Annotated in this window: 210 protein-coding genes, 4 pseudogenes and 1 riboswitch (1 of these 215 only partly in view); of the genes and pseudogenes, 98 read left to right on the forward strand and 116 right to left on the reverse strand. The window is 73.8% G+C overall.

Annotation, left to right across the window (positions count from 1 at the left end; translation table 11 throughout):
- Positions 1-157 precede the first annotated feature (157 nt).
- The 5 genes from ACZ6Q9_RS16995 to ACZ6Q9_RS17015 are packed head-to-tail and all read right to left on the reverse strand — an operon-like array spanning position 158 to position 4803.
- Positions 158-1174 (reverse strand): branched-chain amino acid ABC transporter permease, encoded by a 1017-nt coding sequence (locus ACZ6Q9_RS16995; RefSeq protein ID WP_393456391.1) that lies wholly within the window; start codon positions 1172-1174, stop codon positions 158-160.
- Entirely contained in the window at positions 1171-2052 is an 882-nt protein-coding gene (locus ACZ6Q9_RS17000) for a branched-chain amino acid ABC transporter permease (protein ID WP_357452299.1), read from the reverse strand. The genes ACZ6Q9_RS16995 and ACZ6Q9_RS17000 overlap by 4 nt, the downstream gene beginning before the upstream one ends.
- 7 nt (positions 2053-2059) lie before the next feature.
- Positions 2060-3319, reverse strand: coding sequence for an ABC transporter substrate-binding protein (locus tag ACZ6Q9_RS17005; RefSeq protein ID WP_357701467.1), 1260 nt, complete (start codon positions 3317-3319; stop codon positions 2060-2062).
- A 43-nt stretch (positions 3320-3362) separates the two neighbouring features.
- Positions 3363-4055, reverse strand: coding sequence for an ABC transporter ATP-binding protein (locus ACZ6Q9_RS17010; protein ID WP_393269651.1), 693 nt, complete (start codon positions 4053-4055; stop codon positions 3363-3365).
- Entirely contained in the window at positions 4042-4803 is a 762-nt protein-coding gene (locus tag ACZ6Q9_RS17015; RefSeq protein WP_350685486.1) for an ABC transporter ATP-binding protein, read from the reverse strand. Before ACZ6Q9_RS17015 ends, ACZ6Q9_RS17010 begins: the two co-directional genes overlap by 14 nt.
- Before the next feature lie 310 nt (positions 4804-5113).
- On the opposite strand from ACZ6Q9_RS17015, the gene ACZ6Q9_RS17020 reads away from it, so the two are divergent.
- Positions 5114-5974, forward strand: coding sequence for an SPFH domain-containing protein (locus ACZ6Q9_RS17020; RefSeq protein ID WP_396830281.1), 861 nt, complete (start codon positions 5114-5116; stop codon positions 5972-5974).
- Positions 5975-6016: 42 nt separating this feature from the next.
- On the opposite strand, the gene ACZ6Q9_RS17025 is transcribed toward ACZ6Q9_RS17020, so the two are convergent.
- A complete protein-coding gene (locus ACZ6Q9_RS17025) occupies positions 6017-7054 on the reverse strand; it encodes an aminotransferase class V-fold PLP-dependent enzyme (RefSeq protein ID WP_393456385.1) in 1038 nt (345 codons plus the stop codon).
- An 80-nt stretch (positions 7055-7134) separates the two neighbouring features.
- A complete protein-coding gene (gene dnaE, locus ACZ6Q9_RS17030) occupies positions 7135-10665 on the reverse strand; it encodes a DNA polymerase III subunit alpha (RefSeq protein ID WP_396830282.1) in 3531 nt (1176 codons plus the stop codon).
- A gap of 218 nt (positions 10666-10883) precedes the next feature.
- On the opposite strand from dnaE, the gene ACZ6Q9_RS17035 reads away from it, so the two are divergent.
- The 3 genes from ACZ6Q9_RS17035 (at position 10884) to ACZ6Q9_RS17045 (ending at position 13213) form a co-directional block, all read left to right on the forward strand.
- Positions 10884-11777, forward strand: coding sequence for an NmrA/HSCARG family protein (locus tag ACZ6Q9_RS17035; RefSeq protein WP_393456379.1), 894 nt, complete (start codon positions 10884-10886; stop codon positions 11775-11777).
- Positions 11778-11924: 147 nt separating this feature from the next.
- The gene (locus ACZ6Q9_RS17040; protein WP_396830283.1) at positions 11925-12266 is read left to right on the forward strand and encodes a PadR family transcriptional regulator; all 342 of its coding nucleotides are present in this window, start codon (positions 11925-11927) and stop codon (positions 12264-12266) included.
- Complete coding sequence (locus ACZ6Q9_RS17045; protein ID WP_396830284.1) at positions 12263-13213, forward strand: HAAS signaling domain-containing protein; 951 nt, start codon at positions 12263-12265, stop codon at positions 13211-13213. Before ACZ6Q9_RS17040 ends, ACZ6Q9_RS17045 begins: the two co-directional genes overlap by 4 nt.
- A gap of 45 nt (positions 13214-13258) precedes the next feature.
- Here the strand turns inward: ACZ6Q9_RS17045 and ACZ6Q9_RS17050 are convergent, their stop codons facing one another.
- Positions 13259-13471: a DUF397 domain-containing protein gene (locus ACZ6Q9_RS17050; protein ID WP_396830285.1), complete on the reverse strand. Its 213-nt coding sequence runs from the start codon at positions 13469-13471 to the stop codon at positions 13259-13261.
- On the reverse strand, positions 13462-14268 hold the full coding sequence (locus ACZ6Q9_RS17055; protein ID WP_393456367.1) for a helix-turn-helix domain-containing protein: 807 nt from the start codon (positions 14266-14268) through the stop codon (positions 13462-13464). The genes ACZ6Q9_RS17050 and ACZ6Q9_RS17055 overlap by 10 nt, the downstream gene beginning before the upstream one ends.
- Positions 14269-14515: 247 nt before the next feature.
- Here ACZ6Q9_RS17055 and ACZ6Q9_RS17060 point away from each other — a divergent pair, with 247 nt between their 5' ends.
- The 4 genes from ACZ6Q9_RS17060 to ACZ6Q9_RS17075 all read left to right on the forward strand — a co-directional run bounded on the left by ACZ6Q9_RS17060 (position 14516) and on the right by ACZ6Q9_RS17075 (position 18579).
- Positions 14516-15802: a histidine kinase gene (locus ACZ6Q9_RS17060; RefSeq protein ID WP_396830286.1), complete on the forward strand. Its 1287-nt coding sequence runs from the start codon at positions 14516-14518 to the stop codon at positions 15800-15802.
- Positions 15803-15843: 41 nt separating this feature from the next.
- Positions 15844-16545: a response regulator gene (locus tag ACZ6Q9_RS17065; protein WP_393269672.1), complete on the forward strand. Its 702-nt coding sequence runs from the start codon at positions 15844-15846 to the stop codon at positions 16543-16545.
- A gap of 82 nt (positions 16546-16627) precedes the next feature.
- A complete protein-coding gene (locus ACZ6Q9_RS17070; RefSeq protein WP_393269632.1) occupies positions 16628-17521 on the forward strand; it encodes an ABC transporter ATP-binding protein in 894 nt (297 codons plus the stop codon).
- Positions 17518-18579: an ABC transporter permease gene (locus tag ACZ6Q9_RS17075; RefSeq protein WP_396830287.1), complete on the forward strand. Its 1062-nt coding sequence runs from the start codon at positions 17518-17520 to the stop codon at positions 18577-18579. The genes ACZ6Q9_RS17070 and ACZ6Q9_RS17075 overlap by 4 nt, the downstream gene beginning before the upstream one ends.
- 216 nt (positions 18580-18795) lie before the next feature.
- On the opposite strand, the gene ACZ6Q9_RS17080 is transcribed toward ACZ6Q9_RS17075, so the two are convergent.
- Positions 18796-19599, reverse strand: coding sequence for an SGNH/GDSL hydrolase family protein (locus tag ACZ6Q9_RS17080; RefSeq protein ID WP_393269621.1), 804 nt, complete (start codon positions 19597-19599; stop codon positions 18796-18798).
- Positions 19600-19946: 347 nt separating this feature from the next.
- On the opposite strand from ACZ6Q9_RS17080, the gene ACZ6Q9_RS17085 reads away from it, so the two are divergent.
- Positions 19947-20738 (forward strand): shikimate dehydrogenase family protein, encoded by a 792-nt coding sequence (locus tag ACZ6Q9_RS17085; protein ID WP_393269618.1) that lies wholly within the window; start codon positions 19947-19949, stop codon positions 20736-20738.
- 112 nt (positions 20739-20850) lie between these two features.
- Here the strand turns inward: ACZ6Q9_RS17085 and ACZ6Q9_RS17090 are convergent, their stop codons facing one another.
- Positions 20851-21837 (reverse strand): ornithine cyclodeaminase family protein, encoded by a 987-nt coding sequence (locus tag ACZ6Q9_RS17090; RefSeq protein ID WP_396830288.1) that lies wholly within the window; start codon positions 21835-21837, stop codon positions 20851-20853.
- Between the two features lie 112 nt (positions 21838-21949).
- Here ACZ6Q9_RS17090 and ACZ6Q9_RS17095 point away from each other — a divergent pair, with 112 nt between their 5' ends.
- Positions 21950-23398 (forward strand): nitroreductase family protein, encoded by a 1449-nt coding sequence (locus ACZ6Q9_RS17095; protein ID WP_396830289.1) that lies wholly within the window; start codon positions 21950-21952, stop codon positions 23396-23398.
- 78 nt (positions 23399-23476) lie between these two features.
- Here ACZ6Q9_RS17095 and ACZ6Q9_RS17100 read toward each other — a convergent pair whose 3' ends face one another.
- On the reverse strand, positions 23477-24139 hold the full coding sequence (locus ACZ6Q9_RS17100) for a DUF402 domain-containing protein (RefSeq protein ID WP_396830290.1): 663 nt from the start codon (positions 24137-24139) through the stop codon (positions 23477-23479).
- Positions 24140-24246: 107 nt separating this feature from the next.
- Positions 24247-25497 carry a hypothetical protein gene (locus tag ACZ6Q9_RS17105; protein WP_396830291.1) on the reverse strand — a complete coding sequence of 417 codons (1251 nt, stop codon included), beginning with the start codon at positions 25495-25497 and terminating at the stop codon, positions 24247-24249.
- A gap of 222 nt (positions 25498-25719) precedes the next feature.
- On the opposite strand from ACZ6Q9_RS17105, the gene ACZ6Q9_RS17110 reads away from it, so the two are divergent.
- Positions 25720-26274 carry a hypothetical protein gene (locus ACZ6Q9_RS17110; protein ID WP_396830292.1) on the forward strand — a complete coding sequence of 185 codons (555 nt, stop codon included), beginning with the start codon at positions 25720-25722 and terminating at the stop codon, positions 26272-26274.
- 64 nt (positions 26275-26338) lie between these two features.
- Here the strand turns inward: ACZ6Q9_RS17110 and ACZ6Q9_RS17115 are convergent, their stop codons facing one another.
- From ACZ6Q9_RS17115 to pgsA, 7 genes are all read right to left on the reverse strand, one after another.
- Positions 26339-27088 (reverse strand): YebC/PmpR family DNA-binding transcriptional regulator, encoded by a 750-nt coding sequence (locus ACZ6Q9_RS17115; RefSeq protein ID WP_357701515.1) that lies wholly within the window; start codon positions 27086-27088, stop codon positions 26339-26341.
- Positions 27089-27331: 243 nt separating this feature from the next.
- Entirely contained in the window at positions 27332-27940 is a 609-nt protein-coding gene (gene pdxT / locus ACZ6Q9_RS17120) for a pyridoxal 5'-phosphate synthase glutaminase subunit PdxT (RefSeq protein WP_396830293.1), read from the reverse strand.
- Between the two features lie 76 nt (positions 27941-28016).
- Positions 28017-28934 (reverse strand): pyridoxal 5'-phosphate synthase lyase subunit PdxS, encoded by a 918-nt coding sequence (gene pdxS / locus ACZ6Q9_RS17125; RefSeq protein ID WP_358093221.1) that lies wholly within the window; start codon positions 28932-28934, stop codon positions 28017-28019.
- A 189-nt stretch (positions 28935-29123) separates the two neighbouring features.
- The gene (locus tag ACZ6Q9_RS17130; RefSeq protein WP_393269670.1) at positions 29124-29627 is read right to left on the reverse strand and encodes a hypothetical protein; all 504 of its coding nucleotides are present in this window, start codon (positions 29625-29627) and stop codon (positions 29124-29126) included.
- Between the two features lie 2 nt (positions 29628-29629).
- Positions 29630-30790: a glycosyltransferase family 4 protein gene (locus ACZ6Q9_RS17135; protein WP_393456342.1), complete on the reverse strand. Its 1161-nt coding sequence runs from the start codon at positions 30788-30790 to the stop codon at positions 29630-29632.
- A gap of 15 nt (positions 30791-30805) precedes the next feature.
- Positions 30806-31738: a phosphatidylinositol mannoside acyltransferase gene (locus tag ACZ6Q9_RS17140; protein ID WP_393456339.1), complete on the reverse strand. Its 933-nt coding sequence runs from the start codon at positions 31736-31738 to the stop codon at positions 30806-30808.
- 43 nt (positions 31739-31781) lie between these two features.
- The gene (gene pgsA, locus ACZ6Q9_RS17145) at positions 31782-32414 is read right to left on the reverse strand and encodes a phosphatidylinositol phosphate synthase (protein WP_396830294.1); all 633 of its coding nucleotides are present in this window, start codon (positions 32412-32414) and stop codon (positions 31782-31784) included.
- Between the two features lie 252 nt (positions 32415-32666).
- On the opposite strand from pgsA, the gene ACZ6Q9_RS17150 reads away from it, so the two are divergent.
- Entirely contained in the window at positions 32667-34829 is a 2163-nt protein-coding gene (locus ACZ6Q9_RS17150) for an elongation factor G-like protein EF-G2 (RefSeq protein ID WP_396830295.1), read from the forward strand.
- 141 nt (positions 34830-34970) lie between these two features.
- Here the strand turns inward: ACZ6Q9_RS17150 and ACZ6Q9_RS17155 are convergent, their stop codons facing one another.
- Complete coding sequence (locus tag ACZ6Q9_RS17155) at positions 34971-36029, reverse strand: aldo/keto reductase (protein WP_396830296.1); 1059 nt, start codon at positions 36027-36029, stop codon at positions 34971-34973.
- An 82-nt stretch (positions 36030-36111) separates the two neighbouring features.
- Positions 36112-36621, reverse strand: coding sequence for an HIT family protein (locus ACZ6Q9_RS17160; RefSeq protein ID WP_350706683.1), 510 nt, complete (start codon positions 36619-36621; stop codon positions 36112-36114).
- A 159-nt stretch (positions 36622-36780) separates the two neighbouring features.
- Between ACZ6Q9_RS17160 and ACZ6Q9_RS17165 the strand changes: the two genes are divergently transcribed.
- Entirely contained in the window at positions 36781-37527 is a 747-nt protein-coding gene (locus ACZ6Q9_RS17165) for a D-Ala-D-Ala carboxypeptidase family metallohydrolase (protein WP_393456333.1), read from the forward strand.
- Positions 37528-37600: 73 nt separating this feature from the next.
- On the opposite strand, the gene thrS is transcribed toward ACZ6Q9_RS17165, so the two are convergent.
- Both thrS and ACZ6Q9_RS17175 read right to left on the reverse strand, forming a co-directional pair.
- Entirely contained in the window at positions 37601-39601 is a 2001-nt protein-coding gene (thrS, locus tag ACZ6Q9_RS17170) for a threonine--tRNA ligase (RefSeq protein WP_393269580.1), read from the reverse strand.
- A gap of 149 nt (positions 39602-39750) precedes the next feature.
- Complete coding sequence (locus ACZ6Q9_RS17175; RefSeq protein ID WP_393456330.1) at positions 39751-40671, reverse strand: ADP-ribosylglycohydrolase family protein; 921 nt, start codon at positions 40669-40671, stop codon at positions 39751-39753.
- 73 nt (positions 40672-40744) lie between these two features.
- Between ACZ6Q9_RS17175 and ACZ6Q9_RS17180 the strand changes: the two genes are divergently transcribed.
- Entirely contained in the window at positions 40745-41434 is a 690-nt protein-coding gene (locus ACZ6Q9_RS17180) for a response regulator transcription factor (RefSeq protein ID WP_357452216.1), read from the forward strand.
- A gap of 29 nt (positions 41435-41463) precedes the next feature.
- Positions 41464-42834 (forward strand): HAMP domain-containing sensor histidine kinase, encoded by a 1371-nt coding sequence (locus ACZ6Q9_RS17185; protein WP_393456327.1) that lies wholly within the window; start codon positions 41464-41466, stop codon positions 42832-42834.
- A gap of 225 nt (positions 42835-43059) precedes the next feature.
- Here ACZ6Q9_RS17185 and ACZ6Q9_RS17190 read toward each other — a convergent pair whose 3' ends face one another.
- Together ACZ6Q9_RS17190 and ACZ6Q9_RS17195 are read right to left on the reverse strand one after the other, a co-directional pair.
- On the reverse strand, positions 43060-44085 hold the full coding sequence (locus tag ACZ6Q9_RS17190; protein ID WP_393456324.1) for an adenosine deaminase: 1026 nt from the start codon (positions 44083-44085) through the stop codon (positions 43060-43062).
- Positions 44082-44876, reverse strand: coding sequence for a trans-aconitate 2-methyltransferase (locus ACZ6Q9_RS17195; protein ID WP_396830297.1), 795 nt, complete (start codon positions 44874-44876; stop codon positions 44082-44084). The genes ACZ6Q9_RS17190 and ACZ6Q9_RS17195 overlap by 4 nt, the downstream gene beginning before the upstream one ends.
- A 198-nt stretch (positions 44877-45074) precedes the next feature.
- Between ACZ6Q9_RS17195 and ACZ6Q9_RS17200 the strand changes: the two genes are divergently transcribed.
- The gene (locus ACZ6Q9_RS17200) at positions 45075-45269 is read left to right on the forward strand and encodes a hypothetical protein (RefSeq protein ID WP_393269566.1); all 195 of its coding nucleotides are present in this window, start codon (positions 45075-45077) and stop codon (positions 45267-45269) included.
- A 148-nt stretch (positions 45270-45417) separates the two neighbouring features.
- On the opposite strand, the gene ACZ6Q9_RS17205 is transcribed toward ACZ6Q9_RS17200, so the two are convergent.
- The 7 genes from ACZ6Q9_RS17205 to ACZ6Q9_RS17235 form a co-directional block, all read right to left on the reverse strand.
- Positions 45418-45621 carry a cold-shock protein gene (locus ACZ6Q9_RS17205; RefSeq protein ID WP_007075740.1) on the reverse strand — a complete coding sequence of 68 codons (204 nt, stop codon included), beginning with the start codon at positions 45619-45621 and terminating at the stop codon, positions 45418-45420.
- A 288-nt stretch (positions 45622-45909) separates the two neighbouring features.
- Complete coding sequence (locus tag ACZ6Q9_RS17210; RefSeq protein WP_393269667.1) at positions 45910-46170, reverse strand: DUF4235 domain-containing protein; 261 nt, start codon at positions 46168-46170, stop codon at positions 45910-45912.
- An 8-nt stretch (positions 46171-46178) separates the two neighbouring features.
- On the reverse strand, positions 46179-46529 hold the full coding sequence (locus ACZ6Q9_RS17215) for a DUF3618 domain-containing protein (protein ID WP_357452201.1): 351 nt from the start codon (positions 46527-46529) through the stop codon (positions 46179-46181).
- Entirely contained in the window at positions 46526-46960 is a 435-nt protein-coding gene (locus ACZ6Q9_RS17220) for a phage holin family protein (RefSeq protein ID WP_357697725.1), read from the reverse strand. The genes ACZ6Q9_RS17215 and ACZ6Q9_RS17220 overlap by 4 nt, the downstream gene beginning before the upstream one ends.
- A 398-nt stretch (positions 46961-47358) precedes the next feature.
- A complete protein-coding gene (locus ACZ6Q9_RS17225; RefSeq protein ID WP_393269563.1) occupies positions 47359-48555 on the reverse strand; it encodes a mechanosensitive ion channel family protein in 1197 nt (398 codons plus the stop codon).
- Positions 48556-48637: 82 nt separating this feature from the next.
- A complete protein-coding gene (locus tag ACZ6Q9_RS17230; protein WP_393269561.1) occupies positions 48638-49459 on the reverse strand; it encodes a DUF1206 domain-containing protein in 822 nt (273 codons plus the stop codon).
- Positions 49460-49519: 60 nt separating this feature from the next.
- The gene (locus ACZ6Q9_RS17235) at positions 49520-49882 is read right to left on the reverse strand and encodes a hypothetical protein (protein WP_396830325.1); all 363 of its coding nucleotides are present in this window, start codon (positions 49880-49882) and stop codon (positions 49520-49522) included.
- Positions 49883-49971: 89 nt separating this feature from the next.
- On the opposite strand from ACZ6Q9_RS17235, the pseudogene ACZ6Q9_RS17240 reads away from it, so the two are divergent.
- Both ACZ6Q9_RS17240 and ACZ6Q9_RS17245 read left to right on the forward strand, forming a co-directional pair.
- A pseudogene (locus ACZ6Q9_RS17240) lies at positions 49972-50109 on the forward strand (cysteine desulfurase-like protein); the annotation flags it as partial.
- Positions 50106-50393 (forward strand): GNAT family N-acetyltransferase, encoded by a 288-nt coding sequence (locus ACZ6Q9_RS17245; protein WP_396830298.1) that lies wholly within the window; start codon positions 50106-50108, stop codon positions 50391-50393. The pseudogene ACZ6Q9_RS17240 and the gene ACZ6Q9_RS17245, both read left to right, overlap by 4 nt.
- 13 nt (positions 50394-50406) lie before the next feature.
- Here ACZ6Q9_RS17245 and ACZ6Q9_RS17250 read toward each other — a convergent pair whose 3' ends face one another.
- Both ACZ6Q9_RS17250 and ACZ6Q9_RS17255 read right to left on the reverse strand, forming a co-directional pair.
- Entirely contained in the window at positions 50407-50898 is a 492-nt protein-coding gene (locus ACZ6Q9_RS17250; protein WP_396830299.1) for an RNA-guided endonuclease InsQ/TnpB family protein, read from the reverse strand.
- Positions 50867-51640: pseudogene (locus ACZ6Q9_RS17255) on the reverse strand (RNA-guided endonuclease InsQ/TnpB family protein); the annotation flags it as partial. The pseudogene ACZ6Q9_RS17255 and the gene ACZ6Q9_RS17250, both read right to left, overlap by 32 nt.
- A gap of 16 nt (positions 51641-51656) precedes the next feature.
- Between ACZ6Q9_RS17255 and ACZ6Q9_RS17260 the strand changes: the two are divergent.
- Positions 51657-51845, forward strand: a complete 189-nt coding sequence (locus ACZ6Q9_RS17260; RefSeq protein WP_396830300.1) for a transposase — start codon at positions 51657-51659, stop codon at positions 51843-51845.
- A pseudogene (gene tnpA, locus ACZ6Q9_RS17265) lies at positions 51796-52164 on the forward strand (IS200/IS605 family transposase); the annotation flags it as partial. The gene ACZ6Q9_RS17260 and the pseudogene tnpA, both read left to right, overlap by 50 nt.
- Before the next feature lie 43 nt (positions 52165-52207).
- Here tnpA and ACZ6Q9_RS17270 read toward each other — a convergent pair.
- Positions 52208-53698, reverse strand: a complete 1491-nt coding sequence (locus tag ACZ6Q9_RS17270; protein ID WP_396830301.1) for a glycoside hydrolase family 3 protein — start codon at positions 53696-53698, stop codon at positions 52208-52210.
- Positions 53699-53951: 253 nt separating this feature from the next.
- Here ACZ6Q9_RS17270 and ACZ6Q9_RS17275 point away from each other — a divergent pair, with 253 nt between their 5' ends.
- Together ACZ6Q9_RS17275 and ACZ6Q9_RS17280 are read left to right on the forward strand one after the other, a co-directional pair.
- A complete protein-coding gene (locus ACZ6Q9_RS17275) occupies positions 53952-54074 on the forward strand; it encodes a hypothetical protein (protein ID WP_396830302.1) in 123 nt (40 codons plus the stop codon).
- A gap of 90 nt (positions 54075-54164) precedes the next feature.
- The gene (locus ACZ6Q9_RS17280) at positions 54165-55115 is read left to right on the forward strand and encodes a TIGR03557 family F420-dependent LLM class oxidoreductase (protein WP_396830303.1); all 951 of its coding nucleotides are present in this window, start codon (positions 54165-54167) and stop codon (positions 55113-55115) included.
- A 49-nt stretch (positions 55116-55164) separates the two neighbouring features.
- Here ACZ6Q9_RS17280 and ACZ6Q9_RS17285 read toward each other — a convergent pair whose 3' ends face one another.
- Together ACZ6Q9_RS17285 and ACZ6Q9_RS17290 are read right to left on the reverse strand one after the other, a co-directional pair.
- Positions 55165-55800, reverse strand: coding sequence for a TetR/AcrR family transcriptional regulator (locus tag ACZ6Q9_RS17285; RefSeq protein ID WP_396830304.1), 636 nt, complete (start codon positions 55798-55800; stop codon positions 55165-55167).
- Positions 55801-55846: 46 nt separating this feature from the next.
- Positions 55847-56680 carry a class I SAM-dependent methyltransferase gene (locus ACZ6Q9_RS17290; RefSeq protein WP_396830305.1) on the reverse strand — a complete coding sequence of 278 codons (834 nt, stop codon included), beginning with the start codon at positions 56678-56680 and terminating at the stop codon, positions 55847-55849.
- 159 nt (positions 56681-56839) lie between these two features.
- Between ACZ6Q9_RS17290 and ACZ6Q9_RS17295 the strand changes: the two genes are divergently transcribed.
- Both ACZ6Q9_RS17295 and ACZ6Q9_RS17300 read left to right on the forward strand, forming a co-directional pair.
- Positions 56840-58471: a RecQ family ATP-dependent DNA helicase gene (locus ACZ6Q9_RS17295; RefSeq protein WP_393269542.1), complete on the forward strand. Its 1632-nt coding sequence runs from the start codon at positions 56840-56842 to the stop codon at positions 58469-58471.
- Between the two features lie 66 nt (positions 58472-58537).
- Positions 58538-59041, forward strand: a complete 504-nt coding sequence (locus ACZ6Q9_RS17300; protein WP_396830306.1) for a hypothetical protein — start codon at positions 58538-58540, stop codon at positions 59039-59041.
- Positions 59042-59164: 123 nt separating this feature from the next.
- On the opposite strand, the gene ACZ6Q9_RS17305 is transcribed toward ACZ6Q9_RS17300, so the two are convergent.
- Together ACZ6Q9_RS17305 and ACZ6Q9_RS17310 are read right to left on the reverse strand one after the other, a co-directional pair.
- Positions 59165-59938: an ABC transporter permease gene (locus ACZ6Q9_RS17305; protein ID WP_396830307.1), complete on the reverse strand. Its 774-nt coding sequence runs from the start codon at positions 59936-59938 to the stop codon at positions 59165-59167.
- Positions 59931-60899, reverse strand: a complete 969-nt coding sequence (locus ACZ6Q9_RS17310; protein ID WP_393269534.1) for an ATP-binding cassette domain-containing protein — start codon at positions 60897-60899, stop codon at positions 59931-59933. Before ACZ6Q9_RS17310 ends, ACZ6Q9_RS17305 begins: the two co-directional genes overlap by 8 nt.
- Before the next feature lie 98 nt (positions 60900-60997).
- Here ACZ6Q9_RS17310 and ACZ6Q9_RS17315 point away from each other — a divergent pair, with 98 nt between their 5' ends.
- Both ACZ6Q9_RS17315 and ACZ6Q9_RS17320 read left to right on the forward strand, forming a co-directional pair.
- Positions 60998-61756 (forward strand): TetR/AcrR family transcriptional regulator, encoded by a 759-nt coding sequence (locus ACZ6Q9_RS17315; protein ID WP_396830308.1) that lies wholly within the window; start codon positions 60998-61000, stop codon positions 61754-61756.
- Positions 61757-61835: 79 nt separating this feature from the next.
- Positions 61836-62870, forward strand: a complete 1035-nt coding sequence (locus ACZ6Q9_RS17320; RefSeq protein ID WP_393269528.1) for an AraC-like ligand-binding domain-containing protein — start codon at positions 61836-61838, stop codon at positions 62868-62870.
- Positions 62871-63048: 178 nt separating this feature from the next.
- On the opposite strand, the gene ACZ6Q9_RS17325 is transcribed toward ACZ6Q9_RS17320, so the two are convergent.
- From ACZ6Q9_RS17325 to ACZ6Q9_RS17360, 8 genes are read right to left on the reverse strand one after another with little or no spacing between them, the layout of a single operon-like run.
- Positions 63049-64032 carry a DNA topoisomerase IB gene (locus tag ACZ6Q9_RS17325; protein ID WP_393456291.1) on the reverse strand — a complete coding sequence of 328 codons (984 nt, stop codon included), beginning with the start codon at positions 64030-64032 and terminating at the stop codon, positions 63049-63051.
- A complete protein-coding gene (locus tag ACZ6Q9_RS17330; protein WP_396830309.1) occupies positions 64016-64969 on the reverse strand; it encodes a glycosyltransferase family 9 protein in 954 nt (317 codons plus the stop codon). The genes ACZ6Q9_RS17325 and ACZ6Q9_RS17330 overlap by 17 nt, the downstream gene beginning before the upstream one ends.
- The gene (locus tag ACZ6Q9_RS17335; RefSeq protein ID WP_393269521.1) at positions 64966-65667 is read right to left on the reverse strand and encodes an SDR family oxidoreductase; all 702 of its coding nucleotides are present in this window, start codon (positions 65665-65667) and stop codon (positions 64966-64968) included. The genes ACZ6Q9_RS17330 and ACZ6Q9_RS17335 overlap by 4 nt, the downstream gene beginning before the upstream one ends.
- Complete coding sequence (locus ACZ6Q9_RS17340; RefSeq protein ID WP_396830310.1) at positions 65664-67196, reverse strand: PfkB family carbohydrate kinase; 1533 nt, start codon at positions 67194-67196, stop codon at positions 65664-65666. The genes ACZ6Q9_RS17335 and ACZ6Q9_RS17340 overlap by 4 nt, the downstream gene beginning before the upstream one ends.
- A 13-nt stretch (positions 67197-67209) precedes the next feature.
- Positions 67210-67866 (reverse strand): D-sedoheptulose-7-phosphate isomerase, encoded by a 657-nt coding sequence (locus ACZ6Q9_RS17345; protein WP_393456282.1) that lies wholly within the window; start codon positions 67864-67866, stop codon positions 67210-67212.
- Positions 67866-69083, reverse strand: a complete 1218-nt coding sequence (locus tag ACZ6Q9_RS17350) for a glycosyltransferase (protein WP_393269515.1) — start codon at positions 69081-69083, stop codon at positions 67866-67868. Before ACZ6Q9_RS17350 ends, ACZ6Q9_RS17345 begins: the two co-directional genes overlap by 1 nt.
- On the reverse strand, positions 69068-70045 hold the full coding sequence (locus ACZ6Q9_RS17355; protein WP_393269512.1) for a glycosyltransferase: 978 nt from the start codon (positions 70043-70045) through the stop codon (positions 69068-69070). Before ACZ6Q9_RS17355 ends, ACZ6Q9_RS17350 begins: the two co-directional genes overlap by 16 nt.
- Positions 70042-71889 carry an HAD-IIIA family hydrolase gene (locus tag ACZ6Q9_RS17360; protein WP_396830311.1) on the reverse strand — a complete coding sequence of 616 codons (1848 nt, stop codon included), beginning with the start codon at positions 71887-71889 and terminating at the stop codon, positions 70042-70044. The genes ACZ6Q9_RS17355 and ACZ6Q9_RS17360 overlap by 4 nt, the downstream gene beginning before the upstream one ends.
- A 150-nt stretch (positions 71890-72039) precedes the next feature.
- On the opposite strand from ACZ6Q9_RS17360, the gene ACZ6Q9_RS17365 reads away from it, so the two are divergent.
- The 3 genes from ACZ6Q9_RS17365 (at position 72040) to ACZ6Q9_RS17375 (ending at position 74369) form a co-directional block, all read left to right on the forward strand.
- Positions 72040-72468 carry an SRPBCC family protein gene (locus tag ACZ6Q9_RS17365; RefSeq protein WP_393456279.1) on the forward strand — a complete coding sequence of 143 codons (429 nt, stop codon included), beginning with the start codon at positions 72040-72042 and terminating at the stop codon, positions 72466-72468.
- Entirely contained in the window at positions 72465-73463 is a 999-nt protein-coding gene (locus ACZ6Q9_RS17370) for an SDR family oxidoreductase (protein ID WP_396830312.1), read from the forward strand. Before ACZ6Q9_RS17365 ends, ACZ6Q9_RS17370 begins: the two co-directional genes overlap by 4 nt.
- A 138-nt stretch (positions 73464-73601) precedes the next feature.
- Positions 73602-74369, forward strand: coding sequence for a polyprenol monophosphomannose synthase (locus ACZ6Q9_RS17375; protein WP_357697678.1), 768 nt, complete (start codon positions 73602-73604; stop codon positions 74367-74369).
- A 543-nt stretch (positions 74370-74912) separates the two neighbouring features.
- On the opposite strand, the gene ACZ6Q9_RS17380 is transcribed toward ACZ6Q9_RS17375, so the two are convergent.
- A complete protein-coding gene (locus tag ACZ6Q9_RS17380) occupies positions 74913-76517 on the reverse strand; it encodes a phytoene desaturase family protein (RefSeq protein WP_396830313.1) in 1605 nt (534 codons plus the stop codon).
- A 72-nt stretch (positions 76518-76589) separates the two neighbouring features.
- Between ACZ6Q9_RS17380 and ACZ6Q9_RS17385 the strand changes: the two genes are divergently transcribed.
- Positions 76590-78023 carry an aldehyde dehydrogenase family protein gene (locus ACZ6Q9_RS17385; RefSeq protein WP_396830314.1) on the forward strand — a complete coding sequence of 478 codons (1434 nt, stop codon included), beginning with the start codon at positions 76590-76592 and terminating at the stop codon, positions 78021-78023.
- Between the two features lie 61 nt (positions 78024-78084).
- Here the strand turns inward: ACZ6Q9_RS17385 and ACZ6Q9_RS17390 are convergent, their stop codons facing one another.
- Positions 78085-78486 (reverse strand): ChaB family protein, encoded by a 402-nt coding sequence (locus tag ACZ6Q9_RS17390; RefSeq protein WP_393456267.1) that lies wholly within the window; start codon positions 78484-78486, stop codon positions 78085-78087.
- Between the two features lie 164 nt (positions 78487-78650).
- Between ACZ6Q9_RS17390 and ACZ6Q9_RS17395 the strand changes: the two genes are divergently transcribed.
- The 4 genes from ACZ6Q9_RS17395 to ACZ6Q9_RS17410 all read left to right on the forward strand — a co-directional run bounded on the left by ACZ6Q9_RS17395 (position 78651) and on the right by ACZ6Q9_RS17410 (position 80961).
- Positions 78651-79631 carry a YihY/virulence factor BrkB family protein gene (locus tag ACZ6Q9_RS17395; RefSeq protein ID WP_393456264.1) on the forward strand — a complete coding sequence of 327 codons (981 nt, stop codon included), beginning with the start codon at positions 78651-78653 and terminating at the stop codon, positions 79629-79631.
- A gap of 44 nt (positions 79632-79675) precedes the next feature.
- Complete coding sequence (locus tag ACZ6Q9_RS17400; RefSeq protein ID WP_357452113.1) at positions 79676-80092, forward strand: DUF2795 domain-containing protein; 417 nt, start codon at positions 79676-79678, stop codon at positions 80090-80092.
- Positions 80093-80144: 52 nt separating this feature from the next.
- The gene (locus ACZ6Q9_RS17405) at positions 80145-80606 is read left to right on the forward strand and encodes an SRPBCC family protein (protein WP_350706327.1); all 462 of its coding nucleotides are present in this window, start codon (positions 80145-80147) and stop codon (positions 80604-80606) included.
- A 94-nt stretch (positions 80607-80700) separates the two neighbouring features.
- The gene (locus tag ACZ6Q9_RS17410) at positions 80701-80961 is read left to right on the forward strand and encodes a hypothetical protein (protein WP_393456261.1); all 261 of its coding nucleotides are present in this window, start codon (positions 80701-80703) and stop codon (positions 80959-80961) included.
- Between the two features lie 105 nt (positions 80962-81066).
- On the opposite strand, the gene ACZ6Q9_RS17415 is transcribed toward ACZ6Q9_RS17410, so the two are convergent.
- Positions 81067-82311, reverse strand: a complete 1245-nt coding sequence (locus tag ACZ6Q9_RS17415) for an MFS transporter (protein ID WP_393269488.1) — start codon at positions 82309-82311, stop codon at positions 81067-81069.
- Between the two features lie 154 nt (positions 82312-82465).
- On the opposite strand from ACZ6Q9_RS17415, the gene ACZ6Q9_RS17420 reads away from it, so the two are divergent.
- Entirely contained in the window at positions 82466-82678 is a 213-nt protein-coding gene (locus ACZ6Q9_RS17420; RefSeq protein WP_350682944.1) for a hypothetical protein, read from the forward strand.
- Between the two features lie 45 nt (positions 82679-82723).
- On the opposite strand, the gene ACZ6Q9_RS17425 is transcribed toward ACZ6Q9_RS17420, so the two are convergent.
- Together ACZ6Q9_RS17425 and ACZ6Q9_RS17430 are read right to left on the reverse strand one after the other, a co-directional pair.
- Positions 82724-83122 (reverse strand): hypothetical protein, encoded by a 399-nt coding sequence (locus ACZ6Q9_RS17425; protein WP_396830329.1) that lies wholly within the window; start codon positions 83120-83122, stop codon positions 82724-82726.
- 37 nt (positions 83123-83159) lie between these two features.
- Positions 83160-83282, reverse strand: a pseudogene (locus ACZ6Q9_RS17430) (TetR/AcrR family transcriptional regulator); the annotation flags it as partial.
- Positions 83283-83356: 74 nt separating this feature from the next.
- Here ACZ6Q9_RS17430 and ACZ6Q9_RS17435 point away from each other — a divergent pair.
- Positions 83357-85123, forward strand: a complete 1767-nt coding sequence (locus tag ACZ6Q9_RS17435) for an ABC transporter ATP-binding protein (RefSeq protein WP_396830315.1) — start codon at positions 83357-83359, stop codon at positions 85121-85123.
- Positions 85124-85213: 90 nt separating this feature from the next.
- On the opposite strand, the gene ACZ6Q9_RS17440 is transcribed toward ACZ6Q9_RS17435, so the two are convergent.
- Entirely contained in the window at positions 85214-85663 is a 450-nt protein-coding gene (locus ACZ6Q9_RS17440; protein ID WP_393269480.1) for a hypothetical protein, read from the reverse strand.
- Positions 85664-85826: 163 nt separating this feature from the next.
- On the opposite strand from ACZ6Q9_RS17440, the gene ACZ6Q9_RS17445 reads away from it, so the two are divergent.
- On the forward strand, positions 85827-86204 hold the full coding sequence (locus ACZ6Q9_RS17445; protein ID WP_396830316.1) for a DUF6401 family natural product biosynthesis protein: 378 nt from the start codon (positions 85827-85829) through the stop codon (positions 86202-86204).
- A gap of 85 nt (positions 86205-86289) precedes the next feature.
- On the opposite strand, the gene ACZ6Q9_RS17450 is transcribed toward ACZ6Q9_RS17445, so the two are convergent.
- Positions 86290-87150 carry a mechanosensitive ion channel family protein gene (locus ACZ6Q9_RS17450; protein WP_396830317.1) on the reverse strand — a complete coding sequence of 287 codons (861 nt, stop codon included), beginning with the start codon at positions 87148-87150 and terminating at the stop codon, positions 86290-86292.
- A 189-nt stretch (positions 87151-87339) separates the two neighbouring features.
- On the opposite strand from ACZ6Q9_RS17450, the gene ACZ6Q9_RS17455 reads away from it, so the two are divergent.
- From ACZ6Q9_RS17455 to ACZ6Q9_RS17465, 3 genes are all read left to right on the forward strand, one after another.
- The gene (locus tag ACZ6Q9_RS17455) at positions 87340-89466 is read left to right on the forward strand and encodes an ATP-binding SpoIIE family protein phosphatase (RefSeq protein WP_396830318.1); all 2127 of its coding nucleotides are present in this window, start codon (positions 87340-87342) and stop codon (positions 89464-89466) included.
- 41 nt (positions 89467-89507) lie between these two features.
- Positions 89508-90185 (forward strand): HAD family hydrolase, encoded by a 678-nt coding sequence (locus tag ACZ6Q9_RS17460; protein ID WP_393456242.1) that lies wholly within the window; start codon positions 89508-89510, stop codon positions 90183-90185.
- A 120-nt stretch (positions 90186-90305) separates the two neighbouring features.
- Positions 90306-91595, forward strand: coding sequence for a cation:proton antiporter (locus ACZ6Q9_RS17465; protein WP_393456239.1), 1290 nt, complete (start codon positions 90306-90308; stop codon positions 91593-91595).
- 134 nt (positions 91596-91729) lie between these two features.
- On the opposite strand, the gene ACZ6Q9_RS17470 is transcribed toward ACZ6Q9_RS17465, so the two are convergent.
- Positions 91730-92665 carry an NAD(P)/FAD-dependent oxidoreductase gene (locus tag ACZ6Q9_RS17470; protein ID WP_396830326.1) on the reverse strand — a complete coding sequence of 312 codons (936 nt, stop codon included), beginning with the start codon at positions 92663-92665 and terminating at the stop codon, positions 91730-91732.
- A gap of 224 nt (positions 92666-92889) precedes the next feature.
- Between ACZ6Q9_RS17470 and ACZ6Q9_RS17475 the strand changes: the two genes are divergently transcribed.
- Complete coding sequence (locus tag ACZ6Q9_RS17475) at positions 92890-93105, forward strand: DUF3072 domain-containing protein (RefSeq protein ID WP_393269466.1); 216 nt, start codon at positions 92890-92892, stop codon at positions 93103-93105.
- Here the strand turns inward: ACZ6Q9_RS17475 and ACZ6Q9_RS17480 are convergent.
- Positions 93099-93614 carry a metallophosphoesterase family protein gene (locus ACZ6Q9_RS17480; RefSeq protein WP_396830327.1) on the reverse strand — a complete coding sequence of 172 codons (516 nt, stop codon included), beginning with the start codon at positions 93612-93614 and terminating at the stop codon, positions 93099-93101. The genes ACZ6Q9_RS17475 and ACZ6Q9_RS17480 overlap by 7 nt on opposite strands.
- 93 nt (positions 93615-93707) lie before the next feature.
- Between ACZ6Q9_RS17480 and ACZ6Q9_RS17485 the strand changes: the two genes are divergently transcribed.
- Both ACZ6Q9_RS17485 and ACZ6Q9_RS17490 read left to right on the forward strand, forming a co-directional pair.
- On the forward strand, positions 93708-94517 hold the full coding sequence (locus ACZ6Q9_RS17485; protein ID WP_396830319.1) for a helix-turn-helix domain-containing protein: 810 nt from the start codon (positions 93708-93710) through the stop codon (positions 94515-94517).
- A 302-nt stretch (positions 94518-94819) separates the two neighbouring features.
- On the forward strand, positions 94820-95287 hold the full coding sequence (locus ACZ6Q9_RS17490) for a general stress protein (RefSeq protein WP_393456605.1): 468 nt from the start codon (positions 94820-94822) through the stop codon (positions 95285-95287).
- Positions 95288-95391: 104 nt separating this feature from the next.
- Here ACZ6Q9_RS17490 and ACZ6Q9_RS17495 read toward each other — a convergent pair whose 3' ends face one another.
- On the reverse strand, positions 95392-95925 hold the full coding sequence (locus ACZ6Q9_RS17495; protein WP_393456228.1) for a GNAT family N-acetyltransferase: 534 nt from the start codon (positions 95923-95925) through the stop codon (positions 95392-95394).
- 146 nt (positions 95926-96071) lie between these two features.
- On the opposite strand from ACZ6Q9_RS17495, the gene ACZ6Q9_RS17500 reads away from it, so the two are divergent.
- Both ACZ6Q9_RS17500 and ACZ6Q9_RS17505 read left to right on the forward strand, forming a co-directional pair.
- Positions 96072-96554 (forward strand): MarR family winged helix-turn-helix transcriptional regulator, encoded by a 483-nt coding sequence (locus ACZ6Q9_RS17500; RefSeq protein ID WP_393269458.1) that lies wholly within the window; start codon positions 96072-96074, stop codon positions 96552-96554.
- 10 nt (positions 96555-96564) lie between these two features.
- Positions 96565-97551, forward strand: a complete 987-nt coding sequence (locus ACZ6Q9_RS17505) for a pirin family protein (RefSeq protein WP_393456225.1) — start codon at positions 96565-96567, stop codon at positions 97549-97551.
- A 93-nt stretch (positions 97552-97644) separates the two neighbouring features.
- On the opposite strand, the gene ACZ6Q9_RS17510 is transcribed toward ACZ6Q9_RS17505, so the two are convergent.
- A complete protein-coding gene (locus tag ACZ6Q9_RS17510; RefSeq protein WP_350706359.1) occupies positions 97645-97773 on the reverse strand; it encodes a hypothetical protein in 129 nt (42 codons plus the stop codon).
- Positions 97774-97962: 189 nt separating this feature from the next.
- Here ACZ6Q9_RS17510 and ACZ6Q9_RS17515 point away from each other — a divergent pair, with 189 nt between their 5' ends.
- Positions 97963-99504, forward strand: a complete 1542-nt coding sequence (locus ACZ6Q9_RS17515; RefSeq protein ID WP_396830320.1) for a phospholipase D family protein — start codon at positions 97963-97965, stop codon at positions 99502-99504.
- A 4-nt stretch (positions 99505-99508) separates the two neighbouring features.
- On the opposite strand, the gene ACZ6Q9_RS17520 is transcribed toward ACZ6Q9_RS17515, so the two are convergent.
- The gene (locus tag ACZ6Q9_RS17520) at positions 99509-100252 is read right to left on the reverse strand and encodes a hypothetical protein (protein WP_396830321.1); all 744 of its coding nucleotides are present in this window, start codon (positions 100250-100252) and stop codon (positions 99509-99511) included.
- Between the two features lie 373 nt (positions 100253-100625).
- Between ACZ6Q9_RS17520 and ACZ6Q9_RS17525 the strand changes: the two genes are divergently transcribed.
- Both ACZ6Q9_RS17525 and ACZ6Q9_RS17530 read left to right on the forward strand, forming a co-directional pair.
- The gene (locus ACZ6Q9_RS17525; RefSeq protein WP_393267400.1) at positions 100626-101453 is read left to right on the forward strand and encodes a SigB/SigF/SigG family RNA polymerase sigma factor; all 828 of its coding nucleotides are present in this window, start codon (positions 100626-100628) and stop codon (positions 101451-101453) included.
- 165 nt (positions 101454-101618) lie between these two features.
- The gene (locus ACZ6Q9_RS17530; RefSeq protein ID WP_393456602.1) at positions 101619-104240 is read left to right on the forward strand and encodes an ATP-dependent RNA helicase; all 2622 of its coding nucleotides are present in this window, start codon (positions 101619-101621) and stop codon (positions 104238-104240) included.
- 6 nt (positions 104241-104246) lie between these two features.
- Here ACZ6Q9_RS17530 and ACZ6Q9_RS17535 read toward each other — a convergent pair whose 3' ends face one another.
- On the reverse strand, positions 104247-104972 hold the full coding sequence (locus ACZ6Q9_RS17535) for a PP2C family protein-serine/threonine phosphatase (RefSeq protein WP_350706369.1): 726 nt from the start codon (positions 104970-104972) through the stop codon (positions 104247-104249).
- A 174-nt stretch (positions 104973-105146) separates the two neighbouring features.
- Between ACZ6Q9_RS17535 and ACZ6Q9_RS17540 the strand changes: the two genes are divergently transcribed.
- Complete coding sequence (locus ACZ6Q9_RS17540; protein WP_393267403.1) at positions 105147-106106, forward strand: hypothetical protein; 960 nt, start codon at positions 105147-105149, stop codon at positions 106104-106106.
- Between the two features lie 217 nt (positions 106107-106323).
- Positions 106324-106857, forward strand: coding sequence for a GNAT family N-acetyltransferase (locus ACZ6Q9_RS17545; RefSeq protein WP_393267405.1), 534 nt, complete (start codon positions 106324-106326; stop codon positions 106855-106857).
- Between the two features lie 12 nt (positions 106858-106869).
- Here the strand turns inward: ACZ6Q9_RS17545 and ACZ6Q9_RS17550 are convergent, their stop codons facing one another.
- Genes ACZ6Q9_RS17550 through ACZ6Q9_RS17570 form a run of 5 tightly spaced genes read right to left on the reverse strand, consistent with a single transcriptional unit; the run spans position 106870 to position 111435 of the window.
- Complete coding sequence (locus ACZ6Q9_RS17550) at positions 106870-107127, reverse strand: UBP-type zinc finger domain-containing protein (protein ID WP_393267407.1); 258 nt, start codon at positions 107125-107127, stop codon at positions 106870-106872.
- Positions 107124-108698, reverse strand: coding sequence for a Na+/H+ antiporter (locus ACZ6Q9_RS17555; RefSeq protein ID WP_393267409.1), 1575 nt, complete (start codon positions 108696-108698; stop codon positions 107124-107126). The genes ACZ6Q9_RS17550 and ACZ6Q9_RS17555 overlap by 4 nt, the downstream gene beginning before the upstream one ends.
- A 26-nt stretch (positions 108699-108724) precedes the next feature.
- Positions 108725-109690, reverse strand: coding sequence for a TIGR03885 family FMN-dependent LLM class oxidoreductase (locus ACZ6Q9_RS17560; protein WP_393267413.1), 966 nt, complete (start codon positions 109688-109690; stop codon positions 108725-108727).
- Between the two features lie 56 nt (positions 109691-109746).
- The gene (locus ACZ6Q9_RS17565) at positions 109747-111159 is read right to left on the reverse strand and encodes an NADP-dependent succinic semialdehyde dehydrogenase (RefSeq protein WP_393456216.1); all 1413 of its coding nucleotides are present in this window, start codon (positions 111157-111159) and stop codon (positions 109747-109749) included.
- Positions 111160-111171: 12 nt separating this feature from the next.
- Positions 111172-111435: a DUF6343 family protein gene (locus ACZ6Q9_RS17570; RefSeq protein WP_350682876.1), complete on the reverse strand. Its 264-nt coding sequence runs from the start codon at positions 111433-111435 to the stop codon at positions 111172-111174.
- A 158-nt stretch (positions 111436-111593) separates the two neighbouring features.
- On the opposite strand from ACZ6Q9_RS17570, the gene ACZ6Q9_RS17575 reads away from it, so the two are divergent.
- Together ACZ6Q9_RS17575 and ACZ6Q9_RS17580 are read left to right on the forward strand one after the other, a co-directional pair.
- Positions 111594-112202: an antibiotic biosynthesis monooxygenase gene (locus ACZ6Q9_RS17575; protein WP_396830322.1), complete on the forward strand. Its 609-nt coding sequence runs from the start codon at positions 111594-111596 to the stop codon at positions 112200-112202.
- Positions 112203-112380: 178 nt separating this feature from the next.
- Complete coding sequence (locus tag ACZ6Q9_RS17580; protein WP_393456210.1) at positions 112381-113232, forward strand: GDSL-type esterase/lipase family protein; 852 nt, start codon at positions 112381-112383, stop codon at positions 113230-113232.
- Between the two features lie 73 nt (positions 113233-113305).
- Here ACZ6Q9_RS17580 and ACZ6Q9_RS17585 read toward each other — a convergent pair whose 3' ends face one another.
- The 3 genes from ACZ6Q9_RS17585 to ACZ6Q9_RS17595 all read right to left on the reverse strand — a co-directional run bounded on the left by ACZ6Q9_RS17585 (position 113306) and on the right by ACZ6Q9_RS17595 (position 115202).
- A complete protein-coding gene (locus tag ACZ6Q9_RS17585) occupies positions 113306-114073 on the reverse strand; it encodes an EcsC family protein (RefSeq protein WP_393456207.1) in 768 nt (255 codons plus the stop codon).
- Positions 114074-114109: 36 nt separating this feature from the next.
- Positions 114110-114253 carry a hypothetical protein gene (locus tag ACZ6Q9_RS17590; RefSeq protein WP_176737248.1) on the reverse strand — a complete coding sequence of 48 codons (144 nt, stop codon included), beginning with the start codon at positions 114251-114253 and terminating at the stop codon, positions 114110-114112.
- Positions 114254-114356: 103 nt separating this feature from the next.
- Complete coding sequence (locus tag ACZ6Q9_RS17595; RefSeq protein ID WP_393456204.1) at positions 114357-115202, reverse strand: peptidase M23; 846 nt, start codon at positions 115200-115202, stop codon at positions 114357-114359.
- A 421-nt stretch (positions 115203-115623) separates the two neighbouring features.
- On the opposite strand from ACZ6Q9_RS17595, the gene ACZ6Q9_RS17600 reads away from it, so the two are divergent.
- From ACZ6Q9_RS17600 to ACZ6Q9_RS17610, 3 genes are all read left to right on the forward strand, one after another.
- Positions 115624-116544, forward strand: a complete 921-nt coding sequence (locus ACZ6Q9_RS17600) for a proteasome assembly chaperone family protein (protein WP_357452016.1) — start codon at positions 115624-115626, stop codon at positions 116542-116544.
- Between the two features lie 68 nt (positions 116545-116612).
- Positions 116613-117410 (forward strand): exodeoxyribonuclease III, encoded by a 798-nt coding sequence (locus ACZ6Q9_RS17605; RefSeq protein ID WP_357697607.1) that lies wholly within the window; start codon positions 116613-116615, stop codon positions 117408-117410.
- A 28-nt stretch (positions 117411-117438) separates the two neighbouring features.
- Entirely contained in the window at positions 117439-117753 is a 315-nt protein-coding gene (locus tag ACZ6Q9_RS17610; RefSeq protein WP_357452010.1) for an antibiotic biosynthesis monooxygenase family protein, read from the forward strand.
- A gap of 15 nt (positions 117754-117768) precedes the next feature.
- Here ACZ6Q9_RS17610 and ACZ6Q9_RS17615 read toward each other — a convergent pair whose 3' ends face one another.
- Both ACZ6Q9_RS17615 and ACZ6Q9_RS17620 read right to left on the reverse strand, forming a co-directional pair.
- Positions 117769-118446, reverse strand: coding sequence for a class F sortase (locus ACZ6Q9_RS17615; protein WP_396830323.1), 678 nt, complete (start codon positions 118444-118446; stop codon positions 117769-117771).
- Between the two features lie 8 nt (positions 118447-118454).
- Positions 118455-119111 carry a hypothetical protein gene (locus ACZ6Q9_RS17620; RefSeq protein ID WP_393456599.1) on the reverse strand — a complete coding sequence of 219 codons (657 nt, stop codon included), beginning with the start codon at positions 119109-119111 and terminating at the stop codon, positions 118455-118457.
- Between the two features lie 225 nt (positions 119112-119336).
- Between ACZ6Q9_RS17620 and trmB the strand changes: the two genes are divergently transcribed.
- The 4 genes from trmB (at position 119337) to ACZ6Q9_RS17640 (ending at position 124192) form a co-directional block, all read left to right on the forward strand.
- Positions 119337-119966 (forward strand): tRNA (guanosine(46)-N7)-methyltransferase TrmB, encoded by a 630-nt coding sequence (gene trmB, locus ACZ6Q9_RS17625; RefSeq protein ID WP_396830328.1) that lies wholly within the window; start codon positions 119337-119339, stop codon positions 119964-119966.
- Positions 119967-120079: 113 nt separating this feature from the next.
- On the forward strand, positions 120080-122584 hold the full coding sequence (locus tag ACZ6Q9_RS17630; RefSeq protein ID WP_393267427.1) for a DEAD/DEAH box helicase: 2505 nt from the start codon (positions 120080-120082) through the stop codon (positions 122582-122584).
- 118 nt (positions 122585-122702) lie between these two features.
- Entirely contained in the window at positions 122703-123347 is a 645-nt protein-coding gene (locus ACZ6Q9_RS17635) for a hypothetical protein (protein ID WP_393267430.1), read from the forward strand.
- Between the two features lie 398 nt (positions 123348-123745).
- On the forward strand, positions 123746-124192 hold the full coding sequence (locus ACZ6Q9_RS17640; RefSeq protein ID WP_396830324.1) for a DoxX family protein: 447 nt from the start codon (positions 123746-123748) through the stop codon (positions 124190-124192).
- Positions 124193-124272: 80 nt separating this feature from the next.
- On the opposite strand, the gene ACZ6Q9_RS17645 is transcribed toward ACZ6Q9_RS17640, so the two are convergent.
- From ACZ6Q9_RS17645 to ACZ6Q9_RS17660, 4 genes are all read right to left on the reverse strand, one after another.
- A complete protein-coding gene (locus ACZ6Q9_RS17645; protein ID WP_393452540.1) occupies positions 124273-125217 on the reverse strand; it encodes an ABC transporter substrate-binding protein in 945 nt (314 codons plus the stop codon).
- Entirely contained in the window at positions 125217-126128 is a 912-nt protein-coding gene (locus ACZ6Q9_RS17650) for an ABC transporter ATP-binding protein (protein WP_396830179.1), read from the reverse strand. The genes ACZ6Q9_RS17645 and ACZ6Q9_RS17650 overlap by 1 nt, the downstream gene beginning before the upstream one ends.
- A gap of 25 nt (positions 126129-126153) precedes the next feature.
- Positions 126154-127257 carry a FecCD family ABC transporter permease gene (locus tag ACZ6Q9_RS17655; protein ID WP_396830180.1) on the reverse strand — a complete coding sequence of 368 codons (1104 nt, stop codon included), beginning with the start codon at positions 127255-127257 and terminating at the stop codon, positions 126154-126156.
- Positions 127258-127324: 67 nt separating this feature from the next.
- Complete coding sequence (locus ACZ6Q9_RS17660; protein ID WP_393267439.1) at positions 127325-128371, reverse strand: FecCD family ABC transporter permease; 1047 nt, start codon at positions 128369-128371, stop codon at positions 127325-127327.
- Between the two features lie 125 nt (positions 128372-128496).
- Here ACZ6Q9_RS17660 and ACZ6Q9_RS17665 point away from each other — a divergent pair, with 125 nt between their 5' ends.
- Complete coding sequence (locus tag ACZ6Q9_RS17665; RefSeq protein WP_393267442.1) at positions 128497-128856, forward strand: YciI family protein; 360 nt, start codon at positions 128497-128499, stop codon at positions 128854-128856.
- 4 nt (positions 128857-128860) lie between these two features.
- On the opposite strand, the gene ACZ6Q9_RS17670 is transcribed toward ACZ6Q9_RS17665, so the two are convergent.
- A complete protein-coding gene (locus ACZ6Q9_RS17670) occupies positions 128861-129301 on the reverse strand; it encodes a cytidine/deoxycytidylate deaminase family protein (RefSeq protein WP_393267443.1) in 441 nt (146 codons plus the stop codon).
- Between the two features lie 133 nt (positions 129302-129434).
- On the opposite strand from ACZ6Q9_RS17670, the gene hrpA reads away from it, so the two are divergent.
- Positions 129435-133469: an ATP-dependent RNA helicase HrpA gene (hrpA, locus tag ACZ6Q9_RS17675; RefSeq protein WP_396830181.1), complete on the forward strand. Its 4035-nt coding sequence runs from the start codon at positions 129435-129437 to the stop codon at positions 133467-133469.
- Positions 133470-133607: 138 nt separating this feature from the next.
- Here the strand turns inward: hrpA and ACZ6Q9_RS17680 are convergent, their stop codons facing one another.
- Positions 133608-134930 (reverse strand): FAD-dependent oxidoreductase, encoded by a 1323-nt coding sequence (locus ACZ6Q9_RS17680; protein WP_396830182.1) that lies wholly within the window; start codon positions 134928-134930, stop codon positions 133608-133610.
- Between the two features lie 87 nt (positions 134931-135017).
- Complete coding sequence (locus ACZ6Q9_RS17685; protein ID WP_393267451.1) at positions 135018-135947, reverse strand: LysR family transcriptional regulator; 930 nt, start codon at positions 135945-135947, stop codon at positions 135018-135020.
- Between the two features lie 35 nt (positions 135948-135982).
- On the opposite strand from ACZ6Q9_RS17685, the gene ACZ6Q9_RS17690 reads away from it, so the two are divergent.
- The 6 genes from ACZ6Q9_RS17690 to ACZ6Q9_RS17715 all read left to right on the forward strand — a co-directional run bounded on the left by ACZ6Q9_RS17690 (position 135983) and on the right by ACZ6Q9_RS17715 (position 143267).
- Positions 135983-136714, forward strand: coding sequence for a succinate dehydrogenase cytochrome b subunit (locus tag ACZ6Q9_RS17690; protein WP_393267453.1), 732 nt, complete (start codon positions 135983-135985; stop codon positions 136712-136714).
- A gap of 1 nt (position 136715) precedes the next feature.
- Positions 136716-138653 carry a fumarate reductase/succinate dehydrogenase flavoprotein subunit gene (locus tag ACZ6Q9_RS17695; protein ID WP_357697572.1) on the forward strand — a complete coding sequence of 646 codons (1938 nt, stop codon included), beginning with the start codon at positions 136716-136718 and terminating at the stop codon, positions 138651-138653.
- Positions 138650-139414 carry a succinate dehydrogenase/fumarate reductase iron-sulfur subunit gene (locus ACZ6Q9_RS17700; RefSeq protein ID WP_350706426.1) on the forward strand — a complete coding sequence of 255 codons (765 nt, stop codon included), beginning with the start codon at positions 138650-138652 and terminating at the stop codon, positions 139412-139414. Before ACZ6Q9_RS17695 ends, ACZ6Q9_RS17700 begins: the two co-directional genes overlap by 4 nt.
- Positions 139415-139710: 296 nt before the next feature.
- Complete coding sequence (locus ACZ6Q9_RS17705; RefSeq protein WP_396830183.1) at positions 139711-140868, forward strand: zinc-dependent alcohol dehydrogenase; 1158 nt, start codon at positions 139711-139713, stop codon at positions 140866-140868.
- A 134-nt stretch (positions 140869-141002) separates the two neighbouring features.
- Positions 141003-142016, forward strand: coding sequence for a serine hydrolase (locus ACZ6Q9_RS17710; RefSeq protein WP_393267460.1), 1014 nt, complete (start codon positions 141003-141005; stop codon positions 142014-142016).
- A gap of 105 nt (positions 142017-142121) precedes the next feature.
- A complete protein-coding gene (locus ACZ6Q9_RS17715; protein WP_393452510.1) occupies positions 142122-143267 on the forward strand; it encodes an MBL fold metallo-hydrolase in 1146 nt (381 codons plus the stop codon).
- 6 nt (positions 143268-143273) lie between these two features.
- Here ACZ6Q9_RS17715 and ACZ6Q9_RS17720 read toward each other — a convergent pair whose 3' ends face one another.
- Complete coding sequence (locus tag ACZ6Q9_RS17720) at positions 143274-144785, reverse strand: deoxyguanosinetriphosphate triphosphohydrolase family protein (protein ID WP_350706438.1); 1512 nt, start codon at positions 144783-144785, stop codon at positions 143274-143276.
- A 240-nt stretch (positions 144786-145025) separates the two neighbouring features.
- On the opposite strand from ACZ6Q9_RS17720, the gene ACZ6Q9_RS17725 reads away from it, so the two are divergent.
- Together ACZ6Q9_RS17725 and ACZ6Q9_RS17730 are read left to right on the forward strand one after the other, a co-directional pair.
- Positions 145026-147479, forward strand: coding sequence for a Tex family protein (locus ACZ6Q9_RS17725; RefSeq protein ID WP_393267468.1), 2454 nt, complete (start codon positions 145026-145028; stop codon positions 147477-147479).
- Positions 147480-147875: 396 nt separating this feature from the next.
- Positions 147876-148310, forward strand: a complete 435-nt coding sequence (locus tag ACZ6Q9_RS17730) for a hypothetical protein (protein WP_393452507.1) — start codon at positions 147876-147878, stop codon at positions 148308-148310.
- 7 nt (positions 148311-148317) lie between these two features.
- Here ACZ6Q9_RS17730 and ACZ6Q9_RS17735 read toward each other — a convergent pair whose 3' ends face one another.
- Positions 148318-149277, reverse strand: a complete 960-nt coding sequence (locus ACZ6Q9_RS17735) for a DUF389 domain-containing protein (RefSeq protein ID WP_396830184.1) — start codon at positions 149275-149277, stop codon at positions 148318-148320.
- A 217-nt stretch (positions 149278-149494) separates the two neighbouring features.
- Between ACZ6Q9_RS17735 and ACZ6Q9_RS17740 the strand changes: the two genes are divergently transcribed.
- The 4 genes from ACZ6Q9_RS17740 to ACZ6Q9_RS17755 all read left to right on the forward strand — a co-directional run bounded on the left by ACZ6Q9_RS17740 (position 149495) and on the right by ACZ6Q9_RS17755 (position 154007).
- Positions 149495-150202: a sugar transferase gene (locus ACZ6Q9_RS17740; protein ID WP_396830185.1), complete on the forward strand. Its 708-nt coding sequence runs from the start codon at positions 149495-149497 to the stop codon at positions 150200-150202.
- The gene (locus tag ACZ6Q9_RS17745; RefSeq protein ID WP_396830186.1) at positions 150199-151347 is read left to right on the forward strand and encodes a DegT/DnrJ/EryC1/StrS family aminotransferase; all 1149 of its coding nucleotides are present in this window, start codon (positions 150199-150201) and stop codon (positions 151345-151347) included. Before ACZ6Q9_RS17740 ends, ACZ6Q9_RS17745 begins: the two co-directional genes overlap by 4 nt.
- Positions 151344-151988 carry an acetyltransferase gene (locus tag ACZ6Q9_RS17750; RefSeq protein WP_393267484.1) on the forward strand — a complete coding sequence of 215 codons (645 nt, stop codon included), beginning with the start codon at positions 151344-151346 and terminating at the stop codon, positions 151986-151988. Before ACZ6Q9_RS17745 ends, ACZ6Q9_RS17750 begins: the two co-directional genes overlap by 4 nt.
- A 147-nt stretch (positions 151989-152135) precedes the next feature.
- Positions 152136-154007 (forward strand): polysaccharide biosynthesis protein, encoded by a 1872-nt coding sequence (locus ACZ6Q9_RS17755; RefSeq protein WP_396830187.1) that lies wholly within the window; start codon positions 152136-152138, stop codon positions 154005-154007.
- A gap of 139 nt (positions 154008-154146) precedes the next feature.
- Here ACZ6Q9_RS17755 and wecB read toward each other — a convergent pair whose 3' ends face one another.
- From wecB to ACZ6Q9_RS17775, 4 genes are read right to left on the reverse strand one after another with little or no spacing between them, the layout of a single operon-like run.
- Complete coding sequence (wecB, locus tag ACZ6Q9_RS17760) at positions 154147-155271, reverse strand: non-hydrolyzing UDP-N-acetylglucosamine 2-epimerase (protein WP_393452495.1); 1125 nt, start codon at positions 155269-155271, stop codon at positions 154147-154149.
- Positions 155268-156506, reverse strand: coding sequence for a glycosyltransferase family 4 protein (locus tag ACZ6Q9_RS17765; RefSeq protein ID WP_396830188.1), 1239 nt, complete (start codon positions 156504-156506; stop codon positions 155268-155270). The genes wecB and ACZ6Q9_RS17765 overlap by 4 nt, the downstream gene beginning before the upstream one ends.
- A complete protein-coding gene (locus ACZ6Q9_RS17770; protein WP_396830189.1) occupies positions 156503-157630 on the reverse strand; it encodes a polysaccharide biosynthesis C-terminal domain-containing protein in 1128 nt (375 codons plus the stop codon). The genes ACZ6Q9_RS17765 and ACZ6Q9_RS17770 overlap by 4 nt, the downstream gene beginning before the upstream one ends.
- Positions 157624-158664, reverse strand: coding sequence for a polysaccharide biosynthesis protein (locus ACZ6Q9_RS17775; RefSeq protein WP_396830190.1), 1041 nt, complete (start codon positions 158662-158664; stop codon positions 157624-157626). Before ACZ6Q9_RS17775 ends, ACZ6Q9_RS17770 begins: the two co-directional genes overlap by 7 nt.
- A 330-nt stretch (positions 158665-158994) precedes the next feature.
- On the opposite strand from ACZ6Q9_RS17775, the gene ACZ6Q9_RS17780 reads away from it, so the two are divergent.
- Positions 158995-160338 carry a glycosyltransferase family 4 protein gene (locus tag ACZ6Q9_RS17780; protein ID WP_393452484.1) on the forward strand — a complete coding sequence of 448 codons (1344 nt, stop codon included), beginning with the start codon at positions 158995-158997 and terminating at the stop codon, positions 160336-160338.
- A 4-nt stretch (positions 160339-160342) separates the two neighbouring features.
- Positions 160343-161689 carry an O-antigen ligase family protein gene (locus ACZ6Q9_RS17785; RefSeq protein WP_393452482.1) on the forward strand — a complete coding sequence of 449 codons (1347 nt, stop codon included), beginning with the start codon at positions 160343-160345 and terminating at the stop codon, positions 161687-161689.
- A gap of 102 nt (positions 161690-161791) precedes the next feature.
- Here the strand turns inward: ACZ6Q9_RS17785 and ACZ6Q9_RS17790 are convergent, their stop codons facing one another.
- From ACZ6Q9_RS17790 to ACZ6Q9_RS17805, 4 genes are read right to left on the reverse strand one after another with little or no spacing between them, the layout of a single operon-like run.
- Positions 161792-162994, reverse strand: coding sequence for a glycosyltransferase (locus ACZ6Q9_RS17790; RefSeq protein WP_393452479.1), 1203 nt, complete (start codon positions 162992-162994; stop codon positions 161792-161794).
- Positions 162987-164339 carry a glycosyltransferase gene (locus ACZ6Q9_RS17795; protein ID WP_393267510.1) on the reverse strand — a complete coding sequence of 451 codons (1353 nt, stop codon included), beginning with the start codon at positions 164337-164339 and terminating at the stop codon, positions 162987-162989. The genes ACZ6Q9_RS17790 and ACZ6Q9_RS17795 overlap by 8 nt, the downstream gene beginning before the upstream one ends.
- Entirely contained in the window at positions 164326-165750 is a 1425-nt protein-coding gene (locus ACZ6Q9_RS17800) for a lipopolysaccharide biosynthesis protein (protein ID WP_393267513.1), read from the reverse strand. Before ACZ6Q9_RS17800 ends, ACZ6Q9_RS17795 begins: the two co-directional genes overlap by 14 nt.
- Before the next feature lie 8 nt (positions 165751-165758).
- The gene (locus ACZ6Q9_RS17805) at positions 165759-166703 is read right to left on the reverse strand and encodes an NAD-dependent epimerase/dehydratase family protein (protein WP_393267516.1); all 945 of its coding nucleotides are present in this window, start codon (positions 166701-166703) and stop codon (positions 165759-165761) included.
- 182 nt (positions 166704-166885) lie between these two features.
- Here ACZ6Q9_RS17805 and ACZ6Q9_RS17810 point away from each other — a divergent pair, with 182 nt between their 5' ends.
- Positions 166886-167815, forward strand: a complete 930-nt coding sequence (locus ACZ6Q9_RS17810) for an NAD(+)/NADH kinase (RefSeq protein ID WP_393452476.1) — start codon at positions 166886-166888, stop codon at positions 167813-167815.
- A gap of 17 nt (positions 167816-167832) precedes the next feature.
- On the opposite strand, the gene ACZ6Q9_RS17815 is transcribed toward ACZ6Q9_RS17810, so the two are convergent.
- The 3 genes from ACZ6Q9_RS17815 to glgC all read right to left on the reverse strand — a co-directional run bounded on the left by ACZ6Q9_RS17815 (position 167833) and on the right by glgC (position 171327).
- The gene (locus ACZ6Q9_RS17815; RefSeq protein WP_357694754.1) at positions 167833-168372 is read right to left on the reverse strand and encodes a DapH/DapD/GlmU-related protein; all 540 of its coding nucleotides are present in this window, start codon (positions 168370-168372) and stop codon (positions 167833-167835) included.
- A 79-nt stretch (positions 168373-168451) separates the two neighbouring features.
- Entirely contained in the window at positions 168452-170098 is a 1647-nt protein-coding gene (pgm, locus tag ACZ6Q9_RS17820; RefSeq protein WP_393452470.1) for a phosphoglucomutase (alpha-D-glucose-1,6-bisphosphate-dependent), read from the reverse strand.
- Positions 170095-171327: a glucose-1-phosphate adenylyltransferase gene (gene glgC / locus ACZ6Q9_RS17825; RefSeq protein ID WP_350706479.1), complete on the reverse strand. Its 1233-nt coding sequence runs from the start codon at positions 171325-171327 to the stop codon at positions 170095-170097. Before glgC ends, pgm begins: the two co-directional genes overlap by 4 nt.
- Before the next feature lie 71 nt (positions 171328-171398).
- Between glgC and glgA the strand changes: the two genes are divergently transcribed.
- From glgA to glgB, 3 genes are read left to right on the forward strand one after another with little or no spacing between them, the layout of a single operon-like run.
- Positions 171399-172607, forward strand: a complete 1209-nt coding sequence (gene glgA / locus ACZ6Q9_RS17830) for a glycogen synthase (protein WP_396830191.1) — start codon at positions 171399-171401, stop codon at positions 172605-172607.
- Between the two features lie 39 nt (positions 172608-172646).
- The gene (locus tag ACZ6Q9_RS17835; protein WP_396830192.1) at positions 172647-174728 is read left to right on the forward strand and encodes an alpha-1,4-glucan--maltose-1-phosphate maltosyltransferase; all 2082 of its coding nucleotides are present in this window, start codon (positions 172647-172649) and stop codon (positions 174726-174728) included.
- Positions 174716-176818 carry a 1,4-alpha-glucan branching protein GlgB gene (gene glgB, locus ACZ6Q9_RS17840; RefSeq protein ID WP_396830193.1) on the forward strand — a complete coding sequence of 701 codons (2103 nt, stop codon included), beginning with the start codon at positions 174716-174718 and terminating at the stop codon, positions 176816-176818. The genes ACZ6Q9_RS17835 and glgB overlap by 13 nt, the downstream gene beginning before the upstream one ends.
- Positions 176819-176845: 27 nt before the next feature.
- Here glgB and ACZ6Q9_RS17845 read toward each other — a convergent pair whose 3' ends face one another.
- Positions 176846-177328, reverse strand: coding sequence for a hypothetical protein (locus ACZ6Q9_RS17845; protein WP_396830194.1), 483 nt, complete (start codon positions 177326-177328; stop codon positions 176846-176848).
- 221 nt (positions 177329-177549) lie between these two features.
- On the reverse strand, positions 177550-177780 hold the full coding sequence (locus ACZ6Q9_RS17850) for a winged helix-turn-helix domain-containing protein (protein ID WP_396830195.1): 231 nt from the start codon (positions 177778-177780) through the stop codon (positions 177550-177552).
- 224 nt (positions 177781-178004) lie between these two features.
- Between ACZ6Q9_RS17850 and ACZ6Q9_RS17855 the strand changes: the two genes are divergently transcribed.
- Positions 178005-178208 (forward strand): hypothetical protein, encoded by a 204-nt coding sequence (locus ACZ6Q9_RS17855; RefSeq protein WP_396830196.1) that lies wholly within the window; start codon positions 178005-178007, stop codon positions 178206-178208.
- Positions 178209-178273: 65 nt separating this feature from the next.
- Here ACZ6Q9_RS17855 and ACZ6Q9_RS17860 read toward each other — a convergent pair whose 3' ends face one another.
- From ACZ6Q9_RS17860 to ACZ6Q9_RS17870, 3 genes are all read right to left on the reverse strand, one after another.
- On the reverse strand, positions 178274-180301 hold the full coding sequence (locus ACZ6Q9_RS17860) for a family 10 glycosylhydrolase (protein ID WP_466021413.1): 2028 nt from the start codon (positions 180299-180301) through the stop codon (positions 178274-178276).
- Between the two features lie 176 nt (positions 180302-180477).
- Positions 180478-180687, reverse strand: a complete 210-nt coding sequence (locus ACZ6Q9_RS17865; protein WP_396830197.1) for a hypothetical protein — start codon at positions 180685-180687, stop codon at positions 180478-180480.
- 2 nt (positions 180688-180689) lie between these two features.
- Positions 180690-181730 (reverse strand): App1 family protein, encoded by a 1041-nt coding sequence (locus ACZ6Q9_RS17870; RefSeq protein WP_396830198.1) that lies wholly within the window; start codon positions 181728-181730, stop codon positions 180690-180692.
- Positions 181731-181866: 136 nt separating this feature from the next.
- On the opposite strand from ACZ6Q9_RS17870, the gene ACZ6Q9_RS17875 reads away from it, so the two are divergent.
- The 4 genes from ACZ6Q9_RS17875 (at position 181867) to ACZ6Q9_RS17890 (ending at position 186314) form a co-directional block, all read left to right on the forward strand.
- A complete protein-coding gene (locus ACZ6Q9_RS17875; protein WP_393452458.1) occupies positions 181867-183486 on the forward strand; it encodes a hypothetical protein in 1620 nt (539 codons plus the stop codon).
- Positions 183487-183547: 61 nt separating this feature from the next.
- The gene (yaaA, locus tag ACZ6Q9_RS17880) at positions 183548-184345 is read left to right on the forward strand and encodes a peroxide stress protein YaaA (protein ID WP_393452455.1); all 798 of its coding nucleotides are present in this window, start codon (positions 183548-183550) and stop codon (positions 184343-184345) included.
- Between the two features lie 101 nt (positions 184346-184446).
- Positions 184447-185121, forward strand: coding sequence for a hypothetical protein (locus tag ACZ6Q9_RS17885; protein ID WP_393452452.1), 675 nt, complete (start codon positions 184447-184449; stop codon positions 185119-185121).
- 191 nt (positions 185122-185312) lie between these two features.
- Positions 185313-186314 (forward strand): TAXI family TRAP transporter solute-binding subunit, encoded by a 1002-nt coding sequence (locus tag ACZ6Q9_RS17890; RefSeq protein WP_393452449.1) that lies wholly within the window; start codon positions 185313-185315, stop codon positions 186312-186314.
- A 103-nt stretch (positions 186315-186417) separates the two neighbouring features.
- On the opposite strand, the gene ACZ6Q9_RS17895 is transcribed toward ACZ6Q9_RS17890, so the two are convergent.
- The gene (locus ACZ6Q9_RS17895; protein WP_393452446.1) at positions 186418-187932 is read right to left on the reverse strand and encodes a sensor histidine kinase; all 1515 of its coding nucleotides are present in this window, start codon (positions 187930-187932) and stop codon (positions 186418-186420) included.
- A 9-nt stretch (positions 187933-187941) separates the two neighbouring features.
- The gene (locus tag ACZ6Q9_RS17900; RefSeq protein WP_393267546.1) at positions 187942-188598 is read right to left on the reverse strand and encodes a response regulator transcription factor; all 657 of its coding nucleotides are present in this window, start codon (positions 188596-188598) and stop codon (positions 187942-187944) included.
- Positions 188599-188822: 224 nt separating this feature from the next.
- On the opposite strand from ACZ6Q9_RS17900, the gene ACZ6Q9_RS17905 reads away from it, so the two are divergent.
- Both ACZ6Q9_RS17905 and ACZ6Q9_RS17910 read left to right on the forward strand, forming a co-directional pair.
- Positions 188823-189161 (forward strand): DUF952 domain-containing protein, encoded by a 339-nt coding sequence (locus ACZ6Q9_RS17905; protein WP_396830199.1) that lies wholly within the window; start codon positions 188823-188825, stop codon positions 189159-189161.
- A 164-nt stretch (positions 189162-189325) separates the two neighbouring features.
- Complete coding sequence (locus ACZ6Q9_RS17910) at positions 189326-189871, forward strand: acyltransferase (protein ID WP_396830200.1); 546 nt, start codon at positions 189326-189328, stop codon at positions 189869-189871.
- 67 nt (positions 189872-189938) lie between these two features.
- On the opposite strand, the gene ACZ6Q9_RS17915 is transcribed toward ACZ6Q9_RS17910, so the two are convergent.
- A complete protein-coding gene (locus ACZ6Q9_RS17915; protein WP_393452440.1) occupies positions 189939-191696 on the reverse strand; it encodes a CDP-glycerol glycerophosphotransferase family protein in 1758 nt (585 codons plus the stop codon).
- Between the two features lie 508 nt (positions 191697-192204).
- Here ACZ6Q9_RS17915 and ACZ6Q9_RS17920 point away from each other — a divergent pair.
- Positions 192205-194283, forward strand: a complete 2079-nt coding sequence (locus ACZ6Q9_RS17920) for a DUF6541 family protein (RefSeq protein ID WP_396830201.1) — start codon at positions 192205-192207, stop codon at positions 194281-194283.
- Between the two features lie 67 nt (positions 194284-194350).
- On the opposite strand, the gene ACZ6Q9_RS17925 is transcribed toward ACZ6Q9_RS17920, so the two are convergent.
- Positions 194351-195316 carry a Gfo/Idh/MocA family protein gene (locus tag ACZ6Q9_RS17925; RefSeq protein WP_393267557.1) on the reverse strand — a complete coding sequence of 322 codons (966 nt, stop codon included), beginning with the start codon at positions 195314-195316 and terminating at the stop codon, positions 194351-194353.
- The gene (locus tag ACZ6Q9_RS17930) at positions 195313-196413 is read right to left on the reverse strand and encodes a DegT/DnrJ/EryC1/StrS family aminotransferase (protein ID WP_393452435.1); all 1101 of its coding nucleotides are present in this window, start codon (positions 196411-196413) and stop codon (positions 195313-195315) included. The genes ACZ6Q9_RS17925 and ACZ6Q9_RS17930 overlap by 4 nt, the downstream gene beginning before the upstream one ends.
- Before the next feature lie 216 nt (positions 196414-196629).
- Between ACZ6Q9_RS17930 and ACZ6Q9_RS17935 the strand changes: the two genes are divergently transcribed.
- On the forward strand, positions 196630-197748 hold the full coding sequence (locus tag ACZ6Q9_RS17935; protein ID WP_393452432.1) for a lysylphosphatidylglycerol synthase domain-containing protein: 1119 nt from the start codon (positions 196630-196632) through the stop codon (positions 197746-197748).
- Positions 197749-197844: 96 nt separating this feature from the next.
- Here the strand turns inward: ACZ6Q9_RS17935 and ACZ6Q9_RS17940 are convergent, their stop codons facing one another.
- From ACZ6Q9_RS17940 to ACZ6Q9_RS17955, 4 genes are read right to left on the reverse strand one after another with little or no spacing between them, the layout of a single operon-like run.
- The gene (locus ACZ6Q9_RS17940; RefSeq protein WP_350706511.1) at positions 197845-199032 is read right to left on the reverse strand and encodes a glycosyltransferase family 4 protein; all 1188 of its coding nucleotides are present in this window, start codon (positions 199030-199032) and stop codon (positions 197845-197847) included.
- Positions 199033-199045: 13 nt separating this feature from the next.
- Positions 199046-199513, reverse strand: a complete 468-nt coding sequence (locus ACZ6Q9_RS17945; protein WP_393267568.1) for an acyltransferase — start codon at positions 199511-199513, stop codon at positions 199046-199048.
- Entirely contained in the window at positions 199510-200442 is a 933-nt protein-coding gene (locus ACZ6Q9_RS17950) for an NAD-dependent epimerase/dehydratase family protein (protein ID WP_350677830.1), read from the reverse strand. Before ACZ6Q9_RS17950 ends, ACZ6Q9_RS17945 begins: the two co-directional genes overlap by 4 nt.
- A 26-nt stretch (positions 200443-200468) precedes the next feature.
- A complete protein-coding gene (locus ACZ6Q9_RS17955; protein WP_393452429.1) occupies positions 200469-201608 on the reverse strand; it encodes a DegT/DnrJ/EryC1/StrS family aminotransferase in 1140 nt (379 codons plus the stop codon).
- A 117-nt stretch (positions 201609-201725) separates the two neighbouring features.
- Between ACZ6Q9_RS17955 and lhgO the strand changes: the two genes are divergently transcribed.
- Positions 201726-202922, forward strand: a complete 1197-nt coding sequence (lhgO, locus tag ACZ6Q9_RS17960) for an L-2-hydroxyglutarate oxidase (protein WP_393267573.1) — start codon at positions 201726-201728, stop codon at positions 202920-202922.
- A 145-nt stretch (positions 202923-203067) separates the two neighbouring features.
- Here lhgO and ACZ6Q9_RS17965 read toward each other — a convergent pair whose 3' ends face one another.
- Positions 203068-203676, reverse strand: a complete 609-nt coding sequence (locus ACZ6Q9_RS17965) for a TetR/AcrR family transcriptional regulator (RefSeq protein WP_396830233.1) — start codon at positions 203674-203676, stop codon at positions 203068-203070.
- A gap of 205 nt (positions 203677-203881) precedes the next feature.
- Here ACZ6Q9_RS17965 and ACZ6Q9_RS17970 point away from each other — a divergent pair, with 205 nt between their 5' ends.
- The 4 genes from ACZ6Q9_RS17970 (at position 203882) to ACZ6Q9_RS17985 (ending at position 208992) form a co-directional block, all read left to right on the forward strand.
- The gene (locus ACZ6Q9_RS17970; RefSeq protein ID WP_393267575.1) at positions 203882-204778 is read left to right on the forward strand and encodes an ABC transporter permease; all 897 of its coding nucleotides are present in this window, start codon (positions 203882-203884) and stop codon (positions 204776-204778) included.
- Positions 204771-205589, forward strand: coding sequence for an ABC transporter ATP-binding protein (locus ACZ6Q9_RS17975; RefSeq protein ID WP_396830202.1), 819 nt, complete (start codon positions 204771-204773; stop codon positions 205587-205589). The genes ACZ6Q9_RS17970 and ACZ6Q9_RS17975 overlap by 8 nt, the downstream gene beginning before the upstream one ends.
- A 139-nt stretch (positions 205590-205728) precedes the next feature.
- Positions 205729-207231, forward strand: a complete 1503-nt coding sequence (locus ACZ6Q9_RS17980) for a D-ribitol-5-phosphate cytidylyltransferase (RefSeq protein ID WP_396830203.1) — start codon at positions 205729-205731, stop codon at positions 207229-207231.
- Positions 207232-207267: 36 nt separating this feature from the next.
- A complete protein-coding gene (locus tag ACZ6Q9_RS17985; RefSeq protein WP_396830204.1) occupies positions 207268-208992 on the forward strand; it encodes a CDP-glycerol glycerophosphotransferase family protein in 1725 nt (574 codons plus the stop codon).
- A gap of 22 nt (positions 208993-209014) precedes the next feature.
- Here ACZ6Q9_RS17985 and ACZ6Q9_RS17990 read toward each other — a convergent pair whose 3' ends face one another.
- The 5 genes from ACZ6Q9_RS17990 to ACZ6Q9_RS18010 form a co-directional block, all read right to left on the reverse strand.
- A complete protein-coding gene (locus ACZ6Q9_RS17990) occupies positions 209015-209758 on the reverse strand; it encodes an alpha/beta fold hydrolase (RefSeq protein ID WP_396830205.1) in 744 nt (247 codons plus the stop codon).
- Between the two features lie 108 nt (positions 209759-209866).
- On the reverse strand, positions 209867-210712 hold the full coding sequence (locus ACZ6Q9_RS17995) for a C39 family peptidase (RefSeq protein ID WP_393267586.1): 846 nt from the start codon (positions 210710-210712) through the stop codon (positions 209867-209869).
- A gap of 220 nt (positions 210713-210932) precedes the next feature.
- Positions 210933-211074: riboswitch (cyclic di-AMP (ydaO/yuaA leader) on the reverse strand.
- A 288-nt stretch (positions 211075-211362) separates the two neighbouring features.
- On the reverse strand, positions 211363-212121 hold the full coding sequence (locus ACZ6Q9_RS18000) for a hypothetical protein (protein ID WP_396830206.1): 759 nt from the start codon (positions 212119-212121) through the stop codon (positions 211363-211365).
- Positions 212122-212337: 216 nt separating this feature from the next.
- Positions 212338-212736 (reverse strand): hypothetical protein, encoded by a 399-nt coding sequence (locus ACZ6Q9_RS18005; protein ID WP_396830207.1) that lies wholly within the window; start codon positions 212734-212736, stop codon positions 212338-212340.
- A 189-nt stretch (positions 212737-212925) separates the two neighbouring features.
- Positions 212926-214206, reverse strand: a complete 1281-nt coding sequence (locus ACZ6Q9_RS18010; RefSeq protein ID WP_393267594.1) for an acyltransferase family protein — start codon at positions 214204-214206, stop codon at positions 212926-212928.
- A 261-nt stretch (positions 214207-214467) separates the two neighbouring features.
- Here ACZ6Q9_RS18010 and ACZ6Q9_RS18015 point away from each other — a divergent pair, with 261 nt between their 5' ends.
- The 4 genes from ACZ6Q9_RS18015 to pseI all read left to right on the forward strand — a co-directional run bounded on the left by ACZ6Q9_RS18015 (position 214468) and on the right by pseI (position 218601).
- On the forward strand, positions 214468-215793 hold the full coding sequence (locus tag ACZ6Q9_RS18015; protein ID WP_393452408.1) for a polysaccharide pyruvyl transferase family protein: 1326 nt from the start codon (positions 214468-214470) through the stop codon (positions 215791-215793).
- Between the two features lie 89 nt (positions 215794-215882).
- Positions 215883-217022 (forward strand): glycosyltransferase family 2 protein, encoded by a 1140-nt coding sequence (locus ACZ6Q9_RS18020; protein WP_396830208.1) that lies wholly within the window; start codon positions 215883-215885, stop codon positions 217020-217022.
- A gap of 26 nt (positions 217023-217048) precedes the next feature.
- Entirely contained in the window at positions 217049-217552 is a 504-nt protein-coding gene (locus ACZ6Q9_RS18025) for a GNAT family N-acetyltransferase (protein WP_396830234.1), read from the forward strand.
- Positions 217549-218601 (forward strand): pseudaminic acid synthase, encoded by a 1053-nt coding sequence (gene pseI, locus ACZ6Q9_RS18030; protein ID WP_396830209.1) that lies wholly within the window; start codon positions 217549-217551, stop codon positions 218599-218601. Before ACZ6Q9_RS18025 ends, pseI begins: the two co-directional genes overlap by 4 nt.
- A gap of 138 nt (positions 218602-218739) precedes the next feature.
- Here pseI and ACZ6Q9_RS18035 read toward each other — a convergent pair whose 3' ends face one another.
- The 5 genes from ACZ6Q9_RS18035 to ACZ6Q9_RS18055 all read right to left on the reverse strand — a co-directional run bounded on the left by ACZ6Q9_RS18035 (position 218740) and on the right by ACZ6Q9_RS18055 (position 223483).
- Positions 218740-219963, reverse strand: coding sequence for an acyl-CoA reductase (locus ACZ6Q9_RS18035; protein ID WP_396830210.1), 1224 nt, complete (start codon positions 219961-219963; stop codon positions 218740-218742).
- On the reverse strand, positions 219960-221012 hold the full coding sequence (locus ACZ6Q9_RS18040; RefSeq protein ID WP_396830211.1) for a LuxE/PaaK family acyltransferase: 1053 nt from the start codon (positions 221010-221012) through the stop codon (positions 219960-219962). The genes ACZ6Q9_RS18035 and ACZ6Q9_RS18040 overlap by 4 nt, the downstream gene beginning before the upstream one ends.
- On the reverse strand, positions 221006-222391 hold the full coding sequence (locus tag ACZ6Q9_RS18045) for an AMP-binding protein (RefSeq protein ID WP_396830235.1): 1386 nt from the start codon (positions 222389-222391) through the stop codon (positions 221006-221008). Before ACZ6Q9_RS18045 ends, ACZ6Q9_RS18040 begins: the two co-directional genes overlap by 7 nt.
- 77 nt (positions 222392-222468) lie before the next feature.
- Positions 222469-223260 (reverse strand): SDR family NAD(P)-dependent oxidoreductase, encoded by a 792-nt coding sequence (locus ACZ6Q9_RS18050; RefSeq protein WP_393452393.1) that lies wholly within the window; start codon positions 223258-223260, stop codon positions 222469-222471.
- A complete protein-coding gene (locus tag ACZ6Q9_RS18055; RefSeq protein WP_393452390.1) occupies positions 223241-223483 on the reverse strand; it encodes an acyl carrier protein in 243 nt (80 codons plus the stop codon). The genes ACZ6Q9_RS18050 and ACZ6Q9_RS18055 overlap by 20 nt, the downstream gene beginning before the upstream one ends.
- Before the next feature lie 246 nt (positions 223484-223729).
- Between ACZ6Q9_RS18055 and pseB the strand changes: the two genes are divergently transcribed.
- A protein-coding gene (gene pseB / locus ACZ6Q9_RS18060) for a UDP-N-acetylglucosamine 4,6-dehydratase (inverting) (RefSeq protein ID WP_350706545.1) crosses the window boundary here: on the forward strand, positions 223730-223848 show its start. Its footprint extends 865 nt past the window's final position; the window shows 119 of its 984 coding nt (coding positions 1-119); the start codon lies at positions 223730-223732; its stop codon lies off the right edge, out of view.

Below are 223848 nucleotides of genomic sequence, written 5' to 3' on the forward strand. Positions count from 1 at the left end.
GGCGGGGAGCGGGTGGGCGGGGAGCGGGTGGGCGGGGAGCGGGTGGGCGGGGAGCGGGTGGGCGGGGAGCGGGTGGGCGGGGAGCGGGTGGGCGGGGAGCGGGTGGGCGGTCAGGGGCGGTATGGGGAGCGCCGGCTGATGCGCGTTCCGCGTGGGGTCACCGGCGGCGGGCTGCCAGCCAGCGCGTGGCCAGGGCGGCGGCGCTGCCCCAGATGCCGCGCCGGAACACCAGCACGACGAGGACGAAGATGCTGCCGGTGACCAGGCCGATCGCCTCGAACCCGGAGAACGACAGCCAGTCCTCCAGACGGACCAGGATGGCCGCGCCGAGCACCCCGCCCCAGAGCGTGCCGATCCCGCCGAGCACCACCACGATGACGGCCTTGCCGGAGGTGGTCCAGTGCAGCACGTCGAGGGAGACGAAGCGGTGGCCGACGGCGAACAGCCCGCCGCCGAGCCCGGCGATGAAGCCCGACAGCACGAACGCGGTCAGCTTGTAGCGGTGCACGGGGTAGCCGAGCGCGCGGGCGCGGGCGGGGTTGTCGCGGATGCCGACCAGCACCCGGCCGAAGGGCGAGTGCACGATCCGCCAGGCGCCGGCCAGCCCGAGCAGCACGATCGGCAGGATCGCGTAGTAGAAGTAGTAGTCGTCGGTGAGGTCCAACCCGAACAGTTCGCGGGGCACGCCCTGCAGGCCGTTCTCGCCCCGGGTGACCGAACGCCACTCGTTGGCCACGTAGTAGACCATCTGCGCGAACGCCAGGGTGACCATGGCGAAGTAGATGCCGGTCCGCTTCACGGCCAGGTAGCCGATCGGCACCGCGAGCACGGCCGCGGCGAGCGCCCCGGCCAGCACCGCCACCGGGAACGGCAGGCCGGCGTGGATGGCCACCAACCCGGTGACGTACGCGGAAGCACCCCAGAAGGCCGCGTGCCCGAAGGACATCAGCCCGGTGAAGCCGAGCAGCAGGTCCACGGCGACGGCGAACAGCGCCCAGCAGAGGATGTCCACCGCCACCGCCGGGTAGAGCCCGTTGGGCAGCCAGAACGCCACCAGCAGCCCGACGGCGAGCAGTGCGTACCGGACCCAGCCGGGCGCCCGGGTGACGGCGACCAGCCCGGATCTCGGCGCCGGGCGGCCGGCGTCGGTCGCGGTGTCGACGGTGCTCGTCATGCCGGTGCCTCCTCACGGCCGAACAGCCCGGCCGGACGCCAGAGCAGCACGGCGGCCATCACGATGAAGACGATCGTCTGCGACACGATCGGGAAGTCGGACAGGTACGCCTCGCCCCACGCCTGGACCAGGCCGATGCCGAAGCCGGCGGCCACGGACCCGAAGATCGAGCCGAGCCCGCCGATCACCACCACCGCGAAGACCACGATGATCAGGTCGGCGCCCATCAGCGGGTTCACGGCCCGCATCGGCGCGGCCAGCACCCCGGCGAGCGCGGCCAGGCCGATGCCGAAGCCGAAGACCGGGGTGACCCAGCGGCCGACGTTGATGCCGAACGCCTGGGTCAGCTCGGCCCGCTCGGTCGACGCCCGGACCACCATGCCGATCCGGGTGCGGGTCAGCACCCACCAGACGCCGACGCAGACGGCGACCGCGAAGCCCAGGATGAAGACCCGGTAGGTGGGGAAGTCGAAGAGCCCGAAGTCGACCGACCCGCTCAGCGCGGACGGGGTCTCGTACGGGCTGGACTGCACGCCGTAGCGGAGCTTCACCAGGTCCTGGAGGATCAGCGTGAGGCCGAAGGTGAGCAGGAAGTTGTAGAGCGGGTCGAGCCGGGTGAGCCGGTGGATGAAGGCCCGCTCCAGTGCCATGCCGAGCAGGCCCAACCCCACCGGCATGATCACCAACGCCGCCCAGAACGGCACGCCCGCCTCGCTGAGCAGGACGTACGCGCCGAACGCGCCGAGCATGTAGAACGCCCCGTGGGCGAAGTTGACCACCCGCAGCATCCCGAAGATGACCGCGAGCCCGAGGGCGAGCAGGGCGTAGAACGCCCCGCTCACCAACCCGTTGAACGTGTTCTGCAAGAAGCCGGTCATGCCCTGGTCACATCTTGCAGTCCGCCGACGGGGCGCGGAACGCCTCGGCGGCGGGGATGGTCTTGAGGACCTTGACGTAGTCCCACGGCTCACTGACCTCGGACTGCGGCTTCACCTGGGCGAGGTAGGCGTCGTGGATGACCCGGTGGTCCTCGGCGCGGATCTTGCCGTTGCGCAGGAAGACGTCCTCGACGGTCTTGCCCTCCAACTCCTTGACCACGGCGTCGGCGTCGTCCGTGCCGGCGGCCTGCGCGGCCTCCAGGTACTGGGTGGCGGCGGAGTAGTTGGCCGCGTGCGCGAAGGACGGCCGGGTGCCCGTCTCCTTCTGGAACCGGTCGGCGAACTCCCGGTTCTTGGCGTCGAAGTTCCAGTACCAGGCGTCGGTGTACGTGGTGCCGGCGAGCGCGGCCGGGGTCAGCGAGTGGATGTCGGTGATGAACATCAGGCCCACGGCGAGCCCGACGCCCTTCTCCCGGAGCTTGAACTCGTTGTACTGCTTGACCACGTTGACCAGTTCGGCGCCGGCCTGCATGGTGCCGAGCACCTGCGGCTTCGGGTTCAGCGTCGGCGCCTTGAGCAGGAACGTCGAGTAGTCGCCGCTGGTGTTCGGGAACGGCGCGCCGTCCTTGCCGACGACGGTCCCACCGGCCGCCGTGATCGCGCTCGAGAAGCTCTTCTCCATGTCCTGGCCGAAGGCGTAGTTCGGGTAGAGGATGTACCAGTTCTTCCCGACCTGCTCGGTGGTGGTCTTCCCGGTGCCGTTGGCCAGCATGTAGGTGTCGTACGCGTAGTGGAACGTGTACTTGTTGCAGCTCTTGCCGGTCAGGTCGGTGGTGGCCGCCCCGATGTTGAAGTAGAGCTTCTTCTTCTCCTTCGCCACGTCGGCGACCTTGAGCGCGGCCGAGGAGGTCGGCACGTCGAGGATGAGGTCGACGCCCTTGCGGTCGAACATCTCGGCGGCCTTGCTGTTGGCGATGTCGGGCTTGTTCTGGTGGTCGGCGGTCTCCACGGTGATGTCGCCGGTCACCGCCTTGTCGCCGTGCTTCGCCTTGAAGTCGGCGATGGCCATCTCGACGGCCTTGACCGAGTTCTTGCCGGACAGCTCGGAGTACGCACCCGACTGGTCGTTCAGCACGCCCAGCACGATCTTGCCCCCGGTCAGCTTCTGGTCCCCACCCGACTGGGGACCACCGCCGCCGCAGCCGGCGACCAGCACCATCGCCGCCGCCGACGCGGCGGCCACACCCACCGTCCTACGCATGCTCATCCCTCCACCCCCGCGCGGCGCGCGGGTCGTCGAAATCGAAAAATCAGATGCCGAGGTACGACAGCAGCTCGCGTTCCCGCGACTGCACCTCGGAGTTCTCCATCGCCTCCGCGATGCGTCCCTCGGCCAGCAGGTAGTGCCGGTCGGCGACGCCGGTGGCGAAGTGCAGGTTCTGCTCGACCAGCAGCACGGTCACCCCGTGCCGCTTGGCCTCGCGCAGGAGGTCGCCGACCTGCTGCACGAGCAGCGGCGAGAGCCCCTCGGTCGGTTCGTCGCAGAGCAGCAGCCGGGCGCCCATCCGCAGCACGCGGGCGAGGGCGAGCATCTGCTGTTCGCCGCCGGAGAGCATGGTGGCGGCCGAGTCCCGTCGCTCGTAGAGGGCGGGGAACGCCTCGTACACCCGCTCCAGCGGCCACGGGTCGGGGCCGACCGTCGGGGGCAGGGTGAGGTTCTCCGTGACGCTCAGCGTGGCGTAGCTGCCCCGGTCGTCGGGGACCCAGCCGAGCCCCAGCCGAGCCCGCCGGTACGCGGGCAGCTTCCCGACGTCCCGACCGTCCAGCTCCACCGTGCCGCGCTGGCCGGTGTGCAGGCCCATCACGCAGCGCAGCAGGGTGGACTTGCCAGCCCCGTTTCGCCCGACGAGGGTCACCACCTCGCCGGCGGAGACGTCCAGGCTGACCTCCCGCAGCACCTGCGCCTCGCCGTACCAGGCGGACAGGTTCTCAATGCGCAGCATCAGCGGCTCCCAGGTATGCGGTGATCACGCGCTCGTCGGCGCGGACCTGCTCGTACGGGCCCTCGACGAGGACCTTGCCGGCCTGCAGGACGGTGACGGTGTCGGCGAGCCGCCCGACCACGCTCATGTTGTGCTCGACCATCACCACGGTCCGGCCCTGCCGGACGCGCGCGATCAGGTCGACGGTGCGGTCGACGTCCTCCAGGCCCATGCCCGCGGTCGGCTCGTCGAGCAGCAGCACCTTCGGGTCCAGCGCGAGGGCGATGGCCAGCTCCAGCGCCCGCTTGCGCCCGTACGCCAGCGCCTCGGCGGGAGCCTCGGACAGCTCGGCCAGCCCGACCATGTCGAGCAGCTCGCCGGCCCGGTCGGTGTAGCGGCGCATCAGCTTCGCCGAGCGCCAGAACCGCCAGCCCAGCCCGCTCGGGCTCTGCAACGCCAGCTCGACGTGCTCCCGCGCGGACAGCTGCGGGAAGAGGCTGGTGATCTGGAACGACCGGGCCACGCCGAGCCGAGCGACCTGCTCGGGCGGCAGCCCGGTGACGTCGCGGCCGGCCAGCTCGATCCGGCCGCCGCTGGGCTGCAGGAACCCGGTCAGCAGGTTGAAGAGGGTGGTCTTCCCGGCGCCGTTCGGGCCGACGAGCGCGTGCACGCTGTCCGCCGCGATGTCGAGGTCGACGCCGTCGACCGCCCGGAAGCCCCGGAAGTCGCGGGTCAGCCCGCGAGCCGACAGGAGCGCTTGCCCGGCCATCGCCTACTCCTTCGCAGGTGTCGCGACGGCCGGGTCGGTGACCGCGGTCACATGGCCGTCGCGTCCTGGAAACCTACGGCCGTGCTGAATGTCGAACTATGTCGATGGACACCACATTCCGGGGCGCCCGGACGTATGGGAACGCCACTCGCCGCCCGGCCACCCCGGCCGATGACATCGACGATGTTGACTGTCAGGACCACTCCGCACCACGCCCATGTGGGCGCCCCACGGCCGCGCCCCCGGCCGCGCCCCGCCTTGACCCGTGCCCCTAGGGTGATGGACCCCTCCCGCGAAAGGTGCCGAGCGAATGCCCTTCGGCTTCACTGTTGCGATCATCTTTGCCGTCGGTCTGGCGATCTCCGGCCTGCTCGCACTCGCCGCTTCGAACAGGTCGACGAAGCGGACCGCCACCCTGGCGGCGCTCGGCTGCCTCGTCGGCGCGGTCGTGTTCACCGTCGGCTCCAGTGCCCACTCCGTGCCGATCCGCTCGGTCGGGATCGTCACCAGCTTCGGCAAGCCGACGGGCAAGGTCACCGGCTCCGGCCTGAAGTGGGTCGCCCCGTGGCAGAAGGTCGGCGAGTGGGACGCCGGCCGGCAGAAGTACGACCACATCGGCGGCGAGCACTGCGTCCGGGTCCGCACCGGCACGCTCGCCGACGCCTGCGTCGAGGTGCTCGTCGAGTGGCAGGTCAGGCCGGAGAACGCGCCGAAGCAGTTCATGGACTACAAGGGCGACTTCGACAGCTTCCGGGGTCAGCGGGTGGGCGTCCAGCTCGACAGCGCCGTCAACGACGCCTTCGCCACGTACAACCCGCTGGAGAAGATCGACGCGAACACCGGCAACCTGAACGTGGACCTGAAGCCCTTCGCCGAGAGCATCAAGGCCAGCGCGGAGACGCGGCTCTCCAGCGACGTCGACATCCTGTCGGTCACGATCACCCGGGTCAACCACGACGACAAGACCGAGGGCAACATCAAGGCCTTCCAGGACAAGCTCGCCCAGACCCGGAACCTGGAGCAGGACCGGAAGAACGCCGCCATCCAGAAGCAGATCACCGAGACGAACGCGAAGGTCGACAAGGTGTCGCGGTGCCTGGAGATCGCCGAGCGCAACGGCAGCAACCCCGGACTCTGCATCAACCCCGGGATCATCACCGGCGCCAAGTGACGGCCCGCCGGCGCTGACCCTCGCCCTGGGCGCGCGCCCGGCTCAGCCGGTGAGCGCGTCCAGGGCGAGGTCCACGTCGTCCACCGTGGAGTAGACGTGGAAGGACGCCCGGACCCGGCCGGCGCGGACCGCCGCCCGGACCCCGGCCCGCTCCAGCCGCTCCGCCGCGCCGGGCACCTCCACGGTGACGATCGCGCTGTCGCCCGTCGGCCGGCCCAGGCCGGCGAGGAACCGGTTGGCCAACGCGACGTCGTGCGCGTGCACGGCGGGCACGCCGATCTCCGCGACCAACTCCAACGCGGGGGCCGTGCCGACCCAACTGAACCAAGCCGGCGAGATGTCGAACCGGCGGGCGTCGTCGGCCAGGCGCAGCGGCGGGCCGTAGTAGGAGGCGTGCGGGTCGCTGCCCGCGTACCAGCCGGCGGCGTCGGGGCGCAGCCGCTCGCGCAGCGCCGGGGCGAGGTAGGCGAAGGCGGAGCCGCGCGGCGACATCAGCCACTTGTACGCGCCGACCGCGACCACGTCGGCTCGGCTCGCGTCGAACGGCAGCCAGCCGCACGCCTGGGTGGCGTCCACCGCGACGAGCGCGCCGTGCGCACGGGCCGCCGCGACGATCTCGTCGTACGCGGCGATCGTGCCGTCGGCGGACTGCACCAGGCTGAACGCGACCAGGTCGGTGCCGGCGTCGATCGCGTCGACCAGCCCGGCCACCGGCACGGTGCGCACCTGGACGCCCCGCTCGGCCTGCACCAGCCAGGGGAAGAGGTTGGAGGTGAACTCGACCTCCGGCACCACCACGGTCGCGCCGGCGGGCAGCGCGGCGGCGACCGGGGCCAGCAACTGGGAGACGGTGCTGCCGACCGTGACGTCGGCGGCCGGCACCCCGACCAGGCCGGCGAAGGCGGCCCGGGACCGTTCGGTCGCCTCGCCCCAGCCCTCCCAGGAGGTACGCCCGGTCCGCCAGTCGGCCAGTGCCCCCTGCACCGCGTCCCACACCGGGTCGGGCGGCAGCCCGTAGCTGGCGGTGTTCAGCCAACCCGGCTGCGGCTGCCACAGCTTCTGCGCCTGTGTGATCTCCACACCGCCGACGCTAGTCACCCGCGGCGCCTACCGGGACGGCCAATCCGGCGCTCGCGGCCCCGGCGCCGGCCCTGGCGGCGTCAGCTCACGTTGGCGGGGCCGAGGACGCTCTTCAGGTCACCCATCAGCGCGGTGGTCGCCGCCACCCGGAACGGGCCGAGCCGCAGCGTGGTGACCTTGCTGCCGTTGAGCAGCTTGACGTGCACCTCGGTGTCGCCCGGGTGCAGCACCAGGGTCTCCTTGAGCCGCTCCACCAGCGGGGGCGTGCACCGGGTCACCGGGATGGTGAGGGTGATCGGCTTGCTCGCCGGGTTGCTGCTGATGTCCGGCATGGACATGTCCATCGCCATGATGCGGGGGGTGTCGTCGCGCCGGTCCACCCGCCCCTTGACCACCACGATGGCGTCCTCGGCGATGTACTGCCCGATCACCTCGTAGGTGTTGGGGAAGAACAGCGCCTCCACGCCGCCGGCCAGGTCCTCCAGGGTGGCCGAGGCCCAGGCCCGGCCCTGCTTGGTGACCCGGCGCTGCACCCCGGAGAGGATGCCGGCGAGGGTCACCACCGCCCCGTCCGGGACGGTGCCCTCCTCCGACAGGGCGGCGATCGTGCAGTCGGCCGCCGCGCCGAGGACGTGCTCCAGGCCGAAGAGCGGGTGGTCGGAGACGTAGAGGCCGAGCATCTCGCGTTCGAAGGCGAGCTTGTCGCGCTTGTCCCACTCTCCCTCGCCGATCACCGGCATCACGGTGGTGCTGCTGGTCTCCGCGTCGCCGAAGCCGGCGCCGAAGAGGTCGTACTGGCCGACGGCCTCCTTGCGCTTGACGTCGGCGTACGCGTCGATGGCCTCCGCGTGCACCGCGAGCAGCGCCTTGCGGGAGTGCTTGAGCGAGTCGAACGCCCCGGCCTTGATCAGCGATTCGATGGTCTTCTTGTTGCAGACGACCGCGTCGACCTTCGAGAGGAAGTCGTAGAAGTCGGCGTAGTCGCCCTTCTCCTCCCGGCAGCGCATGATCGCGGCGACCACGTTCGCCCCGACGTTGCGTACCGCGCCGAGACCGAACCGGATCTCCTTGCCGACCGGGGTGAACGGCCCGGCGGAGGTGTTCACGTCCGGGGGCAGCACCTGGATGCGCATCCGGCGGCACTCCGAGAGGTAGAGCGCCATCTTGTCCTTGTCGTCGCCGACGGAGGTGAGCAGCGCCGCCATGTACTCGGCCGGGTAGTGCGCCTTCAGGTACGCGGTCCAGTAGGACACCAGGCCGTACGCCGCCGAGTGCGCCTTGTTGAAGGCGTAGCCGGCGAACGGGACCAGCACGTCCCAGACCTTCTGGATCGCCTCGTCCGAGTAGCCCCGTTCCCGGCAGCCGTCCCGGAACGGGATGAACTCCTTGTCGAGGATCTCCTTCTTCTTCTTGCCCATCGCCCGCCGCAGCAGGTCGGCCTGGCCGAGGGTGTAGCCGGCGAGGATCTGCGCGGCGCGCTGCACCTGCTCCTGGTACACGATCAGGCCGTAGGTGGGCGCGAGGATCTCCCGCAGCGGCTCCTCCAGCTCCGGGTGGATCGGGGTGATCTCCTGGAGGCCGTTCTTGCGCAGCGCGTAGTTGGTGTGCGAGTCCACGCCCATCGGGCCTGGTCGGTACAGGGCGAGGACGGCGGAGATGTCCTCGAAGTTGTCCGGCTTCATCATCCGCAACAGGGAGCGCATCGGCCCGCCGTCGAGCTGGAACACGCCCAGGGTGTCGCCCCGGGCCAGCAGCTCGTACGCGGCCCTGTCGTCCAGCGGCAACCCGAGCAGGTCCAGCTCCTTGCCGTGGTTGAGCTGGATGTTCTTCACCGCGTCGTCGATGATGGTCAGGTTGCGCAGGCCGAGGAAGTCCATCTTCAACAGCCCGAGCGACTCGCACGTCGGGTAGTCGAACTGGGTGATGATGACCCCGTCGGAGTCCCGGCGCATCAGCGGGATGTGGTCGATGATCGGCTCGGCGGACATGATGACGCCGGCGGCGTGCACGCCGGTCTGCCGGATCAGCCCCTCGATGCCCCGGGCGGTGTCGATGACCTTCTTGACGTCCGGCTCGGCCTCGTACATGCCCCGGATCTCGCCGGCCTCGGCGTACCGGGGGTGCTTGGGGTCGAAGATGCCCTCCAGGGGGATGTCCTTGCCCATCACCGCCGGGGGCATCGCCTTGGTGATCCGGTCGCCGACCGCGTACGGGTAGCCGAGCACCCTGGCCGAGTCCTTGATCGCGGCCTTCGCCTTGATGGTGCCGAAGGTGGCGATCTGGGCGACCTTGTCCTCGCCCCACTTGTCGGTGACGTACTTGATGACCTCGCCGCGCCGGCGCTCGTCGAAGTCGATGTCGACATCCGGCATCGAGACGCGCTCGGGGTTGAGGAACCGCTCGAAGATCAGGCCGTGCGGGATCGGGTCGAGGTCGGTGATGCCCAGCGCGTACGCCACCAGCGAGCCGGCGGCCGAACCGCGGCCGGGGCCCACGGCGATGCCCTGGCTCTTGGCCCACTGGATGAAGTCGGCGACCACGAGGAAGTACGACGGGAAGCCCATCTGGATGATGACGCCCAGCTCGTACTCGGCCTGCCTGACGTGCCCCTCGGGGATGCCGCCGGGGTAGCGCCGTTCCAGCCCGGCAAAGGTCTCCTTGCGGAACCAGGACTCCTCGGTCTCCCCCTCCGGGACCGGGAAGCGCGGCATCAGGTTGTGGAACTCGAACATCCCGGCGGGGTCGACCTTCTCGGCCACCAGCAGGGTGTTGCGGCAGCCCTCCAGCCAGAGGTCGGAGCTGTCGACGGCGCGCATCTCGTCGGCGGACTTGATGTAGTAGCCGCTGCCGTCGAACCGGAACCGGTTCGGATCGGCGACGTTCGCCGCCGTCTGCACGCAGAGCAGCACGTCGTGCGCCTCGGCCTGGGCCTCGTGCGTGTAGTGCGAGTCGTTGGTCACCACCGGCGGGATGTCCAGCTTGCGGGAGATGTCGTGCAGCTCCTGGCGGACCCGGCGTTCGATGCTGATGCCGTGGTCCATGACTTCCAGGAAGTAGTTCTCCTTGCCGAAGATCTCCTGGTACCGCGCGGCGGCCTTGAGCGCCTCGTCGTACTGGCCCAGGCGCAGCCGGGTCTGCACCTCCCCGGAGGGGCAGCCGGTGGTCGCCATCAACCCGTCGGCGTTCTCGGCGAGCAGTTCCGCGTCCATCCGCGGCCACTTGACGAAGAACCCCTCCGTGTACGACCGGCTGGTCAGCTTGAAGAGGTTGTGCAGGCCGGTCTTGTTCCGCGCCCAGATGGTCATGTGGGTGTAGCCGCCGCTGCCGGAGACGTCGTCGCTCTTCTGCTCCGGCCGGCCCCAGCGCACCCGCTGCTTGTGGAAGCGTGACTCCGGCGCCACGTACGCCTCGATGCCGAGGATCGGCTTGACCCCGGCGGCCATCGCCTGCTTGTAGAAGTCGTTCGCGCCGTGCATGTTGCCGTGGTCGGTCATCGCCACCGCCGGCATGCCCTGCCGCTTGACCTCGGCGAAGAGGTCCTTCAGCCGGGCCGCACCGTCGAGCATCGAGTACTCCGTGTGCACGTGCAGATGCGCGAACGAATCGCCCATGCGTGGCGCCCCCCGGGTCGGATCATGGGATGGTCGAGGTCGGTCGGCCTACCCTATCGCCGCCGGAAGAGACGGCTCCAGACGCCGCGCGGGGCGGAGCGGGCCGGGGTGGTGTGGATCTCCCCGGCCGCGGCGGGGGACGGCCGAGGCGCGCGCCCCACCCGGTGGTCGACCCCTTGACGTCCCGCTGACCAGCCACTTCCCTAGGCTGGACCGTCATGACAGAGCGGAAGACAGTTCTCGTGACCGGCGCGACCGGCAACCAGGGCGGCGCCACGGCACGCCGGTTGCTCCGGGACGGCTGGCAGGTGCGGGCGCTCGTACGCGATCGGGCCAAGCCCGCCGCACGCCTCCTTCACGAGCAGGGCGCCACCCTGGTCGAGGGAAACATGGACGACGCCGACTCGCTGCGCACGGCGATGCACGGCGTGCACGGTGTCTTCAGTGTCCAGGCCCTGGCGCACACGCCGGACACCCTCGAGGCTGAGGTCAGGCAGGGAAAGACCGTCGCCGACGTGGCCGGGGAGACCGGCGTCGCACACCTGGTCTACAGCTCGGTGGGCGGTGCGGAGCGCCGGACCGGCATCGACCACTTCGAGACCAAGGCAGAGATCGAGCGGCACATCCAGGCGTTGAACCTCCCCGCGACCGTCCTGCGCCCGGCGTTCTTCATGAACAACCTTCTCCACTACGCCGACGCCGAGGGGGAACGGGTCCTGCGGCTACAGGTCGTACCCGACCGACCGATCCAGATGATCGCCTCGGACGACGTCGGCCGCATCGCCGCGCACGCCTTCGCGCACCCCGCCGATCACCTCGGCACGCAGATCGAGATCGCCGGCGACGAGCTCACCTTCACCCGGGTCGCCGAGATCTACGAGGCGCTCACCGGCACCCCCACCCGCCTGGAGCCGCAACCCATCGACCAGCGCATGTACGCGTGGTTCGCCGAGAGCGGATACCGGGCCGACATCGCCGGCCTGCGGAACCGGTTCCCTGGGCTGCTGACGTTCGAGGAGTTTCTGCGGGACCGCCTCGGCCGGGCGGCGGCGTCCGCACCACAGGGCGACCGGACCGGGGAGCCCGCGCGACGGAAGCCCCACGGCGGCTAGCCCACCGCCATCCGGCCAGCGCGCGTCGACCGGCGGCGAACCCTGCGGGGTTCGCTGCCGTCTTTTTTCGCCGGAACACACTGCTGTCTTCGGGCACCATGATGTAGGTCTGGACGATAGTGTGCGTCACACAGTATGGTGTGACGCATGGTGAGCGATGAGATCCTGCGGACGCACCTCCAGGAGTTGCGTCGGGGCACCGTGGTGGTGGCGAGCCTCGTCGCCCTGCGGCGCCCCGACTACGGGTACGCGCTGCTGCAACGCCTCTCCGACCACGGCTTCCCGGTCGACGCCAACACGCTCTATCCGCTGCTGCGGCGGCTGGAGGAGCAGGGGCTGGTGACCAGCGAGTGGAACACCGAGGAGAAGCGGCCGCGCAAGTTCTACCGGACCAGTGGGGAGGGCGAGTCGGTGCTGGGCCGGCTCCTCGCCGACCTGGCCGCAGTGCAGACCTCCCTGACCAGGCTGATCGAAGGAGCCGACCGATGAATTCCCTGACCGACCGCTACCTCGCCGCGACCCTGCGCTCGGTGCCGGTCGCGCGCCGCGAGGAGATCGCCACCGAGCTGCGCGCCTCGATCGAGGACATGGTCGAGGGCCGCACGACCGGCGGGCGGGACGCCGCCGCCGCCGAACGGGAGGTGCTCACCGAGCTGGGCGACCCGGCGCAGCTCGCCGCCCGCTACTCCGACCGCCGGTTGCAGCTCATCGGGCCGGCCTACTATTTGGCCTGGGAGCGGCTGCTGAAGCTGCTGCTCAGCTTCGTGCCGGCGACGGCCGGTGTGATCGTCGGCCTGCTGGCGGCAACCGACGGCGAGAACGCCGGCGGGGCCGTCGGCGAGGGCATCACCACCGCCCTCACGGTGGCCCTCCAGATCGCCTTCTGGGTCACCCTGGTCTTCGCGGTGCTGGAGCGCACCAGGATCCCGCTGCACCTGCCCGACTGGAGCGTCGACCAGCTCCCGGAGGGCCCCGGCGACCGACAGATCACCCTGACCGACACCGCCGCCTCGATCGGCTTCCTGGCGATCTTCATCGCCTACCTGCCGATGCAGCACTTCCGGTCGTTCGTCCCCGCCGACGGTGACGGCAACCTGCCGATCCTCGACCCGGCGCTGTGGAGCTTCTGGCTGCCGTTCCTGATCGCCGTGCTGGTCGCCACCGTGGGCCTGGAGATCGCCAAGTACCGGGCCGGGCGCTGGACCTGGCCGCTGGTCGCGGCGAACGCGGTGCTCGACCTGGCCTTCGCGGTGCCGGTGGTCTGGCTGATGTCGACCGACCGGCTGCTCAACCCCGACTTCGTGGCCCGCTTCGAGTGGCTCGGCGAGGGTGAGAACCTGAACACGGTCGCCACCATCGTGGTCGCCGGCACGGCGCTGATCGTGCTCTGGGATGTCGTCGAGAGCGTGGTCAAGGCGCTGCGCGACCGCCGCTGACCCGACCGCACCACGCGGCCCGGCACGCCCCGGCGTGCCGGGCCGTCAGCCGTGACGAGCGGGCCGGAGGGCGCCGGTGGTGGCCGCGGCGAGGAAGCCGGTCCAGGCCGCGGGGCCGAAGGCCAGCGCCGGTCCCCCACGATCCTTGCTGTCGCGTACGCCCACCACGCCGACCAGGTTCGTCGCCACCTCGACACAGGTGGAACCGCCGTTGCTGCTGCGGGTTGACGTGCGCCAGATAGCGCCGGTCAGGTCCACGACCGTGCCACCTCCTGAATCAGCTTTCGGGACGCCCGGCGGTGCAGCGCCTCGCCCCGCACCCGTTCCCACGCGCGTTGAAGGCTATCAACGTCCTCGGACCGATCTGTGACCTGCGCCCGCAACTGGTTGTCGAGGTGGGCCACCTCCGCGCCATCCGTGGTGCGGGCCAGGATGAACGGCCCAGCAAGCCCAGGATGCATGCCGACGTCGGCGGGCACCACATGAATATCGACCTGGGGAAGGTCACCCACCTCCAACAGGTGCGAGAACTGCTCGGCCATCACCTGCCGGTCGCCGATCTGCCGGCGTAGCACCGCCTCGTCCACGACGAAGACGACCTCCGGCGGGGCCTCCCGGGTCAGCACCGCCTGGCGGGCCAGCCGGGAGGTCACCCGCTGCTCCACCTCGGCCTCGCGGAGCATGCCGCCGCCGGTGAGCACCGCGCGGGCGTACGCCTCGGTCTGGAGCAGGCCGGGGACCAGCGCCGGCTCGAACCAGCGGATCAGCGTCGCCTCCGCCTCCACCGAGATCCACTCCCGCAGCCAGGGCGGCGCGGCGTCCGCGCGGACCAGGGTGAGCAGCCGTTCGAAGAAGCCCTCCGACTCCAGCGCCGCGTCGACCCGGCCCACGAAGTCCTGCGACGGCGTGCGGTGTCCGATCTCCACCATCCCGACCAGCGAGGACGAGTAGTTGATCTGCTGGGCCAGCTCCTCCTGGCTCAGCCCCCGGTCGCGCCGCGCCCGGCGCAGTTCGCCGCCGAGGAACTCCAGCGTGGAAAACTGCCCGACTCCCATCACACCTCCACCACAGCCACGCCGATCACCGCCAGCACCCGCCACCGGGGCCGCCCCGGCCCGCACCACCGGCCGGCGACGCCTTCCGACCGTAGTCGCCCGAGCAGCAGAGTGTGAACAGGCACGACGGAGGAGGTCGACACGGACAGGCGCGCGAACCCGTACCCCCGGCTGCGCGGCGGCCGCACGTGGCCGCCCGGCAGGGTGCCCGGCCGACGCCGACCAGCGGGATGGGATCCTCACCAGGGTGAACACCGTGATGGACGACGACTGGCGGCGGCCGGGCCCCACCCCGGAACAGCGGCGGTACGACGTCTACGTCGGGCTGGCCACGGTCGTCCTGGCGCTGGTCAGCCTCACCCTCGCCCGCAGCACCGGGGCTTTCCTGCTGGGGCCGCCGCCCTCCGGGCCGGAGCAGGTCTTCTGGACCGTCGCGGTGACGCTGCCGGTGATCTGGCGACGCCGGTTCCCCGCCGCCACCCTCCTGGTCATCGCGATCGCGTTCGTCGCCGCGCAGGCGCGCTCCGCCCCGGAGTCGCAGCTCTCCTCGTGGGCGCTGTTCGCGGCCCTCTACTCGCTCGGCGCCTGGGGGCCGGACCGCCGGCTGGCCCGCCGGCTGCGGATCGGCGTCATCGCCACCATGTTCGCCTGGCTGGGGGTCTACTACGCGGTCACCATCGACAGGATCCCGGCCGACGCGTTCGACCGCGCGGTCGGTCCGGTGCCCCCCGTGCTCGCCGCGATAGTGAACGGGGTGCTGGTCAACGGCCTCTTCTTCGGGTTCGCGTACTTCTTCGGGGAGACCGCGTGGCTGGCCGCCCGCCGGCAGCACGAGGTGCAGGCGTGGGCCGAGGAGTTGCGCCGCTCGCAGGCCGAGGTCCGTGAGCACGCGGTGGTGGGCGAGCGGGTCCGCATCGCCCGGGAGCTGCACGACGTGGTCGCCCACCACGTGTCGGTGATGGGCGTGCAGGCGTCCGCCGCCCGCCGGGTGCTCGACAAGGACCCGGCGAAGGCCCGCACGGCGCTCGGCGCGATCGAGGAGACGGCCCGCACGGCGGTGGACGAGCTGCGCCGGATGCTCGGCCTGCTCCGCGCCCGCGACGACCGCCCGGAGCGCGCGGACGAGCCGGGGCCCGCCGCGATCGACCAGGTCACGGCCGTGGTCGACCGGGCCCGCGAGGCCGGCCTGCGGGCCACCCTGGGGGTGTACGGGGACCGGGTGCCGCTGCCGGAGTCGGTCTCCCAGGCCGTGTACCGGGTCGTCCAGGAGGCCGTGACGAACGCGCTCAAGCACGCCGCCGGGGCGACCGCACTCGACGTGCGGATCCGCTACCTGGCACACGAGGTGGAGGTGGACGTGACCGACGACGGACGGGCCACCCGCCCCGCGAACGCCGACGGGCTGGGCCTCGTCGGGATGCGCGAGCGGGTCGCCACCCACGGCGGGGCACTGGAGGCCGGCCCGCGGGCCGGCGGTGGCTGGCGGGTACGGGCCCGGTTCCCGCTCCCGGTCACGGCGGGGTGCCCGGCGTGACCGCCGACCGCGAGGTGCCCGGCGTGGGCGCCGACCGCGCGGTGCCCGACGCCGACCGGCCGGTGCGGGTGTTGCTCGCCGACGACCAGCACCTGGTCCGCACCGGCTTCCGGGTCATCCTCGAGGTGGAGGACGACATCGAGGTGGTCGGGGAGGCCGCCGACGGGGAACGCGCCGTCGGCATGACCCGGGCGCTGTGCCCGGACGTGGTGCTGATGGACGTGGAGATGCCCGGGGTCGACGGGCTGGAGGCCACCCGGCGGATCACGGCCGAGCAGGACGAGCCGGGCGGGCCGGCCGTGCTGATCCTCACCACCTTCGACCGGGACGACTACCTGTTCGCCGCGCTGCGCGCCGGGGCCAGCGGCTTCCTGCTCAAGAACGGCACCCCGGAGGCGCTGGTCGAGGCGATCCGGGTGCTCGCCCGGGGCGACGGCCTGCTCGCCCCGGAACTCACCCGGCGGGTGATCGCCACCTTCGCCCGCCCCGGCGACCCCGCCGGGCGGGGCGGCGTCCGGACCTCTCCCGAGGCGGCGCTGCGCGACCTGACGCCCCGCGAACGGGAGGTCCTGGTCCTGGTCGCCGGGGGTGCCAGCAACGCCGAGATCGCCGCGGAGCTGCACCTGGGCGAGGCGACGGTGAAGACGCACGTCAGCCGGGTGCTGGCCAAGCTCGGCCTGCGCGACCGGGTGCAGGCGGTGGTCTTCGCGTACGAACACGGGGTGGTGCGACCGGGCGGCTGACCCGCCTCCGCCGCGCGGGGGACCTGCCCGCTCAGCCTCCGGGCGGACGGCGGCGGGCAGTTGACGATCTACCGTGGCCGCCGTGACCAGTGTGCTCCGTCTCGACGGCGTCGACCGCAGCTTCGGCGACCGTCGGGTGCTCCAGAACGTGTCCTTCGACGTGGCGGCCGGCCGGATGACCGGCTTCGTCGGCGGCAACGGCGCCGGCAAGACCACCTCCATGCGGATCATCCTGGGGGTGCTCGCCCCGGACGCCGGGGAGGTCAGCTGGCAGGGCGCTCCGCTGACCCGGGAGGTCCGCCGTCGCTTCGGCTACATGCCGGAGGAACGCGGGCTCTATCCGAAGATGAGCGTCCGGGAACAGGTGGCCTACCTGGGCCGGCTGCACGGCATGACGGCCGCCTCCGCGCGGCGCGGCACGGACGCGCTGTTGGAGCGGGTCGGGCTCGCCGAGCGCGGCGACGACCTGCTGGAGACGCTGTCGCTGGGCAACCAGCAGCGCGCGCAGATCGCGGCCGCGCTGGTGCACGACCCCGAGGTGCTGGTGCTCGACGAGCCGTTCTCCGGCCTCGACCCGCTGGCCGTGGACACGGTCGTGGCGGTCCTGCGGGAGCGGGCCGCCACGGGCGTGCCCGTGCTCTTCTCCAGCCACCAGCTGGACGTCGTGGAGCGGCTCTGCGACGACCTGGTGATCATCGCGGGCGGCGTGATCCGCGCCGCCGGCAGCCGGGAGCAACTGCGCGCGACGTACACGGTGCCCCGGTTCGAGCTGGTGGTGGAGACCGACGCCGGCTGGCTGCGGGACCAGCCCGGGGTGACCCTGGTCGACCTGGACGGCGCCCGCGCCGTGTTCGACCTCGCGCCCGGCGCGGACGAGCAGGTGGTGCTGCACGCGGCGCTGGCCCGCGGCCCGGTGCGCGCGTTCCGCCCGGTCAGCCCGTCCCTCACCGAGATCTTCCGAGAGGTCACCCAGTGAACACCACGCAGGCCACCCGGCTGGTCGCCGCCCGGGAGATCCGGGGCAAGCTGCGCGACCGCACCTTCCTGATCAGCACCCTGTTCTTCCTGCTGATCGCCGCCGCCGCGACCATCCTGCCGCCGCTGCTCTCCGGCGGCCCGTCGAGCGTGGCGGTGACCGAGGCGGCGGCCGGCCCGCTGCGCGAGGCGGGGCTGGAGGTGCGGCTGGCGCCCGACGACCGCGCCGCCGAGCAGGCCGTCCGCGACGGCGACGTGGACGCCGCCGTGGTCTCCGGGCCGGCGGTGCTGGCCATGGACGAGGCCCCCGACGACGTGGTAGCGGCGCTGAGCACGCAGCCCCCGGTGCGGCTGCTGGACCCCGACGCGGTGGACCCGGTGGTGGCCTTCCTGGTGCCGTTCGCCTTCGCGTTCGTCTTCTTCGTCACCTCGCAGACCTTCGGCGTGCAGATCGCGCAGAGCATCATCGAGGAGAAGCAGACCCGGATCGTGGAGATCCTGGTGGCCGCGGTGCCGGTCCGGGCGTTGCTGGCCGGCAAGATGGTCGCCGGCACCCTGCTGGCCCTCGGGCAGATCGCCCTGGTCGCCCTGGTCGCCGTGGTGGGTGTGCAGTTCGGCGACAGCGGTGGGCTGCTCTCGCTGCTGGCCCCGGCGATCGGCTGGTTCGTGCCGTTCTTCCTGCTCGGCTTCGTGCTGGTCGCGGCCATGTGGGCGGCGGCCGGGGCGCTGGTCAACCGCCAGGAGGACATCGCCGGCGTGTCGATGCCGGTGCAGCTCGCGGTCATGCTGCCGTTCTTCGCGGTGATCTTCCTGAACGACAACGCGACCGCCATGCGGGTGCTGTCCTACCTGCCGTTCTCCGCGCCCACGGCGATGCCGTTGCGGCTGTTCACCGGGGACGCGGCCGGCTGGGAGCCGCTGCTGTCGCTGGCCCTGCTGCTGGTCGCGGCCGCCGCGCTCGTCGCGGCGGGGGCCCGGGTGTACGAGGGTTCGCTGCTGCGCACCAACGGCCGCACCTCGGTCCGGACGGCGTGGCGGTCGCGCGAGACGGTGGGCTGAGCGGTGTCGCGGGGCGCCGGCCGGGCGTACCGCGTCCGGGGCTGACGGCCGGCGCGGCCCGGCACGCCCACCACGTGCCGGGCCGCCGCGGCCGGTCGGCCCACGTCCCGCGGGGATCGGGCGAGGACCACCGGGAGCCGGGACGGACGCGCGCCACCGCCGCCGCGGGCGGCTGCCGGATCAGCCGGTACGCGTCGGCGGTGGCGCGCGGTCGGGTCAGTCGGCGGCGTTGCGGAAGACCGGGTAGTAGCCGCCGGACTGGCCGGCCGCGGTCGGGTGGTAGGAGACGCCGAGGTTGAGGTAGTTGAGGGCGTGCAGCCACTTCTCGCCGTAGCTGCACAGCTGGTGCCCGACGAAGGCCGAGCGCACGTCGGCGAAGGTGAAGCCGGCCGCGTTGGCCGCGCTGCGGGTGATGTCGTCGACCAGGTTGATGGCCTCGTTGATCTTGGCACGCGAGGTGGCGCTCAGCCCGACGCAGACGGTGCCGAGCTGGTAGAAGACCGGGTACCCGACGACCACGACCCGGGCGTTCGGGGCCCGGGTCTTGATGCCGTTGTAGACGTTGCTCAGCAGGCCGGGGAGCTGGGCGCGGGCCTTGTCCTCGGCGGCCTGCACGGCGGCGACGCACTCGGTGGTGCCCTTGAGCACACAGGTGGTCATGATGTTGGAGTAGCCGACGTCGTTGCCGCCGACCGTGATGCTGACCAGGCTGGTGGTGGAGCTGAGCGCGGAGAGCTGGGTGTTGATCACGCTGGTCGTGGTGGCACCGGAGCAGGCGACCGAGCGGTACGAGGCGGGCTTGACGGTGGCGGCGTACAGCGCGGGGTAGGCGTTGGTGCTGCGCTGACAGGAGCCGCTCTCGCTGGTGTAGCTGCCGGCGCCGACGCCCGAGGCGTAGGAGTCGCCGAGGGCGACGTAGCGGTCGGTGGCGGCGGCCTGGGCGGGGGTTGTCAGGGACAGGCTGGCGCCGAGAGCCGCGGCGAGGCTCAGGGCGAGGGTCACGAAGCGAGTTCTCCGCACGTCGCACTCCGGGGGTGAGAGGGATCGGTGCGAGATTGATATCACTAAATATTTCCCGGCGAAAGATCCTTGCGGCGATCTTAGGGGTGCCGGCAACGGTTTCCGGGTCCGGCACCCCGTACCGCCGCGACCGCCCACCCCGCGCCTCCGGGGGTCGGACGCCCCCGGCACCCCCACCGTCCCCTACGGAACCGGCGGCGCCGACCGGGCGGAAGGGGCCGGCTCGGCGGACGACGCGAACCCGGAGGGACCCCACGTCCGGGCCCGCGATAGCGTCGGCGCGGCGCGGCACCCCGACCGGCGGGACGGGCAACCCTGGGCGTCGGCCATCGACACGGAGGCGCGGCATGACGGAGATCGGCGGCACCACCCGGCTGTACGCGCTGCTCGGCGACCCGATCGCGCAGGTACGCGCCCCCGGCCTGCTCAATCCGGTGCTGACCCGCCGCGGCACCGACGCGGTGCTCGTCCCGGTCCACGTCGCACCGGCCGACCTCACCCCGGTCGTACGCGGCCTGCAACGGGTGGGCAACCTGCACGGGATGCTGGTCACCGTGCCGCACAAGGCCGCCGCCCTGGCCCTCGCGGACCGGGCCAGCGACCGCGCCCGCCTGGCCGGCAGCGCCAACGCCCTGCGGCGCGAGCCCGACGGAACCTGGACCGCGGACACCTTCGACGGCGACGGGTTCGTCCGCGGGCTGGCCACGGCCGGACACCACCCCCGGGGCCGCCGGGTGTGCGTGGTGGGCGCGGGCGGGGCGGGCAGCGCCATCGCCGTCGCCCTGCTCGACGCCGGCGTGGCGGAGCTGCGGCTGGCCGACACCGACCCGGGCCGGCTGGAGACGCTGCGGCGACGGCTGTCCGCCGCGTACCCGGACCGGGTCACCGGAGCGGCGCGACCGCGACTGGCCGACGCCGACCTCGCGGTCAACGCGACCCCCCTCGGGCTGCGCCCCGACGACCCGCTGCCGTTCCCGGTGGCCGAACTGCCCACGGACGCCGTGGTCGCCGACATCATCATGACCCCGGCGGAGACGGCCCTGCTGGCCGAGGCCCGCGCGCGCGGCCTGCGGGCGCACCCCGGCGAGCCGATGCTCGCCCACCAGCTCGACTCCTACCTCGCGTTCTTCGGGCTCTGACCGGGACCCGACCGCCGCACGGTGACGTGACCGCCGGCCCACCGACCGGGGGCCGGCCGATCGATTGGGGCGCCGCGCGGACATCGCCCCGGTGGAGCGCCGGCGGCAGGCCCTACCCGGGCCGCCGGGCGAGGTCGTCGCGGTAGACCTCGACGCCGACGACGAGGTCCTGCCACGGCATTCCGGTCCCCTTGAACAACCGTGGTCGACCGGCCGGCAACCGCACGCGGCCGGTCACCACGTCACGGAGCGGACGCAGGTCCTCCTCCCGCAGCACACCGGCCGCCAGCGGAGCGACGATGTCGCCCGCCTCCCGCGGGGTGCCGGCCAGCGACTCGACGACGACGTGGGAGCGGGCGACGAGGCGGTCGTCGACCTCGCGGGCGTCCGGCGAGTGCGACCCGATCGCGACGACGACGGCGTCGGGCCGGACCAGGGCACCGTCGAACAGCGGCGTCGACGCGCTGGTGCAGCAGCAGATGACGTCCGCCGCCGTCACCGCGTCGGTGACCGGGCCGGGCTCGTACACCCGCACCGGGACGCCCGCCCGGTCGCACCGCGCGGCGAGCCGGTCGCGCCGTGGGCCGTCCCGTCCCACCAGGAAGACCTCGGCGATCGCGTGCAGCGCCAGCATCGCCTCGACGTGGGCGCGGGCCTGGGGGCCGGTGCCGAACACGGTGAGCCGCAGCGCGTCGCCCGCCGCGCGGGGCAGCAGGTGCCGCACCGCGAGCGCGGACACGGCGGGCGTACGCAGGTTCGTCAGGGCGGTGCCGTCGACGAGCGCCGCCGGGCGTTGCTCCGGGCCCTCGAAGAGGACGAAGGCCCCCTGGATGAGCGGCAGACCGCGACCGGCGTTGTCGGGGGTGCTGGTCAGCAGCTTGCAGCCCGAGTACGCGCCCCGCGTCGCGGGCATGACGAGCAGCTCGCCGCCCCGCGTGGTCACCTTCGAGCGGCGCGTCTCCCGCTCGGGGTCGAGGCCCGCCCGCAGGGCGGCCTCCAGGGCGTCCACCGCGACCCGGACCGGGGTCGCCGCGACCGCCTCCGCGGGGATCAGGCGCATGCCGGCGAAGGACGCGGCCGGCGGGATCGGATCGGTCATGGTGGCCTCCGGCGGCGGACGGACGAGGAACGCCCCGAGGCTAAGCCCCGCGCGGGGTGGGGTGGTCGGTGCGGTCGTCACTACGGTGCGGGGCCGTGCGCGCACTGGCAGGATGGCCGCTGTGGACCTCGACTCCGGCGCCGGGCTGCTGCACCGGCTGACGTCGTACGTGCCGAACCGCGACTGGGACGTGCCCGGGGACGACCCGCGGATCCGCCACGACCTCGTGCCGAACGACCCCGGGACCCTGCCGCCGCAGCTCAAGGGCTATCCGGACGGCCTGCCCGTCGTCGCCCTGCCGCGCGACCTGCCCGACCCGGGGATCCCCGCGACGGCGGTGCTCGCGGGCGCCGCGGGCCGGGCACAGCTCCTCGACGCCGCGCAGCTCGGCCGCGTGCTCTTCCTCGGCGCCGGCGTCGTCCGCACCGCCGAGCGCCACGGGCGGCCGTTCCTCTACCGGGCCGCCGGTTCGGCCGGCGCGCGCTTCCCGCTGGAGGTCTACGCGAGCACCCGCGACGTCGCGGGCGTCCCGGACGGCGTGCACTGGTACGACCCGGCGCGGCACGCGCTCGTCCAGGTCGCCCCCGCCGCCACCGGAGCGGCCACCACGCTCGTCGTCACGGGCGTGCCGTGGCGGACGGGGTGGCGGTACGCCGAGCGCGGCTGGCGGCACCTCTACTGGGACGCCGGGACGCTGCTGTCCCAACTGTCGGCGGCGGCCGCGAGCGCCGGACTCGCGCCACGGCTGCGGACGCTGTTCCCGGACGCCACGCTGCGCCGCCTCGTCGGCGCGGACGGGGTGCACGAGTATCCGCTCGCCCTGCTGTCCCTCGGCGACGGCGAGCCGGCCATCGGTCCCACCGCGGCGGCGGCGCCGGGTGAGCTGCCGCCGGTCGAGCTGCCGCTGTGCACCGCCGCGCAGCGCGCGGGCGAGCGGGACACCCTCGGGGAGCCCTGGCCGGAGGCGGCGCCGCTGCCGGAGTTCCCGCCGTCCGACCCGCTCGACGAGGTGGTGCGCCGGCGCGGGTCGCAGCGCCGCATGGACCGGTCCCGGACGCTGCCGCGCGCCCTGCTGGAGTGGCCCCTGGCCGCCGCCCTGCGCGGCGTGCCGGTGCCGCACTGGGTGGCCGTGCACGGCGTCGACGGTGTGGCGCCCGGTCTCTACCGCTGGCCCGACCTGGCGAGGCCGCTGCGGGCCGCGGAGCTGCGTGACGAGCTGCTGCGGGTCTGCCTGGACCAGGCGCTCGCCGGCGACGCGGCGTACGTCGTCGTCGGGGCCACCCCGCTGTCGGCGCTCGACGACCGCGGCTACCGCGACGCCCAGCTCGCCGCCGGGCTCGTCGAGGGCCGGCTGCACCTCGCGGCGTACGCCCTGGGCGCCGGCGCCTCCGGGATGACCTTCCTCGACTCGGAGGTCCCGGGCCTGCTCGGCGAGCCGGACGACCTCGCGGCGCTGCTGTTCACGTGCGTGGGCGTCCCGGAGTACGCGTCGCGCGCCGGCGGCGGGCCGGGCCGCCCGGTCGAGGTCCGTTCGGTCATGCCCCGCAGCGGCGGGTCCTGACGAGCAGGGCCGAGGCACGCTCGGGGCCGGCGGGCTGCGGTCAGCGGGTCGGCGTCCCAGTCGGTCAGCGGTCAGCGGTCAGCGGGTCGGAGGAACGGTGTCCCAGCCGGCCGGCAGGGCCGGCATCGGCCACGCCGGGTCCGGCCGCCACGACGCCCACGCCTCGTCCCACCACCGCTCCCCGGCGTCGAGCAGGGCGGCGATCCGGTCGCCCTCGGCGCGGATCGCGTCGGCCATCCCCGGATAACGCCCCTCTTCCAGGCGCTGGGCGAACATCTCCACGTCCTTCCAGACGTAGCGGGCGGCGTCGGCCGGCCACCAGAGGTCCAGCTCGTGGTCGAGGGTGTCCACCCCGATCGCGGTACGCCTGAACGGGTCCTGGAGGTTGAAGTACCACCCGGCGAAGGCGCGCTCCGGGCCGGTCCAGAAGACGTCGACGGAGTGCGCCTCGCCCGGGCGGTGCAGCATCAGCTTGCCGTGGCCGCTCCACACCCGGTGCCCGGCGACCTGCCACGGGTGCCGCCCGCACGGGAAGCGCCCGGTCTCGGGGAAGCCGAACTCCGCGCCCGGGGGCAGGTAGAGCACGAGCAGGTCGGGCGAGTCCTCGACGCAGACGGTCGGGCAGGCGAACCACACCTCGCCGTGCAGGACCTCGCGCCGGACCACCACGTCGCCCGGAGCGAAGCGGTGCCCCTTCCCGACCCGCCCACCGTCCCGCTCCACCCGACCCGGACGATCCACTCCCCCAACCTACCGACTGTCGGCGTCCCGGTTCGCGTGGACGTTTCTGCGCGTCGTCGCAGTCCTCCAGGACGTCGAAGACCTCACGCGCGCCGTCCTCGTCGGGCTCAGCGGGGCCGGGAGAGCACGGCACGGGCTGCGGGTCGGCGCCCGGCGACGGTGGATCCGGCCGTGGCGAAGGGGTTCGGCGTCGCTCCCGTCCACTGCTGGAGGAGTGCGGTGCCGGTCTGCCGCCGCTCACCGTCAACCGTGGTCGTCCCGCTGCTGACCACGTAGAACCGCCCGTCGCCGAGCGCCTCCAGGCCGAAGCTGCCGGGCCCCTCCCAGCCGCGGACCCCGGTGGCCGGATCGGCCAGCCCGGCCGGGGCCAGCGGGACGATCCAGCCGGTCGCGCCGTCCGGCTGGCCGGTGATCACACCGGTTTGCGGGGCGACGGTGCCGTCGATCGCGTAGAGCGTCCAGTTCGGAAACTCCGGCTTGCCGCCCCGGTAGACCGCCATCAGCCACCGGCGGGTGTGCCGGTCGTACTCCAGGTTCTGCACCCCGAAGGTGGTGTTCCCGGTCCGGACGAAGACCTTGGAGTACGGCTGCCCGGGCCCGCTCCGGTGCGGTGCCGTCTGGCTGAGCGGACGGGCGAGGAGGCTCCACCGCCGCACGTCGTACGCGAGCAGCACCTGGTGGTCGTTGTCGGTACGCGTCGTGTTCGGGTAGATGCCGTAGGCGACCATCAGCACGTTCCGCCCGCCGGCGGTGCCCAGCGCCGGCCCGAACGAGACCCCGTCGATGCCGCTGGCGCCGTACCGGTGGTCGGCGGTCTGCCCGGTGTCGCCGTCGAAGACGCCGTCGCCGTCCAGGTCCGCCGTGAAGTCGTCGACGACCTCCTTCAGGTAGACGGTGGTCATCACGCCGTCCGTCTCGGCGTCCATTCCGATCCGGGTGATCCGGGCGACGTCGAAGATGGCGATGTAGAAGGCCCGCTGCGCCTTGTACTCCAGCGAGCCGTAGACGCGGCCGTCCTCCGGGTTGACGTCCAGGTCGCCGAGGTGGCCGGTCAAGCCGGTCACCGTGCCGACGACCCGACCGCCGAGGTCCGTCTTGACCAGAAGGTTCGTGAAGGACCAGTAGACGTGACCGCGGCTCCAGTCGACCGCCACTCCCTGCACGTGGCCCGAGGACCACGCGCCCCCGTACACCGTCGCCGGCATGTTCGGGGGCGCCACCGGTGGGCGCGACGTCCCGACGGCCACGCCCCGGCCCGGAGTCGGCATCGGGCCCGCCGTCGCATGCGGCGGGGCGACGGCACCGGCCAGGACGGGAATCGCCAGGACGGCAGCCGCGGCGGTGAGGGTCCTTCGCATGTCTCTCCGTTGCTCAAGAAGATCAAACAGCGGGAGATCCTATGCGAGCTTTCCGAACGGCGGGTGTCCGGATGATCATCCGGAAATTTCGCCCGTCCGGGCGGCGGCCGTCCCGATCACCGCCCGGACGGACACGGGGCAGGGAACACAGCGCGCGGGGCGACGGTCGCCCGGCGATCTTGCCGCATCGACGGGTGGACAGCGTTCATACGATGAGCCGCGATGCGGCAGAGACTGTGGACCGAGATGACGAACAGGTCGGTGGCGGCCTGGTGCAAGCTGGTCGTCGCCGCCGCCGTGCTGCTCGGCGCCGCTTGGTGGAACGTGTGGGAGATCAGCCGCACGTGGGACTACGTCGATGCCGCCTTCGTCTCGCCCACGCCCGGCAGCCTGGAGATCGCCAGGTGCGACGAGGGCACCGAGAGCAAGGGCAACTGGACCTGTCACGGCCCTTTCACCAGCACTGACGGTGCGGTACGAATCGACTCGATCAGCCTGCGCGTCCCGGTCGAGGCGGGACCGGGCACGATCACTCCGGCCATGGTCAGCGGCACCGACGCCGAGGGGGCGTGGTCCACCGACTGGGGGATGGCCGTCGGTCGGCTAGGGGTCCATGCCATCGCGGGGGCCGCCGGCTTCTTCGCGTGGTTGTTCTTCCAGCTCGCGGGGGACAGCGACGAGCCGGCGCGCCGACCGGTCCGGGGTGCCCGGACGACGCGCCTGCCGCACAACCAGCATCGGAACCGACGCCGCCGGAAGACCACGCGGCGGCGGTAGCCGGTTCCCCGCCGCGTCGACGGGGAACCGACCGGAGGCGCGGCGGCTCAGCCGACGCCCTGGGTCAGCCGACGGCGGCCATGATCTCGTCGGAGACGTCGAAGTTCGCGTAGACGTTCTGCACGTCGTCGCAGTCCTCCAGGACGTCGATCAGCTTGAAGATCTTGCGCGCGCCGTCCTCGTCGAGGGGGACGTTGACGCTCGGGATCAGCGCCGACTCGGCCGACTCGTACTCGATGCCGGCGTCCTGGAGCGCGGTGCGCACCGCGACCAGGTCGGTCGGCTCGGAGACCACCTCGAACGCCTCACCCAGGTCGTTGACCTCCTCGGCGCCGGCGTCGAGGACCGCCATCATCACGTCGTCCTCGGTCGTCCCGGCCTTGGGGACGATCACCACGCCCTTGCGGGAGAACATGTACGACACCGAGCCCGCGTCGGCGAACGAGCCGCCGTTGCGGGTCAGCGCGGTGCGCACCTCGGTGGCCGCGCGGTTGCGGTTGTCGGTCAGGCACTCGATGAGCAGCGCCACGCCGTTCGGGCCGTAACCCTCGTACATGATGGTCTGGTAGTCGGCGCCGCCGGCCTCCAGGCCGGAGCCGCGCTTGACCGCGCGGTCGATGTTGTCGTTCGGGACCGAGTTCTTCTTGGCCTTCTGGATGGCGTCGTAGAGCGTGGGGTTGCCGGCGGGATCGCCGCCGCCGGTCCGCGCGGCGACCTCGACGTTCTTGATGAGCTTGGCGAACATCTTGCCGCGCTTGGCGTCGATGACCGCCTTCTTGTGCTTGGTCGTCGCCCACTTTGAGTGGCCGGACATCTGTTACCTCCGTTGCTACCCGCCGTCTGCATCGACCGCACCGCGCACGCCCCGCTCCCGCCGGCGCACGCGGTGGTGCCGGTCAGCCCTGGTGGAAGCCGTGACGGGCAGCTGGCCCTGCCGAATCTCGGCAATCCTACCGACGCCTGGCGGCCCGCTGTCACCGCGCCGCGCCTCGCCGCCACGCCCCGACCGCCCGGACCAGGACAGACGGGGCGAAAACAAGGCACGGCTCGCCGCCGCTCAGCGCGACGCCCGGACCAGCTCCACGAAGTACGCGTGCACGCGCGCGTCGCCGGTCAGTTCGGGATGGAAGGAGGTGGCCAGCAGGCTGCCCTGCCGGACCGCCACGATCCGCCCGGCAGCCGGGCCCTCGGTCACCGTGCCGAGCACCTCGACGCCGTCGCCGACCCGCTCGACCCACGGCGCCCGGATGAACACCGCGTGGAACGGCCCGCCGTCGACGCCGGTGATCGCCACCGGCGCCTCGAACGAGTCGACCTGCCGCCCGAACGCGTTGCGCCGCACGGTCATCTCGATGCCGGCGAAGCCGCGCTGGTCGGGCCGGCCGTCGAGGACCTCGGTGGCCAGCATGATCATGCCGGCGCACGAGCCGTACACCGGCATCCCGCCGGCGATCCGCTTGTCGATCGGCTCGCGCATCTCGAAGATGTCGGCGAGCTTGCTGATCGTGGTGGACTCGCCCCCGGGGATCACCAGCCCGTCCACCGCGTCCAACTCCTGCGCCCGACGCACCGGGCGGGCGTCCGCGCCCGCCGCGGCGAGGGCGGCGACGTGCTCGCGCACGTCGCCCTGGAGCGCGAGCACACCGATCACGGGTGCGTCGCCCATCTGCCGCTCCTCTCCTGGTTAGGAAGGGCCCCTTCCTCTACCTCAGGCGTTAGGAAGGTGCCCTTCCTTACACCCTTCACCAGCCGCGCTCGGCCAGGCGGTGCGGCTGCGGGATGTCGTCGACGTTGATGCCGACCATCGCCTCGCCCAGGCCCCGGGAGACCTTGGCCAGCACGTCCGGGTCGTCGTGGAAGGTGGTGGCCTTGACGATCGCGGCGGCCCGCTGCGCCGGGTTGCCGGACTTGAAGATGCCGGAGCCGACGAAGACGCCCTCGGCGCCGAGCTGCATCATCATCGCGGCGTCGGCCGGGGTGGCGATGCCACCGGCGGTGAACAGCACCACGGGCAGCTTGCCGCTCTCGGCGACCTCCTTGACCAGCTCGTACGGCGCCTGGAGCTCCTTGGCGGCCACGTACAGCTCGTCGGTCGGCAGCGAGCCCAGCCGGCGGATCTCCTGGCGGATCCTGCGCATGTGGGTGGTGGCGTTGGAGACGTCACCGGTGCCGGCCTCGCCCTTGGAGCGGATCATGGCCGCGCCCTCGGTGATCCGGCGCAGGGCCTCGCCGAGGTTGGTCGCGCCGCAGACGAAGGGGACGGTGAAGGCCCACTTGTCGATGTGGTTGGCGTAGTCGGCCGGGGTCAGCACCTCGGACTCGTCGACGTAGTCGACGCCGAGCGACTGGAGGATCTGGGCCTCCACGAAGTGGCCGATCCGGGCCTTCGCCATCACCGGGATGGAGACGGCGTCGATGATGCCGTCGATCATGTCGGGGTCGCTCATCCGGGACACCCCGCCCTGGGCGCGGATGTCGGCGGGCACCCGCTCCAGCGCCATCACGGCGACGGCGCCGGCGTCCTCGGCGATCTTGGCCTGCTCGGCGTTGACCACGTCCATGATCACGCCGCCCTTGAGCATCTCGGCCATGCCGCGCTTGACGCGGGCGGTGCCGGTGACCGGGCTGGCGCTGGCGTTCTGGGCAGTCGTTTCGGGCACGGGTCATCGCTCCTCGACGTGCTCGGGGTGGGGTGGCTGCGAAAATGCTACGGCCGTCCCAACGCCCGTCCGACAGCCAATCAGACCCACGGTGGCCTGCCCTGTGGCAGTCGTCACCGCCCCGCCGCCGCCCGGTCGCCGGGTGCGCCCGGCGTCCCGTCTGGGCGTTCTGTCGGGTCCGTGCCCGCCTCAGCCGGCGGGGACGTCCGCCGGGACCGTGAGGGTGGGGTCGTCGATGTCGAAGTAGCGCGGCCAGGGCCGGCGTCGCCCCATGCGCAGCAGCCGCACCAGCGGACGGCCGCGCGCCGCGCGGGCGTCGCGGACCAGGTCGGTGTGCACCTGACGGGCCAGGGCGAGCCGTCGGCTGGCGCCGATCACCGCCTCGCAGTCCGGATCGGCCGGGTCCAGCTCCACGGCACGCAACTGGCGGGTGAGGTCGTTCTCGGCGGCCTCCCGCTCGTCCGGCTGCGCGTCCAGCGCGATCCGCGCCGCCGCGTACAGCTCGACGCCGTAGCGCCGCTCGGCGAGGACCGCGGCGGCCGCCGCGCGGCGCAGCAGGTGGGCGTCCAGGGCGCGGGCGGCCAGCTCGGCCCGGCCGTGCAGCCGGTCGACCCGGCCGGCGGTCCAGACCAGGTACGCCGCGACCAGCCCGACGGCCAGGGCCGCGACCACCCCCCACCACATGCCCGACATCGTCAGTCCAGCCCCACCCATTCGGTGTCCATGACCCGCCCGTCGGTGGCCTCGATCGCCGCCGCGTACACCTCGAGGACCCGGCGGGCGACCACCGGCCAGTCGAAGGTGGCCACCACCTGGTCGCCGCAGGCGGTCAGCGCGGCCCGGCCGTCGGGATCGTCGAGCAGGTCGGCCAGGGCGGTACACAACGCGGGCCGGTCCCCCGTGGGGAAGAGCCGACCGGCCCGGCCGCCGTCGAGCACGCGGCGGAACGCGTCGAGGTCGCTGGCCACGACGGTGGTGCCCGCCGCGAGCGCCTCGGTGAGGATCATGCCGAAGGACTCCCCGCCGGTGTTCGGCGCCACGTAGAGGTGCACGCTGCGCAGCATCCGCGCCTTGTCCTCCTCGGAGACCAGCCCGAGGAAGGTCACCTGGTCGCGCAGCTCGACCGGGAAGCGCCCGAACAGGTCGTCCGGATCACCGGGGCCGGCCACCAGCAGCCGCAGCCCGGGACGCTGCCGGGCCAGCTCGACGAAGGCGTCGCGCAGGATCGGGAAGCCCTTGCGGGCCTCGGTGAACCGGCCGAGGAAGCCGATCGCGCCGCCGCGCCCGGGCGCGCACTCCCCCGGCCAGCCGGGCAGCGGCTGCGCGTGGTTGAACTTCGCGACGGCCACCCCGTTGGGGATCTCCACCGCGCCGCCGTCCATGTGCTCGACCTGCACCTTGCGCGCCAGCGCGCTGACCGCGATCCGGGCGGTGATCCGCTCCAGCACGATCTGGAGCACCCCCTGCGCGGCGGCGAGCGCCCGCGACCGGGTCATCGCCGTGTGGAAGGTGGCCACCACCGGCCCGCGGGCGGAGAGCACGGCCAGCAGCGACAGGCTCAGGGTCAGCGGCTCGTGCACGTGCAGCACGTCGAAGTCGCCCCGGGTGATCCAGCGCCGCACCCGCGCCGTGGAGACCGGGCCGAACGCGATCCGCGCCACCGAACCGTTGTACGGCAGCGGCACCGCCCGCCCCGCCGGCACCACGTACGGCGGCAGCGGGGAGTCCTCGTCGGCCGGGGCGAGCACGCTCACCTCGTGTCCGAGGCCGATCAGCGCCTCGGCGAGGTCCATGACGTGGTTCTGCACCCCGCCCGGCACGTCGAAGGAGTACGGGCACACGATGCCGATACGCACGCCTCAACCCCTCCCTTACGCCTGTCCGGCAGCCGGGGAGGGCAGGGTCGCGCCGCCACCCGTGCCGTGCTGGTCCAGCCACATCCGCTGCAACATGTGCCAGTCTTCCGGATGCCGGGCGATGCCCGCCGCCAGACCGTCGGCGATCCGCTGGGTCAGCGACCGGACCCGCCGGTCGAGCGGGCCCTCCTCGGGGTCGGGCAGCGGCAGCGGACCCTCGATCGACGCGCGGGCCGCGTCCGCCTCGTACCACATCGAGGCGACGTAGAGGGGCGCCCCGGTGCGCAGGGCGAGCAGGGCCGGGCCCGGCGGCATCCGGGTGCGGGCCCCGAAGAAGTCGACCTCCACCCCCCGGGCGGAGAGGTCCCGGTCGGCCAGCAGGGGCACCACCGTGCCGGCCCGGACCCGGTCGACCAGCACGTCGAACGCCGGCCGGTCGCCGCCGTGGGTGGGCAGGATCTCCATGCCCAGGCTTCGCCGGAAGGCGAGGAACCGCTGGTAGACGCCCTCGGGCTTGAGCCGCTCGGCGACCGTGGTGATCGGCCAGCCGGTCGCCGCGACCCAGGCGCCGGCGGCGTCCCAGTTGCCGGCGTGCGGCAGCGCCACCACCGCGCCCCGGCCGGCCGCCACGTCGGCCGCGAGCAGTTCCTCGCCGTCGAGCCGGAAGCCGGCCAGGATCTCCGTCCGGCTGAGCGAGGGCAGCCGGAACGCCTCCATCCAGTAGCGGGCGTACGAGCGCAGGCCGCGGCGGACCAGCTCGTCGAGGTCGGCCTCGGGCAGGTCGGGGCCGACCACCCGGCGCAGGTTCGCGCGCAGTCGGGCCGTACCCCCGCCGCCGCGGCGGTGGGCGCGGTCGGCGCCCGCCCGGAACGCCGCGGCCACGACGGGCCGGGGCAGCGCGCGGATCACGCGCCACCCGGCGACGTAGCCGAGCTCGGTGAGGTTCACCGGCGCCGGCCCCCGGACAGCGGCCGACCGGCGCTCGTCGCGCTCACCCCTGCCCGCCCGGGGTGTACACCCGCTGGGCCTGGCGGTAGACGTGGGCCATCCGCTGGCCGACGGTGAAGATCGACACCGCGGCGAGCAGCCAGAGCGCGATCTCCAGCGCGGGCCGGACGCCGAGGCCGGTGAGCAGCCCGCCCACGCCGACGATGAGCAGCCGCTCGGTGCGCTCGGCGATGCCCACGTTGCACGTCATGCCGAGCCCCTCGGCCCGGGCCTTGACGTAGGAGACCAGGCCGCCGGCGGCCAGGCAGAGCAGCGCGGCGGCGACGCCCGAATGGTCGTGCTCGGTGGCGAGCCAGTACGCCACCGCGCCGAAGACCGCGCTGTCGGCGATCCGGTCCATGCTCGAATCGAGGAACGCCCCGAATTTCGTGGAGCCGCCGCTCATCCGGGCCATCGTCCCGTCGAGCAGGTCGGTGAGCGCGAACACGGTCACGATCAGGGCCCCGGCGACCAGATGGCCGCGGGCACCGAAGCCGAGCGCACCGACGAGCACCCCGAGGGTGCCCGCCACGGTGACCACGTTGGGGGTTACGCCCGCTCGGAGCAGGCCGCGTGCGACCGGCTCGACGACGCGGGTCATCCCCGCGCGGGCCGTCACTTGGAAGATCTTCGCCATGGCGGTCCCACGATAACGGTCCCACCGGCACCGGCGGTACGGCCGGTCAGCGACCCGCGCAGGACGGAGGCTTGTGCCGGCCCCGCAACAGGTGTGAGATCGAGCCGGGAAGGTGAGTCAGCTCACCCACCCGCCCGTTGATTACCCGCAACCCTGCAGAGCACCGGAGGATATCGCCGCGGAACCCGCTCGGGCCGCTTCCCCGTCGCGCGCGGCGGTCGCCACCAACCACGGCTGAGGGAGGTGCGCCCCATGGCGCAGAAAAGTCAGGAGAAGGGGGCCGCCGGCGGCGCGCCGGTGGTGACCGAGCCGGGCCGGATCCGCAACGTGGTGCTCGTCGGGCACTCCGGAGCGGGCAAGACGACCCTGGTCGAGGCGCTGCTCGCGGCGACCGGCACGATCGGCCGGGCCGGCACCGTCGCCGACGGCAGCACCGTCTGCGACCACGACCCGGCGGCCGTACGCCAGCAGCGCTCGGTGAGCCTGGCCTGCGCGCCGCTGCTACACGACGGGATCAAGGTCAACCTGCTCGACACCCCCGGCTACGCCGACTTCGTGGGCGAGTTGCGCGCGGGGCTGCGGGCCGCCGACGCGGCGCTGTTCGTGCTCTCCGCCGTCGACGGGATGGACGCCGCCACCGCCGCCCTGTGGGAGGAGTGCGCGGCGGTCGACATGCCCCGGGCCGTCGCCGTCGCCCGGCTCGACCACCCGCGCGCCGACTTCGACGAGGCGGTGGCGCTCTGCCAGCGGGTCTTCGGCGACAACGTGCTCCCGCTCTACCTGCCGATGCTCGGCGACGACGGCGTCTCCACCGTCGGCCTGCTCGGCCTGATCACCCGCCGGGTCTTCGACTACACCGCCGGCCTGCCGGCCGACGTGCGCGAGCCGGACCCGGAGCACCTGCCGGCCATCGTCGAGTCCCGCAACGAGCTGATCGAGGGGATCATCGCCGAGAGCGAGGACGAGTCCCTGATGGACCGCTACCTCTCGGGCGAGGAGATCGGCACCGAGGTGCTGATCGAGGACCTGGAGAAGGCGGTCGCGCGGGGCCACTTCTACCCGGTGGTGCCGGTCTGCGCGGAGACCGGGGTCGGGCTGGACGCGCTGCTGGAGGTGCTCACCGCCGGTTTCCCGTCGCCGCTGGAGCACGAGCTGCCGGCGGTCGCCGGGGTGGACGACTCGCCCCGCCCGCCGCTGGCCTGCGACCCGGACGGCCCGCTGGTCGCCGAGGTGGTCAAGACGACCGTCGACCGGCACGTCGGCCGGGTCTCCCTGGTCCGGGTCTTCTCCGGCACGCTGCGCCCGGAGCAGACCGTGCACGTCTCCGGGCACGGGATGGCCGAGCGCGGCCACCCCGACCACGACGCCGACGAGCGGGTCGGGCACATCTACACCCCGCTGGGCGCGAGCCTGCGCGAGGTGGGCGCCTGCGTGGCCGGCGACATCTGCGCGATCACCAAGTCGGGCAGCGCGGAGACCGGCGACACGATCTCCGCCAAGGACGACCCGCTGCTGATCGCCCCCTGGGAGATGCCCGAGCCGCTGCTGCCGGTCGCCGTCGTGGCCCACAGCCGGGCCGACGAGGACACCCTCGCGCGCAACCTGGCCCGCCTGGTCGCCGGCGACCCGACCATGCGGTTGGAGCGCAACCCGGAGACCCACCAGCTGGTGCTCTGGTGCATGGGCGAGGCGCACGCCGACGTGGTGCTGGAGCGGCTGCGCGCGGGCGGGGTGGAGCTGGACACCGAGCCGGTCCGGGTCGCGCTGCGCGAGACGCTGACCGTCCCGGCCAAGGGGCACGGCCGGCACGTCAAGCAGTCCGGCGGCCACGGGCAGTACGCCGTCTGCGCCATCGAGGTCGAGCCGCTGCCGCGCGGGGCCGGCTTCGAGTTCGTCGACCGGGTGGTCGGCGGCGCGGTGCCGCACAACTACATCCCCTCCGTCGAGAAGGGCGTACGCGCCCAGATGGAGCGGGGCCTGGTCGCCGGCCATCCGGTGGTGGACCTGCGGGTGACCCTCTTCGACGGCAAGGCGCACAGCGTGGACTCCTCCGACGCGGCCTTCCAGACCGCCGGCGCGCTGGCGCTGCGGGACGCCGCCGAGAAGGGCCAGCCGGCGCTGCTGGAGCCGGTCGACGAGGTCGTGATCCGGGTGTCCGACTCGTCCGTCGGCGCGGTGATGGGCGACCTGTCCGGGCGGCGCGGCCGGGTGCTCGGCACCGAGCCGGACGCGGACGCCGAGGGGCGCACCCTGGTCCGCGCCGAGGTGCCCGCCACGGAGCTGCTCCGTTACGCGGTCGAGCTGCGCTCGATGACGTCGGGCACCGGCACCTTCCGCCGCCACTTCGTCCGCTACGACCCCATGCCCGCCCACCTGGCCGACCAGGTCCGCAAGGAACACGGCAGCCACCCCTGACCGGGCTCGTCGCGGGGTCGATTCACGCGGTTGTGGCGGCGTGCCGCCCGGCGCGGTGAAGCTGCCCGACGAAACGGGCGATCCGGGGCGCGACGCCCACCACAACTGCGTGATCGACGGTGACCCGGCGGGCGGGGCCCGTCAGGGGCGGGCGGTGGGGAGCATGGGGCTCGGGTGGTGGGGGCGGTCGGCCTCGCGGAGCGCGGCCGAGCGGAGCGCCGCCAACTGGCGTTCCACCTCGGCGAACTGGTCGGCCGGCAGCGGCCCCCGGTGCAGGGCGGCGGCGTTCTCCTCGACCTGCGCGACGGTGCGGCAGCCGGGAATCGGGACGGTGCGCCCGCTGCGCGCCCAGATCCAGCCCAGCGCGCCCTGGGCCGGAGTGCGCCCGTCGGCGGTCAGCGCCGCCCGCACGGCGGCGGCCCGCCGCAGCCACTCCGGGGCCGGCCGGCCGCCCCGGAACCACTCCAGCCAGCCCGGTGCGACCCCTCGCACGTCGTCGCGGGGCAGCGTGGAGCCGGTCGTGTACTTGCCGGAGAGCAGGCCCATCCCCAGCGGCCCCCGGTTGACGCTGGCCAGGTCGTACTTGTCGCAGACGGCGAGCAGCTCGGGGGCGTCCCGGAGCACCGAGAGGGTGTGCTGCACGGCGGTGGCGTGCCGGGCGCCCTGGCCGAAGGCGGCCGCCCGGTCGGGGCGGTCGGTGCTCCAGCCGTACGCGCGGACCAGCCCGTCGGCGACCAGGTCCTCCAGGGTGCCGACGAGCGCCTCGGCCCGGGGCACCGGCAGGTCGGCGAGGTGCAACTGGTAGAGGTCGATCCGGTCGGTGCCGAGCCGGCGCAGCGACTCCTCCACCGCCCGCCGCAGGTACCCCGGGGAACTGTCCGCGCCGGTGGCCTGGCGGGTCGCCTCGTCGAAGGTGTGGCCCCACTTGGTGGCGATCACGGCCTCGTCGCGCCGGCCGGCGAGCGCCCGGCCCAGGACCCGCTCCGAGTGCCCCGCCCCGTAGGTGTCGGCGGTGTCGAAGAGGGTCACGCCGAGGTCGAGCGCGCGGCGTACCGCCCGGACGGACTCCTCGTCGTCGACGGCGCCCCAGCCCAGCGGCTGCGTGCCCTCGGCCCAGGGGCCGCCGATCGCCCAGCACCCCATGCCCAGCGCGCTGACCTTGATGCCGCTGCGGCCCAACGTCCGTGTCGTGACTGCCATCGACGCATCGTGCCACCTCCGGCGCCCACCCCCGGGGCGGCGTCCCCGCCGCCGCGCGGGATCCCGACCCCGGCGGGCCGGGTCAGGAGGGCCAGGCGCGGGCGAGCAGCTCCCGGGTGTCCCCGAGCAGTTGCGGCAGCACCTTGGTGCGCCCGATCACCGGCATGAAGTTGGCGTCCCCGCCCCAGCGGGGCACGACGTGCTGGTGCAAATGCGCGGCGATCCCGGCGCCGGCCACCCCGCCCTGGTTCATCCCGAGGTTGAACCCGTGGGCGTTGCTGACCTTGCGGATCACCCGCATCGCGGTCTGGGTGAACGACGCCAGCTCGGCGGTCTCCGGCCCGTCGAGGTCGGTGTAGTCGGCGACGTGCCGGTAGGGGCAGACCAGCAGGTGACCCGGGTTGTACGGGTAGAGGTTGAGCACCACGAAGACGTGCGCGCCGCGCGCGACGACGAGGCTCTCCTCCGCCGGCAGGCCGGGGGCGAGGCAGAAGGGGCACCCCTTCGGCTTCTCGTAGCCCTCGGGGCGGTCCTCGCCCGAGATGTAGGTCATCCGGTGCGGCGTCCAGAGCCGCTCCAGGCCGTCGGCCATGCCGCTGTCCGTGTGCCGTTCCACCCCTGCCACAAGCCGATCCTACGGAGCGGCCCGACGACCGGCGAGGCCCGCCGTGGGGAACCCGGCGCTGGAAGTTGTTGACGAATCGAAAAGCACCATTGAAAATTCCGTCCATCGATTTACTTCCATAGACCGATGGAGGTCTCCGTGATCCGACGGCTCGGCAGATTCCTCGCGGCGCTCGCGCTGACCGCCGCCACCACCGTGGTCGGCGTCACCTTCACCGCCGGCGCGGCCCACGCCGACGGCTGCTACACGTGGGGACGCACCCTGTCCCAGGGGATGTCCGGCGAGGACGTCCGGCAACTCCAGATCCGGGTCTCGGGCTACCCCGGCTACGACGCCGTGCTCGCCCTCGACGGGGTGTACGGCCCGGGCACCCGGTCCGCCGTGATCCGCTTCCAGCAGGCGTACGGGCTGGGCGCCGACGGCGTCGCCGGGCCCCAGACCTTCAACCAGATCTACGCGCTCCAGGACGACGACTGCACCCCGGTCAGCTTCAGCTACGCGGAGTGGAACAGGTGCAACAGCGACTGGTCCGGTGGCGCGGTGTCGGCCAGCACCGCCCGCTTCAACGCCCGCGTGTCGATGTGGAAGCTCCAGGCCATGCGGCGCGCACTCGGCAACGTACCGCTCTACATCAGCAGCGGCTTCCGCAGCTACGCCTGCAACAGCGCGGTCGGCGGCGCCAGCAACAGCCGGCACCTCTACGGCGACGGGGTCGACCTGGTCGGGTCACCCTCGCTGTGCCGGCTCGCCCAGCAGGCCCGCTACCACGGCTTCAGCAACATCCTCGGCCCCGGCTACCCGGGCCACAACGACCACACCCACCTGGGCAACACGCCGAGCCGGTCCTGGTCCGCCCCGACCTGCGGGATCTGACGCCCGACGGCCCGTCGACGAAGGCCCCCCGCCGGTGGCGGGGGGCCTTCCGTGGATCTCGGAGCGTGGTGGATCAGGCGGCCGACGGGCCGACGTTGGTCCGCGAGCCGACCACGTCGAGGACGTGGGCCACCGCGTCGGCGATCGGCACCCCGTTGCGCTGCGAGCCGTCCCGGTAGCGGAACGAGACCGTGCCGGCCGCCACGTCGTCGTCGCCGGCGATCACCATGAACGGGATCTTCTGCTGCTGGGCGTTGCGGATCTTCTTCTGCATCCGGTCGTCGCCCGCGTCGACCTGGGCGCGGATGCCCTCGGCCCGCAGCGCGGCGACGAAGCCGTGCAGGTAGTCGGTGTGGTCCTCGCGGATCGGGATGCCGACCACCTGCACCGGCGCCAGCCAGGCCGGGAAGGCGCCCGCGTAGTGCTCGGTGAGCACCCCGAAGAAGCGCTCGATCGAGCCGAAGAGCGCCCGGTGGATCATCACCGGCTGCTGCCGGCTGCCGTCGGCGGCCTGGAACTCCAGCCCGAACCGCTCCGGCAGGTTGAAGTCGACCTGGATGGTGGACATCTGCCAGGTCCGGCCGATCGCGTCCTTGGCCTGCACCGAGATCTTCGGGCCGTAGAAGGCCGCGCCGCCCGGGTCCGGCACCAGGTCCAGACCGGACTCCTCGGCGGCCGAGCGCAGCGCCTCGGTGGCCCGCTCCCAGTTCTCGTCGGTGCCGACGGACTTCTCCGGGTTGCGGGTGGACAGCTCCAGGTAGAAGTCGTCCAGGCCGTAGTCGCGCAGCAGGTCCAGCACGAACGACAGCAGCGACTTCAGCTCGCCCGCCATCTGCTCCTGCGTGCAGTAGATGTGCGCGTCGTCCTGGGTCATGCCGCGCACCCGGGTCAGGCCGTGCACCACACCGGACTTCTCGAACCGGTAGACCGAGCCGAACTCGAACAGCCGCAGCGGCAGCTCCCGGTAGGACCGCCCCCGGGACCGGAAGATCAGGTTGTGGAACGGGCAGTTCATCGGCTTGAGGTAGTAGTTGGCGCCCTCCATCTCCATGGGCGGGTACATGCCGTCGGCGTACCACTGCAGGTGCCCGGAGGTCTCGAAGAGCTGCGCCTTGGTGATGTGCGGGGTGTTGACGAACTCGTACCCCGCCTCCTCGTGCCGGCGGCGCGAGTAGTTCTCCAGCTCGCGGCGGATGATGCCGCCCTTGGGGTGGAAGACCGCCAGGCCGGAGCCGATCTCGTCGGGGAAGCTGAACAGGTCGAGGTCCGCGCCGAGCTTGCGGTGGTCGCGCCGGGCGGCCTCCTCCAGCAGCTTCAGGTACGCCTTCAGCTCGTCCCGGGTCGGCCAGGCGGTGCCGTACACCCGCTGGAGCTGCGGGTTCTTCTCCGACCCGCGCCAGTACGCGGCGGCCGAGCGCATCAGCTTGAACGCGCCGATCAGCCGGGTGTTCGGCAGGTGCGGGCCGCGGCACAGGTCCGACCAGCAGACCTTGTCCTCCGTCGCGGCGAGGTTGTCGTAGATGGTCAGCTCGCCGCCGCCCACCTCCATCACCTCGGAGGTGTCCAGCCCCTCTCCCTTGACGTCGATCAGCTCCAGCTTGAACGGCTCGGCGGCCAGCTCGGCCTTCGCCTCGTCCAGGCTGCCGAAGCGGCGACGGCGGAACCGCTGGCCGGACTTGATGATCTCCTGCATCCGCTTCTCGAGCTTGCCGAGGTCGTCCGGCTGGAACGGCTTGTCGACCGCGAAGTCGTAGTAGAAGCCGTTCTCGATGGGCGGGCCGATGCCGAGCTTGGCCTCGGGGAAGACGTCCTGCACGGCCTGGGCGAGCACGTGCGCGGTGGAGTGCCGCAGCACGTTGAGCCCGTCCGGGGAGTCGAGGCCGACCGGCTCGACCTCGGTGTCGACCTGCGGCGACCAGTCCAGGTCACGCAGCTGGCCCTGCGGGTCGCGGACCACGACGACCGCCTTCGGGCCGGCCGCGGGCAGCCCGGCCGCGGCCACCGCGTCGGCCGCCGTGGTCCCGGCGGCGACGACGACGGGGTCGGCCACGGCGGGGGTACGGGGTGCGGACACGGTCACTCCTCCAGCAGACGGTACGGATGACGCCGAACGTTCGGCTCCTGCGATGCTATCGGTCGCCCCCGCCGGCACGGTCGGCGACGCCACCGCCCCCGCGACCCGTGGGACGCCGGCCCCGGCGCCCGCCCGACCGGCGGGAAGGGTCAGGCGGACCAGTCCGGCAGCGGCTCGCGGGCGGCCAGCCAGTCAGCGGGCACCCCGCCAGGGGTGCCCACCCCGGTGTGCGCGGCCACCACCGACCCGACGATGGCGGCGGTGGTGTCCACGTCCCCGCCCGCCTCGACGCAGGCGCCGATCGCCGCCGGGTAGTCGTCCAGGTGCACGGCCGCCACCCAGCAGGTGAAGGCGACGGTGTCCTGGGCGGTGACCCGGGAGCCGTTGCCGAGCACGTCGACGGCCTCGCGCAGCGGCCGGTCGAGCAGGTCGGCGGCCCGGCGTACGCCCCGGTGCACCTCGGTGGCCGGGTCCAGCGCGGCGGCCACCCCGGCGAGCAGCCGGCGCGGGGGCGGCCGGTGGCCGTCCAGCCGGCCCCGGGCGGCCAGCGAGGCGGCCACCGCCACCGCGACCGCCCCGGCGATGCCCTCCGGGTGCGCGTGGGTCACCTCGGCCGACGCCCCTGCCTGCGCCGCCGCCCGGGCGGTCGAGTCGGCGAACCACGCGCCCAGCGGACCGACCCGCATCGCCGCGCCGTTGCCGCACGAGCCCTGCCCGTCGAAGGCGGCGGCGGCCGCCACCGGCCACGGCGTGCCCGTGCGGATCAGCCGCAGGATCGTCACGGCACCCGGCCCGTACCCCCGGTAGGGCTCGCAGCGCTCGGCGAAGGCCATGGCGAGGGCGTCCCGGTCGATGGTGCCCGCCGCGGCGAGGGCGGCGACCACCGAGCAGGCCATCTCGGTGTCGTCGGTCCACTCCCAGGGCGCCGGGGGAAGCCTGCCGGCGGCCAGGTCGGCCGGGTGCCGGCCGGGGACGAAGAACTGCGAGCCGAGCGCGTCGCCGACCGACAGGCCGGCGAGCGAGTCCCGGGCGAGCGCGAGGCGGGTGTCGGCAAAGAGCGTGAAGGACATCGTTGTACCAGCTTGCCCGGTTCGCAGGTGCGCCGCAACGCGATCAACTTGCCACCCCGAGTACCGTCTTGGCGTGGCCACCGTGCTCCTGGTCGAAGACGATCACGTCGTACGCGGCGCGATGCTGCGGTCCCTCGCCGACCGGGGGCACGCCGTGCACGCCGTGGGCACCGCGCTGGACGCGCTGCGCCGCGTGGCCGCCGAGACCCCCGACCTGGTGGTGCTCGACCTCGGCCTGCCCGACCTCGACGGCTCGGACGCGCTGCGGATGCTGCGCGGCATCACCGACGTGCCGATCATCATCGCCACCGCGCGCGACGACGAGCAGTCCGTGGTCCGGCTGCTGCGCGCCGGGGCCGACGACTACATGGTCAAGCCGTTCACCGGCGCGCACCTCGACGCCCGGATCACCACGGTGCTGCGCCGGGCCGGGCGGGCCAGCCGGGCGGTGCAGCCGGCCGTGCACAGCGTCGGCGGGCTGCGGGTGGACGTCGGGGAGCGCAGCGCCCACCTCGACGGCGAGCCGTTGGCGCTGACCCGCAAGGAATTCGACCTGTTGGCGTATCTCGCCGCACGTCCGGGCCGGGTAGTGTCCCGCCGGGAACTTCTGGAGGAGGTATGGCGGCAGCCGTCGGTCGGCGAGGACCAGACCATCGACGTTCACCTTTACTGGCTACGTCGCAAAATGGGCGAGTCCGCGGCGAAGCCGCGCTACCTGCGCACCGTGCGGGGGGTCGGCTTCCGGCTGGTGGCACCGGACTGAGGGCGTCGCTGGCCCGTCTCACGGCCGGCATGTGCGCCCTGGTCGCGTTCGCCTTCCTCGTCCCGCTCGCCACCGGCCTCGGTGACCGGGCCCGCGAGGAGGCCATCGCGGATGCCGCCCGCCGCAGCGCGCTGGTGACCGGGGCGCTCGCGGTCAGCACCGATCCCGCCGTGGTGCAGCGCGCCGTGGCCGCCAGCGGCGACGACCCGGCCACCCGGCCCGTCGTACACGGCCTCGGGACGGACGGGCCCGCGGGCCGGGCCGGCGGCGCGGACCTGGAGCGGGCCCGGGCCGAGCGGCGCTCCGTGGTCGTCGACGTCGACGGCGGGGTGCTCCGGCTCGACCCGGCGGTGCTCGGCGACCGCACCGCCGTGGTGGAGGTCTTCGTGCCCGAGTCGGCGCTGGACGAGGGCGCCGGCGGCCGGTGGCTGCTGCTGCTCGGGGTGGCCGCCGCGCTGGTGGGCGCGGCGGTGCTGGTGGTCGACCGGGTCGCCGCCCGCGCGGTCGACTCGGCCCGGGGGCTGGTCAGGGCCGCGCTCGCGATCGGCGACGGCGACCTGGCCGTACGCGTCGAGCCCAGCGGCCCGCGCGAGCTGGCCGAGGCCGGGTACGCCTTCAACCGGATGGCCGACCGGATGGTCGCGGCGCGCACCGACGAGCGGGAGCTGGTCGCCGACCTGTCGCACCGGCTGCGCACCCCGCTGACCGTGCTCCGGCTGGACGCCGAGGCGCTGGAGTCCGACGACACCAGCGTGGGCTCGTTCAGCGCGGCGGAGCTTGATCGGCGGCGCGGCATCCGACGGATCCGGCAGGCGATCGTCACCCTCGAGGGCGAGATCGACGTGCTGATCAAGACCACCCGCAAGGCGGTGGCGCACGAGGCGGGGCCGGCGATGTGCGACGTCAGCGAGGTGGTCCGGGACCGGATGGTGTTCTGGGCCGCGCTGGCCGGCGACCAGAACCGCCCGCACCGGGTGACCGGCGCCCAGCTGCGCATCCCGGCGCCGGTGCCGCGGGCCGAGCTGGCCGCCGCGCTGGACGCGGTGATCGGCAACGTCTTCCGCTACACGCCGCAGGGCACCGCGTTCGAGGTGGCGGTCTCCCGCCGCGACGGCTACGTGGCCATCCGGATCGACGACGCCGGGCCGGGGATCGCCAACCCCGACCGGGCGCTGCGCCGGGGTGCCAGCGACCAGGGCTCCACCGGGCTGGGGCTGGACATCGCCAAGCGGGTGGCGTTGCAGGCCAACGGCTCGGTGAGCATCGACCGGGCCCGGCTCGGCGGGGCGAGCGTGGTCATGCTCCTCGCCGACCCCGAGGCAACGCCCCGGCAGGTCAGCCGGTTCGGGCTGGTCGGCCGAGCTGTGGGCCGGCGCAAGTCTTCCTTAGATCCGGATTAACCGCGGCGGCCGACCCGTCGCGGACTGGCATGATCTTCCACGAACCCATCAGTTCCACCGGTCACTGCCCCGAGCACCCACCGGCCGGTGGAGCCGTGCGCGCGGTGGGAGCAACGGTCCCCCCACAACCTGCTCCCGCCGCGCGCCACACTTCCTCCCGCCACACCTTCCCGCACGGCGCGCGACGCTCTCCTGCCACGCCGCGCGCCGGCTACCCCGCCCCGCTCAGCGGGTGGCGGCCGCCACGTAGGCGTCGATCTCGGCGCCGATCCGCTGCTTGCCCGCCGGGTCCAGGAAGGAGGCGGTCACCGCGTTGCGGGCCAGCGCGGCCAGCCCCTCCGGCCCCGCGTCGAGCAGCCGGGCCGCGACGGCGTACTCGTCGTTGAGGGTGGTGCCGAACATCGGCGGGTCGTCGGAGTTGATGGTGACCAGCAGGCCGGCGTCGACCAACTGCCGCAACGGGTGCTCGTCGATGGTGGCGACCGCCCGGGTCCGCACGTTGGACGTCGGGCAGACCTCCATGCCGATCCGGTGCTCGGCGAGGTGGGCCAGCAGCTCCGGGTCCTGCGCGGCGGAGATGCCGTGCCCGATCCGCTCCGCGCCCAGGTCGCGCAGCGCGTCCCAGACCGTCTGCGGGCCGGTGGTCTCGCCGGCGTGCGGCACCGAGCGCAGGCCGGCCGCCCGGGCCCGGTCGAAGTACGGCTTGAACTGCGGCCGGGGCACGCCGATCTCCGGGCCGCCCAGGCCGAAGCTGATCAGCCCGTCCGGGCGCTCCTCCAGCGAGATCCGCAGGGTCTCCTCGGCCGCCGGCAGGCCCGCCTCGCCGGGGATGTCGAAGCACCAGCGCAGCTCGATGCCGAAGTCGGCCTCGGCCCGCTTGCGGGCGTCCTCGATCGCCTCGCAGAAGGCCGGGGCGGGGATGCCCCGGTGCACGTGCGAGTAGGGCGTCACGGTCAGCTCGGCGTAGCGGACCTGCTGGCGGGCCAGCTCGCGGGCCACCTCGTGGGTGAGGATCCAGACGTCCTCCTGGTCGCGGATGAGGTCCACGACGCTCAGGTAGACCTCGATGAAGTGCGCGAAGTCACGGAAGGCGAAGTAGTCGGCGAGCGCGGCCGGGTCCGCGGGCACGGGGCTGCGGCCCTCGTGACGGGCGGCCAACTCGGCGACGATCCGGGGCGAGGCGGAGCCGACGTGGTGCACGTGCAGCTCCACCTTGGGCAGTCCGGCGATGAAGGTTTGCAGGTCGGTCACATGTTCTCCTCTGCACGGGCGCCGGTACGGGCGACGATGAAGACGCGTCGGAACGGGAAGTACACCTGACCGTGCCGCACCGGGTACGCCTGCGCGAGGCGTACGCCGAGTTCGGCCCGGAAGTCGGCCCAGCCGGCGGCGTCCAGGGCCGCGCGGACCGGCCGGAGCGCGGTGCCCTCCATCCAGGTCAGCACGGGGTGGTCCGCGTCGGCGCGGGCCGGCAGCAGGTGCACGTAGGTAGTCTCCCAGGCGTCCACGGCGCAGCCGGCACCGGTCAGCAACCCGGCGTAGCTGGTGGCGTCGTCGACCGGGGCCTCGCGCAGCAGCGGAACGAGGTCGGCGCGCCAGGCCGGGCGGCCGGCGACCTCGCGCAGCGCCCGGTGTGAGGGCGCGTCGAAGTTGCCCGGCACCTGCACCGCCAGCCAGGCCCCGCCGGGCAGCTCACGTGCCCAGCGGGCGAGCAGCTCACGATGGCCGGGGACCCACTGCAGCACCGCGTTGCTGACCACCACGTCCACGTCGGATTCCGGCCGCCAGTCCCGGACGTCGCCCACCACGAAGGAGACCGGGGACGCGGTGGCGTGTGCCCGCGCGATCATCTCCACCGAGGAGTCGAGGCCGACGACGCGGCTGTCCGGCCAGCGTCCGGCGAGGACCTCCGTCAGGTTGCCGGGCCCGCAGCCGAGGTCGACCACGACGCGCGGCCGCTCGGCCGGGACCCGCGCGAGCAGGTCGTGGAAGGGCCGGGAGCGCTCGTCGCCGTAGCGCAGGTATGTCGTCGGATCCCACATCGCAGCCTCCCAAACCGTACGTCCGTCTTGTTAACCGTACGGCCCGTGGCGCGGCCTCACAAGCGGGATCACTAGGCTCGGTGGCATGGAGCAGCGGACCTTCCCCCGGCCGGGGTGGCACGTCGGGGTGGTCGGACCGGGCAGCGAGCAGCTCGTCGGACGGTTCCCCGCGGCGGGGATCGACGAAGGGGAATCACGATGAAGGGCTGGCTGCCGCTCACCCTCGGCCTGCTCGCCGTGGTCGTAGGGGCGGTCTGGACGGTGCAGGGCCTCGGCTACGTCGAGGGCAGCCTGATGACCGACCAGCGGATCTGGGCGATCCTCGGGCCACTCGTCGTCCTGATCGGACTCGCCCTGCTCTGGTCCGGGCTGCGCGCCCGCCGACGCCGCTGAGCGGCCCCCACGCTCCCGCCCCCGGCCCCGGCGCGCCGACCGTGCCCGGGATACGCGGAAAGCCCCGCATCCCGGGCGGGATACGGGGCTTCACTGGTGATCCGGGCGTCGGATCATCCACTGGTCGGCGACTGCCGACCGGCAGTGCTCAGATGGGGCGGACCTGCTCGGCCTGCGGACCCTTCTGACCCTGGGCGATCTCGAACTCCACCCGCTGGTTCTCCTCCAGCGTGCGGTAGCCGCTGGTCTGGATGGCCGAGAAGTGGACGAACACGTCAGCACCCCCGCCGTCGACGGTGATGAAGCCGAAGCCCTTGTCAGCGTTGAACCACTTCACGGTTCCCTGCGCCATGTGTATCTCCTTCTAAAACTGGCGGCCGAGCACGCCGTGCGGCCGATTGGCCGTTTTCGAGCAGCGGTGCCTGAGGCGGCCCCCATTGAAGGAGACTTCTCTCAACCCACGCCATCTCTCAACAGCGTGGAACAGCAAACCACGTACGCAAAAACTCTGCACAGCCTACCCGACGAAATTCTCCGACATGTGACCTGACGGATGCCGAAGATCCGCTGGGTGGGCGCTTACCGCCGTGCGAAAGGCCCCCTCACCGCCACGGCGAGGGGGCCTTCGGCGAAAGCCGGGTCAGTCCGGCCAGTGCCCGGTCAGCCGGCGTACGCCCACCGCGCCGCCCCGGTCGACGGCGGCCCGGACGACCGCGAAGATGGCGCCCTGCAAGGCCGCCGCCGCCAGGATCTCGCCCCAGCCGCGCTCCTCGTCGGTGGCGCTGGGCGCCTCGCCGTCGCCCGCCGTCACCTTCCACACCTGCCGGAAGATCATGCCCGCGACCGCACCGGCGGCGATGCCCATCAGCACGCCGACCGGCTTGTACGCGGCCCTCCCGATGTTCCTGCTCACCTGCGCCTCCCCCGGACGATCAACAGCACGATAGCGGCGGCCACCGCGCCGGCCGCGAGGGCCACGAACGGCGCCGGGTTGCGCCGGACGACCGCGCCCGTCTCCTGCGCCTGCCCTCGCGCGAGCTGCGCCTTCTGCGCCGCCTGCCCGCGCACCCGGGCCACGGTCTGCGCGGCCTGCTCCCGCATCCGCTCCTTCGCCTGGTCGGCGGAGGACCTCAGCCGCGCCTTGACGTCGGCCTTGGCGGCGAGCGCCTCCATGGTCTCGCCCAACTCGACCCGGGTCCGCCGGATCTCCTCCCGGAGGGCCTCGGTGTCGCCGGTGCCCCGGCCGTTGCCCGTCGTCATGCCCGCCCCCTGTCCTTCACCGCGGCGGCGACGGTGTCGACGTCGGCCCGGACGCTGCGCACCGTGGCCGCCGGCACCGGCGGGACCGCCTGGCTGACCTGCTTCTTGCCCACCAGGGCGAGGACGCCGGCCATCACGAAGAGCACCACCGCGACGATCAGGGCCGCGGCCCAGGCCGGCAGCACCAGATCGAGCAGCAGGATCGCGGTGGCGACCAGGGCGCCCAGGCCGTAGAGCGCCAGCGCCCCGCCGCCGCCGAAGAGGCCGATGCCGATGCCGGCATGCTTGCCCTTCTGGGTCAGCTCCGCGCGGGCCAGGGCCAGCTCGTCGCGGACCAGGCGGGAGACCTGCTCCGTGGCCCGCTGCACCAGCTCGGCGGTGGACGGCTCGCTCCCGTCGCGGGATGTGCGGGCGTTCGCCACGTCAGCCATGCTGTCCTCCTTTCATCATCACCGCGCTGTATGCCCGGAGTCGCCGCCCGTCAATCCTTCGCGCGGCGGCCGGTGAGCCCGGCCGCCGCGTCCCCCGTGCCGGCGGACGGCGCGCGGGAGGAGGTGCAGAAGCGTCGCGCAGCAGGTCCCCACGAAACGCCCGGTCAAACTTCCCGAGCCAGCGCACTCCGCCCGGTCACCCCACGAGGCACAACCCCACCCACACCTCCAACCGCCCCCACCCCCCACAGGTCACGACCCTCCCACCCCCGCCCCCACCCGGCCTCGCGATCTTGCACTTTCCGCCCCGGCAAAGCGGACGTTCTCCGCATTCGGAGGGCACAAAGCGCAAGATCGCGGGGGCGGGGGCGGGGCGGGGGCGGGGGCGGGGGCGGGGGTCAGCGGCGGGTTTCGGCGGGCTCGTCGGGGCCGACGAACGCCTCGCTGCGGGCGTCGCCGTCGTCGCTGCCGCCGAAGACCCGGGCGTCGTCGGGCACCTCGCCGTCGGCGAGGCGGCGCACCGGCCGGCGGGGTCGTACCCACTGCCACGGCAGGTTGCTCTCCGCGTCGCCGATCTCGGTACGCATCCGGGGCATCGCGGTCGGCCGCTGGTCCCGGATCCAGGCGACCAGGTGCTCGCGGACCAGGCAGCGCAGGTCCCACAGGCTGCCGGCGTCGGCCGCGCTGACCAGGGCGCGCACCTTGATCATGCCGCCGGTCGCGTCGGTCACCTGGAGCACGCAGACCCGGCCGTCCCACAGGTCGGTGCTCTCCACCAGGCGACGCAGCTCCTCCCGCATGGCCTGCACCGGGATCGCCCAGTCGACGTCGAACTCGGCGGTGCCCAGCACGGCCGCCTCCGTGCGGGTCCAGTTCTGGAAGGGCTTGGTGGTGAAGTACGAGGTGGGCAGGATCAGCCGGCGGTCGTCCCAGATCTGCACCACCACGTAGCTGAGGGTCAGCTCCTCGATCCGGCCCCACTCCCCCTCGACCACCACCACGTCGTCGAGGCGCACCGCGTCGCTGAAGGCGAGCTGGAGGCCGGCGAAGACGTTGCCCAGCAGGCTCTGCGCGGCGAGCGCGGCGACCACACCGACGACACCGGCGCTGGTCAGCACGCCGGCACCGATGCCGCGTACGGCCGGGAAGGTCATCAGCATGACGCCGACCGCCAGGACGACGATCACCGCGATGGTCAACCGGCGCAGCAGCACCACCTGGGTCCGCACCCGCCGCGCGTGCCGGTTGTCCGGCACGTCCACCCGGAACCGGGCGAGCGCCGTGTCCTCCGCCACCACGAGCAGCGAGGCGACCAGCCAGGCGACGCTCGCGATCACGCCGAGCACCAGCGCGTGCAGCAGCACCTGCCGCCACTGCTCGCCGACCGCGTAGCCGGTGCTGAAGCGGACGGCGAACTGGACGGCGAGGACCGTGGCGGCGACCTGGATCGACCGGTGCGCGTGCTCGGTGAGCTCGGTCAGCAGCAGCGAGCGCCGGCCGAGCCGCCGGACCACGCGATGCACGACCTCGACGACGAACAGGGCGATCGCCGCCGCGGCGAGCGCGGCGACGATCGTCCCGAGGTAGCTCTGCACAGGTTCTCTCCTCCTCCGGACCGGGCGGCCTGTTTCGGGGCAAAGGCCCAATAGTGCCCGACGGCCCCGGAATCGACCAGGCTCAGACCTTGCGGTACCGGGACTGGAGGAAGCAGAACAGGCCGAAGGCGGCGATGCCGAGGGCCACGAGGGTGAGCAGCAGTTGACCGTACGACTGTTCGCGCAGCGTGTGCAGCGCCGCGTCCAGGCCCCGGGCCTTCTCCGGGTCGTAGTTGACGGCGGCCAGGATGATCAGCAGGCCGGCAATGCCGTACGCGACGCCCTTGGCGACGTAGCCGGCGACGCCGAGCCGGCGGGCGAGCTGGCGGGTCCGCGGGCTCATCTCACCGCTCCTGAGATGCTTCTCGAAGCGCTTGACCAGCCCGTAGATCACCAGGCCGACACCGATCGCGGCGAGCACGAGCCCGGCCAGGCCGACCAGCCAGCGACCGCCGGAGGACTCCATCGCCCGGCCGGTCAGCGCCTCCTGCTGGTCGGCGCTGTTCGAGCCGGCGTCGGAGAAGACCTTGACGGCTGTCCAGGCGAAGTAGAGGTAGACGAGGGTCCGGCCGAGCGAGGCCAGCCGCTCCCAGACCCGCTCCTTGCCGCGCTCGGCGCGGTGCCCGACCGCTGCCTCCAGCGCCTGCCAGATCGCCATGGCGAAGAGGCCGACCGCGATGGTGACGACGAGGAACCTGCCCAGCGGCTGGGCGGCGATGGTGCGCAGCGCGCCGGACTGGTCGCCGTCGTCGGCGGGCTTCCCGAACGCGATCTGCAGCGCCAGCCAGGCGAACAGGAGGTGCACGATGCCGTAGCCGATGAAACCGGCCCGGGCCAACAGTTCGAGCCACCGGCTGTGCGCCGTACGGGAGGCGGTGGCTTCGGCGTTCCGGGTGAGTGACATGGCGCCACAATCTCCGAATGCGAAGATCCCCAAACGTCGGCCACCGCCGCCCCGGGCGGGTCAGTTGCCGGCGGTCGCCACCCGGATCTTGACCTCCTGGTCGGTGACGCTGTCCAGCGTCACGGAGAAGCCGCCGACGTCGGTGGCCTGCTGGCCGGTGGTCAGCGTCAGCTGCTCGCCGGCGACCTCGACGGTCACCTGGTCGCCCTGCGCGCCGACCAGCTTGGCCTCCACGCCGAGGATGGTGGTGCTGGCCTCGACGCCGCGGTCGAAGGTGACCGTGCAGGCGTTCAGGCCGCAGTCGGTGGAGGCGCCCTCGGAGCTGCAACCGGCCAGCAGGGCGACGCCGAGCGCCAGGCCGGCCAGCAGGCCGGCGGCCCGGCGGGTGGGGGTCAGCGGGGAGTAAACGCGTCGGTTCGTCACGCGGCCAAGGGTACGAGACGACCGCGACCCCGGCACTGTGATGATCATCCGCCCAGGTGGCGGCGCCGTGGCGACCGGGCGCGCCACGGTTCCAGGCGGCGGGGCTGCGGGACAGCGGCGGGGCGGTGCGCGCCAGCATCCACCACTACAACACCCCGGACGAGGTGGACCGGTTGCTCGCCGAACTGGACCGGCTCGCCGGTGGCGGGGGGAGAATGGGCGGGTGAGCACCCTGGTCGAGGACAACCCCGCCAAGCGCCGGTTCGAGATCCTGGTCGACGACGCGCTGGCCGGGTTCACCGCGTACCTGCCGCGCGGCGAGGTGCTGGTCTTCACCCACACCGAGGTGGACCCGAAGTTCCAGAACATGGGCGTCGGCGCGACGCTGGTCCGGGACACCCTCGACCAGCTCCGCGAGCGCGGCACGGGAGTGGTGCCGCGCTGCCCGTTCATGGCCGCCTTCATCGACCGCCACCCCGAGTACGCCGACCTGGTCGTCCCCGAGGCTTGACGTTCTCCCCGTCCTAAAGGACGGGGATTCCCTCCGCGCTGCGCGCGGAACAGCGCGCAGCGCCTGGGTGGATTCCTGCTTCTCGGCGCGGTGCCGGCACGGGTGCCGGTCTTACCTGCGCTCCACAGGCGTTTGAGTTGTCCCAGCGTCCCTGGGCCAACACGTTCTTGGCCGCGTTTATGTCCCGGTCGTGGACCGCGCCGCACGGGCAGGTCCACGATCGGACGGACAGCGGCTTCGGTCCGTCGAGGCGTCCGCACGCAGAGCAGGTCTGCGACGTGGGCGCGAACCGGTTGATCTTGCCGAAGATGCGCCCGGCGCGGGCGGCCTTGTACTCCAGCATCCCGACGAAAGACGCCCAGCCCGCATCGTGCACGGACTTCGCGAGCCGGGTCCGGCCGAGACCGACCACACAGGTCCTCGACGTACACCGCTTGGTTCTCGCGGACGATCCGAGTCGAGAGCTTGTGCTGCCAGTCCCGGCGCGTGTCGGCCACCCTCGCATGCGCGCGGGCGACCTTGACCACGGCCTTCCTACGGTTGGCCGAGCCCTTGGCCTTGCGGGAAAGGTCCTGCTGCAACCGGCGCAGCTTACGGGCCGCGCGGCGCCCGAACTTCGGCGCGGCGACCTTCGTGCCGTCGGACAGCACGGCGAAATGCGTCAGCCCGAGGTCGATACCCACCTCGGACCCGGCCGGCGGCAACGGCGAGTCGTCCACCTGCACGACGAACGAGGCGAAATACCGGCCTGCCGCGTCCTGGATGATCGCCACCGAGGACGGTTCGGCCGGAAGCGGACGTGACCAGCGCACGTGCAGGTCACCGATCTTCGGCAGCCGCAGCCGGCCGTTGTCCAACACCGCGAACCGGCTGTTCTTGGTGAAGCGGATCGCCTGCCGGTTGTCCTTGCGGGACCGCAACCGCGGCGGCGCAACCTGACGGCCCTTGCGCCTGCCCGTGACCGAGGCGAAAAAGTTGCGGTAGGCGGTGTTCAGGTCCGCGAGAGCCTGCTGCAACACCACCGCCGAGACCTCACCCAGCCACGCCCGTTCCGGGGTGCGCTTGGCCTCGGTGATGACCTGCCTGGACAACTCGCCGTCCGACAGGTACGGCAAACCCTGCTCACGGGCCTGCTGACGCGCGCGCAGCCCGTCATTGAACACCACCCGCGCACACCCGAACGCCCGCGCCAACGCTTCCCGCTGGCCGGGCGTCGGATAGACACGGTAGTTGTACCGCAGCTGCACACCGGACAAGCTAGCGTTGACCTACGACGATGTCGGCAGCGTTCGCACTGGCAGACACTGCATCTTCGCCCTACACGCCCACTTGGTCCTCGTGACCAAGCTCCGACACAACGTATTCACCGACCGACACCTGACCCGCATGGAAGAGATCATGCGGGGTTGTCTGCGCCGACTACGAGTACGAACTGGCCGAGTACAACACTGAGGCCGAACATGTGCACCTGCAGGTCAACCTCCCGCCCAAGGCCGCCCTCACCCGGCTGGTGAACAGCATCAATGGCGCATCATCCCGCCGGATGCATCAAGAGCCTCCCGACCATGTCCGCCACCACTACCGAACCAACAAGCTCTGGACGGCCCCGTACATCGCAGGCCCCCGCCGGCGACGCACCCCTGACAGCCTTTCACCAGCACATCGAGCAGCAGAACAAGCCGGGTTAGAGCACGCTCGGGCGCAGCCGGCCCTCCCACAGGGGCCTTCACCCCGCCTAAAAGGGGCGGAGCACTGGTCCGCATCTTGGTAGCGGGGGCGACCAGGTCGGTCGGCGACGTCGGCAGGGCGACGGGTCAGCGACCGGTCAGCAGCTCGGCGGCGGCCCGGGCGGCGGCCCGGGTGGCACCGTGGGTGGCGACGTGGACGGCACCGGTGACCGCCTCGGGCACGCCCAGCTCGACCACGACCGCGTCCGGGCGGGCGGCCAGCGCGCGGCCCACCGCCGCCCGCACCCAGTCGTGCCGGTGCAGGTCGCGCACCACCAGCACCACGCACCGGCCGGCCGCACCGGCGGTCGGGTCGGCGGGCACGTCGGCCTCGGCGTATCGGGCGGTGGTGGTGCCGGCGAGCAGGTCGGCCAGCGGGGCGGCCAGGCCCCACGGCGTCTCCGGGCCGATCGCGATGTTGCGCGGCGGCTCGAACTCCACCACGTGCGCGGGGCCGGCCAGCGGCAGCGCGCCGACGCCGGCGGGCGCGGTGGTGACCCGCAGCGCCCGGCGGGCGGCGGCCAGCCCGACGGCGGAGCCCTCGACGGAGGGGCGGGGCCGGGGCGGCAGGTCGGCGCGCGCGGTCACCGTCCAGGCGGCGAGCTGACCGACCCGCTTGGCCGCCTCGGCGAGGCGTTCCTCGGGCAGGTCGCCGGCGACGACGGCGGCGACGATGGCGTCCCGCAGCAGCCGCGCCGACTCCTCGTCGGCCCGCTCGCCGCCGATGCAGATCGCGTCGGCCCCGGCCGCGAGGGCACGCACCGTCGCGCCGGCGAAGCCGTACCGGCCGGCGACGGCCCGCATCTCCACCGCGTCCGTGACCACGACGCCGGAGAAGCCCAGCTCGTCGCGGAGCAGCCCGCCCAGGATCCGGCCGCTGAGGGTGGCCGGCAGCTCCGGGTCCAGCGCCGGCACCAGCAGGTGGCCGGTCATCACCGCCTGCACGCCGGCGGCCACGGCGGCCCGGAACGGGGCCAGCTCGACGGCGTCGAGGCGGGCCCGGTCGGCCGCGATCCGGGGCAGGGCGTGGTGCGAGTCGACCCGCGTGTCCCCGTGCCCGGGGAAGTGCTTGGCGCAGGCGGCGACCCCGCCGGCCTGGAGGCCGCGCACCCAGGCGGCGGTGTGCCGGGCGACCAGCGCCGGCTCCGCGCCGAAGGAGCGGACGCCGATCACCGGGTTGGCCGGGTTGGAGTTGACGTCGGCGTCCGGCGCGTAGTCCAGGGTGATCCCGAGCGCGGCGAGGTCGGCGCCGAGGTCGCGGGCGACCTGCTCGGTCAGCGCCGGGTCGTCCACCGCGCCGAGGGCGAAGTTGCCGGGCCGGGAGCTGCCCCGGGCGGACTCGATCCGGGTCACGTCGCCGGCCTCCTCGTCGATGGCGACGACGACGTCGGGGCGCTCGGCGCGCAGGGTGGCGGTCAGCGCGGCCACCTGCTCCGGGTCAACCACGTTGCGGGCGAAGAGCACCACCGAACCGAGCCCCTCGCCGAGCCAGCGGCAGATCCAGGGCGGCGGGGTGGTGCCGACGAAGCCGGGTTGCAGGACGGCGGCGGCCAGGGCCGCCAGGCTTCCGGCGCTCACGCCACCACCTCGGCCCGCCCGGCGCGGGGCGCCACCTGCCGATGCCCCGGCGTCCGGCCGCCGTGCCCGCTCACGCCGGCCCGCCCGCGTGGTGTCTGCTGGTTCGCTCGCTCATGTGGTCGTCGTACCCCCGTCTTCTCCGCGCCCCGGCGGCCCGCCACCGGCGGCGGTGCTGCCATGGTCACATCGCCCGACGAAATAGTCAATAAACCTTACAGTTGCCGTCGGGCGCGGAGCTGGGGACAGTTCGGGGATGGATCCCCTGCTGATGGCCGACGCGACGAGCCCGGCCGACATCCCCGGCGTACGCCTGCTCGGCCTGGTGGTCGGCGGCCTGCTACTGCTCGCCGCGATCCGTGCGATGTTCCGGCGCTGATCCCGCCCGCGCGGCCCGGCCGGTTCCGACGGCGGCCACCGGGGTACCGGCTGCCTCGTTGGGCCCGGTACGACACGGCGAGGGGGAAGCATGAGGATCGGCTATTTCCTGTCCACGGAGGAGTACGCGCCGGCGGAGCTGCTCGAACAGGCGCGCGCCGCGGAGCGGGCCGGCTTCGAGGCGCTCTGGATCTCCGACCACTACCACCCCTGGACGGACGCGCAGGGGCAGAGCCCCTTCGTCTGGTCGGTGATCGGCGCGCTCAGCCAGGTCTGCCGACTCCCGGTCACCACCGCCGTCACCTGCCCGACGGTGCGCGTCCACCCGGCGATCGTCGCCCAGGCGGCGGCCACCAGCGCGGTCATGCACTCCGGCCGGTTCGTGCTCGGGGTGGGCAGCGGCGAGGCGCTCAACGAGCACATCCTCGGCGACGTCTGGCCGCAGACCGACGTCCGACTGGAGATGCTGGAGGAGGCCGTCGCGGTGATCCGCGAACTCTGGCGGGGCGGCTTCGTCAACCACCACGGTCGGCACTACACCGTCGAGCACGCCCGGATCTACACGCTGCCGGACACTCCCCCGCCGATCTACGTGTCGGGCTTCGGCCCGAAGGCAGTCGACCTGGCGGCCCGGATCGGCGACGGTTTCGTCAACACGTCCCCCGACGCCGATCTGGTCCGGCGGTTCCGCGAGGGCGGCGGCGGCGACAAGCCGTGCCAGGCCGGCTTCAAGGCGGCGTACGCGCAGACCGAGGAGGAGGGGATGCGGATCGCGTACGAGCGCTGGCCGAACGCCGGGGTGCCGGGCGAACTGTCCCAGGTGCTGCCCTCGCCGCGGCACTTCGAGCAGGCCGCGGAGCTGGTCCGGCCGGAGATGATGAAGGACGCGTTCGTCTGCGGGCGGGACGCCGACGCACACCTGGCCAAGATCGACGAGTACGCCAAGGCCGGCTTCGACGAGGTCTACGTCGCCAACACGGGGCCGAACTGGCCGGGCCTGCTCGACCTCTACCAACGCGAGGTGTTCCCGCGCCTGCGCTGAGCGGTGTTTCCCCCCGACGGGACAGGTGCCCCGGCCCCGGTCCCCCGGCTCAGTCGGGCGCCGGGGCGATGCCGCGCAGCAGGGTGACGACCAGGTCGTCGACGGTCCGCGCGGGCAGCTCGGCCGGGGCCGGAGCGGCCGGGTCGAGCAGGTGGCCGAGCACCAGGTCGTGACAGACCCCGACGACCAGGGCCGCGACGGCGTCGGGCCGGGCGTCCGGGGCCACCCGGCCGAGCCGCTGCTCCGCCCGCAGGTAGTCGGCCAGCTCCGCGCGCACCGAGCCGCCCGCGGCGGGACTGGGCAGCTCCGCGAAGCGGGCGAGCACCCGGGGCTGGTGCAGCAGCCCGGTGAAGGCCGGCAGGACCGCCGCGTGCAGCGCGAGGGCCCGGGTCAGGTGCGCGCGCAGGTTCGCCCCGACCGTCCCGGTGCCCGGCTCCGGCGCCGGCCCGCCCGCCCGCTCCTCGGCGGCGCGGACGTGGGCGTGCAGCGCGTGCGCGAGCAACTCCTCCTTGTCGGCGAAGTGGTTGTAGAGCACGCCGTCGGCCACGCCGGCGGCCCGGGCGATGTCGCGCACGGTCAACCCGGCCACGCCACGGTCGGCGATCAGCCGCTCCGCCGTGGCGATCAGGTGATCGCGCAGACTCCGGTCGCCGCCCCGCAGGGCCGCCGCTGTCCTGGGTGACATCACCCGAATCGTAGAGACTTCGTCGAAGGCCGGCCGACCGCCCCGGTCAGCCGGGGCGGCGGGCGGTGACCAGCCAGGCGGTGCCGCGCAGGCGTACCGCGTCGGGCTGCTCGTACCGGCGCAGCGCCTCGGTCAGCGCGGCGGTGGCGCGGTCGACGGTCGCCTGGTCCACGCGGTCGAACTGGTGGCGGATCGGCCCCCAGCCGGCCAGGAAGGCCGCGGCGTCGGCGGCGTCCCGTCCCCAGACCTGGGGCGCCTCGACGGCGGCGCAGCCGACGTCGAGGAAGCCGGCCGCGGTGAGTACCCGGTCGACCACCGTCGGGTCGGCCAGCGACAGCGGCTCGGCCACCCCCGTCCCGTCCCCGTCCGGCGGGGGCAGGTGGGCGGCGAGGGCGGCGAGCACCTGGCCGAGGTCACGTCGGCGGATGTCGTCCATGCAGAGGAAGGCGAGGCGACCGCCGGGCCGCAGCGCGCGGCCGATGTTGGCGAAGGCGGCCACCGGGTCGGCGAAGAACATCACCCCGAAGCGGCTCAACGCCACGTCGAACGCCCCTGGCGGGAACGGGTGGACCTGCGCGTCGGCCCGGTGGAACCGGACGTTGTCCACCCGCTCGGCGACGGCCCGGTCCCGGGCCCGCTCCAGCATGGGGGCGGAGAGGTCGACGCCGAGCGCCTCGCCGGCGCCCGCCCGCCCGGCCGCCAGCCGGGTGAGCTGGCCGTTGCCGCAGCCGACGTCGAGGACCCGGTCACCGGGGCGTACGGCCGCCAGCAGGGCCTCGTTGAACCCGCTGTTCACCGCGTCGTAGCGGTCGTGGTGCGCGGCCCAGTGCCGCCCCTCGTAACCGTTCCACGCCTGCGCCTGCTGCTCGTTGACGATCACCGACCACCTCCGGAACGTAGTGAACCGTCGTTCATGAACGAGTGTTCATAGTGGCTGGCGAGGGTCCGGCTGTCAACGGGGCCGGCCGTCGGGCGGATCGTCCGCGCCACCCCGGGCGGCGGTTTCGCCGCTGATCACGGCGGGTACCTCCGGCCCTCGATGAAACTGTCCACGCACTCGACGACCCTGCGCCGCGCGGCCAAGAGCCTCTTCGGCTGGACGGCGCTGCGGCCCCACCAACTGGCCGCCATGCGGGCGGTGATGAAGCGCCGCGACGCCCTGGTGGTGCTGCCCACCGGCGCCGGCAAGTCGGCGATCTACCAGATCCCGGCCAGCCTGATCCCCGGCCCGACCGTGGTGATCTCCCCGCTGCTCGCCCTCCAGCAGGACCAGATCGCGGCCCTCAACGAGCGGCAGCGGCCGGAACTGCGCGCGGTGCGGATCAGTTCCGCCGAGTCGCCCGCCCAGCAGGCCGAGGCGATCGCCGAGATCCGCGACGGACGGGCGGAGTTCCTCTTCATCACCCCGGAGCAGCTCGCCAACCCCGACCGGACGGCCGAGGTGAAGTCGCTGAGGCCGGCGCTGGTGGCGATCGACGAGGCGCACTGCATCTCCGCGTGGGGGCACGACTTCCGCCCGGACTACCTGGCGCTCGGTCACCTCGTCGAGGGCATCGGCCGGCCACCGGTGGTGGCGCTGACGGCAACCGCCTCCCCGCCCGTACGCGACGACATCGTCGCCCGGCTCCGGCTGCGCGAGCCCGAGGTGGTGGTCTCCGGGCTGGACCGGCCGAACCTGTTCCTCGAGGTCGCCCACTGCCCGACGGAGGACTACCGGTGGCGGCGGCTGCTCGCCCTGCTGCGCGACGACACCCGGCCCGGCATCATCTACGTGCCCACCCGGCGCTCCGCCGAGGAGCTGGCGGCCCGGCTCACCGACGCCGGGTTCCCGGCGCAGCACTACCACGGCGGCATGGCGGCCGGCGCCCGCGCCGAACTGCACGAGGCGTTCCTCGCCGACCAGGTGCCGATCATGGTGGCCACCTCGGCGTTCGGGATGGGCATCGACAAGCCCAACATCGCGTGGGTGGTCCACATGGCGCTGCCCGACTCGCCGGACAGCTACTTCCAGGAGATCGGGCGGGCCGGCCGGGACGGCGCGCCGGCGCGGGTGCTGCTGCTCTGGCAGGCCGAGGACGTCGGGTTGCAACGGTTCTTCAGCGGCGGGCTGCCGGACGAGACGGAACTGCGCGACCTGTCCGCGCTGCTGCACAAGCAGGCGCGCACCAAGAAGGAACTGCGCGAGGTCACCGGCCTGGGCCCGCGCAAGCTCGGCCAGTACCTCGCCCTGCTGGAGCAGGTCGGCGCGGCCGAGCCGCGGGCCAGGCAGCGCGTCGGCGCGCCCCGCTACTCCCCCACGCCCGTGGACGCCGCCGCGGCGGCCCTGGCCGAGGCGGAGCGGCAGCAGAGCGTGACCCGGTCGCGCACCGACATGATGCGGGCCTTCGCCGAGACCACCGCTTGCCGGGGGCAGACGCTGCTGGCCTACTTCGGCGAGCAGATGACCAGGGTCTGCGGGCACTGCGACAACTGCCACGCCGGCACCAGCACCGCCGACGACGGCGCGGTCGGGCCGTTCCCGGTGCACAGCCAGGTCCGGCACCCGGAGTGGGGCCCCGGCCTGGTGCTGAGCTACGAGGAGGGCCGGATGACGGTTCTCTTCGACGAGGTGGGGTACAAGACGCTGTCCGTCAGCGTGGTGTCCGAACAGGGCCTGCTGACCCTCGACTAGCCTGAGCCGGGCACCGCTGGCGGGGCCGTGGACGACGAGCGATTCAGTGCGGGAAGGGGCGTTGCCGTGATCGAGCAGCCGGCGTACACCGGGTTCGGTTTCTCCGACGAGGAATGGGGGCTGCTGGTCGGCCTGCCGCAGTCGGTGCTGACCGCGGCGAGCGCCGCCGAGTCCGACGGCACCAAGCGCACCATGGCGGAGAACGCGGCCGGGCTGGAGACCATCTCCGCCGGCCGGGAGTCGGCCAGCCCGCTGGTCGCCGCCGTCGCCGGGGAGGTCGTCTCCCGGGTGGGCGACCCCGAGGCCGGCGAGGAGCTGCCGGTCATCGCGCCGTCCGACCCGCGGGCCTACCTGGAGGACGTGCTGGGCCGGGCCAAGGAGGCGGCGGCGCTGCTGGCGGCCAAGGTGGACGAGGGCGAGGCCGGGGCGTACAAGCACTGGCTGGTGGACATCGCCGAGCAGGTGGTGGGCGCGGCGTCCAGCGGCGGCATCCTCGGCCTCGGCGGGGACGTGGTCAGCGACTCGGAGCGGCGCTTCCGCGACCGGCTCTCCCAGGTGCTCAACGACTGACCCGTCGACGACGGCGGCATCGGACGAGGTCCGGTGCCGCCGCCGCCCGTTCCGGGTGACCGCGGTCGCGCGTCCCGCGCGGGCTGCACCGCCGGGTCGGCGCGCGGCGGGTCCGCGCGGCGCTCAGGCGACCCGGCGGCGGAACAGCAGCACGCTCGCCAGCACGGCGACGAGCAGGATGCCGAGGCACCAGGCCACGGCCCGAGCCGGAGCCGTACCCGTCGGGGTGTCCAGCAGCAGGGCCCGCAGCGTCTCGATGACGGGGGTGACCGGCTGGTGGTCGGCGAAGCCGCGCAGCCAGCTCGGCATGGTCTCCACCGGCACGAACGCGCTGCTCGGGTAGGGCAGGAACATCACCAGGAAGGTGAAGCCGCCGGCCGCCTCCGGGGTGCGGGCGAGCAGGCCGAACGCGGCCGAGAGCCACGACACGGCGAGCAGGAAGAGCAGCAGCACCCCGACGGCGGCCAGCCAGCGCAGCGGCGCGACGGTCGGGCGGAAGCCGATGGCGACGGCGACGGCGAGCACCAGCACGGTGGAGACGGTGTTGCGGACGACGCTGGCCACGACGTGCCCGCCGAGGATCGCGGCGGCGCTGACGTCCATCGTGCGGAACCGCTCGATCACCCCTTCGGTCAGGTCGGTGGTCACGCTGACGGCCGTGCCCGCCGCCCCGAAGCCGGCGCAGAGCAGCAGCACACCGGGGACGACGTAGGTGACGTACCGGGTGCCGGTGTCGATCGCGCCGCCGAACAGGTAGACGAAGAGCAGCATCAGGATCACGGGCAGCAGCAGCGAGGTCAGCAGCGCGTCGACGTTGCGCCGGGACAGCCGCAGGCAGCGCGCCGCCATCACCAGCGCCTCGCCGGCGCGGGAGGGCCGCAGGGTCAGCTCAGACACGGGCCACCTCCCGCGCGGCCGCCACCGGGTCGCCGGTGAGGGTGAGGAAGACGTCGTCCAGGGTGGCCTCACGGACGGTGAACCGGGCGAGATCCTGCCGGTCCGGGTCCACCTCGTCGAGCAAATGCCGGACGTGCGGCGCGCCCCCGTCGGTCGCCACCGCCAACTCCAGCCGGGCCGGGTCGCGGTGCGTGACCCGGTCGCCGAGGCGGCGCTCCGCCGCGGCGAAGCTCGGCGCGTCGCGCAGCGTCAGCTCCAGGCGGTGGGCGCCGAAGCGGCGCTTGAGGTCGCCCGCGCTGCCCTCGGCGGCGAGCCGGCCGCCGTGCAGCACCGCGATCCGGTCCGCCAGCCGGTCGGCCTCCTCCAGGTACTGGGTGGTGAGCAGCACCGTCACCCCCGCCCCGGCCAGCTCGGCCACCACCTCCCACAGCCCCTGCCGGCTGCGCGGATCGAGGCCGGTGGTGGGCTCGTCGAGGAAGATCACGGACGGCTCGCCGACCAGGCTGGCCGCGAGGTCGAGACGGCGGCGCATGCCGCCGGAGTAGGTCGCCACCCGCCGTCCGGCGGCGGCGACCAGGTCGAAGCGCTCCGTCAGGTCGGCGGCCCGTCGCCGGGCGGCGGCCGGGGACAGCCCCGCCAGCCGGGCCATCATGTGCAGGTTCTCCGTGCCGGTCTGCTGGTCGTCGAGCGCCGCGTGCTGGCCGGCGAGGCTGATCGTCCGCCGCACCCGGCGCCGGTCGCGCACCACGTCGTGACCGTCCACCCGGGCCACGCCCCCGTCGGGGGTGGCGAGCGTGGCCAGGATCCGGACGGTCGTGGTCTTCCCGGCCCCGTTCGGGCCGAGCAGGGCGTACACGCTGCCCCGGGCGACCCGCATGGTCAGGCCGTCGAGCACGGCAACCCCGCCGTACGACTTGCGTAGGTCGATCGTCTCCACCGCCTCAGGTGCTGCTGCTCCCATCGCCCCTCACCCTCTGCATTCCGCGTATGACGTACGCTATTCTGCGTAGACCATACGCAGAGGCTAGGATGGCGGTCAAGCCGGATCGGGAGGTGAGGGTGAACGACGCCGACGTCGAGCTGCCCGAGAGCGTGGAGATCGCCTGGGGCCTGCGCGAACGCCCTGGGAAGGGCCCCAGGCGCAGCCTCAGCCTGGAGCAGGTGGTGGCCGCCGGCATCCGGGTGGCCGAAGCCGAGGGACTGCCGGCGGTGTCGATGAGCCGCGTCGCCGGCGAGCTGGGCGTGGGCACCATGTCGCTCTATCGTTACGTCTCCGCCAAGAGCGACCTGCTGGAGCTGATGGCCGACGCCGCGTACGGCGATCCGCCGCCGCCGCGCGGCGCGGACGAGGGGTGGCGGCCGGCGCTGGCCCGCTGGGCGCTGGGCAACGCGACAGCGATCCAACGCCACCCGTGGACCCGGCACGTCCCGGTCGGCGGCCCGCCGATGGGCCCCAACCAGGTGCGCTGGATGGAACAGGGGCTGGACACCCTGCGCGGTACCGGCCTGCGCGCCGCCGAGCGCCTCTCGACGATCCTGCTGGTCAGCGGGTACGCCCGGCACTGGGCCACCCTGACGGCGGACATCAGCGAGGCGGCGGCACGGACCAAGATCAGCCCGGACGAGGCCGGCGTACGCTACTGGCAGCAGCTCGCCCGGCTGACCCGGCACGGCCCGTACCCGGCAATCCGCGCGCTACTGGCCGACGGCGTCGCCGCCGACGACGACGAGGAGTTCGACGCGGAGTGGCAGTTCGGCCTCGACCGGGTGCTCGACGGCGTCGAGGTGCTGGTCAGCAGCCGCTCGACGGCGGACTGAACGCAAACCCTCCCTGGCCGCCGCCGGCCGCGTCGCCCACAATGGCCACCGGGCGGAGAGCAAGGGACGGGGGGCGGGGATGCTGCGGCGGACCACCATCGACACGGAGCAGGTTCCGGCAGCAGACCGCTTCGGGATGTGGCTGGACATGGTGGCCCGTACGGCGACGCCGCTGCGGATCCGGACGGAGCACGCGCACGACTTCGCCGCCCGAGCCGAGATCATCGAGCTCGGCCCGATCCAGGTGGTCAACTACCGGTACCCGTCGCTGGACTGCGTCCGGACGCCGAAGCTGGTGCGCCAGTCGGATCCGGAGGTCTACATGCTGGCGCTGACCGTCAACGGCGACGGCGTGGTCAGCCAGGCCGGCCGGAGCAGCATGCTGGGGCCCGACGAGTTCACCTTCTACCACGCCTCGCGCCCGCACGGCGTCCGGCACCTCGGCGACGACCGAGGTCAGGAGGCGGCCCGGTCGGTGGTGGCGCTCATCCCGCACGGCGCGCTGCCGCTGCCGCCGGACCGGCTGGCGCCCCTGCTCGGCGGCCGGATGTCGGGCACCGAGGGGATCGGCGCGCTGCTGGCGCAGTTCCTCGTCCAGGTCGCCAACCATCCCGAGCAGTACCATGCCGCCGACGCCGCCCGGCTCGGCACCGTCGCGCTGGACCTCGCGTCCACCATGCTCGGTCGGCACCTGGTGGCCGAGGACGCCGTGCCCACCGAGGTACGCCGGCGCGCGCTGGTCACCCAGGTCCAGGGCTACATCCAACGGCACCTGGGCGACGCGACGCTGAGCCCCCAGGTGGTGGCGGACGCCCACCACATCTCGCTGCGCAGCCTGCACCGGCTCTTCGAGGCCGAGGAGTCGACGGTCGCGTCGTACATCCGGGACCTGCGACTGGCGCGGTGCCGGCACGACCTGGCCGACCCGGGCCTGAGCAACCATCCGATCCAGGCGATCGCGGCACGCTGGGGATTTCCCGACAAGGCACACTTCAGCCGGATCTTCCGGGCGGCCCACGGCATGACGCCGCAGTCCTGGCGCGCCAGCCAGGCAGAGCCGGCACGCAAAGTCAACTCGACGGCATCCACGGTCAACCCGGTCGGGGCAGACTGACATCCGAGGCGGCCGATCCCCTCCCCGCCGACGGCGACAGCGGGGTCGGGCGTCAACGGGGGCCGCGGCGAGGCGCCCGCCGCCCATGGAGGCGGCGGGCGGCCGCCCGGTGACCACCCGGACTCGTCCTGGACCCCGGCCCCGTCGCCATTCCCCCCAGGACCGACGGCGGGGCCGGTCAGGCCTCCTCCAGCAGTTCCAGGACGATCTGCTCGGCCTTCTCCCGGGGCGTCCGCCCGTCGACCGGGGCCACCACGCCGTCGTGGTAGAGGTCGACCACCCGCGGGTCGACGTAGGACGTACGTGCCACGGTCGGGGTGTTGCCGAGCAGCTCCGCGACGTTCCGCATCACCCCCGCGACCGCCCTCCTCCGGGCGGTGACCGAGCGCTGCGACCCCGCCGTCGCCAGCGCGGTGGCGGCCAGCACGGTGGCGTGCCAGGTCCGGAAGTCCTTCGCGGTCATCTCCCCGCCGCTGGCGTCGCGCAGGTACTCGTTGACCTCGTCGCTGCGCACGTCGCGCCAGTCCCGGCCGTCCCAGTAGCCGAACAGCCGGTCGGCCGCCCGCCGCCGGCGCCGCAGGTTGGTCAGCACCCGGCACAGCTCCGGGTCCTCGATCCGGCGCACCTGCTCGATGCCGCCCTTGGCGGGAAACTCGAACACCACGCAGCCGCCCCGGGACCGGGCGTGCTCCGGTCGCAGGGTCGACACCCCGAAGGTCGGGTCGTCGCCGGCCGCGTACTGGTCGCTGCCGACCCGGAACATGCCCATGTCCAGCAGCCGGGTGACGGTCGCCAGCACCCGGTCGCGGTTCAGCCCCCGGCCGGAGAGGTCCTGCCCGACCCGCTCGCGCAGCACCGGCAGCCGGCGGGCCACCTCCAGCACGTGGTCGAACTTCGCCTCGTCCCGCTTCTGCCGCCACGTCGGGTGGTAGAGGTACTGCTTGCGTCCCGCCGCGTCCACGCCGGTCGCCTGGATGTGCCCGTTCGGGTGCGGGCAGATCCACACGTCCCGCCAGGCCGGCGGGATCACCAGCTCCCGCAGCCGGCCCAGCGCGTCCGGGTCGCGGACCGGCTCGCCGGCCGGGTCGAGGAAGAGCCACCCCTTGCCGCGCCGGCGACGCCCGTACCCGGGCCTGCCCGGATCGCTACGCCGCAACCGCACCGGAAACCCGCACCGCCCGTTCCGCCTCGTCCACGGCGGCCACCACCTCGTCGACACCCACGGCCGCCAACGTCGGATGCGTTCCTACCCCGTCCCACCTCGGCCAATCCCGTGCGCCCGCCCACAGCACCCGGTGCCGGGGGCGGTCCGGCGGCGGCCCCCACCGTGCCGGCGGGACCGGGCCGAAGAGCACCACGGAGGCGGTGCCGTAGCCGGTGGCCAGGTGCGCCGCGCCGGTGTCCCCGCAGACCACCAGCCGGGCGTACGCGACCACGGCCGCCAGCCCGGCCAGGCCCGTCCGGCCGGCCAGCACCGCCGTGCCGGGCAGCCCCGCGTCGTACGCGACCCGCTCGGCGAGCGCCCGCTCGTCGGCGCTTCCGGTCAGCACCACCCGGTGCCCCCGGCGGGTCAGCTCCCGGGCGAGCGCGGCGAACCGCTCCGCCGGCCAGCGCTTCGCCATGACCTTGGTGCCGGGGTGCAGCACGGTGGCCCCGGTCGGGGCGTCCCCCGTCGGCGGCCGGCGCAGCCCGAGGTCGGCCGGGTCCGCCGCCGTCCCGTACCAGCGCAACAGCCGGCACCAGCGGTGCACCTCGTGCTCGTCGTCGGCCCAGTCGGGACCGTCGTGGTGGCCCGCGGCGGGGTTGGCGAAGGCGAGCAGCCGGCCGGGCCGGGTGTCGGCGAGCACGCGGTGGGACTCGGGGCCGCGGCCGTGCAGGTTGACGGCGATGTGGGGCCTTCGCACGGTGGGGTCGAGGCGGCCGAGGCCGTCGGTGGGCACCAGCCGGTCGACGCCGCCGACGAGGCCGACCAGCGGGGCCAGCCAGGCGGGCGCGGCGAGGGCGAGTTCCTGGTCGGGGTGGGCGGTGCGCAGGGCGCGCAGGGCGGGGACGGCGGTGGCGAGGTCGCCGACGCCGAGGGCGCGCAGGGCGAGGATCACGGGTAGGAGGTTTCCTGTTCGGCGCAGACGACCATCTCGCGGACGGCGCAGCCGGGCGGCTGGGTGAGGGCGAACATGACGGCGGCGGCGGTGTCGGCGGGGTCGTTGAGGTTGGCGTCGGGGCCGGGCCGGTACTGGGGGTCGCGGTCGTCGAAGAAGGCGGTGCGCATGCCGCCGGGGATAAGCAGGGTGACGTTGACGGTGCCGGCGAGTTCGGCGGCGAGGGCGCGGGTGAAGCCGACGACGCCGAACTTGGCGGCGCAGTAGGCGGTGGCGTCGCTGACCGCCTTCACCCCCAACGTCGAGGCGACCGTGACGATGCTGCCCCGGGAGCTCTCCAGGAACGGCAGGGCGGCCCGGACGACGGCCGCCGTAGCGAGCAGGTCCACGGTCACGACGCGGTCCCAGGTCTCGCCGGGGAGGTCCGCCAGCCGGCCCGGCACGTCCACCCCCGCCGCGGTGACCACCGCGTCCAGCCCGCCGGAGCGCTCGGCGAGCTGCCGGGTGGCGGCCTCGGCGGCCCGGGTGTCGGCCAGGTCGCACTCCACCCACGGCACCCCGTCCGCCGGCGCGTGCCGGTCCAGCACCACGGGCCGGCCGCCGGCCCGGGCCACCGCCGCGACCACGGCGGCGCCCAGGCCACTCGACCCGCCGGTGACCAGCACCGTCTGCCCGGCCCCGGGCGGCGCGCCGCTCACCGGGTGCCCTCCGCCGTGCTCGGTCGCTGCGCCGACGCGCCCCCGGACCCGGGGCCGGGCGGCGGACAGGCCGGCGGCACGGTGTCGGTGAGCGGCGGCGCGTCGGCCGGACCGGCGGCGGGGCCGGCCGACCGGGCCGCGGCGATCAGCCCGGTGGTGGAGCGGCCGTCCAGGTACGGCACCACCACGGTGTGCCCGCCCCAGCGGCGCAGCACGTCCGCCTCCGGCAGGGCGGGCTCGCCGCCGTCGCCGGCGTAGTCGCCGCCCTTGACCCAGACGTCCGGCCGCAGCCAGGACAGGGCCGCGCGCGGGGTGGACTCGTCGAAGATCATCACCGCGTCGACGCAGCTCAGCGCCGCGAGCAACCGGGCCCGGTCGCCCTGCGGATTCACCGGCCGGTCGGGGCCCTTCAGCCCGGTCACGCTCGCGTCGGAGTTGAGGCAGACGACCAGGCAGTCGCCGAGCTGCCGGGCGGCCTGCAACGTCGCCACGTGGCCGGCGTGCAGCAGGTCGAAGCAGCCGCCGGTGGCGACCACCGTGCCGCCGGCCGCGCGTACCGCCGACACCACGGCGGCGGCCGCGGCCACGCCGACCCGCTCCCCACCGGGGCTGGACACCGCCGGCGGCAGCGGACGCGCCGGCGGCAGGGCCGTCGCCACTCCCCCGCCCGCCACGTACGCCGACGCCTCCGCGACCGCCTCCTGCACCGCCTCGGAGACCAGCGCGCCCCGCGCGAGGGCGAGGCTGGCAGTGGCGGCGAACCGGTCGCCGGCCCCGCAGGTGTCCCCCTCGGCGGTGGTCGGTGCGGAGACCACCAGCGGGGTCGAGCCGGCGTGGCAGAGCAGCGCGCCGTCCCCGCCCAGGGTCACCGCGACCGCGCCGGCCCGCCAACGCTGCCGCAGCGCCTGCGCGCCCCGGGACGCGGTCGCCAGCCGGGTCGCGCCGGGCGGGGACTTGACCAGTTCCCGCACCTCGGACTCGTTCGGGGTGGCCAGGTGCACCCCCGGCACCGCCGCCGGTCCCCGCGGGTGGGGGTCCCAGACCACCGGCGCCCGGGTCTCGGCGAGGGCCACCCGCAGCGCGGGCTGCCGGGCCACCCCCCGACCGTAGTCGCTGACCAGCACGGCGGAGGCCCGGGCGATCACCCGCAGCACCGCGTCGGAGGGCTCGCCCGGCGTGCCGGCGGCGCCGCCCCGGTCGTGGCGCAGCAGCACCCGGCCCCGGGCGCGCAGCCGGATCTTCTCCGGTGTGCCGCCGCCCAGGCCGAGGGCGTACACCTGCACCCCGGCGGCGTCGAGCAGCGAACTCAGCCGGGCCCCGCCGGCGTCGTCCGCCAACGCGGTCACCAGCACCACCTCCGCGCCCTGAGCGGCGGCGAAGACCGCCGCCAGTCCGGCGCCGCCGGGCCGGTCGACGTGGGCGGTCTCGTCCAGCACCGGCACCGGCGAGTCCGGACAGAGCCGGTTCACCACCCCCTCGACGTCGCGGTCCAGCAGGGTGTCGCCGACCACCACCACGGGTCCCGTCACGCTTCCCTCCTCATCACGCGTCGACCTGCTGACCTGCCCCACCGTCGAGCACCACCTCGACCCCGGTCCGCACGGGCGCCCCCGGCCCGGCGAGCGCCGTCGGCAGCGCCTGCTCCACGTACTCGCAGAGCAGGTGGCTGGTGACGAGGTGGAGTTCCTGGACGACCTGGCTGTCGGATGAGGGGACGGCGAGGGTGTCGTGGCAGAGGTCGGCGAGGGGGTTGGGGGCGGGTCCGGTGAGAGCCCAGCAGCGCAGGCCGGTGTCGCGGCCGGCCTGGGCTGCGGCGAGGAGGTTGGTGCTGGTGCCGCTGGTGGACAGCAGCAGGAGGATGTCGTCCGCGCGCCCGTGGGCGCGCACCTGGCGGGCGAAGACCTCGTCGTAGCCGTAGTCGTTGCCGATGGCGGTGAGGGCGGAGGTCTCGGCGTGCAGGGCGATGGCGGACAGCGGTCGGCGGTCGTCGCGGAGTTTGCCGACGAGTTCGGCGGTGAGGTGTTGGGCCTCGGCGGCACTGCCGCCGTTGCCGGCCACCAGCAGCCGGCCGCCGTCGACCAGCCGACGCGCCAGGGTCTCCCCCCACCCGGCCAGCAGCTCCTCGTACTGCCGGAAGGGCAGCAGCGCCGCGGCCAGGTTCGCGAGGTGCGCGTCGAGCGGCGTCGGGGCCGCCGCCATCAGGCCACCACCCGGGTGGGCCGGCGCACCGCCGCCACGTCGCCGTAGACCTCGACCAGCCGCTCGGCGGTGGCCGCCCACGAGTACCGCCGCCGGGCCCGTTCCCGCGCCGCGGCCGCGTACGCGAAACGGCGGATCCGGTCGTCGAGCAGCCGCTGGATCGCGGTGCCCAGCGCGTGCGGGTCCCGGGCCGGGACCAGGTCGCCGGTGACGCCCTCGACCACGGTGTCCTTGATGCCGCCCACGGCGGTGCCCACCACCGGCACCCCGCACGCCATCGCCTCCAGCGGGGTGAGCCCGAACGGCTCGTACCAGGGGGCGGCCACCAGGACGTCCGCCGAGCGGTACCAGCGCCCCATCTCCTCCCTCGGCACCGCGCCGACCAGCTTCACCCGGTCGGCCACCCCGCAGGTGCCGGCGAGGGCGCGCAGCCGGCGGGCGTACGGGTCGGTCTCCAGCAGGCCGGCGGGCGGACCGCCGACCACCACGCACTCGGCCCCGGGGACGTACGCCATCGCCCGGACCACGGTCTGGAAGCCCTTCCGCTCGACCAGCCGGCCGACGGTGAGGATCCGCGCCCGGCCGTCCTCCTTGTCGGCGGTCGGGCCGAGCGGGGCGAACGTGCCCAGGTTGACCCCGGACGGGACGACGGTCATCCGGGACCGGGGCACGCCCATCCGGACCAGCTCGCCCACCTCGTCCTGGCACTGCGCGATCACCCGATCGACCGAGCGGCCCAGCTCCCGCTCGTAGCCGATGCGGCGGGCGGGGCTGGTGTCCTGCACGCCCTGGTGCCGCCGCTTCACCACGCCCAGGGCGTGGTACGTCTGCACCACCGGCACCCCGGTCTGCCGGCTGGCGGCCAGCGCGGCGAGGCCGCTCATCCAGAAGTGCGCGTGGATCACCTCGGGCATCCAGTCCCCGCCGCGCCACCGGTCGACCAGCCACCGGCTGAACTCCTTCATGTGCGGCAGCAGCGCGTCCTTGGCGACCGGCTCGGCCGGCCCCGCCGGGACGTGCACGACGTCGTAGCCGTCGGCGCTGCGTACCGTCACGGGCAGGTCCACCGCGTCGCGGCGCGTGTAGACCCGCACGTCGTGTCCGGCGGCCGCGAGCGCGGCGGAGAGCTCGGCGACATGCGTGTTCTGACCGCCGGCGTCCTCGCCGCCCAGGATGGCGAGCGGGCTGGCGTGCTCCGAGATCATCGCGATGCGCATACTTCCTCCTCCAGCAGCCGGTCCCAGTCGGCGAGGAAACGGTCGAGGCCGTAGCGCTCCCGGGCGGCGGCGCGGGCCACGGCCCCCGCCCGGCGCGCCTCCGCCGGCTCCTCGACGAACCGGCGGGCGGCGTCCAGCAGCGTGTCGACCCGGGTGGACAGGGCTCCGGCGCCGGGCGGCACCGCCGTCACCGCCTCGGTGGCGGCCAGCGCGACGACCGGCATCCCGATCGACATCGCCTCGATCAGGCTCAGCCCGAGGGACGTCCACCGGCACAGGTGCAGGTACGCCCGCCGCCGCCCCAGCTCGGCGTGCATCCGGTGCTGGGGCACGTCGTCGTGGCTGGCCAGCCGGTCGGCCGGCAGACCCAGGTGGTCGGCCAGCCCGGCGACCCGCATCCCGAAGACGTCGAGCGGGGCGATCTCGGCGAACCGGGGCAGCAGGTCGGTGCCGGTGACCCGCCAGCGGCGTACCGGCTCGTTGATCACCACCGCCAGCCGCTCCAGCTCGCCGGTGTACTCGACGGTGGGCGGGACGATGCCGTGGTCGACCACGGTGGTGCGGGTGGCGCCGGTGTCCCAGAACAGCTCGTTGAATGCGGTGACGTGGGCGATGAGCAGGTCGTCCCGGTCGGCCATGGGGTGGCGGCTGTGGGGGACGTCGCCGTCCTTGGGGGTGTTGTGCTCGACGTAGACGGCGGGGATGTCCTGGCCGGGGCGACGGCCCAGCCACTCGGTGGCGAGGTCGAGTTCCTCGGGGCGTTGGAGGATGACGAGGTCCACGTCGGCCGTGCGCAGGTGGTCGGGGGTGACCTCGACGGCCGTGTCCGGCCAGGGGTAGGTGCGGGCGCGGCCGAGGCCGTAGGGGCCCCGGTCGGGGGTGACCGGCACGAGGTAGCGGTGCTTGCCGTGCACGAACGAGGTGGTCCAGGAGCCGTGCACGTGCCACAGCAGGACGTTCATCGGCCGCTCCCGCCGGTGCTGGCCGCCGCCGGCACGCGGCCTCCCGCGCCGCCCCCGTCGCGCGCCGGCAGGGCCGCCGGGGCCACCCCGAGCAGCCGCAGCGCGTCGAGCACCTGCCCGGCCCCGACGCCGCTGAGGCAGGGATGCCCGGGCACGGGACACCGGGCGGCCCGGGTGTCCCGGCAGGGGGCCTCGGCGTCGCCGAGCCGTACGGTCGGCACCCGCCACGGCCCCCACTGTCCGAACGGGACGGTCGGGGCGAAGAGGCTGACCACCGGGACGCCGTGGGCGGCGGCGAGGTGGGCGGGGCCGGTGTTGCCCACCACCACCGCGCCGGCCCGGGCGACGGTGGCGGCCAGCTCGGCGAGCCCGGTCCGCCCGCCGAGGTCGACGGCGTCGTCGCCGGCCACCTGGGCGGTCAGCTCCCGCTCGCCGGGACCGCCGGTGACCACCACCCGGTAACCGGCGCCGGTCAGGGTGCGGGCGATCCGGGCGGCCAGCTCCGGCGGGCAGCCCCGGGCCTGCGCCGCCGAGCCGGGGTGCAGCACCACGTAGCCCGGCTCGCCGGCCTCGGGCGGGGGCTGCGGCGCCGGGCGCAGGCGCAGGGCCGGTTCGTCGTGGTGGGCGAGGGTGTAGCCGGCGGCGGCCGCGAGGGAGAGGGCACGCTCGGGTTCGGGTACGCCGGCCGGGACGCGGTGGCGCACGTCGAGCAGGGCGCCGGGGTAGTCGTCGCTGATCGCGCTGATCCGGCCGACCCCGGCCAACCGGAGCAGCAGGGCCAGGGGCAGGGCGGACTGGTGGAAGCTGGTGAAGATGACCGCCTCGTCGGCGCCGACGGCGGCCAGCCGATCCGTCAATGTCGCCATGTCGGCCGGGTCGACCGGCTCCGGGGTGGGGTCGATCCAGGGCAGCGGGTGTTCGACGATCTCGTCGATGCCGGGCAGCAGTTCCGCGGCGGCCCGCCCCCGGGGCCCGCACAGCATCACCACCCGGCCGGCGGTGGCGGCGACGGCGCGGATGCCGGGGCCGGTGACCAGCACGTCCCCCGCGGAGTCCGACCGCACCACCAGCACCGTCCCGCCCCGCTCCCGCCGGCCGACCGGCGGACCGGTGCCGGTCCCGGTCCACCGGGAAGGTCGAGTGCCGGCCCGGCCGGGGTTGGCCGGGTCGAGGGCCGGCTGGCCGTAGGTGGCCGGGTCGAGAGCCGTCTGGCGGCGCAGGATCTCCGCCACCGCCGCCGGCAGGTCCGCCGCGACCTGCGGGGCGGCAGCCACCTCGTGGGGTCGGGTCACCGGCGTGGGCACGAGGATCCCCGCCGCCCCCGCCGCCAACGCCGCCGTCATGTCCCGGCCGATGTCACCCACCAGCACACACCGCGACGGCACCGTGCCCAACTCCCGGGCCGCGGCGTGCACCAGCCCCGGCGCCGGCTTGCGGCACCCACACCCGTCACCGTCGTCGTGCGGGCACACCAACCACGCGTCGAACCGCCCCAGCAGTTCCTCGACCCGGGCGTGCACCGCCCGCATCTGCGCCTCGCCGAAACAGCCCCGCGCCAGACCCGACTGGTTCGTCACCACCGCCAGCTTCAGGCCGGCGGCCCGCAACCGGTCCAACGCCGCCCGCGCCCCCGGCATCGGCCGCACCTTCTCCGGGTCACCGTTGTACGGCACGTCCTCCACCAACGTGCCGTCCCGGTCCAGCAGCACCGCGTCGAACAGGACGGGCCCGGACGCGGCCCGGTCAGCGCCGGCACAAACCCGGGCTGACCTGCGCTGATCCGGCTCCACCTGGTCCTGTCGCACAGCCGGCGGGTTCCCGGCGCCCAGGGGAGTAAACGTCATCTTCAACGCGCCGCCGCGTCATCCGGGCCGGCGGCGTCGACACACCGGCCCTGGGGTGGCGTTACCCGTCGCCCCGGAGAAGCTAACCCGCGGGCGCTGTTAGGCCGGGCCGCGTCAGGGTATGGGGACGCAGTGGCGATTGTGGAGAAAGTGATCGAAGCTCGTCCGGAGCAGGTCTGGGCGGTGCTGGCCGACGGGTGGACCTACAGCGACTGGGTCGTCGGCACGGTGCACGTCCGGGACGTGGACGACGCCTGGCCCCGGGTGGGCACCCAACTGCACCACAAGGCGGGGCCGTGGCCGCTCTCCCTCCAGGACTCGTCCACGGTGCTCGCCTGCGAGCCGCCGCGCCGGCTCGTGATCCGCGCCGGGCTCTGGCCGGCGGGTGAGGCGATCGTGGCCTTCACCCTCGAACCGGTCGGCGACGGCGCGACCCGGGTGCGCATCGGCGAGGACTTCGCCGCCGGCCCGCTGCGCTGGGTACGCAACAAGATCAACGACCTGGTGCTGCACCAGCGCAACAGGGAGACACTGACCCGGCTGACGGACATCGCCAAGCGGCAGAAGGCGGACGGATGACGCAGACCGTGGTGGTGACCGGGGCGAGTGCCGGCGTGGGACGCGCCGTAGCCCGCCGGTACGCCGAGCGTGGCGCCCGGCTCGCGCTGCTCGCCAGGGGCGAGGCCGGCCTGGCCGCCGCCGAGCGGGACTGCCGGGAACTGGGCGCCTCCGAGGTGCACGCCTACCGGGTCGACGTGGCCGACGCCGGCGCGGTGCAGCGGGCCGCCGACGACGTGGCGCACCGGTTCGGCGGGATCGACGTGTGGGTGAACAACGCGATGGTCTCGGTCCTCGCCCCGGCCTGGGAGATCCCCGCCCCGGAGTTCCGCCGGGTCACCGAGGTCAACTACCTCGGCACCGTGCACGGCACCCTCGCGGCGCTGCGCCACATGCGGGCGCGCGGACGGGGCGCGATCGTGCAGGTCGGCTCGGCGCTGGCCTACCGGGGGATCCCGCTGCAGTCGGCGTACTGCGCGAGCAAGCACGCCATCCAGGGCTTCAACGACTCGCTGCGGGCGGAACTGCTGCACGACTGCCCGGGCGTGAGGCTGTCGATGGTGCAGCTCCCGGCGGTCAACACCCCGCAGTTCTCCTGGGTGCGCACGCGGCTGCCCCGGCATCCGCAGCCGGTGCCCCCGATCTTCGCGCCCGAGGTGGCCGCGAAGGCGATCGTCTGGGCGGCCGACCACGGGCCGCGCGAGCTGAACGTGGGCGGGCCGACCTGGCGGGCCCGGCTCGGCGACATCCTGGCGCCCGGCCTGCTGGACCGGAAGCTCGCCCGTGACGGCTACGACAGCCAGCAGACCGGGACGCCCGTCGACCCGGCCACCTGGCGGGACAACCTGGACCGCCCCGGCGACGACGAGCGGGACCGCGGCGTGGAGGGCGTCTTCACGGACCGGGCCCGCACCCGCTCGGCCGCCCTCTGGGTCGGTACGCACAAGCCGGCCGCCTCCGTCGCCCTCGCCGGCCTGGCCCTGGCCGTCACCGCCCTCACCCGCCGCCTCCGCTGATCCACGGAGCACCGCTCAGGCCCGTCCTCGCTCCCACCAGGGGGCGGATGACCGGCGGAACGGGGTGCCTTTTCGACCCGGATGTGGCAACTGGCTACGCTCTCAGGGAGTCCTGTCCGCCGACCGAGGATGTCCGACATGATCGAACCCGTGCAGTTGCCCGCGCCCTGGCGGGACGCACGCCTGACCGTCGTGGTTCCCACCTACAACGAGGCGGGCAACCTCCCGGTGCTGGTCGAGCGGCTCCTGGCCCTGCCGCTGCCGGGCCTGAAGATCCTCGTCGCCGACGACAACTCCCCTGACGGCACGGGCGAGGTGGCGGACAAGCTGGCCATCGAGCACCCCGACCGGATCGAGGTCGTACACCGCGCCGGCAAGGAGGGCCTGGGCCGGGCGTACGTGGACGGGATCGGGCGCGCGCTGGACGGCGGCGCGGAGTACGTGGCGCAGATGGACGCCGACCTGTCGCACCCTCCGGAGGCGCTGCCGGGCATGCTCGGCGCGCTGCTCTCCACCCAGGCGGGCGTGGTCATCGGCTCCCGGTACGTGCCCGGCGGCGAACTCGACGAGAACTGGCCGCTCTACCGGCGGGCGCTCAGCGGCTGGGCCAACCTCTACGTGCACACCCTGCTGCGGGTCCGGATCCGCGACCTCACCGCCGGCTTCAAGATCTGGCGGGCGGACGCGCTGCGCGACATCGGCCTGGAGCGCGTGCAGTCCAACGGCTACAGCTTCCAGGTGGAGATGCACTACCTGGCCACCAAGCTGGGGCACACCATCCTGGAGGTGCCGATCCGCTTCGAGGAGCGGCGCGACGGCGCATCCAAGATGACCACCGCCACCAAGATCGAGAGCGCGCTGATGCCGTTCAAGCTGCGCACCAAGCACCGCAACGTCGAACGCTGAGACACCGGGAACGGCCGGGCGCCGGGCGCGGAACCGTCCCGCGCCGACGGCGCGGGACGCGGGGCGACCGGCGCCGCCTCGGCGCGGCGCGCGGTTCGGTGCGCGGCGCGGTGCGGCAGCCGATCCGCCCCGCCGAGCGCCGTCCACTCGCCCATCGCCGTCACGGATTGTCACGTCACGCTCCGTGACAATTGCTCCCGAGTCGCTGGACTACCGGTTTGGCGCTTTGCTCTGCACCCATCCACGCACCACCACCTTGACCTGCCCTGATCCGGCAGCGGTCCGGGAAGCCCCGGTCGAGTGGTGTTACCGACGGTTGCCGGTGCGTATCCGGGTGCAGAGCAAAGGCGAATTGTAGGTGGTCCGGGAGACGCACGGGCCGTCACTCTTGGTAGGCCCGAGCGCACGAACCGCCGTGCCACCGCCGGGCCCCGTTGCCGCCGACGGGGCAGCAGAGCCAGCAGCCAGCAGCCAGCAGCCAGCAGCCAGCAGCGGCATCTTCGACGAACTGGTGACGGCAGCGTGGGTCAGCCGCCGGTCCCGTCAGCGGTAGATCGCGCGGTGCGCCGCGTCGATCGTGGCGGCGTACACCGCACCGGTGAGGGCGCGGTCGCGGGCCAGGGCGGCGCGGGCGGCGTTCGCGCCGGGGGCGCCGTGCACCCCGCCGCCCGGATGCGCCGACGCACTCGCCAGGAACAACCGGTCCACCGGGGTGTCCGCGCGGCCGAGGCCGGGGATCGGGCGCAGGAAGAGCTGCTGGTACGCGGCGGAGGTGCCGCCGCCGACCGCCCCGCCGACCAGGTTCGGGTCGCCTGCCTCCAGGTCGGCCGGCCCGGCCACGTGCCGTCCCACGATCAGGCTGCGAAAACCGGGCGCGGCCTCCTCCAGCACCCGCTCCATCCGGTCGACGTGGTCGGTTATCTCCTCGGCCCGCCAGTGCCGACGGAACGGCAGGTGCGTGTACGACCAGAGCGACTCGGTGCCCGGCGGCGAGTGGCTGGGGTCGGCCACCGACATCTGTCCGACCAGCAGGAACGGGTCGCGCGGGACCTCCGAGCGGGCCAGTGTGGCCGCGTAGCCGGTCAGCCCGTTCAGGTCCGCCCCGAGGTGCACGGTGCCGGCGGTGGCCACCGCGCGGTTGGTCCACGGCACGGGCGCGGACAGTGCCCAGTCCACCTTCAGCGTCGAGCCGTCCCACCGGAAGTGCGCCAGGTCCTCCACCAGCCGGGGCGGCAGCGCCGCCGCACCGACCAGGTCCAGGTAGAGCACGGGGGCGGGGACGTCGGCGAGCACGGCCCGGCGGGCCCGCCACAGGGCGCCACCGACGGTGCGCACGCCCATCGCCCGGCCCCGGGCGGTCAGCACCCGGTCGACCCGGGCACCGTAGAGGATCCGGCCGCCGCGCTCGGTCAGCCGGGCCACCAGCGCATCGGTGATCTTCTGCGCGCCGCCGTCGGGCACCGGCCAGCCGACCTGCTGGCCGAGCATGGCGAGCAGCCAGCCGTACACGCCCGAGCCGGCCTCCTCCGGCGACAGGTCGGTGTGAAGGGCACAACCGGCCAGCAGCGCGGGGCCCCCTTCCCCGTCGAAGAGCTCGTCACCGAGCTTGCGGACCGGCACCACCAGCCGCCGGGCCAGCCGCAGCGCGCCGGAGACCCGCAGCCGGCGCAGCAGGGCCAGGCCGCCGCGCACCGGCGGGAACGGCCTGGTGATGGTGTCCAGCATCGGCTCGGCGACCTGCCGCCAGTCGTCGTACGCCTGCAGCCAGCGCTTGCCGTCGCCGGGCGCGAACGCCTCGAGCGAGGCCGCGGTGGCCTCCGGGTCGCGGTTGAGCACGGCCGCCCGGCCGTCGGGCAGCAGGTGCGCCAGCACGTCCGGCGAGTGCCGCCAGCGCAGGCCGTACCGGTCGAGCTCCAGCCCGCGCAGCACGGGCGAGGCGTAGCCGAGGGGGTAGAAGGAGCTGTAGAGGTCGCTGAGGTAGCCGGGGGCGGTCACCTCCGCGGAGCGCACCGCCCCGCCGGGCGCGGCGGTGGCCTCCAGCACCAGGACGTCCCAGCCGGCGTCCGCCAGCAGGTTGGCGGCGACCAGACCGTTGTGACCGGCTCCGACGACGACGGCGTCCGCGCTCTCCGTGCCGGGCGAACTCATCCGGTCCGCCTACCCTGCCAGCAACCGGGCGAAACGCGTTTGCCTCGTCGGGGCACGGGGATCCACCGCCGCATGTACACGGTTGCGCAGCTCATAGGTGGAGTGTGGGGCGCGGGCGGCGAGGGGGGCGAACTGGTCGTACGCGATCCGGCCGACGGCTCCCCGGTCAGCTCCGTGCCGGTGGCGACGGCGGACGAGGTCGGCAAGGCGGTGGAGGCGGCGCGCGGCGTCGCGGCGGAGTGGGCGGCGACCGCCCCCGCCGAGCGCGTGGCGGCCCTGCACCGGGCGGCGGACGCGGTGGCGGCGGTCGCCGACGATCTGGCCCGCGCGACGACGGCCGAGATGGGCAAGCCCCTCGCGGACGCGCGGGGCGGCGTGGAGGCGGGCATCGGCACGCTGCGACAGTACGCGGAGCTCGCCCCGGTGCGCGGCGGGCGGACCCTGCACGGCGACACGCACGCCCTCGACTTCATGGTGCCGCAGCCGCGCGGGGTGGTCGCCGCGATCACCCCGTGGAACGACCCGGTGGCGGTCTCGTGCGGGCTGCTCGGCGCCGCCCTGGTCACCGGCAACGTGGTGCTCTACAAGCCGAGCGAGCGCGCCCCGGCGACCGGCTGGCTGCTGGCGAAGGCGCTGGACTCCGCGCTGCCGCCCGGGGTGCTGTCGCTGCTGACCGGCGGCCCGGAGGTCGGGGCGGCGCTGGCCGCGCAGGAGGTCGACGTGGTCGCGCACGTCGGCTCCACCGCCACCGGGCGCGCCATCGCGGCGGCGGCGGCGCGGACCGGCGCCAAGGTGGTGTTGGAGAATGGCGGCAGCGACCCGCTGGTCGTGGACGGCGACGTCGACCCGGTGTGGGCGGCCGGGCAGGCGGCGACGGGCGCGTTCGCCAACGCGGGGCAGATCTGCGTGGCGGTGGAACGGATCTACGCGCACCGGGACGTCGCCGAGGACCTCACGGGGTCCCTCGTGGAGCGGGCGCAGCGGCTGCGGGTCGGCCCGGGCGCGGACCCGGCGACCGAGCTGGGGCCGCTGGTGGACCGGCGGCACCGCGACCACGTGCACGGGCAGGTGACCGCGGCGGTGGCGGAGGGGGCCCGGATCCGCACCGGCGGGACGCTGCCCGAGGGCCCGGGGGCGTTCTACCCGGCGACGGTGGTCACCGACTGCCGGCACGACATGACGCTGGTGCGCGAGGAGACGTTCGGGCCGGTCGCCGCGATCGTCGTGGTCGACTCGTTCTCCGAGGCGCTGCGGTGCGCCGCCGACTCCCCGTACGGGCTGTCCGCCACGGTGCTGACCGGGTCGATGAGCCACGCCCAGCGCGCCTGGCGGGAGTTGCCGGTGGGCACCGTGAAGATCAACGCGGTGTTCGGCGGGGCGCCGGGCGGTGCCGCGCATCCGCGCCGGGGCAGCGGCCACGGCTTCGGGTACGGCCCGGAACTGCTGGACGAGTTCACCGCCACCAAGGCGGTGCACATCGAGGCGCCCGGCGGCGGCCACTGGTGAGCACTCGCACGCAGGGGCTGCCCGCGGTCGGGCAGCCCCTGCGTCGTACGCGATGGTGGCCTCAGCGGCCGCGGGCCTTCGCGGTCTGCCGGTTGTTCGCCTTCTCGATGGCCTTGACCAGTTCGGGCTTGGTCATGCTCGACCGGCCGGGGACGTCCAGCTTGCGGGCCACCTTCATCAGGTGGTCCTTGGTGGCGTTGGCGTCGACCCCGCCGGCGGTGGGCGCCCGGCGCTCCGGTCCGCCGCCGGCCGCCTGGCGGTCGCTCGGGCCCGTGCGGCCCTTGGGCTCCCAGTGGTCGCCCACCTTCTCGAACTCGTGCTTCACCGCGGCGAAGGCGGTGCGGTGCGCCCGCTCCCCCTCGCCGTACGTCTCCACGGCCGAGTCGTGCGTCTTCTCCCAGGTGCGCTGCGCCTTCTCCGGGGAGCGTCGCAGCGTGCTGGGCAGTACCTCGCGCCCGGGCATCTCGTCCTCCTCCGCGTCGATGGGTTCTGGTTTGACCGTTCCCCCACCGCCGGTCGGCAAACCGGGCGGCCGGGTTTGTCGTTTTCCGGCCGGGGGTACCGGCGGGGCCAGGCTGAGCCGGAAGCACCCGGGCGTCCGGCGGCCGGGGGCACAGGGGGCGGGCCATGACGACGACGGAGCCCGGCACGGCGCGCACCGGGGAGCAGCGGCTGCGGATCCCCCGCAGGGTGCGGCAGTTGAGCTGGCGGACCTGGCGCGGGGTGCTGGTGCGCAGCGCGCGGAACTTCGTCAAGGACAACTGCGCGGACTGGGCCGCCGCGCTGACCTACTACGGCGTGCTCGCGCTGTTCCCGTCCACCATCGTGGTGGTCGCCCTGGTCGGGCTGGTCTCCAACGGCGAGCAGACCGTGGACACCGTGCTCGACCTGGCCCGGGACATGGGCGCCGGCTCGGTGGTGGCCAACGAGGGCTTCGTCTCGGTGGTCCGGGGCGTGGTCGACCAGAACGACTCGGCCAGCGTGCTGCTGAGCTTCGGTCTGCTCGGCGCGCTCTGGTCGGCGTCCGGCTTCATCGGGGCGTTCACCCGGGCCTCCAACGCCGTCTACGGCGTGGCGGAGGGGCGGCCGGTCTGGAAGCTGCGGCCCATGCAGATCGGGCTCGCGGCGGTCTCACTGGTGCTGCTCGCCGTCGTCGCCACCGGCCTGATCGTCAGCGGCCCGGTCACCGACGCCGTGGGCGACCTGCTGAACGCCGGCGGGCTGGCCCGCACCGCCTGGAGCGTCGCCAAGTGGCCGGTGCTGGCCATGGTCATGATGGTGCTGCTGAGCCTGCTGTTCTGGATCGCGCCGAACGTCCGGCAGCCACGGTTCCGCTGGCTCACCCCGGGCGGGGCGGTCGCCCTGGTGTCCTGGGTCGTCGCCTCCTTCGGCTTCGGCCTCTACGTGGCCAACTTCGGCTCGTACGACGCCACCTACGGCAGCCTCGGCGCCGTGATCGCGTTCCTGGTCTGGCTCTACCTGTCCAACTCGGCGCTCATGCTCGGCGTGCAGATCAACGCCGAGTTGCAGCGGGGCCGCGTGCTCCAGGCCGGCGAGCCGGACCCGGACGAGCCGGTCCTGCCCCCGAAGACGCCCGCCGACGCGTGACCGCTGCCGGTTTACCGCCGGTGCCACCGGGTAGCGCAGAAGGCATGGAACGTGGCAGCAGCAAGCACGGACCGAGGGTCGACGAGCAGATGAGCCGGGAGGTCAGCGGCCTCGTGCAGGGGCCGGGGACCGGCGGCTCGCGGGTCGACGAGTCCCGTGTGCCGGAGCCGGCCGGTGAGGACCAGCCGGAGCCGACGACGGCCCCGGCAGGCGAGTTGCGTACGGGCGCGCCCAAGGGGATGAGTTCCCAGGACGTCGAACGGCGCAGCCGGCTCGGACGGTTCATCACGATGGCCGCCCTGCCGGGCGACCGGGAGGCGCTGATCGCCAACGCGCGGGACAACGACGCGCCGGCGGACATCCTCGCGGAGCTGGAGCGGCTGCCCGAAGGCACCCGTTACCAGACGGTCTCCGAGGTGTGGGCGGCGCTCGGCCACAAGAACGAGACGACCCGCTGGTGACCGGATCCCCGCACGATCCGGCCCGACACCGGCGGACGAAGGAGGATGCCTGATGAGTGGCGTTACCGAACACGTGGACGTCTCCGTCCCGGTGCGCACCGCGTACGACCAGTGGACCCAGTTCGAGGAGTTCCCCCACTTCATGGAGGGGGTGCAGGAGGTCCGGCAGCTGTCGGACACGATGACCCACTGGACCGTCGAGATCGCCGGGGTGAAGCGCGAGTTCGACGCCGAGATCACCGAGCAGCTCCCCGACGAACGGGTCGCCTGGCGCTCGACCGGCGGCACGAAGCAGGCCGGCGTGGTGACCTTCCACCGGCTGGACCCGGACACCACCCGGGTCACCCTGCAGCTCGAGTTCGAGCCGCACGGCGTGGTCGAGCAGGCCGGCGACAAGCTGGGCATCGTCGACCGGCGCGCCAAGGGCGACCTCGATCGGTTCAAGCAGTTCATCGAGCGGCGCGGTCAGGAGACCGGCGCCTGGCGCGGCAGGGTCGACCGGCCGCAGCCCTGATCCCCCGCCCCCCGGGCAACGAACTCCGATGGCCGCCGGCTCCCCCGGCGGCCATCGCCGTTTGCGGGGAGCGGGCCCGGGTACCGCGATGGGTATGACGGACGAGAACACGGTGTGGCGGGACGAGGAACGGATTCCCCTGCCGGAACTGGACAAGGCCGTCGCCCGGTCGACCCTGGACGGCCAGACCGACGACGCGACGGGCAACGACGCCGGCGAGGAGGCCGCGTTCGGGCACGGGCCGGAGGCGGTGGACCGCGGCGGGCAGGCCGCCGGGGCGGGCCGCGAGCCGACCGACCCGCAGCGCGCCTACCGGCCCTCCACGACCGGACGGACCGGCCCCGACACGATGTGAGCCGCGGCCGGCGCGGCGGTCACCCGGCCGCCCGCGTCGGTCCCCCTCGGCGGGCCGCCGGCACCGGCCGGTCGGCGCCCTCGGCCGGGGCTGGCGCCGTCCCGCTCAGCGGGCCGCCGGCACCGGCCGGTCGGCGCCTCCGGCCCGGTGGCGGTCGTGCTGCCGGCGGGTGCCCGCCGCGTGCAGCGCGATCAGCGCCAGCGCGAGCACGACCAGCGCCGGCCCGAGCAGCTCGACCGAGGTGTTGCCGAGCAGCACCCCGACCCCCGCCGGGACGAGCGCCCCGCCCAGCCCGGCGGCGCCGATCTGGAGCCCGATGGTCCGGTCCGCGTGCGCCGCGCCCACCCGGTCGACGGTGGTGAGGGTGAGCAGCGGGAAGACCGGGGCGGCGGCGAACCCGACGACGAACAGCCCGGCCACGGCCAGCCAGGCCGGGGCCGGCACCGCGATCAGGGCCGCGCCGACGGCCATCCCGACCAGGCTGCCCCGCAGCACCACCCCCGCGCCCAGCCGCTCGGCCACCACGCCCTGCACCACCCGCCCGACGAACAGGCTCCCCCAGTAGCCCGAGACGCAGACGCCGGCCACCGCCGCGCCGAGGTCGCGGCCCTCGGTGAGCAGCAGAAACGCCCAGAGCCCCGCGGCCACTTCGATCGCCACGTAGACGGCGAAGGCCAACGCGCCGATCCAGACCGCCGGCAGCCGCAGCGTCTCGCGTACCGGCGTGACGGTCGGCGGGGCGACGGGCGCCGCGCCGGCCGGGGGCCCGGCGGACTCGCGGGCCGGGGCCCGGTCCCGCCAGGCCCGGACGGTCAGCGCGAACGCGGCGGCCAGGACGAGCTGGGCCGTCGCCACGAGGCCGTACCCCCAGCGCCAGGCCAGCCCCGCGCTGAGCGCCCCGGTCATGATCAGCGGTCCGAGCGCTACCCCGAGGCCGAAGAAGGCGTGCATCCAGTTCATGTGGCGCGGACCGAAGGCGCCGGCGGCGTACGCGTTGAGCCCGGAGTCGATCGCGCCGGAGCCCAGACCGAGCACCAGGGCGCAGCCCACCATCAGGGCGAGGCCGGGCGTCAGCGCGTAGCCGGTGAGCGCGAGGCTGGCCAGCAGGGTGCTGCCGGCGAGCAGCCAGCCGACCCCGAGCCGGGCCAGCGTGAAGCCCGCCAGCACGCTGGAGGTGAGGTAGCCGACGGTCCCGGCGGTGAGCACCAGGCCGACGGCCTCGGTGGGCACGCCGAAGTCGGCCCGGATCGAGGGCCAGCCCACCCCGATCAGCCCGTCGGGCAGGCCGAGGCTGACGAAGGCGAGGTAGGCCAGCAGGAGCAGCGAGGCGCGGGGCGGGACAGTGGGCACGGACGACCATCCTGCCTCGTGTCGCCGGCGCCGCGACCGGGCCTCCCCCGCAGGGACAAAAAGTGCGGTCCGGACGGGTGGAGAAACGGACAGCTCATCCAGAATCGGCCGTTCGGCTGACGGCAACCCCTGGGTCGCGCGCAAGACTTTCGGGATGCAACAGGGCTCCGGCTTCCTCTCCACGCGTCAGCGCCGCCTGGCTTGGCTCGGCTTTCTTCTCGCCGCGCTCCAGGCTCCCGTCTCCGCCAAGCTGGTCTCGGACGACTCCTGGTTGTTCAGCCTCTGCGTGGCGCTGATGGTGGCGACCGTGATCATCGCCGACGACGCGGCCCGGCGCCGCCCGGCCGACGCGCGCTCGACGGACTAGGCGCGACGGCAGCGCCGCGGACATCGCGGCCCTCGCCGCGCGGGATCAGCCCGGCTTGACCGCGATCGCGCCGTCGACGGTACGCAGGATCAGGCGCAGCGTCTCGTGCCGGGAGGCGCCGGTTTCGGCGACGTAGGCCCAACCGGCGTACAGCTGGGACCAGATCAGGCTCTGCACCCAGCCCGCCGGCAGCTCCGGGTCGATGGTCCCGTCGTGGTGGCCGCGCTGGACCATCGCGGCGAACTCCGGATCGCAGCCGGCCGGCCCCTCGGTGGCCGGGGCGGCGAGGCCCGGCTCGGTGAAGATCAGCGAGAGCAGGCTGCCGAGGTCGAAGTACTCCTGGCAGAGCCGACGCCCCGCTGCCCTCGGCCATCCGCGCCTGGGCGGTCGCGCGGGCCAGCCGGGCAGCGGCCTCAGTGCCGACGGCGGCGAGCAGGTCGGCACGCTCGGCGAAGTAGCGGTGCAGCGTCGTACGCCCCACGTCGGCGGCGGCGGCGATGTCGCCGAGGGAGGCGGCGGGGTTGCGCCCCAGCACCTCGATCGCCGCGCCGACGATGGCCTGGCGGGTCCGGGCCCGGCTGCCGGACACCTGCGTGTCGGTCACGCGGCGAGGATAGCAGTACGTCGTTTTCGGTATAGCGCTTGACTGAATTGGAACATCACTGTTCCATTCAGGGCATGACTTCCTCCGCGCCGGCGCCCCGGTTACGTACGCTCGCGTCGTTCCTCGCTCCGCACAGGCGGACGATGGCCCTCGGGCTCGTGTTGGGGCTCGCCGCGAACGCGGCCGGGCTCGCGACGCCGATGGTCACCAAGTGGGTCCTGGACACCCTGGGCGCCGGCGGGTCGATGACCCGCCCGATCTGCGTGCTGCTGGCGCTCGTCGTCGTCGGCGCGGCCATCTCGCTGTGGCAGTGGCGGCTACTCGGGACGCTGGCCGAGCACATCGTGCTCGACGCCCGGGCCGCGATCGTCCGGCACTACTTCCGGGCCCGCGTCGGCGACCTGCAACGCCGGCCCACGGGCGAACTGGTCACCCGGGCCACCTCCGACACGCAACTGCTGCGCGAGGCGTCCGGCAGCATCGTCGGCCTGGTCAACGCCGGCATCGCCCTGCTCGGCACGCTGGTGCTGATGGGCGTGCTCGACCTGTTCCTGCTGGGCTGCACCATCGTGGCCGTGCTGGTCGTCGCGGCGGTCATGGGCGCGCTCATGCCCCGCATCGCGACGGCGCAGGCCGCAGCGCAGGAGTCGATGGGCACGCTCGGCGGCGCGCTGGAGGGGGCGTTGCGCGCGATCCGGACGGTCAAGGCCAGCCGGGCCGAGGCCCGGTTGACCGAGCGGATCGTCGCCGACGCACGGCAGGCGGCGACGCACAGCGTACGGGCGGCGCGGGTGACCGCGTCGGTCTGGACCGTCGCCTGGACGGGGATCCAGCTCGCGGTGATCGCGATCCTGGGCATCGGCGCCTGGCGGGCCCAGCGTGACCTGCTGGAGATCTCCAGCCTGATCGCGTTCCTGCTGTACACGTTCCAGCTCATGGGGCCGATCACCGAGCTGACCCAGAACACCACGGCGTTGCAGGCCGGGATCGCCGCGGCGGGGCGGATCCGCGAGGTCGAGACCATCCCGGCCGAGCCGGCGGGCCCGGTGTCCGCCCCGACGGAGCGCCCGGGCATGCCCGACGCGGAGCAGCCGGTGCTGGTGTTCCGTGGGGTCACCGCCCGGTACGGGCCGGACGCGCCCGCTGCGGTGCACGACATCGACCTGGCCATCCCCCGGCGCGGGCACACCGCGATCGTGGGGCCGTCGGGGGCCGGCAAGACCACGCTGTTCTCGCTGATCCTGCGCTTCCTTGAGCCGGAGCGGGGGCAACTGCTCCTCGACGGCCGCCCGTACGCGGCCCACGGACACGACGAGGTGCGGGCCCGGCTCGCGTACGTCGAGCAGGAGACCCCCGTGGTGCCCGGCACCATCCGCGACAACCTGCGCTTCACCCACCCGGACGCCACGGACGAGGAGATCCGGGCGGTTCTTCGCGCCGTCCGGCTCGACGACAAGGTCGATTCGCTGCCGGACGGACTGGACACGTCGCTGTCGTCGACGGAGGTGTCCGGCGGGCAGCGCCAGCGCATCGCCCTGGCGCGTGCCATGCTGCGCACCCCCGACGTGCTGCTGCTCGACGAGGCGACCGCACAGGTCGACGGGCTGACCGAGGCGGCGTTGCAGGAGTGCGTCCGACAGCGCGCGGCGGCCGGGGCCGTGGTGACCATCGCGCACCGGCTCTCCACCGTGCTCGACGCCGACCGGATCGTGGTGATGGAGCACGGCCGGATCCGGGCCCAGGGCACCCACTCCGAGCTGCTGGCCGGCGACGACCTCTACCGCCGGTTGGTCGCGGCGCTGCGCATCGCGGCCGAGGAGCACGCGGTGGCGGCACGCTAGCGCTCTGCCGAGCGCGCCTCGCGGCCGGGCGGCCCCCTGGGCGCCCGCGCAGGGCCGCTTCCGGCGCGCCTCGTGACCGGAGGAAGGCCGCTAGCCCGCTCCGCCGGGGCGCGCCTCGTGGCCGGGGCGGCCCCGGCTCCGCCGCCGCTCCTTCATCTCCGCCTCGTAGAGGTGCCGGCGACCGCCGACCAGTTCCTCGCGGGCCGCCCGGTCCAGGTCGCGGAAGAGGGCGTGGTACCCGTCGTCGAAGTCCTCGACGATCTGGAACGTCCAGCGGCCGGCGATCACGTTGCGGCCCAGCAGCTCGGTGTCGATGCGTTCGGCGATGTGCGGGTGCCCGGCGGCGCGGAACATCTCCACGGCGTCGTCGAGCATCAGGTCGGCGTGCCCGACGAGCTGGTGCAGCGAGTAGAGGTGGCCGCGGACCCGCTCGACGCACTCCAGCGCCTCGCTGAGCTTGCCGAGCGCGGCCACCGTCTCGTCGCTGACCCCGGCCGGCCGGCGGTGCCGTTCGTCCGGTCCGTCCACGTGCTGTCCCATCCGTTCCTCCACGGTGTCGGCTGCGCCCGTCCGGGCGGTTCTCCTCCTGCCCCGCCCGCGCCGGGTCAATCCCGGCGGGCCGGGTTGACCGATCGGTGGAGGACCAAAAACCCGCCGAGTGGCCGAGGTCGACCGGGGAATCGGCCGGATAGCCTCGTTTCCCATGCGTGTGCCCTTCAACCGGGTCGAGGCCCGTTCCGCCGCCAGGTCGGCGCGAGCCACCCTGGCCCTCCTGTCCACCTCGGTCGGCGTCGAGGGGCTGGCCGCCGCCGCCGCGCGGCCTGGGCTGCTCGCCCTGGTCGACCAGCACGCCGCGGCGGTGCGGGAGAGCCTCGACGGCGACCGGCGGCCGCTGAGCGCCGCCGCGCTCGCGGGCTACGCGGAGGGCGTACGCGCGGCCGCGCTGGAGCACGGCTGGGAGCCGGCGGCGGCGCCGGTGGACTGGTCCGAGCCGGACTGGCTGCTCACCCGGCTGCTCGCGGTCTGCGCGCTGGCCCGCTCGCTGGGCACCCCGGCGCCGGATCCGCTCCCCAGCGTCTGAGCGGGCCGACCGCGTCCACCGGCGTGCCGGAGGGGCGCCCGCCACGTTCGCGGACACCCCTCCCGACTCGCCGTCACCGGCCCGGTCAGCGGCGGAACTGCTGGGTCTCGTCGCCCACGTTCCCCGACTGGTAGGTGCCGCGCCCGCCGGCCATCGTCGACTCCTGCGGCATGACCTGGGTGCGCTCGGCCGCCGCCCGGTCGGCCATCTGCCGGCCGACGTCGGTCTGGCCGGCCTCCCGGGCCCGACGATGCTCCTGCACCGCCCGCGACTCCTCGGCCATCCGGTTCAGCCAGCCGTCCCAGCGGTTCTGCATCGGCTTCACCAGACCGCCGCCGACGCCGACGATCAGGATGCCGGCCACCGTGGCGAGCACCGCGATCAGCACCGGTGTGGTCACCGTGGTGGCGATGCCCACCTGGTTCAGCGCGGCGATCACACCCAGCGCGAGGATGAAGATCGCCGTCAGGTCGGCCAGAACCTTGCCGTACGCGAGCCCGCCCAGCGCCCCGGTGACCAGATCCCGGACGGCGTTGGCGATCGCGGCGGCCACGACGACGATGATGATCGCCACGAAGGCGCGTGGCAGCCAGGCGACCACGCCGCGGATCAGGTCACTGATCGCGTTGGGTCCCCAGACCCCGAAGGCGAACTGCAGGGTGAACAGCAGCACGGCGTAGTACGCGAGTCTCGCCAGGATGTCGCTGGCGTCGTACTTCGTGCGTTCCAGCGCGCGCTTGATGCCGCCCCGTTCAACCGCTTTGTCGAAGTTGACCCGTTCCAGCGCCGCGTCGACGATTTTCAGCACGGCTCTGGCGATGAGCCATCCGACCACGAGGATCGCGATGAACGCGACGGCCCGCGGTATGAACAGCAGCACCGACCTCCACATGTCGGCCACGGCGTCGCCGATGTCGACCTGCCTGACCGCGAGGGTTTCCGGCATGATGTCCCTCCTGTCGCATGGACTCCGCCGGGCGCTTACCCGGTCACCGACGCGGCACGCCGTGCCGGTCCCCGTCTTTTTCCCGACATGTCGTCGCAGACCCGTCCCGGCCTGGCCGAACGTTGGCCGTGCACGACGCGCGGGACATGATCGGGAACGGGTGCCGGGTGGTCCGGTTAGGCTGCGGTCATGCCAGGAACGGTCGGACGGGTCCCCAACCCACCAGCCCCGGTGTCGTGGGTGCCCTCCGCCTCGGGCGCGGCGGCCGCCGTCCTCGGCCACGACTGGGCCGGCACCCCGCTCGGCCCGTGGCACTCGTGGGACCCGGCGGTCCGCGCGACGGCCGAGGTCGTCCTCGCCTCGCCCGTGCCGATGGCCCTCACCCTGGGCGCCGACCACCTGCTGCTCTACAACGACGGGTACGCGGAGCTGATCGGCGACCGGCACCCGGGGGCGGTGGGCCGGCCGGCCGGCGAGGTGTTCCCGGAGGTCTGGCCGATGCCCGGGGTCGGCGACGCCGTCGAGCGCGCCTACCACTCGGGCGAGCCGTTCCTGGAGAGGGAGTCCACCCTTCCCCTGCGTCGGCGTACCGGCCCGGTCGAGCAGCGGGTCTTCACCCGGGGCCACTCCCCGGTGCGGGACAGCGCCGGGCGGATCGTCGGCGTGCTGACCGTGGCCGCGGAGACCGCCCAGGTCACCCAGCAGTTGCAGAGCCTCAGCGACTTCGCCGCCGCGCTCGCCGGCACCCTCACCCTGGACGACGTGGCCCGGGTGACGCTGCGCTACGCGATCACCTCGTTCGACGCCGACCGGGTCTCGTTCGCGGTGGACGAGGGCGGCGGCGGGTGGCGGATGGTCCGGCGCGTACGCGGCGAACTGATGGACGAGGCCGACGAACGGCTCCCCCCGCTGTGGCGGCGTATCCCGCCGGACTGGGAGGGCCCGGTCGCGTCGGCCGCCCGCACCGGCGTGCCGATCTTCGTCGACGACGGCCAGCCGCTGCGGGAGATCGCGGTGGACCGGCACGACCAGAAGATCCGGGCGCTGGCCGCGGTGCCGCTGCGGGCGTCGGTGGTCCGCGGCGGGCTGGCCGTCGGCTACCAGGCCCCGCGCGTCTGGTCGGCCGCCCAACGGGCCCTGCTGGCCGCGTCCGCCGAGCTGGTCGGCCAGGCCGCCGAGCGGGCCCGCCGGTTCGAGACGCAGCACGGCACCGCCCAGCTCCTGCAGCGCAGCATGCTGCCCGAGCACCTGCCGGACCTGCCCCGGATGCGGATCGCCGCCCGCTACGACCCGGGCGTCGACGGCAACGCCGCCGGCGGGGACTTCTACGACGCGTTCCTGCTGCCGACGGGCGGCCTGGGCATCGTGCTCGGCGACGTCGCCGGCCACGACGTGCAGGCCGCGGCCCGGATGGGGCAGGTCCGGGCCGCGCTGCGCGCGCTGGCGCTGACCGACCCGCGCCCGGACGCCGTGCTGGCCGGGCTCGACCGGCTGGTCACCAGCCTGGGCGCCGAGGGCGACACGCACGAGCTCTTCGTGACCGTGGTCTTCGGGGTGGTCGACGCCGAGCGGCAGCAGCTCACCCTGGCCAGCGCCGGCCACCCCGCCCCGCTGATCCGTCGGTGCGCCCCGGACGGCGAGCCGGTCGCCGAGTACGTCGACGTGCCCGCTGGCGCCCCGCTGGGCCTGGGCTGCCGGCCGCCCACCGCGACGGTCCGGTTCGCCCCCGGCGACACGCTGCTGCTGTTCAGCGACGGCGTGGTGGAGCGGCGCTGGCAGGGGCTGACGGCGGGCCTGGACGCCCTGGCCGAGGCGGTGGCCGGGGCGGGCAGCGGCGACCCCCGCGCACTGTGCGCGGTGGCGACCGCGGCGGTGCCCGGCGCCACCGAGGACGACGTCGCGGTGCTGGCGGTGGAGCACGCGCTGCGGCCGAGCCGGTCGACGAGCATGGAGGTGCCGGCCGAGCCGACCGCGCCGAGCCGGGTGCGGCACTGGATGACCGGGCAGCTCACGGAGTGGCAGGTGCCGGAGTCGATCATCGGTGCGGCGGTGCTCTGCACCAGCGAGCTGACCACCAACGCGCTGCTGCACGCGGGTACCGCCGCCCGCGTGGAGGTCGACCTGAGCCCGGAGCGGCTGCTGGTGTCGGTCGCCGACTCGGGCACCCGGGGCACGGTCACCCGGGCGCAGACCGACACGCTCAGCAGCCGGGGCCGGGGGCTCGGGCTGATCGAGGAGCTGAGCGACGCGTGGGGGACGGACCCGACCGTACGCGGCTCGACGGTCTGGTTCGAGCTGCTGATCCCGTCCGAGTGAGCGGTGGCGTCAGCCGGCCCGGCACGGGGTAGGAGGAACACATGCCCACCGAACAGCCCGCCGGTGTCCTCTTCGACGTGGACGGCACCCTGGTCGACACCACATACCTGCACACCGTGAGCTGGTGGGAGGCGCTGCGCCAGACCGACCGGCACGTACCGATGGCGGAGATCCACCGCGCCATCGGGATGGGCTCGGACAAACTGCTCGACCACCTGCTCGGCCCGGAGCGGGACCGCGACGCGGACGGGAAGCTGCGGGACGCCCACGACGCGCTCTTCGCGGAGTACTGGGAGCGGCTGGTGCCGCTGCCCCGCGCGGCCGACCTGCTGCGGGCCTGCGCGGAGCGGGGGCTGCGGGTGGTGCTGGCCACCTCCGCCGCCGAGCACGAGGTCGCCGCGCTGCGCCGGGCCCTGGCCGCCGACGACGTGATCGACACCGTGACCTGCGCGGCGGACGCGCAGGAGAGCAAGCCCGCACCCGACATCCTGGTGGCCGCGCTGGAGCAGTCCGGGCTGGCCGCCGAGCGGGTGGTCTTCGTCGGCGACTCGGTCTGGGACGTCGCAGCCGCCGGCAGGCTGGACATCCCGTGCGTCGGGCTGACCTGCGGCGGGACGAGCCGGGGCGAGCTGGCCGGGGCCGGGGCGCTGGCGGTCTACGACGATCCCGCGGCCCTGCTCGCCGCCCTCCCGGGCTCGCCGATCGCCGCCGCGGCCTGAGGGTCGCGTCGCACCGACCGGGACACGGAGTCGATCGGGACAGGAATACGAAAGGACCTCCGGGGGCAAGGACTCTCTCCGCCTGCCCGCACGCCGTGGGCGACGCGGAGAGGTGGTGTCGTGGAGCCGGTAGACGTGGCGTTCGCGGTGGTCGGTCTGGGTGCGCTGCTGGCGGGGGTCCTGCCCCGGGTCCTCGAACGCCGGCCGCTGTCGATGCCGATCGCCTTCCTCGGGCTCGGCATGCTGGTCTTCGTCCTTCCCACCGGGCTGCCGAACCCCGATCCGCTCGCGTACCCGGAGATCGCCACCCACCTCCCCGAGATCGGCGTGATCGTCGCGCTGATGGGCGCCGGCCTCAAGATCGACCGGCCGCTGAGCTGGGCGCGCTGGTCGTCGACGTGGCGGCTGCTGGCCATCGCCATGCCGGTGTGCATCGCCGCGGTGGCGCTGCTCGGCTGGTGGTGGGCCGGGCTCGTGCCGGCCGCCGCGCTGCTGCTGGGGGCGGCCCTCGCCCCCACCGACCCGGTGCTCGCCGCCGACGTGCAGGTCGGCGAGCCCAGCGACGTCGAGGACTCCGAGGACGAGGTCCGCTTCGCCCTCACCTCCGAGGCCGGGCTGAACGACGGGTTGGCCTTCCCCTTCGTGTACGCGGCCATCGCCATCGCCACCACCGGCCTCGCCCCGGCGGACTGGCTGGGCCGCTGGCTCGCCGTGGACGTGCTCTGGAAGGTCGTCGCCGGGGTGGCCGGCGGCTGGCTGATCGGCTGGCTGCTCGGCAAGCTCTTCTTCCGGGCCCCGAGCCACCTGCGGCTGGCCCGGCACGCCGAGGGCTTTCTCGCGCTCGCCGCGACCTTCCTGGCGTACGGGCTGGTGGAGGTGGTCGGCGGGTACGGCTTCCTGGCGGTCTTCGTGGCCGCCCGGGCGATCCGGGCCGCCGAACGGACCCACGAGTTCCACTCGGTGCTGCACGCCTTCGCCGAGCAGATCGAACGGCTGCTGACCGTCATGCTGCTGCTGCTCTTCGGCGGCGCGGTGGTGGGCGGGCTGCTGGCCCCGCTGACCTGGCCGGCCGCCGCGGTCGGGCTGGCGCTGGTCTTCGTGGTCCGGCCGCTGGTCGGCCGGCTGTCCCTGCTCGGCGCGCCGGGCCGGCCCGCCGAGCACTGGGTGATCGCGCTGTTCGGCATCCGCGGCGTCGGTTCGTTCTTCTACCTCGCGTACGCGACGGCGAAGACCGATTTCGCGCAGGCGGACCTGATCTGGGCGACCGTCGGCCTCGTGGTGATCGTGTCGGTGGTGGTGCACGGTGTCGCGGCGACCCCGGTGATGCAACTGCTGGACAGCAGGGGCGAGCGCACCGCCGACCCGTCCGAGCGGGGCCGTGCCGGCGAGCCCGTCGCCGCCACGAGCTGACCGGTCGGCTGAGACCGGGGCGACCGGTCAGTCGGCAGCGAGCGCTCGGTCTGGCGGGGGTCGGTCGGCGGCGAGCGCTCGGTCTGGCGGGGGCGACCGGTCGGTCGGCGGCGACCTGCGTTCCGGGGCGGCGGTCAGGTCAGGCGGGCGACCAGGGCGCGGCCGAGGTCGCGGCCCGAGAGCCAGGCGCTCTGCACCCGGGGCTCGCCGAAGGCGTCGCCGGCCAGCCCGACGCCGTCGGCGTCCAGGTGGTGGGTGCCGCCCCGGCCGGCCGTCGGCTTCGCGTACCTCCAGCGGTGCACGTGCACGTGCTCCGCCGGCTCGGGCAGCCCCAGCAGGTCCCGGACGGCCTCCTCGATCGCCGGCCCGGCGCCGGTGGGCTGGGCGAGGTGGCCGGCGGCGAACCCGGGCGTGGTGTGCGCGACCAGCACCGGCGCGCCGTCGCCGCGCCGGTCGCCGTCGTCGCAGACCAGGCTCAGCAACGGGTGGTCGTTGACGAACGCGCCCCGGAAGGCGGCCCACCGGCGACTCGGGAAGCGCAGGACCCCGGCCAGCGACGGCGACCACCGCTGCGCCTGCACGACCCGGGTGGCGGCGTCCAGGGCCGGGTCGAGCAGCAGGGCCGCCTGCGGCCCCGGCATCGCCAGGGCCACCGCCTCGCAGGCCCGTCCGTCCACCACCGGCCCCGGCTCGACGCCCAGCACGAGCCGGTCGACGGTCACCGGCAGGTCCCGGGCCAGGTGCTCGACCAGGGACCGCAGCCCCCGGGGCGCCGCCCAGCGCATCGGGCCGGGCACCTCGCGCCGGCCGTCGGCGCCGTACGCGACGAAGGTGTCGGTCCACTTCCGGGCCAGCCCGGCGGCCCGCCACCCCTCGACCACCTCGGCGAAGTCGGGATCGCTGACGGTGAGGTACGCGGCGCCGGTGTCGGCCGGCCGGCCGTCGAAGCGGCGGCTGGCCAGCCGGCCACCGGCCACCCGGGCGCGCTCCCGGATCTCCACCGGCACGCCGGCGCGGACCAGTTCCGTCGCGCAGGCCACCCCGGCGATGCCGGCGCCGACCACCACCACACCCGCCCGGTCCGCGCTCACCGGGTGATCGTATGCGCCCGGCGCCCGGCGGGCGGACGAGATCGACCCGGGCATGTCGGCGCGCGAAGGCCGCCCCGGCGGGCCGGCGGGCCGGGTGGGGGTCCGAGCCGGCGCGCCGGCGGACGGCAGGACCCGTCCGGGGATCCGCATGGATGGGCCCGGGGCGGGGTATTGGCACGTCTGTTCGAAGGAAGGTGGAGATGATGACGGACCGCAGCAGCACCCGGGCCAACCCGCAGGGCGCGATCAAGGACCCCGACGAATGGGTCACCGGCGAGGAGCCGCCGACGGCGGCCCAGGAGTCGTACCTGGCCACGCTGGCCCGCGAGGCCGGCGAGGACCTGCCGGAGGGGCTCACGAAGGCCGAGGCGTCCAAGCGGATCGACGAGCTCCAGGAGGAGACCGGCCGCGGTCAGTGACCCGGCGGGAGGCGCGGCGGGAGGCGATGCCACTCGACCTCGTCGAGCCGCCCCGCCGCCACCCGCGCGGTCACGAAGGTGGCGTACGGCTGGGCGCGCCGATCGGTCGGCGAGCCCGGGTTGAGCAGGCGCAGCCCGCCCGGGGCGGCCGTGTCCCACGGGATGTGCGAGTGGCCGAAGACGAGCAGGTCGGTGTCGGGGAAGCGGGCCGCGCAGCGCTCCTCGCGCCGGGCCTTCGGCCCGGTCTCGTGCACGACCGCGATCCGCAGCCCGTCGAGTTCCACCCGGGCGACCTCCGGCAGCCGGGCGCGCAGCGCCGGCCCGTCGTTGTTGCCGTACACGCCGACGAGCCGGCGGGCCCGGGCGGCCAGGGCGTCGAGCAGCGACTCGTCCACCCAGTCTCCCGCGTGCAGCACCACGTCGGCGGCGTCGACGGCCGCCCAGAGCGGCGCCGGCAGGTCCTTGGCCCGCGCCGGCACGTGGGTGTCGGCGGTGATCACCAGACGCATCCCCCCATTCTCCGCGACGGCGACGGCGACGGCGGCGACGGCGACGGCGACGGCGGCGCCCACCGCCCGTCCATCCGGCCGTAGGATCGGGACGTGGGCGCTGCCGCGGTGGTCGAGGGGCGGTCGGCGCCGGTGGGGGCGCTGCTGCGGCAGTGGCGGGAGCGGCGCGGGCTCAGCCAGCTCGCCCTCTCGGTCGAGGCGGAGATCTCCACCCGGCACCTCAGCTTCGTGGAGACCGGCCGCGCGACGCCGAGCCGGGAGATGGTGCTGCGGTTGGCCGAGCACCTCGACGTGCCGCTGCGGGACCGCAACCGGCTGCTGCTGTCCGCCGGGTACGCCCCGGTCTACTCCCACGCGCCGCTGGACTCCCCCGAGCTGCGCCGGGTCCTCGACGCGGTACGCCGGGTCCTGCGCGCGCACGAGCCGTACCCGGCGGTCGCGGTGGATCGGCTCTGGAACCTGGTCGCCGGCAACGCCGCCCTGCCGCTGCTCACCGAGGGCGTCGCGGCGCACCTGCTCCGGCCGCCCGTCAACGCGCTGCGGCTGACCCTGCACCCCGAGGGCCTGGCCCCCCGGATCGTCAACCTCGCCGAGTGGCGCGACCACCTGCTCGGCCGGCTGCGCCGGCACCTGGGGCTGACGGCCGACCCGGAGCTGACCGCGCTCCACGAGGAGCTGCGCGGCTACCCGGGCGGGTCGGCCGATCCGGACGCCGAACTGCCCCGCGCGGGTGACGTCGTGGTGCCCCTGCGGCTGCGCCGTCCCGGCGGCGAGCTCTCCTTCCTCAGCACCGTCTCGACCTTCGGCACCCCCCTCGACGTGACGGTCGAGGAGCTCTCCATCGAGTCGTTCTTCCCGGCGGACGAGGCCACCTCGGCGTACCTGCGCGACGCCGGCCGCTGACCCCGTCCCGACCGCCGGTGACCGCCGCGGCGGGCCGGCCGGACCCGGCGTGCTCTCGAACGGGCCGGCCGGACGCGGCGTCCTGTCGAACCGGGCCGGCCCGACGGGTCCGGTCCGCGCCCCCGGCGGCGTTACCCGTGGGCAGCGGCGGGAACCCGGGCGGTTGACGAAGGAGGAGGCTCATGAGCACACCGTCGAGTGGGACCTCGGGCTGGCGGGCCGGCATGCCTGGCGGCGACACCCTCCCGTCCGGTCCCGCCGGTCGGCCGGCCGCCCATGCCGGCGACGGGCACGGCCCGGAGATGGGCCCGCCCACCGTGACGATCGGCTCGTACCCGGACTATCCGTCCGCCCAGCGAGTGGTGGACTACCTGGCGGACAACCGCTTCCCGGTGGAGCACACCGCCATCGTCGGCACGAACCTCACCCTGGTCGAGACGGTGCTCGGCCGGCTGACCACCGGCCGGGCGGCGCTGCTGGGCGCCGGCACGGGCGCCTGGTTCGGGCTCTTCGTCGGGCTGCTGTTCGGCATCTTCACGGCGGGCAACAACTGGATCGCGATCATCCTGGTCGCGCTGGTGGTCGGCGCGATCTGGGGGGCGGTGTTCGGCGCGGTCACGCACGCGATGACCGGCGGGCAGCGCGACTTCACCTCCGCCAGCTCGCTGCGCGCCGCCCAGTACGCGGTCATCGTCGACGCGCAGTTCGCCGAGCAGGCTCGGCAACTGGTCGGCCGGATGCACCTCACCGCGTCGCCGCAGACCCGGTGACGTCCGCCACCCGGGCGACCGCCGCCCGGGGACGTCCCGCCCCGGGCGGCCGGGTGGGTAGCTGCCGGGCCCGGGTGGGCGGCGGGCGTGGCGCGGGGCGTTGTTCAGCGGTCGGTGGCGAGGCGGGCGTGCAGGTGCTCGTCGTAGCGGCGGCCGTCGCCGTAGCGGTAGGACTCCCGCAGCGTGCCCTCGGCGAGATAACCGGCCCGCTGGGCCACCCGGCAGGAGGCCGGGTTGGCCACGGCGTGGCACAGCTCGATCCGGTGCAGCCCGAGCGCCGCGAACGCCCACCCGGTGAGCCGGACGACGGCCCTGGAGGCGATTCCGCGACCGCGCGCTGCGGCCACCGTCCAGTAGCCGATGGAGGCGTTCCGGTCGTGGATCCGGAACAGCGACACCGAGCCGAGCAGCCTGGCGGGGTCGGCCGGGTCGGCGACCGCCAGGGAGACGTGGTCCCCGGCGGACCAGTCGGCCCGGCGACGCACCCACGCCAGCGCCGCCTCCCGGTCGACCGGCCCCGCCGGGGGGTTCCACTGGGCGATCGCCGGCTCGCGCAGCGCGGCGAGGACCGCCGGCGCGTCTTCCTCCCGCCACGGACGCAGCAGCAGGCCCGGGGCGGTCAGTTCGAGATGGTCCACGACGCCGGAGTCTGACACACCCGCGCACCCCGCCACTCTGGTTTTCCGACGTCGTCCTTCAAAGCTGGAGGATCCGTTCTGGACAGCAGCGGTAACCGCGCTCACACGCCACTAGTTAAATTTTGAAAGAGTGCTACTGTAGCGGCGTGACCGAGAGCCTGAACGCCCCCCGACTCGCCGCGTGGCGGGCCTACATCGAGGCCAGCCAGCGGCTGTTCACGCGGCTGGAGGAGGATCTGCGCGCCGACAGCGCGCTCAGCTTCGCCGACTACCACGTGCTCGTTCTGCTCTCCGAGGCGCCGGGTCAGCGGCTGCGGATGGGCGAGTTGGCCGGGCGCCTGGTCTTCTCGCCGAGCCGCCTGACGTACCAGATCTCGGCGATGCAGCGGCGCGGCCTGGTCGCCCGGGAGCCCTGTCCCGAGGACCGCCGCGGCAGCGAGGCGGTGCTCACCGCCGCCGGACTGCTGGCCCTGCGCGAAGCCGCCCCGCACCACCTGAGGTCGGTGCGCGCCCACCTGATGGACGACCTCGACGACGCCGAGGTCGCCTGCCTCACCCGGATCTTCGAGCGGCTCGGCCGGCGCCTGCGCGCGGACCGCGACGCGTCGACCCCGCACCCCGACAACTGAGGAGCCTCCGATGCCCGCCATCACCGTCGACAACGTGCTCGTCCTGCCGCGCCTGCCCCGGCTCGACGAGTCCACCGCGTTCCGGCCGGTCCGCCGGCTGACCACCGCGCCGAGCGGCTACGAGGGCGAGGGTTTCCCGGTCCGCCGGGCCTTCGCCGGCGTGCCGGTGACCGAGCTGGACCCGTTCATCCACCTCGACCAGATGGGCGAGGTGGACTACGCGCCGGGCGAGCCGAAGGGCACCGCCTGGCACCCGCACCGCGGCTTCGAGACCGTGACCTACATGATCGACGGGATCATGGACCACCAGGACTCGCAGGGCGGCGGGGGCACCATCACCAACGGCGACACCCAGTGGATGACGGCCGGCAGCGGCCTGCTGCACATCGAGGCGCCGCCGGAGCACCTCGTGACGAGCGGCGGGCTGTTCCACGGCACGCAGCTCTGGGTCAACCTGCCCCGGGTCGCCAAGATGAGCCCGCCCCGCTATCAGGACATCCGCGGCAGGGAGGCGGCGCTGCTCACCACGCCGGACGGCGGCGCGCTGATCCGGGTCATCGCCGGCGAGGTCGCCGGGCACCGGGGGCCGGGTTCCACCCACACCCCGATCACCATCACCCACGTGACCGTGCAGCCGGGCGCGCGCGTCGACCTGCCGTGGCGGCCGGACTTCAACGCCCTGGTCTACGTGCTGGGTGGCCGCGGCACCGTCGGCACCGACGGGCGGCCGGTGCACACGGGTCAGCTCGCCGTGCACGGCCCGGGCGACGCGCTGACCTTCGCGGCGGACGCCCGCCAGGACAGCCACACCCCGGCGCTGGACCTCTACATCATGGGCGGCGAGCCGATCCGGGAGCCGGTGGCGCACTACGGCCCGTTCGTCATGAACACCCGCGACGAGCTGCTCAAGGCGGTCGAGGACTTCCAGGCCGGCCGGCTCGGCGTCGTCCCGGCCGAGCGGCTGCCACACACCGACGGCCAGGCGCCCCGGCCCTGAGCACGGGCGCGGGCGGTGGCGCCTCCGGCGGACGACCGGAGGCGCCACCGGCGCGTCGGGAGCGGTGCCGTCACCGGACGGCGGCGCGTGGGGTTAGGAGACGGCGAAGATGCCGGCGACGCCCAGGATCACCATGAGCAACACCGCCACCAGCGCACCCCGTTCGCTCTCCACCGCCTGCTCGCGGTACTCGGGCACGGAGTTCGTCGTCTCGCCGGGCATGGTGTTGCCTCCTCGGTTGCTCGCGTCGTGTCGGGTTGCGTCGGGGGTCGGCCGACCGGTCGCCGGGGGCGCCGGCCGGGATGCGGACCCGCGACGGGGGTCCTACCGTGAGGACGTTGTCGACCTCGGGGGGCTGGAACGGTGGGACCGCGCAACTGGTTCCTCAGCGCACGGGAACGCGCCAACCCGGTGTCAGAGTTACCCGTCTGGACCAGCGGAAACCTTGCGGAGCCGTTAATTCACGGTGCCGCGTACTTCGGCCGGCTGGTCGACGAGGTGTCGGCGCTGGAGGCGGGCGACCATCTCTACTTCACCGACTGGCGGGGCGACCCCGACCAGCTGCTGCGCCCCGACGGACCGACCGTGGCCCAGCTCTTCGCCCAGGCCGCCGAGCGCGGCGTGGTGGTCAAGGGCCTGATCTGGCGCTCCCACCTCGACGCGCTGGCCTACAGCGAGGCGGAGAACCGCAACCTCAGCGAGACGGTCTCCGCCGCCGGCGGCGAGGTGCTGCTCGACCAGCGGGTCCGCCGGGGCGGCTCGCACCACCAGAAGCTGGTGGTGCTGCGCCACCCGCGGGCGCCGGAGCGGGACGTCGCCTTCGCCGGCGGCATCGACCTGTGCCACAGCCGGCGGGACGACGCCGGCCACCGGGGCGACCGGCAGGTCGTGCAGATGTCCGCCCGATACGGGCAGCACCCGCCCTGGCACGACGTGCAGCTCGCGGTGCGGGGACCGGTGGTGGGTGCGCTGGACACCGCCTTCCGCGAACGGTGGACCGACCCGATGCCGCTGGACTCGGAGAACCCCCTGGCCTACCTGCGGGACCGGCTGCGCGGCTCGGACCTGCGCCCCGACCCGCTGCCGGACCAGCCGGCCGACCCGCCGCCCTGCGGCCCGCACCACGTCCAGGTGCTGCGCACCTACCCGGTGGTCCGCCCGCGCTACTCCTTCGCCCCGGACGGCGAGCGTACGGTGGCTCGCGGCTACACCAAGGCGGTCCGCCGGGCCCGCCGGCTGATCTACCTGGAGGACCAGTACCTGTGGTCCACGGAGGTGGCCGACCTGTTCGCCCGCGCGCTGCGGGACAGCCCCGACCTGCACCTGGTCGCGGTGGTCCCCCGCTATCCGGACGTGGACGGCCGGCTGGCGCTGCCGCCCAACTCCGTCGGCCGCGAGCAGGCGCTGTCGCTGTGCGAGCGGGCGGCCCCGGACCGGGTGCACGTCTTCGACCTGGAGAACCACGCCGGCACGCCGGTGTACGTGCACGCCAAGGTGTGCGTGGTCGACGACGTCTGGGCCAGCGTCGGCAGCGACAACTTCAACCGCCGGTCCTGGACCCACGACAGCGAACTCTCCTGCGCCGTGCTGGACGACACCCGGGACGGGCGGGCGCCGACGGACCCGGGCGGCCTGGGCGACGGGGCCCGGGTCTTCGCCCGGGAGCTGCGGCTGCGCCTGTGGCGCGAGCACCTGGACCGGGACCCCGAGGGCGGCGAGGACGCCGACCTGATCGACCCCGCCGACGCCGTGGCGGCGATCACCGCCGCCGCCGACGCGCTGCGGCGGTGGCACGACTCCGGGCGGGTCGGGCCCCGGCCGCCGGGCCGGTTGCTGCCGCACCGGCCGGAGCGGCTGCCCTGGTACACCCGCGCGTGGGCGCTGCCGGCGTACCGGTTGGTCTACGACCCCGACGGTCGGCCGCTGCGGGCGCGCCGGGCCGGCACCTGGTGAGGGGCTACGCCGGCACGGAGACCACGGCGGCCCGGGCGCGTACGGGCCCGGCGGCCCGGGACGTGCCGTCGGTCTCCGGGGTGTACACGGTCAGGCCGCCGGGGTAGGCGAACGAGGCGCGCGGGGAGTAGAAGCCGAAGCCGATCGTGAGGGGGTTCTCCGGACGTAGCGCGTAGAGCGGGTGCCCCGGGTCCAGGAACTCCACCGAGTCGATCACGAACGGGTCGACCGGTTCGGCGACGAACGGGTACACGGCGCTGAGCAGCTCCCCGTCCCGGGCGGTGAAGTACCGGTGGTGGCCGCTGTTGATCGTCTGGCCCGTCTCACCGACCTGGCAGCGTGCGCGGATCAGCGGGGTGCCGGCGATCGCCGTCTCGGCGACCAGGTGTTCGCCCCGGCGCGTGATGCTCGTGCGGCCGACGACGGCGGGCGCGCCGCGCGCGGTGGCGTAGTCGCGGACCCGGTCGCTGGAGGTCACGTAGTGCGTCCACCAGCCGCCGAGGCTGGCCCCGCCGGGGGCGTCGACGCCGGCCAGGCACACCCCGAGGTAGGTCAGCGAGTGGGCGCCGAAGCCGGAGGTCTGGCTCTCGTCGTCGACGACGTACTGGTTGATGAAGACCTGCCGGTCCGGGCACGGGGTCAACCCCGGGGGCACCAGCGCCGCGACCGCCTGCGGGTCCGCCGGCAGCCAGCTGAAGAACAGCGTGCGGCTGTTCACGACGAGCTGGGGAGCGACGGGGTCGAGCACGGCACCTCCGGAAGGATGTAACCGCACGCTACGGCCGGTCCCGTACATAGGACAACGACGGAAAGCCGACATTGGCGGCCGGTCATCCGCGCCCGCAGGGCCACCCGGCCGACCGACCTGGCCCACCAGATGTCGACGCGTCGATGTTCGGCCGGTGCCGGGCTGACCGTACGCGTCGCGTAAGCCGACTCACAATCCGATGGGATTTTGTCCCTTTCGCATCCTTGGCGATGGAAAATCACGTAAGTACATCGTACTTTCGGCTAGATTTCGTCGGGCCGATCGGGCTAAGGTGGCTTCCGAACGGACATCTGAAGCTAAACCAAAGCGTCACGTCTTTCTATCCGCGGACGAGGTGCAGGGAGGACCACCCATGACCGCGCCAACGATCAGCGAGCAGGCGACCACAGCGGCCCCGAGCACCACCGAGAAGCTCGACCCGCGGGCGCTCACCGACAGCGCCGCCGACCTGCTCAACGCGATGGCCGCGTTGCCGGCCAACCACCCGTCCCGCGCCGCCCTGCGCGACAAGGCGATCGAGGCCTGGCTGCCGCTCGCCAACCACCTCGCCCACCGCTACAGCGGTCGCGGCGAGCCCACCGACGACCTGGCCCAGACCGCCGCCGTCGGCCTGATCAAGGCGATCGACAAGTTCGACCCGTCGCGGGGCGTCGACTTCGCGGGCTACGCCATCCCGACCATCATCGGCGAGCTCAAGCGGCACTTCCGCGACCGCACCTGGGACATCCGGGTGCCGCGCCGCCTCCAGGAGCTGCGGCTGGCCATCTCCGACGCCAACAGCTCGCTGCTGCAGACCCTCGGCCGCTCGCCGACGGTCGCCGACATCGCCGCCCACCTCAAGCTCACCGAGGAAGAGGTCCTGGAGGGCCTGGAGGGCGCGCGGGCCTACAACGCGGTCTCGCTCTCCACGCCCACCGGCGACGGTGACCGCGCGACGGAGCTGGGCGACATGCTCGGCGGCGAGGACGGCGAGTTCGAGCTGGCCGAGCTGCGGGTCGCCCTCGGCCCGGCGCTGGCCACCCTCGACGAGCGGGAGCAGAAGATCCTCACGCTGCGGTTCTACGGCAACCTGACGCAGTCGCAGATCGCCGAGCAGATCGGCGTCTCGCAGATGCACGTCTCCCGGCTGCTGGCCCGCGCGCTGACCAAGCTGCGGGGACAGCTCGACGGCACGTACTAGGAAATGGTGGGCGAGGGCCGGGCCGGTGGGTCCGGCCCTCGCCGCGTCCGAACCCGCGGCACCGACCGACGACCGGCGTGGGCCGGTGCTGGCCTGGTGGGCCTTCGTCGCCGGGATCCACCGCCCGCCCCGGCTGAGCCGCGGCGGGCGGTGCGAGACTGGGCCGTGCTCTCGGACGTGCCCCTCGACCTGCCCGTGCGGCCGGTGCTGCCGGAACTGGTCGCGGCGCTGCGCGCGGCCGGCGCCGGGGTGCTGGTGGCCCCGCCGGGCACCGGCAAGACCACCCTCGCCCCGCTGGCCGTGGCCGACGAGGTGACGGGCCGGGTGCTGGTCGCCCAGCCGCGCCGGGTGGCCGCCCGGGCGGCGGCACGCCGGATGGCCGCCCTGCTCGGTGAGCCCGTCGGCGAACGGGTCGGGTACGCCGTGCGCGGCGAGCGGCGGTCCGGCTCGCGCACCCGGGTCGAGGTGGTCACCACCGGCCTGCTGGTCCGCCGCCTGCACCGTGACCCCGAGCTGGCCGGGGTGGGCGCGGTGCTCCTCGACGAGTGCCACGAGCGGCACCTCGACGCCGACCTGGCGCTCGCCTTCACGGTGGAGGCCCGGGCCGCGCTCCGCCCCGACCTGTGGCTGCTGGCGATGTCGGCGACCCCCGAGGCGGACCGGTTCGCCGCGCTGCTCGGCGGCGCGGGCGGCGCCGCGCCGGTCGTCCGGGCCTCCTCGGCCCTGCACCCGGTGACGCGGATCTGGGCGCCGCCACCCCGGCCGGTGGCCGCGCCCGGTGCCGGCCCGGTCGACCGGGGCCTGCTCGACCACGTCGCGGCGACGGTGCGCCGGGCGCTGCGCGAACACGACGGGGACGTACTGGTCTTCCTGCCCGGGGCCGGCGAGATCGCCGCCGTCGCGGCCCGGCTGGCCGACCTGCGCGACACGGTCGCCGTGCTCCCGCTGCACGGCCGGCAGCGCGCCGCCGACCAGGACGCGGCGCTGCGGCCGGCCGACCGGCGACGGGTGGTGCTGGCGACCTCGGTGGCGGAGAGCAGCCTGACGGTGCCGGGGGTCCGGGTGGTGGTGGACGCCGGGCTGTCCCGGGTGGCCCGGACGGACCTGGCCCGGGGGCTGGGCGCGCTGGTCACCGTGCCGGTGTCCCGGGCGGCGGCGACCCAGCGGGCCGGCCGGGCCGGCCGGGAGGCGCCCGGGCACGTCTACCGCTGCTGGTCGGCGGCCACCCACGAGCGGCTGGCCGCGCAACCGGAGCCGGAGATCGCCACCGCCGACCTGACCGGATTCGCCCTGGAACTCGCCGCCTGGGGGTCGCCCGACGGCGCCGGGCTGGCCCTGCCGGACCCGCCGCCGGCCGCGGGGATGACGGTGGCCCGGGACGCCCTCACCACCCTCGGCGCGGTCGACGCGCAGGGCCGGATCACCGACCGGGGCCGGGCGATCGCCGCCGTCGGGGCGCATCCCCGGCTGGCCCGGGCGCTGCTGGACGGGGCCGCCCGGGTGGGCGCGGACCGGGCGGCCGAGGTCGTGGCGCTGCTCGCGGAGGACACCGTCGCCGGGCCGGGCGACGACCTGACCGCCGCGTGGCGCCGGCTGCGCGCGGGCGCGGACCCGGGCGCCACGGCCCGCTGGCGGGCGGAGGTACGCCGCCTGCGCGCCGCCCTGCCCCCGGCCCCCTCGGGACCGGCGCCGGCGGCCGGCACCGGCCGGGGCCGCCCGACCCACCGCCCCGCGACGGCCGGAGACACCGGCCGGGCGCGGCCGGCCGACGACCTCGGCCCGACGGGAAACCCCGGCCGGGACCACCTGACCGACGACCTCGCCGCCGGGCTACTGGTCGGGCTGGCCCACCCCGAGCGGCTGTCCCGGGCGCGGCGGCCGGGCGGCGCGGCGTACCTGATGAGCGGCGGAACCGCGGCGGAGCTGGCGCCCGGGTCGGGGCTGGCGGGCGCCGGGTGGCTGGCGGTGGCGGTGGCGGACCGCTCCCCCGGCGCGCCGGCCGCCCGGGTGCGGCTGGCGACCCCGCTCGACGAGGCGACCGCCCGGGAGGCGGGCGGGCCGCTGCTGCGCGCCGAGCGGGAGGTCGGCTGGTCCGGCGAGGACGTGGTGGCGCGTGAGGTGGTGCGGCTGGGCGCCATCGAGCTGGCCGAGCGGCCGGTCCGACCCGGGGCGGAGGAGGTGGCGGCGGCCCTGCTGACGGGCCTGCGCCGTACCGGTCTCGGGCTGTTGACCTGGACCCCGGCGGCGCGGGCGCTGCGCGGGCGGCTGGCGTTCTGCCGACACGCGCTCGGCGGCGACTGGCCCGACGTGGGCGACGAGGCGCTGCTCGCCGACGCGCCGGCCTGGCTCGGCCCGGAGCTGGCCGCCGCCCGCCGCCGGGCCGACCTGGCCCGGGTCGACGTGGCCGGCGCGCTGCGCCGGTTGCTGCCGTGGGCGCTGGCGGCCCGGCTCGACGAGGTGGCGCCGGAGCGGATCACCGTGCCGAGCGGTTCCCGGATCCGGCTCGACTACGCCGACCCGGCGGCGCCGGTCCTCGCGGTGAAACTCCAGGAGACATTCGGCTGGCGGGACGCGCCGCGGATCGCCGACGGCCGGGTGCCGGTGCTGCTGCACCTGCTCTCGCCGGCGGGGCGGCCGGTGGCGGTCACCGCCGACCTGGCGTCGTTCTGGCGCACCGGCTATCCGCAGGTGCGGGCGGAGCTGCGCGGCCGCTACCCGCGCCACCCGTGGCCGGAGGACCCGACCACGGCCGCGCCCACCCGGCACGCCACCCCGCGCCGCCGCTGAGCCGGGCTACTCCTCCACCACGTCGGCGATGACCACCGTGACGTTGTCCGGCCCGCCGGCGCGCAGCGCCAGGTCGATCAGCCTGCGGGCGCACTCCGCGCGGTCCGGGTGCTCGGCGAGCACCTCGGCGAGCGTGTCCGGGCGGACCACGTTGGACAGGCCGTCGCTGCACAGCAACCAGCGGTCGCCGGGCCAGGGCACCATCGTCGCGTACGCCGGGGAGACCTCGTCGCCCTGCAAGGCCTGGGTGACCACGGCCCGGCGGGGGTGGCTGCTGGCCTGGTCGGGGGTGATCACCCCCTGGTCGACGAGCATCTGCACGAACGTGTCGTCCCGGGTGATCTGCTTGAGCACCCCTTCCCGGAACAGGTAGGCACGGGAGTCGCCGACGTGGGCGAGGGCCAGGCAGCTGCCCGTCCGGGCGAAGAGCAGGGCGGTCAGCGTGGTGCCCATGCCCTGCCGCTCCGGGTCCTCGGCGACCGCCTGGCGGATCCGCGCGGTGGCCAGCTCGATGCCGCTCTGCAACGCGGCCACCAGCGCGTCCTCCGGGGTCTCCACGTCCAGCGGAGCGACCGCCTCGATGGCGATCGCGCTGGCCAGGTCGCCGGCCGCCATCCCGCCCATGCCGTCGGCGACGGCGACGAGCCAGGGGCCGGCGTGCAGGGCGTCCTGGTTCCCACTGCGGATCAGCCCACGGTCGCTCGTTCCCACGGAACGCAGCTTCAGGGTCATGGGTGGCAGCCTGCCAGGCCGAGGGCGCAGTTGTCTCTAGGAGATCAGCACCTCGGCGCGTCGCGCGGCGAATCTCACTGTCGCGCGCCGCCGCACGACGGAAGGCCACCGCGTCCCGAACGCCGGCGCCGATATCGGTGGACCGGGCCCGGGGCGTACGGGATGGTGGCCGGCATGGACGACGCGGAGCGGCGGGTGTGGGGGCGGCTGCCGGACGGCGTCCGCGCCGCGCTGGCCCGCCTGGCCCCGGCGGACCTGCGCACGCTGCTGCTGGCGGTGGCCCGGGACCGGGCCGCGGCGGTACGCCCGGCGGACCTGGTCCGCCGCTGGCGGACGGACCGGTTCACCCGGCCGGCGGCGGTCGACCCGCGGGTGCTGGCCGGGGTCGAGGCCCGCCTGTGGGACCTGCTGCCCGCCGACGTCGCGGGCGTCGACCTCTCCCCCGTCGCGCCGCTCGGGACCTGCGCCGCGGTCGCGCCGGTGAGCCAGCACCGGATCGTCACCACCCTGCGGCTCACCGAGGTGCTGAGCGATCCCACCAACGCCCTCGCGATCGAGGCCGCGGTGCGCCGCCGGGAACAGCCCGCCGACGGCACGGTGCACCTGGCCGCCTGCCACCGGGTGCTGCGGGCGCAGGACTTCGGGCCGGGACTCTCGGCGCATTTCCGGCTCTTCGCGCTGGTCTCGAGCGCCCGTGACAGCGGGTCGGGCAGCACCCAGGCGCGGCTGCTCACGCTGCACCTGGCGTACTGGCGGGCAGTGCTCGCCAGCCTGCTGCCGCAGGCGTCGGCGCGGCTACGCCTGACGGTCCTCGACAGCCCCGTCGTCGGCGAGCGGATCGCGGACACCGTCCGGCCGGCGCTCGGCCCGTCCACCGTGCCGCTGGTGGACGAGCCGGAGCGCCGGCGCGGCCGGGGCTACTACGTGGACGCCGCGCTGCGGCTCACCGCGGGCGACGGCGGGCACGAGGTCGAGCTCGGCGACGGCGGCTTCACGGACTGGACCGCCCAGCTTGCCGGCGACCGCAAGGAACGCTGCCTGATCTCCTGCCTGGCCACCGAGCGGCTCGCCGCGCTGGCCGGCGGCCCCGGAGCCCCGGCCGGGGCCGACGCCCCCGACGCCCGGCGGCCCTGAGCCGAGCGCGGGGGCCGGGCAGGTGATACGGGACTGTCGAGCTGCCCGCACAGATGGGGCAGGGGTGGGCACGGTTGGTCCCATGGACGGGGCAGCTCGACAGCGTTCGCCAGGCGGCTACGGAGGGGCGATGGTCGCGGAACCGCGCAACCGGGCTGCCACTCGACGCACGACCGCGGCAGCAATCGACGCTCACCGCTGTAGCACGATGCCCACCATGACCGAGCGGCGGAGCCTCACCCTGCGTCCCGGCGGCCCCGCCGACGCGCCAGCCGTGCTGCGGCTGCTCGACGACGCGACCGCCTGGCTGGTGGCGCGGGGGCGCAGCGGCCAGTGGGGCACCGAGCCGGCGTCGACCGATCCGCGGCGGATCGCGCAGGCCGACGCCTGGGCGGCGGGCGGCGGGCTGTGGCTGGCGACGCTCGGCGACCGGCCGGTCGGGGCGCTGGTGGTGGGCGCGGCGACGGACTACGTGCCGCCGGCCACCGAGCCCGAGTTGTACGTCAACCTGCTGGTCACCGACAGGGCGCACAGCGGTTCGGGGATCGGCGGCCGGCTTCTCGCCCATGCCGCGGAGTTGGCCCGGGGGCGCGGGCTCAGCCTGCTCCGGGTCGACTGCTACGCGGGCGGGGACGGCGCGCTGGTCCGCTGGTACGAGCAGCAGGGCTTCACTTCCACCGAACCGTTCACGGTCGAGCGCCCGGGCCGCGACCCGTGGCCCGGCCAGGTCCTCGCCCGCCGCCTGCCCTGACTCCGGGCGGGCTCAGCCGATCTCCTCGTCCACGAAGCACCAGCGCCAGGTCTCCCCCGGCTGGATCGACCGCATGACCGGGTGCTCCGTGGCGGCGAAGTGCGCCGAGGCGTGCTGGTACGGCGAGGAGTCGCAGCAGCCGACGTGCCCGCAGGTGAGGCAGGAACGCAGGTGCACCCAGTGCTCGTTGCCGATGGCCACGCACTCCGGGCAGACGTCGGTGGTCTCCGGCACGGCGGCGCCCGCCCCGGTCAGGTGCTGACAACTCACTCCACGACCTCCCGCCGCAGCAACGACTCTTCCAGGTCCAGCTCCCGGTAGGCGCGCACCAGCACCTCCTCGGGGATGCGGCCGGAGTCCCGGGCGTCCCGGAACACCTCCCGCTCTGCGTCGATCATCTCCTGCCGCAGCCGACCGTACGCCTGGGATGGCGTCTCCCGCGCGGTGCCGCCGAGGCGCTCCCAGGCCAGGTTGGTGCGCTCGTCCAGCGCCCGGCGCAGCCGCTCCACCACGGGCGCGGGGGCGGTGTCGGCGAGCGCGTCGAGGCGCTCCCGGGCCGCGTGGCTGGCCTGCTGCTGCACGCCCGCGGCCGAGAGCGCGTCCTGCACCGGGTCGTCGGGCGGCAGCTGCATCCGGCGAGCCACCAACGGCAGGGTGGCGCCCTGGCCGACCAGGGTCACCACGATCACCGCGAAGGCCAGCCAGATGAACAGCGCGCGCGGGTAGGACCGATCGTCGGCGAGGGTGAGCGGCAGGGCGAGGGCGGCGGCCAGGGTGACCACGCCGCGCATGCCGGCCCAGCCGAGCACGATCGGGTAGCGCGGCGACGGCGGGGACTCCCGGCGACGGATCCTGGGCACCAGCCGGGCCAGGTAGGTGGCCGGGAAGAGCCAGACGAACCGGGTCAGGAAGACGGTGAGCAGCACCGCCGCGGTGATCGCGGCCAGGAATCCGGCCGGCTCGTCGAGTTCCCGCAGCACCTCCGGCAGTTGGAGGCCGACCAGCAGGAAGACCAGGCCCTCCAGCAGGAACCGGGCCAACCGCCAGAACGCCCCGACCTGGAGTCGGGACGCGGCCGACATCAGCCGGGGCAGCCGGTGCCCGAGCGCCAGTCCCGTGACCACCACCGCGACCACCGCGGAGGCGTGGATCTCCTCGGCGGCGAAGGCGACCGCGAACGGGATGATCAGCGACAGCGCGTTGTCCAGCAGCGGGTCGGTGATGTGCCGGTGCAGGAAGCCGAAGACGACCGCGCCGAGCACGCCGACCACGATGCCGCCGCCGGTGGCCGTGACGACCTCCACGGCCACCTCCGTGACGCCGACGGCGGCACCGACGCTGGCCAGGGTGGCGACCCGCAGCAGCACCAGCGCCGTCGCGTCGTTGAGCAGGCTCTCCCCCTCGAGGATCGTCACGACCCGTCGGGGCAGCCCGATGCGCCGGGCCACCGCGGTGGCCGCGACCGCGTCGGGCGGTGCCACCACCGCGCCGAGGGCCAGGCAGATCGCGAACGGCACCGCCGGCAGCATCAGATGCACGACGAGGCCGACCGCGAACGCGGTGAACAGCACCAGCCCGACGGCGAGCAGCAGGATCGGCCGCAGGTTGAGCCGGAACGCCGGCACCGAGGTCTCGAGCGCGGCGACGTAGAGCAGGGGCGGCAGGATGCCCACGAGCACCAGTTCGGGGTCGAGCCGCACCTGCGGGAAGCCCGGCACGAAGGCGAGGGCGAGGCCGAGCACCACGAGCAGGATCGGCGCGAGCAGCCCGAGCTTCCGGGCCAGCGCCGCGCCCAGCGTCGCGATCGCGAGGAAGACGACGACGTCGAACAGGGCTTCCATGGGTACGAGCCTAGGGCGCGCTCCGCTCACCCGACGCCGCGCAGCTTCGGCAGCACCTCCGCCCCGAACGTGTCGATGAAGGCCCGCTGCTCCTGCCCGACGTGGTGCAGGGCGATCTGGTCGAAACCGAGGTCCAGGTACTCCTCCAGCCAGCCGACGTGCCGGCCCGGGTCGGCGGAGACGTTGACGACCTCGCGGACCCGCTCCATCGGCACCTGCTCCGAGACCACGTCGAAGTGCTCCGCCGTGTCCAGGTCCCAGCAGACCGGCGGCGCGAAGACGTTGCTGCGCCACTGGTCGTACGCGAGCCGCTCGGCCTCGGCCTGCTCCCGCGCCCAGCTCAGGTGCACCTGCAGGTGCAGCGGCCCGCGCCCGCCGGCACCCCGGTACGCCTCGATCATCTGCCGCAGGTGCGCGGTCGGCGCGTTCACGGTGATCAGCCCGTCCGCCCACTCGGCGCACCAGCGGGCGGTGGCCACGCTGACCGCCGCGCCGATCAGCGCAGGCGGCTGCTCCGGCCTGGTCCACAGCTTCGCCCGGTCGACCCGGACCAGGCCGTCGTGGCTGACCTCCTCGCCGGCCAGCAGTGCGCGGATCACGTCCACGCACTCCCGCAGCCGCGCGTTGCGGACGTCCTTACGCGGCCAGCCGTCGCCGGTGATGTGCTCGTTGCTCGCCTCGCCGGTGCCCAACGCCGCCCAGAACCGGCCCGGGTACATCGCCGCGAGGGTGCCGATCGCCTGCGCGATGATCGCCGGGTGGTAGCGCTGGCCGGGCGCGTTGACCACGCCGAAGGGCAGGTTGGTGGCCTGGAGGGCCGCGCCGAGCCAGGACCAGGCGAAGCCGGACTGGCCCTGCCGCTCGCTCCAGGGCGAGAAGTGGTCCGAGGACATGGCGGCGTCGAAGCCGGCCCGCTCGGCGTGGACCACCGTGTCCAGCAGGGCGCGGGGATGGATCTGCTCGTGGGACGCGTGGAAGCCGAACACCGTCATGGCGTCACTCCGTACCCATGACGGTATCCGGCTAAAGCTGTCCCCCGCTCGCGCTGCTACTCGGCGTGCGCGCCCGCGCCGGCCGTGGCGGCCCCCTCGCCCACCCAGACGGTCTTGGTGTTGCAGAACTCGCGCATGCCCAGCGCGGAGAGTTCCCGGCCGTAGCCGGAGTTCTTCACCCCGCCGAAGGGCAGTTCCGGGTAGGACGTGGTCATCCCGTTGACGAACACGTTGCCGGCGTCCAGGTCGGTGGCGAAGCGCTCCTGCTCGTCGGGGTCCCGGGTCCAGGCGTTCGACCCGAGCCCGAAGGCGGTGCCGTTGGCCACCTCGATCGCCTCGTCGTACGACGACACGCGGTAGAGGCCGGCGACGGGGCCGAAGACCTCCTCGGACCACATCCGCATCTCCGGCCTCAGGTCGGTCACCACGGTCGGCGGGTAGAACCAGCCGGGGCCGGCGGGCGGCTCGCCGCCGCAGAGCACCGTGGCGCCCCTGTCGACCGCGTCCCGCACCTGGGCGTGGATCTCGTCGCGCCCGCCCTCGCTGGCCAGCGGGCCGACGTCGGTGTCGGGGTCCATCGGGTCCCCGACCCGCAGGGCCGACATGTGCGCGGCGAACTTCCCGGCGAAGGCGTCGAACACGTCGGCGTGCACGATGAACCGCTTGGCGGCGATGCAGGACTGGCCGTTGTTCTGGCAGCGGGCGGTGGTCGCGACCTCGGCGGCCCGGTCGAGGTCCGCCGAGGGCATCACCACGAACGGGTCGCTCCCGCCCAGTTCCAGCACCGTCTTCTTCAGCTCCCGGCCGGCGATCTGGGCGATCGAGCGGCCGGCGCGCTCGCTGCCGGTCAGCGTCGCCGCGCGTACGCGGGGGTCGCTGAGCACCCGGTCGACCTCGGCCGAGCCGACCAGAAGCGTGGTGAACGCCCCCTCCGGGAAGCCGGCACGGCGGAAGAGGTCCTCCAGCAGCAGCGCGGTCTGCGGCACGTTGGAGGCGTGCTTGAGCAGGCCGGTGTTGCCGGCCATCAGCGCCGGCGCGGCGAAGCGCATCACCTGCCAGAGCGGGAAGTTCCAGGGCATCACCGCGAGCACCGGCCCGATCGGCTGGTAGCGGACGAACGCCCGGGTGGCCTTGACCGCCGTCGCGTCGGCGGGCTCGTCGGCGAGGAACTCGGCGGCCTTCGCCGCGTAGAAGCGGCAGGCGGTGGCGCACTTGGTGACCTCGGCCTTGGCCGCCGCGTACGTCTTGCCCATCTCGGTGGTCATGAGCCGGGCGGTCTCGTCTCGTTCGGCCTCCAGCAGGTCGGCCGCCGCGGTCAGCCACCGCTCGCGCTGCACGATCGTGGTGCCCCGCAGCTGGCGGTACGCCAGGTCGGCGCGCTCGATGGCGGCGTCGATCTGCTCGGCCGTCATCGGGTCGTAGCTCTTGAGCACCTGTCCCGTGGCGGGGTTGGTGGTCGCGATGGGCATCTCGTACTCCTGTCACTCGAAGAGTGAGTGGCGGGCGCCCGGCTCCTCCCGGCGGCGGGCGGCACGGCGGCGCTGGATGATGATCAGGTCGACCACGGCGACCACCGCGAAGACCACGCAGAGGACCCCCAGCCACACCAGGTCGGCGCGGAACGCCAGCACCGCGAACACGGCCATGGTGACCAGCCCGAACCCGGCGAGCAGGAGCCGCATGTTGAGCGCGCTGTAGGCGTGGCCGACCGTGCCACGGGCGCGCCGGGGCTGCGATCTCGTCATTGCACGGACCTACCCCCGATCGGCCGGCTTAACCCGCTCTGCGGCCACCCGGGCCCCCGCCGCGGGTCGCGTGGGCCGCGTCACGCCGCCGGTAAGGTGCGTTACACCCGTGTGCCATGAGCCGCCGGATCCCGCCGTGGCCGGGGAGGATGGTCGGCATGACCATGACCCACGCCCTGCCGGTGACCGTCGCCGTCGCGCGGCGCACCGATCCCGCCCGGACCAGCGAGATGGTGGCCTGGATGCGGGCCGGCACGGCGCTGGCCGAGGCGTTCCCGGGGTTCCTCGGCTCGGGCTGGGTACGCAGCGCGCCCGGCTCCGGCGAGTGGCACATCATCTACCGCTTCGCCGACCACGAGACGCTGCGCCGGTGGGAGGAGTCGCCGCAGCGGCACTGGTGGCTGTCCTCGGCGCAGGGCATCGTGGAGCACACCCGGGTGGAGCGGCGCACCGGGATCGAGGGCTGGTTCGACCCGCCGCGGGAGCACGCCGTCGAGACGGTGCCGGTCAGCGCCGATCCCACCGTGCCGCCGTCCCCGCCGCGCTGGAAGCAGGCCGTGACGATCTGGTTGGCCTTCTTCCCGCTCAGCCTCACCGCGACGCTGCTGACCAGCCGGCTCCTCCCCGACGTGCCGCTGGCCGCCCGGGTGCTGCTGATGACCCTCACGCTGACCCCGCTGATGACCTACCTGGTGCTGCCCCGGATCACGGCGTCCCTGCACTGGTGGCTGCACGGGCAGCGCCCGCCGTGGCGCCCGGCCCGCTGACACCCCGTCGCCCGCCTCGCACGCGGGCTGCCAATAGCAGGTCGAGGCGCGGCCATTAGCAGGTCGAGGCGCGGCGGAACAGGGCTGTGCCGCATAGCCGACAGCAGCGGGTGACCGCACCCCGACCCGCGCGTACAGTTACCGCGCTGTTGCTCTCCGCTGCGGGACTGGGGAAGAGATGCCTCGACGCTGGGTCGCCGCCGTCGCCTGTCTGCTGGCACTGGTCGCCCTCGCCTGCGAGGGCGGCGGGGACTCCGGCTCCCGCCCGCCGCGCGAGACACCGTCGCCGGGCGCGTCCGGCGGCATCGCTGCGCTCGGCGACTCGATCAGCACCGGCTTCGGCTCCTGCCTGGTGCTCACCTCGTGCCAGCGCAACTCGTGGTCCACCGGGGACGGGCTGCGCGTGGACAGCCTCTACCGCCGGCTGCTCGACCGCACCCCCGCCATCCGCGGCCGGGCCTACAACCACGCCCGCCCGGGAGCGCGCGCGGCGTCGCTGGAGGGACAGGCCCAGCAGGCGGTACGCGACCGCGTCGACCACGTGACCGTGCTGATCGGGGCCAACGACGTGTGCCGGGGCGGCATCGAGGCGATGACGCCCGTGACGCGGTTCCGCGCGGAGGTGGACCGGGGCCTGCGGGTGCTGCGGCAGGGCCGGCCTAAGGCGCGGGTGCTGGTGGTGAGCATCCCGGACCTGTACCGGCTCTGGGAGGTCGGGCACACCGACGCCCGGGCGGTCCGGGCCTGGAAGCGGGGCGTATGCCCGGCGTTGCTGGCCGACCCGGCCTCGACGGACCCGCTGGACCGGGCCCGCCGGGCGGCCGTCCGGGAGCGGATCGACGACTACAACGCCCAGCTCGCCGCCGCCTGCAAGGCGTACGGCTCACGCTGCCGCTACGACGGCGGGGCGGTGCACCGGGTGCGGTTCGACCTGGACCTCGTCAACCCGCTGGACTGGTTCCACCCCAACGCCGCCGGCCAGGACCGCCTGGCCGACGTGGCCTGGCGCGCCTCGGGCCTCGCCTCCTGACCGACCCAGACCGGGTCGTCGCCGGCGCGGACCGGTCGGGAAACCGGCGCGGACGGAGAGCCGACCCGAGGGGTCAGGGTCGGCGGGGTTCGGGGACGGCGAGGGTGCCGTAGTGGCGGTAGAGGGCGCGGGAACGCACGGCCAGGTCCTTGGTGGCCGACGAGTTGGCCCAGGTGCCGAGGATGATCGCCGCCCCGGGCACCACCTTGGCGAAGAGCCGCTTCGCCGCGCGCACCCCGGCCATCTGGGCCAGGCGTACGCCCAGGCGCAGCATCACCCTGCCGAGCGGGTTCTGCCCGCCGCTGCCGAACAGGGCGCCGGCGCGCTCCCGCCCGGCGGCCACCCCGAGCGCGAGCCGGGCGCTCTCGGCCACCTTGTGCACCTTCTGCAGCACGAGCAGGTCGGTGGCCCGATCGGGGTGCCGCGGGTCGACGCCGTACGCGGCGGCGACGTGCAGCACCATCCGGGCCTGGGTCCAGGCCAGCACGCCCACGTCGATCACGGCACCGGGCAGCCCGGCCGCCCCGGAGACGGCGCCGGAGAGCCGGGCGTGGTTGACGAACTTGCGTACGGCCTGCTCCGCCAGGGCCTCGACGGAGGCCCCGGGCTGCTCGGCCCGGGCCCGCGCGGCCCACTGCGCCGCCTCCGGCCCCAGCCGGCGCACGGCCTCCAGGGCGAGGTGCTCCGGGGCGTACTGCGGATCCTCCCGCATCCGGTCCCAGAGCTTGAGCGGCGGCGCCTCGGGGACCTCCTGCGGAGGCGCCGGCACCACCGCCGGCGGCTGGGGCGCTCCCGCGGCGGGCTGGGCGGGCTGGCCGTCGGCGGGCGCGGAATCGGTCACGGGTTCTCCCGGGGGTCGGAGAGGTCGTCGGGGGGGTCAGCGGCGGTTCTGGAGCTTGGCCGCGAGGCCCTTCAGCTTCTGCTGGGTGCCGGGCTTGGCCAGCTCACGCCGGCCACGGTCGACCAGTTGCTGGCCCTTCGGCGAGCGCAGGAAGGTGCTGATCCGCTGCATCAGAGACATGTCGTCCTCCTGTCGGTGGTGCCTCTTCCATGTGTACCTCGGAACGACAACATCCGTACCCCGGACACCCGAACCGCAACCGTCCACTGTGGTCGGCGGAAGACTACTGGCCGGCCTCCAGGATCGCCTCGACGACCTCCGTGGCCCGCCACTCGTGCTTGGCGTAGTGCTCCGGGTAGGCCGAGATCTGCACCGCCTGGGCGGCGTCGGTCAGCCGCATCTGCTGCCAGCCGGGCACCTGCGCCAGCGCGGCGAGGAACTGCCGGGTGGCGAACTCCGGATCCATCAGCTGCCCCACCTCGCCCCACCCGCTGCTGGAGCGCTGCTGGAACAGCCCGACCGAGTCGTGGTCCCAACCGATGCCCTGGTGGGGGTAGTTCTGGGACTCGGGGAGCACCCCGCTGGCGACGTTGTAGAGGTTGCTCTCCTGCATCGCGGTGGCGACCGCGATGACGAACGCGCGCCGGGGCATGTCCATCTTCCGCCCCGTCCGCACGATCACCTCGGCGTTCTCCATCTGGGCGTTGTCGAGACCGGCCACGGGGGCGGGGTCGACGGGCTTGCGCTTGGTCTTCTTCGGGGCGGGGGTGGCGGTGTCCGGGTCGGCGGCGGGGGTGGGGCTGGCGGGGGTGGCGGCGGGGGCGCGTTCCAGACCGCGGGAGGCGGCGTCCGCCTCGGCGCGCTCGGCGAGCGCGGAGGGGGCGGCGACGGGGGCCGGGTCGGCGGCGGAGTCGTCCCGGGCGCCCTGGGCGACGGCGGTCAGGCCGAGGCAGCACAGCACGCCGGCGGCGAGGGCGACCCGCGCCCGGGCCGGTGCGGGCAGCAGCATCCGGGCGTACGTCCCGACGGAACGGAGGCCAGCCGGCCGATCGTGCGAGGGGGTATCGTCCGAACGGTCGATCGGGTCACCGGGGGTGATCTGATGGTCGAGGGTGCGGTCGTCACGCATCAGCCGAGGCTAGGCAGACCCAAACTCCGATCACCCCGGGTGATCTCGTGGCATTTTTCACGAAAGCGCCCCCACCCGCGGGACGCCTCGGCCGTTCCAGGGCCAGCCGGGGACGCACCTCGCGTACCGGGCAGACCTCGCGGTGGCACCCGCGCGCCCCCTGGTCGCACGGAAGAGGGACGAAGCGTCGACGCCGAGTGCATGATCCCCGAGTTCACCCTTTCGGCCGATAGGCTGCTCCACCCCACGGTCATCGCTGGGCACCCGACGGTGGAGTTGCGGGGATACGCCCTGATTGCTGATCACGCAGCGGCCCCGCGGGAGCCGCCGGCAGGAATGCACGAGGATGGCGGGTACGTTCCCCGAACGGGTGCCGTCCCCACGCGGCGACCCGTACGCACGACCAGGGAGGTCCGCACCGGTGCTCGACCCACACGAGCTCTACGAACTCATCGACGAGCTGCCCGACCTCGGTCAGCCCGTCCTGATCCAGGCCCTCACCGGGTTCGTCGACGCCGGCAGCGCCACCCGACTGGCCAGGGAGCAGCTGCTCACCTCGCTGGACGCCCGCCCGATCGCCCGGTTCGACGTCGACCAGCTCTTCGACTACCGCTCGCGCCGGCCGGTGATGACCTTCGTCGAGGACCACTGGGAGTCGTACGACGCCCCGGCGTTGGAGCTGCACGTGCTGCGCGACGACGACGAGACGCCCTTCCTGCTGCTCACCGGCCCGGAGCCGGACCTGCAGTGGGAGCGCTTCGTGGCCGCCGTCGGCGCGCTCACCGCGCGGCTGGACGTCCGGCTCACCGTGGGGCTCAACGCGATCCCGATGGCCGTGCCGCACACCCGTCCCGCCGGGGTGACCGCGCACGCCACCCGGCGCGAGCTGATCGCCGGCTACGAGCCGTGGTTGCAGCGGGTGCAGGTGCCGGGCAGCGTCGGGCACCTGCTGGAGTTCCGCCTCGGCGAGCTGGGCCGCGACGCCCTGGGCTTCGCCGCCCACGTGCCGCACTACGTGGCGCAGACCGAGTACCCGGCCGCCGCCGAGGTGCTGCTCGCCTCCGTGTCCCGCAGCACCGGGTTGCTGCTGCCCCGCGACGGGCTGCGCTCGGCCGCCGAGGTGGTCCGGCTGGAGATCGACCGGCAGGTCGCGCAGACCGACGAGGCCGCCCAGCTGGTGCAGGCCCTCGAGGAGCAGTACGACGCGTTCGCGCGCGGCCGGGGCGAGCGGAGCCTGCTCGCCAAGGAGACGGGGCCGCTGCCGACCGCCGACGAGCTGGGCGCCGAGTTGGAGCGGTTCCTGGCCGAGCAGACCCGCCCGGGTGACACCCCGAACACCTGACGGGTCGCCGGCGCGACACCCCGGAAGCTGACGCGGCGGCGCGGGCGCGGATGGGGCAGGCTGGACCCATGCGCCTGGCGACCTGGAACGTGAACTCGGTGAAGGCCCGCCTGCCCCGGCTGCTGGAGTGGCTGGCCGGCACCGGGCCGGACGTCGTCTGCCTGCAGGAGACGAAGTGCCCGGACGGGGCCTTCCCGGTGGCCGAGGTCGGCGAGCTGGGCTACCGCGTGGCCAGCCACAGCGACGGCCGGTGGAACGGGGTGGCGATCCTGTCCCGGGTCGGCCTGGCCGACGTGGTGGTGGGGTTCCCGGGCGAGCCGGGGTTCCCCGAGCCGGAGGCCCGGGCCATCTCCGCGACCTGCGACGGGGTGCGGGTCTGGTCGGTGTACGTGCCGAACGGCCGCACGCCCGACGACCCGCACTACGCGTACAAGTTGTCCTGGTTCGAGGCGCTGCGGGACGCCCTGGAGACGGAGTTGGCGAGCGGGGTGCCGCTGGCCGTCTGCGGTGACTTCAACGTCGCCCCGACCGACGCCGACGTCTGGGACCCGGCGGTGTTCACCCACTCCACGCACGTCACCCCGGCCGAGCGGGCGGCCCTCGCGGCGCTGCGCGACCTCGGGCTCTCCGACGTGGTGCCCACCCCGATGAAGGGCCCCCACCCGTTCACCTACTGGGACTACCGGGCGGGGATGTTCCACCAGAACAAGGGCATGCGGATCGACCTCGTGTACGCCTCGGCGCCGTTCACGCGGGCGGTCCGCTCGGCGTACGTGGACCGGGAGGCCCGCAAGGGCAAGGGACCGTCCGACCACGCCCCGATCGTGGTGGACGCCGACCTGGTTCCGGCGGTCGAGTCGTTCTGAGCCCCGACGGCGTGACTAGGGTGGAGCCATGGCAGTCGTGAAGATCAACGCGATCGACGTCCCTCCCGGCGCGGGCGAGGAGCTGGAGAAGCGGTTCGCCGCCCGGGCCGGCGCCGTGGAGAACTCCCCCGGGTTCCTCGGCTTCGAGCTGCTCCGCCCGGTCGCCGGGGAGAACCGCTACTTCGTCTACACGCGCTGGGAGAGCGAGGAGGCCTACCAGGCGTGGGCCGCCGGCCCCTCCCGCGCCGCCCACGCCGGCACGGGCGAGCGGCGCCCACCGGTCGCCTCGGGCGCCAGCCTCCTGGAGTTCGAGGTCGTCCAGCAGGTCCCGCCCCGCCCCTGACCCGTCCCGGGTGGGTCAGGCGGGGCGGGAGGAGAGCAGGGTGGCGAAGGCGATGATGTTGTCGGCGTAGCCCGTCCGGCCGCCGAGCCAGTCGCCGCCGCAGGTGATGAGGCGCAGACCCGGCGGGCCCTCGTCGCCGTAGACCCGCTCCGCCGGCAGCCGCTCCTTCGGGAAGTGCTCCACCGAGTCGACCCGGAACACCACGACCGAGCGGTCCGCCCGGGTCACCTCGACCGTGTCACCCGGGCGCAGCCTGTGCAGGTCGTAGAAGACCGACGGGCCGCTCCTGGTGTCCACGTGCCCCACGATGACCGCCGGGCCCGGCTCGCCCGGGGTCGGGCCCCGGTCGTACCAGCCGGTCTCGTCGGCCCGGTCCAGCGGCGGGACGGCGATCGAGCCGTCTCGGGCCTCGCCCACGGGCGCCACCGGCGCGGCCACCTCGATCGAGGGGATCGACAGGCGTACGGGCCGGCTGGCCGACAGGGCGCCGCTCTCGCCGCGGGCCGGACGTGACTCCCCCGCGCCGGCGGCCCAGTCGAACGGCCCGGCCGTCCGCCCCAGCCCCGCCCCGGTGGCGAAGACCCCGACCAGCACCAGCACCACGGCCAGCGGCACCGACCAGGGGCGGCGTCCGGGCGGCGGACGCCGGCGGGCCGCTGCGGCGGGCGGCTGGGGGGCGGGCGAGGTGGCCATGGGCGGGCTCAGCGTCGGGCGGCGTCACGGACGGAGCGCGGGCGACGCGCCGCGACCACCGCGAGGACGATGCCGGCCACGGTCAGCGCGAGACCACCGGGAAGCAGCAGCCCGCCGGTGAACCCGCCGTCGCCTCCGCCGAAGCCCGTCGCCGGGCCGCGACTGGGCTTCACCGCCTTGACCACCTGGAGCATGGTCGAGGCGGTCGCCCCGTCGGGGCACTCCAGCTTGACCCGGTAGTTGCCGGGCCGGGTGCGCTCGCGCACCATCGGCGCGGCGGTCAGCAGCCCGCGCTGCGGCTGCACCTGCACCCGGCCGAAGGCGTCCGAGACCACGATCGCGGGGATCGAGTTGTCATTGCAACTGGCCCGGATGCCGACGAGGAAGCCCGGCTGCACGGTGCTCGGGCTGACCTCGACGAAGACGGCGGGCTCCGGCGGCTTCGGCTGCGGCGGGCCCCCCGGCGCGGGCTCCGCCCGCAATCCGACGATGGGGAGGCCGGCGACAACGGGAAGGCCGGCGGCAACGGGGCGGCCGGTGACAGCGGGGAGGGCGGTGACAGCGGGGAGGGCGGTGGTCGGCGGAGCGGCCCCGGCCGGCAGGGCCGCGAGCAGCGGGCCGGCGAGCGCGGTCGCGATCGCCAGCGCCAGACCACCGCGGTGCACCGACACGACGCCACCTCCCGGCGCGTTGAGGCAGTGCCGGGCAACACCAGGAGCCCGGTCTGCCGTACGGGATGGATCCTCTCATCCCCGGGCGAACATCACATCCGATCCGGCGCGGTCGTCGCGTACGCTCGGGTCGTTGTGACCTCCATCGACTCTCCCGCCGCCGCGCCCGCGCCGCCCGCCGCCCGGACCATCCGCACCTTCCATCCGCGCCGCGGCCGGATGAGCAGCCGCCAGACGGAGGCGTTGGACCGGCTCTGGCCGGTCCACGGCCTGCTCGTCCCGGACGAGCCCGGCACGCCGGTGGACCTGGCCGGCCTGTTCGGCCGTCGGGCCCCGGTGGTGGTGGAGATCGGGTCCGGGATGGGCGACACCACCGCCGCGATGGCCGCCGCCGACCCGGATCGAGACTATCTGGCGGTCGAGGTGCACACGCCCGGAATCGCCAACCTGCTGGACCTGGTGGACCGGCACGGCCTGCGCAACGTGCGGGTGGCGCAGGGCGACGCGCTGGACCTGGTGGCGGGCCTGCCGGCGGCGTCGCTGGACGCGGTGCACGTCTTCTTCCCGGACCCGTGGCCCAAGTCGCGGCACCACAAGCGGCGGATCATCCAGCCGGCCCACGTCGCGCTGCTGCGCTCCCGGCTGGCACCCGGCGGCACCCTGCACTGCGCCACCGACTGGGCCGAGTACGCCGAGGCGATGCGGGAGACCCTGGACGCCGACCCGGGGCTGGTCAACGCGCACGACGGCTTCGCCCCCCGCCCGCCACACCGCCCGGTCACCAAGTTCGAGCGCCGGGCCCTGACGGCCGGCCGGCCGGTCTTCGACCTGATCTACCGGCGAAGGTGAAAGGAAGGGCCCCCTACTAGCGGATTTTGTTGTAGAAGGGGCCCTTCCTAACACCACCGCCGCCGGGGCCGGTTGGCGCGCGGGGGCATGATCCAGGCACCATGGGACCCGCTATGACGCTCACCGCCGCGCTGCCGACCAGCGCCGACCCCGACACCCTCTACGACGCGTTCGCCGGCTGGGCGAAGGAGCGCGGCCTCGACCTCTACCCCCACCAGGAGGAGGCGGTCATCGAGATCGTCTCCGGCGCCAACGTGATCATGAATACGCCGACCGGCTCCGGCAAGAGCCTGGTGGCGATCGCGGCGCACTTCGCGGCCCTGGCCGACGACCGGACCACCTTCTACACCGCCCCGATCAAGGCCCTGGTGTCGGAGAAGTTCTTCGCCCTCTGCGAGGTCTTCGGCGCCGACAACGTCGGCATGCTGACCGGCGACGCCAGCGTCAACGCCGACGCCCCGATCATCTGCTGCACCGCCGAGATCCTGGCCAACCTGGCGCTGCGCGAGGGCGACCGGGCCGACGTCGGCCAGGTGATCATGGACGAGTTCCACTTCTACGCCGAGCCGGACCGCGGCTGGGCGTGGCAGGTGCCGCTGATCGAGCTGCCGCAGGCCCAGTTCGTCCTCATGTCGGCCACGCTCGGCGACACCACCCGCTTCGTCGACGACCTGACCCGACGCACCGGCCGGCCCACCGCCGTCGTCCGCTCGGCCGAGCGGCCGGTCCCGCTCCTCTTCTCGTACGCGATGACGCCGCTGCACGAGACCCTGGAGGAGTTGCTGGAGACGAAGCAGGCGCCGGTCTACGTCGTGCACTTCACCCAGGCCGCCGCCCTGGAACGCGCCCAGGCCCTGATGAGCGTGAACGTCTGCACCCGGGCCGAGAAGGACATGATCGCCCAGGCGATCGGGAACTTCCGGTTCACCTCCGGCTTCGGCAAGACCCTGTCCCGGCTGGTCCGGCACGGCATCGGCGTGCACCACGCCGGCATGCTGCCCAAGTACCGCCGGCTGGTGGAGACCCTCGCCCAGGCCGGCCTGCTCAAGGTCATCTGCGGCACGGACACCCTCGGCGTCGGGATCAACGTGCCGATCCGCACCGTGCTGTTCACCGGCCTGTCCAAGTACGACGGCGTGCGCACCCGGCTGCTCAAGGCCCGCGAGTTCCACCAGATCGCCGGGCGGGCTGGTCGGGCCGGCTTCGACACCATCGGCCGGGTGGTGGTGCAGGCCCCGGAGCACGTCATCGACAACGAGAAGGCCCTGGCCAAGGCCGGCGACGACCCGAAGAAGCGGCGCAAGGTGGTGCGCAAGAAGCCGCCGGAGGGGTCGATCGGCTGGGGCAAGCCCACCTTCGAGCGCCTGGTCGAGGCCGAGCCCGAGCCGCTCACGTCCAGCTTCCAGGTCAGCCACTCGATGCTGCTCAACGTGATCGGCCGCCCCGGCGACGCGTTCGCGGCGATGCGGCACCTGCTCACCGACAACCACGAGGACCGGGCTGCCCAGCGCCGGCACATCCGGCGTGCCATCGCGATCTACCGGGCGCTGCGCGCCGGCGGGGTGGTCGAGCAGCTCGACGAGCCGGACGAGACCGGCCGGCGGGTCCGTCTCACTGTCGACCTCCAGCTCGACTTCGCCCTCAACCAGCCGCTGTCACCGCTGGCCCTCGCGGCGATCGAGCTGCTCGACGTCGACTCCCCCGCGTACGCCCTCGACGTCCTCTCGGTGATCGAGTCGATCCTCGACGACCCGCGCCAGGTGCTCTCCGCGCAGCAGTTCAAGGCCCGCGGCGAGGCGGTCGCCGCGATGAAGGCCGAGGGGATCGAGTACGAGGCCCGGCTCGAACTGCTCGACGAGGTGACCTGGCCCAAGCCCCTCGCGGAGCTGCTGGAGTCGGCGTACGAGATGTACCGGCAGGGCCACCCGTGGGTGGCCGACCACCAGCTCTCCCCCAAGTCCGTGGTGCGGGACATGTACGAGCGGGCGATGACCTTCACGGAGTACGTCCAGTTCTACGGGCTGTCCCGCTCCGAGGGCCTCGTGCTGCGCTACCTCGCGGACGCGTACAAGACGCTGCGGCAGACCGTGCCCGAGGACGCGAAGACCGACGAGCTGGTCGACCTCATCGAGTGGCTCGGCGAGCTGGTCCGCCAGGTCGACTCCAGCCTGATCGACGAGTGGGAGCGGCTGCGCAACCCCACCGACGCCGCCGAGGCGGCCGAGGCGCTGGACGACCGCGTCCCGGCGGTCACCCGCAACGCCCGCGCCTTCCGGGTGCTGGTGCGCAACGCCCTGTTCCGCCGGGTCGAGCTGGCCGCGCTGCGCCGCTGGTACGACCTCGGCGAGCTGGACGGCGCGTCGGGCTGGGACGCGGACGCCTGGGCCGACGCGCTGGAGCCGTACTTCGAGGCGTACGACTCGGTCGGGGTGGGGCCGGACGCGCGCGGGCCGGCGCTGCTCATGATCGAGCAGGGCCGGGAGAAGTGGACGGTCCGGCAGATCCTGGACGACCCGGAGGGCGACCACGACTGGGGCATCAGCGCCGAGGTCGACCTCGCCGCCTCCGACGAGGCGGGCGCCGCGGTGGTCCGGATCACCTCGGTGGGCCAGCTCTAGATTTGTTTCGAAGGGGCCGTCCGGGATGCCCGGGCGGCCCCTTTTGTTCCCTGGGCGATGTCACACCCGTCGATTAGAATGTATGTACTAATCGAAGTCCTGACCTGGGAGGACGTCCGTGAACACGCCCGCCTCCGCCCCACTCACCCCCTACGCCACCCTGCTCGGCTTCACCCGCTACGTCGACCGCACCGGCCCGACCAAGGCCACCTTCGTCGGAGGCCTGCGCAAGCAGCGGGCCAGCCGCTCCGGGTTCAACCCGCACGGCCAGTTCGTCAAGGCGCTCAAGGCCGACATCGCCTTCCACACCGGCGGCACCCACCTCGAACAGGTGGTCGACGTGGTCAAGCCCCGCTGGCGGCCGCTCTACGAGGCCCTCGTCCCCGGCGCGAAGGCCTGGCTGCACTCCCTCGGCGAGCCGAGGGCCGTCGACCTCGCCCAGACCCGCGACGCGCTCGCCATGCTCGGCGACCTGCCCGTCAAGATCAACCCCCAGTTCGGCGTACGCCACGCCGACGGCCGCACCGAGGCCGTCCGCCTGCACTTCGACGAGGCCCCGCCCAGCCCGGAGGCGGTGCTCGCCACCCTGCACCTGATGGCCCGGCACATGGACGCGGTGCTCCCGCACGCCGAGCCCGTCCTGGTGGACGTCCGCCGGGGCGAGGCCCACCACATGCCCGCCGACGCCCGGCCCGAGCAGATCGAGCGCTGGCTGGCCGGCGAGGCGGCGGCCTTCCAGGCGATCTGGACCACGGCCGCCTGACCCGTCCACCGCCCACCCACCCTTCCGACGGGCCCCCGGGCCACGACACGCGCCACCTTCCGGAGCCGGCGACACCGCCCGGAGGGTGGCGCGTTCGCCGTTCCGGCGGCCCACCGCGCCCGGGCGGCGACCCCGAGGCCACTTTCTCCGGGCACGACCGCGCAGCTCGGACGGCGATCGGCGGGCGCGGCGACAATCACTTTCCCCGTCAACCATTGAGCCTTCAACCATCTGCCGGTACGGTGGTCCCCAGGCGGCACCCGACAGGCCCGGCGGACCGAGATCCGGGCCGGCGAGGTGTTCCGTCGGCCGGTCGCGTCGCGGCCGGCCGCCCGCGACACGGCGCGCGTCGACCCGACCGGCCGTTCGGCAGTCCACCCAGCATGAGGAGCAGAACCATGACCCTGCCCACCACCGTCCGTGACGTCGCGATGCTGCTCGCCCGGATCGGCGTCGGCATCGTCTTCTTCGCCCACGGCTGGCAGAAGCTGGTCACCAACGGCGTCGACGGGACCGCCGCCTTCTTCGACCAGGCCGGCGTACCCCTGCCGACCCTGTCCGCGTGGTTCGCCACGGGCGTCGAGCTGCTCGGCGGCGCGGCGCTGATCCTCGGCGCGGTCGTCCCGATCGCCGGCGTCCTGCTCGCGCTGGACATGCTCGGCGCGTTCATCTTCGTGCACGCCGGCAACGGCCTGTTCGTGGACAAGGGCGGCTACGAGCTGGTCCTCGCCCTCGGCGCGGCGAGCCTGCTGCTGGCGGCGGTCGGGGCCGGCCGGCTCAGCGTCGACCACCTGCTGACCGGCCGCCGCCGGGCCGCCGAACCGGCCCCCGCCGGCCGGGCCTGACCCGCACAACACAGTGGTGGCCGCACCGGGGACGGTGCGGCCACCACTGGCGGTTGCCCGACGGGCCGGGCGGACATGGGTCAGGCGGTGAGGTACTTCTCCAGGTCGTCGACGATCTTGTTGGCGGCGCCGACGCCAATGCCGGTCATCCAGATCTCGTCGGAGACGACGTGCGCCTTGCCCGCCTTGACCGCCGGCAGCGCCTTCCACAGCGTCCCGCCGGTGACCTTGGCCTGCTCGGCGGCGGCCTTCTCGCCGTACGCGGTCACGAAGATGACGTCACCGTCGACCTCGCCGATGCGCTCCGGGCTCACCCGGTCCATCCGCCGGTCCTCCTTGCCGGTCAGCAGCTGCCGCTCGGGGCGGCCCAGGCCGGTGTCGCCGATCACGATGCCAGAGAACGAGTCCGGCCCGTACACCCGGATCTCGGTCGGCATGAAGCGGACGATGGACACCTTGCGGTCGGCGGCGTCGCCGAGCTTGGCGCCGAACTCCTTGGCCCGGGTCTCGTACGCGGTGAGCAGGTCCTTGGCCTGCTGCTCCTTGCCGAGCGCCTTGCCGTCGAGGAGGAAGTTCTCCTTCCAGGTGACGCCGACCTTCTCGGTGAACACGGTCGGCGCGATGGCCTTCAGCTCGTCGTAGAACTTCTCCTGGCGGAACTTGCTGCCCAGGATCAGGTCCGGCTTGAGGGCGTTGATCGCCTCCAGGTCGGGCTCGGTGAGCACCCCGACCTCCTTGATGCCGGCGAGCTTCTCCTCGCCGAAGTAGGTCGGCCAGCTCTTCGCCTCGCCCGCGGTGGCGGCGCCGACCGGCGTGACGCCGAGGGACAGCGCGGTATCGATCTTGTCGGTGTCGAGCACCACGACCCGCTTCGGGTCGGCCGGCACCTTGGTGGTGCCCATGGCGTGGGTGATCTCCCGGGTCTCCCCGGTGGTGGTGCCGGCGACCGGGTCGCTCTCACCGCAGGCGGTGAGGCCGACGCCGAGGGCCAGCGCCACGGTGAGAGCGGCGGCGAGACGACGCATCAGATTCCTTTCGAGGGGTACGAGCCGGTGCGCGGGGTGAGCGCGTCCTCGGCCGGGGGGCGGGCCGCCTGGGGCGGCGGTCCCGCCGGAGCTGAGCCGACCAGGTCGGCCACGTCGGACGGCCGGGTCAGCGAGGGAGTGGTGAGCGCGGGCACCACGAGGGGCGCCCCGGTCACCGGGCAGGGCACGACCACGCAGTCGAGCCCGAAGACGTCCCGGACCAGGTCGGCGGTGAGGATCTCCCGGGGCGGCCCGGCGGCCACCACGGCGCCGGACCGCATCGCGACCAGGTGGTCGGCGTACCGGGCGGCCTGGTTGAGGTCGTGCAGCACGGCCACCACCGTCCGGCCCCGCTCGGCGCGCAGCCGGTGCAGCAGGTCCAGCACCTCCACCTGGTGGGCGAGGTCGAGGAAGGTGGTCGGCTCGTCGAGCAGCAGCGCCTCGGTGTCCTGGGCGAGGGTCATGGCGATCCAGACGCGCTGCCGCTGACCGCCGGAGAGGGTGTCCACGGCCCGGCCGGCCAACCCGGCCACGTCGGCGAGCGCCATGGCCCGGTCGACGGCGGCGCTGTCCTCCTCCGACCACTGCCGCCACCACCGTTGGTACGGCTGCCGGCCCCGGCCGACCAGGTCGGCGACGGTGACCCCCTCCGGCACCAGCGGGCTCTGCGGCAGCACGCCGAGCCGGCGGGCGACCTCGCGGGTCGGCAGGTCCCGGATGGCGGCGCCGTCGAGCAGCACCGCGCCCCGCCGGGGTGTGAGCAGGCGGGCCATGGTGCGCAGCAGGGTGGACTTGCCGCAGGCGTTGGGCCCGACGATCACGGTGAACGCGTCGGCGGGCAGCTCCAGGTCGAGCCCGTCCAGCACCGTCCGCTCGTCGTAGCCGGCGACCAGGTCGCGGGTGGAGAGCATCATGCCTCCTTGCCAGGGTGGGACATCACGAGGAACGCCGGCGGCCGCGGACCAGCAGGAAGATCAGGTACGGGCCGCCGATGGCGGCGGTCAGCACCCCTGCGGGCAGCTGGGTGGGGGCGAAGAGCCGCCGGCCGGCCAGGTCGGCCAGCACCAGCAGCAGCGCCCCGAGCAGGGCGGCGCAGACCAGCGGGGGTCGCTCCGCGCGGACCAGCCGCCGGGCCAGTTGCGGGGCGACCAGGGCGACGAAGTCGACCGCGCCCACCTGGGCGGTGACCATCGCGGCGGCCAGCACCCCGGTGCCGGCGAGGCCGACCCGGCGGGCCACCGGGCGCAGGCCGATCCCCCGGGCGGTGTCGTCGTCCAGCGCGGTGCTGTTCAGCGCCCAGCCGGCCCAGGCGAGCACGGGCAGGAGCGCGACGAGGGTGCCGGCGATCCAGAGGGCCTCGGTCCAGCCCTTGCCGGCGAGCGTGCCGATCAGCCAGATCTGCGCGCGCAGCCCGTCGATCGGGTCGGCGGTGAGCATGACCACCTCGGTCAGGGCCCGCAGCGCGAAGGCGACCGCCACGCCGGCGAGCACGAACCGCTGGGCGGCCAGCCCGTGCCGGGCGCCGAGGGCGAACAGCAGCGCGGCGGCGGCCAGGCCGCCGGCCAGCGCCGCCGGCGCCACGATCACCGCGGCGGCCCCGCCGGTCAGGGCCACCGTGGCGGCGAGGCCGGCGCCCTGGGTGATGCCGACGACGTCCGGGCTGGCGAGCGGGTTGCGGGCCACGCTCTGGATCAGCGTGCCGGCGACCCCGAAGGCCGCGCCGGCCACCGCGGCCAGCACCAGCCGGGGCAGCCGCAGGTCGAAGACGACCAGGTCGTACGGGGTGCCGGCGCCGGAGAGGGCGCGCAGCACGTCGACCGGGGCGACGTACGGGGTGCCGAGGGAGAGGCTGAGCACCCCGGCGCCCAGCAGCAGCACGACCAGCGTGGCGGCGACCAGCACCGAGCGGCGGCGGATCTGCATGGCGACTGGGCCGACGCGCACCAGCGAGCGCCCGGGCAGCGCGACGACTCCGGCACGGGGGCGGCCCGTCGACCGGTCGGCCGGCTTCCGGGTGGCGGGGCGGGCGGGGGCGGTCACGCCGTCACCACCTTCGCGCGGGGAACGAGCAGGGCGGGCGGCAGAGCGCCGACCAGGGCGAGGCCGATCACGCCGTCACCACCTTCGCCCGCCGGACCAGCCAGGCCAGCAGCGGGGCGCCGACGAGGGCGGTGACGATGCCCGCCGGCACCTCCCCGGGCGGGGCGACCAGCCGGCCGACGACGTCGGCGCCGAGCAGCAGCGCGGGCCCGAGCAGCGCGGAGACCAACAGGGTCCAGCGGTGGTCGGCGCCGACCAGGGCGCGGGCCAGGTGCGGCACGGCGAGCCCGACGAAGGCGATCGGGCCGGCGGCGGCGACGGCCGCCCCGGTGAGGAGCACGGCGGCGACGCCGCCGCCGAGGCGGACCAGCCCGATCCGGTGCCCGAGGCCCCGGGCCACGTCGTCGCCGAGGGCGAGGGCGTCCAGGCCGCGGGCGACGAGGGCGGCCAGCACCAGCCCGGCGAGCACGAACGGCAGCACCTGGGCGGCCACCGAGAGATCTCGCCCGGTGAGCCCGCCGACCACCCAGAACCGGTAGTCCTCGAACGTGCGGGCGTCGATGCTGAGCAGCGCGTACACCACGGAGGCGAGACTGGCGTCGAGGGCCGCGCCGACCAGCGCGAGGGTGACCGGGCTGGCGCCCTCGCGGGCGCGGGTGGCGACGGCGAAGACCAGCAGGCCGGCGAGGAGCGCGCCGCCGATGCCGAACCAGACGTAGCCGGCGAGGCTGCCGACGCCGAAGACGGAGATGGCGAGCACCACGCCGAACGACGCGCCGGCGCTGATCCCGAGGATGCGCGGCTCCGCGAGCGGGTTGCGGGTCAGCGCCTGGAAGAGCACCCCGGCGACGGCGAGCGCCAGCCCGACGGCGAGGCCGAGGGCGGTGCGCGGCATCCGCAGCTCCCGGACGATGGTGGTGGCCTCGCCGCCGTCCGGGGCGACCAGGGCGCGCCACACCTCGTCGACGGCGAGCGACCGGCTGCCGAGCGCGAAGCTCGCCAGCACGGCCAACAGCAGCACCAGCGCGGCGGCGACGGCGACCGCCGCCCGGCGGCCGCCATGCGCGCGGGGCCGGGTGCCGGCCGGGGCCGGTGGGGTGGCGAGGGTGGTCACAAGTCTCCCGCAAGCTGCGCTTAGGTTCGCCTTACCTTAGCTCACCCGGTTAGGGCCGCCTAACCAGCGGTGGTCGATCCGCCGCGCCGCCGCCCGGCGGCGCGTCCCGGCCCTACGCTGGGGGGATGCGATTCGACCAGCACACGGTGGTGCTCCTGGTGCGCCCGCCGGACGCCCCGGAGTTGCCGCTGGACGCGGCCGACCGGTTGCAGGACGCCCACCTGGCCCACCAGGCGGGGCTGGTGGACCAGGGTCTCGTCCTGGCGGCGGGGCCCTTCGTGGCGGCCGACGACGACCGGCTGCGCGGATTCGTCGTGCTCTCGATCAGCCCCGAGGAGGCCCGCGAGCTGTACCACAACGACCCGGCCGTGCGGGCCGGGCGGCTGGCCGTGCAGGTGATGAGCTGGATGGTGCCGGAGGGCAACGTACGGTTCGAGAGCGTGCCGGTCCCCCGGTCCATGCTGGAGGCGGCGGCGGGCGACTGAGCCGTCAGCCCTCGCCGCCGGTGCGGGCCGCCGGCAGCGAGGGGCCGTCGAGCTGGTGGTCGGCCCAGACGTAGGTCTCGGGCAGCAGCTCGGCGACCGGCACCACGCGCAGCGCGTCCATCGGCCCGACGATGACCCGGATGGTGGGGAAGTAGTCGCGCAGCACCTGCCGGCAGCGCCCGCAGGGCGCGATCACCCCGCGCCCCCGGTCGCCCACCGCGACGATCGTCTCCAGCTCGGTGACGCCCTGGGTGGCGGCGGCGCCGACCGCGACCACCTCCGCGCAGGGGCCGCCGGTGAAGTGGTAGACGTTCACCCCGGTGAAGACCCGACCGTCGGTGGTCCGCGCGGCGGCGGCGACCGTGTGGTTCTCGCTGCGGCAGCGCAGCTTGGCGACCGCCGTGGCGGCCTGCACCAGGGCCCGGTCGGTGTCCCGCATCGTCATCGCGCATCCCCGTGGTTCGACGTCGGTCGGCGGTCAACTCTAGACCCGCCGGCGCCCGCGCGGGCGGACGCACGCGGGCGGACCGGTAACCCGGGAGCGATCCGGCCGCCGGCTGCCTATCCTTGGCGACGACATGCAGAATCCAGCCGCACCCGCCGCGACCGATCCCGCTCGCGAGCTGCACCGCCGCCTCCGCCCCCTGATGTTCCGCGACCAGCGTCGCCTGCAACGGCGGCTGGACGGGGTGCGCAGGCTCAGGGACCCGCAGCGGCGCGACGAGGCGCTCGCCGAGATCGCCGCCGACGTCGCGCGGGCCGAGGCGCGGCTGGAGAGCCGGCGCGCCGCCGTGCCGGTGGTCACCTACCCGGCCCAGCTGCCGGTCAGCGAGCGCAAGGACGACATCGCCGCCGCGATCCGCGACCACCAGGTGGTGATCGTGGCCGGCGAGACCGGCTCCGGCAAGACCACCCAGTTGCCCAAGATCTGCCTGGAGCTGGGGCGCGGGATCAACGGGCTGATCGGGCACACCCAGCCGCGCCGGCTGGCCGCGCGTACGGTGGCGGACCGGATCGCCGAGGAGCTCGGCACCGAGCTGGGCGACGTGGTCGGCTACAAGGTGCGCTTCACCGACCAGGTGAGCGACCGGAGCCTGGTCAAGCTGATGACCGACGGCATCCTGCTCGCCGAGTTGCAGACCGACCGGATGCTGCGCCAGTACGACACCCTGATCATCGACGAGGCACACGAGCGCAGCCTCAACATCGACTTCATCCTCGGCTACCTCCGGCAGCTCCTCCCCCGCCGCCCCGACCTCAAGGTGATCATCACCTCGGCGACCATCGAGACCGAGCGGTTCGCCCGGCACTTCGCCGGGCCGCCCACCGACGACGCGCCGGACGGCGTCCCGGCGCCGGTGGTCGAGGTGTCCGGGCGCACGTACCCGGTCGAGGTGCGCTACCGGCCGCTGGTCGCCCTCGCCGAGGGCGAGGACGACGGGGACGACGAGGAGAACGTCCGGGACCAGATCCAGGCCATCGGCGACGCCGTCGAGGAGCTGGCCGCCGAGGGGCCCGGCGACGTCCTGGTCTTCCTCAGCGGCGAGCGGGAGATCCGGGACACCGCCGACGCGCTGGGCAAGCTGGTGGAGAAGAAGCCGGCGCTGCGCGGCACAGAGATCCTGCCGCTCTACGCCCGGCTCTCCACCGCCGAGCAGCACCGGGTCTTCGCCCCGCACGCCGGGCGCCGGGTGGTGCTCGCGACCAACGTCGCGGAGACCTCGCTCACCGTGCCCGGCATCAAGTACGTGGTGGACCCGGGCACGGCCCGCATCTCCCGCTACAGCAGCCGACTCAAGGTGCAGCGGCTGCCGATCGAGCCGGTCTCGCAGGCCTCCGCCAACCAGCGCAAGGGGCGCTGCGGGCGCACCTCGGACGGCATCTGCATCCGCCTCTACGACGAGCAGGACTTCCTGTCCCGCCCCGAGTTCACCGACCCCGAGATCCTGCGCACCAACCTCGCCTCGGTCATCCTCCAGATGACCTCGATCGGGCTCGGCGACATCGCCGCGTTCCCGTTCATCGACCCGCCGGACCGACGCAACATCGCCGACGGCGTCAACCTGCTGCACGAGCTGGGCGCGCTGGACCCGGCCGAGACCGACCCGGCGAAGCGGCTCACCCCGCTCGGCCGGCGGCTCGCCCAGCTCCCCGTCGACCCGCGGCTGGCCCGGATGGTCGTCGAGGGTGAGCGCAACGGCTGCGCCACCGAGGTGATGGTGATCGCCGCCGCGCTGTCGATCCAGGACCCCCGCGAACGGCCCGCGGACCGGCAGGCCCAGGCCGACCAGGCGCACGCCCGGTTCACCGACCGCGAGTCGGACTTCGTGACGCTGCTCAACCTGTGGCGGCACCTGCGCGAGCAGCAGCGCGAGCTGTCCTCCAGCGCGTTCCGCCGGATGTGCAAGGCGGAGTTCCTCAACTACCTGCGGGTACGCGAGTGGCAGGACATCGTCAGCCAGTTGCGCCAGGTGCTGCGTACCCCCGAGGAAGGGCGACCGGCGCGGGACGCCGACGGCGGCGGCCGGCGCCGGGGCGGCGCGGACCTGCCGGAGGAGATCGACACCCCCAGGGTGCACCAGTCGCTGCTGGCCGGCCTGCTGTCGCACATCGGGCTCAAGGACGCCCAGAAGCACGAGTACCTGGGCGCGCGGGGCGCCAAGTTCGCGCTCTTCCCCGGCTCGGCGCTGTTCAAGAAGCCGCCGCGGTGGGTGATGGCCGCCGAGCTGGTGGAGACCTCCCGGCTCTGGGGCCGGGTGAACGGCCGGGTCGAGCCGGAGTGGGTCGAGCCCCTCGCCCAGCACCTGGTCAAACGCAGCTACAGCGAGCCGCACTGGGAAAAGAAGCAGGCGGCCGTGATGGCGTACGAGAAGGTGACGCTCTACGGCGTCCCGCTGGTCACCTCACGCAAGGTCAACTTCGGCCGGATCGACCCGGCGCTGTCCCGCGAGCTGTTCATCCGGCACGCCCTGGTGGAGGGCGACTGGCAGACCCACCACCACTTCTGGCGGGACAACCAGCGGCTGCTGGCGGAGATCGAGGAGCTGGAGAACCGGGCCCGCCGCCGCGACATCCTCGTCGACGACCAGACCGTCTTCGACTTCTACGACGCCCGCGTCCCGGCGGACGTGGTCTCCGGGCGGCACTTCGACGCCTGGTGGAAGAAGACCCGCCGCGAGCAGCCGGACCTGCTCACCTTCACCCGGGAGCTGCTGGTCAACGCCGGCCGCGGCGGGGTGGACGAGGCCGACTACCCCGACGAGTGGTCGGCCGACGGGGTGACCCTGCCGCTGACCTACCGGTTCGAGCCGGGCACCGCGACCGACGGCGTGACCGTCGACATCCCGCTGCCGCTGCTCAACCAGGTGCCGGCGGAGAGCTTCGACTGGCAGGTCCCCGGGCTGCGCGAGGAACTGGTGGTCGCGCTGATCCGCTCGCTGCCCAAGGCGGTGCGCCGCAACTTCGTCCCGGTGCCGGACTACGCCCGCGCGGCGCTCGCCGCGATGCCGGCCGGCGAGGAGCCGCTGCTGGACGCGCTGACCCGGCAGCTGCGCCGGATGACCGGCGTCACCGTGCCCCGCGACGCCTGGGACCTCGACCGGCTCCCCGCGCACCTGCGGGTCAGCTTCCGGGTGCTCGACGAGGAGAACAAGCCGGTCGCCGAGGGCAAGGACCTGCCGGCCCTGCAACGCCAGCTCAAGGCGGAGGTACGCCAGGTGGTGGCCGCCGCCGCGCCGGACGTGGCCCGCACCGGGCTGACCGACTGGGGCATCGGCACGCTGCCGCGCACCATCGAGCAGGTCCGGGCCGGGTACGCGGTGACGGCGTACCCGGCGCTGGTGGACGAGGGCGCCACGGTCGGGGTGAAGGTGTTCGACTCGCCGGCCGAGCAGGAGGCCGCGCACTGGGCGGGCACCCGGCGGCTGCTCCGGCTGACCGTGCCGTCGCCGGCGAGGTTCCTCCAGGGGCGGCTGAGCAACGAGGCGAAGCTGGCCCTGAGCCGCAACCCGCACGGGGGTGTGCAGCAGCTCATCGACGATGCCGCCGGGGCGGCGATCGACAAGCTGATCGGCGACGCCGGCGGGCCGGCCTGGGACGCCGAGGGCTTCGCCGCCCTGCGCGAGAAGGTCCGCGCCGACCTGGTGGACACCGTGGTCGAGGTGATGGACCGGGTGCGCCGGGTGCTCGCCGCCGCGCACGCGGTGGAGCAGCGGCTCGGCAAGACCCAGAACCTGGCCGTGGTGGCGGCGCTGGCCGACATCCGGGCCCAGCTCACCGGCCTGGTGCACGCCGGCTTCGTCACCGAGACCGGGTACGCGCGCCTGCCCGACCTGCTGCGCTACCTCACGGCGGTCGAGCGGCGGCTGGACCGGCTGCCCGGCAACCCGCAGCGCGACAAGCAGCAGCAGGACCGGATCGCGGTGGTGCAGAAGGAATACCGGGACATGCTCGCCGCGCTGCCGCCGAGCCGACGGCAGTCGGCGGCGGTCCGGCAGATCCGCTGGATGATCGAGGAGCTGCGGGTGAACGTCTTCGCCCAGGCCCTGGGCACCCCGTACCCGGTGTCGGAGCAGCGGATCTACCGCGCGATGGACGACGCCGAGGGTAGGTAGTCCCGGTGCGGCCGGGCGAAACCGGTGTTGTGCGGCCGGGCGAAACCGGTGTTCGTCTCCGCGACGGCCGCCGGGTGAGCCCGGCGGGGGCAGCGCGCCGACGTGGGCGGCCCGCCGGGCGCGGCTGAGCCGGGCGGGTCAGCGCGCCGACGCGGACGCACCGCGCAGCACCCGCAGCAGCACCGGCGGGGAGAGCAGCCGCGCCGGCGGGTCGACGAGGTTGAGCACCCGCAGGAACGCCGCGCCCAGCGCCGCGTCCCGGGCCGCCGCGGCGTGCAGCCGGCCGACGTACGCGTTGACCAGGCGCACCCGCGGCGAACGCCGACCGGGCACCTCGGGGAAGCGCAGGTCGGTGCCGACCGCGATGGACCACGGCCCGTCGATCAGGCGACCCGCGCCCCGGAAGAAGCCCCGGGCGAGCCGGTCCGGCCGCCGCCGGACCAGCCGGCGCAGCAACAGCGCCTCCAGCGCGGCCACGGTCATCCCCTGCCCGTAGACCGGGTTGAAGCTGCACAACGCGTCGGCCACCACGAGGTAGCCGGCCGGGAAGCGGCGCAGCCGCTCGTAGCGGCGCCGCACGCTGGCCGGGTACCGCATCGTCACCGGCGGGCTCGCCGGCCGCGCCGTACGTAGCAGCTCGGCGATCTGCGGGGCGGCGAGGCGGTCGGCGAAGGCGGCCATCCCCTCGTCGTCGGCCGGCGGCTCCTCGCCGAGCATGCCGCTGAGCGCCACCGCGAACCGGTCCTGTTCCTGCACAGCGACGATGCCGCCCCACGGCTGGCCGGGCACGGCGTTGGTGAGCGCGCCGAGCAGCCCCTCCAGGTGGTGCGGCTCGCGGCGGTAGGTGCGGGTGACGTAGGTGACCCCGATCCGGACTCGGTCCTCGGGCGCCGGCCGGTAGCCCAGCTCGGCCAGCCACACGGGACTACGGCTGCCCCGGCCGCCGGCGTCCACCACCAGGTCGGCCTCGACGGTGTGCGGCTCCCCGTCGCGGGGGCGCAGCCGCACGCCGGTGACCCGGCGCCGGTCGGCGGTGGTGGTGAGCCCCTCCGCCTCGCAGCCCGACACGATCCGCACCCCGGGCAGGGCGGCGACCCGCCGCCGGACCACCTGTTCCAGCAGCGGCCGGCTGACCCCGAAGCCGAGCAGCGGCGACGGCGCGCGCCGCATCCGGTGGCCGTCGTTGTACCAGTGGACCTGCTCGTGCAGGTCGACCGTGGGCACGCCGTTCGCGGTCAGCTCGGCGGTGATGCCGGGCAGCAGTTCCTCGAACGCCTGCCGGCCCCGGGCCAACAGGACGTGCAACTGCCGCCCCTGCGGCACGCCCCGGCGGCTGTCCGCCCGCTCGGGCAGCACGTCGCGGTCGACGAGGGTGACCCGGTCGTACGCCTCGGTGAGTGCGCGGGCGACCAGCAGGCCGCCCATGCTGGCGCCGATCACCACGGCGCTGCCGGTTGCCATGCGGGCAGCGTAGGTCGACCGCCGGCCGGGATTCGCCTTCCGCCTTGCGCACCCGGGGTCGTCTTGCCGACGGGTTGTCCCGGCGGGTCAGAGCGGCTCGACGCCGGGCGGCAGGTCGCCGTCGGCGGTGGCGTCGCGGACGTACTCCAGCAGTATCCGGCGCAGCTCCCGGCCGGCGTGGGTGGGCACCACGTCGCGGCGCCGGGCGACCGCGATGGTCCGCCGGACGCCCGGCGGGGCCAGCCGGGTGACCCGGACGCCGGTCCGGCGGGCCACCACGATCCCGGGCACCAGCGCGATGCCAAGCCCGGCCTCGACGAAGCTCAGCACGGCGTCCATCTCGCCGCCGTCGACCGCGATGGTGGGCTCGAAGCCGGCCTCCCGGCAGGCCTGGATGGTGGCGTCGCGCAGGTCGTAGCCCTCCCGGAACATCACCATCGGCTGGTCGCGCAGGTCGCCGATGCGCAGCTGGCCGGCGTCGGGGGCGACCGGCAGCTCCTCCACCGAGGCGACCACCAGGCTCTCCCGCAGGATCGGGTCCGCGCGCAGCCCGGGATCGGTGCCCTGCGCCGGCATGATGATCAGCGCCAGGTCGAGGTCGCCGCGGAGCAGGTCGCGGACCAGGTCCTGCGAGCCGCTCTCCTCCACCCGCAGGTCGACGGTGGGATGGGCGTCGCGGAACCGGCGCAGCACCGGCGGGGCGAGCGAGGTGGCCAGGCTGGGGGTGGCGCCGAGCCGGACCCGGCCGCGCCGCAGGCCGACCAGCTCCTGCACCTCGCGGGTCGCCGTGTCCACGTCGGCGAGGATCCGCTTGGCCAGCGGAAGCAGCACCTCCCCCGCCGCGGTCAGCGCGATGTTGCCCCTTACCCGTTCGAAGAGGGGGGCGCCGAGGGCGTCCTCCAGGGCGTGAATTTGCTTACTCAAGGAGGGTTGCGTGATGCCCACCAGATCGGCAGCTTGGGTGAAATGTCGGACTTCGGCGACCGCGACGAAGTACTTCAGCTGATGGAGCTGCATCTACATAGCCTATAGCTATCAAGACTGCGAGGTCGATGCATTGGACGACTGATCCATGTGCTCCTAGCGTCGATCGGGTGGTAGTCACGAGAACTCGGTCGCCCATCCGCTCCAACGTCGGCCTCAAGGCCGTCATGGCGGTGACGGGCATCATCCTGGTGCTGTTCCTCATCCTGCACATGCTCGGCAACCTGAAGGTGTTCACGGGGGAGACCTCGTTCGACCACTACGCGCACTGGCTGCGCGACATCGGCAAGCCGATGCTGCCGGGCGTCTGGTTCCTGTGGATCCAGCGCGGCGCGCTGACCGTCGCCGTCGTGGCGCACATCGCCGCCGCCACCGCCCTGGCCCGGCGCTCCCGCGCCGCCCGCCCCGTCCGGTACGCGCACCGCCCGAAGGTCCAGGGCAGCTACGCGGCCCGCACCATGCGCTGGGGCGGGGTGATCATCCTGCTCTTCGTGATCTACCACCTGCTCGACCTGACCACCGGCCACCTGAACCCGGTCGGCGACCCGACGAAGCCGTACGCCAACGTCGTCGCCGACTTCGCGCCGGAGCGCTGGTACGTCACGCTCTTCTACACCCTGGCGATCGTCGCGCTGGGCTTCCACCTGCGGCACGGGGCGTTCAGCGCGTTCCGCAGCCTGGGGCAGCAGACCCCGAAGGGCGAGCGCCGGGCGCGCACCGCCGCGCTGGTCTTCGCCGTCGCGCTCTGCGCCGGCTTCCTGGTGGTCCCGTTCGCCGTACTCACCGGATTGGTGTCCTGACATGGATCTCTACACCGAGGGCGACCCGATCGCCGACACCAAGGCTCCCGAGGGCCCGATCGAGACCCGCTGGGACCGCCGCCGCTTCGAGGCCAAGCTGGTCAACCCGGCCAACCGCCGGAAGATGACCGTGATCGTGGTCGGCACCGGCCTGGCCGGCGGCTCGGCCGCCGCCACGCTCGCCGAGCAGGGCTACCGGGTCAAGTCCTACTGCTACCAGGACAGCCCGCGCCGGGCGCACTCCATCGCCGCGCAGGGCGGCATCAACGCCGCCAAGAACTACCGCAACGACGGCGACTCGGTGCACCGGCTCTTCTACGACACCGTCAAGGGCGGCGACTTCCGGTCCCGGGAGTCGAACGTGCACCGGCTGGCCGAGGTCTCGGTCAACATCATCGACCAGTGCGTCGCCCAGGGCGTCCCGTTCGCCCGCGAGTACGGCGGCCTGCTGGACACCCGCTCCTTCGGCGGCGCGCAGGTGCAGCGCACCTTCTACGCCCGGGGCCAGACGGGTCAGCAGCTGCTGCTCGGCGCGTACCAGGCGCTGGAGCGGCAGATCGGCCTCGGCAACGTCGAGATGAACGCCCGGCACGAGATGCTGGAGCTGATCGTCGTCGACGGCAAGGCCCGGGGCATCGTCGTCCGGGACATGGTCACCGGCGAGATCACCACGGAGTTCGCGGACGCGGTCGTGCTCGCCTCCGGCGGCTACGGCAACGTCTTCTACCTCTCCACCAACGCCAAGGGCTGCAACGTCACCGCCACCTGGCGGGCGCACCGCAAGGGCGCGTACTTCGCCAACCCCTGCTACACGCAGATCCACCCGACCTGCATCCCGGTCTCCGGCGACCACCAGTCGAAGCTGACCCTGATGAGCGAGTCGCTGCGCAACGACGGCCGGGTCTGGGTGCCCAAGGCCAAGGGCGACACCCGCAGCCCGAAGGACATCCCCGAGGACGAGCGGGACTACTACCTGGAGCGGATCTACCCCTCCTTCGGCAACCTGGTCCCCCGGGACATCGCCTCCCGCGCCGCCAAGAACGTGTGCGACGAGGGACGCGGCGTCGGCCAGACGGGGCTCGGCGTCTACCTGGACTTCGCCGACGCGATCAACCGGCTCGGCCGCAAGGCCATCGAGGCCAAGTACGGCAACCTCTTCGAGATGTACGAGCGGATCACCGGCGAGGACCCGTACGAGGTCCCGATGCGGATCTACCCCGCCGTGCACTACACGATGGGCGGCCTCTGGGTCGACTACGACCTCCAGTCGACCATCCCGGGCCTGTTCGTGGTCGGCGAGGCGAACTTCTCCGACCACGGCGCGAACCGGCTCGGCGCCTCGGCGCTGATGCAGGGCCTGGCCGACGGCTACTTCGTGCTGCCGAACACCATCGCCAACTACCTGGCGGCCGGGCCGTTCGACAAGGTCGACGCCAGCCACCCGGCGGCCGTGCAGGCGCGCGCCGACGTCGAGGACCGCATCCAGCGGCTGCTGGCGGTCGACGGCGACCGGACCGTCGACTCGTTCCACCGCGAGCTGGGCCAGATCATGTGGGAGCACTGCGGCATGGAGCGCAGCGCGACCGGGCTGCGCAAGGCGATCGACGAGATCCGCGCCCTGCGCGACCAGTTCTGGCAGCGGGTCCGGGTGCCGGGCAACGGCGAGGGGCTCAACCAGTCGCTGGAGAAGGCCGGCCGGGTGGCCGACTTCTTCGAGCTGGCCGAGCTGATGTGCATCGACGCCCTGCACCGCGAGGAGTCCTGCGGCGGCCACTTCCGGGCCGAGCACCAGACGCCCGACGGCGAGGCGGAACGCGACGACGAGCGGTTCGCGTACGTCGCGGCCTGGGAGTTCACCGCCACCGGCGAGCCCTCGGTGCTGCACAAGGAAGACCTGAAGTTCGAATACGTCCACCCCACGCAGCGGAGCTACAAGTGAACCTGACCCTGCGCATCTGGCGCCAGTCCGGCCCCGAGGACAAGGGTCGGATGGTGACCTACAAGGTCGACGACGTCTCCCCGGACATGTCGTTCCTGGAGATGCTCGACGTGCTCAACGAGCGGCTGATCCTCGCCGGCGAGGAGCCGGTGGCGTTCGACCACGACTGCCGCGAGGGCATCTGCGGCATGTGCGGCCTGATGATCAACGGCAACGCGCACGGGCCGCAGCGCGGCACCACCGCCTGCCAGCTGCACATGCGGCAGTTCTCCGACGGCGACACGATCGACATCGAGCCGTGGCGGGCCCGGGCGTTCCCGGTCATCAAGGACCTGGTGGTCAACCGGGGCGCGTTCGACAAGATCATCGCGGCCGGCGGCTACATCACCGCGCCGACCGGTAGTGCCCCCGAGGCACACTCCACCCCGGTCGCCAAGGCCAACGCCGACGCCGCCTTCGAGGCGGCCGAGTGCATCGGCTGCGGCGCCTGCGTGGCCGCCTGCCCCAACGGCTCCGGCATGCTCTTCACCGCCGCCAAGATCACCCAGCTCTCACTGCTGCCGCAGGGGCAGCCGGAGCGCTACACCCGGGTGATCGGCATGGTCGACGCGCACGACGAGGCCGGCTTCGGCGGCTGCACCAACGCCGGTGAGTGCACCGTGGTCTGCCCGAAGGGCATCCCGCTGAACACGATCGGCCGACTCAACCGCGACTACCTGATGGCCACCTCGAAGCGGGGCGACAACACCCCCGGCGCCTGACCCTTCCGGCAGCACACCGACGACGGGCCGTCGCACCCCTGCGGGTGCGGCGGCCCGCCCGCTTTCGGCACTCGCCCGCCCGGTCACCCCTCGCGGCCGTCCCGTCGGCCCCGCCTCGCGGCCCCGTCCCGTCGGCCCGCTGGTCCGGCGCGGCGATCGCCAAGCCGCCCAGGCCCCTCGCCGACCCTGTCGAGCTGCCGGCGGGCAGCCGGCCGGCGGGTCCGGTTCAAGCCCCGGTTCAAGCCGGCGTGGGCGGGTAGCAGTCCACCGGAGAACGCGAGAGGGGACGTCGGGACATGAAGGCACTGACCTGGCAGGGCAAGCGGGACGTACGGGTCGAGAAGGTGCCGGATCCACGGATCGAGGAGCCGACCGATGCGATCGTCCGGATCACCTCGACCGCCATCTGCGGCTCCGACCTGCACCTCTACGAGGTGCTCGGGCCGTACCTCAAGCCCGGCGACGTCCTCGGGCACGAGCCGATGGGCATCGTCGAGGAGGTCGGCCCGGGGGTGACCCGGCTCAAGCCGGGCGACCGGGTGGTGGTGCCGTTCAACATCTCCTGCGGCACCTGCTGGATGTGCCAGCGGCAGCTCTACGCCCAGTGCGAGACCACGCAGGTGACGTCCGAGGGCAAGGGCGGCGCACTGTTCGGCTACACCTCGCTCTACGGCTCGGTGCCCGGCGGGCAGGCGGAGTACCTGCGGGTGCCGCACGCCCAGTTCGGCCCGATCAAGGTGCCGGAGACCGGGCCCGACGAGCGGTGGCTCTACCTGTCCGACATCCTGCCGACGGCGTGGCAGGCGGTGAAGTACGCGGACACCCCGCGCGGCGGCACCCTCGCCGTCTTCGGGCTCGGCCCGGTCGGCCAGTTCTGCGCGCGCGTCGGCCGGCACCTCGGCGCCGACCGGGTGATCGGGCTGGACCTGGTTCCGGAGCGGCTGGCGATGGCGCGCCGGCACGGCATCGAGGTGCTCGACGTGCGCGAGCTGGACGACGTGCCCGGTGCGCTGATCGACCTGGTGGACGGGCGCGGCCCCGACGCGGTGATCGACGCCGTCGGCATGGAGGCGCACGGCGCTCCCCTCGGCAAGCTCGCCCAGACCGCCGCCGGGCTGTTGCCCGACAAGGTCGGCGTCGACCGGCTCGTCGTGCTCAAGGCGGCGCTCAGGGCGGTCCGGCGCGGTGGCACCGTCTCCGTCTCCGGGGTGTACGGCGGCGAGGTGGACCCGATGCCGCTGATGGAGATGTTCGACCGGGGCATCCAGGTGCGGATGGGCCAGTGCCACGTGCGTCGGTGGACCGACGAGATCATCCCGCTCCTCTCCGACGACGACCCGCTGGGCGTGGCGGACCTGCGTACCCACCGGGTGCCGCTGGCGCGGGCGCCGCAGGCGTACGAGATGTTCCAGAAGAAACAGGACGGCTGCGTCAAGGTCGTACTCGCGCCGTGAGCCGGACGGTGGTCGTCACCGGCGCGACCGGCGGAATCGGCCGGACGAGCGCGTCGTGGGATCACCGGCGTCGATCGTTTCGCCTAGGGTGGTGGGCCGGAGAGCACGGCCGACCACCACGACGGGAGAGACGATTGACCATCCGGGTGAACCGCAGGACCGCGCTGGGACTCGGCACGGTGGCCACCGCCGGGACGGTGCTCGGCGCCGCCGCGCCGGCGTCCGCCGCCCCCGAGGTCACCGAACCGGCTCCGGCCACACCCCGGCAGGCCGCCCGTCGGGTCGCCGCGAGTTACGCGCGGGAGACCGACCGCGCCGGCGGCAACTGGCAGGCGTACGTCAGCGTCGCCGATCCGGCCGGCGAGCCGGCGGTGGCGGTGGCCGACGAGCCGGACCGGCGGATCGAGGCGTACAGCGTCAACAAGATCGCGGTGGCGACGGCGGTGCTGGACAAGGTCGACCGGGGGCTGCTGACGCTCGACCAGCGGGTCGAGGTCACCGCCGCGATCGTGGTGCCCGGCGGGGACGGCATGTTCAGCCTGGACGGCGCCTACCCCAGCTCGGTGACGCTCGGCCACGCGCTGGCCAACCTGTTGACCGTCTCCGACGACACGGCGGTGCGGCTGTGCGGCCTGGTCTGCCCCGCCGCCGAACTCAACCAGATCCTGCGGGACAAGGGCTTCCCGAACACGCAGGTGCAGCCGGTGGCCAACCCGAACCGGTTCTTCCTCGGCACCAGCACCCCCCGGGAGACCCACGACCTGCTGCGCGCCCTGGTCGGCGGCACCCTGCTCTCGCCGGCCGCCACGGCCTTCGTGCTGCGGCTGCTGCGCGCCCCCGTCGCGTACACCGACGGGGTCCGGCGCGTCATGTCCTCGGCCGAGCGGGCCCGGATCGCCACCAAGGCCGGCTGGTTCGCCGACGCCCGGCACGAGGCCGGGGTGATCTTCGACGCGGCCGGTGCGCCCCTGCTGACGTACGCCCTCTTCGCCGACGGGCAGGCCGGCGCCGACGACTACGGCGCCACCCATCCCGCCGTCGAGGCCCGGGCCCGGATGGGCCGGCGTTTCCTCGCCGCGGTCGACCGCCTCACCGGCGCGGGCGCGACCCACCGTCCGGCCGTGCAGCGGCCCAGCAACGGCGGCTGAGCCGCCGCGCGGCGCGGGTGGCCCCGGCGGGGGCCACCCTGACCGCCCGCAGACCCGCCGGAGACCCGGCTACCGTGTACGACGGGACACGGCGGAGGGACGGCGATGGGCGCACCAGCGGAACGCGCGGGACTCGACCAGGCGTTGGGGCGCCAGCTGCGCGGGGCGGCCGGGCTGGCCGCGCTGGCCGGGCTGGCGTGGGTGGCCCGGGACGTGCCGGCGGCGCTCGGCGGCCGGCTCACCGGCGCGCGGGCGGAGCGGGCGGCGCGCTCGCCGCAGTTCCGCGACGGCACCTTCCACAACCCCGGCGGCACCCGCTCGATGGCCGGCGCGCCCGATCGGGGCCTGATCCGTGAGTTGATCTTCGGCAAGCAGAAGCGCCGCCCGAGCGCCCCCGTGCCGCTGCTGCGCCCGGGCGCCGCCCCGGCCACCGACGTCACGCGCGAGCTGAACGTCGTCTGGTACGGCCACGCCTCCGCGCTGATCGAGATCGAGGGCCGCAAGGTGCTGCTCGACCCGGTGTGGAGCGAGCGGTGCTCGCCATCGGCCCGGGTCGGCCCCCGCCGCCTGCACGAGATGCCGGTCCGCCTCGACGAGCTGCCCCCGGTCGACGCGATCCTGATCTCGCACGACCACTACGACCACCTCGACATGGCGACCGTGCGGGCGCTGACCGACCTCCAGTCGGCGCCGTTCCTGGTGCCGCTCGGGGTGGGCGCGCACCTGGACCGCTGGGGCGTCCCGGCGGCGCGGATCGTCGAGCTGGACTGGTCCGAGAGCCACCGGGTGGCCGGGCTGGAGATCACCGCCACCGCCGCCCAACACTTCTCCGGCCGGGGCCTGCGCCGCGACGGCACGCTGTGGGGCTCCTGGGTGGTGGCCGGCGCGCACCGGAAGGTCTTCTACACCGGCGACTCCGGCTACTTCGACGGCTACGCGGCGATCGGCGCGGAGCACGGGCCGTTCGACGTCACGCTGATGCAGATCGGCGCGTACGACCGGGCCTGGCCGAGCATCCACATGTTCCCCGAGGAGGCCGTCGCCGCCCACCTCGACCTGCGCGGCGGGCTGCTCCTCCCCGTGCACTGGGCGACGTTCAACCTCGCCCTGCACGACTGGTCGGAGCCGGTGGACCGGATCTGGGCCGAGGCGAAGGCCCGCGACGTGCGGCTCGCCGTGCCCCGCCCCGGCGAGCGGGTGGTGGTGGACGACCCGCCGGCCGTCGACGGCTGGTGGCAGGCCGTCGCCTGAGCGTCCTCAGAGGACGAACGCGTCGGTCCAGAGCGCGCCGGAGCGGCCCGACAGGGAGTCCAGCATGGCGACCGCCTGGCCGTCGGTGAGCTGGGCGACGAAGTCGACGATCGCCCGGCCGCGGGCCTTGCCGAGCCGGTCCGGCGTACGCGGGTGCAGCTCCGCCTCGGCCAGCTCCACCAGGTCGTGCAGGCGGCGCGGCAGCCGGGACTCCTCCTCGGGGTCGAGCAGCCAGTCCAGCAGTGCCTCCACCAGGGTGCCCAGCAGCCGGGCCTGCCCGCGCTGGTGCAGGGCCAGGTCGGGCCGGGCCAGCACGAACCGGTGGTGGACGAACTTGAGCACCTGCACCTCGTGCCACTGCGCCGGGGCGAGCAGCACGTGGCCGGAGCGGACCGAGGGCTGCTCGACCACCGTGATCGCGTCGACGAAGCGGGTGGTCCAGCGGGCGGAGAAGCGGGCCACGTACTGCTCCGCCTCGATGGAGCCGTCGAAGGGCATCGCCAGCAGCCCCTCCACCAGCTCCTCGCGGACGTGCTCGACGGCGGCGGCGAACGCCTCGTCGTCGGCGATCCAGGCGTCCTTGCGGTGCAGTTGCCGGCGCAGCCGCTCGATCGCCGAGCCGGGCCGGCGGGCCGCGGCGGTCAGGGCCGCGTCGGTGATGGCCCGGAAGTGCCCGCTCTCGCGCTGCCAGGCCATCAGCTCGGCGGAGACCGCGCCCTGCTGGAGCACCCCGACGCGGTAGAAGTCCTCCACGTCGTGGATCGCGTACGCGATGTCGTCCGCCGTGTCCATCACCGACGCCTCGACGGTCTGCTGCCAGTCCGGAATCCGGCCGACGAACGGCTCCCGTGCCTGCCGCAGGTCGTCGACCTCCGTCCGGTACGCGCCGAACTTCGAGGAGCCGCTGCCGGGGTCGTCGGGCGGCGGGGTGGCGCCACGCGGCGGCGGGTCCAGCAGCCGGGGGTGCGGGTCCGGGTGGTCCAGGCGCGTCCACGGGTACTTCAGCATGGCCGCCCGCACCGCCGCCGTGAGGTCCAGGCCGGTGGTCGCCGCGCCGCGGATCTCGGTGCTGGTGACGATCCGGTACGACTGGGCGTTGCCCTCGAAGCCGTCGGTGAGCCCGAGCCGCTGCCGGGCCAGCCGGTCCAGCACCCGCTCCCCCAGGTGCCCGAACGGCGGGTGGCCGAGGTCGTGTGCGAGGGCGGCGGCCTCCACCACGTCCGGGTCGCAGCCGCCGAGCTTCTCCAGCAGGTCGCGGTGCTCGCCGTCGGCCGTGAGCCGCTCGGCGATCGCGCGTGCCACCTGGGCGACCTTGAGGCTGTGGGTCAGCCGGTTGTGCACCAGCAGGCCGGAGCCACCGGGGCTGACCACCTGGGTCACACCGTTCAGCCGGGCGAAGAACGGCGAGGCCACGATCCGGTCCCGGTCGGCCCGGAACGGGCTGGCGGCGAGGTCGCCGAGGGCCCGGGCGCTGCCGCCGAAGAGCCGCCGGGCCCGCGGGTCCGCGGGAGGTTCCATGATCGCCACGCTAGCGCAGCGTGGGCCGGAACGGCGCACGCCCGCCGGTTCGGTAGCCGGCGGCGCACCGGCCGCGGCGTCGCGGGCGAGGCGGGTGTAAGGAAGGGCCCCTTCCTCTACCCCAGGCGATAACAAGGTGCCCTTCCTTACACCCGACGCGCCGGGGCGGGGGCGGCGACGGCAGTCGGTGGAGGCCGGCAGAATACTCAGCGGAACCCACACCGAAGGCGGATCGAGATCGTGACCCTCTCTGTTCATCAGCGGATCGCCGAGGAGCTCGGCGTCGCCGAGCGTCAGGTACGGGCGGCCGTGGAGCTGCTCGACGGCGGCGCCACCGTGCCGTTCATCGCCCGCTACCGCAAGGAGGCCACCGGCCTGCTCGACGACACCCAGCTGCGCACCCTGGAGGAGCGGCTGCGCTACCTGCGCGAGCTGGACGAGCGGCGCGCGGCGGTGCTGGAGTCGATCCGCGGCCAGGGCAAGCTCGACGAGGCCCTGGAAGCGCAGATCATGGCGGCCGACTCGAAGTCCCGCCTGGAGGACATCTACCTGCCCTACAAGCCCAAGCGGCGGACCCGGGCGCAGATCGCCCGCGAGGCGGGGCTGGAGCCGCTCGCCGAGTCGCTGCTGGCCGACCCGTCCCGGGACCCCCGCGAGGCCGCTGCCGGCTACGTCGACGCCGACAGGGGGGTCGCGGACCCCGCCGCCGCCCTGGAGGGCGCCCGGGCCATCCTCATCGAGCGGTTCGCCGAGGACGCCGACCTGATCGGTACGCTGCGCGAGCAGATGTGGTCGCGGGGCCGGCTCGTCTCGCGGGTACGCGACGGGCAGGAGTCGGCCGGCGCGAAGTTCGCCGACTACTTCGACTTCGCCGAGCCGTACCCGAAGCTGCCCTCGCACCGGATCCTCGCCATGTTCCGGGGCGAGAAGGAGGGCGTGCTCGACCTGACCATGGAGCCCGAGGAGGGCGGCGAGGCCGACGCGGCGCCCACCGGGCCGAGCCGCTACGAGGCGGCGATCGCCGGCCGGTTCGGCGTCACCGACAAGGGCCGGCCGGCCGACCGGTGGCTGGCCGACACGGTGCGCTGGGCCTGGCGCACCCGGATCCTCATCCACCTCGGCGCCGACCTGCGGATGCGGCTGTGGCAGGCGGCCGAGGAGGAGGCGGTGCGCGTCTTCGCCACCAACCTGCGCGACCTGCTGCTCGCGGCGCCCGCCGGCACCCGGCCCACGATGGGGCTGGACCCGGGCCTGCGCACCGGCGTGAAGGTCGCCGTGGTGGACGCCACCGGCAAGGTGGTCGCCACCGACACGATCTACCCGCACGAGCCGCGCCGCCAGTGGGACGCCTCGATCGAGACCCTGGCCCGGCTCGCCGGCGCGCACGGCGTCGAGCTGGTCGCCATCGGCAACGGCACCGCGAGCCGGGAGACGGACAAGCTGGCCGGGGAGCTGATCAAGCGGCACCCGCAGCTCAACCTGACCAAGGTGGTGGTCTCCGAGGCAGGGGCGTCGGTCTACTCCGCGTCCGCGTACGCCGCCCAGGAGCTGCCCGGGCTGGACGTCTCGCTGCGTGGCGCGGTCTCCATCGCGCGCCGCCTGCAGGACCCGCTCGCCGAGCTGGTCAAGATCGACCCGCGGTCGATCGGCGTCGGCCAGTACCAGCACGACCTGTCCGAGGTGAAGCTCTCCCGGTCGCTGGACGCGGTGGTCGAGGACTGCGTCAACGCGGTCGGGGTCGACGTCAACACCGCCTCCGCGCCGCTGCTGACCCGGGTGTCGGGGATCGGCGCCGGGCTGGCGGAGAACATCGTGCTGCACCGCGACGCCAACGGGCCGTTCCGCACCCGGGCCGAGCTGAAGAAGGTCCCCCGGCTCGGGCCGAAGGCGTTCGAACAGTGCGCGGGCTTCCTGCGCATCCCGGGCGGCGACGACCCGCTGGACTCGTCCAGCGTGCACCCGGAGGCGTACCCGGTGGTGCGCCGGATCCTGGCCAGCACCGGGCAGGACGTGCGCTCCCTGATCGGCAGGAGCACCATCCTGCGCGGGCTGCGGGCCACCGACTTCGTCGACGACACCTTCGGCCTGCCCACCGTCACGGACATCCTCGCCGAGCTGGAGAAGCCGGGCCGCGACCCCCGGCCGGAGTTCCGCACCGCCACGTTCGTGGAGGGCGTGGAGAAGATCAGCGACCTGACGCCGGGGATGGTGCTGGAGGGCGTGGTCACCAACGTGGCCGCGTTCGGCGCGTTCGTGGACGTCGGGGTCCACCAGGACGGCCTCGTGCACGTCTCGGCCATGTCCCGGACGTTCGTGAAGGACCCGCGCGAGGTGGTCAAGTCCGGCGACGTGGTCCGGGTCAAGGTGCTCGACGTCGACGTGCCCCGCAAGCGGATCTCGCTCACCCTGCGGCTCGAGGACGACGCGGAGGCCGGCGCCGGGCGCGGCGGTCCGGAGGGTGGCCGCCGCGAGCGCGGCGGGCAGGGCGGGCCGCGCGGCGACCGGGGCAGCCGGGGCGGCGGTCACGGCGGCGGGCAGGGCGGCCGGGACCGCGGCGGGCAGGGCGGCCGGGACGGCGGCGGGCAGGGCGGGCGCGGCGGATCGCCGCAGCGGCAGGGCGGCCGGGGCGGCGCCGCGCCGGCAGCGGCCAACAGCGCCATGGCCGACGCGCTGCGCCGGGCCGGCCTGGCCTGAGGACACCCCGCCGGGCGGGCGCGAACGCGCACCGCCCGGCGGGCCCGCGGCCGGCGGGTGCAGCCGGTGGCGACCGCTGCCCGAGATCAGCGGACGGCCGGGGTCCGGCGCCGGAAACAGAGCCGGCAGGAACCCGGGCGACGGGCCGGCACCAGAACGGCGTCGAGCCGCCCCGCACCACGACTCGGCGGCGGGCGCCACGGGTAGCGGGGCGGGCGGCGCGGGTAGCGGGGCGGGCGGCGCGGGTAGCGGGGCGGGCGGCGCGGGTAGCGGAGCGGGCGGCGCGGGTAGCGGAGCGGGCGGCGCGGGTAGCGGAGCGGGCGGCGCGGGTAGCGGAGCGGGCGGCGCGGGAGCCACAGGTACCGGGGGCGGGCGGCGCGGCGTACCGTCGCGGTCGTGGACGAGGGTGACGGCCTGGAGTGGCGGGAGCAGCAGCGACGGGCGGTGCGGGCGCACGCGGCGGCCGACGAGCGGCGCCGGGCGGCCGAGCAGGCGGAGGCGGCGGAGCTCGTGGCCTGGTTCGTCGCCGAGGCGATCCGGCGCGGGCTGCCCACGGAACGGCTCACGGCCCGGGCCTACGACGGTCGCGGCCGCTACCGGACGCGGCTGCGCGGCTGGTACGTCGACCGGGCCCGGACCCGGGCGGTCGACGTGGACGGGCGCTTCCACCTGCTGACCGTGTCGGGCAGCCTGCGCGCCCGACTGCTCGGGGCCGAGCCGCAGCCCAGCCCGCCGCCGCTGATCGTCGGCGCGGGTGGCCGGGACGGCGAGTCCATCCCGCTGCGAACGCTGCTCACCCGCCGGCTGGACGGCGGTGACGAGGGGCCCTGACGGGGGGTCAGCGACGGGCCCGGCCGGGCCCGTGCCCGGGGCCGCGCCGGGCCAGGTACCACCACCACGACTGCTGCACCACCAGCGTGACCAGGCCGGCGAGCACGATCGCGCAGAGGTTGATCACCAACTGGAGGGCCGAGCCGGCCGCCTCGGGCCAGACGCCGTACGCGGCGGCGACAGCCACGTTCGCGGCGGCCGGCACCGTGGTCACCGAGATCAGCACCCCGACCAGGCTGCCGGACTTCTTCGAGGTCAGCGAGAGCATGCCGGCCACACCGGCGAGCAGGCCGACCACCCAGGAGAGCGCGTCCGGCCGCCAGATGAAGTCCGTGAGCGGGCGATCGGCCAACAGCATCCCGCGGTCGACCAGACCGGCGGCGGTCAGCGCCCAGGTGCTGAGCACGGTGACCACCATGGCGACGAGGAAACCGACCACCAGCGCCTGCACCGACCGGGCGATGGTCGGTGGCCTGCGGCGCAGCAGCGCCACGCAGAGCGCGGCCAGGGGGCCGAACTCGGGGCCGACGACCATCGCGCCGACGATGAGGATCGGCTGGTCGAGCAGGACGCCGATGCCGGCGAGCATGGTGGCGACGGTGATCAGCACGAGGTAGGTGGCGGACAGTTCCGTCTGCTCGCCGGTCTTGGCGGCGATCTCGTCCCAGACCACCGCGTCCGCGCCGCTGCCGGGCGCCGTCCGGGCCGCCCGATCCGCCGCCGCGGAGATGGCCAGCTCCACGTCGTCGGCCGCGATGGCCCCGCGTGCCTCCACGCCGAGCTGCCGCAGGTCGCGCAGCACGCCGTCGGCGCTCTCCCGGACCACGTCGCAGAGGATGAGGTCGCCCTCGGGCTGGCGGGCGGCGCCGGCGAGCACGGCGAGATGGGTCACCCCGGGGTCGGCGGCCAGCAGCTCGGCCACCGCGGCGGACTGGTCCGGTGGAGCGATCACCCTCAGGTGCAGCACGGCCCTCCCCCTCGCCCTGTCGACGGTCGAGCACTCTACTGCCGGTCGGGCCGGATGGAAGGTCACGTCTTGGTAGCCGGCCGAGTCCTGACGGACGGTTGGGCGGTTGACCTGTCGGGATCAGGACCTGGTGTCGCGATTCCGCCCTCTTGACGCTTTCATGCCTGATACAACCTGTCTGTTCCATGATGACTCGATTGGCTGGGAGGTCGACACCGTGCATGGTTCCGTGAACGCGCCGGGGGATCTGGCGGAGCGGGCCCGACCGGAGGGCCTCAAGCGGGCCATCGACCTGGCGGCAGCCGTGGTGCTGCTGGTGCTGACCGCGCCGCTCGTCCTCGTGGTGGCGGCGCTGGTGGCCGCGGGGCTCGGCCGGCCGGTGCTGTTCCGGCAGCCGCGCGCCGGCCGGCACGGCCAGGTGTTCGAGCTGGTCAAGTTCCGCACCATGCTCCCGCCCGATCCGCGGCGGGGACGGGTACGCGACGGAGACCGGCTGACGCCGCTGGGACGGTTCCTGCGCTCCACCAGCCTGGACGAGCTGCCGACGCTGTGGAACGTGCTGCGCGGCGACATGAGCCTGGTCGGCCCCCGTCCCCTGCTCACCCAGTACCTGCCGCGCTACTCCCCCACCCAGGCCCGCCGGCACGAGGTCAGGCCGGGCGTCACCGGACTGGCCCAGATACGGGGACGCAACAGCCTGGGCTGGGAGGAGAAGCTGGATCTTGACGTCTGGTACGTCGACCATCGCAGCCTGCGGCTGGACCTGTCGATCCTCGCCGCGACCGTCCGCACCGTGCTGCGCCGCGAGGGGATCTCCGCGGCGGGCTCGGCCACCGCGCCCGAGTTCCTCGGCACGCCCTCGCCCGTTCCCGCCGTGCCGGTCCGGGAGGCCAACCTGACCGTTCCCGCCGGAGGTGGCCGATGAGCCGGACCATCCACCTGTCCCCGCCCGACGTCGGGCCGCTGGAGGAGTCGTACGTCGTCGCGGCCCTGCGGTCCGGCTGGGTCGCGCCCGTCGGGCCGGACCTCGACGCGTTCGAGTGCGAGGTCGCCGCGCGGGTGGGCACCCGCGGGGCCGTGGCCGTGAGTTCCGGCACGGCCGCGCTGCACCTGGCGCTGCTCGGGGTGGGAGTCGGGCCCGGGGATGCCGTCATCGTGCCGACGCTGACGTTCGTGGCGACCGCGAACGCGGTCCGGTACGCCGGCGCACGACCGGTCTTCGTCGACTGCGACCCGCACACCGGCAACGTCGACGTCACCCTCGTCGCCGAGCTGATCCGAAACCTGACCTTCCGGGGCCAGCGTGTCGGGGCGGTCGTTCCGGTGGACCTCTTCGGCAGTTGCGTCGACTACACCGCGCTGCTGCCGGTCTGCGACGCGGCGGGCGCCCCGATCGTCGAGGACGCCGCCGAGGCCCTCGGCGCCACCCATCGCGGCCGGCCCGCCGGCTCCTTCGGCCGGGCGGGCATCCTCTCCTTCAACGGCAACAAGATCATGACCACGTCGGGCGGCGGCATGCTCGTCTCCGACGACACGGCCCTGCTGGCCCGGGCCCGTCACCTCGCCACCCAGGCCCGCGAACCGACGCCGCACTACGAGCACCGCGAGACGGGCTACAACTACCGGCTGAGCAACCTGCTCGCCGCGCTCGGCCGCGCCCAACTCGTCCGGCTGGACGGGATGATCGCCCGGCGCCGGCAGCTCCGCGACCGGTACGCCAAGCTCTTCGCCCCGGTCCCCGGCGTACGCCTGGTCGGCGTGGAGGACGCGGGCTCCAACTGCTGGCTGACGACGATCGTGGTCGATCCGGAGCGGTCCGGGTGGCGGGCCGCCGACCTGGCGGCCCACCTGGCCCTGCGGGACATCGAGACCCGACCGGTCTGGAAACCGATGCACCTGCAACCGGCGTACGCCGACGCCGAGCGTCTCGTTACCGGCGCGGCGGAGCGGTTGTTCGCCGACGGGCTGGCCCTGCCGAGCGGCAGTGTCCTGGACGAGGCGCAGATCGGCCGCGTCCTCGCCGCCGTGGACGAGTTCCTGACGGTGCGGGCGGGGGCGTCGACGGCGTGACGACTCCCCTGGTGGTCGTCGGCTGCGGTGGCCACGGCCGGGAGGTCCTGACGATCGCCCGGGCCACGGACGCCGCAGCCGGCCGGCGGCGCTGGCACCTCCTCGGGTTCGTCGACGACCGCCCGTCCGAGGAGAACCTGAAGCGGGTGCAGCGGCTCGACGTCCCCTACCTCGGCGGAGTCGCCTGGCTGCGCGACGCACCCCCGGAAACGCACCACGTCATCGGCATCGGCGACCCGCGCGTCCGGCGGGCCGTGGCGGGGCGCGTCGACGCGTACGGCGTGCCGGCGGCGAGCCTCGTGCACCCGGCGGCGACGATCGGGCCGGACACCGTGCACGGTCCCGGTTTCGTCGCCTTCGCCGGGGCCCGCGTCACCACGAACGTCACCGTCGGCCGGCACGTGCACCTCAACCAGAACGCCACCGTCGGCCACGACTGCACCCTCGCCGACTTCGTGTCGGTCAACCCACTCGCCGCCGTCTCCGGCGACTGCCACCTGGCGGAGGGGGTGCTCGTCGGCACGACCGCAGCCGTTTTGCAGGGCCTGCGGGTGGGCCGGCACAGCACCGTCGGAGCTGGCGCCTGCGTCGTCCGGGACGTGCCGGACGGCGTGGTCGTCAAGGGCGTACCCGCCCGTTGAACCGACACGGTCTCGACCCCTCGGGCAAAATTCGGTCACTAAGCCTGAAAACTCTCAAACATCGCTTTCGGGCATGTATCAAGTAAATGAGCCCAAAGCTCTTTCCGCCCTGCGGCGGAAGCGGTCGGAGACGGACAGGGAGCACATATGCCGCCGGAGACAGAGACGAGCCGACTCAGCGAGCAGGGGTCACACCGGTCCAGGGCGCGCCGCCGGACCATCGGATTTCTCGCCACCGACAGCACCGCCTGGGTCTGCGGGTTCGTCGCCGCGGTCTGGTTCCGTTACGAGTTCGACCTGACGCCCGACCAGCTCGCGCGCGCCGTCGCCTGCGGCGCCCTCGCCGCCGTCGTGCACGTGGCCGTCGCGGCGGTGCGCCGGATCTACTCCGGACGCCACCCGCTGGGCAGCCTCCAGGAGGTGCAGGGGGTCGCCGGCACCGCGGCCACCACCGCCGCGATCCTGCTGGTCGGGCTGCTCCCGGCCGGCGTGCGGCCGGTGCCGGCGAGCGCCCCGCTGGTCGGGGGCGCCCTGGCGCTGCTGTTCATGCTCGCCGCCCGGTTCACCTACCGGCATCGCCGCGACCTCGCCATGCGGCCGGACGTCCGGTCCTCGAACCCGGTGCTGCTGTTCGGGCTCGGCGACGCCGGGCAGGGGCTGCTGCGGGCCATGCTCAGCGACCCGCGCGGGCGGTACCGGCCCGTGGGCGCCCTCGACGACGACCCCGACAAGCGGGACCTGCGCATCGGCGGAGTACGCGTGCTCGGCGGCCGGCGGGACGTCGCGGAGGCCGTCCGGCGTACCGGTGCGACGACCGTGATCTTCTCCGTCGCGAACGCCGACGCCGCGCTGATCCGGCAGATCCGGGAGGCCACGCTGCGGACCGGGGCGGCGTTCAAGGTGCTGCCCCCCGTCCGGGACCTCGTCGACCACCGGATCACCGTCACCGACGTCCGCGACGTGCAGATCGGCGACCTGCTCGGACGCCGGCAGGTGGTGGCCGACATGGCGATGAGCACCAGCGGGCTCACCGGCCGACGGATCCTGGTCACCGGTGCCGGCGGCTCCATCGGCTCCGAGCTGTGCCGGCAGGTGATGAAGGCGGACCCGGGCGAGCTGATGATGCTCGACCGCGACGAGTCGGCCCTGCACGCCCTCCAGATGTCACTGGCCGGCCGGGCCCTGCTGGACGGCCCCGAGCTGATCCTCGCCGACCTTCGGGACGACGAGGGGATCCGACGGATCATCCGCGAGCGCCGGCCGGAGGTCATCTTCCACGCCGCCGCGCTGAAGCACCTCACGCTGCTCCAGCGGCACCCCGGCGAGGCGGTGAAGACGAACGTCTGGGGCACGCTCTCCGTGCTCGACGCCTGCCGCGACGTCGCCCGGTTCGTCAACATCTCCACCGACAAGGCGGCCGACCCGATCAGCGTCCTCGGCTACTCGAAGCGGATCACCGAACGGCTGACCGCGCACGCCGCCTCCCGCTTCCCCGGCACCTTCCTCAGCGTCCGCTTCGGCAACGTGTTGAGCAGCCGCGGTTCGGTGGTGACGGCGTTCCAACGGCAGATCGAGCTGGGCCGACCGCTCACCGTCACGCACCCCGAGGTGACCCGCTACCTGATGACGGTGCAGGAGGCAGTGCACCTGGTGTTGCAGGCCGCCGAGATCGGCCGGGACGGGGAGGCGCTGGTACTGGACATGGGCGAGCCGGTCCGCATCGCCGACCTGGCGCGGCAGATGGCCGAGCAGGCGGACAGCAGCATGCCGATCGTCTACACGGGGCTGCGGCCCGGCGAGAAGCTGCACGAGGACCTCTTCGGTGCCGGGGAGGTCGACACCCGGCCCCTGCACCCGCTGGTCTCGCACGTGGCGGTGCCCGCGCTGGACCCGATGGAGGTCAGCGGCCTCGACCCGTACGACCACCCCGAGAAGGTCGTCGCCCAGCTCGCCCAGCTCTGTGCCCACCCGACCGGACCTGTCCACGCCGCCCCGGTGCAGGTTCCGTTGTCGCGCTGAAGTCTCCCGTGGACGCCGCCGACCCGCCGGGTCGGCGGCGTCCACCCGTCCAGGTCTACGCGCCAGCGCGGCGGGTCCTGTCGGCACGGGGCACGAGAAGGCCGGCGACCGGAGTTCCGGTCGCCGGCCCTGTCGTACCTCAGCGGCGGATGCCCGCCCAGTCGTGGTGCCGCCGAACGGTGGAGAGGATGAAGTCGACCACCCGACGGGAGGTGTCCGGGACCCGGTAGTCGACCGGGCACGGCACCCCCTGGGCGGCGACCTGGTCCACGGTCACCTCGACCGCCTCGACCACGCCCTGCGGGTCGAGCCCGGTCATGATGATCCCGCCGGCGTCCAACGCCTCGGGACGCTCGATCGACTCGCGCAGCGTCACGGCGGGGAAACCGAGGATCGCGGCCTCCTCGCTGATCGTGCCGCTGTCGGAGAGCGTGCAGTAGGCCCTGGTCTGGAGGTGCACGTAGTCGAAGAGGCCGAACGGCTCGTGGAACGCGATCCCCTCCAGGGCGGTCGCGTCCGGCGCCAACGCCTCCAACCGCTTGCGGGTGCGCGGGTGCGTGGAGACCAGCACCGGATACCCCCACCGGTCACGGACCGCCCGGAGGCAGTCGAGCAGACGCTGGAGGCGGGCCGGCTGGTCGACGTTCTCCTCGCGGTGCGCGCTGACCACGAAGTACCGGCCGGGCGCGAGGTCGAGCTGCCGCAGGACCGCCGACGCGCCGATGTCCGGCCGGTAGTGCTCCAGCACCTCCCGCATGGGCGAGCCGGTGTGCAGGATCCGGCGCGGGTGCAGCCCCTCGGCCAGCAGGTTGCGCCGGGCGTGCTCGGTGTAGACCAGGTTGAAGTCGGCGACGTGGTCGACCAGCCGCCGGTTCGTCTCCTCCGGGACGTTCAGGTCGAAGCAGCGGTTGCCGGCCTCCATGTGGTAGACCGGCACCCGCATCCGCCGGGCCATCAGTGCGGCGATGCAGCTGTTGGTGTCGCCGAGCACGAGCAGCGCGTCCGGCCGCGTCTCGGTGATGGCCGCCTCCATGCCGACCAGCACGCCGCCCAGCACGCGACCGAGCGACGAGGTGTCCACCCGCAGGAACCGGTCCGGCTCGCGCAGCCGCAGCTCCTTGAAGAAGACGTCGGAGAGCGTGCTGTCCCAGTTCTGCCCCGTGTGCACCAGCAGGTGCTCCACCGTGTCGTCGAGCCGGGCGATCACCCGGGACAACCGGATGATCTCGGGTCGGGTGCCGACCACCGTCATGATCCGGGTCATGCCCGTCCTCTCTCTGCTGCCAGCTTGCTCATGATGTCCTCGAACTGGTCCACGCCCACCCGCAGCGACATGCGCTCCTGATAGACGCGCCGGGCCCGCAGACCCAGCTCCGCCCGCGCCGCCGCGGACTCGGCCGCCGCGACGGAGAACCGCGCGGCGAGCGCCTGCCAGTCCCCCGGCGGGGAGACCAGCCCGACGCCGGTCGAGCGGACCAGGGCCGCGGCGTCGCCGCCCACGGAGGCGATCACCGGGGCGCCGCAGGCCAGGGCGGCCTGCAGCTTCGACGGGATGCTGCCGCGCAACGCGGGCAGGTCGCGCAGGCAGACGAGCTGCCAGTCCGCGGCGGCGTACAGCTCGGCCATCTGCTCGGCCGGGCGCCGGCCGACGAAGCGGACGTTGTCGGCACCGAGGTCTGCGGCGAGCCGTCGGGCGGCGTCCTCGTCCGCGCCGGAGCCGACCAGCACCAGGTCGATCCGGTCGCGGGCAGCGGCCGCCGCCCGGATCGCGGTCTCGATGCCCTGCAACAGGCCGATGTTGCCGGCGAACATCACCGTGCAGCGTCCACGGTGGCCGAGCGCCGCGCGGGCCGCGTCGGTGGCCGGCACCGGCCGGAACAGCGCGTCGTCGGTCCAGTTCCACACCACCCGGACCCGGGCCGGGTCCGCGCCACGGGCCACCACCAGATCGGCCATCGCCGGCGAGATCACCACGACGGCGCTGGCCATGCGGTACGTCGCGCGCATCAGCGCGGCGATCCCCCGCTGCAATGTCCGGCCGGCCCGGCCGGTCGGCGCCATGCCCGACCCGAGCACGGACTCCGGCCACAGGTCCTGCACGTGGAGCACGATCGGCGTACGCCGGGCCGCGCGGGCGATCGCCGCCGCGGCGAACGAGGTGGGCGGCGGGTGGTAGACGTAGGTGACGTCGACGCCGGCCAACCAACGGACGCCGCCCAGCGCGCTGCTGGCCCCGAAGGAGAGGTGGCTCAGCGCGCGCCGGGCGGCGGACGTGTCGTGGCTGGGGTAGGCGGGGACCCGCCGGACGGTGACCGGGCCGTCAGCCTCGGTGTGCCGCCAGCGTTGCCGCCAGCCCGGGAAGATGCGGCCGTGCGGGTAGCTCGGAAAGGTGGTGAGCACCCGCACCTCGTGGCCCCGCTCCGCCAGCTGGCGCGCCAGGTTGCCGGGGATGAACACCCCTTCCGGCGGATACCACTGGCTGACCAGGCCGATCCTCACGCGTCGACCACCGGCTGCTCCGGCCGGGGACCCTCCACTGGCTCGGGCCAGGTGTCCGGCCGGCCCGGGTCGAACACCTCGTTCGTCCAGAACATGGTGACCAGCTCGTCCGATCCGGTGTTGACCAGCTTGTGCACCCACATGGTCGGCATGTCCACCAGCACCGGCTCGTCGCCGGAGACGGGAAACCGCACCACCTCGGTGTCGCCGACCCTGCGCAGGCTGATCTCGGCCGTGCCGTGCAGCACGACGAAGCGCTCCATCTTGGCCAGGTGGAAGTGCTCGCCCCGGGTGATGCCGGGACGGGTCGTGGAGCAGAAGGTCTGGCCCCCTCCACCGTGCGCCTTGACCGTCTCGACCAGCTCGCCCCGGGTGTCCGCCCGGCGCGGCAGCACCAGCGGATAGTGCGCGGGGAAGCAGTGCGACCGGTACGTGTTGAACAGCCGGACGTCGTGCCGGTCCAGCAGAGCCGGGATCTCCCCCGTCCGGTAGGTGGCGGCCACGTCGGCGAGCCGGTCGGCGAGGGCCCGCACGCCGATCCGCAGCGCCGGCATGGCCGGATCCCACGATCCCCCGGCGGGAACGCCGACGAGTCGGGCCGCCGCGTCGGTGACGTGTACCAGGCTCAGCTCCCGGTCGGCGTGCACCTCCGGCCGGCCGCCCTCGGCGAGCAGCCGACAGAAGGTCGCGACCGCGGAGTTGTAGAACGGCCGCCCGTGTTCCCCGTACAGGTTCGGCAGCAGGACGTCCTCGACCGGCAGGCCCGTGTCGGCCAGGATGCCGGCGGCGGCAGCCTTCGCGTCGCCGTAGGGCGTGCCGTTGCCGGCCTGCACCGAGTTGGCGAAGACCACCGTGCCGGGCGGCGTCGGGCAGTGCTTGAGACCCTGCGCGAGCTGGGCCGCGAGCTGCACGTTGCCGGCGGACACGTCCGCCGGCTCGCCCCGGTTGACCCCGGCCAGGTGCAGCACCCGGTCGACCCCGCCGACCTTCGCCGCGACCCGCTGCGGGTCGGCCAGTTCTGCCCGGGTGACGACGACCGGCTCCGGCCAGCCGAGGACGCGCAGCAGCACCCGTACGTGCCAGCCCAGGAAGCCGCCGGCTCCGGTGACCGCGAGCCTCAGCACGCCAGCACCGGGTCCCGCAGGGCCAGCTCCGCGCGGACCTCGGGCAGCGTCTTCAACAGCTCGATGATCTGCGGTACGCCCATCCGCGGCGCGTTGGCGGAGTTGAAGTCCTCCGCCAGCCCCGCACCCAGCTCGCCCTCGTCCACGTAGAGCGCGTAGTTGAGGTCGCGGGCGTCCAGCGGCACCCGGAGGAAGTCGCCGAAGTCGTCGGCCTGGGCGAGTTCCTCCCGGCTCGCCAGCGTCTCGTCCTGCTTCTCGCCGTGCCGTACGCCGATCACGTCGAGCTTGGCGGGCACGTCGAACAGCTCGCAGACCGCCTCCGCCAGGTCGCCGATGGTGCAGGCGGCAGCCTTGCGGATGAAGATGTCGCCGGGCCGGGCGTGCTGGAAGGCGTGCTCGACCAGTTCCACCGAGTCGGCCAGCGACATCAGGAACCGCGTCATCCCCGGGTCGGTGACCGTGGGCGCCCGGCCTGCCTTGATCTGCTCGATGAAGAGCGGGATCACCGAGCCGCGCGAGTACATGACGTTGCCGTACCGGACGCACGAGACCGTGGTGGCGCTGTTCGGGTTGTTCCGGGCGTGCGCCTGGGCCACCTTCTCCATCAGGGCCTTGCTCATGCCCATCGCGTTCACCGGGTAGACGGCCTTGTCGGTGCTCAGCACGACCACCGACCCCACCCCGTTGCGCTCCGCCGCCTCGACGACGTTGGCGCTGCCCAGGATGTTGGTCCGCACTGCCTCCAGCGGGAAGAACTCGCACGACGGGACCTGCTTCAGGGCCGCCGCGTGGAAGATGTAGTCGATGCCTCGACTGGCCCGCAGGACCGAGTCGTAGTCGCGCACGTCCCCGACGTGGTAGCGGACCCGGTCGTCGCTGAGCAGCCGGCGCATGTCGTCCTGTTTGGCCTCGTCGCGGCTGAGCACCCGGACCTCGCCGACGCCGCGGTCGAGGAGCCGGCGCACCATCGTCTTGCCGAAGGAACCCGTGCCGCCGGTGATGAGGACCCGGCGGCCGGTGGTCGAATACGTCACTGGTTGCTCCCCGTCTGGCTCGTAGCAGATCTTGTTGCCGGTGCGGCAGGTCAGCCGGCCCGCCGGCCACACCACGGGCAACGAGTCCAGGCAGCCGCAGAAACGCCCAAAACACTCAAAGAAGCACCGTCAAGCCCAAGAAGGTTGCCGCAGCCCTCGCTCCCCGGCCATGCGAGACAGTGACAGTACGAAATTCGTGAAAGTCCCAATCGGCACTACAGAACCTGGTAGGACTCAGACAGCGTCTTTCCCACGCATTTGTGGTCTCTGTTGGCGCCCCATCGGTGCACGTCGCCGCACCCCGACAGCCTCGCCAGACATAGGAGCACCATGCTCGACAGCAGTCCCGAGCCAGCACCGACAAAGGCGGGCTTCCCGCCCTTGGACGAGCCGTACGAGCCGGGTGGACGACTCGACATGAAAGCTCTGATCGCCGTCGAAGCACGGTTCGCCCGGACGCCGGATGGCGCGATCTGGACGCGAGAAGGGCCGGGGTACGGCTTCTTCACCCGCTACCTTTCCGCATTCGCCGAGGTGGTGGTGCTCGCGCGCGTGGCGGAGGTGCCCTCCATGCCGCCGGACTCACATCGAGTGGACGGGCACCGCGTGCTCGTGCGGCCGATACCTCACTACCTCGGGCCCTGGCAGTACGTCCGCCGTCGAGCGGCAGTCGTTCGCGCACTGCGCGACGCCGACGACCCGCATGCGGTCCTCATACTGCGTGCGCCCACGGTACTGGGCTCGCTCCTGGCTGCGGCGCGGGAGCGCTCGGGTCTGCCCTATGCCGTCGAGGTCATGGCGGACCCGTACACGGTCTACGCACCGGGCGTCGTCAGCCATCCCCTCCGGCCGTGGTTGAGGTGGCGTCACACGACGTTGTTGCGGCACCAGTGCCGCACCGCGGTCGGAGTCTCCTACGTAACGGAGCGGTACCTGCAACGACGGTATCCGGCCGGGAAGAACGCCGTGACCGCGGCGTACTCGAGCGTGGAGTTGCCACCGGACGCCTTCGTGACCGAGCCTCCTCAGCTCGTGCAACGCGATGAGTACGTCGTCGTCTCGGTCGGCTCGTTGGAGATGCTCTACAAGGGCATCGACACCCTGATAATGGCTCTTGCTCGACTCGTCGCGGCCGGATTGCCGGTGCGGTGCGTCCATCTGGGAACGGGCCGGCAACAGGCCCGGTTGGAGCAACTGGCCACTCAGCTCGGCGTGCGTCACCGGATCGAGTTCGTCGGATCCGTTCCCGCGGGAGCGCAGGTCCGGCGATACCTCGACCAAGCCGACCTGTTCGCGATGCCGTCGCGCACCGAGGGGCTTCCCAAGGCATTGGTCGAGGCGATGGCTCGGGGTCTACCCGCCGTCGGATCCTCGGTGGGAGGCATCCCCGAGCTGCTCGCGAGTCAGGACATCGTTGCTCCGGACGACCACGTCGCCTTGGCGGATGCGATAGGGCGTCTGCTCAACGAACCAGCACGGCGAGCCCAGGCTTCTGCCCGCAACCTCACTCGCGCCCGCGACTTCTCCGAGGAGGCTCTCAGGCGACGGCGCGACGTCTTCTACCGATCCCTGCGCGACACCACCGCCAACGGTCACGGCTCGTCGGACCAGCGCCGCACCCGCGAGACCTCGCGTCGCGGCGCGTCGACGGTGTCCACCTCGAAGGGGAAGTAGTCTGATGACGATTCCTCCGACGTTCGGTCCCACTGCCCTTGTGACGGAGGACCAACGACGAACCTTCCCTTCCCCCTTTCCGCATCACGCTTCTCAGCGACGCGAAAACGGCGCCGGCACCGGGCGACGACCGAACGGGCTGTTTCCCGCCAGAGAACTCCCGGGACTGGTGTTGATCTGTGCGGTGGCCTTCGTTGCCGCCTGGTCGCCGAAGCTGGCCGCCACCTACGGTGGCGCAGCCGCAGTGATCGCAATCCTGGTCAGTTGCCGTCTGCCGCGCCTCCACCTCGCCGATGTCCTGGCAGGTCTCACCGCCGTGTGGGCCCTTGCCAGCACGATGCTCGGCACGGTCGACCCCTCGATCACCTGGTGGCTCGCCTACCTGTACGCCTCCGCGTGCCTGGTCTTCATCGCAGCCCGACACGTCGTTACCAACAGGACCCACCTCCTTACCGTGGCCTTCGCCCACCTGGCCGGTTGCGCCGCCACATCTGTCACGTTGATCCTCGGCGCCCGCAGCAACGCCGACCACCGCGATGCGCTCCTCGACTACAACATCCGCTACGGCGTGGACGGCATCAACATCAACTACACCTCGTACACGTTCGTGACGGGGGCAGTGCTCGCAGTCGTCCTTCTTCGGGTCGGTCTGCGGTCGCACGTCATACGAGCAACGCTTGTCGGAGCCCTCCTGGCATTCGTGTACGGCGTTCTGCTGACGGGATCCAAAGGCGCCACGCTCGGGCTCATCCTGGGCGCGTCGTTCCTCGCCCTGACAGCGATCAGCTCGCCGCTGGCGTGGGCGGTGGCACGCGTTTGCGTTCCCGTGCTGATCCTCCTGGTTCCGTTCACGGCCGCCAGCAGATTCAGCGCAATCGCGCAACGGCTCGACACCCTCTTCGGCCGCGAGACCGGTGACCTGTCCGGCAGACTCGAGGTGTGGCCGCTCGGCGTATCGGCGTGGATGGAGCAACCCTTCACGGGGCTCGGCCCCGGAGTCTTCCGCATGGTCAACCCGTTTCAGATCGGCCCGCACAATCTGCTTCTCGCCGTAGGCACCGACCTCGGTCTGGTCGGTGTTCTCCTCTACGGCTCAGCCGTCGCCACAGCCCTCGCCGCAGCCGCCCGACAAGCCGGACACGTCGGCAGGATAGCGGCCGGCCTCTTCGCGATGAGCCTGCTGCCGATCTGGATGAGCGGCCACTGGGAGTACGCGCAGGGCTCGTGGCTGGTGCTCGCGCTGCTCTCCTCCGTGGCGATCGCGACAAATAGAACCGGGCGGAAACCCGGGCGGCATCGGTCTCCGACGGCTCGGGGACAGTTCGCGGCAGGCACCGCCCGCCAAGCGTGAATCGTTCTCCGACGCGCCACTGACGGAGACCTGGCCGGCTCGGAGCCGGGCGGACGACCCGCGACATCGGCTGCCCGCGCGGTTTGGTGACCACTTCCGCCGTCAGGGGCGGGCCGACTCCAGGAGAGTGGCGAGCCGAGGAGCGTAGGCTCGGTAGTCGAACGAATCCAGCGCCTGCACCCGGGCGGCTTCTCGCATGGCCTCCCGCTGCGTCCGGGTCAGCTCCAGCGCGGCGTGTAGCGCAGTGGCCAGTTCCGCTTCCGACCAGCCGTCGCACACCAGGCCCTCGACGCCGTGACGCAGATAGGTGCCAAGATCACTGGTCAGGTTGGCGATCACCGGTGTGCCGTTGGCGAGGCTCTCACAGAACTTGGTGGGGAACCCAGCCTGCGCGAACCGCTCGGGTCGACGCAGAATCACGCTGAAGTCGGCGTCCCGTAGGGCCAGCGGTACCTCCTGCTGGGCCAGCCGACCCCGTACGTCGACTCCCTGCGGGAGGCGGCCGAGGCCCGCCAGGTCCCGGACCTGCGTCACGGTAGGGCCGTAGACCCGCAGTTCGATCGCCGCGCCCCTTCGCTCGAGCCGGTCGACCGCGCGGACCATCGTGCCCAGCAGGTCCTTTCGGCCTGGCGTACCGGAGTAGACCAGGGACAGGTCGACCCGCTTCCGAGGGACCGCCGGGCCGACCCGCAGGGTGCGCACGTCGAGCGTCGGCGGCACCCGGACGACGTTCGTGCCGAGCTGCCGGTAGTAGTCCTCGAGATAGGAGCTGATCGCGATGATCCCGGCGCAGCGCGGGTAGAAGTACCGCATGGCCGTTTCTGAACTGAGGTGCAGCGGGCCGAGGAAGCCGCCCCGCAGGTGCCGGGGGTCGTACCACTCGACCACGTCGGCCAGCAGCGGGACCGCGTGCCGCCGGCACCAGCGGCGCAGGTGAAGCATGTACTGCGCCGCGCCGCCATAGACGACCACGTGCGAGGGAGGCGTCGGCTGGGTGTCCAGCCAGTCCACGGTACGCCGGCCGAGCCGCACGGCGAAGTGCACGGTCCGGGCCAGGAGCGAGCCGCCAGGCGAGGTCGTCTCCCCGAGCCCGAGGTACGAGACGGAGCCAGGCCCGTCAACGCCCTCCAGCGTGGTGACCACTCGAGGGCTCTCCTCACCGCTCGCGACCACCACGTGGTATCCCGCGCTGGCGAGGGAGCCGGCGATGCCGAAGACACGCCGGGATCCGGGCTGTCCCCAGGGAAACTGGAACGGGCCGACGTACGCCACCCAGTCCCGCCGGCGAACCGTGGACTCACCCATCGTGGCCCTCCCGGTCGGTCGGATCCTTGCCGGCGCCCGCGCCCGTACCGCTGGCCTCGCCCAGGAACTCGGCGAACCGTCTGCTCAGCGTCTCCCGGCGGTGGTGCCGGCGGGCGTGATCCAGGCCGTTACGTCCCCAGGTGTGGCGCAGGCCGGCGTCCCTGAGTTGGCGCAGGGCCCGCGACAACGGCTCCGGGTCGTCCTTCCCCACCACGACACCGGCCTGCGCGTCGGCGATGTGCCGCATGGAGGCGACCTCGGCGGGCCCGAAGCCGAGGATCGGCCGCCCCGCAGCCAGGTACTGCGGGATCTTCGTGGACAGCGAAAGCCGCGTGTACCGCCGGTGGGCGGGCGCGAAAGACTCGACGTGCACGAGCACGTCCGCCGTGTGCAGGACCTTGGGCACCTCGTCGCTGTGCAGCCATCGGTCGAGGCGCACCGACCGACGTCCGCCGAACGCCTCCCTGAACTGCGACAGGTCGTGCTCCGGCGCGTACACGGTAAGCCGGAGCACGGGCGGCTCCTCTTGGGCCGACCGGTCCAGCACCTCGGCGATCCGCGCCAGCGTCTGCCAGCGGCCCAGATGCAGTCCGCCGACGTAGACCAACTCCACCGGCCAGGACGACGGCCGCCCGGTGTCGTCCGGCGGGCCGTCCGCGAAAGCGGTGTCGTCGACGCAGTTGGCGAAGGCGCCAAAGGGAATGCCGTACTGGCGTTGGTATTCATCTGCCATCGGCTGGCTGATGCACATGCCGCGGGGCGCCATCCGCATCGCGGCGCGCAGCGTGCGCAGCAGCGACGCCCGGGCCAGCCCGAACAACTCACCGGAGCCGTAGTTGGTGCTCGGCCAGTCGTCCATGAAGTGTGGTACGAGGGGAACCCCGAGATCACGGGCGATCCGCACGGCCAGCCTGTTCACACGGACGCTGCCCAACAGCGAGTAGACCAGGTCGGGCCGATGCCGGCGCAGCCACGGTGCCAGGTCGTCGGGGAACCGGCTCGGGGTCAGGTCCGCCGCGGCCCGCAGCTGAGTCATGAGCCGAGAGGTGCTGCCTCGACGCGCGGCTGCCGTCCCGCCTGACGCCGCGACGGCGCCGGTCGGCCCGCCGACCGCGCCGAGCACCCTGCGCAACGCGTGGTCGACGGGGAAGTTCCGCAGCCCGAAGTGGTAGAACGACGCGCATACGTCCGCGGAGCGGACTCCCTCGACGGTGTGCACCTGAGCGAGCCGGTCGACGGGCCATCCCTGGAAGAGGTTCGACAGGGTGATCCCCTCGTTCGTCGATCGACTGAACGGTTTTGCTCCCACCACCAGCACTCGTGGGTAGTCGTCATCGAGCCGCACGCGCCACCTCCAGGTCTGCCATCGGCGAGCTGGACATTCTCAGTGCCTTTCGGTAGCCGTAGATGGCGGCGGGCAGCACCGTGACCAGATAGGTGGCCACGGCAACGTACGGCAGCGCCGTGATCCCCCACCGGGTCGCGGCCCACCACTTCCCGACCAGGGAGACGACCAGATACGCCACCCAGCCGAGCAGTTGCGGTCGGACCAGGCCCATCGCGTTCTGCACCATGAATCGGGGCGAAATGCCGGCAAGCAGCACCCACCACAGCGCCAGACCACCGAGGAGCCACCGGTCCCCGCCCAGAGGAACGGAGAGCCAGGCGGAGAAGAACGGGCCGCCGACGATCACCAGACCGACCGAGGGCACCAGCGTGACGGCCGTGGAGATCAACGTCATCCGACGTACGGTCCGGTAGACCCAGGCCAGGTCGCGCCGGGCGAGGGCTTCGCCGTTGGCCGGCCACAGCGGCACGTTCACCAGCCCGACCAGCATTCCGGCCTGCGCCAGAACCTTGGCGGGCACGGCGTACGCCGTGACCTGCTCCAGCCCCAGTGTCCGCGCGATGATCAGGGTGTCCGCGTTGTTGGCCGCCGACATCACGACAGTCAGCACGAAGAACATCCCACTGAGTCCGAGCAGGCCCCGGGCGAGACGCCGGTCCACGAGGCTGAACCGGGGGCGGATCTCCGGCATCCGGTATCCGTACACCCACACGGAGTTGGCGAGGTTCGTCAGGAGCGGACCGATGACTGCCGCCCCGACCACCACGACGGGCGGCTGCCCGGACCACACCGCGAGCAACACAAGCGGCAGGGCCAGCACGCTGCCCGCCGCCTGCCACATGTTGCTCGCCGACACCTGCTGAAAGGCGTACTGGACGCGGGTTATCAGCGACAAGGGGATGTTCAGCAGGATGGCGGTCAGGCCCACCAGGACCATGCCGCGAACCTCTCCAGGACTCATGTTCCCCGGCAGCCCGAGCAGGGACGACCACGGCAGGGCCGGAGCCGTCAGCCAGAGCAACGCACACAGCGCAGCCGCCACCGCCAGGATGAGGAGGTACGCGCTGGAGAGGTAGCGGCGCGCACCTTCGCTGTCGCCGGTGCCGTGGCACAGGGTCAGCTTCGTCATCAGGCCGTTGCCGAGGCCCAAGTCCGCGAAGGCGGCCATGCCAGCCAGCGCCAGCACGGCGGACCACAGGCCGTAACGCTCCGATCCCAGGTAGGAGAGGGTGACGGGGATCAGCAGCAACGGGACGACGACCCCGATGGCCCGGCCGAGAACGGCGGTGGCGATTCCGGAGGCGAGACGGCGACTCCGGGCCGCGCCGTCCCGGTCCGCAGAGGACGGGTTCGGTGGCTCGCCGGTCGGGACGTCGCGGTCGAGGGTCCTGGGGGGTGTGGGGAGCATGGCCAAGTTCAGTGACGGACCAGAACGCGGTCGGACATCCAGTCGACCGTCGCCTGGAGTCCTTCCCGCATGGTGTACCGACGGGGGGAAGGGAAGAGCTCACGCAGGCGGGTCGAGTCGGCCTGGGAGTCACGCACGTCTCCCGAACGCGGTGGCTCGTGCACCCGGTCGAGCGGGCGCCCCAGCACGGACTCCAGTTCCGCAACCAGGTCGAGTAGTGAGACCCGCTCCCCGAAGGCCAGGTTCACCACGTCGGGCGCCGAGACCCGCCGGACAATCGCATCCGCGATAACCGAGGTGACGCTGCCGACATAGGTGAAGTCGCGGGTCTGCCGGCCATCGCCGTGAATCCGCACCGGTTCGCCGACCAGCGCCGCCGACACGAATCTCGGCACCACTGCGGCATACGCATGGTACGCGGCCTGCCGGGGGCCGAAGACATTGAAGAAGCGGAACGCCAGTACCGCTTGGTCGTAGCAGGAGGCGTGGGCGAGGGCGTAGGCCTCTGTCGCCAGCTTCGACACGGCGTACGGGCTCACCGGCATCGGCCGGAGCGCTTCCTGCCGGGGCAGAACGGGGTTGGCGCCGTAGACGGACGACGACGAGGCGACGATGACGTGCGGAACATCGTGCCGCCGCACCGCCTCCAACACCATCAGGGTGCCGGTCGCGTTGGCATGGTGACTGGCCAGCGGATTGTCGATCGACCGCGGCACTGACCCCAACGCGCCCAGGTGCACGACGCAGTCCGCGCCGGCCAGCGCTGCGTCCAGCACCTTCGCGTCCAGAACGGTGCCACGCAGCAACCGGACCGGCAGGTCGGTGAGGTTGTCCAGCGACCCGGTCGAGAGGTCGTCGACGGCCACCAACTCGTCCATCAGCGGGTTGTCGACCAGCGTATGGAGCAGATTGGCGCCGATGAAGCCAGCGCCCCCCGTCACGACTACCTTCAACGATGTTCTCCTCGCCTACCCGCGTCGTGTCGACCCGGAGCGCCGGGTCCGTCTCCTGGAGACAACGAACAGGGTCTGCGCAGGTCACGGCGGGGACGCTGGGCAACCGGGCAGCTCCTGAAAGGCGCGGTCACCTCCCGGTACACCCACCGACCGGCGCACCGGTGTGATGAGCTGTACGCATGGACCGCACCCTGCTCGGGCTGGTGCTCCACCCCACGCGGGACGCCTCCGATATCGTCGAGATCATCGCCGACTGGGCGGCTCGGCACCGCACCGACGTCGCCGTGCGTCTCGAGGACCAGCACCGGGTGCCGCCGACGGTGCAGGCGGTTCCCGCCGCCGAACTGGCTGCGCGCGTGAGCGCGCTGATCAGCGTCGGCGGGGACGGCACCATGCTCGGCGCGCTCCGGTCGCTGGTTCGCGATCCGAAACCGGTGCTCGGGGTGCACCTGGGCCGGCTCGGGTTCTTGGTCGAGGTCGAGCCGCACGAGCTGCCGGAGGCGCTCGACCGGCTGGCCAACCGCGACTTCACGGTGGAGGCACACAGCTGCCTGGTCTGCGATGTCTGCGGGGACGACGCCGTGGCGTTCAACGACGTCGCGCTCGTCCGCCAACCCGGCTCCGGCTTCGTCACGGCCTCCCTCGCCGTGGACGGCCAGCAGTACGGCTACTACCGCTGCGACGCGCTCGTGGTCAGCACTCCGACCGGATCGACCGCATACAGCTACGCCGCTGGCGGCCCGCTGGTGTCCCCGGCCACCCAGGCCGTGGTGGTCACCCCGTCGGCGCCGATGGCCGGCATCTCCCGTTCGCTGGTGCTGTCCCCGGAGGAACGGATCCGGCTGGAGCTGACGCCCGACTCCGCTCCCGTGGCGGTGGAGATGGACGGCCTGGTGATCCGGGAGGCGGCCACTGAGGGTGCGATCGACGTCAGCTACCGCCGGGAGGCGGGGCTGGTGGTCCGCCTGGACCCGCGCCGGTACCAGGAGCGCAATCAGCTCAAGCTCAGTCTGCTGGACCTGCCGCTGCTGCCCGACCAGCTGCGCGAGCTGCTCCCCGAAGGGATGCGCGAGCAGCTCAACCGCCGGGAGCTTCCCCCGCCTCGCTGACCGCGCCGTCAGATCCGTCAGCCGGTCACGATGCCGTAGATCTTCTTGATCGCCTCGGCCTTCGCCTGCGCCGGCAGATGACCGACCCGCAGGGACTTCGCCTTGAGCCGATCGAGGTACTCGTCGGTGGTACGGATCGGCCGGGCTGGGACGCCCACCGCCACGGTGTTGTCGGGTATGTCGGTGGTGACGACGGAGCCCGCGCCAATCACACACCGGTCGCCGATACCGACCCCCGGGAGGATGAGCGACCGCATCCCGATGTAGACGTCGTCGCCAACGGTGATCGGGGCGGTCCACTCCAGGTCGGGATGTTCCTTACGAAGGATGAGCGTCCCGCCGTCATGGGTGACGAACTGCACGCCGGCCGTGATGTGGACGTTGTCGCCGAGCGTTATCAGCCAGGGTTCGGAGCCGAACATGCCCAGGCTCATGCCGTAGAACGTCACCCGGCCCTTGAGGTTGACGCCGATCATCCGGGCATAGGCCTGCGGATCTCGGGCGGCGACCCACCGGCGCCGGATCATCCGGGCAGCGGTGCGAAGAGGTATGGACACTGCTCTCCCTCGGCTCGGAGCCCGGTGTGAACACCAGAGCTAACGACCCGCGCGGAGTTGGGTGATGTGAGCCGCCCGGTCAGGCCTTCGCGAGGACCTCGGAGACCAGGTCCTTCGCCTCCTGCTGGATGCGTTCCAGGTGCTTCGGCCCCTGGAACGACTCGGCGTAGATCTTGTAGACGTCCTCGGTGCCCGACGGCCGGGCGGCGAACCAGCCGGAGTCGGTGGTGACCTTGAGCCCGCCGATCGGCGCGCCGTTGCCCGGTGCGGCGGTGAGGGTCGCGGTGATCGGCTCGCCGGCCAGCTCGGTGGCGGTCACCTGCTCCGGCGAGAGCTTGCCGAGCACGGCCTTCTGCTCCCGGGTCGCCGGCGCGTCGATCCGGGCGTACGCGGGCGCGCCGAAGCGCTCGGCCAGCTCCGCCCAGTGCTGGCTCGGCGTGCGGCCGGTGGTGGCGATGATCTCGGCGGCGAGGAGGCAGAGCAGGATGCCGTCCTTGTCGGTGGTCCAGGTGCCCCCGTCGCGGCGCAGGAATGACGCGCCGGCGCTCTCCTCGCCGCCGAAGCCGACCGCGCCGTCGAGCAGCCCGGGGACGAACCACTTGAAGCCGACCGGCACCTCCAGCAGCGGGCGGCCCAGGTCGGCGGCGACCCGGTCGATCATCGAGGAGGAGACCAGGGTCTTGCCGACCGCGGCGGCCGGGCCCCAGTTCGTCCGGGTGCGGAACAGGTGGGCGATCGCCACCGCGAGGTAGTGGTTGGGGTTCATCAGGCCGCCGTCGGGGGTGACGATGCCGTGCCGGTCGGCGTCGGCGTCGTTGCCGGTGGAGACCTGGTAGTCGGCGCGGGCCGCGATCAGCGAGGCCATCGCGTTCGGCGACGAGCAGTCCATCCGGATCTTGCCGTCGCCGTCGAGGGTCATGAACCGCCAGGTGGGGTCGACGGTCGGGTTGACCACGGTCAGATCCAGCCGGTGCCGCTCGGCGATCTCGCCCCAGTAGGCGACGCTCGCCCCGCCGAGCGGGTCCGCGCCGATGCGCACCCCGGCGTCGCGGATCGCGTCGACGTCGATCGCCGCCGGCAGGTCGTCGACGTAGCCGGCGAGGAAGTCGTACGACCCGGTGGTGTCGGCGGCGCGGGCCCGCGCGTAGGGGATCCGGCGGACCTCCTTCAGCCCGTCGGCCAGGATGGCGTTGGCCCGGTCCTGGATCCACTTCGTGACGTCGGTGTCCGCCGGCCCGCCGTGGGTGGGGTTGTACTTGAAGCCGCCGTCGTCGGGCGGGTTGTGCGACGGGGTGATCACGATGCCGTCGGCCAGCCCGCTGGTGCGCCCCCGGTTGTGGGTGAGGATGGCGTGCGACACCGCCGGGGTGGGCGTGTAGCCGTCCCGGCTGTCCAGCAGCACGGTGACCTCGTTGGCGGCGAGCACCTCCAGCGCGTCCACCGCGGCCGGGGCGGAGAGGGCGTGGGTGTCGCGGCCGACGAACAGCGGGCCGTCCAGGCCCCGCTCCCGCCGGTAGTCGCAGAGCGCCTGGGTGACCGCGAGGATGTGGTCGGAGTTGAACGCGTTGCGCAGGCTCGACCCGCGGTGCCCGGACGTGCCGAAGGAGACCTGCTGCGCCGGGTCCTGCGAGTCGGGGTGCTCGGCGTAGTAGGCGGTCACCAGCCGCGGCACGTCGACCAGGTCGGCGGGCTGGGCGGGCTTGCCGGCCCGGGGATGACTGCTCACGGTTCCACCTTCTGTCCCTTGCCGATCACCACGATGCCGTTGTCGGAGACGGTATAGCGCTGCCGGTCCTTCTCCAGGTCGACGCCGATCTCGGCCCCCTCGGGCACGACCACGTTCTTGTCGAGGATGGCCCGGCGGACCACCGCGTGCCGGCCGATGTCCACCCCCTCCATCAGCACCGCGCCGTCCACGTGGGCCCAGGAGTGCACCTTCACCTTCGGCGACACGACCGAGTTCTCCACGAGCGAGCCGGAGATCACCGCGCCGGGCGAGACCATCGAGCCGACCGCCCGGCCGACCCGCTCGCCCCACTGGTGCACGAACTTCGCCGGCGGGTACGGCGGCTGCTCGGTGTAGATCGGCCACTCGAAGTTGTAGAGGTTGAACACCGGGTGCACGTTGATCAGATCCATGTGGGCGTCGTAGAAGGAGTCGAGCGTCCCCACGTCGCGCCAGTAGCCGCGGTCCCGGTCGGTGCTGCCCGGCACCTCGTTGTCGCGGAAGTCGTAGACGTTGGCCTCGCCCCGCTCGACCAGCATCGGGATGATGCTGCCGCCCATGTCGTGCTTGCTGGTCTTGTCCTCCGCGTCGCGCTCGACCGCCTCGCACAGCGCCTTCGTGCTGAACACGTAGTTGCCCATCGAGGCGTAGATCTGGTCGGGGGCGTCGGGCAGGCCGACCGCGTCGGTGGGCTTCTCGCGGAACGCCCGGATCCGCCGGCCGTCCTCGCCGACCTCGATCACGCCGAACTGGTCGGCCGTCGACAGCGGCTGCCGGATGCCGGCCACGGTGACCCCGGCGCCGGAGGCGATGTGGTCCTCCACCATCTGCCGCGGGTCCATCCGGTAGATGTGGTCGGCGCCGAAGACGATCACGTGGTCCGGCTGCTCGTCGTTGATCAGGTTGAAGCTCTGGTAGATCGCGTCGGCGGAGCCGGCGAACCACCACGGGCCGCGCCGCTGCTGCGCCGGCACGGGGGTGACGTAGTTGCCGAGCAGCGTCGACATCCGCCACGTCTTGGTGATGTGCCGGTCCAGCGAGTGCGACTTGTACTGGGTCAGCACGACGATCTTCAGATAGCCGGCGTTCGCCAGGTTGGAGAGGACGAAGTCGACCATGCGGTACATCCCGCCGAACGGGACGGCCGGCTTGGCCCGGTCCGTGGTGAGCGGCATCAGGCGCTTGCCCTCTCCGCCGGCCAGGACGATCGCGAGCACCTTGGCAGCCATGTTCCGACGCTAACCATCCGCCGGGGACTTCACCACTCGTACGGGCACACTTCTGCACTAGGGTGCCGGGAATGACGGACTCCGCACAGCTTCGCGTCGACCTGTTGACCCGGGAGTACCCGCCCGAGGTGTATGGCGGCGCCGGGGTGCACGTGGAGTACCTGGCCCGTGAGCTGCGCCGGCTCGCCGACGTGCGGGTGCACTGCTTCGGCGCGCCGCGCACCGAGCCGGGCGTCACCGCGTACGCCGAACCGGCGGGCCTGGGCGGCGCGAACGCCGCGCTGCGGACGATGGGCGTGGATCTGGAGATGGCGGCGGCGTGCGCCGGCACCGACGTGGTGCACAGCCACACCTGGTACGCCAACCTGGCCGGGCACACCGCGAAGCTGCTGCACGGCGTGCCGCACGTGGTGACCGCGCACAGCCTGGAGCCGCTGCGGCCGTGGAAGGCCGAGCAGCTCGGCGGCGGCTACGCGCTCTCGTCCTGGTGCGAGCGCACGGCCTTCGAGGCCGCCGACGCGGTCATCGCGGTCAGCGAGGGGATGCGGCGCGACGTGCTGACCGCCTACCCTGCGGTGGACCCGGAACGGGTCCGGGTGGTCTACAACGGCATCGACACCGACGAGTACTCCCCGGACCACGGCACCGACGTGGTGGACCGGCTCGGCATCGACCCGGCCCGCCCGAGCGTGGTGTACGTCGGGCGGATCACCCGGCAGAAGGGGCTGCCCTACCTGCTGCGCGCGGCGCGCGACCTGCCCGCCGACGCCCAGCTGGTGCTGCTGGCCGGAGCGCCGGACACCCCGGAGATCGCCGCCGAGGTGGAGGGCCTGGTGGCCGAGCTGCGGGCGGGCCGCTCGGGCGTCGTCTGGGTGGCCGAGATGCTGCCCAAGCACGAGGTGATCCAGGTGCTCACGCACGCCACGGTCTTCGTCTGCCCGTCGGTCTACGAGCCGATGGGCATCGTGAACCTGGAGGCGATGGCCTGCGAGACGGCGGTGGTGGCCACCGCGACGGGCGGCATCCCGGAGGTGGTCGTCGACGGCGGGACCGGGCTGCTGGTGCCGATCGAGCAGGCCGCCGACGGCTCCGGCCGGCCGCTGGACCCGGACCGGTTCGTCGCCGACCTCGCGGCCAGGGTCAACGAGGCGCTGGCCGACCCGGGGCGCGCCACGGAGTTCGGGCTCGCCGGCCGGCGCCGGGCCGTCGAGCAGTTCTCCTGGGACGCCGTGGCGCGGCGGACGCTGGAGGTGTACCGGTCGGTGGGCGCCGCCGGCTGACGCCGCGCGGGAATCGATCTCGCGCAGTAGGTTGGCGGGGTGACTGGACGGTTTCCGATCGAAGACGTCTCCCCCGTCGTCTCCTGCGGTCGCTACCCGGCCAAGGCGGTGGTGGGCGAGCCCGTGCCGGTGTCGGCCCGCGCCTACCGCGAGGGGCACGACGCGCTCGGCTGCAACGTGGTGTGGCTGGGCCCCGACGGACGGGCCCGGCCGTTCACCCGGATGCGCCCCGGCGAGCCCGGCCAGGACCGCTGGCACGCGGTCATCCGCCCGGACGCGGTCGGCGAGTGGGTGTTCACCGTCGAGGCGTTCCAGGACCCCTACCTGACCTGGCAGAACGCGGTCACCAAGAAGCTCGCCGCCGGCCAGGGGCCGGCGGAGCTGGCCAACGACCTCGCCGAGGGCGCCCGGGTGCTGACGGCCGCCGCCGCGCTGGTGCCGGCGGGCGACGTCGACCGGGTGTCGGCGGCGGTGGCGGCGCTGCGCGACGACCGGCTGCCGTTGCCCCGGCGGGTCGCCCCGGCGCTGGAGCTGGCCGGCCTGCTCTGGGCGCACCCGGTCCGGGAGCTGGTCACCACCGGCGCGGAGCACCGGCTCTGGGTGGACCGCCCCCGCGCGCTCTTTTCCGCCTGGTACGAGTTCTTCCCCCGTTCCGAGGGGGCCGTCCCGGCCACCGTCGACGCGCCGGCCCGCTCCGGCACGTTCGCCACCGCCACCGAGCGCCTGCCGGGCGTCGCCGCGATGGGCTTCGACGTGCTCTACCTGCCGCCGATCCACCCGATCGGCCGGGTCAACCGCAAGGGCCGCAACAACTCGCTCACCGCGGGGCCGGACGACGTCGGCTCGCCGTGGGCGATCGGCGCCGCCGAGGGCGGCCACGACGCCATCCACCCCGACCTGGGTACGCCGGAGGACTTCCGGGACTTCGTCGCCGCCGCCGCCGAGCAGGGCCTGGAGGTGGCGATGGACCTGGCGTTGCAGTGCGCGCCGGACCACCCGTGGGTGACGGAGCACCCGGAGTGGTTCACCACCCGGGCCGACGGCAGCATCGCGTACGCGGAGAACCCGCCGAAGAAGTACCAGGACATCTACCCGCTGAACTTCGACAACGACCCGGAGGGCATCCGGGCGGAGATCCTGCGGGTGGTGCTGCACTGGGTGGGCGAGGGCATCCGGATCTTCCGGGTGGACAACCCGCACACGAAGCCGTTCGACTTCTGGCACTGGCTCATCGGCGAGGTGAAGAAGGTCGAGCCGGACGTGCTCTTCCTCGCCGAGGCGTTCACCCGGCCGGCGATCATGCACGGCCTGGGCAAGATCGGCTTCACCCAGTCGTACACGTACTTCACGTGGCGCACCTCGGCGGCCGAGATGCGGGCGTACTGCGAGGAGCTGGTCGCGGCGGCCGACCACATGCGACCCAACTTCTGGCCGAACACGCCGGACATCCTGCACTCCTCGTTGCAGCACGGCGGCCCGCCCATGTTCAAGATCCGGGCCGTGCTGGCCGCGTTGCTCTCCCCCTCCTGGGGCATGTACGCCGGCTACGAGCTGTTCGAGCACGTGGCCCGCCCCGGCGCCGAGGAGTACCTCGACAACGAGAAGTACGAGCTGCGCCCGAGGGACTGGGCGGGCGCGCAGGCGCAGGGCCGCTCCCTGGCGCCGTTCATCGCCACCCTGAACCGGGTACGCCGGGAGAACCCGGCCCTGCACCAGCTCCGCAACCTCGTCTTCCACGAGATCGACAACCCGGCGCTGCTCTGCTGGTCCAAACACGACCCGGACACCGGCAACACGGTCGTCGTGGTCTGCTCGTTCGACGCGCAGGGCGTGCAGTGGGGCAACACCACGCTGGACATGCCGGCGCTCGGCTTCGACTGGCACGACCGGTTCACGGTGCACGACGAGCTGACCGGCGCCAGTTACGACTGGGGGCAGCACAACGCGGTGCGTCTCGACCCGTACCTGCAACCCGCGCACGTGCTGACCGTGCGGCGGCCCGCTCCCCCGGCCGGCCCGGCGGCGCAGGGCCTGACCGTCGAGAACGTTCCCGACGACCTCTCGGGCGGCACCGCCCCCACCGCTTTCGCGCAGGAGGACGACCCCCGATGGACGAGTTGATCGCCGGCGCGACGCACGACCCGCACGCCGTCCTCGGCGCCCACCCGGCCGGCGGGCGGACGGTCGTCCGCACGCTGCGCCGCGGCGCCGCCGACGTCGCCGTCCTCGTCGACGGCCGGCGGCACCCGATGCGTCGGGTGCACGACGTCGGCGTGTTCGAGACCACGGTGCCGGGCGAGGTGCTCGACTACCGGATCGAGGTCGACGGCCGGGTGCACGACGACCCGTACCGCCACCCGCCCACCGTCGGCGAGCTGGACCTGCACCTGATCGGCGAGGGCCGGCACGAGCGGCTCTGGGAGGCGCTCGGCGCCCGGGTCCTCGACGAGGGCGTCGCGTTCGCCGTCTGGGCGCCGAACGCGCGCGGCGTCCGCGTCGTCGGCGACTTCACCGGCTGGGCCCCGGACGACGGCTGGCCGATGCGCTCGCTCGGCGCCAGCGGAGTGTGGGAGGTCTTCGTCCCGGGCGCCTCGGCCGGCACCCGCTACAAGTACCGCATCCTCGGCGCCGACGGGCACTGGCGGGACAAGGCCGACCCCCTGGCGGCGTACGCCGAGGTGCCGCCGGCCACCGCGTCGGTGGTGCACCGGTCCACGTACGAGTGGGGCGACGCCGCCTGGCTGGAGCGGCGGGCCCGACGGCAGCCGCACCAGGAGCCGATGAGCGTCTACGAGGTGCACCTGGGCTCCTGGCGGCCCGGGCTGGGCTACCGGGAGCTGGCCGAGGAGCTGACCGCGTACGTCACCGGGCTGGGCTTCACGCACGTGGAGTTCCTGCCCGTGATGGAGCACCCGTTCGGCGGCTCCTGGGGCTACCAGGTCACCGGCTACTTCGCGCCGACGTCCCGGTTCGGCGACCCGGACGACTTCCGCCACCTGGTCGACACCCTGCACCGGGCCGGGATCGGCGTGCTCCTGGACTGGGTGCCGGCGCACTTTCCCAAGGACGAGTGGGCCCTCGCCCGCTTCGACGGCACCCCCCTCTACGAGCACCCCGACCCGCGCCGGGGCGAGCACCCGGACTGGGGCACGTACGTCTTCGACTTCGGCCGCCGCGAGGTGCGCAACTTCCTGGTCGCCAACGCGCTCTACTGGTGCGAGCAGTTCCACGTCGACGGGCTGCGGGTCGACGCGGTGGCCTCGATGCTCTACCTGGACTACTCCCGCCCCGAGGGGCAGTGGTTGCCGAACCGGTACGGCGGCCGGGAGAACCTGGAGGCGATCGCGTTCATGCAGGAGGTGAACGCGACGGTCTACAAGCACCACGCCGGGGTGGTGATGATCGCCGAGGAGTCCACCGCCTGGCCGGGGGTCACCCGCTCCACCGACGCCGGCGGGCTCGGCTTCGGTTTCAAGTGGAACATGGGCTGGATGCACGACACCCTGCTCTACACCTCGAAGGACCCGATCTACCGGCAGCACCACCACCACCAGCTCACGTTCTCCCTGGCGTACGCCTGGAGCGAGAACTACGTGCTGCCGATCAGCCACGACGAGGTGGTGCACGGCAAGGGTTCCCTCGCGGGCAAGATGCCGGGCGACACCTGGCAGCGGCTGGCCACCGTCCGCGCCCTGCTGGCATACATGTGGGCGCACCCGGGCAAGCAGCTGCTCTTCATGGGCTGCGAGCTGGCCGACGACCGGGAGTGGAGCGAGGAGCGGGGGCTCGACTGGCACCTGCTGCACGACCCGGCCCGCGCCGGCGTGCAGCGCCTCGTCGGCGACCTGAACGCGGTCTACCGGGACACCCCCGCGCTGTGGGCGCAGGACACGGAGCCGGCCGGCTTCCGCTGGATCGCGGGCGACGACGTCGCCAACAACACCGTCTCGTTCGTGCGGATCGCCCCCGACGGCGCGACCCTGGTCTGCGTGGCGAACTTCTCCGCCCGGCCGCTGACGGACTACCGCGTCGGGCTGCCCGCCGGCGGCACCTGGGCGGAGGTGCTCAACACCGACTCCCTCCACTACGGCGGGTCGGGGGTGGGCAACCTGGGCGAGGTGCACGCCGAGGACGTGCCGTGGCACGGCCTGCCGGCGTCCGCCGCGCTCCAGGTGCCGCCGCTCGGCGTGCTCTGGCTCCGCCACGAATGAGCGCCCGGCGTCTCCCCCGGGATGCCGTCAGTGAACCTGCGATTCGTCGTACGGCATACCGTCCCACAAGGTGTTCGCACGCTCGCGGATGACCGCGAACACCGGCCGGGACAGCACGACGTCACCCGCCCGCTGCACACGCATGATGATTCCTAGCTCGTCGGCTCCCGGATCGCCTTCCGGCGCGTATTGCGGCGCAATACCGCGCGACAGCATGTAGTCGAGGAACTGCTGCTCCAACTGGGACGGCACGCGTCCCACCAGCCTCACCCCGTCCAGGGTGACCTGTGGGCCGTACCGCGCATCGGCCACGACGCAGAACAGACCCTCGGACTTGCCGTAATAGGCCGTCACGGCCGTTGCATATGCAGGCACGCACGCATTGCGGAACTCGGCCTTCTGCGCCTGGTCTATGTCGTGGTGGGCGGTGGAGACGGTTGCTGCGAACCCGCTCAACGCCGCAGCGGCCTCGTCATGGCGCATACCGAACCGCAACGGTCCCACGCTCACCGATGGCGTGTACGTCCACTGCTCTCGCTGAGACTCGGTCAGAACATCCCAAGGGCCTGCCATAAGCCAGGTAGTTTTCCTCTCATTGCCGACAAAGTCACGCACGACCATGGAGCCTCTACCAGGGCTACCGCGCCAACCTATAGTGGCCGGGCTGCTCCCGGTCCTTCCCGCCCTGGGGGAGCCCGTCGCTTGGCCGCATCACCCGCTGCACCGACGGTTCAGGGCGCGACTTCCTCCGCGACCCAAAGACCGCGACCTTGTAGCCCAACGACCAGACCGCGAGTCTGAAGAACAATGATTGCTCTCTGGACTGTGGTCACGCTGACCTTGTAAAGATCCGCGAGCTCTTTGTAGGTCGGCAGACGCTCGCCCGGCGCATACTCGCCGATCTTGATGCGGGCCGCGAGGTCTTCGGCTACCTCGCGGTATCCGCCGGTGGGTATGGGCATGTGAAGGTTCCTTCGTTCGGCACCTCCATCGGATCACGCGGGTTACCCGCCTTCAAGACCAACATTGCCTTAGGTACTAAAGGTCTCTAAGGTTGCGCGTGTGACGAGGTTCCTTCGTTCGGCAAGCGGCGGGCCGCGTCACGAAGCCGTCCAGGGGGAGCACGACGCAGGGACTCTGCCCCCTTGGGCGGGCCTACTCACGAGCGCGGCGGAAGGTGCCGACTGTGCCGATCGATGAGCCGGCGTCCAAGGCGACCAGGTTGTTCATGGCGAAGCGGATCCTTGAGACTCACTGGACCCGGGCACTCGACCGCCCCTGGCGGGTGGGTGGCTGCCTGGAGTGCCAGGGTCCCGACACCTGCCCGCAGCTCGACTGGGCGTTGGAACTCGTGGCGGATGTCGCCTCAGTGATCTTTCAGAAGCGATGACCCGTGCACCGCGACTGAGCGGACCGTTCCCAGGGGACGTCAGGACGCCCCGGGGAACGGCGCGCTCAGAGCCGGGTGATCCGGACGGCGTCGGCGACGACGTAGCCCTGCGCGCTCGTCCACCGGCTCACCCCGACCACGGGGCGCTCCCCCGCGGCGAGCTGGTAGGTGCCCAGCACCCGCCACTGCCCGCCGCCGGACCGCTGGTCGACAGTGACCGTCACGGTCCCGTTCGCCGTCACCACCAGGTAGGGCGTGGCGCTGTTGTAGCCGGGGTCGGCCGGGTACCAGACCTCGACCCGGTAGCTGTCGGTGGCGGGCAGCGCCGCGCTGAACCAGGCCGGGTCGCTGACCGCCTGCGGGCTGGCGTAACGGTAGTTGGCGCCGTAGCGCGCCGAGGAGTACGACGAGGTGCCCCAGGTGGCGGCGGCGGTGAAGCCGCCGGCGGTGGCGTTGTCGACGATCACGCTGAACGTCCCGCCGGCCGCCGTCACCAGCCGCACGTTGCTGGCCGCGCTCTCGTGGTGCAGCCGGTCCAGCGCGGTCACCAGGTACCGGTACGTGCCGCCGGCGGCGGCGGTGGCGTCGGTGAACATCCCGGTGCTGCCCGAGGCGCGGACGGTGCCGAGCAGGTGCCGGCCATCGGCGAGATCGCAGGGGTCGACCGCGCCGTCGCCGGGCAGCCGGTACACGGCGTACGCCGTGGTGCTGCCCGTGGCGCCGCGCTGCCAGCTCAGGGCCACCCCGCCGGTGCCGCGCACCGCCGAGGTCAGGTTCGGCGCGGCGGGCGCGGCGCCGCCCAGCCCGGCGGCGAGGGGCACCAGCGCCGGCCGGCGGTAGTGGTCGGCCACGAGCCGGCTGACCGCGCCGATCCGGTCGGCGCGCACGTCCTTGGCGCTGAACTGGATGTCGCCGACGACGCGGGGGTACGCGCGGTTGAGCGTCAGGTGGTCGGTCAGCTCGGCCGGATCCTGCCAGGCCGCGTCCTGCCCCGCCGCGCCCGCGCGGTAGGTGCCCTGCCCGACGAGCAGTTGGACGTCGGTGCCGCTCACCGTCTCGGACCACCAGCGCACCAGCTCCGCGTAGTCGGCCGCCGGGTGACCGATGTGCCAGTAGAGCTGCGGGGCGATGTAGTCGACCCAGCCCTGGCGCACCCAGCGTCGGGTGTCGGCGTAGATCGCGTCGTACGACTGGAGGCCGGTGGTGCGCGAGCCGAGGGGGTCGGTGCCCGCGTTGCGCCAGATGCCGAACGGGCTGACCCCGAACTTCACCCACGGCTTCGCCGCGTGGATCTTCGCGCCCATCTCCTGCGCCAGCAGGTTGACGTTGTTGCGCCGCCAGTCGGCGATGTTGCCGAAGCCCGCGCCGTACTGGGCGTAGGTGGCCTGGTCGGGGAAGGCGACCCCGCTGACCGGGTACGGGTAGAAGTAGTCGTCCCAGTGCACAGCGTCGATGTCGTAGCGGCGGACGGCGTCCATCATCGCGTCCTGCACGAAGGCGCGGACGGCGGGGATGCCGGGGTTGTAGTAGAGCTGGCCGCCGTAGGCGACGGTCCAGCCCGGGTTCTTGCGGGCCGGGTGGTTGGCCGCCAGCCTGGTGAGGTCGGTGTGGTTGGCCACCCGGTACGGGTTGAACCAGGCGTGGAACTCCAGGTTGCGGGCATGCGCCTCGGCCACCATGAAGGCCAGCGGGTCGTAGCCGGGGTGGGTGCCCTGGGTGCCGGTGAGCCACTGCGACCAGGGCTCGTACGGTGACGGCCAGAACGCGTCGGCGGCGGGGCGGATCTGCACGACGACGGCGTTCATCCGCTGCTGGCGCGCCAGGTCGAGCCAGGACCGGTACTCCGCCTGCTGGGCGGCCGGGGTCAGCCCGGTGCGGCTGGGCCAGTCGATGTTCGCCACGCTGGCCATCCACATGGCCCGGGACTGCCGCTTCGGGGTGGCCGGATCGGTCACGCAGGCCGCCTGGGCGGCCACCGGCACCGTGTCCGGCCCTGGCCGGGAGACGGGGGCGCCCGTGGGGGCGGCCGCGCCGAGCGTCAGCGCCGCGACCAGCGCCGCGCCGGGAAGGAATCGACCAAAGTCTCTGCGCACGAAAAGATATTCAGCCCTGTCGAGCTGCTACGCAAGTATCCTTCACAACTTCACCGTTCGGGGGTCGCCCCGCGGCCCACGGCGAGGATCGCCCGGCACACCCGGTGGGCGCACCACATGGGCGCCGCCGCGGCCGCGCAGCGGTCCCGCCAACCGACGGCATAGCCAGCCTTACGCTAGGCCTTCCCACCAGATCCGGCGACCGCGATACCGATCATCACCAGCCCGAACAGGATTCCTACTATCGGGACATACAAACGGCCGCCCTGCACAATCCTGCGGTTGAAGACGCCGACCAGGGACACGACGACGACTATCACGCCGAAGACGAGGGCACCCTCTGGCTGAGGATTCTCGCTGATTCCCGCGACCAGAATGTCACTCATCGTCAGACCAGGCCGGCGTCGCGCAGCAGCTTCCACAGGCCGGCGCCGTCGGGCGCGGAGAGCCACTTCTGCCCCACCGGCCCCGCGGAGGAGCTGCCGGCCGGGGCGGGCAGGCTACCGGCCAGCACCGCCTGGGTGGGCGAGAGCCGGCGGATCGCCACCCCCGCCACGTTCTGCGGGTGGGCGGCCGCGAACTCGCGGTAGATCTCCGGGTCGTGCTGCCCGTCGTCGCCGACCAGCAGCCACTTCACGTCGGGGAACTCCTTGGCCAGCCGGGCCAGGGTGGCCCGCTTGTGCTCCCGGCCGCTGCGGAACCAGCGGTCCGCGGTCGGCCCCCAGTCGGTCAGCAGCAGCGGCCCGGCCGGGTAGAGGTGCCGGGACAGGAACCGGGTCAGCGTCGGCGCGACGTTCCAGGCGCCGGTCGACAGGTAGAAGACCGGCGCGCCGGGGTGCGCGGTGGCCAGCCGCTCGTAGAGCACCGCCATGCCGGGCACCGCCGTCCGGGCGTGCTCGTCGAGGACGAAGGTGTTCCAGGCCGCGAGCAGCGGGCGGGGCAGCGCGGTCACCATGACCGTGTCGTCGATGTCGGAGACGATGCCGAAACGCACCTCCGGGTCGAGGATGCGCACCGGCGCCTCGACCGGCTCGGCGTCCGGCAGGCTGATCCGCACCGCGCCCCACCCCGGCGACAGCTCCGCCTCGACCACGGTGTCGACGAAGCCGCTGCGGTCGGCCTGCGCCTCGTGGCACACCCCGCCGGCCTCGACGGTCACCGTCACGTGCTTGGCCGGCAGCGTGGTGAAGCTGCGCCAGCCGCGGACCTTCTCCAGCCGGCCCCGCTGGCGGGTGTCCGGCCGCCCCAGCAGCACCCGGCACATCACCCGCACCCAACCGGGCGCGCCGTAACCGGCGTACGCGATGATGTTGGTCCGCCAGCCGGTGCGCCGCAGCCGACGCTCGACCAACGCGTGCACGGCGTCCTCGATCCGCGCGGCCCGGTGCAGGTTCGGTACGGCCAACTGGCCAGCGGGAGTGGGTGGCACGTCAGCAACCCTGCCACAACCCGGCGGCCTCGGCCACGCGCGGCGATCTTCGCCGGCCGCCGGCTGCGCCGATCCGCCCCGCCCGGCCCCGGCGGCGTGTAACACTCCGGTCGGGACGACGACGGGGGCGTTGGTCGTGTCGCAACCAGTACGCAAGCGTGGGCGGTGGCGCCCGCAGCTCGACCGGCCGGCGCTCGTCGCGCTGCTGTTGGGGCTCGCCGGGGTCGGCTACCGGCTGGTGCTGACCCTGCACACGGTGCCCGTCTCCAACAGCGACGAGGCCACCTTCGGGCTGGCCGCGATGCACATCGCGCAGGGCCGCGAGCTGCCCGTCTTCCTCTACGGCCAGCGCTACATGGGCGTGTTGGAGTCCTATCTGGCGGCGCCGCTGATCGCGGTCGCCGGGCCGAGCTGGCCGCTGCTGCGCCTGCCGCTGCTGGTGCTCTACGCCGTCTTCCTCTGGCTGATTCACCGGCTGACCCGGCGGATCTGCTCGCCCTGGTTCGCCACCTTCGTCGTCGGGCTGCTCGCCCTCGGCGGGGAGCGGGTGGTCCGGGACCAGTTGACGGTGGTCGGCGGCCGGCCGGAGGTCAAGGTCGCCGTGCTGCTGATGCTGCTGGTCGTGGTGGGACTCGCCCGGGGCACCGTGCGGCACCGCCGGCTGGCCGTCGGGCTCTTCGGCCTGCTCGCCGGGGTGGCCGCCTGGTCGGACTGGCTGATCCTGCCCTACCTGGGGGCGGTCGCGCTGGCGCTGCTCTGGGTGGCCCGCCGGGAGCTGCTCGGCTGGGCCGGGGTGCTGCTGCTGGCCGGGTTCGCCGTCGGGATCGCGCCGATGGTCCGGGACAACCTGGTCGCCCCGCCCGGCGAGGACTCGCTGTCGGTGTTGCGCGAGGTCAGCACCCGGGCCGGGCCGACGCCGCCGTGGAGCCGGCGGCTCGACGGCGGGCTGCTGGAGGGGGTGCCGCTCGCCGGCGGCCTCTGCCCGGTGGACGGCTGTTCCCGCTGGCAGGGGTGGTTCGGCCTGCTCTACCCGCTGCTGCTGGTGGTCGCCGCCGCGCTCGCCGTGGTCGCGTATCGCCGGGCCGCGGGCACCTCACCCGGCCGCCGGGTCGGCCCGGTGGTGCACCTCGCGCTGGTCGTGGGCGCGGCGCTGACCCTGCTGTCGTACGTGCGCAGCCCGCTGGCCGCCACCAGCCCGCTGGACAACGCCCGGTACCTGTCGGTCCTCCAGCTCTCCCTGCCGGCGGTGCTGTGGCCGCTCTGGCTGGCGGCGGTCGCCTGCTGGCGGGGCACGGTCGGGGCGCTCGGCCGGCTGGCCGGGGCACTCGCCACCGCCGTGCTCGCCGCGCTGACCGCGACCGTGCTGGTGGTCACCGTGCAGTTCGCCGCCACCGGCACCGAGGCGTCCCGGGTCGAGGAGCGGCAGGCCCGCGAGTTGGCCGACCGGCTCCGTGCGGGCGGCCCGCACGAGGTGTACGGGGACTACTGGACCTGCAACCGGCTGATCTTCAACACCGACGAGTCGGTGGTGTGCGCGGTGCTCGACGGCGAACTCACCCCCGGGCAGAACCGCTATTCCGCGTACTGGCGGCAGGTGGGGCGGGCCGACCGGCCCGGGTACGTGCTGGCGGCCGACTCGGCGGCGGAGAGGCGGCTGCGCCGGCTGCTCGGCGACCGGGCCGACGCGGCGCTGCTCGCCGAGGTGGGCGGGTATCGCGTGTACCACCCGGAGACGCCGGTGCGGCCGTGGCGGTAGGGACGGGCCGTACGCTGGCCGGGCCGGCGCGCGGGCGCCGCGTCGAGGCGAGGAGTCACCGATGCTCATCCTGCTGCCGCCCTCCGAGGGGAAGGCCGACGCCGGCACCGGCCGGCGGCTGGACCTCGCCCGGCTCTCCCTGCCGGAGCTGACCGGCGCCCGGGAGGAGGTGCTGGCCGCGCTGGTGGCGCTCAGCGACGGCGGCGACGAGGAGGCGGCCCGGGCGGCGCTGGGGCTCAGCGAGGGCCAGCGCGGCGAGCTGCGGCGCAACGCCCGGCTGCGGGTGGCGGCCACCGCCCCCGCCGAGCGGCTCTACACCGGCGTGCTCTACGAGGCGCTCGACCTCGCCTCGCTCCCGCCGGCCGCGCAGCGGGCGGCTCGCCGGTCGGTGCTGATCAGCTCGGGCCTCTGGGGCGCGGTACGCCTCACCGACCGGATCCCGCCCTACCGCTGCCCGGTCGGGGCGCGGCTGCCGGGAGTGGGCGCGCTGTCGGCGTACTGGCGGCGGGCCCTCGCGTCGGCGATGGACGCCGCGGCCAACGCCGGGCCGGTGCTCGACCTGCGCTCCGGCGCGTACGCGGCCACCTGGGCGCCCCGCGGCGAGGTGGCCGCCCGCACCGTGACGGTGCGGGTGCTGCACGAGCGGGAGGTCGACGGAGTGCCCGTCCGGTCGGTGGTGAGCCACTTCAACAAGGCGACCAAGGGTCGGCTGGTGCGGGACCTGCTGACCGCGGGCGCCCGGCCGCGCTCGGCCGACGGGCTGGTTGCCGCGCTGCGCGACCTGAAGTACACGGTGCTGGAGCAGCCCGTGCCGTCCCACCGGCCACGCCAGGTCGACCTGGTCGTCACCGAGCTGTAGGGCTGCCGCAAGATTTCCTCAAGGCTGGGGCGGATCGGTTTCCCCGTCGGCGTCTTCGGGCCACCGTAGGGGGACCCCGACGCCGACAAGGAGTGCCTGAGTTGGCTCCCGAACCGATCCTGCTCGACCGGCCGCGCCTCCCGTCGACCCCGCCGCCGCTGGACTGGCTGACCCTGGCCGACGCGTTCGAGGCCGCCTGCCTGCTGCGCTGCATGCCCCCGCCGGCCGTCGCCGGCGCCCGCCGCCCGGTGCCGCACCACCGCCCGGCGACCGTCGAGTTCAACCGGGAGGAGGCCGCCCTGCGGTTCCGGCAACTGCTCGGCCGGTTGGACGTCCCGATCGAGCACGAGGTGACCGTCGGCGGGCTGCGCCGCCGGTACGAGCTGCACCGGCTCTCGGTGCCCCCGGCGGACCGGCCGGCGTACGCGCGGACGCTGGAGGCCGGCTGGCGGCAGGGCCGGCGCGAGCTGCTGGGCGGCCCGGTCCCCGGCGCGTCGACGGCGCGGCGGGTGTGGCGGCCCCGGCTGGCCGCGGCGGCCTGGCGGGCCGCCCTGCTCGCCGGGGGGCGGCACGTGCGCCGGCACATCCTCGGCGTCCGGCTCACCGACCGGGAACTGGCCGCCGTCCTGGTGCGCGGGGCCGCTCTGCTGGACGTGCCGGCGCTGCTGCGCCCCGGCACCGGGTGCTTCCTGGTCTGCGTCGCCGACGGCCCGGACCGCGAGCGGATCCTGCACAGCGCCGCGCTGGAACCCGCCCGGGCGGCCGTGCCGGCATGACGGCCGGATGACCGCGACCACCGCGCGGTCCGCGTCTGGCGGGGCACCGGCGGGCCGCCCGGGGCCACCGTTCCGACCTCGGTCGCGGACCGCAGCGAACTGATCCCCACCGTCGACCCGGCGCCGGGGCCGTAGTCCGACCGGTGGGCCCCGGGTTGCGGTGACGGCCCGCGCGGCGCAGAGTGCAGCCCGTGAGTCGAACCCGGTCCTGCCGCGCCCGCGCCGCGCGCCCGTCGTCCTGGTTCCGACCTGGCCGCCCGCGCGCCGGCCGCCCGGCGGCGCTGCTGTCGCTGCTGCTGGTGGTGACGCTGCCCGGCCTCGCCGGCTGCCAGGACTCCCCCGAGCCGCCGGTGCGGATCCGGATCGCGACCGGCAGCCCGACGGCGGTCTACCACGCCTTCGGCCGGTCGCTGGCCGACATCCTCAACCGGGAGATGCCGAACGTCGAGGCCAGCGTGGTGGTCACCGCCGCCTCGGCGGAGAACGTCCGGCTGGTCGGCTCGGGCGAGGCCGAGCTGGGATTCACCCAGGCCGACGTGCTGCCGGCCGCGCCGGCGACGCACCCGTCGGTCGTCGCGGTCGCCCGGGTCTACGACGACCTGCTGCACCTGGTCACCACCGCCGGCGGGCCGGTCCGCACGCTGGCCGACCTGCGTGGGCGGCGGGTCTCCGTGGGCGCCCCCGGCTCCGGCACCGAGATCACCGCCTCCCGGCTGCTGGAGGTGGCACGCCTGGGCGGCGACCGGGTGCACCGGGAGCGGCTCGGCCTCGACGACTCGGTGGCGGCGCTGCGGGCCGGCACGATCGACGCGTTCTTCTTCTCCGGCGGGCTGCCGGTCAGCGCGGTGAAGCAGCTCGCCGACGACAGCGCGACCCGGATCGTCGACCTCGGCGAGTGGACCGAGCTGCTGCGCGGCAGCAACCCCCAGGTCTACGTCTCCCGGGACGTCCCCCGCTCGGTGTACGGCACGGACCCGGTCACCACCGTGGCCAACCCGAACTTCCTGATCGTCCGGGCCGACCTGCCGGAAGCGCTGGTCCGGGAGGTGACCCGGTTGCTGATGGAACGCCGGCAGGAGCTGGCCGCGGCGCATCCGGCCGCCGGCCGGATGAGCCCGCGCTCGGCCATCGCCACCTCCCCGCTGCCGCTGCACCCCGGCGCCGCCGGCTGGTACCGCGCCGCCAAGCCCTGACCCTGGCGGCCGACCGCCGGCCGGCGGCGGTCACGGGCGATCAGGAGGACCTCGGTCGGACGGCGGCGACGTCACCCGGGCGGGGCGTCACCCGGGCGGGGCGTCACCCGGTCGCGGCGTGCCCCGGTGCGGCGGGGACCGGTGCGGCGGGGACCGGTGCGGCGGGCGCGTCGACGGGCGGTGCGGGAGCGCCGGCGGGGACCGGCTCGGCCGGATCCGTCGGGTCCCTCGGGTCTGCCGGATCCGCCGGGGTCGAGGCCGGGAACCAGAGGCCGGCGACCAGGCCGCGCGGCTCGCCCCGGCGCATGGTGAGCCGCCCGTCCGAGGCGTCGACCAGCACGGCGACGATGGTGAGGCCCAGCCCGGCGCCGTCGACGTTCTGCACCTCCGGCGCCCGCCAGAACCGCTCGGTCGCCTGGCCGAGCTGGCTCTCCGTCATGCCCGGGCCGGTGTCCCGGACCTCCAGCGCCGTCCCGCCCTCGTGGTGCCGCACGGTCACCGTCACCGCCCCGCCGGCGCCGCTGAACTTCACGGCGTTGTCGATCAGTGCGTCCAGGGCCTGGTCGATGGCAGTCGGCACGGTCCGCGCGTACGCCGGGGAGTCCTCCGCCGCGAGCCGGAGGGTGACCGACCGGTGCCGGGCGAGCGGCTCCCACGCGGCGACCCGGGACGCGGCCACGGCCGCCGCGTCGACGGTGACCCGCTGGTTCTCCCGCCGCTCGGCGCGGGCCAGGGTCAGCAGCGCGTCCAGCACCAGGGCCAGCCGGTCGGTCTCCTCCAGGGCCAGCCGGTGCTCGGCCTGGCCGTCCGGGTCGGTCAGGCCCAGCCCCAGCTCCTCCACCCGCAGGCGCAGCGCGGTCAGCGGGTTGCGCAGCTGGTGGCTGGCGTGCGCCACGAAGGCGCGCTGCCGGTCCATCACGTCGGAGACGACGTCGGCCATGTGGTTGAAGCTGGTCGCCAGCCGGCGCAGCTCCGGCGGGCCGAGCCGGTGCTGCACCCGGGCGCCGCGGTCCCCCTCGGCGATCTCGTGGGTGACCGCGTCCAGCTCGGTGACCGGGCGCAGCACCCAGCCGGCCAGCCCGAACGCCGTGAGCACGCAGGCCAGGACGGCGAGCAGCCCCGTCCCGGCCAGCACCAGCCACCAGACGGTGACCGCGCGCCGGACCGAGTCGGTCGGGGTGGCGGTGACCACCGCCCCGAGCACCTCACCGCCGTCGTTGATGGGCACCGCCACCACGATCGGCCGGTCGACCCACGGCCAGACCGACTCCGGCCCACTGGCCTGCTGGCCCGAGAGCGCGGTGTCCAGCGCCTCGCGGGTCCCCGCGGCCGGCCGCCAACTGTCGGAGGCCGCCACCGTCCGGCGGTCCCGATCGACCACCGCCGCGCCGATCCCGTACAGGTCGTCGTAGCTGCGCAGCTCGTTGTCGAGCGGGCCGGGGGTCCCGCCGCGCAGCGCCGGACCGGCCAGCGAGGCGAACCGGGTGGCGTCGGCGAGCCGGTCGGCGCGTACCCGGTCGGTCTCCCGGGTCGCCAGGGTTATCGCCAGCGGGGTCTCCAGCGCGATCAGCACCAGCACCATCAGCAGCAGGTAGCTGATCACCAGTCGACGTCGCACGGCGTCACCTCACTCGCCGCGCAGCCGGTAGCCGACCCCGCGTACGGTCTCCACCAGGCCGGGGTCGCCCAGCTTGCCGCGCAGCGACCCGACGTGCACCTCGACGGTGTGCCCGTCGCCCCAGGTGGTGCCCCAGGCGTCGAGCAGGATCCGGTCCCGGGCGACCGCGACCCCGGGCTGCCGGGCCAGGGAGAGCAGGACGTCGAACTCCTTGCGGGTCAGCGCTACCGGCCGGCCGGCCACGGCGACCGTCCGCGCGGCCACGTCGATGCGGACGGGCCCGGCCTCGATCAGGTTGCGCTCGGGCACCGTGTGCGCCGCGCGGCGCAGCACCGCCTCGATGCGGGCCTGGAGCTCGGTCATGGAGAAGGGCTTGACCACGTAGTCGTCCGCGCCAAGCCGCAGGCCGAGCACCCGGTCCCGCTCCTCGCCCCGGGCGGTCACCGCGATGATGCCGAGCTGGCTGCTGCGCCGGCGCAGCTCGCGGCACAGGTCGGTGCCGTCCCCGTCCGGCAGGGTCAGGTCGAGCAGCACCAGGTCGCAGGGGGCGGCGGAGAGGGCGGCGGCGACGGTCGCCGCGTGCTCCACCTCGTACCCCCGGCGGGTGAGGGCGGAGGAGAGCGCGGCGGCCACCCGACGGTCGTCCTCGACCAGCAGGATGCGCACCCGGGGCCCCCATTCGTCGGCGTGTCGACCCCGAATGGTGACAGAAGCCGGCCGGGAGCGGGAGGGTAGGCCCCGCGTCGACCGCCGTGCGGACGGCGGCCCGGACCCCTCCGGCCCCCGCCGGAAGCGGGCGGCAGGCCGCGGGCCGGAGCCCGGAGACCCCCGTCGAGAGCGGCGGCGGGCGTACCGCGGAGAACCGGGCCGGTTCTGCGTAGGCTGCCGGGGTGATCTACAAGCTGCTGACCACCGTCGAGTGGGACGACGCCCTGGCCGCGGGGCACTTCGTCGGCACCGCCACGGACGCGCAGTCCGGGTTCATCCACCTCTCCGGGCCCGACCAGGTGGTCGAGACGGCCCGCCGGCACTTCACCGGCGCCACCGGGCTGACCCTGCTCACCGTGGACCCGGCCCGGCTGGGCGACGCGCTGCGTTGGGAACCGTCGCGCGGCGGCGCCCTCTTCCCCCACCTCTACGGGCCGCTGCCGGTGCCGGCGGTGGTGGCCGCCGACGCCCTGCCGGCGGACGTGCCGGTCGCCGACGCCGTGGCGGAGCTGCTCGGCTGAGCGGTCGATATGCTACGCCGAGTCCGCGCGCCCCGGCCTCACTCTCCGTGCCCGGGGCCGGCGCGGCAGCCCGGACCCGCGCGGGCGGCCGCCCCTCCCGGCGTACGCCGAACGCGGGTCACCGACGGCGCCCGGCGCGCCCTGCGACCCATGCGAGTTGAAGGATGACTGACAGCAGTTCCCCGTCCCCCTCGGTCTTCGTCCACCCGACGGCCGACGTCGAGGAGGGTGCCCGGGTCGGCGACGGCACCAAGGTCTGGCACCTGGCCCACATCCGGTCCTCCGCCCAGGTGGGCGCCGGCTGCGTCATCGGCCGCAACGTGTACGTCGACGCCGGCGTCGCGGTCGGCGACCTGGTCAAGATCCAGAACAACGTCTCCGTCTACCAGGGGGTGACCCTGGAGGACGAGGTGTTCGTCGGGCCGTGCGCCGTCTTCACCAACGACTTCCGGCCCCGCGCGCAGAACCCGGACTGGAAGATCACCCCGACGGTGGTCCGCCGGGGCGCCTCGATCGGCGCGAACGCGACCCTCGTCTGCGGCATCGAGGTCGGCGAGTACGCGATGATCGCGGCGGGTTCCGTGGTGACCAAGGACGTGGCGCCGTACCAGCTCGTGGCGGGCAACCCGGCGCGGCCGAAGGGCTGGGTCGACGAGCGGGGCGAGGTCGTCTCCCGGGACGTGGACACCCCGCCGCAGCGGCAGGGCTGACCCTCCGACGAGAAACGGCGGTGGACGGGCTCTCCCGTCCACCGCCGTCGCGCGTACGCGCCGGTGCTCAGCGGCAGAGCCGCGCGATCTCCTCCCGGAACCGCTCCATGGGGTTCGCCTCGGCCGGGCCGAGCAGGTAGGTCTTCAGCTCCCGCCGGGCGTCGGTCATCGGGTCGTCGCCGGCCCGGGTGACGGACACGATCTTCTCCAACTCGCCGCAGTCCCGGGAGAGCAGGTACGCCGCCCGCGACGTCGGGTATTCCCGACGGAACTCGTCCTCCGGCAGGCCGCCCGGGTTCGCCACCACGTACGGCCGCTGGCTCTGGACGAAGTCCGAGACCACACTGGACACGTCGCTGATCAGCAGGTCGGTCTGGTTGAAGCAGTCGAACAGCGCCGGCGTCCGGCCGGTGACCACGAGGTGCCGCGTGCCGTCCAGGGAGGTCGCGTCCGGGTTGCCGCCCGCCGCGCGGATCCGCTCCACGATCCGCTCGTGCACCGTCTTCGCCTCCTTGGCGCGGGAGCCGGTCAGCGGGTGCGGCTTGTAGATGAGCCGGACCGCCGGCGCGGTGGCGAGCAGCCCCTTGACGATCCGCTCCCCCATCAGCACCAGCGAGGTGTGGTACGGGTCGTCGTCCAGCCACCCCTCCCAGGTCGGGGCGTAGAGCACCGTGAACGGCCGGTCGACGGACTCCGCGCCGAACGTGTGCACCCCGGCGAGCTGCGGCCGTCCGATCTCGACGATGTCGGAGTCGAGCACGCCCACCCCGGCCCGGGCGTACCGCTCGCGCCCGGCGAGGCCGGCGACCCACACCTCGTCGTACACCTTGCTGTACGGGTTGACGCTGGCCTGCTTGTCGCTGTCGCCGTGCCCGACGAAGACGTGCTTCATGCCGGGCTCGCGGAGCATGTGGATGTTCGCGCCGACGTTCGCGGCGTAGAGCGCGGCGCGCACGCTGCCCAGTTCGAGGTTCATGAAGTCCACGCCGGCCGGCACGCAGATCACCGGCAGCCGGGTGTCGGCCAGCTCGAGGAACGCCTCCTTGTTGCGCAGCAGCACCACGCCGCGCTGGTCGAGCGCCTCGGTCGGGGCGAGCCACATGTTGGCCTGGTAGACGTCCTTCGCCGGCCCCGCGAAGTAGAGGGCCACCTCCGGCCGGTAGCTGTCCAGCCAGCGCTGGACGGCGGGCAGCAGCGGGCTCTGGCCCGTCCCGCGCCCGCGCAGCCAGGTCAGCGCGACGATCCCGCCCACCAGCGCGGCGGCGAACACGGCCACCACTCCCGCGCCGATCACCGGGGCGGCGTTGTCGAGCACCGCCGCGAACACGGCGGCCGGCGCCAGCACCACGTTGACCAGGGCCAGCCGGTCGCCGGCGAGCCAGGCCGCCCAGTCCGGCGGGCGGGGCGCGGCCCGCATCGGGCCGAGGTCGATGTTGCGCACCAACGCCGACAGGGGGTTGCGCCGGTCGATCATCGTGGCGAGCGCGCCGGCGAAGACCGAGATCAGCCAGACGGTCGACGGCAGCACCAGGACCAGGCTGAGTTCCCACGCGCTCGGCCGGACCTCGGCGACCACCAGCAGGACGACCGAGAGGTCGCGGGCGAGCTGCCGGTAGTCGCCCCGCAGGCCGACCTTCTCGAGCAGTGTGAGTGTGGCGGGCGACCAGCGGGCGAGCGCGTACTCGCCGGCGAGCGCGGCCAGCCCGGCGACGGCGAAGACGCCGATCCAACCGAGCGCGCCGGCGGCGAGCATCACCAGGTAGGCCAGCAGCAGCAGCGCGCCGCGGGCGGCGACTCCCGCCGGTCCCATCAACTTGCCGAACAAGGACTAGCTCCCTACGAGATCGACGACTGGCTCACCGACCGTCACTGGCGCCGTGACGGCAGCGTTCCCCGCTTCGGCGACCGTCGGCGCCCGGACGCCACCGGCGCCCCGACGGAACGCGACGGGACGGGACAGCGGTCGCGGCGACCCGCCTGTCCGTCCATCGTCGCTGACCAGCGACGGCACCGGCGCCCGCGGCCACCCCGCCACCACGCCGGTGTGACCTTAACGCGAAGGAACGCGCCGGTATCGCTCGGGTACCGCCACACCGGGACGATTTGGTCCCTCCGGGCCACAGTCGCCACCTCGGGGGGATGATCCACCGCAAAAACGACGCCGGTGACGACGCGTCGCCGATGGCCGGTTCGCCGGGTCAGCGCGGCCGGCTCCCGTTCCTATACTGGTCCGGCCGCTCGCCGACCGGGTGGCCGCACGGGCGGCCGCACCTCGGCTCCGCGCACCAGCCGCCGCGGGGCAACCGCGAGTTCCGTTGGAAAGGATCCACGGTTTGACCAGCCTCATCGCGCTCGCCGTCGCCATCGTGCCCGGCGCGCTGCTCGGATTCGCGCTGCCCCCGGGCCGCTACCGGTGGGCCACCTGGGCCGCCGCCCCGGCGTTGACCCTGGGCCTGGTCACCCTCGCCATGACATGGCTGCCGAAACTCGGGCTGCCGGACGGTCCGCTGGCGGTGCTCGCCGCCGAGGTGCTGCTCGCCGGCCTCGCGGTGCTCGCGTCCCGGCTGGTGACCCGCGGCCTGGTCGACCCGGACGCGACCGACCGCACCGCCACCGCCGACGGCGACGCCGCCAGGCGGCCGACCGACGCCGGGTGGCGGGGGCGGATCACCCGGCTGCGGCTGCCGGCGGTACGCCCCGGCCGCGCCGACGTCCTCGGGATCGCCGTGCCCGCCGTGGTCAGCGTCGCCTTCGGCTGGCTGATGCTGGGTCGGCTCGTCGCCCCGCCCGGGTGGGACGCCATGAACCACGGCTTCCTCACCCGGCGGATCATGGAAACCGACAGCGTGCTGATCTCCTCGGCCTGCACCAGCGGTTCCACCGATCCGGCGCTGTCCTGCTCCTTCTACCCGCTCGCGGCCAACGTGGCCTGGGCCCAGGCGGCGGAGATCTCCGGCGGGCGGATCAGCACGGTGCTGAGCGCCTGGTCGATCCTCGTCGGGCCGCTCGCGCTGGTGGCGGCCGTCTACGCCTGCGTCCGGGCCCTCGGCGGCAGGCCGGTGGTGGCCGCCAGCGCCGCCGCCGCGCCGGCCGTGCTCGGCCCGATGTGGATGTCGGTGATCACGGGTCGGATCACCGAGCAGACCGCCCCCTGCATGGCCGGGGCGATCGCGCTGCTGATCGCGCTCGCCGCGCGCGGCGCCCACCCGGTCCGGCTGGGCCTGCTCGCCGGCCTGTGCGGCGCCGGGATCGTCATGACGCACACGTACGACGTGCTGTTCATCGCCGTCCTGGCGATCGGCATGCTGCTGGCCGTACGCGGCCGGTGGGTGCTGCGCCGGGTCGCCGCGGCGGCCGGCGCGATGGTGGTGGCCGGGCTGGTGCCGCTGCTGCCCCTGCTCGGGGTGCTGGCCGGCGCCAACGGCGAGCGGCTGTCGAACCCGCCCGCCCTGCTCGGCAGGTACGGCGAATCGTTCGAGTACTGGGTCACCGACCCGCAGCGGTACGTCCTGTTCGCCTACCCGGGCGTCGGCGGTCAGGACTTCCAGCTCAGCGAGCCGACGATCCAGGTCGGCCTCTGGCTGGTCATCCCGTGCCTGCTGCTCTCCCCGCTCTGCCTGGTGCTGCCGCGGCTGCGGTGGGCCCGGCCGTGGTTCGCCGCCGGCGTGGTCTGGACGGCGATCGGGGTGTGGACCACCGCGTCCGACTCGACGGCCGCGATGACGCTCTCCAGCCTGTGGTACGGCGTCCGGGAGCGGGTCCGCTCGATGATCTTCCCGGTGTACGGGCTGCTGGCGGTCGCCGGCGCGGTGGTGCTGGGGCTGGCCGTGCAGTGGCTGCTGACCCGCGTCGCCGCGAAGGCCGGGGCGCTGCGCGGGTCGGAGGCGCCGACGGCGGTCGCCGCCGGGGTACTGGTGGCGGTGCTGCTCGGCCTCGCCGCGGTACCGGCGAGCTGGCAGCCGCTGCGCGGCGCGCTCAAGGGCCGGGCGCCGGTCGGCGCCTCCTACGAGAAGACGTTCGAGTGGCTGGCGGAGAACAACCCGCCCGGCGCCACCGTCGCCTACGACCGGCACCACGAGTTCATCACCTGGGCCTACGCCGACTACGAGGTGCCGCTGCTGTTCGGCATCCCGCCGCTGCCCGGCCTGCCGGCGGAGAACTACGAGCGGCGGTGGGACGCGTGGAACTGGCTGGTGAACAACGCCGACGCCCGGCCCGCCGGGTGCGAGGTGCGCCAGTTCAACATCTCGTACGTGGTGGTCGGAAAGCGGAACATGCCCGGCGCCTGGGACAAGCACTACGAGCGCGAGCGGCTGGAGACCAGCGACCGGCTGGAGCTGGCCCACACGATCGGCCGGATCAACATCTACCGGGTCACCGAGGCCGGCCGGAGCTGCGCCACCGGGGGCTGAGCGCGACGGCCGGGAGACGACGAAGGGGCGGGGCGACCACGGTCGCCCCGCCCCTTTTGTCGGTCCGTCAGCGCCCGTTGTCGGCGAAGAGCCGGCCGACCACCCGGTGCGCGGGCAGGATGCGCTGCCGCTCCACGTCGGCGTCGGCCGTGCCGGCGACGATGTCCAGGAAGTGGTCGAGCTGGGCGGCGAGCGGCTCCCGGTTGGTGAGCAGCTCCGGGACCTCTATGATGCTCTGCTGCCGGTAGCCGCGCCCGTCCGGCGTGGCCGCGTCCGACGAGACGTGCCGATAGATGGTCACGTCCTTGCGGATCAGGTCCGCCTCGATCAGCCGGTCGACCTCGCTGATCACCAACGTCCGGACCTTGCGCTGCCCGATCCGGCTGGCCGAGACGTTGGCCAGGGCACCGCTGCCGAAGTTCAGCACCGTCTCCGCCACGTCTTCCGCCTCGGCGAGCGAGTCCGGGTGGAAGTGGCCGAAGGTGCCCCGGACCCCCACCGGCTCCTCGCCGCCGAACGCCTGGATCGCCAGGTCGACGTCGTGGATGAGCAGGTCCCAGGCGACCCCGGTGCGGATCCGCGGCGCGTACGGCGAGTGCCGGGTGGCGGTCAGGTGCACCGGGCGGTCGACCAGGGCGAGGGCCGTCAGCACCGCCGGGTTGAACCGCTCCAGCAGGCCGCACAGCAGCGGCACGCCGCGCTTGCCGGCGGTGGCCACGATCTCCTCGGTCTCGGCGAGGCTGCCGCAGACCGGCTTCTCGATCAGCAGCGGCTTGTCGGCGGCGAGCACCTGGTCGGCGAGGCCGTGGTGGAACTCGGTCGGCGCGGCGATCACCACGGCGTCGACGTCGGAGAGGTCGTCGGCGTTCGGGGCCCAGCCGGCCCCGTACCGCTCGGCGATCTGCTGGCCGACGGAGCGCCGGGGCTCGATCACCCGGGCCAGCTCCGCCCGGTCGGACTGGGCGATCACCCGGGCGTGCAGCGAGCCCATCATCCCGGTGCCGACCAGGGCGAAACGCACCTTGGCGGTCATGCGCCCACCGCCGCGCGGACGGCCTCGACCACCTGGTCGACGTCGCTGTCGGAGAGGTGGTGGTGCACCGGCAGCGAGACGCACTGGCGGACGACCCGGTCGGCCACCGGCGCCGGGTCGGCGACCACGCGGGGGTGGTCCCGGTAGCAGTCGTAGTCGTAGACGGTCTTCGGGTAGTAGATGCCGCAGCCGACGCCGCGCTCGGTCAGCCGGGTGATCACCTCGTCGCGGCTCACCGGGGCCTCGTCGGTGACCAGCACCGTGTACTGGTGCCAGACGTGCGAGCGGCCGGGCAGCTCGGTCGGCAGGCGCAGCCCGGGGACGTCGGCCAGGCCGGCGGAGAGCCGGGCGGCGTTGTCCTTGCGGCGCTTGACGTTCTCGCCGTACGTGGCGATCTGCGGGATGCCCAGCGCGGCCTGCAGGTCGGTGAGGCGGTAGTTGTGCCCGGCCACCTCGTACTGGTAGCGCTGCCGCATGCCCTGGTTGCGCAGCACCCGCAGCCGGTCGGCGAGGCCGGCGTCGTCGGTGGTGATCATGCCGCCCTCACCCGTGGTGAGGTTCTTGGTGGCGTACAGCGAGAAGGTGCCGAGCCCGAAGCTGCCGGCGCCGCGCCCGGAGATCGTGGCACCGAGCGACTGGGCGGTGTCCTCGACGAGCCCGAGGCCGTGCTGCCGCGCCAGCGGGGCGATCGCGTCCATGTCGGCGGGCTGGCCGTACAGGTGGACCGGCATGAGCACCTTGGTGCGCGGGCCGACGGCGGCGGCGAGGGCCTCCGGGTCGACGCAGAAGTCGTCCTCGCGGATGTCGGCGAACCGGGCGGTGGCGCCCGCCTCGAGGATCGCGTTGAGGGTCGCGACGAAGGTGAAGGGGCTGGTGACGACCTCGTCGCCAGGCTGGAGGTCGAGCACCTGGAGCGCGGCCACGAGCGCGGTGGTGCCGTTGTTGACGGCCACCGCGTGCTCGACGCCGACCAGGTCGGCGAACTCGCGCTCCAGACGGGCCACCATCGGTCCCTGCGCGATGACGCCCGAACGGATCACCTCGACCGCCAACCGTTCGGCCGCCTCGTCCAGCTTGACGACGGAAATCGGGATCACAAGCGCTCTCCTTGGGGTGTGGGGCAGCGTGCAGACGGTAGCAGCGCGGGAGGACCCCGGCACATCTGGACCGCCCCGGCGAGAATCCGCGCACGCCCGGGGGAGGGCCCGACTCGCCGACCGGGCTGGGTTCGTGGTACGCCCCGCGCTGCGCTAGTCTCGGCGAATTGTGCAGGCGACCCCAACGGGTCAGGGCGACGCGGAGGCAGGACGGCCGTGGCAGAGACCGCGACGCAGGTCGAAACGGTGACCGCACCGGCCGAGGGGGCCGGCGCGGCGAAGGGCCCGTCCCGCTGGCTCTCGTTGGGCGTACGGGTCGTGGTGATCGCGGCGATCGCGGCGGGCATGACCTGGAGCGTCGTCAGCCAGTGGCCGGACGTCCGGCAGACCTGGCTCGACCTGGCGTGGCCCTCGGTGGTGCTCGCCGTGCTGGCGGTGCTCGCCGGGATGTTCGCCAACTCGATGGCGTGGCGGGCCGCGGCGGAGGACCTGGAGCACCGGGTGTCCGTTCCCGCCGCCCTGCGGATCTGCATGGTCGGGCAGCTCGGCAAGTACATCCCGGGCAGCGTGTGGGCGTACGTCCTGCAGATGGAGTTGGGCCGGCGGGCCGGGCTGCCGCGCGCGCGGGCCTTCCTGGCCACGCTGGTCGCGCTGGGGCTCGGCGTGGTCGCCGCGCTCGGCGTCGGCCTGCTGAGCCTGCCCTCGCTGCTGGACGCGACCGCCGAGACCGGGGCCGAGTACGCCGAGCCGGTCCGGGTGGCGCTCTACATCGTCGCCGTGCTGTTCCCGATCGCCCTGATCTGCGCGATTCCGGCGGTGCTCACCCGGCTGATCCAGATCGTCCTCAAGGTGCTGCGCCGACCGCCGCTACAGCACCGGCTGACGCTGCCCGGTGTGCTGCGGGTGGTCGGCTGGAGCGCCCTGGGCTACACGCTGTTCGGCGTGCACCTGTGGCTGCTGGCCAACGCCCAGGCCGCTCCCGGCGTCGGCGGCCTGCTGCGCAGCATCGGCTCGTTCGCCATCGCGATGACCGTCGGGATGTTCGCCTTCCTCTCCCCCTCCGGGCTCGGCGTCCGGGAGGCCGTGCTGGTCGCCACCATGGCGCCCTTCCTCGCCGGCGCCGGGGGCATCGGGGCGGCGACGGGCATCGCCCTCGCCTCCCGGCTGATCTTCACGGTGGCGGACCTCCTCGCCGCCGGCATCGCCGCCCTGTCCGGGGTGCGGCAGCTCCGTCGGGGGACGCCCGACGAGGCCGACGAGGCGGTCGCCGTCGAGCAGGTTCCGACGCCCCGCTCCGCCGCCGACCAGGCCGCCGCGCCGGTCACCACCCGCTGACGCCACCCCGCCGGCCCGTGCCCGGCGGAGACCGTCCCGCGAAACGCCGGTGCCCCCGACCACGCTCGTGGCCGGGGGCACCGTCTCGTCGTACGGTCAGCGGCGGCGGGCGGCCGCCATCTCGCCGAGCACCTCCAGGTGCCGGTGCAGCACCCGGTCGAGGCTGAAGCGCTCCCGGATGAGCGACTGGCCGTTGACGCCGATCTGCTTGGCCAGGGCCGGGTCGGTCAGCGCGGCGATCAGCCGCTCGGCCAGGCCCGACACGTCGCCGGGCCGGCAGAGCAGGACGTTCTCGCCGTCGCGCAGCGAGATGCCGGGGAAGTTGTCCGCCCGTGCGGGCGCCACCACGGGCACGCCCGCAGCCATCGCCTCCAGGGTCGCCGTGCCGAGGCCGAGCCCCTGCTCGTGCGACTCCACCGTCGCGGCGGCCAGGTAGTCGGGGATCTCGCTCTTGGCCACCTTGCCGGCCGCGATGACGGCGTGCTCGACGCCGAGCGCCCGGGCCCGCTCCGCGAACACCCCGTAGTAGACCTGGCCGCAGATGAGCAGTTTCGCGTCCGGCACCTTGGCCAGCACCTCGGGCAGCGCCTCGACCAGCGCGATGCGGTCGCGCAGCGGGATCACGTGCCCCACCGACAGGATCACCGGCGAGGTGCCCAGGTCGTGCCGCTCGCGGACCCGCTGGGCGTTGCCGCCGACCACCCAGTCCGGGTCCACCCCGACCGGGATCGGCACCAGGCCGGAGTGCGCGCCCCGGTAGCGGGCCTCGATGTACTCCTGCATGAGCACGTCCATCACCACGAGCCGCGGCTTGGACCGCCACATGAACGGCTTGACCATGGTCGCGTCCAGCCCGCGGAACACCTTCGCGTAGCGGGCCTGCGGGTTCTCCAGCCGGGTGTGGATGGACAGCAGCGCCGGCACCCCGCGCTTGCGCGCGTAGAGCGCGGTCGCCCAGGTCAGGTCGAAGAACTGGCCGTGCTGGTGGATGACGTCCGGCCGGAACTCGTCGAGCAGCTTGCGGACCCGGCGCAGCAGGCTGGGCCGGGTGGTGAACGAGATGTCGAAGCTCACCGCCAGCCGGGTCTGCGGCAGCATCCACGCCGGCAGCCGGACGATCCGCAGCCCGTCGCGCTCCTCGACCGCCGGGGCGTCCTGGTAGGCGGCCGTGAGCACCAGCACGTCGTGCCCCTCGGCGGCGTAGCCCTTGGCGAGCGACTCGGACAGGTGCGAGCTTCCGCCCGCGCGCGGCGGGAAGAAGTTGTTGACCACTGCGATACGCACGGGAGGGGTGCTCCTAGCTCTCCGCTACAGGGACGAACCGGACATCGCCGCCGTCCAACTCGACTGTGGAGACCACCCGGGCGGGGACCCCCGTCACGACCGCCCCCGGTGGCACGTCTCTGGTGACCACGGCCCCCGCGCCGACGACCGCACCGTCACCGATGGTGACGCCCATCATCACGGTCGCGTTCGCCCCGATGAACACCCGGTCGCCGATCGCCACCGGCGCCCGGTCCACGGAAGCATGGGCACGCCCCGACACGCAACGCCGGGCGGTGGAGTGGGTGTAGATCTGCGCGCCGCAGCTGATGTCGCAGCCGGCTCCGATGGTCAGCCCACCGGAGCCGTCGATGACGGTGAACGCGCCGATCCACGTGCCCGCGCCGATCACCGGCTCGCCGATCACCCACGCGTGCGGGTTGTACGGGTTCGCCGGGAGCCCGTGCGACGACGGACCCCCGGCGGACGGCGACTGGGTCACGCGACCTCGGTCTTGATGAGGTCGGTCATCCCGTCCTCGACGGCGATGGTGGGCTCCCAGCCGAGCACCTCGCGGGCCCGGGTGATGTCGGCGGCGCGCCGGCTGACCAGCACCTCGCGCGGGTTGAACTGCGGCTGCACGTCGACGCCGACAGCCTTGATCAGGATCTCGGCGAGGGTCGCGATCGAGGTGTCGATGCCGGTGCCGATGTTGACCGGCACGTTGCCCTGCTCGGCCTCCATCGCCGCGACCACCGAGCGGGCGATGTCGTGGACGTGGATGAAGTCCATCGACTGCTCGCCCTTGCCGTCGATGACCGGCGGCTCGCCGTTCTTGAGCCGCTTCACGAAGTGGTTGATCACCGAGGTGTAGTAGGCGGTCGGCTTCTGACCCGGGCCGTAGACGTTGAAGAACCGCAGGGCGATCCAGTTCAGGCCCTTGCTGCGCTGGTAGAAGCCGAGCAGGTCCTCGCCGGCCCGCTTGGAGATGCAGTACGGGGTGAGCGGGTCGAGCCGGTCGTCCTCGTGCATCGGCAGCTTCTTCGGGTCGCCGTAGACCGACGCCGACGACGCGAAGACCAGCCGCTTGACACCGTGGTCGGCGGCGGCGGCGAACACGTTGTGGTTGCCGACCATGTTGATGTCGATCGACTCGTACGGGTCGGCCTGGCTCTTGTTGATCGAGACCGCGGCCAGGTGGATCACGTAGTCGCAGCCCTTCATGGCCGCGTGCACGGCGCCGCCGTAGCGGACGTCCTGGTCGATCAGCTCGACGTCGCCGGTGGCCACCAGCTCCGCGACGCGGTCCCGGTCACCGCGGAACATGTTGTCGAAGATGCGGACCTTGTAGCCCTTCTCCAACAGCATCGGCACCACGTGCAGGCCGATGAAACCCGCGCCTCCGGTGATGAAGACGGTCTGCTTCGACATGGCGGAGCGTGTCCTTCCTTGGGGAGTCAGCGGCTGGTGGCCGCGGTGTTGACGACGTCCACCAGCGTGGCCGCGACGGTCTCGACCTGGGCGTCGGTGAGGTTGGCGTGCATCGGGATGGCCAGGTGCCGGGCGAACAGGTCCGCCGAGACCGGGCAGGGCGTGGTCTGGCCGTAGAGCGGCTGGACGTGCGAGGCGTACGTGCCGAAGGTGCACTGCACGCCGCGCTGCCGCAGCGCCAGCGCCACCGCGCCCCGGTCGACGGAGGGCGCCAGCGTGACGACGTACGACTGCCAGGGGTGCTCGCGGTCGGGCGCCTCGTACGGGGTGGTGATCAGCTCGTGGTCCTTGAGCAGCTCGCCGTAGCGGGCCGCGGTGCGGCGCTTCGCGGCCAGCAGGTCCGGCAGCCGGTCGAGCTGGGCGAGCATGATCGCCGCGGAGATGTCCGAGAGCCGGTAGTTGTAGCCCAGCTCGGTGAAGGTCGGGATCGGCAGGTGCGACAGCTCGGCGCGGGTGAGCGCCCCCTCCACCCCGTACGTGTGCAACTTGCGGGCGTGGGCGGCGAGGTCCTCGCGGTCGGTGACGTACGCCCCGCCCTCGCCGGCGGTGATGCCCTTGCGGCCGTGGAAGCTGAAGGTGGCGACGTCGGCCAGGCTGCCGGCCGGCCGGCCCTTGTAGGTGGCGCCGGCGGAGCAGGCGGCGTCCTCGACCAGGAACAGGCCGTGCTTGTCGGCGATGGCGCGCAGCTCGTCGTAGTCGGCGGGCTGCCCGAACGCGTCGACGGCGATGATGCCGACGGTGCGCGGGGTGATCGCGGCCTCGACGGCGGCCGGGTCGACCGTCCAGGTGTCCGGCCGCACGTCGGCGAAGACCGGCGTGGCGCCGGCCCACATCACCGAGTGCCCGGTGGCCGGGAAGGTGTAGTCGCCGACGATCACCTCGTCGCCCGGCTTGACACCGAGAGTGAGCAGCGCCAGGTGCAGCGCCGAGCCGCAGTTGCTGGTGGCGAGGGCGTGCCGGGTGCCGGCGGTGGCGGCGAAGCGCTCCTCGAAGCGGCGGCAGGTGGGCCCGGAGCCGGCGAGCCAGCCGGAGGCGAAGACCTCGGCGATGGCCGCGAGCTCCGCCTCGCCGACCGTGGGCTGGCCGAGCGCGATGACCTCAGACATGTGACCCCCAGAGTGATGGACCCGGAGCAGTCTAGGCCAACCGGGCGGGTCGTCCGCGAGTCGGGCACGCGGGACGGCTTGGTTACCATCGGTCGCGGCGTCGGCAGGGGAGATGAGATGACCAGGTTCGTGGTGGTGGGTGGCGGCATCGTCGGGCTCGCCGTGGCACACCGGCTGATGACCGACCGGCCCGGGGACCAGGTCACCGTGCTGGAGAAGGAGGCCGGCTGGGCGGCCCACCAGACGGGGCACAACTCGGGCGTCATCCACGCCGGCGTCTACTACAAGCCGGGCAGCCTGAAGGCCACCATGTGCAAGGCCGGCAGCGCGTCGATGGTCGAGTTCTGCGAGCGGCACGGGCTCGCGTACGACATCTGCGGCAAGCTGATCGTCGCCACCGACCCGGAGGAGCTGCCCCGGCTGCACGCCCTGCACGAGCGGGCCACGGCCAACGGCCTGCCGGCGCGGCTGATCGAGGCCGCCGAGGCGGCCGAGTACGAGCCGCACGTCGCGGCCGTCGCCGCGCTGCACGTCGCCTCGACCGGCATCGTCGACTTCGGGGCGGTCTGCCGCAAGCTCGCCGAGCTGCTCGCGGCGGGCGGGGCGGAGCTGCGCACCGAGACCGAGGTCACGGGCGTGGCCACCCGGCCCGAGGGCGTGGTGGTCAGCACCACCAGGGGCGAGGTCGTCGCGGACGTCCTGGTCAACTGCGCCGGTCTGCACGCCGACCGCATCTCCCGGCTGGCCGGGGTGCCCACGCCGGTGCGGATCGTGCCGTTCCGCGGCGAGTACTACGAGTTGGTGCCGCAGCGGCAGGGCCTGGTGCGGGGGCTGATCTACCCGGTGCCGGACCCGCAGTTCCCGTTCCTCGGGGTGCACCTGACCAAGATGATCGACGGCAGCGTGCACGCCGGCCCGAACGCCGTGCTGGCGACCGCCCGGGAGGGCTACTCCTGGGGCCGGATCAGCCCGCGCGACATCTGGGACGAGCTGACCTACCGGGGCCTGTGGGCGCTGGGCCGCCGGCACTACCGCTACGGGCTGACCGAGGTGGCCCGGTCGCTGTCGAAGAAGCGGTTCGCGGCGAGCCTGGCCCGGCTGGTGCCGGAGCTGACCCCGGCGGACATCGTCCGGGCCGGCGCCGGCGTCCGCGCCCAGGCGATCCTGCCCGACGGCGGGCTGGTGGACGACTTCCTCATCGTCGAGGCGGACCGGCAGGTGCACGTGCTCAACGCGCCCTCCCCCGCCGCGACCAGCTCGTTGGAGATCGCCCGGCACATCGTCTCCCGGCTGCCGGTCGACGCGCCGCGCTGACCCGACGGGCCCGGGGCGGACTGCCCCGGCCCCGGGCCGGTCGGGCGGGCGGCGAGTTCCGGGCCCGCACGGGTTCGGGGCGGCGAGTTCCCGGGGCCCGCACGGGGCGGGCGGCGCCGGTCCGGGGCGGGCGCTGGGCGGCCGGTCAGGCGGGCGTGGCGTCGGTGGCCGCCGCGCGGGGCCGGGGCACGGCGGCGCCGGCGCCGAGCCCGGTGGCCACCGCCTCGACCAGCGTGTCCAGGTACGCGTCGGTGAGCGGGGTCCGCGCGATCGCCAGCCGCCAGTAGAGCGGGCCGACGATCAGGTCGACGGCCGCCTCGGGGTCGGTGTCGGGCGGCAACTCGCCGCGCTGCACGGCGCGGCCGATCAGCCGGCCGCCGATCTCCTGCTGCCGCGCCCGCAGCAGCTGCTGGAGGGTCTGGTCGATGGTCGGGTTGCGGGCCGCCTCGGCGAGCAGGTCGGGGATGATCTGCGAGGCCAGCGGGTGCCGCAGCGCGCGCGCCACGACCTGGAAGAGCAGTTGGAGGTCGCCGCGCAGGGTGCCGGTGTCCAGCGCCGGCATCTTGCCGGTGGCCGCCGCGGCGACGATCTCCAGCACCAGTTCGAGCTTCGAGCTCCAGCGCCGGTAGATCGCGGTCTTGCTCACCCCGGCCCGCCGGGCCACCGCCTCGATGGAGAGCCGGCCGTAGCCGACCGCGGCGAGCTCCTGCATCAGCGCGCGGCGGATCGCCGTGGTGATGTCGTCCCGCAGCACCGCCGCGCCGGCCGGCACCCGCCTCTTCCCGGTCGTCACCTGGATCTCGTCTCGGCTGTCACGAGGAACAATGTAGCGCAACGACGGTACGGTTGCGTCCCGACGTGTTTCGGACTACTGTCCACGCAGCGGCGAGGCGGCGCTCCCCGCTTGGTTCCATCGTCGCGCCTCATCCGTCGTCACGAAAGATCGGAGCGCCCATCCCATGGCCAACACCGCGCTGGCCGACCCCGACTCCGGCCTCACGCAGGCGCAGCTGGCCGCCCGCCACGGGCTCCGGGTCGCCGGCGAGCGGCCGCCCCTGGCCGAGTACGCCCGGCGGCTCTGGCGCTACCGGCACTTCATCGCCGCGTACGCCAACGCGAAGCTCGTCGCGTCGTTCAGCAACGCCCGGCTCGGGCAGCTGTGGCAGGTGCTCACCCCGCTGACCAACGCGGCGGTCTACTACCTGATCTTCGGCGTGGTGCTGAAGCAGGACAGCATCCCGAACTTCATCGCCTACCTCTGCACCGGTCTGTTCATCTTCAACTTCACCCAGACCGCCGTGCAGAGCGGCACCCAGTCGATCACCGGCAACCTGGGCCTGATCCGGGCGCTGCACTTCCCCCGGGCCTGCCTGCCGCTGGCCGTCACGGTCACCCAGTTCCAGCAGCTCCTCGGCTCGATGGTGGTGCTCATCGCCATCGTGCTGGTGACCGGCGAGCCGATCACCTTCGCCTGGCTGCTGCTGGTCCCGGCGATCATCCTCCAGGCGGTCTTCAACGCCGGGCTCACCATGACCGTGGCCCGGATGGGCGCGAAGCTGGCGGACCTCAAGCAGGTCATGCCCTTCGTCCTGCGCACCTGGATGTACGGCTCCGGCGTGCTCTACAGCGTGGCGCTCTTCGAGGAGCAACTGCCCGGCTGGGCCTCCCGGCTGGTCGAGTTCAACCCGGCGCTGGTCTACATCGAGCTGGCCCGCGTCGCGCTGCTGGAGCAGGCGCCGCTGCTCAGCTCCTCCGTGCTCCAGCTCTGGCTGGCCGCGGTGGGCTGGGCGATCGTGATGGGCGTCGGGGGTTTCATCTACTTCTGGCGGGGCGAACAGGAGTACGGCCGTGGTTGAGCAGTTCGAGTCGTCCAACGACGTGACGGTGACGCTGCCCCGGGTCCAGGACCGGGTGCCGACCGTGGTGGTCGACGACGCGCACGTGATCTACCGGGTGCACAAGGGCGGCGGCGGGGGCGGCGGCCCGGTCGGCGCGCTCAAGCGGATGGTCAGCCGCACCTCGGCGCCGAACATCCGGGAGGTGCACGCGGTCAAGGGGGTCAGCTTCACCGCGTACCGGGGCGAGGCGATCGGGCTGATCGGCAGCAACGGCTCGGGCAAGTCGACCATGCTGCGGGCGATCGCCGGCCTGCTGCCGGTCAACCGCGGCGCGGTCTACACCCAGGGACAGCCCTCGCTGCTCGGCGTGAACGCGGCACTGCTCAACGACCTCTCCGGCGAGCGCAACGTGGTGCTGGGCTGCCTGGCCATGGGGATGCCGCCGGCGGAGGTGCAGCGGCAGATCCCGGAGATCATCGAGTTCTCCGGGATCAACCAACGGGGCGACTTCGCCTCGCTGCCGATGCGCACCTACTCCTCCGGCATGGCGGCCCGGCTGCGCTTCTCCATCGCCGCGGCCAAGAAGCACGACGTGCTGCTCATCGACGAGGCGCTCGCCACCGGCGACAAGGGCTTCCGCAAGCGCAGCGAGCAGCGGGTGCGGGAGCTGCGGGAGAGCGCGGGCACGGTGTTCCTCGTCAGCCACCAGCTCTCCTCGATCAGGGACACCTGCGAGCGGACGATCTGGCTGGAATCGGGCGTCCTGCGCATGGACGGCCCGACCGACGAGGTCCTGCGGGCGTACGAGGCGTTCGCCAACGGCAAGTAGCGCGCCGGACGGCATCGACGGAGATGCCGGCGGACCGCGTCGTCCCGTTGGGGCGGCGCGGTCGGCGCGTTAAGGTTCATCCGGTCGCCGCGCGGGCGGAACCGTCTGTTCACGCACCCCTGAGAGTGAGGATTCGGCAATGACGCAGGACCACACCACTGGCCCGGACGCCACACCGGAGACCCCGGCGCCGTGGCGGCCCTCGCGGACGGTGGCGGTGGTGCTGGCCGGCGGCACCGGGACCCGGCTGGGTCTCGGCATCCCGAAGCAGCTGCTGAAGATCGCCGGCAAGCCGATCATCGAGCACACCCTGGCGGTCTTCGAGGCCGCCCCCGAGATCGACGAGATCATCGTGCTGATGGCCACCGGCCACGTCGCCGAGGCCCAGCAGATCGTCGACAAGGCCGGCTTCCGCAAGGTCACCAAGGTCATCGAGGGCGGTGACACCCGTAACGCCACCACCCGGATCGCGCTGGACGCGGTCGGCGAGGGCGACTGCAACATCCTCTTCCACGACGCGGTGCGGCCCCTGGTCAGCGGCCGGATCGTCCGGGAGTGCGTGAACGCGCTCTGGACGTACTCCGCGGTCGACGTGGCCATCCCGTCGGCCGACACGATCATCCAGGTCGACGAGGACGACTGCATCACCGACATCCCGGTGCGCTCGTCGCTGCGCCGCGGCCAGACCCCGCAGGCGTTCCGCTCGGGCACGATCCGCGAGGCGTACCGGATCGCCGAGGGCGACCCCCACTTCGCCGCCACCGACGACTGCGGCGTCGTGCTGCGCTACCTGCCGGGCACGCCGATCAAGGTCATCGACGGCTCCGACGAGAACATCAAGGTCACCCACCCGGTCGACGTGCACCTCGCGGACAAGCTGTTCCAGCTCGCCGCCGCGCAGGCCCCCCGGGTCACCGACCACCGCAGCTACACCGAGGAGCTGACCGGCCGGACCATCGTCGTCTTCGGCGGCAGCTACGGCATCGGCCACGACCTGGCCGAGCTGGCCCGCCGCTACGGCGCGCAGGTCTTCCCGTTCAGCCGTTCCAGCACCGGCACCCACGTGGAGCGCGCCGCGGACGTCGAGGCGGCGCTGAAGACCGCCTTCGAGGCCACCGGCCGGATCGACCACGTGGTGGTCACCGCCGGCATCCTGGAGAAGGGCGCCCTCGTCGAGATGGACGAGGAGACCATGGACCGGGTGCTCCAGGTCAACTTCGTCGGGCCGGTCATCGCCGCCCGCCAGTCGCTGCCGTACCTCCAGCAGACCAAGGGTCAGCTGCTGCTCTACACGTCCAGCTCCTACACCCGGGGTCGCGCCCAGTACGCCCTCTACTCCTCCACCAAGGCGGCCCTGGTCAACCTCACCCAGGCGCTCTCCGACGAGTGGGCCGAGTTCGGCGTACGGGTCAACTGCATCAACCCCGAGCGCACCGCGACCCCCATGCGCACGAAGGCGTTCGGCGAGGAGCCGGAGCACACCCTGCTCGCCGCCGAGACCGTCGCCCAGGCCTCGCTGGACGTGCTGATCTCGGACCTGACCGGTCAGGTCATCGACGTGCGCCGCGCGCCGGGCGAGGTGCCGGCCCAGCCGGTGCCGGGGCAGGCCGAGCGGGCCGCCAGCCCGGCCAGCGCCGGCTGACGCGGGTCTCGGGCCACGGCGGGGAACGGAGCCGACATGCGTGGTGACCTGGTCCGGAAGCTGATCGCCCGCGCCCTGGCCACCGGCCTGGCGGTGCTGGCGTTCCTCGTCGTCGCGCTGACCGGCGCGACCGGCTGGGGGCTGGGGCTGGCGGTGGCCGCCCTCGCGGCGGCCGCCTGGGAACGGCGGGTCCGCCCGGGCGCCGACAGCGTCGCCGAGACCGCGCTGGTCGCGGCGGCGGTCCTGGTCGGGTACGCCCGGCGCCTCGACGCCGGTTTCGACCCCGCGCTGGCCGCGACGGCGCTGGTCCTGCTGGGGCTGGTGCTGCTCGTCGGGCCGCTGCGGGACGCCGGCGGCCTGGAGGTGCGCGCCGCGAACCTGCCGGTGCGCACCTGGACGCCCCTGGTCGCCGCGCGCCTCGGCGACGCCCTGCTGGGGCTGCTCGCCCTGGTGGCGGCGGCCGCCGCGGCGACCCTGCCGGCCGGGGTGGCGCTGGGCGCCGTCGCGCTGGTCGCCGCCGGCGCCGGGGCCGTCGGGCTGGACCTCGCCCGGCGGCGGTTCCGGCCGGGGGCCGGCGGGTCGGCGGTCTCCCGCGCGCTGCGCCGGCACCAGCCCGAGTTCCTGCTCCACTTCTCCGCCCCGCCCGGCTCGGAATACCAGGTCACCATGTGGTTGCCGTACCTGGAGCGGATCGGCCGGCCGTTCCTGGTCATGGTGCGGGAGCCGGAGTTCCTGCCCACCGTCGCCGCGGCCACCACGGCACCGGTGGTCTACTGCCCGACGACGAAGGCGATGGACGAGGCGCTGGTGCCGAGCCTGCGGGTGGCGTTCTACGTCAACCACGGCGCGAAGAACAGCCACTGCATCCGCTTCACCCAGCTCACCCACGTCCAGCTGCACCACGGCGACAGCGACAAGGCGCCGAGCGCCAACCCGGTCTCCGCCATCTTCGACCGGATCTTCGTCGCCGGTCAGGCCGCCGTCGACCGGTACGCCCGCGCGGGCGTGGACATCCCGGCGGAGAAGTTCGTGGTGGTCGGCCGGCCGCAGGTCGAGTCGATCGAGGTCCGCCCGGAGCCGGTGCGCGGCCTGCCGAACCCCACGGTGCTCTACACGCCGACCTGGACGGGCCACCACGCGGACGCCAACTACTGCTCGCTGCCGGTGGCCGAGGCGCTGCTGCGCGGGCTGCTGGCGCGGGGCGCGACGGTGATCCTGCGGGCCCACCCGTACACCTCGCAGAACCCGGCCTCGGCGCGGCAGCTGGGCCGGCTCACGGAGCTGCTGGCCGCGGACCGGGCCCGGAGTGGCCGGCAGCACGTCTTCGGCGCCGCCGCCCGCGAGCTGACCCTGACGGAGTGCGTGAACCGCTCGGACGCGCTGGTCTCCGACGTGTCCGGGGTGATCTCCGACTACCTCTACTCCGGCAAGCCGTACGCGGTCACCGACATGGGCGACGAGGGCGACCGGTTCGCCGAGCGGTTCCCGCTGGCCGGCTCGGGCTACGTGCTGCGCCGCGACATGTCCAACGTGGACGAGGTGCTGGCCGCGCTGCTCGACACCGACCCGCTCGCCGCCGCCCGCTGGGCCACCCGGCGCCGCTACCTGGGCGACTTCCCGGCCGAGTCGTACGCCGAGGCGTTCCTGGACGCCGCGCGGCGGCTGCTCGACGCGGGCTGGAACGCGCCGACGCCGCGCGCCGTCGGCGGGACCGGCCTGCCGGTCGAGCCGGACGAGGCGACCCTCTCCCCCACCACCTGACCGGCCCGGCACCTCTCGCGGGTCAGCGGTACGGGTCGACCAGCTCCAGGACGGCCTCGGGGGCCTCGACGTGGGCGTTGTGGCCCAGGCCGGGCAGGGTGGCGACCGGCACGCCCAGCTCCTTGAGCTGGGCGTCGGTGACCATGGGGTCGTGCTCGCCGCGGGCCAGCAGCACCGGCACGTCCGTCGCCGCCAGCAGGGCCCGCAGGTCCGGCTCCCCCACCCCGAACGCGGCGGGGTCCATCGCCAGCCGCCAGCGGCCGTCGACCTGCCGCAGCCCGGCCTCGACCACCGGGTGGTCCGGCGCGAAGAGCCCGGTCAGGCCGGCCACCCGCAGGTACCGGCGGGCCGCCTCGTCCCGGCTGGCGAACCAGGTCACCGGTCGGGCGGCCAACTCCCCGGCCTTCGCCAGCTCGGCCGGGGACCAGACGGCCTTGATGCCGAGCCCGACCACGGCGTCGACCGGCAGCCCGGCGCGGCGGGCGGCCAGCGCCAGCCCGACCACGCCGCCGAGGGAGTGCCCCAGCACGACGAGCCGGTCCCCCGCCGCGAGCCCCGCGGCGATCCGGTCGGCCAGCCCGGCGAACGAGTACGCCGACAGCGGCGGCGACCAGCCGTGGCCGGCGAGGTCCGGCGCCAGCCACCGCCCCGCCCACCGGCGCTCCAGCAGCGGCGCCCAGGGCAGCCACACGTCCCCGGTCGCGCCCATGCCGTGCAGCAGCAGCAGGACGCGCCGGCCGTCCCGGTCACCCGATTCGTCGGCCATAGGCCGCAGTGTGCCACCCGCCGTACGCCCCGGCGAGGGCCGTGACCCGGAGACGACATCGGGCGCCGGCTCCCGGGGTGGGGAGCCGACGCCCGACGGGTGTCTTTCTCAGGCGGAGTAGCCGCGGGTGGCAGCCCAGTTCGCCAGGGCGATGGTGGACATCCAGTACGACGCGGTCGCCGGGTTCGCCGAGTCGGCGATCTTCACCTGCCGGCCCTCGTCCTGGTAGCCCACGACGGCGATGTAGTGGCCGCCGGGGAACGAGTGCCAGCCGCCGTCGGTGTCGGTGGCGCTGCCGGCGACGTTCACCACGACACCCCGCCCGTCCGTGATGGCGGCGACCACGTCGGCCTGGAGCTGGTCCATCTGCGCCGGGGTCGCGGCACCGCCCGGGATCATCCGGGTCCGGTACGGGTCACCCTTCACCGTCGCGTTCAGCACCCGGGTGGTGTCCTCGGCCGAGTCGGTGCCCATCTCGTCGGTGCCCAGCTGGGCGCCGAGGGCGTCCTGGCTGCGCGCGATTCCGGCGGCGCTGAGGGCGTGCCGGACGGCCGCCGGACCGCAGTTGTAGAAGGTGGTCTGGGCCTGGTAGTCGTAGTCCAGGGACTTCGCCTTCGGCGGCTTCGGCGGCTCCGGCTTGCGGGTCAGATCCGGGTTCGGGGCGGCGCTGGTGGCGCTGGCCGACGGAGCGGCGCTGGACGCGGCCGGGGCGCCGGTCGACGGGGCGGTCGCGACGCGGGCGTCGCCGCGCGAGGCGACGCTGCCGTCCCGCAGCTCGCTCACGGCCACCGGGGCCTGTGCGGCGGCGGGTGCCTCGTCGGTGCCGGCCAGCAACGCGCCGGTGCCCGACGCGAGCACGAGCGCCGCGGCCGACGCGGCGGCCACCTGGTACGGACGCTCGGACGTGAGGCGACGGAGCTGACGCTTGAGGTGGTGCTTCACGGTTTCCTCCACGGGCTCGGGGGGTGAGCGGCCGCCGGTCCGCGCAGGGGGGACCGACCGCGCGGACGGCGTCCGGCGGTGGTGGACCACTCAGGGGATGCGCCCGGGATGCCGGGCGACGGGCGGTGACCGGTGGGTCAGCTCGCGGCGTGCGGACGGGCGAGCGCGGGCACCGCGGCGCCGTGGAGGCGCCGGAACGACCGGGGGGCGGGTGGGTGCTGCACGGGGATGGAACTCCTTCCGACGCCGCCGACCGGGTTAGCTGACGGATTCGGGCGGGAAGAACGCCCTACCGCGGGCCGTGGCCCGCGGATTCACCCCGATGTTGCACTGGGTCCCCGGCTCGCCTGTTCACGATTAGGCGGGTCGGCGCGGCGTCGCCTCTTGCGATCGGTTACCGCACCGGACGGGCCGACACTACTGGCCGGCCCGCGCCCTGCCAACCCGCTCCCACCTGCCTAAACCTTGATCTTCGGACTTTTTTTGCGGTCAGTTCGGCACTGACGCGACTCAATGGGACGACCGTTTCCCGACGCACCTTGCGTCGACAACCGGACGAGCGGCGGACATCGGCGCGGAATCGTCGGCGGGAATCGGCCGGGCCGCGCCGGATGACCGGTTCGGCGCCGCTATGACCGGCGTCACGAAATTGCCCGGCGGTGTCAGCCCACCCGCGCGGGCCGCCAGCGCGCGGCGAGCGCGGGCCGACGCCCGGCGGACACCGGCCGGGCCGCCGGGAGCCGGCCCGGCCGGAGCCGGACCGCTGCGGCGTACGCCTCCCCGGCCAGGGCCCGCGCCGCCTCGGCGGCCAGGTCGGCGTCCCGCCACGCCGCCCGTTCCCGCTCGGCGGCGGCCCGGTGGGCGGCCCGCTTCGCGTCGCGTACCGCCCGGGCCAGCGCGATCTCCTGCTCGACCGGGTGCCGGCGGGGATCCCAGCCGGCCCGGCGGCCGAACACCTCGCGGAGTTGGCGGGTGGAGAGGTCGCCGCGCCAGTGGGCCGCCACCGCCGCATGGTGCAGCCAGCGCTCGCGGGCGGCGTACTCGGCGGGCGTGCGCGGCGTGCGCGGGGCGGGCAGGGCGGCGGCCCCGGTGAGGCGGCGGGCGGCGGTCTCCGCCTCGTCGTACGCCCGCCAGGCCCGGTCGGCCTCCTCCTGGGCGGCGAGCCAGTCGGCCCGCCACCGCCGGGCGGTGCGGGCGGCCCGGCCCGCCGCGACGGCCACCTCCTCGGCGTAGCGGCGCAGGTCGGCCGCCTCCGCCACGGGGTCGACCGCGGGCGGGGCGACCGGCTCGTCGGCCAGACGGAGCCGCTCGGGGCGGGCGACCAGCACGGCGAGCACGGTCAGGGCCAGCAGGAGCAGGGCGGACCAGATGGCGGCGGCCCGCGGCACCTCGATCAGGAACTGGTAGACGACGGTCTCCATGGTCGGCACCTCACGGGGAGCGAGTGCGTCAGCGGGTCGCACGCGGCGCCCGGGTGGCGGGGCGTGGCGGTGCCACGTCCCGCCGCCGGGACGGGCGCGGGTGGTGGAGAGCGGAGGACGGGCACCTGTCAACGCCTGCGATAGCGGAAGGAGCCCTTCCTACGCCGTGCGGCGGGCGTGGTCGCGGGGCGCGCGTGCCCCGCGGGATGGTGCGGATCAAACGTGCGGCGGGCCCCGGGGGACGGCCGCGCCGGGGGTGTGCCCGCCCGGCGCGGGGGCCGGGCCGGGGGTGACGGCCCCGGCGGCCTCACCCGGGTCGGCCGGAGCAGCGGGGTGGCCGGGGCCGGTGGCGGCCCGGTCGACGGCGGCACCGTCGGAGAGGACGCGGTGGTCGGTGACCGCCACGGGCGGGTCGGCGGGTGCCAGCGTGACGGGGAAGGCCGGGACCAGGGGCGCCCAGGTGTCGGTCGCGGAAACTCCGGCCTGGGCCGAGGCGGCGGCGGGAAGGGCCCCGGCGCCGACGGCGAACGCGACCGCGACGGCGAGGCCGGTCAGCAGCCGCACGGCCCACCGCGCCACCCACCACAGGGGACAGGTGAGCGCGACGGGAAGCACGCGACCACGCTACCGCCGATGCCACCGGTCCGCATCGCCGCCCGGCGTGTCCCGTCTGCGGCGGTCGCGGCGGCCCTTTGGACCGGTGCTCTGCGCGCCCGGCCGTCCACCGGAGGACCGCACGGACCAGGGTGGACGGGTGGTCCGGCCGCCCCAGCGGGTCGACCTGTGTCAGTGGACGCGATCGTCCTACGCCCGGGGGCGCGGCCGGCCGGCCGTCGCACGGGACTCGACGTACGCCGGTCGGCGGTCCGCCTCCGGCTCGGCGTGCCGGGGGCGCGGCACGACGCGTCCCCGCTCCCCCGGCACGGCCGGCGCTCGCTCCCCTGGTCGCTGCCGCGGGGCGGCCACACCTTCGACCGGCGGCGTCGCCCGGGCCGGGCGGCGCGGGCCGAGCAGCCGCATCATCGGCGTCTCGACGAAGCGGTGCAACGCTCCGGCGAGGGCCAGGTTGGCCAGCAGGAAGCCGAGCACCGCGGCCAGCCCCCACCAGCCGCGGTACCCGACGCCCCAGTCGCCGGTGAGCCGGAGCACGGTCACCATCACCAGCACGTGCACCAGGTAGAAGGCGAAGGAGACCTCGCCGAGCCAGACCATCGGCCGGGACCGCCACGGCGACCGCCGCCCGCGCACGTCCGCGTCCGCCGCCGCGGTGATGACCAGGATGTACGCCACCGCGAGCAGGGCCGCCCACAGCTCGGCGCGCACCCACTGCGCGGCGACCACCCAGGTGGCCACGAAGACCAGGCTCGCCACCGGCAGGCCCGGCCCCCGCCACCGGCCGCGCCGCATCAGCTCGGCGGCGGCCACGCCCATCCAGAACTCCAGGGACCGGACGGGCGGGAAGATCTGGGTGAACCACCAACGGCTCTCCTCGGGCACCAGGGCCTGGGCCGGCCAGAGCGCCAGGATCAGCAGCGGCACCGCGACGACCACGGTCCACAGTGCCCACGGCCGGGCCCGGCGGAGCAGCGGCAGCGCCAGCGGCAGGCAGAGGTAGAAGAAGAACTCGCAGGACAGCGACCAACTGACCGTGTTGATGCTGTAGAACGCGCCCGGCCGAGGGTCCCACGCCTGGAGCAGGAAGAGGTTCTCCACCGCGACGCCGCGGTCCACCGGGTCGGCGAACCAGGCCGCGACCAGCAGGGCGAGCGCCCACAGCGCCACGTGGCTGGGCCAGATCTTGGCGATCCGGCGACGCCAGAACGCCCGGCGGGAGTCGGTCGGCCGGGCCGACCACACCAGCACGAAACCGCTGAGGATGAAGAAGAACTGCACGCCGGACAGGCCCAGGGTGAAGACCCAGTTCACCACTGCCCGGTGGTCCGGCTCGGCGATGATCCCCATCGTGCCGGCGTGGAAGCCGAAGACGAGCAGGGCCGCCACCCAGCGCAGCCCGGTCAGCGAGGGCAGCCGACCGGCCGGGGGCGCGGGCCGGGCCTCCGGCGCGACGGTCGCGGCCCCCGTCATGCCGGCGGCCCGGCGGTCCGCAGGGTCACCAGCACGTACGTCTCCTCCTCGGCCGTCGGCGGGCGGCGCAGGACGGCCCGCGGCGGCCTCCGGTAGGCGCCGCCGCCGGGCACCCTACCCGCCGCCCCGGATGTCCCCCTGCGTCCCCGTCCACCGCGTGACGGTTCCGTCCCTCCGCGTGGCAGAGTGACGCGCGTCTGTGCCGGGGTCGGCCGGTGGCCTAATATTCCGTGACCCGAAGGTGACGAGAGGCGGGGACGGATGCACCAGCGGATCCTGATGCGGGCGAAGAAGGGCCCGTTCGACGTCTACTCCCCCGAGGAGGCCTTCGAGGGGAACTGGATCGGCGAGAACAACGGCAACCTCGTCTTCAGCCACGCCGCGCACAAGCTGCTGCAGACCAGCACCACCGAGATCACCCCGACCGAGTTCAAGGTCAACCCGCGCGACGCCGACATGATCAACGAGCGGTACGACGTCTACGTCGTCCCGCTCGCCAACGCCTTCCGGCGCAGCTATGCCCACCGCATCGAACTCATGACGAAGCTCGTCGAACGGCTGAAGATCCCGGTGGTGGTGCTCGGGGTGGGCGTGCAGACCGACGTCAAGGGCGACCGGGAGTACCTGCGCCCGATCGACGACGCCGTCACCCGCTTCGTCCGGGCCGTGCTCGACCGGTCGCACAGCATCGGCGTACGGGGTGAGATCACCGAGGGCTACCTGCGCACGCTGGGCTTCTCCGCCGTCGACGTGATCGGGTGCCCGTCGATGTTCCTGCACGGCGACAGCCTGCGGGTGGAGAAGCGGAAGGCGGCGCTGGCGCCCGACGACCGGCTCGCGCTGACCATCTCGCCGTACGTGAAGTCGATGGCGAAGATCATCGCCCGGCACCACGAGCGGTACCCGAACCTGCGTTACCTGCCGCAGGACCTCAAGACGCTCGGCACCCTGCTCTACGGCGACGCCCCCGACGACCGGGGCAAGTCCAGCGCGATCCCCATCCACACCTCGCACCCGCTGTTCACCGAGGACAAGGTGCGGATGTTCGTCGACCCCTGGACCTGGATGGACTACCTCTCCGGGTTCGAGTTCGCCTTCGGCACCCGGATCCACGGCACCATCACCGCGCTGGTCGCCGGCACGCCCGGCTACCTCTTCGCGCACGACTCGCGCACCCTGGAGCTGGCCCGGTACTTCGACATCCCGCACCGGGTGATGAAGGAGGTGCCGGCCGACGTCGACGCCGCCCAGCTCTACGACGAGGCGGACTACACGGCGCTCAACGACGGCCACAAGGCACGCTACGAGACCATGCTCGCCTTCCTCGCCAAGCACGACCTGGGCAACGCCTTCGCCGACGGCGACAGCGCCGCCCGGTTCGACGCGCGGGTGCGGGCCACCACCTACCCGCCCGCCGTGCGCCCGGCCACCGCGACCGCGCCGGACGTGCTGCTGGAGCGGATCCAGTGGCTGCGGGACCGCAACGCGGCGCTGCACCAGGACGCGGAGACGCTGCGGGAGCAGCGCCTGCGCACCCGGGTCAAGCGGGTGGTGGGCGGCCCGGTGAAGCGCATCCTGAACCGTTAACCCGGCGCTGGGCGGCTGTTCAGGGACTCCACCTTCGCCGGCAACGTGAGGTTCCGGGGCCGTCCATCCGCGCGGTCGATGGTGTCGGCGTGGTCATTGAGCCGACGCAAGCACCGCTGCTGAGCATCGTCGTGCCCGTGTACGGCGTCGAGCCGTACCTGTACCAGTGCCTCGAGTCGATCCGCGCCGACATCCCGGCCGGCGAGGCGGGCGCGGTGGAGCTGATCGGGGTGGACGACGCCTCCCCGGACCGCTGCGGGGAGATGCTGCGGTCGTACGCGGCCGGGCGGGTCGGCATCCGCACCGTCCACCTGACCGACAACGTCGGCCTCGGCCTGGCCCGCAACGCCGGTCTCGACGTGGCCACCGGCGCGTACGTCTGGTTCGTCGACAGCGACGACTGGCTGCCGCCGGGCACGATCCCGGCGGTGCTGGACCGGTTGCGCAGGGACCGGCCCGACGTGCTGATGCTGGACCACCTGCGGGTGCACGAGGGCGGCCGGCGGGAGGTCGACGCGAGCAGCCACCTGCTGCGCGGGGTGCCGGGCGTGGTCCGCCTCGCCGACCGGCCGCAACTGCTGAAGGTGCAGCACACCGCCTGGAACAAGGTGGTCCGCCGCGGGTTCATGGCCGAGCTGGAGCTGCGCTTCTTCCCCGGCTGGTACGAGGACATCCCGTTCAGCCACCCGCTGCTGATCGGCGCGGAGCGGATCTCCGTACTGGACCGGGTCTGCTACCTCTACCGGCAGGGCCGGCTCGGCGCGATCACCTCCACCCGCAGCCGCCGGCACTTCGACGCCTTCGATCAGTACGAGCGGCTCTTCGACTGGCTGGACCGGCACGCCCCGGACGAGCGGCTGCGGGCCGAGCTGTTCACCCTGATGATCAGCCACTACCTGGTGGTGGCGGGCAACGACGGCCGGCTGCACCCGCGGTTGCGCCGCGCGTTCTTCCGCCGGGTCGCCGAGCACTACCGCCGCTACCTGCCCGACGTGGGCTACTCCCGGCCCGCCGGAGTCGCGGGGCTCAAGCACCGCCTGGTCGGGCGGAACAGCTACCTCGCGTACGCGGCGCTGCGCCGGGCCCACCGGGCGGCGGGCCGGGTGCGGGGCGGCCGACCCGTCCCGCCGGCCCTCCCCTCGCCGGAGGCCGGCCAGGCGGAGGCCGGGACGGCCCCGGAGGCCGGGACGGCGGCGGACCAGACCACCGCGATGGCGAGCCGCCGATGACCGGGCTTCCGACGACCGAGCCGCTGGTGGCCGGGCCGCTGCGGCCGGCAGACGACGGCGACCTGCACCGGATGCTGCTCTGGCGCAACCACCCGCAGGTGCGGGCGGTGAGCCTGACCAGCCACGAGATCGGCCTGGTCGAGCACACCGCCTGGTGGGCGAGGGCCCGGGTCGACCCGGACCGGCGGGTGCTGGTGCACCTGCACGACGAGGTGCCGTCCGGCATCGTCACGTTCTCCGGGGTCACCGCCCCGGACCGGGCCCTGACCTGGGGCTTCTACCTCGACGTCGACGGCCTGGACGCCCGGGGGCAGCTGCTGCCCGCGTGGCTGTCGCTGGAGCGGGCCGCCATCGCGTACGCCTTCGACACCCTCGGGGCGGAGACGCTGGGCGGCGAGACGCTGGCCGCCAACAAGCCGGTGCTGGCCCTGCACCGGCGCTTCGGATTTCGCGAGGTCCGGCGCTACGAGCGGGACATCGACGGCACGCCGCACCAGGTGGTGTGGACGGAGAAGAGCAGAGGAAGATGACGGCGACAGTCAAGATCGGCCCGCACGCGGTCGGCCCCGGCGAGCGGCCCCTCGTGGTCGCGGAGATGTCCGGCAATCACAACGGCAGCCTGGACCGGGCGCTCGCCATCGTCGACGCCGTGGCGGCCAGCGGGGCGCACGCGCTCAAGCTCCAGACGTACCGGCCGGACACCATCACCATCGACGTGGACGCCCCCGCGTTCCGTCTCTCCGACGGGCACGACCTGTGGGGCGGCGAGCGCCTCTGGCAGCTCTTCGACCGCGCCCACACCCCGTACGAGTGGCACGCGCCGATCTTCGAGCGGGCCCGCCGGCACGGTCTGACGGTGTTCTCCTCGCCGTTCGACGCGACGGCGGTGGAGCTGCTGGAGGAGCTGGACGCGCCCGCGTACAAGATCGCGTCGTCGGAGCTGGTGGACCTGCCGCTGATCCGGCTCGTCGCGGCCACCGGCAAGCCGCTGGTCATCTCCACCGGGATGGCCACCGTCGGCGAGATCGACGCGGCCGTCCGCGCCGCCCGGGAGGGCGGCGCCGGCGGCATCGTGCTGCTCGCCTGCACGGCGTCCTACCCGGCGCCCCCGCAGGACAGCAACCTGCGCCGGCTGCCCGTGCTGGCCGACACGTTCGGCCTGCCGGTGGGCCTGTCCGACCACACGCCGGGCATCGGCGTCCCGGTCGCCTCGGTGGCGTTCGGCGCCTGCCTGATCGAGAAACACGTGACGCTGCGCCGCGCCGACGGGGGCGTCGACTCGGACTTCTCGCTGGAGCCGGCGGAGCTGACCGCCCTCACCGTCGAGTCGGAGCGGGCGTGGGCGGCGCTGGGCGGCACCGCGATCGGGCCCACCCCGACCGAGCGGGAGGGGCTGCGGTTCCGCCGGTCCCTCTGGGTGGTCGAGGACGTCCGGGCCGGCGACCCGGTCACCGCGGCGGTCGTGCGCTCGATCCGGCCGGCCGGCGGGCTCCCCCCGGCCGACCTCGACCGGGTGCTCGGCCGCGCCTTCACCCGGGACGTGCCGAAGGGGACGCCGCTGAGCTGGGACCTCGTCTGAGGCCACCCGCACGAGAAGGGGGGCCCGGTCCGCGCGGACCGGGCCCCCCTTCTCGTGCGACCGCCCGGCGGGCGCCCCCCTTCTCGTGCGACCGCCCGGGGCGGGCGCCGGCCTCCTCGTGCGACCGCCGGGGTGGAGTCAGTCGGCGACCGTGACCAGCCGGACGAACTCGCGGAGCAGGTCGTGGCCGTCCCAGACCGGCGCGAAGGTCAGCGCCGCGCCGAACGGCACGATCCGGTCGATGCCCCGGCCGCCGAGCCGCCGGGCGAAGTCGACCAGTTCGGACCGGGTGAACCCGAAGTGGGTCAGCGTCTGGTCCCGCCGGCGCACGAACGGCGCCAGCTCCGCCAGTTCTCCCAGGGTGACGAAGCCGAACGTCCCCGCGCCGAGCCACTCCCGGGGCGCCGCCGCCGGCCCGTCCAGCTCCAGCGTGGTGACGAGGTTGTCGTGGAACACCATCCGGGCCACTCCCCCGTCGGCGGCCAGCCCGTACGCGCCGACCCGCTTCTCGACGGCCATCGCCGCGTCCACGTCCCAGCCCCGCTCCCGCACGGCCACGCCGAGCAGGGCCACGAACTCGGCCCGGACGGCGTCGGCGCGCCGGGCGTCGCCGACCAGGAACACCGCCCGGGGCGACGCGCAGGCCGCCTGGTCGAACCAGTAGGCGTCGTTGGCGAATCGCGCCACGGCGTCCCGCCGGGCGGCGAGCGGGGCGGCCTCCCAGCCGGCCACCGAGAGCACCGCGAACGACGAGCGGTCGGGGAAGGTGAGGTCCCGCGCCGCGGGGGCCAGCGGGTGCCGACGCACGGCGGTCACCGCCCGGTCGCCGCCCCAGATGACCCGGACGTCGCAGCCGGCGCTGAGCCGGCCGGTCACCGCGTCGTCGTGGCCGTACGTGACCATGCGCTGGGTACGGCCCACGACCGGGTCGGCGGCGTCCAGGCTGTCGTTGAGCACGTCCAGGATCGCGTCGGCCGCCGCCGCCGAGCGGGGCGACACCCGGACGACGTTGGTGTTGCCGGCCAGCGCGGACAGCGCCCAGGAGTAGACGAAGATGGTGTCCACGTTGGCGGGCGGGATGTGGAACACCACGCCCCGGGGGAAGGCGAGCACCCCGTCTTCGAGCCCGGCGTGCAGCCGCTCCACGCCGCGCAGCAACTCCCGGCGGCGCAGGAAGAACCCGAGCGAGCCCAACTCCGGATGGCGGCGGGCCAGCGCCGGGGCCAGCAGCCGCCGGGAGACCGAGGTCAGGAAGTCCACGATCCGCTCGTCGCCGACGGTCAGCGGCGGGTCGGCGGCCGGGGGCAGCAGGTCGTCCACCGGCACCTCCGGCCCGGCGGGGAACCTCATCCGTACCGTCATGCCTGACCTCCGACGTAGGTGTCGCTGCAACCCCGGGCCTCGGCGCGCGGCAGCCGGCCCAGCACGCTGAACCGTTTGCCCGGCCAGTGCCCGTCGTCGACGCCGTGCACCACCCCGAGGTCCTCGGTGAGCAGCACGTTGCCCGGGTAGGAGGTGGGCAGGGTGCTGAGCACCTCGATCACGCCGGGCGTGCCAATCGGCGCCTCCCGCCAGGTGACCGGGTCGCGGACGATGACGTCGGCGAAGTCCGGGCAGTAGAGGGAGCCGCCGTCGGGCCCCTCCAGGAAGACCGTGCCGATCTGCTCGACCATCCCGTAGAAGTTGTGGATCCGCTCCAGGCCGGTGTCCGCGCCGAGCCGGCGGCGGAACTCGGCGTTGTCCACCGCCTGGTCGGCGAGCTTCTTCCAGCCGCCGGAGTGCACGAGGATCCCGTTCGACAGGTCGAGTCCGTGGTCGCGGGCCACCTCGTAGAGGTAGCGCCAGACCATGAAGGTGAAGCCGAAGACCAGGAACGGCGCGTCGCCGTGCCGGGCCAGGAAGTCCTTGAGCGCCGCGACGTCCGGCCGGTCGTCGGCGTCGAGCAGCCACAGGTGGTCGCGGCCGAAGTTGACCATGCCGAGCGCCCCGGCGCCGCGCGCCGAGTAGGAGCGCCGGTCGCCGACCACGCCGGCCCGGTCCACCACCACCATCGGCAGCCGGCGCGGGCCGAGCACGGCGCCCAGCGTGCGGGCCAGCATCCGGGACTGGGTGGCCGCCGCCTCCCGGTTTAGGTGGATCCGGCTGACCTCGCCGGTGGTGCCGCTGGAGGTGAGCACCCGGATCACCTCGTCGTCCGGCACGCTGGCCAGCTTGCGGGTCTTGAACAGCCGCACCGGCAGCCAGGGCAGGTCGGCCAGCGTCTCGACGTCGCCGTCCGCGCCGCCCAGGGCGTCCAGGATCCGCGCGTACGGCGGGCAGTGGCGGCGGTGGTGGGCCAGCAGCCCGACCAGTTCGTCGCGGAGCCGGTGTTCCTTCTCGGGCTGGGTGAGCGTGAACACGTCGGTCAGCACTGTGCCTCCAGCGCGCGGTAGTCGGGCTTGCCCGTCGGGGTCAGCGGGAGGGCGTCCACGCCGCGCACCTGGACGCCGGACGAGTGGGTGCCCAGCGCCTCCGCCACCTCGGCGCGGATCCGGGCGAGCCGGTCGGCGTCGGCGCCCTCGGCCACCACCACCAGCCGGTCCGCGCCCGCGATGGCGGCGACCGGCCCGTGGTGGCCGAGGGACCGTTCCACGTCGTCGAGGTTGACCCGGACCCCGAACACCTTGGCGATCCGCTTGATCCGGCCGGTGACGTGCAGGAACCCGTCGGCGTCGAGCCGGCCCAGGTCGCCGGTGGCGAGCACGCCGCCCAGTTCGTCGGGGCGGGCCAGGTCGGCCGCCGTCTCGGCGTAGCCCATCATCACGTTGGGCCCCCGGTAGACGATCTCGCCGGTCCGGTCGGGCGCGGTCGTCTCCGTGCCGTCGTCGGAGCGCACCGACAGCGCCCCGCCGGGCACCGGCAGCCCCACCGAGCCGAGCTTCTCCGGCAGCCGGTCGGGCGGCAGCACCGTCATCCGGGCGGTCGCCTCGGTCTGCCCGTACATGACGAAGAGGCGGCCGGCCACCTCGGCCATCCGGCCGTGGAAGTCCGCCACCAGCTCCGGGTGCAGCCGGCCGCCGGCCTGGGTGAGCGTCCGCAGCCGTTCGTGCCGGGCGGGCGCGAAGCGCAGCCGGCGCAGCATCTCGTACTGGTAGGGCACGGCGGCCAGGGAGGTGACCCGGTGCCGGTCGACGGCGGTCCAGAACTCGCGGGAGGTGAGGCCGGAGCGCTCCAGCAGCACGGTGGCGCCGGCGTGCAGGTGGCTGGTGAGCACCGACAGCCCGTACGTGTAGTGCAGCGGCAGGGTGGTGGGGGCCACCTCGTCGCCGTCGATGCCGAGCGCGGTGGCGATGGCCGCCGCGTTGGCCCGCACCGCCGCGCCGGAGAGCCGCACGAGCTTCGGGTTGCCGGTCGAGCCGGAGGTGGTCAGCAGCAGCGCCAGGTCGGGGTGGGGCGCGGGTCCGGCGGGCCCGGTGCGCCGCCAGGCCGGGCCGAGGCCGACCGGGCCCGGCTCGTAGCCGTCGACCGGCCCGGGGCCGGTGAGCAGTACGGCGGGGCGGAACCGGTCGACCAGCTCGCGCAACGCGCCCGGCGTGACCTGCGGGTCGAGCAGCGCGACCGCGCGACCGGCCTGCCAGGCCGCGAGGATCCGCAGCACCGCGTCGATCTCGGCGGGGGCGGCGGCGAACACCACGCCCGGTGGTTCCCGGTCGAGCAGCGCGGCGAGGTCGGCGACCCGGGCGGCGAGTTCGGCGCCCCCGACCTGCCGGCCGGTCGCCGCGTCCACCAGCCGGGCGTCGGGGTGCGGCAGAGCGGCCGCGTCGGGGTGCGGCAGAGCGGCCGCGTCGGGGTACGGCAGAGCGGCCGCGTCGGGGTGCGGCAGACCGGTCACAGGGTCAGCCCGCCGTCCACGCCGAGCACCTGGCCGGTGACGAAGGCGGCGGCCGGGGAGAGCAGGAACGCGACCACCTCGGCCACCTCCTCCGGCTCGCCGAGCCGGCGCAGCGGCGTGGCGTCCACGCGGGCCCGCCGGCCCGGCTCGTCGAGGTCGGCCAGCAGGTCGGTGCGGATGAAGCCCGGCGCGACCGCGTTCACCCGGATCCCGGCCGGACCGAGCTCCTTCGCGGCGGCCCGGGTGAGCCCCTCGACGGCGGCCTTGCTGGCCGCGTAGACGGCCTGGCCGGCCGCTCCGGCCGAACCGACCAGCGAGGCGGTGAGCACCACCGCCGGCCGGTCGCCCCGGCGCAGCAGGCGCGACCCCTGTTGCAGCGTGTGCGCGGCACCGGCCGCGTTGACCGCGAACAGCCGGGTCACCGTCTCGTCCGGCACCGAGCCCAGCAGCCCCGCCTCGTGCACCCCGGCGTTGACGACCAGCGCGTCCAGCCCCCGCCACCGCGCGAAGACGGTACGCATCGCCGCCCGGACCTGGTCGGGCTCCGCCACGTCGCCGTGCACCGCGAGGTGCGGTCCGCCGGGCAGTTCGGCGGCCACCTCGTCGGCGGAGCCGGGCAGCCGGCCGTGCACCGCGACCGCGCAGCCCTGCGCGGCGAGCCGCCGGGCGACGGCGCGGCCGATGCCCCGGGTCGACCCGGTGACCAGGACCCGACGGGCAGGCGCGTCCCGGCCGGCGCCCGGCCCGGACGCGGCGGCCGTGCCGGTGTCAGTCGGTGAGGACGACACCGTGCTTCTCCAGGATCAGCCGCGCGCGGTCGAAGGAACTGAGGTCGATCACTTCGTCGGTGTCCAGCATGACGCCGAACTCGTCCTCGATGGCGGCCACCAACGACATGTGCGCGAGCGAATCCCATTTCTCGATTCCGCGATATTCGAGACTGTCCACGACGGCGTCGTCGGAAAGCTCCAACGCCGCGCGGAAGACGACCCTCAGTCGCTGAAGTTCCACCGCGATTTCCTCCGTAACTGGTCCGCACGCCTCGACGTGCGGGCCGAGTGTAGCCGAGGCCGAAGGCCCCTCAACCTGGCCCTGAACTGGCGAAAAGTGTTTGCCTGCAAGGTGTTCCGCATTCACTTCAGGCGCGGCGACCGTTCACCGAAGGGCGTCGAGGTGTTAACCCGCCGGGTCTAGCGTCTCGATCCGGTCGACCGGGCAAGGTCGCCGCGGAAACAACCACGACCACGGGAGCACCAATTGAGCGAGTTGAATGGGTCTTCCATTCTGATCACCGGCGGTACCGGTTCCTTCGGGAAGACGTTCCTCCGGCACGTCCTCACCGAGGCCGACCCGGCCCGGGTGGTGGTGTTCTCCCG

It is taken from the genome of Micromonospora sp. NPDC049139 (assembly GCF_055586845.1).

Bases quoted from the DNA above. Each gene is read 5' to 3' on its own strand.
- ACZ6Q9_RS16995 (WP_393456391.1), bottom strand. From the start codon at position 1,174: ATGACGAGCACCGTCGACACCGCGACCGACGCCGGCCGCCCGGCGCCG.
- ACZ6Q9_RS17000 (WP_357452299.1), bottom strand. From the start codon at position 2,052: ATGACCGGCTTCTTGCAGAACACGTTCAACGGGTTGGTGAGCGGGGCG.
- ACZ6Q9_RS17005 (WP_357701467.1), bottom strand. From the start codon at position 3,319: ATGAGCATGCGTAGGACGGTGGGTGTGGCCGCCGCGTCGGCGGCGGCG.
- ACZ6Q9_RS17010 (WP_393269651.1), bottom strand. From the start codon at position 4,055: ATGCTGCGCATTGAGAACCTGTCCGCCTGGTACGGCGAGGCGCAGGTG.
- ACZ6Q9_RS17015 (WP_350685486.1), bottom strand. From the start codon at position 4,803: ATGGCCGGGCAAGCGCTCCTGTCGGCTCGCGGGCTGACCCGCGACTTC.
- ACZ6Q9_RS17020 (WP_396830281.1), top strand. From the start codon at position 5,114: ATGCCCTTCGGCTTCACTGTTGCGATCATCTTTGCCGTCGGTCTGGCG.
- dnaE (WP_396830282.1), bottom strand. From the start codon at position 10,665: ATGGGCGATTCGTTCGCGCATCTGCACGTGCACACGGAGTACTCGATG.
- ACZ6Q9_RS17035 (WP_393456379.1), top strand. From the start codon at position 10,884: ATGACAGAGCGGAAGACAGTTCTCGTGACCGGCGCGACCGGCAACCAG.
- ACZ6Q9_RS17040 (WP_396830283.1), top strand. From the start codon at position 11,925: ATGGTGAGCGATGAGATCCTGCGGACGCACCTCCAGGAGTTGCGTCGG.
- ACZ6Q9_RS17045 (WP_396830284.1), top strand. From the start codon at position 12,263: ATGAATTCCCTGACCGACCGCTACCTCGCCGCGACCCTGCGCTCGGTG.
- ACZ6Q9_RS17055 (WP_393456367.1), bottom strand. From the start codon at position 14,268: ATGGGAGTCGGGCAGTTTTCCACGCTGGAGTTCCTCGGCGGCGAACTG.
- ACZ6Q9_RS17085 (WP_393269618.1), top strand. From the start codon at position 19,947: ATGACGGAGATCGGCGGCACCACCCGGCTGTACGCGCTGCTCGGCGAC.
- ACZ6Q9_RS17090 (WP_396830288.1), bottom strand. From the start codon at position 21,837: ATGACCGATCCGATCCCGCCGGCCGCGTCCTTCGCCGGCATGCGCCTG.
- ACZ6Q9_RS17095 (WP_396830289.1), top strand. From the start codon at position 21,950: ATGGCCGCTGTGGACCTCGACTCCGGCGCCGGGCTGCTGCACCGGCTG.
- ACZ6Q9_RS17105 (WP_396830291.1), bottom strand. From the start codon at position 25,497: ATGCGAAGGACCCTCACCGCCGCGGCTGCCGTCCTGGCGATTCCCGTC.
- ACZ6Q9_RS17110 (WP_396830292.1), top strand. From the start codon at position 25,720: ATGCGGCAGAGACTGTGGACCGAGATGACGAACAGGTCGGTGGCGGCC.
- ACZ6Q9_RS17115 (WP_357701515.1), bottom strand. From the start codon at position 27,088: ATGTCCGGCCACTCAAAGTGGGCGACGACCAAGCACAAGAAGGCGGTC.
- pdxT (WP_396830293.1), bottom strand. From the start codon at position 27,940: ATGGGCGACGCACCCGTGATCGGTGTGCTCGCGCTCCAGGGCGACGTG.
- ACZ6Q9_RS17130 (WP_393269670.1), bottom strand. From the start codon at position 29,627: ATGTCGGGCATGTGGTGGGGGGTGGTCGCGGCCCTGGCCGTCGGGCTG.
- pgsA (WP_396830294.1), bottom strand. From the start codon at position 32,414: ATGGCGAAGATCTTCCAAGTGACGGCCCGCGCGGGGATGACCCGCGTC.
- ACZ6Q9_RS17150 (WP_396830295.1), top strand. From the start codon at position 32,667: ATGGCGCAGAAAAGTCAGGAGAAGGGGGCCGCCGGCGGCGCGCCGGTG.
- ACZ6Q9_RS17155 (WP_396830296.1), bottom strand. From the start codon at position 36,029: ATGGCAGTCACGACACGGACGTTGGGCCGCAGCGGCATCAAGGTCAGC.
- ACZ6Q9_RS17160 (WP_350706683.1), bottom strand. From the start codon at position 36,621: ATGGCCGACGGCCTGGAGCGGCTCTGGACGCCGCACCGGATGACCTAC.
- ACZ6Q9_RS17165 (WP_393456333.1), top strand. From the start codon at position 36,781: ATGGAGGTCTCCGTGATCCGACGGCTCGGCAGATTCCTCGCGGCGCTC.
- ACZ6Q9_RS17175 (WP_393456330.1), bottom strand. From the start codon at position 40,671: ATGTCCTTCACGCTCTTTGCCGACACCCGCCTCGCGCTCGCCCGGGAC.
- ACZ6Q9_RS17185 (WP_393456327.1), top strand. From the start codon at position 41,464: ATGTGCGCCCTGGTCGCGTTCGCCTTCCTCGTCCCGCTCGCCACCGGC.
- ACZ6Q9_RS17195 (WP_396830297.1), bottom strand. From the start codon at position 44,876: ATGTGGGATCCGACGACATACCTGCGCTACGGCGACGAGCGCTCCCGG.
- ACZ6Q9_RS17200 (WP_393269566.1), top strand. From the start codon at position 45,075: ATGAAGGGCTGGCTGCCGCTCACCCTCGGCCTGCTCGCCGTGGTCGTA.
- ACZ6Q9_RS17205 (WP_007075740.1), bottom strand. From the start codon at position 45,621: ATGGCGCAGGGAACCGTGAAGTGGTTCAACGCTGACAAGGGCTTCGGC.
- ACZ6Q9_RS17215 (WP_357452201.1), bottom strand. From the start codon at position 46,529: ATGACGACGGGCAACGGCCGGGGCACCGGCGACACCGAGGCCCTCCGG.
- ACZ6Q9_RS17220 (WP_357697725.1), bottom strand. From the start codon at position 46,960: ATGGCTGACGTGGCGAACGCCCGCACATCCCGCGACGGGAGCGAGCCG.
- ACZ6Q9_RS17230 (WP_393269561.1), bottom strand. From the start codon at position 49,459: ATGTCACTCACCCGGAACGCCGAAGCCACCGCCTCCCGTACGGCGCAC.
- ACZ6Q9_RS17250 (WP_396830299.1), bottom strand. From the start codon at position 50,898: ATGCGAGGGTGGCCGACACGCGCCGGGACTGGCAGCACAAGCTCTCGA.
- ACZ6Q9_RS17275 (WP_396830302.1), top strand. From the start codon at position 53,952: ATGGATCCCCTGCTGATGGCCGACGCGACGAGCCCGGCCGACATCCCC.
- ACZ6Q9_RS17280 (WP_396830303.1), top strand. From the start codon at position 54,165: ATGAGGATCGGCTATTTCCTGTCCACGGAGGAGTACGCGCCGGCGGAG.
- ACZ6Q9_RS17285 (WP_396830304.1), bottom strand. From the start codon at position 55,800: ATGTCACCCAGGACAGCGGCGGCCCTGCGGGGCGGCGACCGGAGTCTG.
- ACZ6Q9_RS17295 (WP_393269542.1), top strand. From the start codon at position 56,840: ATGAAACTGTCCACGCACTCGACGACCCTGCGCCGCGCGGCCAAGAGC.
- ACZ6Q9_RS17310 (WP_393269534.1), bottom strand. From the start codon at position 60,899: ATGGGAGCAGCAGCACCTGAGGCGGTGGAGACGATCGACCTACGCAAG.
- ACZ6Q9_RS17320 (WP_393269528.1), top strand. From the start codon at position 61,836: ATGCTGCGGCGGACCACCATCGACACGGAGCAGGTTCCGGCAGCAGAC.
- ACZ6Q9_RS17345 (WP_393456282.1), bottom strand. From the start codon at position 67,866: ATGGCGGCGGCCCCGACGCCGCTCGACGCGCACCTCGCGAACCTGGCC.
- ACZ6Q9_RS17350 (WP_393269515.1), bottom strand. From the start codon at position 69,083: ATGCGCATCGCGATGATCTCGGAGCACGCCAGCCCGCTCGCCATCCTG.
- ACZ6Q9_RS17355 (WP_393269512.1), bottom strand. From the start codon at position 70,045: ATGAACGTCCTGCTGTGGCACGTGCACGGCTCCTGGACCACCTCGTTC.
- ACZ6Q9_RS17360 (WP_396830311.1), bottom strand. From the start codon at position 71,889: ATGACGTTTACTCCCCTGGGCGCCGGGAACCCGCCGGCTGTGCGACAG.
- ACZ6Q9_RS17370 (WP_396830312.1), top strand. From the start codon at position 72,465: ATGACGCAGACCGTGGTGGTGACCGGGGCGAGTGCCGGCGTGGGACGC.
- ACZ6Q9_RS17375 (WP_357697678.1), top strand. From the start codon at position 73,602: ATGATCGAACCCGTGCAGTTGCCCGCGCCCTGGCGGGACGCACGCCTG.
- ACZ6Q9_RS17380 (WP_396830313.1), bottom strand. From the start codon at position 76,517: ATGAGTTCGCCCGGCACGGAGAGCGCGGACGCCGTCGTCGTCGGAGCC.
- ACZ6Q9_RS17385 (WP_396830314.1), top strand. From the start codon at position 76,590: ATGTACACGGTTGCGCAGCTCATAGGTGGAGTGTGGGGCGCGGGCGGC.
- ACZ6Q9_RS17390 (WP_393456267.1), bottom strand. From the start codon at position 78,486: ATGCCCGGGCGCGAGGTACTGCCCAGCACGCTGCGACGCTCCCCGGAG.
- ACZ6Q9_RS17395 (WP_393456264.1), top strand. From the start codon at position 78,651: ATGACGACGACGGAGCCCGGCACGGCGCGCACCGGGGAGCAGCGGCTG.
- ACZ6Q9_RS17400 (WP_357452113.1), top strand. From the start codon at position 79,676: ATGGAACGTGGCAGCAGCAAGCACGGACCGAGGGTCGACGAGCAGATG.
- ACZ6Q9_RS17405 (WP_350706327.1), top strand. From the start codon at position 80,145: ATGAGTGGCGTTACCGAACACGTGGACGTCTCCGTCCCGGTGCGCACC.
- ACZ6Q9_RS17410 (WP_393456261.1), top strand. From the start codon at position 80,701: ATGACGGACGAGAACACGGTGTGGCGGGACGAGGAACGGATTCCCCTG.
- ACZ6Q9_RS17420 (WP_350682944.1), top strand. From the start codon at position 82,466: ATGCAACAGGGCTCCGGCTTCCTCTCCACGCGTCAGCGCCGCCTGGCT.
- ACZ6Q9_RS17435 (WP_396830315.1), top strand. From the start codon at position 83,357: ATGACTTCCTCCGCGCCGGCGCCCCGGTTACGTACGCTCGCGTCGTTC.
- ACZ6Q9_RS17440 (WP_393269480.1), bottom strand. From the start codon at position 85,663: ATGGGACAGCACGTGGACGGACCGGACGAACGGCACCGCCGGCCGGCC.
- ACZ6Q9_RS17445 (WP_396830316.1), top strand. From the start codon at position 85,827: ATGCGTGTGCCCTTCAACCGGGTCGAGGCCCGTTCCGCCGCCAGGTCG.
- ACZ6Q9_RS17450 (WP_396830317.1), bottom strand. From the start codon at position 87,150: ATGCCGGAAACCCTCGCGGTCAGGCAGGTCGACATCGGCGACGCCGTG.
- ACZ6Q9_RS17455 (WP_396830318.1), top strand. From the start codon at position 87,340: ATGCCAGGAACGGTCGGACGGGTCCCCAACCCACCAGCCCCGGTGTCG.
- ACZ6Q9_RS17460 (WP_393456242.1), top strand. From the start codon at position 89,508: ATGCCCACCGAACAGCCCGCCGGTGTCCTCTTCGACGTGGACGGCACC.
- ACZ6Q9_RS17475 (WP_393269466.1), top strand. From the start codon at position 92,890: ATGACGGACCGCAGCAGCACCCGGGCCAACCCGCAGGGCGCGATCAAG.
- ACZ6Q9_RS17480 (WP_396830327.1), bottom strand. From the start codon at position 93,614: ATGCGTCTGGTGATCACCGCCGACACCCACGTGCCGGCGCGGGCCAAG.
- ACZ6Q9_RS17490 (WP_393456605.1), top strand. From the start codon at position 94,820: ATGGGCCCGCCCACCGTGACGATCGGCTCGTACCCGGACTATCCGTCC.
- ACZ6Q9_RS17505 (WP_393456225.1), top strand. From the start codon at position 96,565: ATGCCCGCCATCACCGTCGACAACGTGCTCGTCCTGCCGCGCCTGCCC.
- ACZ6Q9_RS17510 (WP_350706359.1), bottom strand. From the start codon at position 97,773: ATGCCCGGCGAGACGACGAACTCCGTGCCCGAGTACCGCGAGCAGGCG.
- ACZ6Q9_RS17525 (WP_393267400.1), top strand. From the start codon at position 100,626: ATGACCGCGCCAACGATCAGCGAGCAGGCGACCACAGCGGCCCCGAGC.
- ACZ6Q9_RS17535 (WP_350706369.1), bottom strand. From the start codon at position 104,972: ATGACCCTGAAGCTGCGTTCCGTGGGAACGAGCGACCGTGGGCTGATC.
- ACZ6Q9_RS17540 (WP_393267403.1), top strand. From the start codon at position 105,147: ATGGACGACGCGGAGCGGCGGGTGTGGGGGCGGCTGCCGGACGGCGTC.
- ACZ6Q9_RS17545 (WP_393267405.1), top strand. From the start codon at position 106,324: ATGACCGAGCGGCGGAGCCTCACCCTGCGTCCCGGCGGCCCCGCCGAC.
- ACZ6Q9_RS17555 (WP_393267409.1), bottom strand. From the start codon at position 108,698: ATGGAAGCCCTGTTCGACGTCGTCGTCTTCCTCGCGATCGCGACGCTG.
- ACZ6Q9_RS17560 (WP_393267413.1), bottom strand. From the start codon at position 109,690: ATGACGGTGTTCGGCTTCCACGCGTCCCACGAGCAGATCCATCCCCGC.
- ACZ6Q9_RS17565 (WP_393456216.1), bottom strand. From the start codon at position 111,159: ATGCCCATCGCGACCACCAACCCCGCCACGGGACAGGTGCTCAAGAGC.
- ACZ6Q9_RS17570 (WP_350682876.1), bottom strand. From the start codon at position 111,435: ATGACGAGATCGCAGCCCCGGCGCGCCCGTGGCACGGTCGGCCACGCC.
- ACZ6Q9_RS17575 (WP_396830322.1), top strand. From the start codon at position 111,594: ATGACCATGACCCACGCCCTGCCGGTGACCGTCGCCGTCGCGCGGCGC.
- ACZ6Q9_RS17580 (WP_393456210.1), top strand. From the start codon at position 112,381: ATGCCTCGACGCTGGGTCGCCGCCGTCGCCTGTCTGCTGGCACTGGTC.
- ACZ6Q9_RS17590 (WP_176737248.1), bottom strand. From the start codon at position 114,253: ATGTCTCTGATGCAGCGGATCAGCACCTTCCTGCGCTCGCCGAAGGGC.
- ACZ6Q9_RS17595 (WP_393456204.1), bottom strand. From the start codon at position 115,202: ATGCGTGACGACCGCACCCTCGACCATCAGATCACCCCCGGTGACCCG.
- ACZ6Q9_RS17605 (WP_357697607.1), top strand. From the start codon at position 116,613: ATGCGCCTGGCGACCTGGAACGTGAACTCGGTGAAGGCCCGCCTGCCC.
- ACZ6Q9_RS17610 (WP_357452010.1), top strand. From the start codon at position 117,439: ATGGCAGTCGTGAAGATCAACGCGATCGACGTCCCTCCCGGCGCGGGC.
- ACZ6Q9_RS17615 (WP_396830323.1), bottom strand. From the start codon at position 118,446: ATGGCCACCTCGCCCGCCCCCCAGCCGCCCGCCGCAGCGGCCCGCCGG.
- trmB (WP_396830328.1), top strand. From the start codon at position 119,337: ATGAGCAGCCGCCAGACGGAGGCGTTGGACCGGCTCTGGCCGGTCCAC.
- ACZ6Q9_RS17630 (WP_393267427.1), top strand. From the start codon at position 120,080: ATGACGCTCACCGCCGCGCTGCCGACCAGCGCCGACCCCGACACCCTC.
- ACZ6Q9_RS17640 (WP_396830324.1), top strand. From the start codon at position 123,746: ATGACCCTGCCCACCACCGTCCGTGACGTCGCGATGCTGCTCGCCCGG.
- ACZ6Q9_RS17645 (WP_393452540.1), bottom strand. From the start codon at position 125,217: ATGCGTCGTCTCGCCGCCGCTCTCACCGTGGCGCTGGCCCTCGGCGTC.
- ACZ6Q9_RS17650 (WP_396830179.1), bottom strand. From the start codon at position 126,128: ATGCTCTCCACCCGCGACCTGGTCGCCGGCTACGACGAGCGGACGGTG.
- ACZ6Q9_RS17665 (WP_393267442.1), top strand. From the start codon at position 128,497: ATGCGATTCGACCAGCACACGGTGGTGCTCCTGGTGCGCCCGCCGGAC.
- ACZ6Q9_RS17670 (WP_393267443.1), bottom strand. From the start codon at position 129,301: ATGACGATGCGGGACACCGACCGGGCCCTGGTGCAGGCCGCCACGGCG.
- hrpA (WP_396830181.1), top strand. From the start codon at position 129,435: ATGCAGAATCCAGCCGCACCCGCCGCGACCGATCCCGCTCGCGAGCTG.
- ACZ6Q9_RS17680 (WP_396830182.1), bottom strand. From the start codon at position 134,930: ATGGCAACCGGCAGCGCCGTGGTGATCGGCGCCAGCATGGGCGGCCTG.
- ACZ6Q9_RS17685 (WP_393267451.1), bottom strand. From the start codon at position 135,947: ATGCAGCTCCATCAGCTGAAGTACTTCGTCGCGGTCGCCGAAGTCCGA.
- ACZ6Q9_RS17690 (WP_393267453.1), top strand. From the start codon at position 135,983: ATGCATTGGACGACTGATCCATGTGCTCCTAGCGTCGATCGGGTGGTA.
- ACZ6Q9_RS17695 (WP_357697572.1), top strand. From the start codon at position 136,716: ATGGATCTCTACACCGAGGGCGACCCGATCGCCGACACCAAGGCTCCC.
- ACZ6Q9_RS17705 (WP_396830183.1), top strand. From the start codon at position 139,711: ATGAAGGCACTGACCTGGCAGGGCAAGCGGGACGTACGGGTCGAGAAG.
- ACZ6Q9_RS17715 (WP_393452510.1), top strand. From the start codon at position 142,122: ATGGGCGCACCAGCGGAACGCGCGGGACTCGACCAGGCGTTGGGGCGC.
- ACZ6Q9_RS17720 (WP_350706438.1), bottom strand. From the start codon at position 144,785: ATGGAACCTCCCGCGGACCCGCGGGCCCGGCGGCTCTTCGGCGGCAGC.
- ACZ6Q9_RS17745 (WP_396830186.1), top strand. From the start codon at position 150,199: ATGAGCCGGACCATCCACCTGTCCCCGCCCGACGTCGGGCCGCTGGAG.
- ACZ6Q9_RS17755 (WP_396830187.1), top strand. From the start codon at position 152,136: ATGCCGCCGGAGACAGAGACGAGCCGACTCAGCGAGCAGGGGTCACAC.
- wecB (WP_393452495.1), bottom strand. From the start codon at position 155,271: ATGACCCGGATCATGACGGTGGTCGGCACCCGACCCGAGATCATCCGG.
- ACZ6Q9_RS17780 (WP_393452484.1), top strand. From the start codon at position 158,995: ATGCTCGACAGCAGTCCCGAGCCAGCACCGACAAAGGCGGGCTTCCCG.
- ACZ6Q9_RS17785 (WP_393452482.1), top strand. From the start codon at position 160,343: ATGACGATTCCTCCGACGTTCGGTCCCACTGCCCTTGTGACGGAGGAC.
- ACZ6Q9_RS17790 (WP_393452479.1), bottom strand. From the start codon at position 162,994: ATGGGTGAGTCCACGGTTCGCCGGCGGGACTGGGTGGCGTACGTCGGC.
- ACZ6Q9_RS17800 (WP_393267513.1), bottom strand. From the start codon at position 165,750: ATGCTCCCCACACCCCCCAGGACCCTCGACCGCGACGTCCCGACCGGC.
- ACZ6Q9_RS17810 (WP_393452476.1), top strand. From the start codon at position 166,886: ATGGACCGCACCCTGCTCGGGCTGGTGCTCCACCCCACGCGGGACGCC.
- glgC (WP_350706479.1), bottom strand. From the start codon at position 171,327: ATGGCTGCCAAGGTGCTCGCGATCGTCCTGGCCGGCGGAGAGGGCAAG.
- glgA (WP_396830191.1), top strand. From the start codon at position 171,399: ATGACGGACTCCGCACAGCTTCGCGTCGACCTGTTGACCCGGGAGTAC.
- glgB (WP_396830193.1), top strand. From the start codon at position 174,716: ATGGACGAGTTGATCGCCGGCGCGACGCACGACCCGCACGCCGTCCTC.
- ACZ6Q9_RS17850 (WP_396830195.1), bottom strand. From the start codon at position 177,780: ATGCCCATACCCACCGGCGGATACCGCGAGGTAGCCGAAGACCTCGCG.
- ACZ6Q9_RS17865 (WP_396830197.1), bottom strand. From the start codon at position 180,687: ATGAGTGACATTCTGGTCGCGGGAATCAGCGAGAATCCTCAGCCAGAG.
- yaaA (WP_393452455.1), top strand. From the start codon at position 183,548: ATGCTCATCCTGCTGCCGCCCTCCGAGGGGAAGGCCGACGCCGGCACC.
- ACZ6Q9_RS17910 (WP_396830200.1), top strand. From the start codon at position 189,326: ATGACTGACAGCAGTTCCCCGTCCCCCTCGGTCTTCGTCCACCCGACG.
- ACZ6Q9_RS17925 (WP_393267557.1), bottom strand. From the start codon at position 195,316: ATGACCGCCAAGGTGCGTTTCGCCCTGGTCGGCACCGGGATGATGGGC.
- ACZ6Q9_RS17950 (WP_350677830.1), bottom strand. From the start codon at position 200,442: ATGTCGAAGCAGACCGTCTTCATCACCGGAGGCGCGGGTTTCATCGGC.
- ACZ6Q9_RS17955 (WP_393452429.1), bottom strand. From the start codon at position 201,608: ATGTCTGAGGTCATCGCGCTCGGCCAGCCCACGGTCGGCGAGGCGGAG.
- lhgO (WP_393267573.1), top strand. From the start codon at position 201,726: ATGACCAGGTTCGTGGTGGTGGGTGGCGGCATCGTCGGGCTCGCCGTG.
- ACZ6Q9_RS17970 (WP_393267575.1), top strand. From the start codon at position 203,882: ATGGCCAACACCGCGCTGGCCGACCCCGACTCCGGCCTCACGCAGGCG.
- ACZ6Q9_RS17980 (WP_396830203.1), top strand. From the start codon at position 205,729: ATGACGCAGGACCACACCACTGGCCCGGACGCCACACCGGAGACCCCG.
- ACZ6Q9_RS17985 (WP_396830204.1), top strand. From the start codon at position 207,268: ATGCGTGGTGACCTGGTCCGGAAGCTGATCGCCCGCGCCCTGGCCACC.
- ACZ6Q9_RS17990 (WP_396830205.1), bottom strand. From the start codon at position 209,758: ATGGCCGACGAATCGGGTGACCGGGACGGCCGGCGCGTCCTGCTGCTG.
- ACZ6Q9_RS18000 (WP_396830206.1), bottom strand. From the start codon at position 212,121: ATGGAGACCGTCGTCTACCAGTTCCTGATCGAGGTGCCGCGGGCCGCC.
- ACZ6Q9_RS18010 (WP_393267594.1), bottom strand. From the start codon at position 214,206: ATGACGGGGGCCGCGACCGTCGCGCCGGAGGCCCGGCCCGCGCCCCCG.
- ACZ6Q9_RS18015 (WP_393452408.1), top strand. From the start codon at position 214,468: ATGCACCAGCGGATCCTGATGCGGGCGAAGAAGGGCCCGTTCGACGTC.
- pseI (WP_396830209.1), top strand. From the start codon at position 217,549: ATGACGGCGACAGTCAAGATCGGCCCGCACGCGGTCGGCCCCGGCGAG.
- ACZ6Q9_RS18035 (WP_396830210.1), bottom strand. From the start codon at position 219,963: ATGACGGTACGGATGAGGTTCCCCGCCGGGCCGGAGGTGCCGGTGGAC.